This is a genomic window from Akkermansiaceae bacterium (genome assembly GCA_024233115.1).
In the GTDB taxonomy this organism is placed as follows: Bacteria; Verrucomicrobiota; Verrucomicrobiia; order Verrucomicrobiales; family Akkermansiaceae; genus Oceaniferula.
In genome coordinates, this window is the sequence record JACKQB010000001.1 from 115,343 (window position 1) to 346,028 (window position 230,686).

Annotated in this window: 189 protein-coding genes, 4 tRNA genes and 4 pseudogenes (2 of these 197 cut by a window edge); 80 read left to right on the forward strand and 117 right to left on the reverse strand. The window is 56.0% G+C overall.

From position 1 onward, the window contains the following. From H7A51_00515 to H7A51_00555, 9 genes are all read left to right on the forward strand, one after another. On the forward strand, nucleotides 1–517 hold the 3' portion of the coding sequence (locus tag H7A51_00515) for an NADP-dependent isocitrate dehydrogenase (GenBank protein MCP5534698.1). 1,679 nt of this gene lie to the left of the window's left edge; 517 of the gene's 2,196 nt are visible here — the last part of the coding sequence; its start codon lies off the left edge, out of view; its stop codon occupies nucleotides 515–517. Nucleotides 518–615: 98 nt separating this feature from the next. Then, complete coding sequence (sppA, locus tag H7A51_00520) at nucleotides 616–2,418, forward strand: signal peptide peptidase SppA (protein MCP5534699.1); 1,803 nt, start codon at nucleotides 616–618, stop codon at nucleotides 2,416–2,418. A 27-nt stretch (nucleotides 2,419–2,445) separates the two neighbouring features. Next, nucleotides 2,446–3,024 (forward strand): hypothetical protein, encoded by a 579-nt coding sequence (locus H7A51_00525; GenBank protein ID MCP5534700.1) that lies wholly within the window; start codon nucleotides 2,446–2,448, stop codon nucleotides 3,022–3,024. 181 nt (nucleotides 3,025–3,205) lie between these two features. Continuing rightward, on the forward strand, nucleotides 3,206–4,582 hold the full coding sequence (gene lpdA / locus H7A51_00530; protein ID MCP5534701.1) for a dihydrolipoyl dehydrogenase: 1,377 nt from the start codon (nucleotides 3,206–3,208) through the stop codon (nucleotides 4,580–4,582). Between the two features lie 32 nt (nucleotides 4,583–4,614). After that, a complete protein-coding gene (locus H7A51_00535; protein ID MCP5534702.1) occupies nucleotides 4,615–5,493 on the forward strand; it encodes a DUF4339 domain-containing protein in 879 nt (292 codons plus the stop codon). Between the two features lie 134 nt (nucleotides 5,494–5,627). Beyond that, nucleotides 5,628–6,218, forward strand: coding sequence for a hypothetical protein (locus H7A51_00540; GenBank protein ID MCP5534703.1), 591 nt, complete (start codon nucleotides 5,628–5,630; stop codon nucleotides 6,216–6,218). Between the two features lie 31 nt (nucleotides 6,219–6,249). Then, nucleotides 6,250–7,218: a DUF4339 domain-containing protein gene (locus H7A51_00545; protein ID MCP5534704.1), complete on the forward strand. Its 969-nt coding sequence runs from the start codon at nucleotides 6,250–6,252 to the stop codon at nucleotides 7,216–7,218. Nucleotides 7,219–7,405: 187 nt separating this feature from the next. Then, on the forward strand, nucleotides 7,406–10,672 hold the full coding sequence (locus tag H7A51_00550) for a leucine--tRNA ligase (GenBank protein ID MCP5534705.1): 3,267 nt from the start codon (nucleotides 7,406–7,408) through the stop codon (nucleotides 10,670–10,672). 102 nt (nucleotides 10,673–10,774) lie between these two features. Further along, on the forward strand, nucleotides 10,775–11,569 hold the full coding sequence (locus H7A51_00555; GenBank protein ID MCP5534706.1) for a hypothetical protein: 795 nt from the start codon (nucleotides 10,775–10,777) through the stop codon (nucleotides 11,567–11,569). Between the two features lie 18 nt (nucleotides 11,570–11,587). On the opposite strand, the gene H7A51_00560 is transcribed toward H7A51_00555, so the two are convergent. From H7A51_00560 to H7A51_00605, 10 genes are all read right to left on the reverse strand, one after another. Further along, nucleotides 11,588–11,938 carry an MmcQ/YjbR family DNA-binding protein gene (locus H7A51_00560; protein ID MCP5534707.1) on the reverse strand — a complete coding sequence of 117 codons (351 nt, stop codon included), beginning with the start codon at nucleotides 11,936–11,938 and terminating at the stop codon, nucleotides 11,588–11,590. Continuing rightward, nucleotides 11,935–12,444 (reverse strand): plasmid pRiA4b ORF-3 family protein, encoded by a 510-nt coding sequence (locus H7A51_00565; protein MCP5534708.1) that lies wholly within the window; start codon nucleotides 12,442–12,444, stop codon nucleotides 11,935–11,937. The genes H7A51_00560 and H7A51_00565 overlap by 4 nt, the downstream gene beginning before the upstream one ends. A 117-nt stretch (nucleotides 12,445–12,561) precedes the next feature. After that, nucleotides 12,562–14,550, reverse strand: a complete 1,989-nt coding sequence (locus tag H7A51_00570; GenBank protein ID MCP5534709.1) for a UvrD-helicase domain-containing protein — start codon at nucleotides 14,548–14,550, stop codon at nucleotides 12,562–12,564. Nucleotides 14,551–14,743: 193 nt separating this feature from the next. Continuing rightward, on the reverse strand, nucleotides 14,744–15,652 hold the full coding sequence (locus tag H7A51_00575) for a serine protease (protein MCP5534710.1): 909 nt from the start codon (nucleotides 15,650–15,652) through the stop codon (nucleotides 14,744–14,746). A 204-nt stretch (nucleotides 15,653–15,856) separates the two neighbouring features. Then, nucleotides 15,857–16,231, reverse strand: coding sequence for a hypothetical protein (locus tag H7A51_00580; GenBank protein MCP5534711.1), 375 nt, complete (start codon nucleotides 16,229–16,231; stop codon nucleotides 15,857–15,859). 154 nt (nucleotides 16,232–16,385) lie between these two features. Then, nucleotides 16,386–16,997, reverse strand: coding sequence for a sigma-70 family RNA polymerase sigma factor (locus tag H7A51_00585; protein MCP5534712.1), 612 nt, complete (start codon nucleotides 16,995–16,997; stop codon nucleotides 16,386–16,388). 305 nt (nucleotides 16,998–17,302) lie between these two features. Then, a complete protein-coding gene (gene folB / locus H7A51_00590) occupies nucleotides 17,303–17,665 on the reverse strand; it encodes a dihydroneopterin aldolase (GenBank protein ID MCP5534713.1) in 363 nt (120 codons plus the stop codon). Continuing rightward, the gene (locus H7A51_00595; protein ID MCP5534714.1) at nucleotides 17,665–18,333 is read right to left on the reverse strand and encodes an HAD family hydrolase; all 669 of its coding nucleotides are present in this window, start codon (nucleotides 18,331–18,333) and stop codon (nucleotides 17,665–17,667) included. The genes folB and H7A51_00595 overlap by 1 nt, the downstream gene beginning before the upstream one ends. Nucleotides 18,334–18,362: 29 nt before the next feature. Next, a complete protein-coding gene (locus H7A51_00600) occupies nucleotides 18,363–18,815 on the reverse strand; it encodes a DUF721 domain-containing protein (GenBank protein MCP5534715.1) in 453 nt (150 codons plus the stop codon). Then, nucleotides 18,805–19,038 (reverse strand): ferredoxin, encoded by a 234-nt coding sequence (locus tag H7A51_00605; protein MCP5534716.1) that lies wholly within the window; start codon nucleotides 19,036–19,038, stop codon nucleotides 18,805–18,807. Before H7A51_00605 ends, H7A51_00600 begins: the two co-directional genes overlap by 11 nt. Before the next feature lie 252 nt (nucleotides 19,039–19,290). Here H7A51_00605 and H7A51_00610 point away from each other — a divergent pair, with 252 nt between their 5' ends. After that, nucleotides 19,291–20,349, forward strand: coding sequence for a hypothetical protein (locus H7A51_00610; protein MCP5534717.1), 1,059 nt, complete (start codon nucleotides 19,291–19,293; stop codon nucleotides 20,347–20,349). A gap of 23 nt (nucleotides 20,350–20,372) precedes the next feature. On the opposite strand, the gene recN is transcribed toward H7A51_00610, so the two are convergent. Further along, complete coding sequence (recN, locus tag H7A51_00615) at nucleotides 20,373–22,025, reverse strand: DNA repair protein RecN (GenBank protein MCP5534718.1); 1,653 nt, start codon at nucleotides 22,023–22,025, stop codon at nucleotides 20,373–20,375. 144 nt (nucleotides 22,026–22,169) lie between these two features. Between recN and H7A51_00620 the strand changes: the two genes are divergently transcribed. The 6 genes from H7A51_00620 (at nucleotide 22,170) to H7A51_00645 (ending at nucleotide 28,735) form a co-directional block, all read left to right on the forward strand. Then, nucleotides 22,170–22,883 carry an MBL fold metallo-hydrolase gene (locus tag H7A51_00620; protein MCP5534719.1) on the forward strand — a complete coding sequence of 238 codons (714 nt, stop codon included), beginning with the start codon at nucleotides 22,170–22,172 and terminating at the stop codon, nucleotides 22,881–22,883. Further along, the gene (locus H7A51_00625; GenBank protein ID MCP5534720.1) at nucleotides 22,880–24,484 is read left to right on the forward strand and encodes a TIGR03790 family protein; all 1,605 of its coding nucleotides are present in this window, start codon (nucleotides 22,880–22,882) and stop codon (nucleotides 24,482–24,484) included. Before H7A51_00620 ends, H7A51_00625 begins: the two co-directional genes overlap by 4 nt. A 61-nt stretch (nucleotides 24,485–24,545) precedes the next feature. Continuing rightward, nucleotides 24,546–24,767 carry a hypothetical protein gene (locus tag H7A51_00630; GenBank protein ID MCP5534721.1) on the forward strand — a complete coding sequence of 74 codons (222 nt, stop codon included), beginning with the start codon at nucleotides 24,546–24,548 and terminating at the stop codon, nucleotides 24,765–24,767. Between the two features lie 59 nt (nucleotides 24,768–24,826). Then, entirely contained in the window at nucleotides 24,827–26,632 is a 1,806-nt protein-coding gene (locus tag H7A51_00635; GenBank protein MCP5534722.1) for an FAD-dependent oxidoreductase, read from the forward strand. Between the two features lie 42 nt (nucleotides 26,633–26,674). Continuing rightward, the gene (locus H7A51_00640; protein MCP5534723.1) at nucleotides 26,675–27,586 is read left to right on the forward strand and encodes a hypothetical protein; all 912 of its coding nucleotides are present in this window, start codon (nucleotides 26,675–26,677) and stop codon (nucleotides 27,584–27,586) included. 105 nt (nucleotides 27,587–27,691) lie between these two features. After that, nucleotides 27,692–28,735 (forward strand): 6-bladed beta-propeller, encoded by a 1,044-nt coding sequence (locus tag H7A51_00645; protein MCP5534724.1) that lies wholly within the window; start codon nucleotides 27,692–27,694, stop codon nucleotides 28,733–28,735. A 127-nt stretch (nucleotides 28,736–28,862) separates the two neighbouring features. Here the strand turns inward: H7A51_00645 and H7A51_00650 are convergent, their stop codons facing one another. The 5 genes from H7A51_00650 to H7A51_00670 form a co-directional block, all read right to left on the reverse strand. Continuing rightward, on the reverse strand, nucleotides 28,863–29,345 hold the full coding sequence (locus tag H7A51_00650) for a GAF domain-containing protein (protein MCP5534725.1): 483 nt from the start codon (nucleotides 29,343–29,345) through the stop codon (nucleotides 28,863–28,865). A 14-nt stretch (nucleotides 29,346–29,359) separates the two neighbouring features. Continuing rightward, nucleotides 29,360–29,605, reverse strand: coding sequence for a hypothetical protein (locus H7A51_00655; protein ID MCP5534726.1), 246 nt, complete (start codon nucleotides 29,603–29,605; stop codon nucleotides 29,360–29,362). Nucleotides 29,606–29,708: 103 nt separating this feature from the next. Beyond that, the gene (locus H7A51_00660) at nucleotides 29,709–30,413 is read right to left on the reverse strand and encodes a sigma-70 family RNA polymerase sigma factor (protein MCP5534727.1); all 705 of its coding nucleotides are present in this window, start codon (nucleotides 30,411–30,413) and stop codon (nucleotides 29,709–29,711) included. Nucleotides 30,414–30,445: 32 nt separating this feature from the next. Then, complete coding sequence (locus tag H7A51_00665; GenBank protein MCP5534728.1) at nucleotides 30,446–31,363, reverse strand: FecR domain-containing protein; 918 nt, start codon at nucleotides 31,361–31,363, stop codon at nucleotides 30,446–30,448. 77 nt (nucleotides 31,364–31,440) lie between these two features. Further along, nucleotides 31,441–32,400, reverse strand: a complete 960-nt coding sequence (locus H7A51_00670; GenBank protein ID MCP5534729.1) for a hypothetical protein — start codon at nucleotides 32,398–32,400, stop codon at nucleotides 31,441–31,443. A 65-nt stretch (nucleotides 32,401–32,465) separates the two neighbouring features. Here H7A51_00670 and H7A51_00675 point away from each other — a divergent pair, with 65 nt between their 5' ends. After that, on the forward strand, nucleotides 32,466–34,589 hold the full coding sequence (locus H7A51_00675; GenBank protein MCP5534730.1) for an adenylate/guanylate cyclase domain-containing protein: 2,124 nt from the start codon (nucleotides 32,466–32,468) through the stop codon (nucleotides 34,587–34,589). 14 nt (nucleotides 34,590–34,603) lie between these two features. On the opposite strand, the gene H7A51_00680 is transcribed toward H7A51_00675, so the two are convergent. The 3 genes from H7A51_00680 to H7A51_00690 all read right to left on the reverse strand — a co-directional run bounded on the left by H7A51_00680 (nucleotide 34,604) and on the right by H7A51_00690 (nucleotide 38,798). Next, nucleotides 34,604–35,011 (reverse strand): hypothetical protein, encoded by a 408-nt coding sequence (locus H7A51_00680; GenBank protein MCP5534731.1) that lies wholly within the window; start codon nucleotides 35,009–35,011, stop codon nucleotides 34,604–34,606. Between the two features lie 190 nt (nucleotides 35,012–35,201). Then, nucleotides 35,202–36,017, reverse strand: a complete 816-nt coding sequence (gene thiD / locus H7A51_00685) for a bifunctional hydroxymethylpyrimidine kinase/phosphomethylpyrimidine kinase (protein MCP5534732.1) — start codon at nucleotides 36,015–36,017, stop codon at nucleotides 35,202–35,204. Nucleotides 36,018–36,032: 15 nt separating this feature from the next. After that, a complete protein-coding gene (locus H7A51_00690; GenBank protein ID MCP5534733.1) occupies nucleotides 36,033–38,798 on the reverse strand; it encodes a VWA domain-containing protein in 2,766 nt (921 codons plus the stop codon). Between the two features lie 174 nt (nucleotides 38,799–38,972). Between H7A51_00690 and H7A51_00695 the strand changes: the two genes are divergently transcribed. After that, complete coding sequence (locus H7A51_00695) at nucleotides 38,973–40,073, forward strand: transposase (GenBank protein MCP5534734.1); 1,101 nt, start codon at nucleotides 38,973–38,975, stop codon at nucleotides 40,071–40,073. A gap of 41 nt (nucleotides 40,074–40,114) precedes the next feature. On the opposite strand, the gene H7A51_00700 is transcribed toward H7A51_00695, so the two are convergent. The 11 genes from H7A51_00700 to H7A51_00750 all read right to left on the reverse strand — a co-directional run bounded on the left by H7A51_00700 (nucleotide 40,115) and on the right by H7A51_00750 (nucleotide 55,251). Continuing rightward, a complete protein-coding gene (locus tag H7A51_00700; protein ID MCP5534735.1) occupies nucleotides 40,115–41,857 on the reverse strand; it encodes a hypothetical protein in 1,743 nt (580 codons plus the stop codon). 232 nt (nucleotides 41,858–42,089) lie between these two features. After that, nucleotides 42,090–42,968, reverse strand: coding sequence for a DUF58 domain-containing protein (locus H7A51_00705; GenBank protein ID MCP5534736.1), 879 nt, complete (start codon nucleotides 42,966–42,968; stop codon nucleotides 42,090–42,092). Continuing rightward, a complete protein-coding gene (locus tag H7A51_00710; GenBank protein ID MCP5534737.1) occupies nucleotides 42,965–44,404 on the reverse strand; it encodes a hypothetical protein in 1,440 nt (479 codons plus the stop codon). The genes H7A51_00705 and H7A51_00710 overlap by 4 nt, the downstream gene beginning before the upstream one ends. 67 nt (nucleotides 44,405–44,471) lie before the next feature. Beyond that, the gene (locus tag H7A51_00715; protein MCP5534738.1) at nucleotides 44,472–45,434 is read right to left on the reverse strand and encodes an ABC transporter ATP-binding protein; all 963 of its coding nucleotides are present in this window, start codon (nucleotides 45,432–45,434) and stop codon (nucleotides 44,472–44,474) included. Between the two features lie 70 nt (nucleotides 45,435–45,504). Then, nucleotides 45,505–45,891 carry a four helix bundle protein gene (locus H7A51_00720; protein MCP5534739.1) on the reverse strand — a complete coding sequence of 129 codons (387 nt, stop codon included), beginning with the start codon at nucleotides 45,889–45,891 and terminating at the stop codon, nucleotides 45,505–45,507. Nucleotides 45,892–45,930: 39 nt separating this feature from the next. Next, on the reverse strand, nucleotides 45,931–47,751 hold the full coding sequence (locus tag H7A51_00725) for a hypothetical protein (GenBank protein MCP5534740.1): 1,821 nt from the start codon (nucleotides 47,749–47,751) through the stop codon (nucleotides 45,931–45,933). 48 nt (nucleotides 47,752–47,799) lie between these two features. Next, the gene (locus H7A51_00730; GenBank protein MCP5534741.1) at nucleotides 47,800–48,807 is read right to left on the reverse strand and encodes an AAA family ATPase; all 1,008 of its coding nucleotides are present in this window, start codon (nucleotides 48,805–48,807) and stop codon (nucleotides 47,800–47,802) included. Between the two features lie 106 nt (nucleotides 48,808–48,913). Beyond that, nucleotides 48,914–50,242 carry a hypothetical protein gene (locus tag H7A51_00735; GenBank protein ID MCP5534742.1) on the reverse strand — a complete coding sequence of 443 codons (1,329 nt, stop codon included), beginning with the start codon at nucleotides 50,240–50,242 and terminating at the stop codon, nucleotides 48,914–48,916. 148 nt (nucleotides 50,243–50,390) lie between these two features. Next, nucleotides 50,391–51,896, reverse strand: coding sequence for a terpene cyclase/mutase family protein (locus tag H7A51_00740; protein MCP5534743.1), 1,506 nt, complete (start codon nucleotides 51,894–51,896; stop codon nucleotides 50,391–50,393). A 177-nt stretch (nucleotides 51,897–52,073) separates the two neighbouring features. Next, nucleotides 52,074–53,576 (reverse strand): hypothetical protein, encoded by a 1,503-nt coding sequence (locus H7A51_00745; GenBank protein MCP5534744.1) that lies wholly within the window; start codon nucleotides 53,574–53,576, stop codon nucleotides 52,074–52,076. A 175-nt stretch (nucleotides 53,577–53,751) separates the two neighbouring features. Then, nucleotides 53,752–55,251: a hypothetical protein gene (locus H7A51_00750; protein MCP5534745.1), complete on the reverse strand. Its 1,500-nt coding sequence runs from the start codon at nucleotides 55,249–55,251 to the stop codon at nucleotides 53,752–53,754. A gap of 504 nt (nucleotides 55,252–55,755) precedes the next feature. Between H7A51_00750 and H7A51_00755 the strand changes: the two genes are divergently transcribed. From H7A51_00755 to H7A51_00795, 9 genes are all read left to right on the forward strand, one after another. Next, nucleotides 55,756–56,706 (forward strand): Gfo/Idh/MocA family oxidoreductase, encoded by a 951-nt coding sequence (locus H7A51_00755; protein MCP5534746.1) that lies wholly within the window; start codon nucleotides 55,756–55,758, stop codon nucleotides 56,704–56,706. Nucleotides 56,707–56,745: 39 nt separating this feature from the next. Beyond that, the gene (locus tag H7A51_00760; protein ID MCP5534747.1) at nucleotides 56,746–57,372 is read left to right on the forward strand and encodes a redox-sensing transcriptional repressor Rex; all 627 of its coding nucleotides are present in this window, start codon (nucleotides 56,746–56,748) and stop codon (nucleotides 57,370–57,372) included. A gap of 54 nt (nucleotides 57,373–57,426) precedes the next feature. Further along, on the forward strand, nucleotides 57,427–57,996 hold the full coding sequence (locus tag H7A51_00765; protein MCP5534748.1) for a sigma-70 family RNA polymerase sigma factor: 570 nt from the start codon (nucleotides 57,427–57,429) through the stop codon (nucleotides 57,994–57,996). A gap of 45 nt (nucleotides 57,997–58,041) precedes the next feature. Then, complete coding sequence (locus tag H7A51_00770; protein ID MCP5534749.1) at nucleotides 58,042–59,463, forward strand: von Willebrand factor type A domain-containing protein; 1,422 nt, start codon at nucleotides 58,042–58,044, stop codon at nucleotides 59,461–59,463. A gap of 68 nt (nucleotides 59,464–59,531) precedes the next feature. Then, nucleotides 59,532–60,083, forward strand: coding sequence for a hypothetical protein (locus H7A51_00775; GenBank protein ID MCP5534750.1), 552 nt, complete (start codon nucleotides 59,532–59,534; stop codon nucleotides 60,081–60,083). A 282-nt stretch (nucleotides 60,084–60,365) separates the two neighbouring features. Next, nucleotides 60,366–61,172, forward strand: a complete 807-nt coding sequence (gene map / locus H7A51_00780) for a type I methionyl aminopeptidase (GenBank protein ID MCP5534751.1) — start codon at nucleotides 60,366–60,368, stop codon at nucleotides 61,170–61,172. Then, entirely contained in the window at nucleotides 61,165–61,977 is an 813-nt protein-coding gene (locus tag H7A51_00785; GenBank protein MCP5534752.1) for an NAD-dependent epimerase/dehydratase family protein, read from the forward strand. The genes map and H7A51_00785 overlap by 8 nt, the downstream gene beginning before the upstream one ends. Nucleotides 61,978–62,006: 29 nt before the next feature. Then, a complete protein-coding gene (locus tag H7A51_00790; protein ID MCP5534753.1) occupies nucleotides 62,007–62,687 on the forward strand; it encodes a M15 family metallopeptidase in 681 nt (226 codons plus the stop codon). A gap of 4 nt (nucleotides 62,688–62,691) precedes the next feature. Continuing rightward, a complete protein-coding gene (locus tag H7A51_00795; GenBank protein MCP5534754.1) occupies nucleotides 62,692–64,107 on the forward strand; it encodes a hypothetical protein in 1,416 nt (471 codons plus the stop codon). 21 nt (nucleotides 64,108–64,128) lie between these two features. Here H7A51_00795 and H7A51_00800 read toward each other — a convergent pair whose 3' ends face one another. Together H7A51_00800 and H7A51_00805 are read right to left on the reverse strand one after the other, a co-directional pair. Beyond that, complete coding sequence (locus H7A51_00800; GenBank protein ID MCP5534755.1) at nucleotides 64,129–71,076, reverse strand: choice-of-anchor D domain-containing protein; 6,948 nt, start codon at nucleotides 71,074–71,076, stop codon at nucleotides 64,129–64,131. A 338-nt stretch (nucleotides 71,077–71,414) separates the two neighbouring features. Further along, on the reverse strand, nucleotides 71,415–72,107 hold the full coding sequence (locus H7A51_00805; protein MCP5534756.1) for a L,D-transpeptidase: 693 nt from the start codon (nucleotides 72,105–72,107) through the stop codon (nucleotides 71,415–71,417). A 118-nt stretch (nucleotides 72,108–72,225) separates the two neighbouring features. Here H7A51_00805 and leuA point away from each other — a divergent pair, with 118 nt between their 5' ends. The 3 genes from leuA to H7A51_00820 all read left to right on the forward strand — a co-directional run bounded on the left by leuA (nucleotide 72,226) and on the right by H7A51_00820 (nucleotide 75,219). Further along, nucleotides 72,226–73,923 (forward strand): 2-isopropylmalate synthase, encoded by a 1,698-nt coding sequence (leuA, locus tag H7A51_00810; protein MCP5534757.1) that lies wholly within the window; start codon nucleotides 72,226–72,228, stop codon nucleotides 73,921–73,923. Between the two features lie 18 nt (nucleotides 73,924–73,941). Continuing rightward, nucleotides 73,942–74,658: a site-2 protease family protein gene (locus H7A51_00815; GenBank protein MCP5534758.1), complete on the forward strand. Its 717-nt coding sequence runs from the start codon at nucleotides 73,942–73,944 to the stop codon at nucleotides 74,656–74,658. Nucleotides 74,659–74,757: 99 nt separating this feature from the next. After that, on the forward strand, nucleotides 74,758–75,219 hold the full coding sequence (locus tag H7A51_00820) for a hypothetical protein (protein MCP5534759.1): 462 nt from the start codon (nucleotides 74,758–74,760) through the stop codon (nucleotides 75,217–75,219). Here the strand turns inward: H7A51_00820 and H7A51_00825 are convergent, their stop codons facing one another. Further along, entirely contained in the window at nucleotides 75,220–75,630 is a 411-nt protein-coding gene (locus H7A51_00825) for a hypothetical protein (GenBank protein MCP5534760.1), read from the reverse strand. A 135-nt stretch (nucleotides 75,631–75,765) separates the two neighbouring features. On the opposite strand from H7A51_00825, the gene H7A51_00830 reads away from it, so the two are divergent. The 5 genes from H7A51_00830 (at nucleotide 75,766) to H7A51_00850 (ending at nucleotide 78,573) form a co-directional block, all read left to right on the forward strand. After that, entirely contained in the window at nucleotides 75,766–76,317 is a 552-nt protein-coding gene (locus H7A51_00830) for a hypothetical protein (protein MCP5534761.1), read from the forward strand. A gap of 96 nt (nucleotides 76,318–76,413) precedes the next feature. Beyond that, entirely contained in the window at nucleotides 76,414–77,697 is a 1,284-nt protein-coding gene (locus H7A51_00835) for an argininosuccinate synthase (GenBank protein ID MCP5534762.1), read from the forward strand. A gap of 40 nt (nucleotides 77,698–77,737) precedes the next feature. After that, on the forward strand, nucleotides 77,738–77,935 hold the full coding sequence (locus tag H7A51_00840) for a hypothetical protein (protein MCP5534763.1): 198 nt from the start codon (nucleotides 77,738–77,740) through the stop codon (nucleotides 77,933–77,935). Continuing rightward, complete coding sequence (locus tag H7A51_00845; GenBank protein ID MCP5534764.1) at nucleotides 77,935–78,189, forward strand: hypothetical protein; 255 nt, start codon at nucleotides 77,935–77,937, stop codon at nucleotides 78,187–78,189. Before H7A51_00840 ends, H7A51_00845 begins: the two co-directional genes overlap by 1 nt. Nucleotides 78,190–78,201: 12 nt before the next feature. After that, the gene (locus tag H7A51_00850; GenBank protein MCP5534765.1) at nucleotides 78,202–78,573 is read left to right on the forward strand and encodes a globin; all 372 of its coding nucleotides are present in this window, start codon (nucleotides 78,202–78,204) and stop codon (nucleotides 78,571–78,573) included. Nucleotides 78,574–78,602: 29 nt separating this feature from the next. Here the strand turns inward: H7A51_00850 and H7A51_00855 are convergent, their stop codons facing one another. Genes H7A51_00855 through H7A51_00870 form a run of 4 tightly spaced genes read right to left on the reverse strand, consistent with a single transcriptional unit; the run spans nucleotide 78,603 to nucleotide 82,343 of the window. Further along, nucleotides 78,603–79,319: an ABC transporter ATP-binding protein gene (locus tag H7A51_00855; protein MCP5534766.1), complete on the reverse strand. Its 717-nt coding sequence runs from the start codon at nucleotides 79,317–79,319 to the stop codon at nucleotides 78,603–78,605. Nucleotides 79,320–79,339: 20 nt separating this feature from the next. Beyond that, nucleotides 79,340–80,539, reverse strand: coding sequence for an ABC transporter permease (locus H7A51_00860; protein MCP5534767.1), 1,200 nt, complete (start codon nucleotides 80,537–80,539; stop codon nucleotides 79,340–79,342). Continuing rightward, nucleotides 80,536–81,723 (reverse strand): efflux RND transporter periplasmic adaptor subunit, encoded by a 1,188-nt coding sequence (locus tag H7A51_00865; protein ID MCP5534768.1) that lies wholly within the window; start codon nucleotides 81,721–81,723, stop codon nucleotides 80,536–80,538. The genes H7A51_00860 and H7A51_00865 overlap by 4 nt, the downstream gene beginning before the upstream one ends. Next, nucleotides 81,720–82,343, reverse strand: coding sequence for a TetR/AcrR family transcriptional regulator (locus H7A51_00870; GenBank protein ID MCP5534769.1), 624 nt, complete (start codon nucleotides 82,341–82,343; stop codon nucleotides 81,720–81,722). The genes H7A51_00865 and H7A51_00870 overlap by 4 nt, the downstream gene beginning before the upstream one ends. Nucleotides 82,344–82,756: 413 nt before the next feature. Between H7A51_00870 and H7A51_00875 the strand changes: the two genes are divergently transcribed. The 18 genes and pseudogenes from H7A51_00875 to H7A51_00960 all read left to right on the forward strand — a co-directional run bounded on the left by H7A51_00875 (nucleotide 82,757) and on the right by H7A51_00960 (nucleotide 101,054). Next, nucleotides 82,757–84,547, forward strand: a complete 1,791-nt coding sequence (locus H7A51_00875; protein MCP5534770.1) for an anion permease — start codon at nucleotides 82,757–82,759, stop codon at nucleotides 84,545–84,547. Further along, complete coding sequence (locus H7A51_00880) at nucleotides 84,544–85,494, forward strand: calcium/sodium antiporter (protein MCP5534771.1); 951 nt, start codon at nucleotides 84,544–84,546, stop codon at nucleotides 85,492–85,494. Before H7A51_00875 ends, H7A51_00880 begins: the two co-directional genes overlap by 4 nt. Before the next feature lie 154 nt (nucleotides 85,495–85,648). Continuing rightward, nucleotides 85,649–86,245, forward strand: coding sequence for a rubrerythrin family protein (locus H7A51_00885; protein ID MCP5534772.1), 597 nt, complete (start codon nucleotides 85,649–85,651; stop codon nucleotides 86,243–86,245). Between the two features lie 9 nt (nucleotides 86,246–86,254). After that, nucleotides 86,255–86,968, forward strand: coding sequence for a cytochrome b/b6 domain-containing protein (locus H7A51_00890; protein MCP5534773.1), 714 nt, complete (start codon nucleotides 86,255–86,257; stop codon nucleotides 86,966–86,968). 40 nt (nucleotides 86,969–87,008) lie between these two features. Further along, nucleotides 87,009–87,689, forward strand: a complete 681-nt coding sequence (locus tag H7A51_00895; GenBank protein ID MCP5534774.1) for a response regulator transcription factor — start codon at nucleotides 87,009–87,011, stop codon at nucleotides 87,687–87,689. Then, nucleotides 87,686–88,711 carry a hypothetical protein gene (locus H7A51_00900; GenBank protein ID MCP5534775.1) on the forward strand — a complete coding sequence of 342 codons (1,026 nt, stop codon included), beginning with the start codon at nucleotides 87,686–87,688 and terminating at the stop codon, nucleotides 88,709–88,711. The genes H7A51_00895 and H7A51_00900 overlap by 4 nt, the downstream gene beginning before the upstream one ends. A 70-nt stretch (nucleotides 88,712–88,781) precedes the next feature. Further along, nucleotides 88,782–90,464 carry an SAM-dependent DNA methyltransferase gene (locus tag H7A51_00905; protein ID MCP5534776.1) on the forward strand — a complete coding sequence of 561 codons (1,683 nt, stop codon included), beginning with the start codon at nucleotides 88,782–88,784 and terminating at the stop codon, nucleotides 90,462–90,464. Nucleotides 90,465–90,497: 33 nt separating this feature from the next. Next, nucleotides 90,498–91,244, forward strand: a complete 747-nt coding sequence (locus H7A51_00910; protein MCP5534777.1) for a DUF3800 domain-containing protein — start codon at nucleotides 90,498–90,500, stop codon at nucleotides 91,242–91,244. Between the two features lie 684 nt (nucleotides 91,245–91,928). Continuing rightward, nucleotides 91,929–92,837 (forward strand): restriction endonuclease subunit S, encoded by a 909-nt coding sequence (locus H7A51_00915; protein ID MCP5534778.1) that lies wholly within the window; start codon nucleotides 91,929–91,931, stop codon nucleotides 92,835–92,837. 4 nt (nucleotides 92,838–92,841) lie between these two features. Then, nucleotides 92,842–93,729: a hypothetical protein gene (locus H7A51_00920; protein ID MCP5534779.1), complete on the forward strand. Its 888-nt coding sequence runs from the start codon at nucleotides 92,842–92,844 to the stop codon at nucleotides 93,727–93,729. Nucleotides 93,730–93,731: 2 nt separating this feature from the next. Next, nucleotides 93,732–94,235 carry a hypothetical protein gene (locus H7A51_00925; GenBank protein ID MCP5534780.1) on the forward strand — a complete coding sequence of 168 codons (504 nt, stop codon included), beginning with the start codon at nucleotides 93,732–93,734 and terminating at the stop codon, nucleotides 94,233–94,235. Between the two features lie 222 nt (nucleotides 94,236–94,457). Then, entirely contained in the window at nucleotides 94,458–95,069 is a 612-nt protein-coding gene (locus H7A51_00930) for a hypothetical protein (GenBank protein ID MCP5534781.1), read from the forward strand. A 145-nt stretch (nucleotides 95,070–95,214) separates the two neighbouring features. Beyond that, a complete protein-coding gene (locus tag H7A51_00935) occupies nucleotides 95,215–95,820 on the forward strand; it encodes an AbiEi antitoxin N-terminal domain-containing protein (GenBank protein MCP5534782.1) in 606 nt (201 codons plus the stop codon). After that, nucleotides 95,817–96,716, forward strand: a complete 900-nt coding sequence (locus tag H7A51_00940) for a nucleotidyl transferase AbiEii/AbiGii toxin family protein (protein ID MCP5534783.1) — start codon at nucleotides 95,817–95,819, stop codon at nucleotides 96,714–96,716. The genes H7A51_00935 and H7A51_00940 overlap by 4 nt, the downstream gene beginning before the upstream one ends. Next, nucleotides 96,713–98,578: pseudogene (locus H7A51_00945) on the forward strand (HsdR family type I site-specific deoxyribonuclease). Before H7A51_00940 ends, H7A51_00945 begins: the two are co-directional and overlap by 4 nt. Nucleotides 98,579–98,725: 147 nt before the next feature. Beyond that, nucleotides 98,726–99,163 (forward strand): annotated as a pseudogene (locus H7A51_00950) (transposase). A 102-nt stretch (nucleotides 99,164–99,265) separates the two neighbouring features. Further along, nucleotides 99,266–100,618, forward strand: a complete 1,353-nt coding sequence (locus tag H7A51_00955) for a DUF3387 domain-containing protein (protein MCP5534784.1) — start codon at nucleotides 99,266–99,268, stop codon at nucleotides 100,616–100,618. Nucleotides 100,619–100,709: 91 nt separating this feature from the next. Next, complete coding sequence (locus H7A51_00960; protein MCP5534785.1) at nucleotides 100,710–101,054, forward strand: hypothetical protein; 345 nt, start codon at nucleotides 100,710–100,712, stop codon at nucleotides 101,052–101,054. Nucleotides 101,055–101,357: 303 nt separating this feature from the next. On the opposite strand, the gene H7A51_00965 is transcribed toward H7A51_00960, so the two are convergent. Continuing rightward, nucleotides 101,358–102,980: an exonuclease gene (locus H7A51_00965; protein ID MCP5534786.1), complete on the reverse strand. Its 1,623-nt coding sequence runs from the start codon at nucleotides 102,978–102,980 to the stop codon at nucleotides 101,358–101,360. A 3-nt stretch (nucleotides 102,981–102,983) separates the two neighbouring features. Beyond that, nucleotides 102,984–104,447 (reverse strand): hypothetical protein, encoded by a 1,464-nt coding sequence (locus tag H7A51_00970; protein ID MCP5534787.1) that lies wholly within the window; start codon nucleotides 104,445–104,447, stop codon nucleotides 102,984–102,986. 347 nt (nucleotides 104,448–104,794) lie between these two features. On the opposite strand from H7A51_00970, the gene H7A51_00975 reads away from it, so the two are divergent. Together H7A51_00975 and H7A51_00980 are read left to right on the forward strand one after the other, a co-directional pair. Next, entirely contained in the window at nucleotides 104,795–105,112 is a 318-nt protein-coding gene (locus tag H7A51_00975; GenBank protein MCP5534788.1) for a GNAT family N-acetyltransferase, read from the forward strand. A gap of 141 nt (nucleotides 105,113–105,253) precedes the next feature. Further along, a complete protein-coding gene (locus tag H7A51_00980) occupies nucleotides 105,254–105,526 on the forward strand; it encodes a hypothetical protein (protein ID MCP5534789.1) in 273 nt (90 codons plus the stop codon). Nucleotides 105,527–105,710: 184 nt separating this feature from the next. On the opposite strand, the gene H7A51_00985 is transcribed toward H7A51_00980, so the two are convergent. The 10 genes from H7A51_00985 to amt form a co-directional block, all read right to left on the reverse strand. Then, nucleotides 105,711–106,307, reverse strand: a complete 597-nt coding sequence (locus H7A51_00985; protein ID MCP5534790.1) for a DUF2971 domain-containing protein — start codon at nucleotides 106,305–106,307, stop codon at nucleotides 105,711–105,713. Between the two features lie 234 nt (nucleotides 106,308–106,541). Next, a complete protein-coding gene (locus H7A51_00990) occupies nucleotides 106,542–107,009 on the reverse strand; it encodes a hypothetical protein (GenBank protein MCP5534791.1) in 468 nt (155 codons plus the stop codon). Between the two features lie 75 nt (nucleotides 107,010–107,084). Next, nucleotides 107,085–107,681 (reverse strand): ribosome-associated translation inhibitor RaiA, encoded by a 597-nt coding sequence (gene raiA, locus H7A51_00995; protein MCP5534792.1) that lies wholly within the window; start codon nucleotides 107,679–107,681, stop codon nucleotides 107,085–107,087. Nucleotides 107,682–107,790: 109 nt separating this feature from the next. Then, nucleotides 107,791–108,627: an LPS export ABC transporter ATP-binding protein gene (gene lptB / locus H7A51_01000; protein ID MCP5534793.1), complete on the reverse strand. Its 837-nt coding sequence runs from the start codon at nucleotides 108,625–108,627 to the stop codon at nucleotides 107,791–107,793. Nucleotides 108,628–108,696: 69 nt separating this feature from the next. Then, the gene (locus tag H7A51_01005; GenBank protein MCP5534794.1) at nucleotides 108,697–109,662 is read right to left on the reverse strand and encodes a hypothetical protein; all 966 of its coding nucleotides are present in this window, start codon (nucleotides 109,660–109,662) and stop codon (nucleotides 108,697–108,699) included. A gap of 10 nt (nucleotides 109,663–109,672) precedes the next feature. After that, nucleotides 109,673–110,377 (reverse strand): hypothetical protein, encoded by a 705-nt coding sequence (locus H7A51_01010; protein ID MCP5534795.1) that lies wholly within the window; start codon nucleotides 110,375–110,377, stop codon nucleotides 109,673–109,675. Continuing rightward, nucleotides 110,364–111,179 carry a 3-deoxy-8-phosphooctulonate synthase gene (kdsA, locus tag H7A51_01015; GenBank protein ID MCP5534796.1) on the reverse strand — a complete coding sequence of 272 codons (816 nt, stop codon included), beginning with the start codon at nucleotides 111,177–111,179 and terminating at the stop codon, nucleotides 110,364–110,366. Before kdsA ends, H7A51_01010 begins: the two co-directional genes overlap by 14 nt. A 98-nt stretch (nucleotides 111,180–111,277) precedes the next feature. Next, a complete protein-coding gene (locus tag H7A51_01020) occupies nucleotides 111,278–112,231 on the reverse strand; it encodes an ROK family protein (GenBank protein ID MCP5534797.1) in 954 nt (317 codons plus the stop codon). A 25-nt stretch (nucleotides 112,232–112,256) separates the two neighbouring features. Beyond that, nucleotides 112,257–113,066, reverse strand: a complete 810-nt coding sequence (locus H7A51_01025; protein MCP5534798.1) for a type III pantothenate kinase — start codon at nucleotides 113,064–113,066, stop codon at nucleotides 112,257–112,259. 120 nt (nucleotides 113,067–113,186) lie between these two features. Beyond that, entirely contained in the window at nucleotides 113,187–114,494 is a 1,308-nt protein-coding gene (amt, locus tag H7A51_01030) for an ammonium transporter (GenBank protein MCP5534799.1), read from the reverse strand. Between the two features lie 213 nt (nucleotides 114,495–114,707). On the opposite strand from amt, the gene H7A51_01035 reads away from it, so the two are divergent. Next, the gene (locus tag H7A51_01035; GenBank protein MCP5534800.1) at nucleotides 114,708–116,006 is read left to right on the forward strand and encodes an ammonium transporter; all 1,299 of its coding nucleotides are present in this window, start codon (nucleotides 114,708–114,710) and stop codon (nucleotides 116,004–116,006) included. Nucleotides 116,007–116,121: 115 nt separating this feature from the next. After that, the gene (locus H7A51_01040) at nucleotides 116,122–116,847 is read left to right on the forward strand and encodes a hypothetical protein (GenBank protein MCP5534801.1); all 726 of its coding nucleotides are present in this window, start codon (nucleotides 116,122–116,124) and stop codon (nucleotides 116,845–116,847) included. A gap of 276 nt (nucleotides 116,848–117,123) precedes the next feature. On the opposite strand, the gene H7A51_01045 is transcribed toward H7A51_01040, so the two are convergent. From H7A51_01045 to H7A51_01095, 11 genes are all read right to left on the reverse strand, one after another. Next, complete coding sequence (locus H7A51_01045; protein MCP5534802.1) at nucleotides 117,124–117,612, reverse strand: hypothetical protein; 489 nt, start codon at nucleotides 117,610–117,612, stop codon at nucleotides 117,124–117,126. Nucleotides 117,613–117,677: 65 nt separating this feature from the next. Then, nucleotides 117,678–123,734, reverse strand: a complete 6,057-nt coding sequence (locus H7A51_01050) for an alpha-2-macroglobulin (protein MCP5534803.1) — start codon at nucleotides 123,732–123,734, stop codon at nucleotides 117,678–117,680. Nucleotides 123,735–123,948: 214 nt separating this feature from the next. Continuing rightward, nucleotides 123,949–125,823, reverse strand: coding sequence for a sulfatase (locus H7A51_01055; GenBank protein MCP5534804.1), 1,875 nt, complete (start codon nucleotides 125,821–125,823; stop codon nucleotides 123,949–123,951). A gap of 48 nt (nucleotides 125,824–125,871) precedes the next feature. Continuing rightward, a complete protein-coding gene (locus H7A51_01060) occupies nucleotides 125,872–126,480 on the reverse strand; it encodes a peroxiredoxin (protein MCP5534805.1) in 609 nt (202 codons plus the stop codon). 12 nt (nucleotides 126,481–126,492) lie between these two features. After that, entirely contained in the window at nucleotides 126,493–126,975 is a 483-nt protein-coding gene (locus tag H7A51_01065; protein MCP5534806.1) for a redoxin domain-containing protein, read from the reverse strand. Between the two features lie 98 nt (nucleotides 126,976–127,073). Further along, a complete protein-coding gene (locus H7A51_01070) occupies nucleotides 127,074–128,282 on the reverse strand; it encodes an outer membrane protein transport protein (protein MCP5534807.1) in 1,209 nt (402 codons plus the stop codon). A gap of 32 nt (nucleotides 128,283–128,314) precedes the next feature. Then, on the reverse strand, nucleotides 128,315–128,809 hold the full coding sequence (locus tag H7A51_01075; protein ID MCP5534808.1) for a DsrE/DsrF/DrsH-like family protein: 495 nt from the start codon (nucleotides 128,807–128,809) through the stop codon (nucleotides 128,315–128,317). Between the two features lie 12 nt (nucleotides 128,810–128,821). Then, nucleotides 128,822–129,136 carry a TusE/DsrC/DsvC family sulfur relay protein gene (locus H7A51_01080; protein ID MCP5534809.1) on the reverse strand — a complete coding sequence of 105 codons (315 nt, stop codon included), beginning with the start codon at nucleotides 129,134–129,136 and terminating at the stop codon, nucleotides 128,822–128,824. Between the two features lie 56 nt (nucleotides 129,137–129,192). Beyond that, the gene (locus tag H7A51_01085; GenBank protein MCP5534810.1) at nucleotides 129,193–130,455 is read right to left on the reverse strand and encodes an NAD(P)/FAD-dependent oxidoreductase; all 1,263 of its coding nucleotides are present in this window, start codon (nucleotides 130,453–130,455) and stop codon (nucleotides 129,193–129,195) included. Further along, a complete protein-coding gene (locus tag H7A51_01090; GenBank protein MCP5534811.1) occupies nucleotides 130,452–130,808 on the reverse strand; it encodes a helix-turn-helix transcriptional regulator in 357 nt (118 codons plus the stop codon). Before H7A51_01090 ends, H7A51_01085 begins: the two co-directional genes overlap by 4 nt. Before the next feature lie 162 nt (nucleotides 130,809–130,970). Next, nucleotides 130,971–132,299: a hypothetical protein gene (locus H7A51_01095; protein ID MCP5534812.1), complete on the reverse strand. Its 1,329-nt coding sequence runs from the start codon at nucleotides 132,297–132,299 to the stop codon at nucleotides 130,971–130,973. Nucleotides 132,300–132,434: 135 nt separating this feature from the next. On the opposite strand from H7A51_01095, the gene H7A51_01100 reads away from it, so the two are divergent. Then, nucleotides 132,435–133,364 (forward strand): glycosyltransferase, encoded by a 930-nt coding sequence (locus H7A51_01100; GenBank protein MCP5534813.1) that lies wholly within the window; start codon nucleotides 132,435–132,437, stop codon nucleotides 133,362–133,364. A gap of 102 nt (nucleotides 133,365–133,466) precedes the next feature. After that, nucleotides 133,467–136,280, forward strand: coding sequence for an alanine--tRNA ligase (gene alaS / locus H7A51_01105; GenBank protein ID MCP5534814.1), 2,814 nt, complete (start codon nucleotides 133,467–133,469; stop codon nucleotides 136,278–136,280). 69 nt (nucleotides 136,281–136,349) lie between these two features. Here the strand turns inward: alaS and H7A51_01110 are convergent, their stop codons facing one another. The 8 genes from H7A51_01110 to H7A51_01145 all read right to left on the reverse strand — a co-directional run bounded on the left by H7A51_01110 (nucleotide 136,350) and on the right by H7A51_01145 (nucleotide 150,964). Beyond that, complete coding sequence (locus H7A51_01110) at nucleotides 136,350–140,483, reverse strand: lamin tail domain-containing protein (protein ID MCP5534815.1); 4,134 nt, start codon at nucleotides 140,481–140,483, stop codon at nucleotides 136,350–136,352. Nucleotides 140,484–140,650: 167 nt separating this feature from the next. Then, nucleotides 140,651–141,964: a DUF1501 domain-containing protein gene (locus tag H7A51_01115; protein ID MCP5534816.1), complete on the reverse strand. Its 1,314-nt coding sequence runs from the start codon at nucleotides 141,962–141,964 to the stop codon at nucleotides 140,651–140,653. A 45-nt stretch (nucleotides 141,965–142,009) separates the two neighbouring features. Further along, nucleotides 142,010–144,034 (reverse strand): DUF1549 domain-containing protein, encoded by a 2,025-nt coding sequence (locus H7A51_01120; protein ID MCP5534817.1) that lies wholly within the window; start codon nucleotides 144,032–144,034, stop codon nucleotides 142,010–142,012. A 199-nt stretch (nucleotides 144,035–144,233) separates the two neighbouring features. After that, nucleotides 144,234–145,388, reverse strand: coding sequence for a right-handed parallel beta-helix repeat-containing protein (locus tag H7A51_01125; protein ID MCP5534818.1), 1,155 nt, complete (start codon nucleotides 145,386–145,388; stop codon nucleotides 144,234–144,236). A gap of 107 nt (nucleotides 145,389–145,495) precedes the next feature. After that, on the reverse strand, nucleotides 145,496–145,852 hold the full coding sequence (locus tag H7A51_01130; GenBank protein ID MCP5534819.1) for a hypothetical protein: 357 nt from the start codon (nucleotides 145,850–145,852) through the stop codon (nucleotides 145,496–145,498). Nucleotides 145,853–145,974: 122 nt separating this feature from the next. Next, a complete protein-coding gene (locus H7A51_01135) occupies nucleotides 145,975–147,588 on the reverse strand; it encodes a YidE/YbjL duplication (GenBank protein ID MCP5534820.1) in 1,614 nt (537 codons plus the stop codon). 146 nt (nucleotides 147,589–147,734) lie between these two features. Further along, on the reverse strand, nucleotides 147,735–150,422 hold the full coding sequence (locus H7A51_01140) for a DEAD/DEAH box helicase (GenBank protein ID MCP5534821.1): 2,688 nt from the start codon (nucleotides 150,420–150,422) through the stop codon (nucleotides 147,735–147,737). Continuing rightward, a complete protein-coding gene (locus H7A51_01145) occupies nucleotides 150,422–150,964 on the reverse strand; it encodes a hypothetical protein (GenBank protein ID MCP5534822.1) in 543 nt (180 codons plus the stop codon). Before H7A51_01145 ends, H7A51_01140 begins: the two co-directional genes overlap by 1 nt. A 227-nt stretch (nucleotides 150,965–151,191) precedes the next feature. Here H7A51_01145 and murG point away from each other — a divergent pair, with 227 nt between their 5' ends. From murG to H7A51_01180, 7 genes are all read left to right on the forward strand, one after another. Beyond that, nucleotides 151,192–152,274, forward strand: coding sequence for an undecaprenyldiphospho-muramoylpentapeptide beta-N-acetylglucosaminyltransferase (gene murG / locus H7A51_01150; GenBank protein MCP5534823.1), 1,083 nt, complete (start codon nucleotides 151,192–151,194; stop codon nucleotides 152,272–152,274). A 33-nt stretch (nucleotides 152,275–152,307) separates the two neighbouring features. Beyond that, the gene (murC, locus tag H7A51_01155) at nucleotides 152,308–154,632 is read left to right on the forward strand and encodes a UDP-N-acetylmuramate--L-alanine ligase (protein ID MCP5534824.1); all 2,325 of its coding nucleotides are present in this window, start codon (nucleotides 152,308–152,310) and stop codon (nucleotides 154,630–154,632) included. 25 nt (nucleotides 154,633–154,657) lie between these two features. Then, nucleotides 154,658–155,575 carry a D-alanine--D-alanine ligase gene (locus H7A51_01160; protein MCP5534825.1) on the forward strand — a complete coding sequence of 306 codons (918 nt, stop codon included), beginning with the start codon at nucleotides 154,658–154,660 and terminating at the stop codon, nucleotides 155,573–155,575. 9 nt (nucleotides 155,576–155,584) lie between these two features. Next, nucleotides 155,585–156,571: an FtsQ-type POTRA domain-containing protein gene (locus tag H7A51_01165; protein MCP5534826.1), complete on the forward strand. Its 987-nt coding sequence runs from the start codon at nucleotides 155,585–155,587 to the stop codon at nucleotides 156,569–156,571. 78 nt (nucleotides 156,572–156,649) lie between these two features. Continuing rightward, nucleotides 156,650–157,867: a cell division protein FtsA gene (ftsA, locus tag H7A51_01170; protein ID MCP5534827.1), complete on the forward strand. Its 1,218-nt coding sequence runs from the start codon at nucleotides 156,650–156,652 to the stop codon at nucleotides 157,865–157,867. Nucleotides 157,868–157,936: 69 nt separating this feature from the next. Beyond that, nucleotides 157,937–159,337 (forward strand): MBL fold metallo-hydrolase, encoded by a 1,401-nt coding sequence (locus H7A51_01175; GenBank protein MCP5534828.1) that lies wholly within the window; start codon nucleotides 157,937–157,939, stop codon nucleotides 159,335–159,337. 116 nt (nucleotides 159,338–159,453) lie between these two features. After that, a tRNA-Val gene (locus H7A51_01180) sits at nucleotides 159,454–159,528 on the forward strand. Nucleotides 159,529–159,619: 91 nt separating this feature from the next. Here the strand turns inward: H7A51_01180 and H7A51_01185 are convergent. Together H7A51_01185 and H7A51_01190 are read right to left on the reverse strand one after the other, a co-directional pair. Further along, nucleotides 159,620–161,077: a sulfatase-like hydrolase/transferase gene (locus H7A51_01185; protein MCP5534829.1), complete on the reverse strand. Its 1,458-nt coding sequence runs from the start codon at nucleotides 161,075–161,077 to the stop codon at nucleotides 159,620–159,622. 170 nt (nucleotides 161,078–161,247) lie between these two features. Further along, nucleotides 161,248–162,285 carry a LacI family DNA-binding transcriptional regulator gene (locus tag H7A51_01190; GenBank protein ID MCP5534830.1) on the reverse strand — a complete coding sequence of 346 codons (1,038 nt, stop codon included), beginning with the start codon at nucleotides 162,283–162,285 and terminating at the stop codon, nucleotides 161,248–161,250. Between the two features lie 169 nt (nucleotides 162,286–162,454). Here H7A51_01190 and H7A51_01195 point away from each other — a divergent pair, with 169 nt between their 5' ends. Together H7A51_01195 and H7A51_01200 are read left to right on the forward strand one after the other, a co-directional pair. Next, the gene (locus tag H7A51_01195) at nucleotides 162,455–163,684 is read left to right on the forward strand and encodes an L-rhamnose isomerase (protein MCP5534831.1); all 1,230 of its coding nucleotides are present in this window, start codon (nucleotides 162,455–162,457) and stop codon (nucleotides 163,682–163,684) included. Nucleotides 163,685–163,769: 85 nt separating this feature from the next. Beyond that, entirely contained in the window at nucleotides 163,770–165,311 is a 1,542-nt protein-coding gene (locus H7A51_01200) for a sulfatase (protein ID MCP5534832.1), read from the forward strand. Nucleotides 165,312–165,345: 34 nt separating this feature from the next. On the opposite strand, the gene H7A51_01205 is transcribed toward H7A51_01200, so the two are convergent. From H7A51_01205 to H7A51_01220, 4 genes are all read right to left on the reverse strand, one after another. Then, nucleotides 165,346–166,590, reverse strand: coding sequence for a hypothetical protein (locus H7A51_01205; GenBank protein MCP5534833.1), 1,245 nt, complete (start codon nucleotides 166,588–166,590; stop codon nucleotides 165,346–165,348). Between the two features lie 130 nt (nucleotides 166,591–166,720). Next, nucleotides 166,721–167,038 carry a Dabb family protein gene (locus tag H7A51_01210; GenBank protein ID MCP5534834.1) on the reverse strand — a complete coding sequence of 106 codons (318 nt, stop codon included), beginning with the start codon at nucleotides 167,036–167,038 and terminating at the stop codon, nucleotides 166,721–166,723. 6 nt (nucleotides 167,039–167,044) lie between these two features. Then, a complete protein-coding gene (locus H7A51_01215) occupies nucleotides 167,045–167,416 on the reverse strand; it encodes an NADH-quinone oxidoreductase subunit A (GenBank protein ID MCP5534835.1) in 372 nt (123 codons plus the stop codon). Nucleotides 167,417–167,611: 195 nt separating this feature from the next. Beyond that, on the reverse strand, nucleotides 167,612–167,920 hold the full coding sequence (locus H7A51_01220) for a hypothetical protein (GenBank protein ID MCP5534836.1): 309 nt from the start codon (nucleotides 167,918–167,920) through the stop codon (nucleotides 167,612–167,614). A gap of 149 nt (nucleotides 167,921–168,069) precedes the next feature. Here H7A51_01220 and H7A51_01225 point away from each other — a divergent pair, with 149 nt between their 5' ends. Together H7A51_01225 and H7A51_01230 are read left to right on the forward strand one after the other, a co-directional pair. After that, nucleotides 168,070–169,086 carry an aspartate-semialdehyde dehydrogenase gene (locus H7A51_01225; protein ID MCP5534837.1) on the forward strand — a complete coding sequence of 339 codons (1,017 nt, stop codon included), beginning with the start codon at nucleotides 168,070–168,072 and terminating at the stop codon, nucleotides 169,084–169,086. Nucleotides 169,087–169,193: 107 nt separating this feature from the next. Next, the gene (locus tag H7A51_01230; GenBank protein MCP5534838.1) at nucleotides 169,194–170,078 is read left to right on the forward strand and encodes a polyprenyl synthetase family protein; all 885 of its coding nucleotides are present in this window, start codon (nucleotides 169,194–169,196) and stop codon (nucleotides 170,076–170,078) included. A 91-nt stretch (nucleotides 170,079–170,169) separates the two neighbouring features. Here H7A51_01230 and H7A51_01235 read toward each other — a convergent pair whose 3' ends face one another. The 21 genes from H7A51_01235 to H7A51_01335 all read right to left on the reverse strand — a co-directional run bounded on the left by H7A51_01235 (nucleotide 170,170) and on the right by H7A51_01335 (nucleotide 194,787). Then, entirely contained in the window at nucleotides 170,170–170,817 is a 648-nt protein-coding gene (locus H7A51_01235) for a BMC domain-containing protein (protein MCP5534839.1), read from the reverse strand. 9 nt (nucleotides 170,818–170,826) lie between these two features. Then, on the reverse strand, nucleotides 170,827–171,897 hold the full coding sequence (locus H7A51_01240; GenBank protein MCP5534840.1) for a dihydrodipicolinate synthase family protein: 1,071 nt from the start codon (nucleotides 171,895–171,897) through the stop codon (nucleotides 170,827–170,829). 18 nt (nucleotides 171,898–171,915) lie between these two features. Then, nucleotides 171,916–172,320 (reverse strand): L-rhamnose mutarotase, encoded by a 405-nt coding sequence (locus H7A51_01245; protein ID MCP5534841.1) that lies wholly within the window; start codon nucleotides 172,318–172,320, stop codon nucleotides 171,916–171,918. A gap of 19 nt (nucleotides 172,321–172,339) precedes the next feature. Further along, nucleotides 172,340–174,067 carry an alpha-L-fucosidase gene (locus H7A51_01250; protein MCP5534842.1) on the reverse strand — a complete coding sequence of 576 codons (1,728 nt, stop codon included), beginning with the start codon at nucleotides 174,065–174,067 and terminating at the stop codon, nucleotides 172,340–172,342. Between the two features lie 97 nt (nucleotides 174,068–174,164). Continuing rightward, entirely contained in the window at nucleotides 174,165–175,118 is a 954-nt protein-coding gene (locus H7A51_01255; GenBank protein MCP5534843.1) for a PEP-CTERM sorting domain-containing protein, read from the reverse strand. Between the two features lie 158 nt (nucleotides 175,119–175,276). Beyond that, a complete protein-coding gene (locus H7A51_01260; protein ID MCP5534844.1) occupies nucleotides 175,277–176,623 on the reverse strand; it encodes an alpha-L-fucosidase in 1,347 nt (448 codons plus the stop codon). A 14-nt stretch (nucleotides 176,624–176,637) separates the two neighbouring features. Next, on the reverse strand, nucleotides 176,638–178,524 hold the full coding sequence (locus H7A51_01265) for a sodium/solute symporter (GenBank protein MCP5534845.1): 1,887 nt from the start codon (nucleotides 178,522–178,524) through the stop codon (nucleotides 176,638–176,640). 20 nt (nucleotides 178,525–178,544) lie between these two features. After that, the gene (locus H7A51_01270; GenBank protein MCP5534846.1) at nucleotides 178,545–180,872 is read right to left on the reverse strand and encodes a glycoside hydrolase family 95 protein; all 2,328 of its coding nucleotides are present in this window, start codon (nucleotides 180,870–180,872) and stop codon (nucleotides 178,545–178,547) included. A 12-nt stretch (nucleotides 180,873–180,884) separates the two neighbouring features. Continuing rightward, nucleotides 180,885–182,414 carry an arylsulfatase gene (locus tag H7A51_01275; GenBank protein MCP5534847.1) on the reverse strand — a complete coding sequence of 510 codons (1,530 nt, stop codon included), beginning with the start codon at nucleotides 182,412–182,414 and terminating at the stop codon, nucleotides 180,885–180,887. Nucleotides 182,415–182,506: 92 nt separating this feature from the next. Beyond that, complete coding sequence (locus tag H7A51_01280) at nucleotides 182,507–184,669, reverse strand: glycoside hydrolase family 95 protein (protein MCP5534848.1); 2,163 nt, start codon at nucleotides 184,667–184,669, stop codon at nucleotides 182,507–182,509. Nucleotides 184,670–184,676: 7 nt separating this feature from the next. Further along, nucleotides 184,677–185,900 (reverse strand): mandelate racemase, encoded by a 1,224-nt coding sequence (locus H7A51_01285; protein MCP5534849.1) that lies wholly within the window; start codon nucleotides 185,898–185,900, stop codon nucleotides 184,677–184,679. 119 nt (nucleotides 185,901–186,019) lie between these two features. Further along, complete coding sequence (locus tag H7A51_01290; protein ID MCP5534850.1) at nucleotides 186,020–187,138, reverse strand: helix-turn-helix domain-containing protein; 1,119 nt, start codon at nucleotides 187,136–187,138, stop codon at nucleotides 186,020–186,022. 89 nt (nucleotides 187,139–187,227) lie between these two features. Continuing rightward, nucleotides 187,228–187,992 (reverse strand): SDR family oxidoreductase, encoded by a 765-nt coding sequence (locus tag H7A51_01295; protein ID MCP5534851.1) that lies wholly within the window; start codon nucleotides 187,990–187,992, stop codon nucleotides 187,228–187,230. Between the two features lie 51 nt (nucleotides 187,993–188,043). Further along, entirely contained in the window at nucleotides 188,044–188,496 is a 453-nt protein-coding gene (locus H7A51_01300) for a MaoC family dehydratase N-terminal domain-containing protein (GenBank protein ID MCP5534852.1), read from the reverse strand. Nucleotides 188,497–188,525: 29 nt separating this feature from the next. Beyond that, entirely contained in the window at nucleotides 188,526–188,864 is a 339-nt protein-coding gene (locus H7A51_01305) for an L-rhamnose mutarotase (GenBank protein ID MCP5534853.1), read from the reverse strand. A 36-nt stretch (nucleotides 188,865–188,900) separates the two neighbouring features. Continuing rightward, a complete protein-coding gene (locus H7A51_01310) occupies nucleotides 188,901–189,752 on the reverse strand; it encodes an amidohydrolase (protein MCP5534854.1) in 852 nt (283 codons plus the stop codon). Nucleotides 189,753–189,769: 17 nt separating this feature from the next. Then, nucleotides 189,770–190,291, reverse strand: a complete 522-nt coding sequence (locus H7A51_01315) for a MaoC family dehydratase (protein ID MCP5534855.1) — start codon at nucleotides 190,289–190,291, stop codon at nucleotides 189,770–189,772. A gap of 7 nt (nucleotides 190,292–190,298) precedes the next feature. Next, a complete protein-coding gene (locus tag H7A51_01320; protein MCP5534856.1) occupies nucleotides 190,299–191,441 on the reverse strand; it encodes a CoA transferase in 1,143 nt (380 codons plus the stop codon). A 9-nt stretch (nucleotides 191,442–191,450) separates the two neighbouring features. Beyond that, entirely contained in the window at nucleotides 191,451–192,590 is a 1,140-nt protein-coding gene (locus tag H7A51_01325) for a carbohydrate ABC transporter substrate-binding protein (GenBank protein MCP5534857.1), read from the reverse strand. Between the two features lie 25 nt (nucleotides 192,591–192,615). Then, entirely contained in the window at nucleotides 192,616–193,701 is a 1,086-nt protein-coding gene (locus tag H7A51_01330) for a rhamnose:proton symporter (GenBank protein MCP5534858.1), read from the reverse strand. 12 nt (nucleotides 193,702–193,713) lie between these two features. Further along, a complete protein-coding gene (locus H7A51_01335; protein MCP5534859.1) occupies nucleotides 193,714–194,787 on the reverse strand; it encodes a Gfo/Idh/MocA family oxidoreductase in 1,074 nt (357 codons plus the stop codon). 135 nt (nucleotides 194,788–194,922) lie between these two features. Between H7A51_01335 and H7A51_01340 the strand changes: the two genes are divergently transcribed. Next, on the forward strand, nucleotides 194,923–195,762 hold the full coding sequence (locus H7A51_01340) for a helix-turn-helix transcriptional regulator (GenBank protein MCP5534860.1): 840 nt from the start codon (nucleotides 194,923–194,925) through the stop codon (nucleotides 195,760–195,762). Between the two features lie 25 nt (nucleotides 195,763–195,787). Here H7A51_01340 and H7A51_01345 read toward each other — a convergent pair whose 3' ends face one another. Next, nucleotides 195,788–196,750, reverse strand: coding sequence for a 6-phosphofructokinase (locus H7A51_01345; GenBank protein ID MCP5534861.1), 963 nt, complete (start codon nucleotides 196,748–196,750; stop codon nucleotides 195,788–195,790). Between the two features lie 196 nt (nucleotides 196,751–196,946). Between H7A51_01345 and H7A51_01350 the strand changes: the two genes are divergently transcribed. The 3 genes from H7A51_01350 to H7A51_01360 all read left to right on the forward strand — a co-directional run bounded on the left by H7A51_01350 (nucleotide 196,947) and on the right by H7A51_01360 (nucleotide 198,172). Beyond that, nucleotides 196,947–197,021, forward strand: a tRNA-Cys gene (locus tag H7A51_01350). 130 nt (nucleotides 197,022–197,151) lie between these two features. Beyond that, nucleotides 197,152–197,757 (forward strand): peptidylprolyl isomerase, encoded by a 606-nt coding sequence (locus H7A51_01355; GenBank protein MCP5534862.1) that lies wholly within the window; start codon nucleotides 197,152–197,154, stop codon nucleotides 197,755–197,757. An 88-nt stretch (nucleotides 197,758–197,845) separates the two neighbouring features. After that, nucleotides 197,846–198,172 carry a YegP family protein gene (locus tag H7A51_01360; GenBank protein ID MCP5534863.1) on the forward strand — a complete coding sequence of 109 codons (327 nt, stop codon included), beginning with the start codon at nucleotides 197,846–197,848 and terminating at the stop codon, nucleotides 198,170–198,172. 244 nt (nucleotides 198,173–198,416) lie between these two features. Here H7A51_01360 and H7A51_01365 read toward each other — a convergent pair whose 3' ends face one another. Continuing rightward, complete coding sequence (locus H7A51_01365) at nucleotides 198,417–199,943, reverse strand: bifunctional GNAT family N-acetyltransferase/carbon-nitrogen hydrolase family protein (protein MCP5534864.1); 1,527 nt, start codon at nucleotides 199,941–199,943, stop codon at nucleotides 198,417–198,419. 135 nt (nucleotides 199,944–200,078) lie between these two features. Here H7A51_01365 and H7A51_01370 point away from each other — a divergent pair, with 135 nt between their 5' ends. After that, nucleotides 200,079–201,053: a dienelactone hydrolase gene (locus tag H7A51_01370; protein MCP5534865.1), complete on the forward strand. Its 975-nt coding sequence runs from the start codon at nucleotides 200,079–200,081 to the stop codon at nucleotides 201,051–201,053. A 55-nt stretch (nucleotides 201,054–201,108) separates the two neighbouring features. Here H7A51_01370 and H7A51_01375 read toward each other — a convergent pair whose 3' ends face one another. Both H7A51_01375 and H7A51_01380 read right to left on the reverse strand, forming a co-directional pair. Further along, entirely contained in the window at nucleotides 201,109–201,318 is a 210-nt protein-coding gene (locus tag H7A51_01375) for a dodecin domain-containing protein (protein ID MCP5534866.1), read from the reverse strand. A 110-nt stretch (nucleotides 201,319–201,428) separates the two neighbouring features. Further along, the gene (locus tag H7A51_01380; protein ID MCP5534867.1) at nucleotides 201,429–203,129 is read right to left on the reverse strand and encodes an NAD-binding protein; all 1,701 of its coding nucleotides are present in this window, start codon (nucleotides 203,127–203,129) and stop codon (nucleotides 201,429–201,431) included. 183 nt (nucleotides 203,130–203,312) lie between these two features. On the opposite strand from H7A51_01380, the gene H7A51_01385 reads away from it, so the two are divergent. Next, nucleotides 203,313–204,623: a TlpA family protein disulfide reductase gene (locus tag H7A51_01385; protein MCP5534868.1), complete on the forward strand. Its 1,311-nt coding sequence runs from the start codon at nucleotides 203,313–203,315 to the stop codon at nucleotides 204,621–204,623. Between the two features lie 116 nt (nucleotides 204,624–204,739). Here the strand turns inward: H7A51_01385 and H7A51_01390 are convergent, their stop codons facing one another. The 6 genes from H7A51_01390 to plsY all read right to left on the reverse strand — a co-directional run bounded on the left by H7A51_01390 (nucleotide 204,740) and on the right by plsY (nucleotide 210,469). Next, nucleotides 204,740–205,498 (reverse strand): helix-turn-helix domain-containing protein, encoded by a 759-nt coding sequence (locus tag H7A51_01390; GenBank protein ID MCP5534869.1) that lies wholly within the window; start codon nucleotides 205,496–205,498, stop codon nucleotides 204,740–204,742. Between the two features lie 120 nt (nucleotides 205,499–205,618). Further along, on the reverse strand, nucleotides 205,619–206,404 hold the full coding sequence (tcdA, locus tag H7A51_01395) for a tRNA cyclic N6-threonylcarbamoyladenosine(37) synthase TcdA (GenBank protein MCP5534870.1): 786 nt from the start codon (nucleotides 206,402–206,404) through the stop codon (nucleotides 205,619–205,621). Nucleotides 206,405–206,406: 2 nt separating this feature from the next. Continuing rightward, a complete protein-coding gene (locus H7A51_01400; protein MCP5534871.1) occupies nucleotides 206,407–206,940 on the reverse strand; it encodes an NUDIX hydrolase in 534 nt (177 codons plus the stop codon). A gap of 4 nt (nucleotides 206,941–206,944) precedes the next feature. Continuing rightward, complete coding sequence (locus tag H7A51_01405; GenBank protein ID MCP5534872.1) at nucleotides 206,945–208,738, reverse strand: hypothetical protein; 1,794 nt, start codon at nucleotides 208,736–208,738, stop codon at nucleotides 206,945–206,947. 46 nt (nucleotides 208,739–208,784) lie between these two features. After that, entirely contained in the window at nucleotides 208,785–209,780 is a 996-nt protein-coding gene (locus tag H7A51_01410) for an NAD(P)-dependent glycerol-3-phosphate dehydrogenase (GenBank protein MCP5534873.1), read from the reverse strand. Further along, nucleotides 209,777–210,469 (reverse strand): glycerol-3-phosphate 1-O-acyltransferase PlsY, encoded by a 693-nt coding sequence (gene plsY, locus H7A51_01415; protein ID MCP5534874.1) that lies wholly within the window; start codon nucleotides 210,467–210,469, stop codon nucleotides 209,777–209,779. The genes H7A51_01410 and plsY overlap by 4 nt, the downstream gene beginning before the upstream one ends. Nucleotides 210,470–210,809: 340 nt before the next feature. On the opposite strand from plsY, the gene H7A51_01420 reads away from it, so the two are divergent. Together H7A51_01420 and H7A51_01425 are read left to right on the forward strand one after the other, a co-directional pair. Next, the gene (locus H7A51_01420; protein MCP5534875.1) at nucleotides 210,810–211,967 is read left to right on the forward strand and encodes a tyrosine-type recombinase/integrase; all 1,158 of its coding nucleotides are present in this window, start codon (nucleotides 210,810–210,812) and stop codon (nucleotides 211,965–211,967) included. A gap of 124 nt (nucleotides 211,968–212,091) precedes the next feature. After that, nucleotides 212,092–212,388 (forward strand): annotated as a pseudogene (locus H7A51_01425) (GIY-YIG nuclease family protein). A gap of 1,950 nt (nucleotides 212,389–214,338) precedes the next feature. On the opposite strand, the pseudogene H7A51_01430 reads toward H7A51_01425, so the two are convergent. The 11 genes and pseudogenes from H7A51_01430 to H7A51_01480 all read right to left on the reverse strand — a co-directional run bounded on the left by H7A51_01430 (nucleotide 214,339) and on the right by H7A51_01480 (nucleotide 228,510). Next, nucleotides 214,339–215,622, reverse strand: a pseudogene (locus H7A51_01430) (type I restriction endonuclease subunit R). Continuing rightward, nucleotides 215,615–216,763 carry a restriction endonuclease subunit S gene (locus tag H7A51_01435; protein MCP5534876.1) on the reverse strand — a complete coding sequence of 383 codons (1,149 nt, stop codon included), beginning with the start codon at nucleotides 216,761–216,763 and terminating at the stop codon, nucleotides 215,615–215,617. Before H7A51_01435 ends, H7A51_01430 begins: the two are co-directional and overlap by 8 nt. A 197-nt stretch (nucleotides 216,764–216,960) precedes the next feature. Continuing rightward, nucleotides 216,961–219,030 (reverse strand): SAM-dependent DNA methyltransferase, encoded by a 2,070-nt coding sequence (locus tag H7A51_01440; protein ID MCP5534877.1) that lies wholly within the window; start codon nucleotides 219,028–219,030, stop codon nucleotides 216,961–216,963. Beyond that, nucleotides 219,027–221,372, reverse strand: coding sequence for an AAA family ATPase (locus H7A51_01445; GenBank protein MCP5534878.1), 2,346 nt, complete (start codon nucleotides 221,370–221,372; stop codon nucleotides 219,027–219,029). The genes H7A51_01440 and H7A51_01445 overlap by 4 nt, the downstream gene beginning before the upstream one ends. Nucleotides 221,373–221,586: 214 nt before the next feature. Then, nucleotides 221,587–222,282 carry a hypothetical protein gene (locus tag H7A51_01450; protein ID MCP5534879.1) on the reverse strand — a complete coding sequence of 232 codons (696 nt, stop codon included), beginning with the start codon at nucleotides 222,280–222,282 and terminating at the stop codon, nucleotides 221,587–221,589. Nucleotides 222,283–222,612: 330 nt separating this feature from the next. Further along, on the reverse strand, nucleotides 222,613–222,810 hold the full coding sequence (locus tag H7A51_01455; GenBank protein MCP5534880.1) for a hypothetical protein: 198 nt from the start codon (nucleotides 222,808–222,810) through the stop codon (nucleotides 222,613–222,615). A 72-nt stretch (nucleotides 222,811–222,882) separates the two neighbouring features. Beyond that, entirely contained in the window at nucleotides 222,883–223,563 is a 681-nt protein-coding gene (locus H7A51_01460; protein MCP5534881.1) for a helix-turn-helix domain-containing protein, read from the reverse strand. A 213-nt stretch (nucleotides 223,564–223,776) separates the two neighbouring features. Continuing rightward, nucleotides 223,777–225,498 (reverse strand): reverse transcriptase N-terminal domain-containing protein, encoded by a 1,722-nt coding sequence (locus H7A51_01465; GenBank protein ID MCP5534882.1) that lies wholly within the window; start codon nucleotides 225,496–225,498, stop codon nucleotides 223,777–223,779. A gap of 725 nt (nucleotides 225,499–226,223) precedes the next feature. Then, nucleotides 226,224–226,493, reverse strand: coding sequence for a hypothetical protein (locus tag H7A51_01470; GenBank protein ID MCP5534883.1), 270 nt, complete (start codon nucleotides 226,491–226,493; stop codon nucleotides 226,224–226,226). 277 nt (nucleotides 226,494–226,770) lie between these two features. Next, nucleotides 226,771–228,246, reverse strand: a complete 1,476-nt coding sequence (locus H7A51_01475; GenBank protein MCP5534884.1) for a hypothetical protein — start codon at nucleotides 228,244–228,246, stop codon at nucleotides 226,771–226,773. 176 nt (nucleotides 228,247–228,422) lie between these two features. Next, a tRNA-Ser gene (locus H7A51_01480) sits at nucleotides 228,423–228,510 on the reverse strand. A gap of 145 nt (nucleotides 228,511–228,655) precedes the next feature. Between H7A51_01480 and fabD the strand changes: the two genes are divergently transcribed. Both fabD and H7A51_01490 read left to right on the forward strand, forming a co-directional pair. Further along, a complete protein-coding gene (fabD, locus tag H7A51_01485) occupies nucleotides 228,656–229,582 on the forward strand; it encodes an ACP S-malonyltransferase (protein MCP5534885.1) in 927 nt (308 codons plus the stop codon). A gap of 89 nt (nucleotides 229,583–229,671) precedes the next feature. Further along, nucleotides 229,672–229,748, forward strand: a tRNA-Asp gene (locus H7A51_01490). A 74-nt stretch (nucleotides 229,749–229,822) separates the two neighbouring features. Here the strand turns inward: H7A51_01490 and uvrA are convergent. After that, a protein-coding gene (gene uvrA, locus H7A51_01495) for an excinuclease ABC subunit UvrA (protein MCP5534886.1) crosses the window boundary here: on the reverse strand, nucleotides 229,823–230,686 show its 3' portion. Its footprint extends 4,569 nt past the window's final position; 864 of the gene's 5,433 nt are visible here — the last part of the coding sequence; its start codon lies off the right edge, out of view; the stop codon is at nucleotides 229,823–229,825.

A 230,686-nucleotide genomic window follows, 5' to 3' on the forward strand; every position in this document is an offset into this window, starting at 1 on the left:
CCCCCTGATGAACGGCGGCGGACTGTTTGAGACCGGCGCCGGTGGATCAGCGCCGAAACACGTCCAGCAGTTCACAGCGGAAAACTACCTCCGCTGGGACTCTCTCGGCGAGTTCCTTGCCCTCGCCGTCTCCCTGGAACACCTCTCTGAGAAGTTTGGCAATGCCAAAGCCAAAACCCTCGCCGATACGCTCGATGCCGCCACCGGCCAGTTCCTGCTCAACGACAAGTCGCCGACCCGTAAGCTCGGCGGTATCGACAACCGGGGCTCGCACTTCTACCTGGCCCTTTACTGGGCCCAGGCGCTTGCCGCCCAGACTGACGATGCCGAACTCGCAGCGACCTTCGCCCCCGTGGCTGAGGCTCTCGCTACTAACGAGGACAAAATCGTCGGGGAGCTCATCGCCGTGCAAGGCTCACCGGTCGATATGGGGGGCTACTACATGCCCGACGATGAACTCACCGGAGCCGCCATGCGCCCGAGCGCAACCCTCAACGGCATTCTGGCCGGCATCTGATCCGGAATCACTTTTTACCCATCCCGCTACCCAGGTCATCCGGGTAAGCGGGATTTTTTTAGCTTGGCGTTTCCCGCTGATGCTTCAAACTCCTAGCTATGAAATATCTCGTCTCGTGTCTGTTTTCCCTCTCCATCCTCATCTCCAATGCGGCTAAAAAAGAGGACTCATCCATTGTCGCTGTCTATGATCTCGACGCCGCCATTTCCGAGTCCGGCCAATCGTCCGGTGGACTGCTCGGGCTGGGTGGCCTGGGAGGAGGTGCCGACCGACCGCTCACCCACTTTGATATCGTCCGCAGCCTGAAAGCCGCCGCCGAGGATAAAGAGGTCAAGGGGGTCGTTCTCGACCTCGGTGGTGCAGGCATTGATCTTGCCCAGCTTCAGGAAATGCGCCGTTGCCTACTGGCCATCCGCAAAGCCGGTAAAGACGTCTGGTTTTACACAGAAAGCATCTCCAACGGCACGGCATTGATCGGTTCAGCGGCCAATCATTTCACGCTCATGCCCGAGGGGGATGTCTCGCTCACCGGCATGTATTCCGAGTCGATGTATTTCAAGGGTCTGCTCGACAAACTCGGCCTCAAAGTCGAAGTCATCCACATCGGTGATTTCAAAAGTGCCGGAGAAACCTTCTACCGCACCGGCCCCAGCGACTATGCCAAGCAGCAGGAAAACCTCCTGTTCGACTCCATCTACGGGCAAATCATCCAGCAGATTTCCGAAGGCAGGAAGATCAAGCCGGATGCGCTGCGCGCCATCATCGACCAGGCTCTGATCACACCTGAACAAGCCAGGGAGGCGGGACTCGTTGACGCGCTGCAGTACCGCACTGATTTTATTGCCACACTACGCAAGCATTACGGTAAAGACACCGAGTTTGATCGCTCCTATGAACTCCCTAACACCGACGGCCCGGAAATCGATGGCTTCATGGACTTGATGAAACTCGCCTTCAAGGCCGGCAAAGGCAAAAAACATAAAGCCGATTACGTCGGCGTGGTTGCTCTCGACGGCGAAATCAACGATGCCTCCATCGCTCCTGTCAGGGCAGAGATCCTCAAGCTCGCCAAAGACGATAAATGCAAGGCGCTCGTCCTCCGTGTCAACTCCCCGGGCGGCTCCGCCCTCTCCAGTGACGTTCTCTGGGAGGCTACCGATGAGTTTAAAGCCACGAAAAAACCCTTTGTTGTCTCGATGGGATCAGTCGCCGCCTCCGGTGGCTATTACGTCAGTGCGGGAGCTGAAAAAATCTTTGCCGAGGAAGGCACCATCACCGGCTCGATCGGGGTGGTCGGGATGAAGTTTGTCCTGGGAGGCGCGATGGAAAAGCTCGGCATCACCGTACACTCCCGTCAACGCGGCAAGAATGCCGGTATCATGAGCACCCATCGCGGATACACACCAGCCGAAGCCGAACTGATCCGCAAGTCGATGCTGGATGTTTATGGCACCTTTAAAAAGCGCATCACCGACGGGCGTGGCAACCGCATCAAGGGCGACCTGGAAAAACTCGCCGGAGGTCGCGTCTACTCCGGTCGCGACGCACTCGCCATTGGCCTGGTCGATGAAATCGGGGGGCTCAACGAAGCCATCGCACACGCCGCCAGTCTCGCCAAGCTGGCGGAGTATGAGACCCACCTCAGCCCCGAGCCGAAAAGCGGCTTGGAAGGTATGTTTTCCGGTCCTGACAAACCCGGCGAGGATGATGAGTTCATCCGTATGACCAGCCCCAGGGGACACGCCGCCCTGATCCAACAACACCTTCTGGCTGTGCCTGGAATCCAGCTCCTTACGCCAGGGCAGCGTGCCCAGTTGGAAAATCTGGTCAGGCGCATCGAGTCGTATCAACAACACTCCATTCTTCTCATCGGGCCAGACATCAAAGTGCCCGGATTCTGATATTCAACCACAAACCAAAACCACACCATGGCTACCAAGAAAAAAGGATGCGGGTTCCTCATCACCGCAATTGTATTACTCATCGCTGCCGCAGCTATTTTCGGCATCGGCGTCGTAGGTGCATTCAAATCAATGGCTCCTGTCACCTCGTTTGATACCCCTAACGCTGGTGCCATATCATCCGGGGAAGATGGTGCCATCTCGGTCTGGCTGCACGGAAACGACACCAGTGTCCCCTCCGGAGTCAGCATTAACGTCAGGGAGGTCGAATCCGGTCAAATGATCCCGGCCCCGCTCACCTCGCTCAATTCCCATATCGAAGTCAACGGCGACCGCCGCATTCTACTCGGTGCCTTCGAAGGGAAAAATGGCAAAGATTACCAAGTCCAGGTCGACGGTTTGTCCGCCGGACGGAAAATCTCGCTTTCCAATACCTCGGGCACCGCCGTGGCCGGAAGTATCGGCGCCGCCATTGTCGGTCCCATGATCTGCGGCGGCCTCGCGCTGATCTTCGGTATCATCGGGCTGGTCAAGTTCTTCGGCTCGAAAACCCCACCTGCCCAATCACCTCCCGTAGCCACTCCGGGTGCTCCACCGGCGATGTGATTGCAGCTTATCCTGTCCAGCCAGCTCCGCCAAACCAGGCAGAGCTGGCTTTTTCTTGCTCCATTACCCCGCTATTATTGACAATTCCTTGGTATTCTGACCACGTTCGCCCAGCTCAGCAGAGCCCCCCCATCTCGTAATTAGTAATTAGTAATTTGTAATTCCCAATCCCAATATCACCATGTACGACCTCATTGTCATCGGCGGCGGTCCCGCCGGATACGTCGGAGCCATCCGCGGAGCCCAACTCGGAAAAAAAGTCGCTGTCATCGAAGCCGACCGCGCAGGCGGCACCTGCCTGAACTGGGGATGTATTCCCACCAAGGCCCTGTTGAAAAATGCCGAGCTCTACCAGACACTCACCAAAAAAGCGGCCACTTTCGGCATTTCCTTCGATAACCTCGCCTACGATTGGACCAAAGTGGTCGGTCGTTCCCGCCAGGTGTCCGATCGCCTCGCTGGCGGTATCGAATTTCTCTTCAAGAAAAACAAAGTCGACTACGTGCGTGGATTCGGCTCCATCGTCGACGGCAATCACGTGGAAGTCACTGCGGCTGATGGCTCCAAACAAGTTCTCGAAGCAGCCCACATCATGATCGCCACTGGTTGCAAGAGCCGCGAGCTGCCGCCTCTTCCCTTCAACGGCAAATCCGTCATCAGCTCCAAGGAGGCGATGAACCTGGCGGTGCAACCCGAGAGCATGGTCATCATCGGCGCCGGCGCCATCGGCGTCGAGTTCGCCTATGTGTACAACGCGTTTGGCACCAAGGTAACCATCATCGAGATGCAGCCAAACCTGCTTCCTGTCGAGGACACGGAAGTCGGCCTTGAGTTGCAAAAATCATTCACCAAACAAGGTGTGCGCTCACTCACCGATACCAAGTGTGTCGCCTTCCGCGATAATGGCGACTCTGTTTCCATCGATGTCGAAGGCCCTAAAGGAAACGAAACGGTTACCGCCGAGGTCTGCCTGGTGGCAATCGGTATTGCTCCTGTCCTCCCCGGCGGACTTCAGCCAGAGCTCGACCGCGGTTTTATCCAGGTCGGCGATCGCTACCAGACCTCCATCCCCAACGTCTATGCCGTCGGTGATATCTCCGGTCCACCGTGGCTCGCCCACACAGCGAGCTTCGAGGCCATCCAGTGTGTCGAAGGTCTCTTTGTCGAAGGCCACACACCACGCAAGGTCGGTAATTTCCCGGGCTGCACCTACTGCCATCCACAAGTCGCTTCGGTTGGAAAAACCGAACGCGCACTCAAGGAAGAGGGTGTCGACTACAAAGTCGGCAAGTTCCCCTACGCCGCCATCGGAAAAGCCCAGGCATCCGGTGATGCGGAAGGTTTTGTCAAACTCCTCTTCGGCAAGGAACACGGTGAGCTGCTAGGTGCCCACATCATCGGTGACAACGCCACCGAGCTGATCGCTGAAATGGGACTGGCCCTTGAAATGGAACTGACCACCGATGAGATCCACGGCACCATCCACGCCCACCCGACTCTGGCTGAGGCGATCCACGAGGCCACGCTCGACGCCGATGGGCACGCGATCCATTTCTAACAGTAAATCACCCCCCTAACCCAAGTCCTAAGATGAGTGATATTCAATACTGGCACTATCTTGATACCGCGGGCCAACAGCAAGGCCCCATCACCGCCGATCAGCTGCAGCAACTCGCCGCGACCGGCCAAATCACCGCCCAGACCAATGTCTGGACCGAAGGCATGGCCGAGTGGCTACCCGCCACCCAGGTCGAGGGTCTGATACCGGCCCAACCGGTGGTCGCTCAACCGGTCGTCGTCCCACAAGCCCAACCGGTGGTTGCCCAGGCGGTCAATCCATACGCACCGTCGGTAGCCACCCAGGCAGCCGTTCCCCAGCAAGGCGGCAACTACCCGATCCCCCTGGTCAACAAAGTCAGCTTCGGACTCTACGCCGGATGCCTGATCGGCGGATTCGTGCTCTACCTGATCGCCATGATCCAGATAGCGGCCAGCTCTCCCACAGCGGAGGAAATGGCGAACAATCCCAATGCGCTTGATAACGGCGGCGGCATAGGGCTGGGTATGCTGTTGCTGGTTGTTGGCATGATTGCCCTGCTCGTAGGCGCGGTCATCCAGTTCATTGCCATCTACCGCATCTGGTCCATCCTTCGGCCCGGAGGCGGGACGGTTTCGCCGGGCAGTGCCGTGGGCTTCCTTTTCATCCCCTTTTTTGGCCCCATCTGGATGATCATCATCCTCTGTAAACTCCCTGGTGAGTGGAATGGCATTGTTGCCCGGTATCAAAATACCGCTACCGCCCCCCGCCTGAGTATCGGGATTGCAATCTGCGCCATCCTCATTCCCGTCATCGGCCAACTCCTCTGGATGAAAGAGGTCACCAAGGCGATCAACTTTATGGTGATGGCCAGAATCATGCCCCAACCACAGGCCGGACAAACCCAGCCAGGTGGGTTAAAACTCTATTAAAGGCTGCGCAATGCCCCGTCCTGTCAATCATACCATCAAAACTAAAAAAAACGGGGGCTGGCAGCTCCCGTTTTTTTTGCTATCCTCCGGCCTAGTCCTTACCTGAAAACCAGGTTACCCATATCATCAATCCCATGAACTACCCACTGAACCTCAGCTTTAAAGTCGTCGCCCTCGCACCCCAGATTTTTGTCAACGACTCCCAAGGCGCCCCCGTCTGCTACGTTAAACAGAAGATGTTTAAATTCAAGGAGGACATCCAGGTGTTTTCCGATTCAAGCAAATCCCGGCAAATCGCCAGCATCAAAGCCAATAAGGTCATCGACTGGTCGGCCCGCTATTACTTCACCGATAGCCAGGGAAACGCCATCGGCTCCGTAGGCCGGCAGGGTATGCGCTCGATCTGGCGCGCGCGTTATGATGTCTTCAATCCCGGCGACGAAGCCGCCGACTTCAAAGTACAGGAGGAAAACCCTTGGACCAAGGTCATGGACGGGCTGTTCGGGGGTATCCCGATCGTCGGGATGTTCAGCGGCTATGTTTTTCATCCCACCTACCTGGCTACCCGCGCCGATGGCACTCCCGTGATGCGTGTGAGTAAACAGGCTGCTTTTTTCGAAGGCAAATTCACGATTGAAAAGCTTGCCGATCTTTCCCCCCAGGAGGAGGTCAACCTGATCTATTCCTTCCTTATGTTATTACTGTTAGAACGATCCCGGGGCTAGTCCACCTTCCCGAACCTCAACAACTACGGCCATGAGCGAAGAACAACAATGGTTCTACACGGATTCCACTGGAGCTGAGCACGGCCCCGTTTCAGCCGACGAGTTACAGCAACTGGGTGCCACAGGTGCAATCCATGCGCTCACAGACGTTTGGACCGAGGGGCTGGAAGCGTGGGTGCCAGCCTCCGAGATCGAAGGCGTCATCCCGGAGGCTCCCCCCCAGGCCGCAGCTTCAGCCCCACCCGAGCCTGCCCACCAACCCCATATCAACCTGGGCGTCGGCAGCGGCATCCATCTGGAGTCATCCATCACGCCCCGCCCGATGGGCCAACCCGCTGCCACCCCCTACGGGACCACCGCCAAGAGCCCGGCTAAATGGATTGTGTTAGCGATCATCGCGCTCCTGGCCATCGGGCTTGGTATCTACTTCGCCCTGTCATCATCCGGTGAGCCAAAACCGGAGGAGACCCCTGGCTTCATGGAGTATTCCAAGGCCAACAACCTGATCAACAAAAAGAAAAACGTCGATATCCTTGGCAACAATACCGACGGCCTCGCTATATCCAAGGCCTTTGCAGCGGGTATCAAAACCCACAACGACCCGGCCATCGAGGAATCATTCCCCGGCCTGCTCGGCAAAGATGGTGAAGTGAGAACCTACACCATGGCCAAAACCGAAGGTGAGCTGAAAACCACCATCATCATCGTCCAGGTGCTCAAGCTCAAATTACTCAGTGCCAAAGCCCAGGCAGCGCTGGCTGATTCGGTCTGGCTCCATGCGAAATCCGCTCTGGCCCATACGCCCTACCAGGACCCCAAAACCCGACTCGTGGTGGCACTCCGGGATGCTGAAACCTATGCCAAAGTAATGATCGGCCATCCCGTCGCCAGCGATACAACAGAGCAAAAGGCTACGGACGGGATCATCGAGTCCCACAGTGGGGATGAGGCTGAAACCAGGCTTTATCCCTACTTTGCCCGACCCAAAAAGGACCAATAAGCCGCCGCCCTCGATTTCCACTCCACCCCCCCGGCGATCGATCCCGCCGGGGTTTTTCTTTTCATTCCCGCTGATTTCGCTACACACACCCGTGCCAGGCCATTCCGGCTTGGGATGTTGAATAGTGAATGTTGCATTCACGCCCTCTGCACCTCACTCTTCAAAATTCACTCTTCAAAATTCAACCATGTCCGATCAACGAAAACCATTCCCCTTCGCCGATTTTGAGCCCAAGTGGCAGCAATATTGGGATGAACACAAGACCTTCCACACGCCCAACCCGGGGGAGGAGGGCTTTGATGCCTCCAAACCGAAGTACTTCATTCTCGATATGTTTCCCTACCCGTCGGGTGCCGGTCTACACGTCGGGCACCCCGAGGGATACACCGCCACGGATATTCTGGGCCGGTATAAAAAGATGAATGCTTTCAACGTCCTGCACCCGATGGGCTGGGACGCATTCGGCCTGCCGGCCGAACAATACGCCATCAAAACCGGCCAGCACCCGAGGATCACCACAGAGGCGAATGTTGATAATTTCCGCCGACAGCTCAAGTCGCTCGGCTTCGGCTACGATTGGGATCGTGAGGTCAATACAACGGACCCGGATTATGTCCGCTGGACGCAGTGGATCTTCCTACAGCTTTACAACTCCTATTTTAACGAAGAAACCCGGAAAGCCGCGCCTGTTTCCGAGCTCGAAACAAAAGGTTGGACACGTCAGGAGATCGACAACGTCCGCCTCGCATTCGTCAACGAAGCCCCCGTCAACTGGTCGCCGTCCATGGGCACCGTGCTCGCCAACGAGGAGATTGAGGAGTGGAAGGCCAAGGGGGAAACCGTTGAACGCAGACCACTACGCCAGTGGATGCTGCGGATCACGAAGTATGCCGACCGCCTGATCAACGAGCTCGATGACCTCGACTGGCCTGAATCGATCAAGCTTCTCCAGAAAAACTGGATCGGTAAATCAGTGGGAGCTAGTGTGAAGTTTCAAGTTTCAAGTGGCGTGAGCTCCAGCAACCAAGCACTTGAAACTGAAAACTTGAAACTTGAATCTCCCCACGAAGTGGAAGTTTTCACCACCCGGCCCGATACCTTGTTCGGCGCCACCTACATGGTGCTTGCGCCTGAACACCCACTTGTCGAAACAATCACCAGCGCAGAACAAAAGGATGCCGTGGATGCCTACATCAAGGCATGCGCCTCCAAGTCTGATCTGGAACGTGGCGACCTCAACAAAAACAAATCCGGTGTCGCCACCGGAGCCACCGCCACCAACCCCGTCAACGGTGAGCAAATCCCCGTATGGATCGCCGACTACGTTATGATGGGCTACGGCACCGGTGCCATCATGGCCGTACCCGCGCACGATGAAAGGGATTTTGAGTTTGCCACCCAATTTGGTCTGCCGATCCGGCAAGTTGTCCAGGAGGGGAGCGTGGGCGTCCCGCCCGCACTCTTCAATCAGGAACAATCCGTCACCACGGGCACTCACAAACTCCCCCACTGGCAACAAGGCGAAGCGGCCTGCTTTGTCACCTGGCGCATGGCGGACAGCCTGCCCCAGGAAAAACTCAGGCAGATTGAGTCCGACCGCGAAATCTGGTTATCAAACAACCCCAAACCCTGGTCCAAGGAACAAAACAAGGAATATCACCAGACATTCACTGACCGGGTGGAAACATGGCTCGATCAAGGGCACGGCACCTGTGCCTTGAAAGATCCTAAACTAAGCGAGCTCACACTTGCCGCGCTCAAACACTTCGATGGTGAGCGATATGACCTGTACTCAGCCATCGTCATGCCGAATCACGTGCATGTGCTTTTCTCTCCACGGGATGGCCACAATCTCAGCGACATCCTACACTCTTGGAAAAGCTTCACCGCAAAGGAAATCAACAAGAAGATCAACAGTGAAGGTAGTTTCTGGCAGCCCGAGTATTATGACAGGCTGATCCGTAGTCAGGAACACTTTGATAGGGTGATGGAATACATAGCGGAGAATCCAGTGAAGGCTGGGCTATCTGAGGGTGATTATGCCCTCTATGAGAGAAATGATAAGAGGGCGGGCGGGACGCCCACGCTCCCTTCTGTGGCCTCCGGCTACGCCGTCAATTCCGGTTTCCTCAATGGCATGAAAACCAAAGACGCGAAACAGGCTATGATCGCATGGCTGGAGGAAAACGGCAAAGGCGAAGCCAAGGTCAACTTCAAGCTGCGCGACTGGCTGTTCTCCCGCCAACGCTACTGGGGAGAACCCTTCCCGATTCTCTGGCAAGACGGCAACCACAAGGCGCTGCCAGAGTCCGAGCTCCCGGTGCTCCAGCCCGAGATGGACGACTTCAAACCGACCGGCTCACCCGAGGGGCCGTTAGCGAAGGCTACCGATTGGATCAACTACTCCGAAACCGCCAAACGTGAAACCAACACCATGCCCCAGTGGGCCGGTTCGTGCTGGTATTATTTGCGCTACTGCGACCCTGACAACACCGAGCGATTTATCTCAAAAGAAGCCGAGCAGTATTGGAGTGGAACAGAATCGACCGGAATGGTTGACCTCTACGTCGGAGGCACGGAACATGCCGTTCTTCACCTCCTTTACGCCCGTTTCTGGCACAAGGTTCTCCACGACCTGGGCCATGTTTCCACCATCGAGCCCTTCCAAAAGCTCGTCAACCAGGGACTCATCCTCGGTGAGGACGGCCAGAAAATGTCCAAGTCGCTCGGCAACGTCGTCAACCCGGATGATGTGGTCAAGGAATACGGTGCCGATGCCCTGCGCCTCTACGAAATGTTTATGGGTCCGTTAGAACAGGTGAAGCCATGGCAGATGAAAGGTGTCGAAGGTGTCTCCCGTTTCCTCGCCAAAGTCTGGCGTCTTGCCTTCGAGCAGAACCAGGAGGCCGAGTGGGTGCTTTCCCGTAAAATCACCAACGACAAACCTTCCCCGGAGACGGACAAGGAGCTGCTCAAGGTGCTGCATGAAACCATCAAGAAGGTAGGCGAAGACATCGAGCGCCTCTCGTTTAACACGGCTATCTCCCAGATGATGATCTGCACCAACACCTTCGGTAAGGCGGAAAAAATCCCCGCCCTGTTGATCCGTGACCTGCTCAAGTGCCTCAACCCGTTTGCCCCGCACATCACCGAGGAAATCCACCAGCAGTTAGGTGAGGCATTTCCATCCGCAAAATGCTCACGCGGCTGCATCCTCGCAGATCGCGCGTGGCCTTCCTACAACGAGGAATTCCTCGTTGAGGACGAGGTCGAGATCGTTGTCCAGGTCAACGGCAAGTTGCGCGCTAAGATCACCGTTGCCAAGGACGCCCCCAAGGACGAGATCGAGGCACTTGCCCAGCAAGACACCAACGTCATCCAGCACACCGATGGAAAAACGATCCGCAAGATCATCGTTGTCCCCGGCCGACTGGTCAACATCGTGGCCAACTAACCGTTGTTTTATACCAAGCCGCTGTAGGAAACCTTCCTGCAGCGGCTTTCTTTTACCACCTTTACCTTTGACCTCCTCCCCATGAGTCGCCAGTGTTGTATCATGAAAGCAATCGTCCTCTTGAGCGTTCTGTTTCCCCTTTTCTTCGTCAGCTGCAAACATACAAAGCCCGCTGGGGAAACAGAACAGGAGAAGCAAAACACCCGGGAGTTACACAAGGCACTGCGGGACATGCAGGAAGCCAACGAAAAAAGCTTCAACGAGGACGGAACCATTTCAGGCGATAACAAAGGGATAGAACGGGTCATTGATGTGGCCAAAAAAATGGAGGACAGCTCCACGGAAGAGCAGGCCGCCACGGGTAAACTGCTGCGAATCTGGATGACGATGATGCAGAGGGACAACCTCGAAATCCAAAACAACATCAGCCTCATCACCAAGGGCATGGAATACGGCAAGATCCAGTCAGCGGAGGATATCGACAAGCTTTCAGCCATGGTGAACGAATACATCAAGTGTAACAACGGACTCACCGAAAAGATCAGACACGGATGGCTCTCTGAGATCCGGACCAAAGCCAAGGAAGAGAATATGGAAGACGACGTCATCCTTGACTTTGTCGCGGGGCTCAAGCAGGGGTTTGGAAAATTAAAGCCACAGCTTCTCGAGATCAGAAAAACCGACGACGACCTTTGCACGGCGATCCTTGAGCAACATGGAGTGCTTAAAAAGCACTGGGGAAAATGGCAGTGGGATGAGGATCAAGGCGTACCTTCCTTTGAAGAAGATGCAGCCATCGATGCCTACAATGCAGCCGCGCAAAAAATCCAGGACGCCGCCGACGCCCAGGCCGCAGCCCAGAAAAAAGTGATCGAAATCCAGAAGACGATTCGGTGACACAGAACATGCGCGGACCTAACCAAGCTTCTCCCTGTCGGATTTCTTCAACCCACTAACAACAAGGTCATACGAGTGATCAATCAGCTCGCGCACCAAGTCGGTGGGCAGGGTTCCATCAAGAATCACCGTGTTCCAGTGTTTCTTGTTCATGTGATAACCCGGTATCACCGCCGCATACTCATCCCGTAGTTCAAGGGCGCGATCAGGCTCACATTTGAGATTGACCCGTGCCGGCACTTCATCGGGATCGGTCAGGGCAAACATCTTGCCGAGCACTTTATAGACGAGAACCCCGGGACCAAACGGGGTGGTTTCCTCGACCCCCTTTTTAGCGAGACAATGGTCGATGCAGTCTGGCAGGTTCACAGCTTGATTGATTTCAGGTCAAAGGCTTCCGGATCGTAATCGTCATCCATCCACTCGGCATAGCCTGCAAGACACTCCTTGTAGCCAAACGAGCCGCCGCAGTCTTCGGGTGGACAGGCACGCTCGCCACCTAACATTTTCGGAGTATTCTCACCGTCCAGTTTCTCCTCGATGACGAGTTCATGGGTCCAGTCGTCAAAAAAGTCATACCGATACATCAATCGGATCGGCAGCCGCCGGCGTCCTACAAATGCTCCCACGGTGACATCCTTCTCATCTTGAAAATCATCTCCGGGAGCGACTTGCTCCTGGGTATTGGCAATCACACCAGTAAGACTTCTCCCTTTTCCATGACGGAACTGGTGTGCCTGTTCATCATTCCAGCCCATCGCTTTTTGGATGATTTGGTGCAGGTCGGCAAAAGTCGCTGACTCCGGGACGGAGAATCGTCTCCAGATAAGTGGCTCGACTTCATAGAGGAAGACTTTGACGACGTAGGAGTTCATGTGGCGAAAATAAACCAAGGACGATGAAGATTGCACGAAAATTTTAAGGGAGCGTGGGCGTCCCGCCCGCATCAACCCAAGCCATCATTATTGTACGGGCGGGACGCCCACGCTCCCTTAATCAAACATGCTTTTGAGGTCGGCAAAGAAATCGGCCGACTCCTGCTCGGTGACTTCGGCGCCCATGATATCGTCGTAGTCGAGGTGCTCGAGGTATTTATCATCGAGCTCCATGAGGAACTTGCTGGGCTCACCGGCGTGTTCCTGGCCCCATTTGGTCCGGACCGAACACCATGTCAACGTGCAGCGGTCCTGGGCGCGGGTGATACCCACGTACAGAAGCCGGCGCTCCTCATCGCTGGTTCCTTCCTCAATACTGCGTTTATGCGGAAGGATACCCTCTTCGAGGCCGACGAGATAGACCACCGGGTATTCCAAGCCCTTGGAGGCATGCAGGGTAATGAGGGTAACACCGCGCTGTTTGTCGATGTCGTCATCGCTTTCCCGGTCGCGCGCGAGTGCCGACTGATCGAGGTATTTCTGCAGGGTTTTCCCTTTCTTGGATGCGTCCTTGAGGTCCTGGATAACGGTATCAATGCTATCGCGCCGCATGTCCTCTTCCTTCTCGTTTTTGCTGTTGCGCTTTACCCAGTCGATGTAACCCATTTCCTCTAACATCTCCAACATGACCACTCCCATATTTTCCTGGCCTGAGGTCATGCGTTCGCGGTAGCTGAGGATCATCTCGGTGAAGGCATGCACTGAGTTTCTGGCACGCGCTGAAAGTTGGTCGGACGGCACACCCATGGCTTCCCAGACACTGCCACCGCGTTCGCGTGAGATGTCTGTTAGTAAGACGGCGGCCGCCTGGCCGATCCCCCGGGGCGGGGAGTTCATGATGCGGAGCAGTGGCACATCAGCGCTCGGGTTCGCCAGCACTTGCAAATAGGCGAGCACGTCACGCACTTCACGTTTATCATAAAAACTCTGCGCACCGATCATACGGTAGGGGATTTGCTCGGTCCGCAAGGCAAGCTCAAGGTGGCGACATTGTGAGTTGGTGCGGAAGAGGATGGCGATGTCCTCGAGTGGTTTTTTCTCAACCCGATGGAGGTCGGTGATCTCGTGAGCGATGTATTCCGCCTCTTCCTCATCACCGGGCATGGAGATGATGCGGATGGGGTCCCCCCCTGGTTTGACCGACTTGAGAGCCTTTTCGCGTCGGCCTATATTATGCACGATCAACGAGTTTGCCGTGTGGATGATGGCATCCGAGCTACGGTAGTTGTACTCGAGCCGGATCACCCTGGGGTTGGGGAAGAATTTCTCAAACTGGAGGATGTTGGCAACTTCGGCGCCGCGCCAGCCGTAGATACTCTGGTCGTCGTCTCCGACCACGCAGACGTGATAGGGTTCGCCGACGAGCTGCTGGAGCAGGCGCATTTGCAAACCGTTGGTATCCTGGAACTCGTCCACCGTGATGCGGGTCCAACGTTTCCGGCAGAGGTCGCGCACATCGGGAAATTCACGAAGCAGCTTCTCAGCAAGCAGGAGCAGATCATCGAAATCCACCGCGTTCTGGGCGCGAAGTTCGTTTTGATAGGCCTGGGCAATATCGGCGACAAAGGGGTCTTCGATATCGGAGAAGTCGAGGCCGGCATTTTTTGCCTTGGAAATCATCGAGATCACCAGACTGGGTTCGATTTTTTCCTGGGCACCGCCTTTGCGGACGATGATTTGTTTGATCAGGCCGGTCTGGTCGTTGCCGGTGTAGATGGTGAAATTGTGTTTATAGCCTAGCCGGTCGATGCCTGTCCTGAGAATCCTTACGCAAAGCGAGTGGAAGGTACAAACCGTGATTTCCTTGGCAGCGGTCTTGCTGACCATATCGCCGACGCGTTCACGCATCTCGTTCGCTGCCTTGTTGGTAAAAGTAACGGCAAGGATGTTTTCCGGGGCGATACCGCGTTCGACCATGTGGGAGATCCGGCAGGTGACAGTACGGGTTTTTCCCGTACCGGCGCCGGCAAGGATAAGGACGGGGCCATCGAGGGCATTCACGGCTTCCGCCTGGGCGGCATTGAGACTGGTGAGATCAAATGACATAGGTGCGACGCAGATGTATCTTCTAAGTTTCAAATTCCAAACTCCAAATGGATGAAGTTTTAAACTCCAAATACCAAATACCGAATACCAAGTAAATGGGGCTTCGCCTCTAGCTAAAGGCACGCGTCAGCGTGCCGTTTCTCTTTCTTGGTATTTGGAGCTTGGAGCTTGGAGCTTGGTATTTGAAACTTAATCAACGCCCCGGGCTGACCTCGGGGGTGATGTCAAGCTCCTTGACCTCGGTGCCGCGCAGGACACGGAATTTTTTAGTTTCTCCTGCAACAAGGTAATAAAAGGCATCCACAACTCCGGCATAATCACCGACGGCTTGATCGCCGATACTCAGGATGACGTCCCCATTTTGAAGCCCGGCTTTCTTGGCGGGGGAATCGGGTCTGACACTTTCGACGATGGGAGCCGCGACCAGCTCGTCCATGACAATACCGATCCAGCACCGGCCGACGCGACCATTGCGCCGGTGGTCATTAAGAACCCGGGTGATGACCTCCACGGGCAGGCAGTAACTACTGTTAGGTGCGTTGTAGACGGCCTGACGGACCAGGCCGACAAGTTTTCCGTCGGTATCATAGACCCCACTCCCCGGCCTGGGTGCGGCCTTGGAGTGATTGACACGGAGAACAGCGAGCGGAAGCACCTTGCCCTGGAAACGATGTACCCGTCCCACGACGCGCGCCGGATCACTGTGATCGGTGGCCGAGGTAAAAACCTTGTCGGATGGCTTCAGTTGCAGTGATGCCCCTATGGCTGCCGGCTGACTGGCCGGTGAGCCGGTGGGTAGCTGGTAGATGGCGATCCGGCTGTCAGCGTCATTGACCACAAACTTGAGTGGCACTTTTTTCCCCTCGAGTGTTAGAGATGCCTTGGTGACATCAGAACCAAGCTCGACGACTGTGGCCAGGGTGCCCTTGTCATCCAGGAAGACGAAGGACGAACTGGAGGCCTTCCCCCCTTTCACTGCCAGTGGAGCAAAGTCCACGTTCTGGGCTTTGAGTGGGGAAAGCGTAAATCCAAGGGTGCTTGCGGCAACAAGCGCGACCATACCAGTGACTCTGGTGCCGGTGGATAGGGTGTTTTTTTTCATAAAAATTCTGGAAGTCATTGCCAGTGATCATTGCCAACGGGTGACGGCACGGCAAGTCAAATGTCCTGCAAGGTTTTTTATACCGACCATGCACCTTACTGCTGTTCCGCGCCCATGGTGGCATAAAGCCTGGATAGCAACCCAGCAACCGCCATAGACATCAGGGGGGGCGTCTTCGGTCTCACCCCAATAACAAGCACCAAGCTAGTAGGCCTCGCGGATAGGCTCCTTGTCTTTGTCCGGCTTGAGCATGTCCTCCTTTTGCTCGGGCACGTGCTGGATGGGGGCCGTATCGATCACAGGCTGTGTGGTCACATCTGCCTTGGGCCAGAAAAAGAATCCCAGCATGACGGCTGCATAGGCTGCACCACCGGCGTAAACAAAACGCATCTTGTTGCCCATTGCGAACCAGGTGCCTACACGCTCGAAGAACAGGCTGCGCGAAGAGCGCTGGAGCAGCTCCTGGCGCTGGCGACGGTGGAACTCGTCGAGGAACTCCTCGAAATAGGCATCATCAGGCTGCTCGTGACGCTTGAGGGCGATGAGCTGCTGGACTTCTTTCAAATTTTCGTCGTGCATGGGTCTGATGGTCGGAGGTTTGCCGGTATTCTAAAAAATATAATTAAGAACGCAAGAATATTTATATATTTTGATTTGATGGATCAAGCCGAATGACGGGCTGTGATCCTTAGATCATATGGATCGGGGTTCCTGTTACTTTCTTTTACTTTTTTTACTGTTCCGGTGAGTGCGTTGGTGTGAGGAAATCCTCTAGATATCCTTGGAGTTGCTTATGGGCGTAGTAAAGCCGCGACCTCACGGTTCCTTCCGAAACCCCGAGAATACGACTTATTTCAGCGTGTGGCATGCCCTGGATATCGAACATCGTCACTACTGATCTATGGTCCTCTGACAGTGCCTGCATGGCTTCGTTCAATTTTTTTTGAAGTTCGTGGATATTTGACTGTCGGCGCGGATTGGCTCGATGCCCCTGGTCGATGAATGCGGGGTCGTTCTGAATACCGGAATCGATGTCATCAAAGCTGTATCCGGCCCGTCTTTTCCGTTTTTTGAGAAAATTCAGGGTCATATTGACCGAAATCGAGTAAATCCAGGTGTAGAAGGTTGAATTGCCCCGGAACCGGCGCAGTGAACGGTATGCCTTGGCAAAGATGTCCTGTAGCAGGTCGTGGGTATCCTCCTTGTTGGAGGTCATGTTGTAGACGAGGCCATAGAGTTTTCGGCTGTATCTGATGACCAGCTCGTCGAAGGCCCGGGTATCGCCGTCTTGGGCGCGCTGGACAAGATCCGCGTCGGGATCGACCGATTTTCTCTGTTTAGCCATGCGTCAGCCTAGGGAGTAAGGGTGGTTAAGGGAAGAGGGGTTGCGGGGGTGGGTTTCATTATGGGACAGGGTGGTTGGCATGTCAAAGCCGCATCTTGCGTCCCTGGACCGGGGGGAGGGAGAGGTGTCGCTCGCCGGCCGAAGATCTTCAAGTCCGTGATGTCCTCCTGGCTGACGGCTGATTTCCTCCAAGTCCTCCCATCGCAGGGTCTGCTGCTTGCAGCAACAGACACATCGACGGGAGAAATGTTCAATTTCCATCCCGCTGAAACGAGTCGTCCTTTCCTCACGACGCCTAACAAAAACTACCTGCCGGCCTTGCGGGAAATCGATACTCCCACGCAGCGGGTATTCGGCAGGATGAATTTTTCCACTTCGATGGTCACTTTATGCACGGGGAACTCTGCAAGCACCATCGCCGCCAAATCTTCCGCAAGGGTTTCGATCAGCTTGCGTGGTTTTTCCTCACAGACTTCTTCCAGTCTGGTCGCAACAGCATGGTAATCGATGGTGCGCCCGATATCGTCGGCCAAGGGGCCGGGTGATGCATGGGGGGAGAAACTGGCACTGACCAGCAGGCCCTGGGGCTCAGCGCGCTCTTCGTCCGGCACACCGATGTTACACACCACGTGTAGACCACGTATGAAAATCTGGTCGGATTTTTTCATCAATCGATTGAAAAGGCCCGGGATTCGAGCAGTTGTTGAATCTCTGAGAGGTTCTCTGCAATGAGATCCGGGTTGGATTTTGCCAGCTGGTCCACATTCTGATAGCCTGTGAGCAGGGCGATGGAGGTCACGCCACCGTGGCGGGCCGTTTCCACATCGTGGCACATGTCGCCGAGGAAAATGGTGCGCGAGGCATCCAGCTGATGGAGGTCGAGCATGTGCAGGATCTGGTCGCGCTTATCCAGGACACCGGCGTAGGTCGCTTCAAAAAAGTGGTCGACACCCAGTTCCGCGGCATGACGGCCAAACGCGTCGGCGTCCATCGAGCTGAGTATAAACATACGCCTCCCCTTTGCATGCAGACACCTCAGGAATTCCACCGCGAAGGGAAGCAGTGGAGAAGTCACTCCGGACGCCTCGGAATCGGCAAACCCTTTCCGGAAATGATCCTCGAGCTCGGAAAGCGGAACGCCCGGGAGGATTTCCTCGTAATACCCGGAGTAGGGCAGGCGGAAACTCATTCTGAAGTCCTCCCGTCCGATCTCCCCTTTGCCATACTGGCGCAGAACGTGGTTGGTGGCATCGAGCACCATCGCCAGATCATCCACCAGGGTGCCGGACCAATCGAATATCCAGTTTTCGTAGTGATGTATACGGGACTTGACCATGTGCGTAGTTTGACCGGAGGGCGTGTGGTTTACCCTATTTTAAAAACGACCTGCTTGACGATGCCGTCGCCGAGTTCCCGGTGGAGGTTGTCGAGGAGTTTGCCACTCATTTGCTGCAGGTGGAACTTCATCGTCGGTTGTAACACCCGCAGGACGAGCACACCGCCGCGGATCGACTCGGGCACCGTGTGTTGGGCTACAAACGGGCCGGCAACCGCGCCCCAGACCTCTTTGAGTCGCTGTTCATCGACCCCCTCGGCCAGACCGATCTGCTTGAGCAAGTGATCGAGAAACTCACCCGGCTGGTGGATATTCCTTGACGGGTTGGGTGGATCGACACCACCCAACCATTCGACAAGAATCCTGGCACGCGCCTTTTTTTCAAGATGGCGCGCCGTGCTGTCCCCTAGTGTATGGGACCTGTTTTTGGGTTGTCCCCCACCCGGATTAGAAGGGGGGGGAGTGTTGGGATTAGTCCCCATCGTCGCCGATAGCCTCGACGGGGCAACCTTCCATGGCCTCCTCGCACTGCTCGCGCTCCTCGTCGTTTTCAGGCTGTTTGAACACGTAAGAATAACCTTCGTCCTCCTCACGCTTGAAGTTGTTTGGTGCCGTCTCGCGGCAGAGGTCACAGTCGATGCACTGACTATCTACGTAGAAAGCGCCTTTCACATTTTCAGGATTAATATCTTCTTTGTCGGCCATGTCTTTATAATAGGTAATGTTGACGGCACCTCATTCGCCTATCGAAGCTGTAAAATCAAGCTCGAATTTCCACCATTCCGATTTATAGCCCTAGCCCGGTCTGGCCATGGTGCTGCAAAAGAACAGAAGAATTCTACTGGCCAAACAATGGCCTTGCAGGTAACGCGGTTTTTCATCACGATAAAAACCGATTATCCATCAATGATCCTCCCTACCGATTTCTGATTCCCCTTACCCATCTTGGTCACCGCCATGGACAAAAAACATAAAAAATCACCCCGCAAAGCACACGATATCAATTCCCAGATCGAGGAGGAAGACCTGTGGGACCTTGACGATGATTGGGATGATGCGGACGAAAGTCCGGAAAAGGAATTTCCAGAAACCGGGGAAACCAGCGCCAGCAAGGAAAGCAACGACGCCGATGCCAGAACAGACAGCCCGGATCCCGCCAGTGGCGATGAGCCGCTTTCTATCGACGCATCAGAAGACCAGGCCGGCGAGGTGGCTGAAGAAGTCCCCGCCAACGCAGAAAACGTTGAACAGGGTGAAAAAGCACCCCTTGAGTCCAATGACACATTCGAGCTGCCGGACCATGGCGAACTCGATGAGTTCGACCTGGAGGAAGAACCGGAGAACCCCGAAACAGAAGAAGCAAAGGAGGATCTTGTAGAACAAAATGAAATCGACGAAATAGAGCCCGACACTGATGACGATGGCGCGGTTGCGGCATCAACCGATCTCAAGGCACTTGCCGAACCCCTCAAAAAACTTTCACTGAGCTCGACTGAGAAAATTGCACTTTCGGTGCTTGCCGTCATTTTCCTGGGCCTGACCATGTGGGGGATCATTTGGCTGAAACAAAAGAACAACGATGCCACCCTTGCAGAGACCCTCGATCTCCCGATTGCCGGCGAATACGCCACCGTGAGCGGGTTTGTCACCTACTGGAAGGCACCGGGCGACACCCCCGGCATCAAACTGGGCGCGGTGGTTGTTCCCGCCGCACGGATCACACTGGGCGACGGCTCATCATCCGGAACCCTCAGGATATATTTTAGCGATGCCTCGAAAAACAGTATCGGGGACCCGATTACCATCAACTTCAAGGATGGAAAATTTGCTGACGGCACCGATACCATCGAGGTATCCGCGTCCGATGGCTTCCACCTCAAGGGTGATTTCCATGCCTATCAGATGGACCGCAGCCTGGCCTGGGATGTGGAGGTGTTAGAGGCGGAAAACAGCATGGCGAGCCGGGCCAATTTCAAGAGGCTGTTCAACACCAAGGTGGCCCCAACCATGCGTTAAAGCCAGGCAGGGATTCCCCCCGCCTACCCCAGCAGACTTTCGGCCATTGCGCGCGCCTGTTTGCCACCTCCCCCTCCGAGCATCCGGACCAGTTCACAGATACGGTCTTCTCCCTGCACCGCGACCAGTCGGGAACAGGTTCTTCCGTCTTCGACCACCTTGCTGACCACAAAGTGATGTGAGGCGACGGCAGCCACCTGGGGAAAGTGGGTTATGGCCACCACTTGGTGTCGATCACCCAGACGGGCCATTTTCTCACCTACGGCGCGGGCGATCTCGCCACCGACATTGGCGTCGATTTCATCAAAAACCATCAAGGGCGTGGCATCTTGCTCGGCCAGGGCGCTTTTTACAGAGAGCATCACACGGGAGATTTCACCGCTGGATGCGATCTGCCTGAGCGGCTTCAACGGCTCCCCGGGGTTGGGGCCGAACTCGAACTCCACATCTTCAAGGCCACTCGCCTGGGGTTTACTGTGGGGCACCAGCCGCACCTCGAAGGCGGCCTGCTTGAAGCCGAGTTCCTTGAGATGGCGGGCGATGTCCCTGGCCAGCCGCGGTGCCTCCTTGCGCCGCTTCTGACTGAGCTTCATACCCAGCTTGTCAGCCTCGGCCCGGGCGGCATCAAGCTCATCCTGGAGCTGCTGCAAGTGCTCGGCACGATTCTCCACCGCATCCAGGCGTTGCGCCACCTGCTCACGATGGGCCAACACATCCTCCAGGGTCGGCCCATATTTTCGTTTCAAGGTTTCCAACGTATTGATCCGTTCCTCAAGCCGGAGGAGCTCAGCCGGCTCGGTGCCGAGGTCATCGAGGTAATCAGTCAGACCACTCTCCATTTCCTGGAGTTCAAGCACGGTTTTATCAACCCCCTCCAGGGTATCGCGCAGTGCGGGATCGAGTTTTTCCAAATCACGACTGACCTTTTGCAAATGCCCCAGCTGTTCTAACAACGACTCGTCACTTCCCGAAAGAAACCCGATGGCCCTACTTGCCAGCTCAACCAGTCGGGAGCTGTTTGAGGCGCGTTGATAGGCTGATTCCAGCTCCTCCTCCTCGTCGGGATTCGGTCGCGCTGAATCGATTTCCCAGACCTGGTGACGAAGGAGATCGAGCTCCCGCTCCCCTTCCTTGCCGGAGGCCTGAAATGCTTGCAGGGCATCGGATTTTTCCCTCCAAATTCTCCAGGCCACACGGTAGTCGGCACTAACGGAAACAAGTCCCGCATAGGCATCCAGCATGGAGAGTTGGCGATCGGTCGAGAGCAAACCCTGGTGGTCGTGGGGGCCATGGAGATCGACAAGGTATTCGCCGAGGTTTTTCAGCACAGCGAGAGTGGCGGGTGAATTATTGACAAATTGTTTGTTAGACGACTGGCCGATCACACGCTTCACGATCAATTGTCCGTCGTCACAGGTTTCCAGTCCGCCATCCTCTAACACAGCGTTGATCTGTGGCAAATTGGGCAGGTCGAAAACAGCCTCGACCACGCAGCTCGCCTCGCCGGTACGGATCAGTCCCTTTTCGGCCCGTTCTCCAAGCACAAGTTTCAAGGCACCCACAATGACTGATTTCCCGGCACCCGTCTCACCGGTCACTCCCACCAGCCCTGTATCCAGATGCCATTCAAGTTCGTCGACGAGCGCGAGGTTTTTGATTTTAAGTAAACTTAGCATAATCTTCTTTTGCCAATCTCCTTGGCGTTGTGGGTGTAATTATGCCAAGGTCTGGCCAAGTTGAAACCTGAAATTTCTCTCACCTTCCTCGGCACCAGTACGTCCACCGGCGTTCCGGTCATCGGTTGTGGCTGTGAAGTCTGTATTTCCGAAGATCCACGACTCACCCGGACCCGGTCGTCGATCCATCTCCAGACACCGGAATTTTCGGTTTTGGTCGACAGCGGACCGGATCTGCGCGAGCAGGCCCTGCGTGAAAAGCTCACCCGGGTGGATGCGGTGGTCTATACACATGCCCACCTTGACCATATCACCGGCTTCGATGAATTGCGTGCCTTTTGCTGGCACCGTGAGGCCCCACTGCCACTCTATGGCTCGCCCGCCTGCCTGAAGGAGATCAAGCGGATCTTTGACTGGGCCTTCCTGCCAACCAATACCTACCGGGGATACATCAAACCTGCCCCCATCGAGACCACCGGACCCTTTGCCCTGGGAAAACTAACCATCACCCCGGTTCCGGTGCTTCACGGCAACATGGACACGCAAGGGTATCGCTTTGATTACCCGGGAACACCATCGATCGCCTATCTCCCTGACGTAAAAACCATCCCCGACGCGAGCTGGCCGCTGGTCGAGGACATTCCGGTACTCGTCATCGACTCCCTGCATCACCGCGAGCATGCAACCCACATGAACCTCGGCGAGGCAATCGCCACCGGCCAAAGCCTGCGGGCAGAAAAAGTCTATCTCACCCACCTCTCACATGAACTTGACGTCCGTGAGGCCGTAAGCGAGCTTCCCGGTCATTTCCAATTCGCCCACGACGGGCTTAAACTTCATTTTCCCATTCATCCATGAAAGCCATACTCTACATCTTCTGCCTTGCCATCCCAATAGCCATCCCAGGTGCCAACGCAGCTCCCATTGCCCCCGAAAGCGTTGCAGTCCTCTATAACAGCAACATCCCCGAGTCAAAGGATCTCGCAGAGTTCTATGCCCAGATGAGAAAGATTCCGGCAGCCAACCTGGTGGGTCTGGCGCTGCCGGAAAATGACCAGATCACCCGCCAACAATACAACACCACCCTGCGCGATCCACTCAGGAAGGTCTTTTCAGACCGCGGTTGGTGGACGTTGGGAAACGACCGGCAGGGAGTCCGGCTACCTACCTCAAGTAAAATCACCACCCTGGTCTGTATGCGTGGTGTGCCGTTCAAAATCCAGCGGGAAGCTATCACTCCCGAACAAGCTGAATCTGGCCCCAAGCTGCCTGCGCATTTTGCCAGCAACAACGAAGCCGCGGTCGACTCCGAGCTGGCTATGTTCGGTGTCCACGGCCTGCCGACCCTCGGCCCACTCAACAATCCCTACTACAACAAAGACAGTGCGTTTGCAGATAGCAAAATACCCTACATGCTGCTGGTCGGGCGCATTGACGGGCCCGACTTCACCATTTGCAAACGCATGATCGGTGACGCCATCGCCACCGAGGCGCGTGGCCTCTGGGGAATGTGTTACCTGGATCTTGCAAAAAAAGGCGGGGGCTACGAAGCTGGCGACCAGTGGCTGGAAAGTATCGCCAAACTCAATGGCACCACCGGCATCCCGACGGTCGTCGATCGCAACAAACAAACATTCACGACCAACTACCCGATGAATGATGCCGCCTTGTATTACGGCTGGTACACCACCCACAGGGACGGGCCGCTTCTCAACAAGGACTTCAAGTTCCGCCGGGGCGCCGTCGCCATCCACCTTCACTCCTACAGCGCATCCAATCTGCGCGATGCCAACAAAAACTGGACCGGCCCGCTACTCGCCAAAGGTGCCGCGGCAACCGTAGGGAACGTCTACGAGCCCTACCTGCAGCTGACCCATCACTTCGATGTCCTCCATGACCGGCTCGTTAAGGGTTACTCGCTGGTAGAGGCCGCCTACATGGCGATCCCCGCCCTGTCCTGGCAGAATGTTGTGTTAGGCGATCCATTATACCGGCCTTTTCTCCACCTCGACGGAAGCGGCCAGAAAGAGGCGGCTGATCGCGACTACCGCGCCATCCGCCTCGCCAACGAGAGCTGGGGTAACGACCCTGATACCATGGTCAAAAAACTCCGCACCGCAGCTGCCGCCAAAGCCAACGGAAAATTCTACGAGTATCTGGGTCTGTGGCATCGCGACCACCAGCAAAACCAGGTCGCCATCGCCTTTTTCCAGACTGCGGGCAAAAAACACATCAAGGAGTCCGACCGCTTGAGGCAGTGGCTCTATACGGCCGATATCCTTCGTGAGACAGGCAACAAACCTCTCGCCATCGCCACACTGAAGGAAGCGCGCCAGACTATCGACGACATTCCGGAGTCAAAAACCATCGTCGCGCTACTCAATATCCTTGATCCTCCCCCACCACCACCAGCCAAGAAGCCAGCACCTCCGGCGGATGCCAACAAGAAGACACCCTAACAAAAACAGGTTGATGCCTGGTCACTCGGCCGATTTGTCATTCAAGCCTATCATTTAAACCATGAAACCATTACTCATCCTCATCACCTCTGTCACGATTCTCACGTTAGGCTCCTGCGCACTGGTTACCGTGCCGGTCAAAGTCGTCGGCAAGGTGGCTACCACCACCGTCGGACTAGCAGGTAAAGCGGCGGGCGCCGGAATCGATGCCATCAAGAACAAGAAGGACAAGGAGCGAGCCGCGGAAAAAGCGGAGCCCTCTGCGGTGGAAACGGCTCAATAAGATACCGGGATGAGAGAATCCTGCCGTGTGCTCGGTATCCACTAATACCTCCCACCATCATGCAACGACGCAATTTTCTGAAAATCCTTGGTGCCTCATCCTTGACTCCGGGTGCCATCGATGCATCTGCGGCCCATGCAAACCATGCCCCGAATGATATCCTGGTCGATGCCGTAAGCTTCGCCGACCACGGTGGCTGGGTGGTCGATCCACAATTTATCGAACAAATGGGCTCACCTTACTTGCTCGCCCATGGCATGGGGAAACCCGTGGCAAACGCCTCAACAAAGATCACTGTCAAAAAAACGGGAACCTACCATGCCTGGGTCCGCACCAGGAACTGGTGTCCCGGCCCCTGGGAAGCCCCCGGTCGATTCCAGCTTGCCATCGACGGAGTCGTCAACAAAACCATCTTCGGCACACAAGACGGATGGGCGTGGCAAAAAGGAGCCGCGGTGCAGTTATCCAAGGGTGTGGCGAAACTCGAACTGGTTGACCTGAGCGGCTTCGAAGGTCGATGCGACGCTGTCTTTTTCACTGAAAACGCCGATTGCATACCACCCACCGACCTCAAGGACCTCGGGGCCTGGAGAAATCGGCAGCATGGTGGCTCACTCCGGGGTGATATCGATGAAACACACGATTTCGACCTCGTCATCGTCGGTGGCGGAATCGCCGGCTGCGGTGCCGCGCTCGCCGCCGATGAACAGGGGCTCAAAGTGGCACTCATACAAAACCGACCAGTGCTCGGCGGCAACGCCAGTAAGGAAGTCCGGGTGCACACACTCGGAATCCACGGCAAGGTCGCCCGTTTACTCAAAAAAATCGACACCAAACACTGGCCTAACAACTCACCGGACGCCATCAAGGATGACGCCAAACGCCACGCTTCACTCGAAGCAGCCAAGAACGTCACCCTGTTCATGGACTACTCTGTTACCGAAGTCACGATGGATGGAAAATCGATCCGTAGCGTGGCGGCGCGCAGCAATACGTCGCATCGGCGTATTCGCGTGAAGGGCCGCCAGTTTATCGATTGCTCCGGTGATGGCATTGTTGGTTTCAAGGCCGGTGCCACCTGCCGCTATGGCAGGGAGTCAAAAAACGAGTTTGATGAAGGTTGGGATAAATACGGCGACCTCTGGAGCCCGGATAAAAAGGATAACCGCGTCATGGGCACCACGGTGATGTGGCGCAGTGTGCCATCGGATAAAGCCAGCCAGTTCCCCGCAACCCCATGGGCGAAAGACGTCGCCAAGACCTACGCGGAAAAGAAAAGTGAATGGTATTGGGAGTATTCCGCTAACGACAGGCATCAGGTCGACGATGCCGAAGCCATCCGCGACCACATGTTCCGTGCCGTGTATGGCAATTTTTCCAATGTCAAAAAGAATCCGGCCAATGCCCGGCTCAAGCTCGAGTGGGTCGCCTTTATTGCAGGTAAGCGCGAGTCCCGAAGGATCATGGGGGATCATCTTTACACGATGAAAGATGTCACCAGCCTGACAAATTTCCCCGACACCGTGGTGGAAGAAAAGCGGGAAATCGACGTGCACTACCAGAAAAGCCTCAAGGGCTATATCGTCGATTTCATTTCCAAGGCTCTGTTCATGAAGCTCAGGGGGCATTACTACATTCCCTTCCGCTCACTTTACTCCAAGGATGTCCCCAACCTGATGATGGCGGGACGTTGTTTCAGCTGTTCCCATATCGGTCTGGGCGGCCCCCGGGTGATGCTTACCTGTGGGCAGATGGGAGTAGCAACAGGATACGCAGCGGCACTTTGCAAAAAACACGGCACCACACCACGCGGCATCGCAAAGAATCACATCAATGAGCTTCGTAAGCTGATAGGTTTCGAGTAACGTTCACTTCATCCGGGAATGAAGCGTTTTCTCTATACTACGATGTTACTTAATTTTCTCGTGCTACTCGGCACGGGTTGTTTGCGCTTTTTCATTGCTTTTGACCTGCACCTGAGTCGGCTCCATATCATCTCAGGAGCATTGTTAGGCATTTGTATCCTTTTCCACTTGTTTGATAAATCAAGGAACCTACGGGCCATTCTTAAACCTCGCAATCATCCACGGGCATGGTTGACACCGCTCGTCGCCGCCATCGTCTGCTCCACAGTCTGGGCGGCGGCCTGGTATGGCGCGCCGGGCGTTTCCCACCTCATGTCGCTCAGCTACGAGCAACGCAACCATGCTTCCATTTTCCGCTCACAGGATTCCGTGGCCTATCGTCATGATGACCGCCTTATCCGCACGACCAAGCTGACTTCCTCAGGGGCATCACTCGATCTCGAGTTACTCTGGAAATCAAATCCGAAAGGGGCCGCCGTGGCAATCTGGGCAGAAACCAAGTCAGGCACCATCATCGAAACCCTCTACCTAACAAATTCCCTCAAATACAGCGAATTCCACAGGTGGGAAGGGAAGGACTCGCGCCGTGGAACCATCCTCCCCGTCTGGCGTCACCGCTACACGGACGTCTGTGGTATTGACCCCGCAGGGACTACCGACCTCATCTCCCAGCCGACCATTAACCACCAATGGCTGCTCGACAATGCGCTGAACGAAGCCAAAGAAGCATTCATACTCTATGTGGAAATCAATCTCCCCGGTGACGGCAGCCCATCACTGATTTATGCGGCATCAATCGATCCGGAATCAACAAACCCTTACACTCTGTTGTCGCTTGTGGGGCATAGCGACGGCAGCGAAAAAGACGGTGAGTTGAACTACGATATTTCAACACTACCCAACAACTGCCAAATCGTAGAACGCATTCTTGTAAACACTGTGTGGGCCAAATAATTCGGTAAGCTGGAAATTATTTAGTTGGCGATGCCCCCTGATGAAATATCCTTCGTGACTACCACGTTTACAGTGGATACCAACAAAGCCAACACCATATAACCCATGATACAACTAACAACCACCATTGCCATCGTTGCCACGGGCCTCATCGCTTTCGTTCAAGCGCATGAAGGTCATCATCACGCCCCCAAGGGAAAAGAGGTCACCGAAGTCCTCCACACCGGCAAAGGCGCATTCACCTATCAGACGGTTCCCGGCTTTGGCAAGCTGCCCGACGGCTCAAACCTTGGCCCTACACACGGTGGCGTTGTCATCGATAAAGCGGGCCTCATCTACGTCAGCACCAACGGCGACAAGGCAATGTGTGTCTTCAAACCCGACGGCACCTTCGTCAAGGCCATGACACCCTCCGTACAGGGCATCCATGGCATGCAGATCGCCAGCGAAGGCGACAAGGAATTCATCTATGGCGCACAACTGGGTGGTAACAAAGATCAAAACCTCCGCGCACTCAAGCTCGATCTGGATGGCAACATCATCATGACCATCCCTAACAAAGACACCGGCGAGATCCCGGGCGGACTTAACGGCATCACCGGCATCGCGGTGGCCCCCGATGGCTCGATCTTCGTCAGCATGGGCTACGGCTCCAACCTGATCCACAAATTCGACAAGGCCGGTAAAATCCTCAAGACCTTCGGCGGACGCGGTAAGGAGGAACAGAAATTCATCACCTGCCACGGTCTCGGCATCGACCTGCGCTTTGGCAAACCCCGGTTATTGGTATGCGACCGTGAAAAGCGTCGACTCGTCCACCTCGATCTCGATGGCAACTGGATCGGCGAACACGCCACCGGACTGCGCCGCCCCTGCGCGGTTTCCTTCCACGGCGACTACTGTGCCGTTGCCGAGCTCGAAGCACGCGTCGTCATCCTCGATAAAGAGGGAAAACCTGTCTCGCTGGTAGGCGACAACCCCAATAAAAAACAATGGGCCGGCTTCCAAGTCAAACCAGCCGACCAGAAACCAGGTATCTTCACAGCCCCTCACGGCCTGAGTTTTGACAAAGACGGCAACCTCTACGTGCAGGACTGGAACGCCACCGGTCGGGTCAGCAAGCTGTTGCTGGTCAAATCGCCCGATTAAAAAAGCAGACTGAAGCGGAATGTCTGGCAGGTGCCGCTGTGTCCTCCCGTAGTTACGGCGATGTCGCGGGCGGTGTGGCCGCAGGGGCACTGGGTGACATTAAAAGATGTTTCCAAGCCTTCTACAGTCAGCCAGAAATTGATCGGATCGACCCCATCACTCTGCCCGCCAGGGCGGTGGCGTATTCAAGCTCGGCCATATCCGAGGCTTGGAATGAGTGGGTGATACCCGCTTGTCCGGCCGGGCTGGTGTGCACACAGGTAATGACGCCGATGATTTCGCCGTTGGAAATGACGGGGACGGCGATCATGGCATCGGTCTGGATGCCGAGCTGCTGGTCGAGTCGGGAGCTGTGTTGGGGGTTGCGGTGAATGTGGTTTTCACAGAATGGCTGGCCGGAGGCGTGCACCATGCTGATGATGCCCTCGCTGAGGGGCTGTGAGTAGCTGCCGACAAATTTTCCAGCGTGGGGGCCGAATCCAAGCACCGGTACGAGGTGGTCGCCCTCGCTGAGCCACATCGCACTGTTTTCACAATGAATGACACAGCATGACCGCTTGAGCACCTCTTGCAGGAGCGAGCGGGTGGCGTCGTCGATTTCCGGTATCATGGGAGAGTCAGGGGTCAGGGATTTTGGGTGAGGAGGTCGGCGAGGGTTTTCATGGCGTTTTCGTTGGAAAGGAGCTCCCTGGAGATGTCGCGGCCTTCGTTCTCGGCGAGACGGCCGGCAGCAAGGGAGGCGAGTTTGTTGTGCAGCTCGGGGGTGACGGCATCGGTGGAGCGACCGCTTACCTCCGGCGCGAAGGCATTCATGAAATCGGAGATGTCTTTAAAACTGGCCGTGGTGGGGGCGGGTGATTGCTTGTTCATCGTGTGGATAGTGGTTGGTTCACCTGATTGACGCATACCGGGAATGGGTATGCGGGAAATATGCGGATAATTGGATTTTTATTTGAATGGGAAAACGGACGGGTCACGACCGCGGGTTCTCCGTGGGGGCACCGACCAGAAACCCTGTCGACGACCTGCAAAGGCTGAGGAAGTCCTCCCATTCAAGTTCGAGCCATGGGTCGGCGCGTTTGATCTCGGCCATGGTTTCCTCTTTGATGGTGGTCATCACCGAGGAAATGGCGCGGCTGACCTTGGATTGGCTCCATCCGAAAAGGGTGCCGACCAGCTCCTGGCGGACGCCATAAACCACAACCAGGCGCATCAGCACGAGATGGAGTGGGTCACATTGGGTGAATGCGTATAACAGGGAATCGCGGATGAGGCCGACCAGCTGGTCGTGTTCGGGCTCCTCGGAATCTTCACCTGCCAGCAGGTCGAACTCATCGGCAGGTGGTGAATCGATGTTCCGGGTCGGCAGTTGCCCTTCGAACTTCTGGTGGCGTTTCAAGTCGATCAGGCGATTGATGGCGGCCCTGGTCAGAAACGCCCGTAGCTTTCCCTGGCCGTTGTATTTTTCGAGCAGGGGAGGTTTGCCTTTTTTGCCACCAAAGCAATCGGCCATTAAATCGGCCGTGATATCAGCGGCTTCGGTGGCACTGGCTCCGCGCTTCATGAGCACAGCATGCAGCCAACGCGTGGTTTCCTTGTTACCGATTTTTCCGCAAGCGGTTACATCACCCTTTAGGGCTGCTGCGACCAGGTCGCAATCGTTTTGAAATTCTGCCATAGTGACGGGTGATAAGCAGCGTACGGATCCGATCAGGGGGCGGTTACTGGCAGGCCGGTGGATGGAGATGTTTGTGAACCACCGGTAGGGGTCGTCTGCCCGGCAGTTTCTTGCTCATAATACTCCTGCTGGTAATCATCATGATGGTGGTCGTGGATGTCACGTTGTGTGTTGCGGTGCTCGGTGGCACTTGAGCCGGGGTGGCGCTCGATCTGGTTTTCACTGACAAGGATGCCCTTGCGCTTGAGTTGTTCCTGGGCCGCCACCGCTTTGGCGATGTGACGGCGCGCCTCGGGAGAAAGGGGGCCAAAGGTTTTGTTGCCGGCGAGGTGGGAGGTGGCGAGCAGACGTTTGAGGTCGACATCCACCGGCTTGGTGATGATTTCGCCATCGGGGCGCATGATGATCATTTGTCCGGCGGGGACTTTTACTTTTCTGGGACCTCCCCACAGACCACCTTTGGCACCTCCGGAAAGGCCTCCCTTGGCTCCTTTGTCGCCGATCTTAAGGGCGACGTTGCCTTCGAGCGTGATCAGTTTTACCCACTTGCCCACATTGTATTCCATCAGCAAGGTGGTGCCGGTGATGGCGGCGGTGACGGTGGCCGTGCGGATGGTGGCACCTCCGGCACTCTTGGGCACTTGCAATAAAATCGAGCCCGAGTTCAGGTTGATGTCACGGCTGCCCCGGCGGAAACTGAACGTCGAGTTGGCTCCGAGACGGGTGATGGTTTGGTCCTGGAACATCAGCTCGGCGCGTGAGCGTCGACCCGTCTGGACGGAGGTGTGACCGCTGATGCTGTCGCCCACCTTGGCCTGTCGACCCGATTTCTGGGGTTGATAGATACGGACATCGTTGACCTTGGTGGTCACCTTGGCTGACTGCAAGGTTTCAGCGTGAGCGCCAGCTACGGTGAGAAGGCTGGCTGCGAGCATTAAAGTGGTTTTCATGGCGTTGTAAATGATGGTTTGACGTGCTGGTAATCGGTATATGCACAGAGTGGGGGAGGGCGTTTTCTCCTGGTCAATTAGAATGTCTTGGTGAATCCGATGCCGATGCCTCCTTGCACGCTATCGTAGTCGGCCGCGCCGAACGGGAGGTTGGAGTCGTTTTCAACATAGGTGAACGAGGCGCTGAGACGTGTCGAATGGGAGAGCTGCCAGTAGAGTTCGGCACCTAACATGTGGTTGTAGTCTTCACGCCCTGCCTGGTCGTAATCATACAGCGACAGGTGGTAGTAGAACACGGCACGCATTTTATCGCTGATCTGATAGGTGTAGCCGAGGTGGGCACTGTATTCGTTTTTTTCCAACCGGCTCGGGCTGGTGGAAATATCGTGGGCGAAATCAAAAGCAAGGTAGGCAGTGTGCTTCGGCTGGCTGAGAAACACCTTGTGGGCCCCGGCGCGGATCCGGTGGGCGTCGTAAATGTCATTGCTGAACGAGCCTGCGGTGACCCGTGCATACTCGTAGCGGGCGAAAAACAGCATGTCGAAGAAGTCCGGTGTGATTTTCACCAGGCCGGCGCGTAAGTCAGTGCGTTCGAAGTCGAGGAAGCTCAAGGTGTCATATTGATAGAAATTCTGGCTACCTGTGACATCGGCAAAGAGATTGTTGCCGATCCGTGGTTTCCAGCTTGCCAGCAAGCGTGTCTGCCAGATGAAGCCGTCCTGCTCGCCGAGGCTGGCGCTGGCCAGGTTGTCGGTCCAGAAAAGGTGGGTGGAGAGATCGACGCGCAGCGGGTCGCGGCTGTCGTAACGCTTGAGGATCAGCTGGTCGCCCAGGTCGGAGTCGGCGGGGCTTGCAGGAGCAAATCGCTTTTGCTGGTTCAGGTCGATGTCACTGTATTCATCAGGGTCATAGTCGCTGCCCAGAAAACGCTCAACGGGTGAGAGCGCGTCGATGGCGAACAGGGAAGTGGATGAACAGAGCAACGCGGGGAGGATCAGGGCGCCTGGGAGCGCGCGCAGGTGGGTGATTTTTCGCATGGTAGGAATGTGGTTGTCATGGTTACATTACGTAACGTGCGTTAGGATACCCAAGTCGACATGGCATGACAAGCAAACAAGACAGCCCCAAAGAAACCTGGCTAAAAAGCGATGCCTGCAAGCGGATGGTGGCCGGCCTGGTGTGTGGGCTTTGCTTTGCAATGCTCTGGGTGATCCCGGTGACGGGAAAAGGCCTGGTGATGGTCATGCGGGAAATGCAGGACCATTGGGCGAGGACGGACCATCGACTGAAGCAGCGGCCCGACATGGTGCTGCTCGGTATTGATGCTGACAGCCTGGCACTGGACAGTATGCCGGATGAGGTGGTGGATGCGTCACCTGCACTCGTTGGCATGAAGCAAAAGTGGCCGTGGAGCAGGAAGGTGCATGCCGAGGTGATTGACCGCCTGGCGACGGCCGGAGCGAGGTTGATTGTAGTGGATGTAGTGCTCAGTGGCGACCTCGACGAAGAGGGGGATGCGGCTCTGGAGCGCGTGTTGGCAAAACACCGCGACAAGGTGGTGCTCGCCAGTGCGTTTCTACCCGGCGAAGACGGTGGCCAGGTGCGTGTGGTTGAGCCAAACGACAGGTTTTTGGGGCCATTGGACAACGAGACGGCATCCGGGTTTGTCAACTTCAGGCCTGATGTGGAGGATGGAATTGTGCGGCGCGCTGATTTCAGGATGACATACAGCGAAATGAACGGGGCCTATCCACACCCTGATGAACCGGTGTTTGATTCACTGGCTGCAGCGGCGGCAAAAAAAATAGGTGTGCATGTGCCGCCCGACCGCAAACGTTTCCAGATGGCGCTGGAGGGGCAGAATGCGTCCGCGATCTACCGGCCATCCAGCCTGCATACCCTGTTTGTAAAAGAGGACTGGGACAGGAGATATCAAGGAGGTGCCTATTTTAAGGATAAAATCGTGTTTATCGGACCGACCACACCCTTGTTTCAAGACAGTCATGAAACGGTTGGCGGACATGTTTATGGAGTCCAGCTCCACATGCAGGTGCTTACCGCATTACGGGCGGATGCATGGTATCAGGAAGGTCTGTTAGGTGGTGGTGCAGAGTATTCCTTGCTTCTCTTTGCGGCTGGTTTGTGTGTGGCCATGCTTTGTGCCTTGCGGTGGAGCAGGACGTCGGTTTTGTTGCTTTGCGCGATTGTCTGTCTCGTGGTCTGGCTGGTGGTGGAGTATGTGGCAGTGCCGGTTGATGATATTTTGTTAGGGAGCGTTGCGGCGGTTTTCACCGCCCTGGGTGGTTTTGCCGGAGCCATTGTCTGGCAATCGATGACGGAACGTGCCCGGCGCCAGCAACTTCATCGCCAGCTCCAGCGATCCATGTCTCCCGATGTGGCTGATGCCATTGTGCAGGCACCGGAGGGGTATTATCGGGCGGCTTCCGGCAACAGGCGCCAAGTCACCGTGCTTTTTGCCGACGTGCGCGACTTTACCAACCGCTCCGAGCACCAGGACGCAGTGGAGCTGGTCAGTCAGCTGAACGAGTACCTGGGCCGTATGGTCGAGGTGATTTTTTCCCACGGCGGCACAGTGGATAAATTCATCGGCGATGCCATCATGGCGACCTGGGGAGCTCTGGGCGGTGGTGATCTGGCCAAACAAAACGGGGCGGCGGTGGCGGCGGCTCAAGAAATGTTAGTCGCCTTGTCAGAACTCAATACCCGATGGCAAGATGAGGGCAAAAAACCATTCCGCATCGGGGTGGGTATCCATCACGGTGAGGCGATAGTCGGTGAAATAGGCTCCGACCAGCGGACCGATTTTACCGTTATCGGGGATACCGTCAACCTGGCTTCCCGGATCGAAGGCATGACCAAGGCGATGGGGGTCGAGCTGCTGGTCACTTCATCCGTGACCGCGCTGCTGCCCGGGCAACAAGATTGGTTAGGTGTCGGTGCGATCCGGGTGAAAGGCCGCGAGGAAGCGGTCGAACTCCGTATTCCCAGGCGAGGTTCGGATACTGAACAAAGCCATTTCCAAAAATTCCTGGTCGAATTCCAACAAGGTGATTTCAGCCAGGCCGCTGACACACTGGCCCTCCTCGACGCGGATGGCCCCTTCGCGGGTATGGTTATGTTTTACCAGAGCCAGCTTCGACACATCGACCGGAATCCGACGATTGCGGAAACCTGGGATGGTGTGCTTAGGATGGAAACAAAGTGAGCATGCCCGGTTCCCTAGTTTGCCGGAAGCTCGCCCCGGCCCTCCAGGGATGTTCCCTGTCCTGGGTGGAGAGGGGGCAAAATCCCTCCCTCGGTGGGCAGCGTGCGGTCGTCGGGAAGCTTGGGCGCTTTATAATGCTTGGGGGCAAAAAACACGTAACGACGCGAGTCGAGGTGTCTGTCCCATGCGAGGGCACGGTCCGCACCGGTCGGCATCTTGCGCAGGTCTTTTGGCCGGACTTCGGCGACGGGCAATCGGCTGGGAATCAGATTGGCCACCGATTTGACGGATTTCTTGGCGATCTTGGAAACACCTGAAGCATTGAAGTTGCCGCAGGATAGAAACAGCGAGCAGGAAATAAGGGTGAGGCTCATCGGGGCGATCCTCTTCAAGAGGGAGGGGGTGGGGTAGGAGTCTCTCATAGGTATCAAGTATCAATAATTGCGCCCGAATGGCAGGCTTTATTATGTGACAGCATCGTCAGTCCCCGTGTTCAAAGAAAACGAAGATAGCAATCAGGGGTGTTTAATATTTAAGGTTGCCAAATTATTATGCAGTTGCAGGGTGACGGGATTCTGGCGAATGGCAATCGGGTCACATATTTATTTTTATTTACCAACCAAGGCAGCGGACGCTCATGCCGTTGTTCTTGCCAGAATGCTTCCAGGTGTGTGCCGATTGAATAAGCCCCTGGACGTATTCAATGGCATCTGGCACGGCTTTTTCCATGGAGTGTCCCAGCGCGAGACCGGCTGTGATGGCGGAGGAAAGGGTGCAGCCTGTTCCGTGGATGCCTCCGGGGATATTTGCATAAGGGTGCCTGAACGGGTGGGCTTCGCCCTGGTGCCAGAGCACGTCGAGTCGGTCGGAGTCGCCCGGAAGATGTCCCCCTTTCACAAGGCAGGAAACTTGAAATTGTCCGGCAATGTCACGCGCCGCCGTTTCGAGGTCGGCTTCGGTGGTGATTTTCCTGTTTAACAGAACTTCAGCCTCCGGGATGTTAGGTGTGACGAGTGCTGATAGGGGGAGTAGCCTGTTAGTCAGGATGCTGGATGTATCGCCATCGATGAGTGAGGCTCCCGTGGACGCGATCATCACGGGATCGACCACGATAGGGATGCCTCGTTTTTTGAGAGTTTCAGCCACCTCGGAGACGGCGATGATGCACATGCGTGATGGCAGCAGTCCCGTCTTGGCTGCGCCGATGGGGTAGGTTTCCAGCAAGATATTCAGTTGGGCTTGCAACAGGGGGATCTCCACCGGTTCGATCTGTCGGACCTCCAGAGGGGTTTCCGCCACAATGCTGGTGACGGCACTGAGTCCATGCACAGCAAAGCTCTGGAACGTCTTCAGATCGGCCTGAAGACCTGCGCCGCCGGAGCAATCCGATCCAGCGATGGTTAATGCGATGGGATGGGCGGTGGTCATCGGCACCAAGATAATTCACTTTCGGCGTTTTGCACGGTCGAATCTCGAACTTCTTGTTGTTTCCTGGTGTGCTGGTGCCTTGGTTGACTGCGGTTGCGCAGGTGGCGACGGGGTATCAGGCTTGACCACCGGTGCTGTGGTCTCGGTTGACTTTGCGTCGATGGAGACGCTTTCCTGATGCGTCTTCTGATACGTCTTGTTGCCTGTTTTTTGGGCACCATTGCCTGCCTTTGATTTGCCAGGTGATGATACAAGTGAGGGTTTGGGTAACTTCCACCCCGTACGGGTGATGAGGGCATCGAGTAAAATAAGCAGCAGGGCAGCAATCGCCAGCGGGATACGCAGATCGGCTTGATGAATCACCGGTGGACGAAGCCATGCTTGGGAAAGGTCGAGCAGCTCCCTGCCTCCGGTTTGTGCAGATACGGAGCGCAGCTCGGCCAGGCGATCCGGGTCAAACGCCCACTCGGTGCTCGATCCTACGATGATAGGTCCAAAGGGGATGGCGTGTTCGCCGGTTTGAATGGCACCCCGGACCAAGGTCCCCTCCTCAAGATCCTGGGTCAGGGAGAACCGGCCAGGTGCGATACGTTTCCATGCCACCTCGTACGGAGTACCGGCATGTTCACCATTGAGTAAGCGGATGCGTGGTGCTTGGATGGCGAATTTCTGTGACCATTCCTCGGTGTCATAGAGTAGGTCGATGGTTAGACGGGTGCCTTCAAGCCGATGGCGCAGTCCGATACCTGGCGGTAATTGGTCGCCCATCAACCATTGGGTCAGGGTTTGCAGAAAGTCCCCATACTGTGGCCAGGCGCGTATTTTCTCCGAATACTTGCCGCCTAACGGAAATGAGACGGCGGCAGTCCTGCCGATGCCACGCCGTGCGTGGGCAACGAGAGGGGCCAGATACTCGTCGGTGGTGACCAGCGAAGTGGTGGCATCCTCACGGGCGTAGGACAGGTTGTAGCCATCGGCCTCGGATGGCCAGCTAAATGGCTTGGCGGATATTTCACTCCACTTTCCCGTGGCTTTGGCTCCGACAGGATCGGTCACAAAGGCCGAGCGGGCAATGGTAACGGTTTCCTGGGCAAACAGCCGCGGAATCTCGGCTGGGCGGGTGGTGAAAAAACATCGTCCATTGCCCCGCTTGGCCACATCCTTTAAAAAAGCAGCGTCGGCATCCTTGGGCGTTCCCAGCCCGATCACGGAAATGGTGCATCCCTCCTTGGTCATCTCCGCAATGAGTTCCTTGTATTTGCCCGGCTCTTCGGAGTCGGCGGCATCGGAAAAGAGGATCACGTGCCGCGTGCCGGCGGTCGATTTCTTAAGCTCCGTCCACGCTGCCTTGAGGCCGGTGTAGACATAGATACCACCACCCTGCGATCGGATGCGGCGGATTTTTCCAATAATGGCATTCTTCTTATCCTTGATCTCGATGAGCGGCACGATGCGGTAGGGTTCACTGTCGACGGCAAAGACACAGACCTGGTCCATTATTCCTAACAATTCGACAGCGCGGGCTGCACCGGTGTTGGCGAGGTCCATTTTGGTTTTCCCTCCGCCTGCGGTGGCTGCCATCGAGCCGGACCGGTCCATCACCACTGCCATGGCGACCGAGAGTTTGCGATGTTCGTTTTTGAGCTCCATGGAGACAGGCAGGAGGTTGTCGATCGCCGATTGGAAGTAGCCCCCGGAGCCGAACGACTGCTTGCCGCCCACCATCATGAACCCGCCGCCCTGCTCCCGCACATAGAAATTCAGTGCGTCCTGGAACGCGGAGGGGACTTCGAAGGCCGGCACGTTGTTAAAAACGACCGACCGGGCGCCAGCAAGTTGGCCCACCCTCAGGCTGCCTGGCTCGGTGACGACCTGTACATCATAATCCTGGTCCCGAAGCGCGGCTGCCAGTGGATCGTTGATGTATTTGCTGACTAACAGAACGCGCGGGCCGCCGACGACTTCGAGCCAGCGTTCCATCCTGTTGTTACCTGGGTGGGCATCTTTTTCCGGCTGGATTTCGGCACTGTATTCATAGGAGCCCGTGCGGGAAATCCGGTCGGTGAATTCAGCCCTGCCGGTGCCGCTGACGATTTTAACCTTGGTTTCAGAGAGCGTCTGGCCGTTGCGTTTGATGACCAGTGGTACCTCGGCATCGGTGTAACCCCTGACGGTCACCTCCAGAACAAAGGGCTCGCCGACCTGGGTGCGGACGGGAAGGTGAAGGCGGGCTACCCGGAAATCATCGGTGGTTTCCTCGCGGACCAGGCGGTAATCCATCGGGATGCCTTGACGGGACAATTTGACAGCCGCCTCCGCGAGAGGTTCGGTGGAATATCCATCGGTGAAGGCAAGAATACGTGAGGGCCGGTCTTCGGGTGCGAGTGCGAGAATATTTTGAATCGCCAGATTGCTGCGGGTCAGCTTGCGACTGCCGGTATAGACGGCGGTTTCCGTGCCGGGTTTCTGTTCGACCACTTCCGACGCGTAGTCGATGAAGTGTAAGCGGTCGTGGCGCGATGGCTTGGAGCGCTCCAGAAGCTTTTTCCACTCGGGCAGCCCTTTGTCGATGAGGTCTTCGGTCGATTCAGACCGATCCAACAGCACCCAGAGATCCAGGGCGTCCTGCTGTTTGCTGATTCTGGGATCGACCAGTAAAGCGGTGATCACTAGCAGCAGTAGGAGCCGCAGCGGCCGCCACAGCTCCAGCCCACGCCACACCAGCCCGAGCAAAAGAAACACGGGAAGCAGGAAAAACCATTCGGGGGCGGTGAAGCTCATAGTCGGGAATCTAGGGATGAAAATACCGAGTACGAAGCATAAAAGAGCGATTAATCGAAAAGTCTGCCCCTTGCTTGTGCCCAAATAATAAAAGGTCTGTCCTGTTGAAGAGAAATAAACGTTGACCTTGGTGCTTTGTCCGAGTAGTCTCCCATCAGTCAGCCGTTTCCAGCTATGTATCAGCCACGTTTTCTATCCCCTTCCGCCGAGGTTTCGGCGTCGGTTTATCACTGTGTTTCCCGGGTGATCGACCGGCGGTTTGTGTTGGGGCGGGATGAGAAGGATGTTTTTGTGCGCATGATGCGGGAGTATGAGGCGTTTTGCGGGGTGCGGGTGCTTTCCTACTGCGTGATGAGCAATCATTTCCACCTGCTGGTGGAGGTGCCGCCGAAGGCGCGGGGGGCGGCGGTGGAGATGGGGGACGATGAGTTCCTGAAGCGGATGAAAACGATTTATTCGAAGCTGTATTACCTCGACATCGAGCAAATGGTGCGGCGGCTTCGGCGGCAGGGTGCGGACGCGGCGGTGGAGGAGTTCAAGGCGAAATACACCCGGCGCATGCACGACCTGTCGTCGTTTATGAAGGGGCTCAAGCAGCGGTTCACCCAGTGGTATAACGGCAAGAAAGCGCGTAAGGGAACCTTGTGGGAGGGGCGGTTCAAGAGTGTGCTGGTGCAGGATGGTTACGCGGCGCGTGTGATGTCGGCTTACATCGACCTCAACCCGATCCGGGCGGGGATGGTGGAGAAACCCGAGGACTACAAGTGGAGTTCGTATGGCGAGGCGATGCAGCCGACGGCGAAACGGGGCCGGAAGCTGGCGCGGGACGGGTATTGCAGGATCCTGGCCGGTGCGGATGATTTTAATTTAAAAAGGGAGGGGGCAAGGCCATTGCAGAGCTGGGGCGACGGCGTGGCGGAGCGGTACCGGATGATGCTGTTCACGGATGGCGAGGAGGTGTTCGCCGAGCGGAGGGAAACGGGAGGCGGGGTCAAACAAGTGCGGAAAGGCTTCCGTCGACAGGACGTGGAGAAGGTGCTGGCGAAGGGTGGCAAGCTGAGCATTGGCGAGGCGTTGAGGTGCCGGGTCCGGTATTTCAGCGACGGCGTGACGTTTGGTAGTCGGGACTTTGTCGACAAGGTGTTCAAAGAGGCCCGTGAAAGATTCAGTGAAAAACGCAAGACCGGGGCGCGGCCATTGAGCGGTGTGGGGTGGCGGAAAAAGCAGACCCGGCTCTACTCGATGCGGCAGCTGGTCAAGGAGCGGCTGGAATAGAGTGTTCTGTTAGGTGGCGACCTGTCGACGAGGGGGGGAGATTAGTCTTTCGTAGATGGCTGATGGCTGGGGTGTCGTGATTTTGTAAAATGCCAGGCACCTAACAAGGCGGCGAGAACGAGGCACACCCAGACGCGCCAGAGGTGGTCGTCGCGGGTGTGGCGGTCGACAGCGCTGGCTAGGGTCGACGCGGGAAGGTTGTCCGTCGAGCAGTTGGAAAAGTCGGCTTCACGGGTATCGGCGAAAATGGCCGAGGCAGTCAGCAAGGTTTCTTTGCCCTGGGTGATGGTGTAAAAACCGGGAGTGTCCGGAGCCGACAAGAGGCTGACGGAGGGGTCTGTTTTTTTTGTGGCAAGCTCCTTGCCTTCCAGGTCGAGAGTCGTGAAGACAAGGGGTTCGGCCCTCGCTCCCTTGTGTCGGGTGAGCTCAAGAGGTTCCCCGGTTTCGGTGAGCCGTGTTTCAGGCGCAATTTTTTCGTTGCGCAATTGTTGACAGAACCGGAGCAAAAGCACGGCGGTGGCGGGTTGTTGCAAGGCGTTGGATTTGTTGATATCAAAATTGAGAACCAGGGCTTGTTTACCCGATGTCGGGTGTTGGCGAAGGTAAATGAGTGGCCGGTTTCCCTGCCAGAGCAGGATATCATCAGATTCGGTGTGCGGCAGGGAGATGGTCGCACGCACCAATAACGTCTGCCAGTTGAGCCCTTCTGTCAGCGGGTGCTTGGTGGCGACGATATGGCCGGTCAGGTAGGGTCGGTTACTGGCCTTGTCCTGCGGCGAAACAATGAGGTGGTTCTGGCTTGGCGTGGTTTCCGTCGGGGTAACGATGAGGTCGGCGGCGCCTTTGTTAGGCGCGGGTTTCAGATTGGGAAAGCTGTTGAGCATCCGGTCGCTGAGGCGGGCGGATTCCTTGGGCAGGGACGAGTAGACGACGAGTGGTTTGGGATCGGGCCGGACGATGGGTATGCTGTTATCCAGATCAAAGGGGTCATGGCTCAGGACTACGCGGATGCGAGCGAACTGGGCGGGAAAGGCGCCCTGGATGGTGGCCAGTCGGCCCGCCTGGAGTGCGATCGTTTTTTCACTGCTGCGCCCCTCAGGGGTTTCTAGATGCCAGGTGCGGGTTTGATCGGAATCCGAGTAGTTGCGGACGACCGCTTGCCAGATAAGGTCGCTGCCGTTTTGGCTAAAACCAACCCCGGTGATACCGCAATTATCAGTGGCTCTGCCAATGGCGACGCAGGAGGTGTTGTAGGGCAACGGCGAGTCTGCCGGGGTGTCTGTGATATAGGTGATGGCGCCCTCCGCCCCCACGAGGCTGCGGGCAACCCGGAGGGTGTTGGCTGGCTCGGTGGCTCCGGAGCCCGGAGTCCATTTTTCCAAGGCACTGAGCATATCCTCAATGGACTTGCCTTGGTAAATCTTTGTTTTGGCTGGGTCCGATTCCAGCAACCAGATCTCAATGTTCGCCGCGTTGCCTTTGAGCCGCGGTATCTCTTTTCCCAGCGCCGGCGCAATCCCGTCCTTGAAAACGCGCATCGATGCCGAGCTGTCCAATACGATGGCAATACGCTGGGTCGACTTCGCCTTCACATAACGGGGCTGCACGAGTATCCAGGTGACTAACAGGACGGCAAGGATTTGCAACCAGAGCGGGACGGAATTGACCAGTCGATCAAACCGCCTGCCGCTGGTCGACTCGCGCTGGGCCTGACGAAGCAAGAACAGGGTGCTCACCAGCTCCACCTTCGCCCTGCGTTGGAGAAAGTGGATCAACACGATCAAGGGGACACCGAGAAGTGCCCAGAGGCCGTGCAGGTTGGTGAGGATCAGATTGATAAGATTTAAGTTCTAAGTTTTAAACTCCACCTACTACGCCAAGGCTACGAAGGCCAAGAAATACCAAGCGGTAGGGAGAGGTGAAGGCTGTGTTTGAGATGAATAGGGTAAGACGATGAATTTGGTTTTTTTGAATACGCCGTGCTGGTTTTGGTATTTGGAGTTTAAAGCTTGGATTTTAGGCGATGCAAAGTGCCCCTGCCTGCACAGCTTCCTCATTGAGCGCGTCGAGCAGCGGTTGGTCGGCGCAAACGCGGGCGAGGGGGGCGTTAAAGCGTTTGGACGCGGTATGCCACTCTGCAAAGTGGGCGGCGTAGGCTTTTTGATAGAGTTTCAGGGTGGTTTTTTCAATGCGGTGCGGGTGGTTGCTACCCACCTCGACATCGACAAACTCATAATTGCCTTCCCATGCAGGGTTGGCCTCTGATTTTAAAAATGGAGCCAGAATGATAGGTTTGCCCTGCTGGATATTGAGGAGTCGGAGTGGCGGTGTGGGATCGCCTTCGAACAGCAGGTCGGAGATCAACACACGGATGGCATTTCCGCGGAACTGGATTTGGTCGAGCGCCAAGGGGCTGGCCATGTTTCCCGGTCGGATCGCCTGCACCGTATCCAACCAGAGGTGGGAGGTCACGGCATCCATCGGGAGGGTGGCGTGGCTGTCTCCACGCACAATGTGGATCTGCGTTGCTGCGCCGGCCTGGATGGCAGAGATGACAGCAAAATAGAACAGCTCTGCGGTGCGGTTGGCTTTGATGGGGTCAAAAAACATCGATTCGGATGCATCCAGGATGATATCGATGACGGGCCTCACTTCCTCGCGATACAACTTCATCGTGTACTGCCCGGTGCGGGCGTAGGCTTGCCAGTTGATATGCCGGGGGTCGTCACCGGGCATGTAAGCACGGTGGTCTTGAAAGTCGATCGATGAGCCGGTGCCCGCCCCCTGGAACTCACCGGCCATGCCGCGCCACACCTGGCTACGCAGCGGCAGGGTAAGGCGCTCTGCACAGACAGAGGCCTGGGTGTATAAGAGAGTGAGCTGGTCAATGGTCATTGGTCATCCGTGGTTGGGCGTTCCACATGATTGATGTGTTTCCACACGGGGAGGGTTGTGACGAGTGCGATGGCGGCGTAGATGGTTAGATTGAAGTAGCTTGCATAAACGTGGGTGTCCGCTGGTATCCCGCTTGGGCCATTAAGAAAATGAAAGCTGGTGGGTATCCAGAAAAAATACGGCATGATGTGCAGGCCGCTTGAAAAGGATTCAACGGCAAAGACCACGAGCACAATTAAAAACTGGGTGCAGACAAATAGGATAAACAACCCGAAACGGTTCTCCTGTTTTCTGGCGAAGATCCGTGTCAGTGCCAGAGGGAAGAACAGCGCGGCAAACACGGAATTTAACACGATGATGTCCCATTGCCCGACGTGTGCGCCGCGAGATACATGGAACATCACCAGGGCACGCATTACCCCGTATAGTAGAATGACATAGAGAAGGCCCGTCGCCCACCCTGGATAGAGAAGCCTTCCCACGAGCTTGCCGACTGTGCCTTTGCGTGTGTATGGCCGGACGATGGGGCTTACCAATTGCGGGTTTTCTGTCAGTGAAATCATGCTGATGGGAATGCACAGGGCGAGGCCGATGACGATCGCTCCGAATGGAGATACGCCGGCAAAAGCGAATGCCAGCACGGTGATGATAATCAGTCCAAGGCTCACCATGCGCCTGAGGGATGAGCGGTTCTCGGCAATGGGGGCAATCATCGATGTCCCCAGGTCCAGGCACATCCAGGCGAGGTAAATGCTTGCCGAGACAAAACCCGTAAACGTCAGGGTCGTGGTTGCATCGGTCAGGCTGACGAGTTGGATGATTTCCTGGTAATTATTCCGACCACCGAAGTACATCGACCAGATCATGATAAACGCGATAAAGGCACCGGAAATGGGGAACAGCACACGAATCACGACCGATGACATACCACTCAACCCCACGGTGATTGCGGTGAATGTCGCCGACAATAAAAAGGTGCTCAGTAGGAGTAGGATCTCGGCAAACATCTGCATGTCGCCAAAGAAATACCGCAGGATCAGGTAGGGGACAATCGCAGTGAGTATGAGTCCCGACTGGCTGACGATCGACACCCACTTGCCGAAAGTAATCCGCCATGCACTCAGTTTGGTAAGGCTGAGGAGATCGATGGTGTCACCGCGGATCTCCGCCGATAATGCGGTGATACCGCGCAGGGGTTGGACGACGAGGACGGCGACGGAAAAGAAAAAGAAAATAATCTGTGACAGGTAGCTGCCCGCATTTTCATGGGATGCCACCGCCGCTGTGACCAGCAGGATAAAACAAAGAAATGCCTGCACGGCGATGAACAGGATCACAAAACTCACCCCCCGCAGCCCCTGCCGCAGCTCTTTCACCAACATCGGGTTGAGCTTGTCTGGAAAGTCACTGATGTGATCTATGTTAGGTTGATCCATTTTGTAGACAGAATTAACAACATTAACAGAATTTATGAATTGGAGTTTGGTGTTTGAAACTTAAAATTTACGGCTGCTGGGGCATCGCGGGCGGTTTGTTGACTTTGTCTAACATGTCGATGAAGGCGTCCTCAAGATTGCGTTGCTCTTTATGGAATTCAACGACTTGCAGGCCGTCCTTGACCATGCTGGCGAGGACACGGGCCGCGACATCGATGGATTCGACCCGGAGCCGGCCACCTTGTTTGCGGGCTTCGATGAATTCGGCATAAGGATTGGTGACCACCCAGTCGGAAAGAGCTTGCGGATTGCCTAACACCTGCACATCAAAAAAGTAGCCACCTGTGTTGTCGGTGCCATGACGCAGTGACTCGGCATCGCCGTGGTGGACAATACGACCGTTGTTAATGAAGAGCAGACTGTCACACATTTCCCCGAGTTCGGAGAGGATGTGGGAGGATATGAAAATGGTTTTCCCTTCCTCTGCGAGGATGCGGATGAGGTGTTTGAGTTCGACCCTGGCTTTGGGATCGAGCCCCGCAGCGGGTTCATCCATGATTAGGATCTGGGGATCGTGAATGAGTGATCGCCCGAGGCAAAGCCGCTGGGTCATGCCCTTGGACAGCTTGTTAGACAACCGGTCGGCCAGCGGGATGAGGTCGGCGAACTCCATCACCTCCTGCACGCGCATCTGGCGTTCCTTGCCTGCATAGCCGAGTGCCCGGGCATAGAAATCGAGGTATTCGAGCACGGTCATGTGGTCGTAGTTACCGAAATGATCCGGCATCCAGCCGATCAGGGACCTGACCTTGGCGGGGAAATTCACCACGTTGATACCGCAGATCTCGACGTTGCCCATCGTCGGGTAATCGAGTGTCGCCATGATCCGCATGGTGGTGGTTTTTCCGGCTCCGTTGGCTCCCACAAAGCCGCAGACCGAGCCGTGTGGCACTTCGAAGCTAATACCATCGACAGCCTTGAGCGGGCCGAAGTAGCGGTAGAGGTTTTTGACGGTGATGGCGTTGCTCATGCTTTAAGTTTCAAATACCAAACTCCAAAAACCAAAGTTGTCGCGCAACTATGAGTGGTAGGAGCGACGGTTACTTGGTGGTGGAAATTTGTTGGGTCTTGTTGTTGATGATTGTGTGGAGAATTTTAACCAATTCGCTCGTTTCTTGGGTGAGTTGAAGGAATACCTCAGCTTGTTCCTTGGTAGTAGGGTTTGTTTCCTCGATGAGGCGAAGCCAGAGGCTTGATTCTTTGGCCTCTTTCCTACACAGGCGGAGTCGGTAGAGTTTATCGTCGATGCTGATGCTCTCATTAGCTTCAACAAAATTGGCTGCGACAGAGCCTGATGACCGTAATACCTGAGTTACATCTGACCAACTCACAGGATCCCACTTATGCTGCCTCAGAAACAAGCGAACCGATAAAGCAAACTGGAAGGTTCTCCCTTCTAGAACGTATGGTTTCGTATTTCGTTTCATCGTGCTGGTACTTGGTTTTTGGAGTTTGGTATTTGAAACTTAACGCGATACGGGTCCGGTCATCACGGTGGTTGTGGTGAGCCATTTGATGGAGTCGTAGGTGTCGATGCCGGTGGCGTTTTCGGTGACGGTGAAAAAGCGTCCCGGTTGCAGGGCGATGTCGTTGAGTTGATTGGAATTGGCGCGGGCGAAACGGCTCGACTGCTCTTTAAGCCATAGTTTGAACTCGGTGGGATTGCTTGGGACGAGAGTGACCGAGTTTCCTTTTGCCAGTGCCTCGGCCTTCCACCAGCTATCGTCCGGGGCGTGGTAATAGAGGGCTCCCAGATCAAAATCAAAGGTCGATATGAGGACGGGTGCCCCTGCCTTGGGCGATAGCTCGATACGCCCCCGGGTAGGGCGCACGGTTTTTAACAGGTGGCCGTGGATACTGCGCGACTGGAACCAGTCGCCTGCAACGTCGAGTCCCTTGCTGCCGTGGTTGGCGGTGTATGAGGTGGGTGCGGTGCCGTTGGTCACCACGCGCGACCAGCGGGATGAGCTCAAGGCGACGGGGGTGATCAGGGTGGGTTCTGAGGTTTCAAAAGAGTTTCCTAACAATACGCCGGTGCGCGCCGCCTGTTCCTGGATGATGTAGGCTTTGTTTTCATCGGGTTGGATCTCCATGAGCAGGAGCCGGTGACCACGACCCCCAAAGCCGTCCTGGAACATGATGATGACAATCAGCAGTGCGCTGGCACCGAGTGAGATAATGGGGGTGGTGATAAAGAGTTTGTGGCGTTTGCCGGATTTGGCAAAAACAAACAAGTTGACCGGACCGACCAGAATGCCGAAGGCCAGCAGGATGAGGATGAAAAATGCGGTGTTGAAACTTTTTTTACCCAGCGTGATGTGAAGCGGCCAGCTGCCTGCGTAGTCGCGCAGCAGGCTGCCGTGTTGCGTTTGACTTGATGAGGACCTGGGTCCATGCGGGCTCACCAGCGACTGGGTGGTGGCGGTATTGAGCAGGTTTGACGACGGGAGGGGAATGAGGTCGACGCGCCCGAAGCTGCGGGCTGTCTTTTTCTGCCCCGGTTTGCTTTCGTCAATCTGGAGTGTGGACAGGTCATCGCTGGTGCTGGTGGTGTATATGACGAGGTGTCCGCCGAGGCGGTTCCACTCGAGAATAGCGGTGCGGGCACCGGGGTCGAGTTTGCTCCAGTCGGTACTGGTCATCATGACGACATCCTGTCCCATGTAGGAGCGCCAGTCGGTGGGCAGGGTCCTGGGGTCGAAGTCGCCGGCAAATTCAAGATTTCCCATGGATGAATAAGCCGAGCTGATGTGGCTGTTGAGGCTGGATGCGTTAGGCACGTAGAGATCGTGACTGAGCAGCACCGATGGCCAGCTGTCATTGGTTTCCGTGCTCATGCTGCCGGAGGTCATCGGGTAACCGGTGCAAAACAAACGCATATTGAGTTCGCTGCCACTGCCGTAGCTACCGGTTTGGAAAATGGTGACCAGCGGGACAATAAAATCGTAGGTCTCCTGGCCGCCGGCTTTACAGCTGCAGGTGAACTCCGAGGTCATCTGGCTGCCCGTATCATTGCCCAGGGACGTCATGTCCCTCGAGGTGAAATTGAGGGTTAGTTCACGGTCGAGTTTGGTGCCGTTGTTGATCTCGACGCGGATTGGGGCGTAACCATACGCGGGGAGTTTGCCAAGCAGGCAGGTGACCTTGGCCCAGGTATTGGTCTTGGTATCGTAGACCTCCCTGATCAGCTGATGCTGTGCCCGGACGGGCCCCTGGGACAGGAAGGTGACGAGCAGGCAGGTCAGGCAGGCGAGGGTGCCGAGCGGGCGGTGACGGAGGAAAACCATGGCGTTGTTAGGTGGGCTGCTATGCGGACGATAGACAAGGCTTTTCAACTATTGACTGACCATGGTTCTGGGGGTGTCCTTGGCTTGGAATGGAATTTCGTTGAGGAGGGCGAGGATGGTGTCGTTGGTTGTTTTACCTTCGACCCGGGCATTGTAGTCAAGGATCATGCGGTGGCGCAGGACGGCGGGGGCGCAGTATTTCACATCCTCGAAACTCGCGTGGGTGCGTTCGTTGATCAGGGCGCGGGCTTTGGCGGCGGACGCGAGCGACAGGGCGGCGCGCGGGCTGGAGCCGTATTTGATGCCGCTGGAGGCGGATGATTGGCCGGGGTGGGTGGCATCAACGAGGCGGGCGATGTAGTTGGCCACGACATCGGGAAGATAGATGCGGCGGACCAGGCTGAGAGTTTCGTCAAGCTGGGCGGCATCCATCACCGTGGTCACGTCGGGCTCGGCGCCGAGTTCACGGTGGGTGACGATTTTTTCCAAGGTTTCCACATTGTTGCGACTGACCTCGAGTTTAAAAAGAAAGCGGTCGAGCTGGGCCTCGGGCAAAGGGTAGGTGCCTTCCAGTTCGATCGGGTTCTGGGTAGCGAGGACAAAGAAGGGAGTGGGGAGATGATGTGTTTCGCCAATGACGGTCACACGGCGTTCCTGCATCGCTTCCAACATCGCCGACTGGGTTTTAGGTGATGCGCGGTTGATTTCATCGGCTAACAGGACGTTGGTAAACAGCGGGCCTGGCTGAAAAACAAATTCGCGGTGGCCGTCCCTCTCCTGCAACACCGGGTTGCCTGTGATGTCGCCGGGAAGGAGGTCGGGGGTGAACTGGATGCGTTTGGAGTCGAGTCCGAGGGCTTTCGAGAGTCCTTTGACCAGTTCCGTTTTTCCCAGGCCGGGAAGGCCTTCTAACAATATGTGTCCACGTGCCAGCAAGCCGGTGATCACAAGATCGATGAGCTCCTCCTGACCAAAGAGAACCTGATTGAGGGTGGTGCCGAGTGAGCGGACGTGTTTACTGGCGGCGGCGACTTCGGATTCGGTGGCGAATTGCATGATTTTTTATAAGTTTCATAAACCAAGCTCCAAAAACCAAATGGGCTGATAGGCGTTGGCAAATTTAGAGTCTTTAGATTGGTTTTTGGAGTTTGTAGCTTGGAGTTTACTCGAAGAATTTCTTCATGGCCTTTTTCTCGTTGGGGAGGAGTGTGTCTTTCCAGACGCGGTCGCCGCCCGTGCCTTTGCCGGCGACTGAGCCACCTGCGGTGGGTCCGGTTTTTGATTGATCGACGTCGTGTTCGGCATCGTTGGTTTCGAGGAGGTCACCGGGGAGCGCATTACGCTGGTCTTCTGACTTCAATCCCTCGTGTTTACCCGCACCGGTGTCATCGTGTTCTTTTCCGAGTGGGCGTGGGGCGTGGCCGGGTCCGCGGTCGATGCCGCCGCGCCCCCCCTCGTCGTTTTCCCCATCACCATCGCCGTCGCCGTCTTCGAAGTCGTTCATCCAGTCGTCCTCACCTTCCCCCTGGCCGGGTTGATTGCCTTGTTGTTGTCCGGGGTTGAGATTCCGGGCGTGTTTGCGCATGTTCTCACGCAGTTGGTCGAGCTGTCCGGGAGTCAGCTGATTGAGTTCTTTGGGGTCGATTTTTTTGAGTTGTTCAAGGAGCTCCTTGTTAGGCTTCATGTCGCCCTGCTGCATTTTTTTGACCGCCTGGTCGAACTCGTTGAGCAGGCGTTGTTTTTGCTCGGCATTCATTTTGGCAGCTTGGTTTTGCAGTGCGTTCAGGCTGCGTTCGGCGCGTTGCAGGTTGCTTTTCAGGTTCTCCTGCTCGGTCTGGTGGTTCTGTTTGAGGTTGTCGGTGGCTTCCAGGCTGGAGTGGCTAAACCAATCGTCCTGTGACTGTTCGCGAAGTTTCTCGAGTTTCTTGCGCATTTCATCGATGTATTCCTCCTGGACGACCTCCTGGTTATCGAGCTGGTCGAGGCTGGTATCGATTTCGCTCCAAGCGCTGGGTTCCTGTTGTTGCGGTTTGTGATTGGACTTGGCGTGCACGGGGATGATGAATCCGCAGGTGACGATGAGCAGGGCGCCGACGATGGGGGGCAGCAGGCGTTGCCAGTGCCAGTGGACGCCATCATCGATGGTGCCGGGGACTTCGGGCCATGGGGCGATACCGTGATCGGCTGCGGTCAGGGCGTTACGGAGCTTCATGGTCGCTTCAATCCTGACCAGTGACTGTGTGGTGGTCTCGAAACGGGAGCGTGCGGCGAGCCATGAGAGGATGCCGGTCACCGCGATGATACCGCCTGTGCCGGCTGCCAACGCCAGCCATGGCAGGGTATTGAGCTCACGGCGGGTGATGAGGACGGCACAGGCGATGACCAGGGAGGAGACGAGCAATGGGGTGGCGAGGGTTTGCAGCCACCAACCCAGGTTGATCCTGCGTGCGGTGTTGCCGGCGATTTGGTGCCATGTCTGTTCATCTGCCATGAATCATTGTGATTGTCATTGGAATGTTAGTGGGGATTTGGGTTCAGGCAAGGTGAGAAGTGTGAAAAAGGTATGAAGTTGGGATGAAAACGGCTCCGCCTGCAAGGGGGGAGCCGTGATGAAAACGGGGAAAACAAGAAACCCGGATCTAGTGGATGGCGTTTTTGCCGGTTGCGGGAAGGAAGCGGTAGTAGGTTTCCAGCATCAGGGTTGCGAGGCAGGTCCGGTAGTGGGTGGCTGTGACTGATACACCCTGGTAGGTGGGGGCCACGGCTTTGACCTTACTGCCGCCCCCCACGTTTTTATAGGACCCGTCAGCATTCTGGTTTGCCAGCAGCTGGTCGCGGAAAAGAGTATTGTAGGCCCGCCAGTCATCGCCACCGCGGTGCATCATCGCTTGCACGTGGTAGTAGTGGCGGTAGAGGTCGGCGTCGGCGGTATGGTAGTCGAGTCTGGCATTTTTTTTGATATACCTAGCACCTTTGCGAACCACGGAATCGTGGCTTTTACCCCACATTTGGTACGCGAGCATGGCGCCGCCGGTCATGGTGAAACCAGCCTCTCCACTGGGTGAGGGGGAGGCGTAACCTACCCCGCCATCGGGTCCTTGTTTCCCTTTGAGATAGCTGAGGGATTTTTTGATACAGTCGCGGAAGGTGCTGTTTTCCCAAAGCCCTGTGTGTTTGCAGGCCTTGAGTGCCTGGATGTGCCAGAGGGCGATTGATGTGTCGCCACCGCGCTTTCCGGACATGTCATAGGCGTAATCCCATGCGCCGGAGGTATGCTGGTGCTCGAGAATCCAGTCGCCCGCAGCCTTGGTGGTTTCCATTAATCTGGGAAACGGGATGTCGAGGCTGATGCAGAAGGTGGTGGCCTCAGCGAGGGCGTAAGTGGCGATGGCGTGCTCGTAGGGCCAGTGTTTGTCCTTGATGTCGTCGGCGAGTTTGCCGTTGTTTTTCATACCCACATTGACGAGGTAGGAAATAGCCTTGGTGACCGCGTCACCGAATTCCTCGGAGTCAGGGGTTTCACAATGTCCGAGGAAGGTCAGCAGCGCAAAAGCGGTCATGGACACCTTGCGGTCAGAAGTCCAGCTGCCGTCGGGGTTTTGTGTTTTTTGAAGCCATCGGAGGGTGTTGACGACGGCGGTCTCGCATTGTGCGTTACCGCCGTTTTGAGTAATGAGATCGATCCGGTTGGCTTCGGAGCAACGTTTTCTGATCGTATATGGCAGCGGCCTGAACCCGGGCGATCCAATGCCGGTGCCTTCGTCCATACCCTGGCCAAAGTCATCCCCGCTGCCAAGATCCGTGGATGGAGTGGGGGTGTCGATGTCGATTACCGGGATCGCAATGTTGGAACGTATGTTAGAGATGATGACCTTGTTGAGGTGCGCTGATGGTCGGGATGGCTTGTGTTGCACCGGACGGTTGAAAGTGGGTTTTTCGCGGGAGGGAGGCTCCGGGAGATCGCCTTTATAGGTTACGAAGTCTTCCTTGAATGGCGCGATGGGTTTAAGCCACCAGAAGAGCAGTATGAGCAATAGCAGGATACATGATAGAATCGAGATGATGATGCTGGTGATGGTTGTATTCCTTTGCTGCTTTAACAAAGCCGCTTCGGCTTCGGGGGAGAGTTGTGCGTGTAGGCTCATGGGATGTCGGGTTGGTGGTTCGTGGATGAGGCGAAGAATTATTTCCTCGTTCACAAGTTACAACGCATGAGCCAGGCGGATGCTTAGGTGTGTTTTTGTGGGTAAAAAGAAACGGCTCCCCACGTGAATGGAGAGCCGTATGCGAATTTGTTAGTTTGTTTGGCTGCCTGGTTTTGGCTACCTGGTTTTGGCTCCTGTAGCTGGGAGGAAGCGGTAGTAGACTTCGAGCATGAATGTGGCCAGACAGGTCCGGTAAAGGACAGCCGTTTCAGAGCCTCCAGCGTAAGTTGTGGCAACACCTTTGATCTTGGCGCCGCCACCGACGTTTTTCCAGGTGCCGTCGGCATTCTGGTTTTTCAATAACTGATCGCGGAAGAGTTGGTTGTAAAAGTCCCATTCGGCGCCTCCCCTGTTCATCATGGCCTGGGCATGGTAGTAGTGGCGGTAGAGGTCGGCGTGTGCGCCGTTGTATTCAAATTTGGTATTTTTCCTGATATGATGGGCTCCCTTGCGGACCACGGAATCATGGCTTTTGCCCCACATCTGGAATGCGAGCATACCGGCCCCGGTCATGGTCCAGCCGACGTCGTCGGGTCGGCCACTGGAATTTGCATAGCCGATGCCTCCGCGTGAGTCCTGGCAGCCTTTGATGTAGTCCAGGGCTTCGCGGATAACTCCCTTGAATGCTTTTTCGTCCCACATGTCGGTGTGTTTACAGGCTTTGAGGGCCTGGATTTGCCAGAGGCCAATCGAGTTGTCAGTGTGGCCACCTGACATTTCATATTTGTAGGTCCATGAGCCGTTTTTGTTCTGGTGTTCGAGGATGAAGTCTCCGGCGGCCTTGGTGGCTTCTTTGAGTTTGGGGATATTGATACCGAGTTTGATGCAGAAGGTGGTGGCTTCACCGAGTGCGTAGGTGGCGATGCCGTGTTCATAGCTCCAGTGTCCTTTGAAGTCGGAGGCCATCTTGCCTTTGTTCTTCATATTGACGTTGACCAGATACACGATGCCCCGGGTGACGGCGTCACCAAACTCCTCGGAGTTGGGTGTTTCGCAGTGGCCGAGGAAGGCGAGCAGGGCAAAGCCGGTCATGGCGACCTTGTATTGTGATCCCCAGCTGCCATCGGGCTTCTGGGTTTTCTTAAGCCAGCGCAGTGCCTTCAACACGGCTTCCTCGCACTGTTCGTTGCCGCCGTTTTGGGCCAGTCGGTTAAGCCGGTCATCCTTGGAGCAGCGTTCGCGCATGGTGGCCGGGATGTTACCGAATCCACCGCCGCCGCCGTCGCCGTCGCCGTTGCCCCAGCCGTCGCCGAAGTCGTCGCCGTTACCGAAATCCGTGGAGGGGTCGGGCACATCGACCTCGGGAACCGGGACCGCGGTGGGTGAGGTGGTGTTGGCAGCAATGACCTTGGCCATCGATGAGGACGGGGCGGAGGGTTTGCGCTCGACGGCGCGGGTCATCTCGCGTTTGGTCACCTTGTCCTTGTCCTCGGCGCCTGCCTGGTAGGAAACAATTTCCGGGGTGTAGTTATCAATTTGTGGCAGGAGCAGGTAGAGCAGGATGATGCCGATCAGCAGCACTGTCAGGATGGATATGATGATACTGGTGATGGTCGAGTTCCGCTGCTGGGCGTGAAGTCGTGCTTGGGCTTCCGGGGAAAGCTGGGCGTGTAAACTCATGGGATATTGAAAGCTGGGGGGATAATGTGTGAGTGTTGGAACCAATATAGGCCTGCCATTTTGTGATGCAAACAAATAAAATGTTCAGACAAACTAACAAAATAGATAAACAAAACCGGCTCCACGTAGGTGTGTGGAGCCGGTGAGGGTTGAACCTTGTTGGTGAGTGGTTTGTTTAATGTTTTTGGCCGGTAGCAGGGAGGAATCGATAGTAAACCTCCAGCATGAACGTGCAGAGGCATGTCCGGTAGTGGACGGCCAATCCCGAGCCCCCTTGGTAGGATGCGGCGACAGCCAGGACCTTGGCACCGCCTCCTACGTTTTTGTAGGTTCCGTCAGCGTTTTGGTTCTTGAGTAGTTCGTCGCGGAAGAGGGCGTTATAGAATTCCCAGTCAGCGCCGCCGCGGTTGATCATGGCCTGGGCGTGATAGTAGTGGCGGTAGAGGTCGGCGTTTTCGGTGTTGTATTGGAACTTGGCATTTTTCTTGATGTACTTTGCACCTTTGCGAACGACGGAATCGTGGCTCTTGTCCCACATTTGGTAGGCGAGCATACCTCCTCCGGTCATGGTGAAACCAGCATCTCCATGGGGATTGGGCGAGGAATAGCCGATACCGCCATCGGAGTTCTGTTTCGACTTAACATACTCGAGGGCAGCACGGATGTTGCCTTTGAATACTTTTTCCTCCCATAAACCAGTGTGTTTGCATGCCTTGAGTGCCTGGATGTGCCAGAGGCCGATGGAGTTATCACCACCTCGGTTTCCAGACATGTCATAACCGTAGTCCCAGCTACCCGAGCTGTGCTGGTGTTCCAGGATCCAGTCTCCGGACGCCTTGGTGGCTTCCTTGAGATTGGGTATGTTGATACCGAGTTTGATACAGAAGGTGGCTGCTTCACCGAGTGCGTAGGTGGCAATGGCGTGTTCATAGGGCCAGTGCTTGTCCTTGACGTCATCAGCGAGCTTGCCGCCATTCTTCATGCTGATATTGACGAGGTAAACGATTGCCCGGGTGACGGCGTCACCAAACTCCTCGGAGTTGGGTGTTTCGCAGTGGCCGAGGAAGGCGAGCAGGGCAAAGCCGGTCATGGCGACCTTCTTATTCGTCCAGCTACCGTCGGCGGCCTGGGTTTTCTTGAGCCAGCGCAGTGATTTCAATACAGCTTCCTCGCACTGTTCGTTGCCGCCGTTTTGGGCCAGTCGGTTAAGCCGGTCATCCTTGGAGCAGCGTTCGCGCATGGTGGCGGGGATGTTGCCGAATCCACCGCCGCCGCCGTCGCCGTCGCCGTTGCCCCAGCCGTCGCCGAAGTCGTCGCCGTTACCGAAATCCGTGGAGGGATCGGGCACATCGACCTCGGGAACCGGGACCGCGGTGGGTGAGGTGGTGTTGGCAGCAATGACCTTGGCCATCGATGAGGACGGGGCGGAGGGTTTGCGCTCGACGGCGCGGGTCATCTCGCGTTTGGTCACCTTGTCCTTGTCCTCGGCGCCTGCCTGGTAGGAAACAATTTCAGGAGTGAAGTTATCAAGTTGTGGCAGGAGCAGGTAGAGCAGGATGATACCGATCAGCAGCACTGTCAGGATGGATATGATGATACTGGTGATGGTCGAGTTCCGCTGCTGGGCGTGAAGTCGTGCTTGGGCTTCGGGGGAGAGTTGGGCGTGTAAACTCATGGTTGTTCAGGTGTTTGATGTTAGTGATTTATCTGGATGTTCAACTGGGTGTTTGTGGAAGGTTTTAACTCAATTGAGTTAAAGCGGTTTATTCTTTGACGATAGCATATAGACGGGCTGTCCAGGGTGACCAGCGCAAAAACAGGGTAATTTCGAGCCTGGTGGCGAGGCGGAATGTCCGTGTTTGGTGAAGGGTTGAAGGGTCGGGTGTTGGGGTGTGGCTGGCGGTGTGACTTGCTTTGGAAGGTAGGTTGTTTGGGTTGGTTGTATGGGGCTTGATTGGGTTTGAACTTGGTGTGGTTTGGAGCTTGCCGTTTGTCGGGCTGGCCCGATTTCCGTAGGATACAGAGCTCCACTGCCTTGGAAACGCACGGGCGGGTGGGTGTCTTAGGTGTTTTTTGTCCTTTTTTTATTTTTTCTTATTTTTCTTATTTTTTGTCATCGGTCGATCAAACCATGGCAAGAGCCTTGCCATGGTGGAGCCTTTCCACTAGGTGTATCGCCATGAGTTTACGAGCAGGAGTAGCAGGGGCTGGAGCCATGGGAAGAAATCACGCGAGGGTCTTTTCGTTGCTTGAAGGTGTCGAATTGGTAGCCATTTATGATCAGAATAAACAGCAGGCCGAGGCTGTGGCTGCCGAGTTTGGTGGGATGGCGGTTGATTCGTTGGACGCCTTTGCCGCCGCGGTGGATGCCGCAACGGTAGCCGTACCAACGATCGCCCATCGGGATGTGGGGTGTGCGTTGATGGAAAAAGGAGTCCATGTCCTGATGGAGAAACCGATTGCAGATACCCTGGATGATGCGCGTGCCTTGATTGAAACCTCTCAGAAATGTGGTAGGATCCTTCAGGTCGGTCACATTGAACGCTTCAATCCGGTCATGCGTGAACTGGAGGACCGGTTGAGCGAGCCGCGTTTTATCGAAGCGCACCGGCTCTCGCCGTTTCCTAACAGGAGTATTGATATCGGGGTTGTGTTAGACCTGATGATCCATGATTTGGAAATCATTCTGCATCTGGTGCGTTCACCAGTGGTGAGTGTGGATGCGGTAGGGGTGTCGGTGATGACCTCGCGCGAGGATATAGCCAATGCGCGGATTCGGTTTGAAAATGGCTGCGTTGCCAATGTGACGGCGAGCCGGATCAGCCCGGAGAGAATGCGTAAGATCCGTGTGTTCCAGGGGGATTGTTATTTATCGCTCGACTACCAGGAGCAGAGCGCGGGAATGTATCGCATGGGGGAGTCAGGTATTGAAAAAGTGGAGGTGAATGTGGAGAAAGACGAGCCGCTGAAGCGGGAGCTGGCCTCTTTTGTCCGATGTGCCGAGGCGGGATCAACGCCGGAGGTCTCCGGGCAACAGGGTGCAGCGGCGCTCGACCTGGCGCTGGAGATCACCAATCTGATCAACCAGTCGCCCCCGGCGACGGCGCTTGCCGATTCCTCCAATCCCTGACCTCTTGACCTGGGTGCCAAACCGCTGCATTGTCCCCTGATGGAGAAGCTGGAAATATCCCAGAAATCGATCTACAGGATATCCTTGTATGGTCGGTGTCTGGAGCGTTTGCATGAAAATGGCCACGAAATGGTAAGTTCCGCGGCTCTAGCCGCGGCCGCCGGGGTGAAGCCGTCCCAGTTGAGGCGTGATCTGGCGAACTTCGGAACCTTCGGGACCCGGGGGCGTGGTTATCCTGTGGAAGCATTGCGACATGCGATTCACGAAGGCCTTGGCCGTGCCAAGCTGCATCCGGTGATTATGGTCGGTGCCGGAAACCTCGGCCGGGCCTTGCTGCGCTACGATGGTTTTAAAAAAGAGGGATACGAGATCCTGGCCGCCTTTGATTCTGCCGCGGAAAGCCTGAAAGACCGGAACATCCCCGTGCCGCTGTATTCGACTGATGATTTGCCCGTTTTCATCAAGGAAAACAAGGTGCAGATGGCCGTGCTCTGTGTGCCTGCCAACCATGCCCAGGAGGTTGCCAATGTGCTGGTGGATGCCGGTATCCAGGGTATCCTCAACTTCGCGGCGGTGCTGCTGCAAGTGCCGGCGGAAGTGACCGTCAACAACGTCGATCTTGCCCTCGAGCTGGAGAACCTGAACTATTTTATCCGGAAAAAGTGATTTTTCCCCAAGAAATCCGCGTCTTGTGCGTTCAACCCATAGAAAGTGCCTGCAATGGGCGTTGCCAATGATACGATAAACAGCAATCTGGAGAATATTCAGAAGGGGAACAACATGGTGGAAACCAGCGCAGAACTGGTCGAACGCGCGGTCTCGGAATACGAGTCGCCGCTGATCGGCTACGCCAAGACCATCGTGCATGATCTCGACCGGGCACGCGACGTTGTCCAGGACACTTTCATCCGTCTCTATCAACAAGACGCATCCAAGGTGAGCGATGGCTTGAAGTCATGGCTTTTTACCGTGTGCCGGAACCGGGCCCTCGATGTTCTGCGCAAGGAAAGGCGTCTTGTATCGGTGGATGACGAAATTCTCGCAGCCGAGGACAGTGGAGTGGAGACACCGGGTCAGATCACCGCCGATCATGAGCGGGTGGAAATGGTGAAAAGCTACATTGCCCGGCTACCCGAGAACCAGGCCACTGTGATCCTCCTCAAATTTGAAGAGGGTTACAGTTACCAGGAAATCAGTGATGCCACCGGACTCTCCAGTGGCAACGTCGGCTTCCTTATCCATACCGGCATGAAACGCCTCCGGGAAATCCTCCCGGATGAGCTGAAATAACCCCTTTTCCCTACCCTTTTACCTAACAACCCTTTGAACAATCAGATGAAAATCGACCTCAATGACCCCCGCATCACCGCCTTCGCCCTGGGAGAGCTGAAGGGGAACGATGCCATCGAGATCGCCCGTGCGGTGCGCATGGATGCGCGTGTGCGCAACGCGGTCGACGAGGCGCGTGAGACAGCCAGCCTGCTGATGGAATCGCTCGGCGGCAATAAAACCTTCATGTTGACACCCGAGCAACGGCGGGCTGTGCGGCGCGCAGGCCCAAGCCCGGCGACCGCCGATCTACCCAGCGCCAAAGTCCCGTTCTGGAGGCACCCGGCGATAGCGGGAATCAGCGTGGCCGCGGCGGTGGCACTGGCGCTCTACCTGGTTGGCGGTCGGCCAGGCGGTGGAGCGGGCAAGGGCGGCAGCGATGATCTGGCCGAGTGGGACTGGGAGCAGGTCGATATGGACAGCCTGACGGTCCCCGCCGTGGTCGACCCGTCCAGAATGAACGGCACCCCCGACGACGGGTCCACGCCGGGTGCGCAAGGAGGTATTCAGTCGGTTAGCTCGGCCATCAGTGACGATACTACCAGTTTCCGCAGGGAGGTGGAGCAGCGTGTCGAGGGGATGAAGCGGGAGGATATCTTGTCGGCCACGCAACTCCCCGAGCTGGAAAATGGTTCGGCCCAGCCGTGGCGGAATGTCGTGTCCGGGGAGCCGATGAACGTGCCGCTGGCCGCTGGCGCCACCAGCTGGCCATGGTTGAAGCGCTCGATTGAAGAGCTGAAAACACTTCCGCCGCAGCGTGCCGTACGCATTGAAGAGATGGTGAACCATTTCCGGTACAAAAAAGCCAGCATGGTCAGTGCGGCCGGACTGGCTGCGGATATGGAGCTGTGCCACACGCCCTGGAACCCGGCTACCGTATTACTCGCTGTGCATCTCAATGCCGATTCAAATGCGGGTGCAGCCGATGCCGCGGCCGCCCTGGAACTCGAGCCGGACAGGGTGAAGCGTGTCAGGCTGATCGGCTATGCCCGGATGGACCGTGCTGCGGCGGATGCTTCCGGCGCAGCTCCCGCTGGCCCTTCCAGGATGTCCCGGTCACATGGAAACTATGTGCTCTACGAGCTTGAACTCGACGATGCCGTTGCCGCCACAGACCATGGTGCCATTGCCACGCTCACCTTGGGGCAACGCGGGAAGGTTGAAGGCTCAGCCCGTTTACCCATTGGCCGTGTCGCCAGTTGGATTCACGCTAGTGCGGATATGCGTTTTGCCTCGACGGTCGCCGCCTGCGGCATGCTGTTGGCCAACTCCCCGTCGATGGGAGAGCTCGACTCCGAAAGGCTGGTTACGCTGGTGGGCATTCTCGAAACTCAGGATTCCACCATGCTTGGAGGGGATCGCCGGGGGGCATTGAAGCTGATGCGGGAGGCGGCCAGGCTGATGGGCGTTGATGCGGGCCGGGAATGACGGGTTGACTCTTCATCGAATCAGGTCTATTAAACTCTACACGGCTCCACATTTCCCCCATTTCCATTATGAACAGTAAATACCTACTGCTGCTGACAGCACTGGCAACCATCGCGTTTGCACTACCGTCCCAGGCGATCGAGTCAAGGACCTTCTACAGTGCCGATAAGTCAAAATCCTTCGAAGCCACGCTTTCCGCGTATGACGCCAAAAACAAGACCGTGACCGTCACCTACGCCTCCGGGAACACGGTGAGCTTTCCACTGAGCCTCCTTTCCGAAGAGTGTCAGAAGTACGTATTATCCAAAAAGGACCTGCTGGCAATCGCCCGCTACGTCCGGCTCAAGTTTGAGGAAATCAAGGTCAAGGGCGGCGGCGACGCCGTCGATACCGGTTACGCCATCGAGGTCTACAACAGCAGCAAACGCCCGGTCGAGACCGTGACCCTCAAATACACCCTCTACTATAACCAGGGGGATTTGAACAAGGGGGGCACCATCGAAAAGACCCGGTCCGGCACCCTGGCCACTGGCAAGTTGTATGACGGGGACACCATCACCGTTGAAACCTCGAAAGTCAGCATCATACGCAAGAGCAAGCCGGCGTCCGGCGGTGGATGATGTGGACCAAACGTGCCCGGCGGTCGCCGGGTGGACAATATGATTGGTGTGGTTGTCGATATCGTCGTGGGTGACGAGATCGTCCGCACGGATTCCAGTAGCAAGAACCTTCTCAACAAAGTCCTCAGGGAGCGCGCAAAAACGGCTTCACGTTAGTAGGCAATAAAGTATCCATTTGACCGCCCTGCCTGACACAGATGTGTTTGGCAGGGCTTTTTTCTTTTCATCTCCGGTAAAGCACCTATCCCTTCGGCATCGCGTCCCTCGATCATCATCAAGACCATGGCCCGGAAAATAAGAATACCCATCAAGACGGCAGCAGACATCAAAAAGATGCGTGTTGCTTGTGAAACCGCGAGCGAAATCCTCCAGCTCTGTGCCAAGGCCGTGCAACCCGGTAAAACCACCGGCGAGATCGATGCCTACGCCGGTGAGTTGATGCGCGAGCGCGACTGCAAAAGCGCCTTCCTCGGATACCGTGGATTCCCCGGACAAATCTGTATTTCACGGAATGAGGAAGTGGTTCACGGCATTGGCGCTGATACGGTGATTCGGCCCGGTGATATCCTGAAAATCGATGTGGGTATCACCAAAGCAGGATGGATTGGTGACAATGCCACCACTGTGCCCGCTGGTGAGATCGACCTCGAAACCAAACGCCTGATGTGCGCTACCGAGCAGTCGCTCTACGAAGCCATCGATCACGCCCGCCCGGGCAATCTTCTTGCCGACCTCTGCGGGGCTGTAGAGGCCCATGTGAGGAAGTATGGTTTTACCGTCGTGCGGGAATTTGTCGGTCACGGCGTAGGCCGCGATCTTCACGAGGAGCCCCAGGTGCCCAACTACCGGCCGCCGGGTCGCTCGCCGAAGCTTCGTCCCGGTATGGTGCTTGCCATCGAGCCCATGGTAAACGCCGGAGTCGCGGGTGTCACCATCCTCAGCGATGGTTGGACTGTGATCACCAACGACCGCAAGAACTCCTCTCATTTCGAGCACACCGTGTTAATCACCAACGGCCAACCTGACATCCTCACCGCCCGGCCACGAGAGGCGACCGAGGAGTTGTTGGGAATTTCGATGCATGGCTAGTTTGCTCATCGCCGGTTACGGGTTTCTGGGGAGGGCCCTGGAGAATAAATTCCTGTCGGCCGGCTGGAACGTCGACAAATTGAGCCGCGGCGGGACAGACGGATGTATCCGCTGTGATATTTCGTCGTCAGAGGATGTTTCCGGTCTGTCTGGCGACTACGACCTCATCATCCACTGCGCCGCCTCGGGTGGGGGTGGGGAGGCTTCCTATCGGCGGGTTTATCTCGAAGGTGTCCGGAATCTGTTAGCCCGCTTTCCTGATGCGCGGCTTGTTTTCACTTCAAGCACATCGGTCTACTCCCAGACTGACCATGGCGAGGTCACTGAATCGAGCGCGGCCATACCCGCCACACCCACAGCAAAGATCCTGCGTGAGGCCGAGGAAACCGTCATCGGGGCAAGGGGAGTGGTCACCCGACTCTCCGGCCTCTACGGTCCAGGGCGCTGCCATGTGCTGAAAAACCTTCTCTCCGGCACAGCCACCCTCGATGGCAAGGGCGGGCGGATCATGAATTTCATCCATCGCGATGATGTCGCACGTGCGGTGTTCCTACTGGGCACTCTGCCCCTTTTCCCGCAGGGTGAAATATTCAACGTGACCGCCGGGCCGGTGAGCCAGCACGACTGCTATGCCGCATTGGCACGGCACTTTGACCGGCCGATGCCGGCGAGTGCTGTTAGTCAGGCACCGCGTAAGCGGGGGAACAGCAGTAAAAAGGTTTCCAATGCCAAGTTGAAAAACCTGGGCTGGAGTCCTCAATACAACGATTTTCTATCATTGGCACTCAATTGTAGGCTGGACTGAGTGGGACTTGTCGCTAGGATGCCGCGAGTATGCGCACCCTTACCCTGGTCGGACTCTGTTCCCTGACGGTTTCCTGTTCCCAACATTTCAGTGATGTGGAGTCAACAGCTGATGCTCTCCCTGTTTCTAACAACCATGTCCTGGCGAAGGCCGGTCTAGTGCGGGTTGCGGAGGTGGATCGCTCCATCCATGTGGACCTCCAGTATAAAGGGGCCACGACCTTGTCAAAAAAGCCGTTTTACGAGCCATCGTTTCCTGCACTGCTCCGACCTGAAACCGCGCGCCGCCTCAGTCATGCCAACCGCCTGGTCAAAGCCTACGGATACCGGATTATGGTCTGGGACGCATACCGGCCACCCATTGTGCAGAACAGACTCTGGGATGCCTCGGGGCACAACGACACCTACGTCGCCAACCCGCACAATGCGGCGTCCCAGCACTCCTGTGGCACAGCGGTGGATGTCACCATGGTGACCTCGCGTGGCAAACCGGTCAAGATGCCCACGGGCTTCGATTCGTTTTCGCCGCTCGCGTCATCTAACTACCAGCACAAGGATCCCGAGATCAGAAGAAACCTCAACATCCTCCAAAGCGCGATGCGCCAGGCCGGTTTTTATCCACTGCCTGCCGAGTGGTGGCATTATATCGATAAGAATTACGAAAAATATCCTAACACCATTTCCCTGGAGTCGATCAAAGGCTCTTACTGAATGTATGAAAAATATCCCTGCAATGTTACTGGCCGGTTTGTGTCTGGTATCGTCATCGACGGCCCAGGTTACCCCCCTTGTCGGAACCTACCTCGGCGATGGCCAGAGGAACTTCTACGGGGACTCGGCCCCGTCCCGTCTCCGTGTGCATTGGAAAGTTTACCTCGGCAGTGGTAGCACGATGTTAGGCTCGGTGGTGAAAACCTGGAAAGGCGCAGGCTGGACCGGTCAGCCCCTGGTGATCAGGGAAGGCGGAGAAACCTACCTGGTCCAGGGAACCCTGAGCCACCATATCAAAAAAATCCGCGCCCGAGACGGAAAGGTGGTCTGGAGCACCAGCGTGGGGGACGTCATCAAGGGTACACCCACTTTTGCCGATGTCGGTGGTAGCGATCCGGAAAACCGCTACGTGCTGATCACAGGCAGTCGTATGGGGCGGAACAATGATTTTATCAACGGCCCCGCCCACAGCCTTCACGGGGTGTCCTACATGACCGGTAAGATACTGTGGCGCCACAACAGCGTGCGCACCTACAGCAACAGCCGTGATGTCGATGCTTCGGCGTTGATGATCGGCTCCAAGGCTTGTGTGCCGTTAGAAAATGGATACTTCACCGTGTTTTCACCCAGTCCCTCCAAGGCCAGGGTGAAGGACGGGTTTCCAGCTCCCAAAATTTACAAACAAATGCGGCTCTACAAAGACTCGGACATCGCCACCTACCGGAATGAGTTGTGCTGCGAATCCTCTCCCACCTTGTACCGGGGGAAAGCCTACGTCGCGGCGGGATGTGGTCGGGTCTATGCCTGTTCGACCGGTTTTGGCGGCCTGGGCTGGACCCTGGATGTCGGTGGGGACCTCAACGGGACGATGCCCTTGACCAACGACAGTCATCTCCTGTTAGGTATCGAACGTGAGTTCATCAGCGGGCAGGGTGGGGTGATGAAGGTCGAACCTGGTGGTGGTGTCAAATGGTATTATCCACTGCCTAACAAACGGTTTTACACCTGGCAAGGAGGCCTGGTGGGCTCCCCCGCCGTCAACCATCGTTATGCGTCAGCCGGAAACAAAGACCTCGCCTGCTTTGTCGGAGTGGACGGGATGCTGACCGTTGTGAACCATAAAAAAGTACAAGCTGGCGTGACGGTTGCCGGGCCACGCGGGAAAAACCGCTATCCGACGCCCGTAGTGCTGGACCAGGTGAAGCTGCCGACGGGCTCGATTTCCACACCTCTCTTTGTTGGTAACAGAATCGTCGTGGGATACGACAACGGCATGGATCTCTACGCCGTTGCTGAAAGCGGCAAACTCAGTCGTCTCGCCCGACTGGCTGGTCCGATGTTTGATGCCACCCCCATCGTTTGGAACCGCCGCATCTACGCCGGCTCCAAGGACGGGTATCTCTACTGCCTGGGTGACTGAACCGGAGTGGTTGAGTGTTTGTCATGGCAGTGCTACTTTCACCCTGCTGAAGCATCTTGCAGATGTGGCGGGATCGCAGGGCTCGTCCACGGTCACCCGTTCCCACTCAGGTGCACCTACGATGTCGCTCACAGTTTCAGTTCCTGAGAGTGGTTCGAATGAGCCCGGCGCCAGTGTTCCAGATTTCTGGGGAGTATAAATCAAACCGCTGCCCTTCCTTCGCACATATTCGACCCGAAGCACCGTTTCCCCATTGGTCTCAACGAGCTTCCCTCCAGGAAGTCCCGAGCTACCTCCGGCCTCCAGCGCGTGGGTATCCGATCCCGCTAGATTCATATTAAAGGCGTATTTCAGAAGATTGGGAACTCCATCGTCGAAGGGGATAGAATCGGGCAAGGCATCATTGCCTTGCAAAGCAGGATTCTCCGTAGCGAGTGTCTCATTGAATAGGTCGTTTGCTGTCATGCCTGTTCCGGCTAAAGATATGAGAAATGGATTCTCATCGAAATCATTGCTGATTATCCCTAATATGGTGTTTCGAGAACCTTCTGTAGAAGGAGTGAAAATCACTGTGAAGCTGGCTGAAGCTCCCGGTAGTATATAATCAGGAAGGCCACTTTGGATCAAGAAGTCCGAAGAATCCGCTCCATTCAGGGTTAAACTTAGGTTGGAAAGAGTGTCTTGGCCTGTATTCTTTACGCTAACTGTAAGCTCTAGTGGGGAGCCAATCGCAGAGGCCCCATAGTCTAGAGCCGGACCTCCAGAAATCAGGATCTGCCCAGCATTTTCGACCTCAATTTCCGGTTCAGGTAAGATGGTAATGCGCATGGCGTTGACGGCCCATGACGAGTAGGTCGCGCCGGACACTCCTATAACGAGGTCGTTTTCATCAACACCGTAGATGGATCCTGTACCTGCCGAAGGGTCGATTCCAGGTCTTTCACCCGACCAGATAACCCAGTTTTTTTCGGCCCACCCCTCCTCGCGTGTATTCCATTCCGCTCCTTGATGGGTGCCTAATAATTGACCATTCCCATCTTCGGTTCCATTTCTATTTCCATCTGGAAGCTTCACTAACGAATCGACTCCATCGAGTGTACGATAGATGCGGTATGCCACCTGTGCGGTGGATGGAGAGGTTGCCGATAAGAGTTCAATTTTATAACGACGGGAAGGGTCCAGTCCGGAGATCGCGAACACGTAGCTGGCGCCCATATCACCAAGGATGTAGTCGGCAACCGACTCCGGATCGACCCAATCCTTTGGGTTTCCTGAGTTCCAGTGTGCCTGGCCGGGAACCCCTTGATAGTTTCCATCGTTCCAATACGCCCCATTTGCCACTCCCAGATCACTGGCATTATGGGCCAGCAGCTCATGATCGAGTTGCCCGAATCCACGGATAAATATCTGGGAGGGATTTCGGTTTCGATCAATCAATTCCATGGGATTGCCAGTGTTTAGTGCCTCCGCCGGCACATGTGCCCAGTTACCATTAGACCGGAGTTTGCCAAAATTAATAAGGTAATCAGCCACCGGTGGACCCGAGGGCGGCAGAGAATAGATGTTGGTAGGGTCGCTTCCCGCATTGATTTCGTCTAAGTCACTGTACGTATCTCCGTCACTGTCAGTTTCAGTATCAAGCGTTCCATACAGATCCTCTTCCTCGGCCTCTGTGAGGCCGTCATTGTCTGCATCTTCCGTCCTGTCATCCTGAATCGTGATTACGAATTCTTTCTCCAAGGTTAGGGCAAATTGATCCGTCGCTCTTATTCTGATGTATCGAGTAGCCTGGGTCTCTTGGTCAAAAACAACGTTGGTTAGCAACTCACTTCCAACGATTCTGAAACTTGTGTTATCTGCGTCTCCCGTTCCTGTTACGAGACTGAAGCTAATGGTCTCATCAGGATCTTCGTCCGTAGCGGATAGATTACCAACATGAGTCCAAGCCGTGAGATTTTCGAAAACGGATGCCGAATCAAGCTCGATCGATGTCGGGGGAGTCATGAACAGGGATCCGACTCCAATAACACCAATATCAAATGGATTTTTCACCGGATCATTACTGGCGATCCGTAATGATGCTCGTTTCACGCCCTCCGTTGTAGGTGTGAAACGAACCCGGAAAGTCGTGGATTCAGCAGGGTTCAGCGAGGAAGCCGGAGACGTGGCCAGGGCATACTCGCTAGAGTCGGGACCGGAAATACTTACAGAAATCCCAGTCAGCACAGATGCCCCCGTGTTGTAGATAGTGATTTCCCGCTCCTCTATGGTGCCGAGCCGTATCTCGCCGAAATCCAACGAAGACGAGTTATTTGCAAGATACTGGCCGACCGGGTGTTCAACTGTGATATCGGGGGCATTGAGATTACCCGTGGTGGGTCCGATCACGCGCAGGCCGGACTTTGCGAGTACACCGGGCTGGCCATTCCATCCTGAGTAAAACAAATTGTCTCCCACCGCAGTCATGGCACCACCCGTGGCGACACCGCTCAAAAATGAAGGGCCGAGTTCCTCGACGAGAATGATGGAGTCTCCGTCGGTTGCACGGAGTTCCCTACCGCTTTCCTCATCCTCTGACACAAAATACATCCATCCTCCGATTACTGGTCCAGGGATAAATCCATACAACCCAGGAACCTTTTTCGTATTTTCCACAGTGCCGTCAGATGTCCACATGGCAATTCCTGTTCCGTCATCGGCTTCGAAGTAAAATTTACCAGCAAACGAGGCGAATCTGGGTTCCCAGATATTCGCGAAAACGCCTAACTTGATCGTCCCACTGTTCGTTCCATCACTCACCCATAGGTTCTCGATGGCCGCCCCATCACGGGCTTTGAAAAAAACCTTGCCATCGTGGGCGGTTAACCCCTTGGGATAGGAACCATAGTGAGGTGTATCCTGCCTGATGTCACTGACCATGGAGGTTCCGGCTGAGGTGCCATCTGATTTCCACAGTTCCGTTCCGAAGCCTGTCGATCCAGCTCTAAAATAAAGAACACCAGCAGATGCCTCGAAATTACCCGCTTCGACATCAATATCTGATTCGTTAACATTCCCTGTCCCCGTTGTCTTCACCAAGCTCGTGCCAGCCAGAGTTCCGTCCGTTTGCCAGACACTGTGGTTCGATGCAGAATCTTCCGCGCCGAAATAAACAAAACCGTTGAACACGAAAGAAGCCACGTTCTCTGTAAAGATGTTATGTTTTAGGTCGGGGGTAAGTTCAACGAGATCGTCAGTGGCCGGATTGAGAGCGTATAATGAGTATAACTTATGTGGTAATAGGATGACTTTTCCGGATAGTTCTACAGCAACTAATTCAGAATAATCGAAGGCACCCGATGGGCCTACTTTGAGATCCATGACCATCTCAGTTCCTGCTTCGGTGCCGTCTGTTTTCCATAGTTCTCTGCCATGTATCTCATCATCTGCGGTAAAATATAATATCCCGTTTGCCACGAAGAATCCTGTAGGCCCTATACCTACCGTCCCAGGCGTGATATCCTTAACTAGAGTGGTTCCGGTCAGCGTTCCGTCACTCTTCCAAAGTTCCCTCCCTTCCGGCCCATCTCCATTGAAGAACAACTGACCATTGAACGAGATACTGCTATGCACGCTGCCAAGGCTCGTTCCCAAGTCGAATAAAAGTTCCGTTCCGGATTCGCTGCCATCGCTTCCCCACAGCTCCCTGCCGCTGGCTCCTCCATCAAATGCCGGTGCGTAAAGGTAATCGCCCAAAACCAGCGGCAACGTGTCTGGAGTGCTGCTGCCAATTCCTTGATTGATATCTTTTACCAATTCCACACTCAAGCCGTCAGTTCGGTAGAGCTCTTCGCCGTGAATGCCATCATCCGCCCAGAAAAAGACGAAACTTGTCCCCGCCACCATAGACAGGATATCCGTGCCTCCGGACCCGGAGGTGAAATCAGTTACCATGTGTGTTCCAGCCGCAGTACCATCCGTAATCCAGAGTTCCTTGCCGTGACTGCCGTCGGTTGCCGTGAAAAGAAGCTTGTTGCCATAGGCAACTAAATCGGCTGGTGAAGAACTCCCATTGGGATTGATCTCTGCCACCTGGACAGTTCCAGATTGCGTTCCATCGCTCATCCACAACTCTGAACCTGAGTCAGCACTATATGCCCTGAAGTAGACTTTTCCACCGGCCACCACCATGCGGCGTTCACTTGTGAAGCTTGATGGTGATCCGACGCGGATGTCTTTCAACTGCAAGGTTCCCTCCGAGGTTCCGTCCGTGATCCACAGTTCAGTTCCTGATGTCCCGTCGTTGGCTTGGAAAAGGGCATTGTCTCCCAAACTTACAAAATATGGGTCGACCCCGCTGGAAGTTCCCACACGAATATCCGCTACTAATGTGGTGCCTTCAGGCGTTCCATCTGTGAACCATAATTCCCTGCCAATATCACTTCTTGTCGCGGCGAATACGTGGCCGCCTGCAACCTTTGCCCCAGGACCTGGATAACTATTCCCGCTTCCCGCTTCGATATCCTTGATCAGGACGGTGCCTTCGGGTGTTCCATCTGAAAAGAAAAGCTCCAGGCCAGAGTCAGCGTTCTGACCAGTAAACAGTATTCCCCCTTGCACCGCTGCCATCAGATAGCCCGGAACAATCACCCCTGATCCTGTCCCAGGATTCAGATCAATAACCATCTTTGTGCCTTCCGTGGTGCCGTCTGTCACCCAAAGTTCGCGGCCATTAGAATCATTGAACCCTACAAAATATGCTTTGTCCCCCGATATCAAAAATGTCGGTGTCGAGCCGTCTGCGGCACCTTTTATGACGCCGCTTAATCCAGATACCCCAGCAGCGCGACTGAGTTGTATTGTACCACCGGGAGAAACCAAATCCGTGTACCAGAGTTTGTAACCGTTGGAAGTGGTGAACAGGGCGCCATTTCCAAAACTCGTCAAGTTTTGTGGGTTGAAACTTGATGTTCCCGTATCAACTGTGAAAATTCCATCGCTTGTGTAATCGGACGGACGTTCCACAAGCGCCGCAGTCAGAGCAATGTCAAACGGGCTCTCATCAGGGTCGCTGCTGGTGACATGAAGTGTGGCGGAGTAGGCGTCGAAATTATTCGCCGCGAATGCGATTATGAAGCTGGTGGACTCGCCGGGCGCAAGCGAACTGGCCGTCCCTGCTGTATCCACAGAGAACAGTGCGGCATCAGAGCCGTCGATACTGAACGAGATTCCAGTAAGGTCTTCGCCGCCGGTATTGGTGATCAAGATTTGCTTTGCACCTCTTGGCACATCGGAGTCAAGATTACCAAAATCGATACCGGATGCGGCATCAACCAGCACTTGGCTGCCATTGGTAATAGCAATATCTGCTGGAGGAATCAGACCTGCGCCCTGTAGATGGATTTCAAAAGAGGTTTCGTCTGGGTCATCGCTAGCAACCGTCAGAATGGCAGTGCGGGTACCAATACCGCTCGGTGCGAAAATCACACCGAACGTGGCGGTTTGTCCTGGCTCAATCACATCCGGAACACCGGCCCCTGAAATTCTGAAGTCGCCTGGATTGGCGCCAGCCATAGTCATGGAAATTCCGCTGAGTGGATATCCTCCCGTGTTGGAAATCATGAAAATTTCTTCTGCCGCCTCCAAACCCATGGTCTCACTTCCCAGGTCGACCCCTTGGGCTGGTGTGGTAAGCTCCTGGGTTTTATGGAAGATCGCAATATCCGGCTGGACGCCCGTACCCGTGATCTGGATGTCAAACTGCCCTTCATCTAGGTCACTGCTGCGTATGCGGAGTATACCGGTTCTTACGCCAAGAGTCGCGGGTGAAAACGTTACGCTGAAATTTGTAGTGGCGCCGGGCTGGACAGTTGTAGCCAAAGCGTTTGTGTTAAGCGTAAAGTCCTGGGCGATTGAGCCGATCAGCTGGACTTGTAGTTCGGTCAAAGGACTTGTTCCCGTGTTTGATATCGTGAAGACTTCAGCGCCGCCACTGGCCCTGACCAAACTCTTGCCAAACTCAACCGTCGACATCCCATTGTCCAGTCCGCCGCTTCCGTTGGAGATCTCGATCTCAGGGGCTTGGCCCGTTGCTGTCAGGTTGATCTCGAAAGGATTCTCATCGGAATCATCACTTGTGATCTGAAGCTTGGCTGTCCTCGTCCCCAGCCCCTTGGGTGTGAAAACGATGCTGAGCGTGTCTTGTGTTCCTGGTGTAATCGACGATCCCAGTCCAGACGTATCGAGACTGAAATCTGTGGCGTGCACACCGGAGATTATTGCGGAAACATTCCCGAGAACCAAATCACCACTGTTTTTCACGACCAGTGATTGAGAGCTTCCTGTTGTGCCCACAACAGCGGCCCCGAACGTGAGTCCGGCACCTCCCGATACAAGTTGAGTCGCTCCCTTCGACACTTCTATCTCACCTGTGGTTACTACTATAATGTTTAGGTTATCGATCGCCCAGTGGTCGTAATTTGAACCGCTGTGTGAGATCTGACGAAATCTGAATTTCGTCGCCGATCCCATCGCTCCAGCGGGAATTGGAAACGTGAACGACTGCCAGGTTTTGTTTTGGAAGTCATTCCCTATCTGGATATAGCCTGCACCATTGGTGGAATACTCCAGAATAATCGCTTCATATTGGGATGGAACCAGATTGACATCTTCCCACGGCAACCCGTTTCCGGAACCCAATGCAATGTCAAAGGCTATGGTGCCACCTCCCCGGGTATCAATGGGTACTGTTGTTGCCGCACGGGTTCCAGTTCCTCCAAACCACAGACTCTTGCCTGTGGAACCCGGTCCAGCTTGCTGACCATGTTGGTTTGCTTCCACTGTGCCTTCAAAATTCGACCACAGTGATTGATCAATATCGGGATCGAAATCGTCCGTATGCCCAACGGCATGTAAACGGGTGATCAGAATCAGAAACAATAAGGCAAAAACAATACGGTGTGTGTGTGTATTACAGGTAGAATTTTTCATAATCATGGTTGCTCTGGTGGTGGATTATGTATCTGATCACGACTCGTTAGTTGTTAGGGGTTGGCTGGGCTCTAAACAGGTATTTTATGCAATGTGAAGAAAGGATGAGTGGTCATCATCGCATCAGAAAGGGGCACTCTTATAATTCGCAAACGGAGGGGCGAGGTTACCGAATTTTTGCGAATTGATGCATTTTTGTCCGAATTCCCCCTGATTCTTAAACGAAAAACCCCCAACTTATTGATGGGGGTATTGATAAAAAAACAGGGAGCCTTCCTAAGAAAGCTCCCTGATGTGACAGAGTGTATTTTTACCGACTACCGGCTACTAACCACCGTCTACTGATACGTCGGCTTTTTATGCTGGGTAAAGAACTCGTTGGTCACCATCATCTTGTGAGGGTTGTTCGGCAGTGGGGTGGAGTCGGGAGGGCGCGGGATATCGCGGCCGATGGTGGCGTCCTCCGGTAGACTGTGTGCGATGTAAACCGGCGTGCCGTTGCTAACCAGACGGAAGAACTTGGGCGCGACGTTTTTATGCATCCTCAGGCAGCCGTGCGAGGCGGGGAAGGGTTTCATCCAGCCCGTGTGGAATCCGTAGGCCCCCTTGAATTCACACCAGTAGGGCATCGGCGTTCCCTTGAACTGCCACCCCGCCGGCTTGTTTTTCAAATAGCAAGGGATCACACGATCCCCGTTGATGGCATAACCGTGCGTGTTGGCGCGATGGTAGTGGGTTTTGTTGAAAATGCGAAAGCTTCCCTTCGGGGTGGGGTTTGACGCTGTGCCCACCGTCACCGGCATGATCAGCAGTGGGCGGTTGCCCTCCATCACGTAGGCCATACGGTTGTTGGTTGATACCTTGACCCTGACATTGGCCGGGTTGCTGGGCAGGCTTGCGGGGCGGTCATACGCCTCATACTTGGCCATCAAAGCCGACATCGATCCGCCGCCTCCGGTGGTTGAGCACGAGTTCAGACCAAGGCAGGCGAAGCCGGCCAACGACACGGTGAGTAGTAGCTTGATATTCATAACTTCCCGTATACTGACTGCTGGTTCTGTTTTCTGCAAGGAGGAAAAGCGTTACAATCTCGTAAGCACCAAGCTTGATGCTTGCATTTTCAGCTGAAAACCCGCATCAACCCGCGTCATGAAGACCGAAAGCATCCAGAAATACCGTGCGTTTCCCGCCGTTGATCTGCCCGATCGACAGTGGCCGAACCGTACTATCACCCAGGCTCCGATATGGACGAGCGTGGATTTGCGAGACGGGAACCAGGCCCTGCCTGTGCCGATGTCGGTTGAAGAAAAACTCGAGTTCTTTCAACTGCTCTGCCGCATCGGATTCAAGGAAATCGAGATCGGCTTCCCGTCTGCCTCTGATACCGAATTCAATTTTTGCCGCCGTCTGATCGAGGAGAACCTGATTCCTGACGACGTCACCATCCAGCTTCTGGTCCAGACGCGGGAGCATCTGATCCGCCGTTCTTTTGAGGCCATCAAGGGAGCCCGTCGCGTGATCGTGCACATTTATAACTCCACTTCACCACTGCAACGCCGGATCACCTTTGGCAATGCATCCCGTGAAGAGATCAAACAACTGGCTATCGAGGGGGCCAAGCTGGTCAAGGAGCTGGCACCGACGATTCCCGAAACAGAGGTAATCCTGCAATATTCGCCCGAGTCGTTTTCCGATACGGAGCTCGATTTTGCCCTCGAGTGCTGCAATGCCGTGATCGACGTCTGGCAGCCTACGCCCGACCATAAAATGATCATCAACCTGCCCGACACCGTGCAGTGGACGACACCTAACGTCCATGCAGACATGATCGAGTGGATGTGCCGTCATTTGAACCGGCGTGACTCGGTTTCCGTTTCCCTGCACACCCATAACGACCGTGGCACCGGCACCGCCGCCACTGAACTTGGCCTGATGGCCGGGGCGGACCGGGTGGAGGGCACCCTGTTTGGAAACGGCGAACGTACGGGTAATCTGGATATTGCCAACGTCGCACTGAACATGAACCAGCATGGCATCGAGACGGGACTCGATTTCTCCGACCTGCCATCGATCCGTGCCGTTTATGAGCGCGTGACCCGGATGACCGTCGCCGAGCGCCACCCCTACGCCGGCGAGCTGGTCTTCACCGCTTTTTCAGGCTCCCATCAGGACGCGATCAAGAAGGGGCTCGACCGGAGGAATGAGGAAACCAAAAAAAATCCCGGCACCTCCTGGGAGGTGCCCTACCTGACCATCGATCCCCAGGACATTGGCCGTTCGTACGAGGCGATCATCCGGATCAACTCGCAGTCAGGAAAAGGTGGGGTCGCCTACGTCCTGGATCGTGAACACGGCTTCGACCTTCCCAAGACGATGCACCCAACGGTCGGTATGAGCATCTACGCGCTGGCCGATGAATTGGGGCGTGAACTCTCACCCGATGAAATCCACGATGCGTTCTTCAAGATGTTTGTCAACCTCACCGAGCCCATGGCCTTGCTCGATTACGAGCTCGACCACCATGCGGGTAAAAAAGGTGAAGTGGCCTGCCACGCGGATGTTGCCATCAATGGGGAAACAAAACACATCAGCGGCCTGGGAAATGGTCCCATCAACGCCTTTGTGCATGCCCTTGAGCAGGTGGATCTGAAGAACTTCACCCTGACTGATTACCGCTCCCATGCGGTGCGGGGGGGATCGGATGCGGATTCCGCGGCTTATATCCAGTTGCGGGCTCTCGATAGCCAGGCGCTTGTCTGGGGTTGCGGGGTCGATCCGTCCATTGAGATGGCAGGCCTCAAGGCGCTGGTCTCCGCCGCCAACCTGCTCGCCGCCAAACAAGGATAACCTTACCCCTGCTCACCCATGTTGCGTTTTACGATTTTTGGAATCCCTGTCGAAGTCGAACCCTGGTTCTGGGTGGTGATGGCGTTTATCGGCGGAGGGATGACGGCGCTTTCCTCCAGCGACCCAAACGCCTTTATGGGGGTGGCTCTGTTTGTCCTCGCGGGATTTGTTTCGGTGCTTGTGCATGAACTCGGGCACGCGCTTACGGGTTGGAAACTTGGAGGCGGAACCGTGTGGATCAGGCTCGTGGCCTTCGGGGGGCTTGCCTATCAGCAGGGGGGAAGGTTTGATCGCCGCGGACGATGTGCCATGATCCTTGCCGGTCCGGGTGCAGGCTTGTTGTTGGCCGTCGTCAGCGTCGCCGTTGTGTTTCTTGTTTTTCCAACGGCAGAGGCCCTCGATCGGTTGAGTATCTACGTGCACTACACCAACGTGCCCCACGAAATCATGGTGCGGTTTTTCCCTGACAATAAACCCGTCTATGGATTTCTGAACGCGATGATCTGGATCAATATCTGGTGGTCCGTCTTGAACCTGCTGCCTGTTTATCCCTTGGATGGTGGCCAGTTCATGGACCAGTTTGTGAAATCCAAAAAAGCGATGCATAAAATCAGTATCATCACCTGTGTGGTCGTGGTATTCATCATGCTGTCCATGAAGATGACCATGGGGCTGATCTTTTTTGCCTATTTCGCCTACATCAACTTCAAGGGCTATCAAGAGTCACGCTATTAAAATTTGCGGCCGTTTCTTTAGTAGGGCCAGGCTTTCAAGATTGACCCAAGGGTCGTTCATACTGCATCATGAAGCCAAATCCAAAGAAGGGATTTAGCTATGAAACGTGCCGTATGTATTCTAACAATAATGGCCGGTATGATGATGCCCGCCGTCGCTCAGGCCGACCCCGGGGCCGCCCCCTACACACCGAAACCCGGAGCCCCGGTCCGCAAGGCCATCTGTGATGCCATGCGCAAGTATGCCCGCCAGACGAGTAGTATCGATCCCAAGATCCGCTTCTTGTGGAAAATAGACACCATCAAAGTGCTGGGCAATTATGTCTGTTTTGAAGGGCACGCCGTAAAGCCGGATGGCAGCTACCTCGAGGACGACAGCATGATCGGTGATTTCGTGCAGATGACCTTCCTGCGTCGCAACGAAGACGGCTGGTGGGTGATCGCGGATCTCACCCGGACGGACGTTCCCTCTGCGGAGGAACTCAAGCAGATCCGCGGAAGGTTCCCGGCGGAAATTCCCACGGTGATCATTCCAGATTACTGGAAAAAGAAACTGCGCTAGCTACGGGACAAGTAGCCCGTAGAGGCTGAAGGCCAGCGTCGAGATCCAGAAGATCTTGATGCCTTTGCGTGCCCAGGGAGCTTCACTATGGCGCAGGCCGTCAGCAGCCATGGCGCATCCATGGACCACAGCCAGCCCGATCAGAAAGACCGACAAGGGGTCAAAGTCCATGGTGTTTTCAGCCAGCATCGCGCAAGGCATTAGGATGACGTATAGCCAAGCATGGATATAACCCATCATCCCAAAAAGCTGACCCATGCGGTCGGTGTCCTGAGGAATGTAGCGCCCCTTCACTCTAACAGTAGTGGGCCTTTCTTTATGCCGATCCGGTTTCTGCGCACCCGGAAGACTGTAAAGTCCTCGCTCTGGATTGGTGCGGGTAAAACCTCTTTTTAGTCGGTTCAGGTTCATGGCGTTCCTTGCGGTTGACCACAGACTACCCACTTTCCGCGACTCCAGCCATTATAATAGGGGCTGGTTTTTCCACTAATAAATCGCTGAAGATATCTGGCTTGGCATCCACGGTTCCTGCCCTATGATTCCGCCATGGACTCATTCATGCAGATTATTTCGCAGCCATTCACCTGGGGGCTGATAGTGGGCTTGTTTCTAGTGGGGATGACGTGGAAACTGATGCGTAAGGACATCGTCAACCTCAAGACCGAAAACAAACGCATTTCTGAGGAAAACAAGGAGCTGCAGACCCATCTCAACACCCAGCTCAAGATCAATGCCAAGGGCAACGAGGCGCTCCAGAGCCAGCTCGATGAACTACGTGCGCAGAACGAAACGCTGCGCGGAAACCTGAATGTCGCCAAACAGAAGCCCGGTCGCGCCGAACTGCGACATCTGCAAATGATGGAGACAGCGGTCAGCTCCATGCGTGAGCAGGCGCCCGGCTTTGCCCCGGCCTGGGAAAAGGCGATGCGTGACGCCGAGGCCGCCGAGGAGGCCGCCGAGGGAGGGTTGAAAAAACTCATGCGCAAGGTGCTGCCAAGCCCGAAGGCTACCCCGGCGATCACCACAAAAGCCAAATCGACGGAGGTCGAAACGACAGAGCTGGAAACGACGGATGACACTGAGATCTCCGAATCTTAGTTCTTGTATCTTGTATCCTGATTCCTAATGTGTTTCCCTCCGCCCGTCTCTCGGGGGAACCTGGCGGACTCATTCTTTTTTCAATCCAATACTACCATGAAAATCGTCGTCGCATATTCCGGAGGTCTCGATACCTCAGTTCTTCTTCTCTGGCTCAAGGAAAAGTACAACGCAGAAATCATCGCCTACTGTGCCGACGTCGGCCAGGGCGAGGAGCTGGACGGCCTGGAGGCCAAGGCGCTGCGCACCGGTGCCAGCAAGTGCTACATCGGCGACCTCAAGGAGGAGTTCGCCGCCGACTACATCTACCCCATGTTCCAGGCCAACGCCCTTTACGAGGGTCGCTACCTGTTAGGAACCTCCATCGCGCGTCCGTGCATTTCCAAGGGCATGGTGGACGTCGCCATCAAAGAGGGTGCCGACGCCATCGCCCACGGTGCCACCGGCAAGGGCAACGACCAGGTGCGCTTCGAGCTCTCCGTCGCCTCGCTCGCTCCCGACATCAAGGTGATCGCGCCGTGGCGCGACGCCGAGTTCCGCGCCCAGTTCCCCGGGCGGTCGGAAATGATCGCCTACTGCGAGGAGCACGGTATCGATGTGACCGCCTCGCGCAAAAAACCCTACTCGATGGACCGCAACCTGCTGCACATTTCCTTCGAGGCCGGCGCGCTTGAGGACACCTGGCACGACGCCACCGGCGAGGCCGACCGCGACATGTATGTGCTCTCCGTCTCCCCCGAGGATGCACCGGACACCCCCGAGTATGTGCAGTTCCTGTTCGAAAAAGGTAACATCATCGGACTCAAATACGACGGTCTCGACCAGGTGATCGCCAAGCTCGGCGACTTCAAGGGCGAGGGTGAAAAAGACGGTTACACCCTGCTCAGCCCGTACGGCGTGATGCGGGTGCTGAATTTCCTCGGTGGCAAACACGGCATCGGTCGTATCGATATTGTTGAGAACCGCTTCGTCGGTATGAAGTCGCGCGGTGTGTATGAAACCCCCGGCGGCACCATCATCCTCGCCGCCCACCGCGACCTGGAAACCCTGACGGTTGACCGCGAGGCCCAGGCGGTGCGCGACGGACTCATCACCAAGTACTCCCAGCTCGTTTACAACGGCTTCTGGTTTGCGCCCGAGCGCGAGGCGATCCAGGCGCTGGTCACCTCCACCCAACAAACGGTCTCCGGCGAGGTCCGGCTCAAGCTCTACAAAGGCAACTGCATGCAGGCGGGCCGCCGCTCGCCCTACTCGCTCTACTCCGAGGCCATCGCCACCATGGAGGGAGGTGAGGAGGAAGCCTACAACCAGGACGACGCCACCGGTTTCATCGCCCTCAACGCCCTGCGCCTCAAGGCCAGCGCCCGGCAGGGCGCGTAAACGGGTTTGCGATCATCTGTCTTTGCGTTATACTGACCGCATGAGCATCACGGAAATCAAATCGGAGATGGAGAACCTGCCGGCGGAAGCCCTCAGGGAGCTGACTGCATTCCTGATGACGCTCAGGCACCGCGAAGACAAGGGATACGCCCGGCGCATGGCCGAAAAAATTGACGACACCACACCAGACGGATGGGTCACACTCGATGAGTTTGATAAAAAGTTGGGTTTCCAGTGATGGACTATGTGCTGCTGATTGCCATCGAAGTGGTTCAATTCACCGAGGCTCTGCCGACGCATGAACGCCACAACATCCGTGCAGCGCTTGTTGCCATCGGCAATGACCCTCTGGGGCAATCTGATGCTGAGGAGTATGATGTGAGCGGAAGGCTGCTTCACCACACCATCGTCGGAGATTATGCATTGTCCTACTGGATCGACGATGCCGACATGCACATAAAGATCCTTGAAATTAATCCAGCGGATGCCTAGCTGGCCACCATCATGAACGAAGAAGTAATCTACACCATTCTCGGCGAGGCGGGATTTACCAAGCTGGTGGCCGCGTTTTACAAGCGGGTGAAGACGGACGACCTGATCGCGCCGATGTACCCCGAGCAGGACTTTGCCGGGGCGGAGGAGCGGTTGCGTGATTTCCTGCTGTTTCGTTTTGGAAATGATCCACGTTATCAGGCGAAGCGGGGGCACCCGAGGCTGCGGATGCGCCACGCCCCTTTTCCCATCGGCGACGCCGAGGCCGAACGCTGGCTGGAGCTGATGGATGCTGCGATGGAGGAAACCAAGGTGCCGAAGTCGATCCAGATGGACCTGCGCACCTTTTTCACCATGGTGGCGCACAACATGAAAAACCAGTAGGGTCGGCATCGCTCCCCGTCGCCGACCGGTCATGCACCGGTGGGTAGGCGGCCTTCGCCCTCCTGTTCCTCGGTGCGTCCGTCGCGGATCTGATAGATGCGGCGGAAGGTGGGGATGATTTTCTCGTCGTGGGTGACGACGATGACGGCGGTGTTGAATTGGCGCGCCATGTCGTTGAGGGTGGTGATCACGGCGATGGCGCGTTCGCTGTCGAGTGGTGCCGTGGGTTCGTCGGCGAGAATGACGGGCGGGTGGTTGACCAGGGCGCGGGCGATGGCGACGCGTTGTTGCTCGCCGCCGGAGAGCTGCGCGGGCATGGCGGTGGCGCGGTGGGCGATGTCCAGGGTGTCGAAGAGCTCCAGCGCGCGTTGGCGGGCATCGCGTTTTGAAACCCCGGCGAGCATCGGCAGCAGGGCGACGTTGTCGACCACATCGAGAAAAGGAATGAGGTGCGGCGCCTGGAACACAAAACCTATCAGATCTCGGCGCAGGGCGCGAAGATCGCGGACTTTCCAGCCGTCGTCGTAAATGACGCGCTCGCCCAGGGTCATCCGTCCGCCGCTAGGCTCGATGACGGCACCGAGCGCCTTGAGCAGGGTGCTTTTCCCGGAGCCCGACGGCCCGATGAGCCCGACAACCTCGCCGGGGGAGACATGCATGTCCACACCCTTGAGCGCATCGACCGCGGTCGGCCCCTCGCCGTAGCGCTTGCGGAGATTTTCAATGGTGATGCCGTAGGTTTTCATGGGGAATTGTAATGCTGGGTCTAACCGATAGCTTCCGCCGGATCGACCTTTAACGCGATACGGATGGCGAGCAGGCTGGCGAGGGTGCAGATGACAACGACGGCGACAAAGCCGCGGATGGTGTCGCCGGGGAGCAGGAGCACGTATTTCGGGAAATAGGGTGCCCAGGCGGTGGCGATGATTTTGCCGACGGCAAAACCGATCAGGCCGAGGCCGAGGGCTTGCTGGAGAATCATCGCGGCGATGGTGCGGTTGCGGGTGCCGATGAGTTTGAGCACGGCGATCTCGCGGATTTTTGCCATCGTCATGGTGTAGATGATGAAGGCGACGATGGCGGCGCTGACGATGGAGAGAATCACGAGGAACAGCCCGATCTGGCGGGCGGAGGTGGCGATGAGCTTGCCGATGAGGATTTTTTCCATTTCGGCCCGGGTGTAAACTTGCAGCCGTTTCCAGCGCCGGATGGCGGCGGCGGTGGCGTCGGCGTCAACACCGGGGGCGAGCCGGATGAGCACGGCGTTGACCTGGGAGTTGGTGGTTTGCGAGGCGATGACGGCATCGGCGAATCCGGGGTTCTGTGGCGGGTTGAACGCGGGGTTTGTTAGGGTGCGGGCGCGCTGCTGGTGGATGGCTTCGTTGTCTTTGAGAAACTGGGCTTCCTGGGCGTCGCGTAGGGGGATGAAAATCATCGGGTCGCCACTGGAGGAAACCATGCGGCGGGTCAGGCCCACGACGGTGAACAGGTGGCGGCGGATGCGGATCCGGTCGCCGAGCCGAAACCCACTGGCGAGGTCGGCGACGGCTTCGTAGTGGTTGCGGACGATGGGGCGGCCGGCCACCAGTCGCGGCGCCTGGCCGGGTTCGCCGGGCCCCCCCGCCACGGTGCCGACAACCATGGAGCGGACGTCGCTTTCGCCGTGGCGGACCTGCATGGTGAGGTAGGTGACGTTGGCGGCGCGCTCGACACCGGAAAAACCGCTGAGGTCGCGGTAGAGGTCGTCGGGGATGCTGGAGGGCTCGGCGTAGGGGCCGAGGGTGCCCTGCTGCACCACCCAGAGGTCGGCGCCGCTGTTGTCTAACAAGGCGCGGGCGTCATCCACCATGCCGCGGTAGATGCCGGCCATACTCAGGGTCACCCCGATCAGCAGGCCGAGCCCGGCGCCGGTGAGGAAGAATTTTTTCCAGGCGTGCAGGATGTCGCGACCGGCGAGATTGATCATGGCGTTAGGCTCTCGGTGATGTGCAGACGGGTGTGGCGGGAAATGGCACGGGCACTGTGGACAATGACTTTGGCCTCACCGGCTTGCAGTCCGTCGAGCACCTGGATCATGCCGTTGGCGGAGCGGCGGCCGGTGCGGATGGGTGCGAAACGCGGTTTGTTTTCATCGGCAATCCAGACACCGGCGCGCCCGTCCTGGAGGTGGATGGCGGCGGCGGGAACCACGGGCGTGGCGGGCCCGGCGGGTAGATCGATGTCCACCTCCACCAGCTCCCCAAGCGGCGGCAGGCTCGCCGGTGGTGTTGTAAAAACGACCTTGGCGAGCAGTTCCTCGGTGACCGCGTCGGCAAGCGGCTCAACGCGCAGCACGCGGCCCGCGAGCGATTCGCCGGGGCGCGAGCGCAGGGTGACGCGGGCGGGCAGACCGGCGCGCAGGCCGGCGGACTCGAGCTGGTTGACACGCAGCTCGATCCAGAGCGAGCCGGGGTCGATCATTTCCAGAACCGTCTCGCCGCCCACCGCGGTGCTGCCGGGTTCGATCCGGCGTTCGACCACCAGGCCATCGACCGGCGCAAGCAGGGTGAGTTCCTCCTTCTGGCGGACCACGGCGTTGAGCGCGGCGCGGGCGGCGGCCAGGTCGCCGCTGGCCGCCCTGACGGCGGAGCGGGCGGTTTCGAGGGACGATTGCGCCGCGAGTTGGTTGCGGACGGCGGACTCGTAGTCCTCCCGGCTGGTGGCCCGGGTTTTCAGCAACACCGCGTTGCGCCGCGCCTTGCTGGCGGCATAGTCCTGCTGGGCCTCGGCTTCCGCGACCTGTGAGCGGGCCATGGCAACATGGGACTCAAGGGCCGCAACCTTGCTCTGCTGCGACGCGATCAACTCGCCCAGGTCAACGGGGTCCATCGTGCCGAGTAACTGGCCTTTTTTAACCGTATCCCCGATGTCAACCCCGAGGGTGGCGAGACGTCCGTTGCGGGTGGGGCCGATCTTAAAACGGTAACGCGCCTCGACGGTGCCAATACCGGAGAGGGCGGGGGAGATCGCCCTGTTTTCAACCCCGGCGACCGTCACGTCCACCGGTGCCAGCGGGCCCGAGCGGAAGGCGGTGAAGATGAAAAGCGCGGCCAGCGGCAGCAGAATGGCGACGATCAACAGGACGCGGCGGGTGTTGGCTGGAAGTTTCATGACGGGGAGATGATGCTGTGGCGGAAAAGGTCAAAGGTGCCGGGCGCGGAGCGCTGCAACTGGTCGGGGTCGCCGCTGAGCAGCGTCTGCACGACCAAACCCTGGATGCAGCCGATGAAGAGCGTGGACGCCGCGTCGGCATCGAGGTCGGACCGGAACTCGCCGGATGCCCGACCCTTTTCAAGCCAGCGGCGGACGCGGGTGGCGTGACGGGCGAGAAACTCGCGTGTGATACGCTTGGCCGCGGTGTCGTCCGGACGCTGCAGCTCGGAGAAAAGCAGTCGCGGCACGCCGGGGTGGGCGTGCGCGAAGTCGATGTGGCGGTGAAAGAGCCGCTCGAGAACCTCAAGCGCCGAGTCCGCCCCAAGCTCGGCTTTTCCGAAACGCGCTTCCAGGGTGCCGGTCACCCATTTCATGACCGCTGCCCAGACGGCGGCCTTGCTGGGGAAGTGGCGGAACAGGATCGCGTCGCTGAGCCCCATGTGGCGGGCAATGCGCGCGGTGGTCAGGCGTTCCGGGGCATCCGTGGCGGCAAGCTCGATCACCGCGGAAATGGTGTCGTGCTGGCGTTCCTCGGTCGAGCGGCGGACACGGGTGGCTGTTTTCGGCTTTCTCGGCATGGTGGTAAGTAAGCACTTACTTATTAGCCTTGCAAGAAGAAATCCCTGCAAAATGAGTTTGCCGTGCTATGTTCTCCGCATGGAAAAAATATGGATCGTCGTGGGCATGGTCGCCCTCTATTTCGCGCTGCAGTTGTGGATTCTCCCCGCGTTCGGGATATCCACATGAATGTCCGGAAAATGTTCTCCGGGTGAGAACAAGGAAAAGGGCAGGACTGATAAGGCCGATGAGGAAAAGGCTGAAAAGGCTGATGAGGAAGCTGCCGATCGAGCGGATGAAAAAAAAGAGCTTTGAGCAAGGGGTGACATAGAATCTCCTTGGCGCGCTTGAGTAGAGAGCTATTCTTTACCTTAGTGAAATGCCCGGTGTCCGGTCATTTCAAGGCTACCCCCTGTAACCATTCCGCCACCTGATGTCGCACGAGATTATTATTATCTTTGTCTTGCTGCTTGCCATCGTGGTGCTGTTTGCGGCGGAAAGGCTGCCGGTGGATGTCATTACGCTGCTGGCGCTGTGTGTTCTAACAGGAACACGTATTCTGACTCCGGCCGAGGCGTTTGCCGGTTTCAGCAATGAGGTGATCATCATGCTGGGCGCCATTTTTGTACTCGGGGGAGCCTTGCAACACACCGGGGTGCTGCACTTCGGGGCGGCACTACTATTGCGTCTAGCAGGCAGCAACGCGCGGCGACTCACCGCCTACCTGATGGCGGCTTCGGCTTCGGTGTCCGGTTTCATGAACAATACCACGGTGGCAGCCGTTTTTGTCCCCCCGGTTTCCAGCCTCGCGCAGTGCTCCGGTATCAGTGCTTCGAAGTTACTCATGCCGCTGGCCTTCGCCTCGATCATCGGCGGCACCTGCACCCTGATAGGCACCTCCACCAATATTGCCGTCAGCGGCTACATCGCGCGCGCGGGGCTCGAGCCCCTGGGGATGTTCGAAATCCTGCCCGTCGGGCTGGTGCTGCTGGTGGCGGGTATCGCTTTTATGGTGACGCTCGGCAATAGAATGCTTCCGACGCATGCCAATGACGCGGTCAACGATGCCGCCGAACTCCGCAACTACTTCACCGAGGTCAGCGTGTTGCCGAGTTCGCCGCTGGTCGGCGAGCGCGCCTTCGACTGGGAGCTCTCCCTGGTTGGTTTCAGGTTGGTTCAGATCATACGTGGCGGTGAGTCACTGGCGATCGACCCCCATACGGTGATCCGGGCGGGCGACGGGTTGATCATCGAGGGCGATGCCGAGCGACTGCGCCAGGTTTCCAAAATCGAGGGTCTGGTGTTCAAATCAAAAGTTGACCCTGAGGAAATCGAGTCCGACTACCCGGGCGCCGACCTGCTTGTGGTCGAAGCCATCGTGCTGCCGGGTGGTGAGCTGACCGGGGCGACACTCAAGGAGGTGCAGTTCCGCCAACGTTACGGGGCGAGTGTGCTGGCGGTCAACCGGGGCGGCCAGCCGATACTTGAAAGTCTCGCCACCGAACGCCTGCGCCAGGCGGACGTGCTGCTGCTGCACGGCCCCGCAGAGCGGATCGAGGAGCTGCGGCGGCCCGGTGCCCACCTTCGTCTGCTAGGCGATGATGCCGCCCCCATGTCGCCCGCCACGGACAGCCGACGCGGCTGGGCGGTGCTGGCGATTTTTGCGGTGGCGGTCGCCTGCGGTGGCTGTGGCCTGCTGCCGATGTCGGTGGCATTCCTGTGCGGCGCCGTGCTGGTGATTCTTTCAGGCTGTATTCCTGCCGAAAAGGCACGTGAGTTCATCGACTGGCGTCTGCTGATCCTCGTCGGAGGTATGACTGCGTTCGGGACCGCGATGGAGAAGACCGGTGCTGCGGAGCTGCTGGCCTCGTGGGTGACCGGTGCGCTCTCCCCCTACGGGGTCTCCGCGGTGCTGGCGGGTTTTCTACTGCTCACCATTGTCTTGACGCAGCCGATGTCAAACGCGGCGGCGGCACTCGTTGTGCTGCCGGTGGCGATGGCGTCGGCCGCCGAGTTGGGGGCGGACCCGCGCACCTTTGCCATCGGTGTGATGTTGGCCGCATCCATTTCCTTCATTGCCCCCCTTGAGCCGGCGTGTTTGCTGGTCTATGGTGCCGGCAAATACCGTACGCTCGACTTCATTAAAATCGGTGGCTTGCTGACCTTGCTGCTGGTGGTGATTGTCCTGCTCATGCTGCCGCTCCTCTGGCCCCTCTACCCATGATCACCATCCTGTTTCTCATCCTCGGTCTCGTTGTGCTCACCGTTGGTGCGGATTTTCTTGTGCGCGGCGCGTCGGCGATTGCGGCCCGGCTCGGCCTGAGCGCCCTGGTCATCGGACTGACCGTGGTCGCCTTCGGCACCAGCGCGCCGGAGCTGGCGGTGTCGGTAAAAGCCTCGCTCGCCGGCCAGGGCGGGATTGCGGTCGGCAACATTGTCGGCTCTAACATATTCAACGTCGCCGCCATCCTCGGCATCTCCGCACTGATCTGTCCGCTCGCGGTGAACCTCAACATAATCCGCAGGGACATGCCGATCATGCTCGCTGCCTCGGTGCTGTTTGTGCTTTTGCTGACCACCGGCGGCGAACTGGCGCGCTGGGAGGGTTTGTTGATGTTTGCGATTCTGTTAGTCTATACAAGCTGGTCGATCCGTGTTTCAAAACGGGAGCTCTCCGCCGGGATGGAGATCGTCCTGCCGGACGGCGCGGGCCCGACTCCACCGGGCCGCCCGCTGGTGTTCAGTGTCGGCCTGGCACTGGTCGGGCTGGTGATGCTGGTGGTCGGTGCGAGGTTGTTCGTCGACAATGCCTCCGCCATTGCGCGTGTGCTCGGATGGAGCGAGGCCGCAATCGGGCTGACCATCGTCGCCGCGGGCACCTCGATGCCGGAGCTGGCAACCTCGGTGGTCGCCTCAATACGCCGCCAGACGGACATCGCCATCGGCAACGTCGTCGGCTCCAACATTTTCAACCTGCTCTGCATCGGCGGCCTCGCCGCATCGGTGAACCCGCTGGAGACCGGCGGTGTGCGGCTGGTCGATTTTGGAGCGATGCTGGTCACCTCCGTGATACTGCTGCCGCTGATGCGCAGCGGCTTCCGCATCAGCCGCGCCGAGGGCGCAGTCCTGATCGCCCTGTTCCTCGCTTACCTCTGGTTGGTCTGGCCGTGAACGAGTCGTTGCCAGCTTGATTGGCGGTTCCACTTCGGGGCCTTTGCGACTGAGGTCGCGAAGCCCATCGCGCAAGCGGGCTGGTGAGAAAATAAGAAATTTCTAATGTCCCGGGGGCGGGTTTCTAATGGTACGGTGGCATGATTCACTCACCATGAAACAGAAACTATTCTCCATCACCATCGCCCTCGCTGCCCTCACTGTTACGACAGAGGCGGCAACCACCGTTCAGAATCTCAACCGCACCTATCAGAGTGAGTCCAATGCGGCGAACCGATACCGGCAATTTGCCAGCAAGGCCGATGCCGAGAACCTCAGGCAAACTGCGAAACTCTTTCGGGCAGCCGCAGTGTCCGAGGAGATCCACAGCAAGATCGTCGCGCGGGCCATCGTGAAAATCGGTGGTCGAATCGATACTTTCAAGCTCGATGCAGTCACGCCCGGCACCACTGCGGAGAATCTCCAAAGTGCGATCAGGGATGAGACAGCGGAAAGCGGCACCGACTACCGTGGCTTTCTAACAATCGCCAAGGCCGACAGGGAGAAGTCCGCTGTCCGTGCATTCAACTATAGCATGCGTAGCGATAAAGAACTCGCGACGCTTTTTCAACACGCGCTTGACGACATCCGTGGAGAGACGTCCATCACCTGTTACGTGTGTGAGGATTGTGGTTTGGTAGTGATCAAGCTACCAGAAAAGAAATGTCCCATCTGTCGCGAGGGATTGAAGGAGTTCAAAATCATCAACTAAGCCATCGTCATGAAAAAAAACATACTCGTTTGGGATCTGCCGCTGCGTTTGTTCCACTGGACCTTTGCCGGCTCGCTCACTGTGGCGCTCGCCATCGGATTTCTGGTGGATGATGATAGCCCGGTTTTTCAACTGCACACGCTTTTTGGACTGGTTGCGGCGTTCGCGCTGGTGATTCGGGTTCTCCTGGGGGTGGTGGGGTCGCGACACAACCGCTTCTCCGCCATGCCGCTGAGACCTGGCGCTGTGGTGACTTATTTTTTGGGGACATTGACCGGCAAGGCGCGGCGCTACATCGGGCACAACCCGGGATGTGCGCTGGCTGCCATGGTGATGTTCACCCTTGTTCCCTTACTGATTGTATCCGGCGCGGGGTGGCTGGGTGAAATCGGCGAGGAACTCCACGAGGGGCTGGCGATCGCCCTGTTGGCAACAATAGCAGCCCACCTTGCGGGTATCATCTGGCACACACTGCGCCATAAGGAGGCCATCGGCATGTCGATGGTCACAGGTCGCAAGAAAGGTCCGGAGGAGGAAGGGCTGGCAAACGCCCGCCCAGGATGGGCTATCGTTATGCTGGCCGTCGGCATCGCCTGGGTCTGGGCACTTTTTTCCAGCCACGATCCCAGGGCTGAGACTGTCCGGATTCCCCTCACCGGAATCGTGCTTGATATTGGTGAATACGATGGCGGGGAATATACGGACGACGATGATGATGATTGAAAAACTTCCCACCCAAGCCTCCCTCTGTTATATTCCTACTATGAGGATTCTCGTAGCGGAAGATGATCCCAGGCTGCGTTCCCACTTGGTCGATGCCCTGCGATCGGCGGGGCACACGACCGATGAGACGGGGGATGGCGGGGAGGCGCTGTGGCTGCTGGGCGAGCACGATTATGGCGCCGCCGTCCTGGACATCATGATGCCGGGGCGCGACGGGGTCAGCGTCACCCGCGCCGCCCGAGCGCGCGGTTTGCGCACGATCATTCTGCTTGCCACCGCGCGTGGCGAGCTGAGGGACAAGGTCAGCGGGCTTGACGCTGGAGCCGATGACTATCTGGTGAAGCCATTTTCCACGGAGGAAATGCTTGCCCGCTTGCGTGCGTGTGAGCGCCGCCGCCGTCCCGAGTTGGGAAACATCCTGCGCGTGGCCGATCTTGAACTGGATCTTAAGTCGCGCACCGCCACGCGCGGCGGAGTTGAAATTGTGCTCACAAACCGCGAGTTTGCTCTGTTGGAAACACTGGCCGAGGCATCACCGCGCCCCGTTTCAAAAACCACTCTGATCGAGCGCGTGTGGGACCGGTATTTTGATTCGGGCACCAATGTCGTGAATGTTTATGTGAACTACCTGCGGAAAAAAATCGATACCCGCGGTCACAAGCCGCTCATTCACACGGTGCGCGGTGTGGGGTTTGTATTGAGGGAGGACGACGCGTCGTGAATTTCCGCCTCAGAATTGCCGCATGGTTCGGCGTTTCGCTGATGGGGCTCATCGGGCTGATGATTGCCTCCGCTCACTGGCATCTTGACCAGGAACTGCGTGAGGACCGTCGGGACCGTTCCCACCCGGCTTATCCGGACTGGGTGATCCACGGCAGCTACACCGATGAGGAGGTCCATGACATTCTCGGCGAGCTGATGAAAACCTGGTTGTGGGTGGGCATACCGGCGGTCGCACTTTCGTTAGGCGTCGGTTTCCTGCTGGCCCGCCACTCGGTGCGGCCGATCCGGAAAATCAATGACAAGTTGAATGATCTGACAACAGACACCATGCGGGCGGGCATCGTCACTCCGGAGGATGATCCGGTGCTGACGGACCTGGTGGCGCACATCAATGCATCCCTCGATCGCGCGGGAGCGGCATACGAGGAGATGGCTGGATTTTCCTCGCGGGTTGCGCATGAATTGCGCACGCCACTGACCCTGCTGCGGATGAAGATTGAGCAGTCCAACAGCGGATTGTCCGGCGGGGTGCAGGAGGAGCTCCAGGACGAGCTCGCGAGGCTCTCCCGCTTTGTGGAACGCTCTTTGTTGGCGGCTAAGGCAGCGAGCGGCACGCTTGAAGTTACTGCGGAACGAGTTGATGTTACCACGCTTCTCGATGACATAGGCGAAGGTTACCGGATGTTGGCGGATGAAAGGAAGCTGGAGTTCGTCTGGCACACTGCGCCCGGGTTGGAAGCTTTTACCGATGCTGATCTGTTGCGCCAGGTAATACACAATCTTCTCGGTAACGCATTACGCTACGCCTGTTCCAAGGTCGAGGTCGCGGCTATGTTGGAAGCAGGTGTTCCCGTGGTGACCATTTCTAACGATCGCCATCCCAAGCCCCTGTCCCCGGACGGTCTCGGTCTCGGTCTGCGGCTGGTAAGGGGGATATGCAGCAGCACGGGTATGCGTATTGAAACAGAGACCCAGACGGAGGGGTTCATCGCCGTGCTCCGCGTGGTGGATTTTTCCTAATCCCCAAGGCTGTAAAACAGCCAGCTAAATGAATTTGACTTAGCCCCTCAGCCGAATAGCCTCTAACCGCATGGCTAAGAAAGTCGCTAAGAAGGCAGCTAAAAAGGAGGCCGCCAGGAAACCCGTGAAATCCTTCGAGGAATCGCTGTGGGAAACCGCGACCAAGCTGCGCGGCAGCGTCGAGTCGTCCGAATACAAGCACGTCGTGCTCTCGCTGATCTTCCTCAAGTTCGTCTCGGATAAATTTGAAGAACGCCGCGCCGAGCTGATCGCGGAGGGTAAGGACGACTACCTCGACATGGTCGAGTTCTACACCATGAAGAACGTTTTCTACCTGCCGGAGACCTCCCGCTGGTCCTACATCCAGCAGCATGCCAAGCAGGGCGACATCGCGATCAAGATCGACTCCGCCCTCACCGCGGTGGAGAAGAGCAATGCTTCGCTCAAGGGCGCCTTGCCGGACAACTACTTCTCCCGACTCGGGCTCGATGGCAGCAAGCTCTCCGCCCTCATCGATGCCATCAACAACATCGACACCGTCGCGGACAAGGAGGAGGACACCGTCGGCCGGGTCTACGAATATTTCCTCGGCAAGTTCGCCGCCTCCGAGGGCAAGCTGGGGGGCGAGTTCTACACTCCCAAGTGCGTCGTCAATCTGATTGCCGAAATGATCGAACCCTACAAGGGCAAGATCTACGATCCCTGCTGCGGTTCGGGTGGCATGTTTGTGCAGTCGCTCAAGTTTGTCGAAAGCCACCACGGCAACACCAAGGACATCTCCGTTTACGGGCAGGAAATGACGTCCACCACCTACAAGCTGGCCAAGATGAACCTCGCCGTGCGCGGGCTCTCGGCCAACCTTGGCGAGGTCCCCGCCGATACCTTCTTCAAGGATCAACACCCCGACCTCAAGGCCGACTACATCATGGCCAATCCCCCCTTCAACCTGAAGGACTGGCGCGGCCCCGATGAATTAGTGCACGACGGACGCTGGAACGGCTACGAGACCCCGCCCACCGGCAATGCCAACTACGCCTGGATTCTCCACATGGTGAGCAAACTCTCCGAAAACGGCGTCGCCGGCTTCGTCCTCGCCAACGGGTCCATGTCCACCAACACCAAGGGCGAAGGCGAGATACGGAAGCAGTTGATTGAGAATGGTTTGGTTGACTGCATGATTGCGCTTCCGGGGCAGTTGTTTTTCACGACTCAGATTCCGGTGTGTCTTTGGATTCTGCGGAAGCCTGGGAGCAATGGAGCTCCCGCTCCATTATCTTCACATTCATCATTAAAGGACGGAGCAGGAGCTCCATCCCTCCCAGAAACCCTTTTCATCGATGCTCGCAAAATGGGCAGCATGATATCGCGCACGCAAAAGGAATTGTCGGCGGAAGACATCGCGCAAATCACAGACACTTATCACGCGTGGCGCTCTGGGAGCAATGGAGCTCCAGCTCCGTCGTCTTCAAGCATCACAAAGGACGCAGCAGGCGCTACGTCGCTCCCAGCCTACCAAGACAAAGCCGGATACTGTAAGTCGGCTACCTTGGAAGAAATCAAAAAGCACGACTACGTGCTCACGCCAGGCCGCTATGTCGGTGCGGCGGCGCTGGAAGACGACGGCATCCCCTTCGAAACCAAGATGACTGAGCTGAGCCAGACGCTCTACGCACAGATGGACGAATCAAAAAAGCTCGATCAAACCATCACTGAAAACCTTAACTCCCTCGGCTATGGCAGGAAAATCATCTGAGCGTGTCGGCTAACTACTCAAACAAACAGAGAAATGCATTGGTGCTTTATTGATGAAAGTTGGAGAGACGGGGTTGACGAGAAAATTGGTGTTCTCGCGGCAACGGTCGGCCCAGCCCGGGACTTCCAAAAGCTCGATGCCAAAATGTATCAAGTCAGAAAGAAATACCTCGGTGAAGACCACGCGAAAGACAGGACCAGCGAACTCAAAGGCACTCAGCTTCTCTCCAATAATAGTTTCAAAATGCTCGACCAACATGGTTTCTCCAAAAATCTCTGCGTTGTTCGTGAAATCCTGGAATTCGTCAAAACGACCCAAATTCGCTACATCGGCGTCACGGTTTACGGGAATAAAAAACCCAGCCTCCTTGCCCCTCACGCCCGGGATCTAGCCCGCCCATTCAAAGAACTCTGCTACAAGCTGGAAGCCGCCATTCCTCGCGGACAGGCTGGGATTATCGTCTTTGACCAAAGAGTCGGTGCTCAAGAAGGTATCTCGGTAGCCATCTCAAATTACCTATCAGGGATTCCAGGAAGAAAAAAACTCCATCCTGATCCTCTTGTCGGAGTCTCCAACGTGCACGCCGGTCTTCAGCTGGCCGACATCGCAGCATTTATTTTAGGCAAACGAGCCGCTCAAGATAAGCGCATAGAACCTTTTTACCGCATCCTTTCCGCCTCAAAACTTGAGACCACCAATTCACAGGGAAAAACTATCTACGGCTTCGTCCGCTTTCAGCAGCATGAAGACGGACGTTTCACGATCCGAAAACACCGATGAGCAGACAAAAAAAAGAGAGCCGGGTCCTTTCGGGAAGAAAGGGTATTGGCACCGGGCAGGTCCCACTCCGACTCTGTGAAGACGGATACGCCATCCCACGGCCCCTTGCAAGTAAGAATCTGAAATTTAACTTTTCTTTACCGTCTAATTTAGGAAGTCATAAAAATTCAGCGCTTTGCATTCATCACTCAACATTCGCCGCAGGCGTCAACCTGGAGGGGGGGGTGGAGTATGGGAGGTGATCTAATCCGGGAATATCGCCCCCTTCGTGAGTGCACTTCAACTGGGAGTGTTTCATACGGAATTGTTCAGCCCGGTTCACACGTTGAAAACGGAGTTCCAATCATCCGAGTAAACAACATCAATGATGGGAGCCTTGATGTAACCAGCCCGCTAAAGGTTGATCCTCAGATTGATGAAAAACACCGTAAAACCCGACTAGAAGGGGGAGAAGTATTATTGAGTTTAGTTGGCACCACTGGTCAATGTGTTGTCGCTGGACCGGAGCTGAATGGGTGGAATGTTGCTCGTGCTATCGCAGTGATTAAACCCGCTCAAGGAATCAGCGCCGAATGGCTCAGTATCTGCCTTAAGACCCCAGCAGCGCAGCATTATCTAGACAATCGCGCAAACACCACAGTTCAAAAAACACTGAATCTAAAGGATGTTCGTGAGATCCCAATAATGAGGGTTTCTGAATCTGAAGAACGCTACATCCTTGAGTGGTGGACAACTCTTAATGACAAGATTGAGTTGAATCGGCGGATGAATGCGACGCTGGAAGGGATGGCGCAGGCGCTCTTCAAAAGCTGGTTTGTGGACTTTGACCCGGTGATCGACAATGCCCTCGCCGCCGGCAATCCCATCCCCGACGAACTCCGCCTGGGGGCACGGAGCTCCAGCTCCGTGAATCCCCCTAGCAAGGGCAAAGCTGGAGCTTCGCCCCTCCCGGACCCACGCTTTCCCGCCGCGTTCCAATTCACCGAATCCATGGGCTGGATTCCGGAGGGGTGGGAAACCCAGCCTCTCTACGACATCGCAAATTTCGTCAACGGAGCAGCTTACAAGGGAGCCGATTTTTCAGATTCCCCCGACGCATTGCCAGTCATCAAGATCGCTGAGATCAAAGCGGGAATCACTGCGCAGACGAAATTCACCGAGGTCAACAAAGGCGAAAAATACAGAGTCGAAGATGGAGACATTTTGCTTTCGTGGTCTGGCAACCCCGACACCTCAATCGACACCTTCATTTGGACTGACGGACCAGGCTATCTAAACCAGCACATCTTCAATGTCTGCCTGCACGACGAGTCGGATAGATATTTTGTGTATTACCAGCTCAAGTATCTTCGCTCCACCTTTGCCGAGATCGCCAGAGACAAGCAAACCACGGGGCTCGGCCACTTCACGGCGGGAGACATGAAGCGGCTAATGGTATTCAAGCCGTCAGCGCCTCTGCTAGAACAGTTTAACGCGACTGTTTCATCGATATATCTGAGAGGCTACGAGAATCTACTAGCCACTAAAACCCTCAACAAGCTCCGGGACTCTCTTCTCCCAAAGCTTATCTCAGGAGAAATTCAAACCATTTAGTCCCATGTCTACAGTAAAATCATATTCCGTTGGGAACGGTGACACGTTCTACATTGAACATAATTCAGACAATTTTACGATTATTGACTGTAATTTGAGGAGCGCAGACGAAAATATAGACCGAATTCTCGATGAGCTTGCCGCCCTTTCCGGCAAAAAGGGAATCACCCGATTTATCTCAACGCACCCTGATGACGATCATATTCACGGCTTAGAAAGTTTGGACGAACGAATTGGCATCCTCAATTTTTATTGTGTGGCCAACGAAGCTACCAAGCCATTTCAAGATGAGCATTTTGATTTCTATAAATCACTCCGCGACTCAACCAAGGCATTCAACATCTACAAAGGATGTTCCCGAAGGTGGATGAATGCAGAAGACGACGAACGGAAGAGTGCTGGCATCAATATCAAATGGCCTAAAGTAGATAATGAATGCCATAAAAAGGCACTTCAAACCGCGAAAGAAGGAAAGGGTTACAACAACATGTCGGCTATTGTCCGATACTCCATCAACAATGGACCCTCCTACCTTTGGATGGGAGATCTTGAGAACGCTTTTATGAAAAACATCGAGGATGAAGTCGATTGGGTGCAAACAACCATCCTATTTGCACCACACCATGGGAGAAAATCCGGAAAGGTGCCTCAAAGCATTCTTGAAAAAATTGCGCCAAAAATAGTCATCGTTGGTGAAGCTGAAAGCTCAGGATATTTGGACTATTACGACGGCTACAACACCATCACTCAACTATCGAAAGGCGACATCGTCTTCGAAAATGACGGGGACTACGTCCACATTTACACCTCCAAGGATAGCACCGTCAAATTCTTAGAGGACAAAAATAGAAAAAGGAACGGATACTATTATCTGGGTTCCCAAAAAGTATAGCTATGGAAGAATTACTTAAAAAAATTACCAGCTACAACATTCTCAACAATCTTCTCCCTGGAGTTGTATTGGTTGCGGCATTCCCAGACTCAGAGATTTCGAAGTTTTGCACCTCGAACTCTTTCTTTGGCGCCATAATTTGCTATGTAACTGGTGTTGTCGTGAGCCGTATTGGATCACTGCTCTTAGAGCCTGCCCTTAAAAAAATCGCCAAACACGAACCCTACGCAGACTTCATTGCCGCGTCTACTAAGGATCCGAAAATTGCTGAGTTATCCGAGACTAACAACACGTTTCGCACTCTTGCTTCAACTGGCATTTGTTACATGGCAATCGTTGGTATGTCGGCAGCAGATTCAAACTGGTCACTCTTATCGACCTATCCTGTGACGACAAAGATTGTCTGCGCAGCGCTACTGTCAGGATTATTCGTATTTTCTTACCGCAAGCAGACTGATTACATCTGCAAACGAGTCAGGGCTGCTTGTGACTCTGAGAAGGTGTAAAACCGTTGTCCTTTAAAAACATGGTAGTCTTAAAAACATGAAATTCACCGAAGCCCAACTTGAATCAGCGATCATCGAACTCCTCGGAGTCGAGGGCAGCGAACCCAAGGGGTTCGAGTGATGAATTATGAATGATGAGTGCTGAATGGATGAGATTATTCCCCCTAAATTTTTTCACAAAAAGACCCTTCAATTTGTGAAAAAAAATGTTATTACATAGGCATGCAATCCATTAAAAATAAGACATCTGCAAGGATATACGGCAATCAGAGGGGTTGGGCGTTTTCCAAGATTGATTTTTTGGATCTGGGGAGTGATGCCGACATCCGAAAAGCCCTCTCTGGATTGGCTAAAAAAGGAACCATTCGCAGGGTTTTACGAGGGATCTATGATTACCCCCGGATCAGTAAACTTCTCGATACAGAGATGGGGCCGGATCTGGACCAACTTGCGCGAGCCCTGGCCCGCAGATCCGGTTGGCGGATTCAGCCCTCGGAAAACACCGCACTCAATCTCTTAGACCTCTCCACTCAAGTTCCCGCTCAGAGCGTTTACCTATCCGACGGCCCAAGCAAAACCTATGAGATCGGCAAGCAGCAGCTTGTTTTCAAGAAAAGACCCCTCAAGGAATCGGTTTTCAAACACAAGGAAAGTGAACTCGTGGTGCAAGCGCTGAAGGCATTAGGGCAAGAACGCATCGATGAAGAAGTCCTGCAAAAACTGGCTGGCACATGGTCGCCGAAGTTATGGCAGAAAATTCTTCGTGACGCCAGGACAGCTCCGGCCTGGGTCTGCGATGTGATCCGAAAAATCAAAAAAGAGAAAACGCTATGAAATTTACCGAAGCCCAACTCGAATCAGCCATCATCGAGCTTCTCGAAGCCGAGGGTTACCCGCACGTCTTAGGCGAGGCGATTGAGTTTTAAGATTGCCAAACGTCACACTCTATAGACAATGTGTAACAATTACCGACATCCCAATGCCGTCCCATCTCCAGAAAAAACTCACTGCCCTCGCCTCTGCTCATGAGGTGCTGACGACGGCGCAGCTGCTGGAGGCTGGCATTTCCGACCAGAGTATCACGCGGCTTGTTGCCCAGGGAACGCTGGTGCGTGTGCGGCGCGGGATCTACGAGCACGCAGATTGCCCTGTGAGTGAACATCACGATCTGATTCAGGTGACCAAAAGTGCTTCTCGTGCTGTCATTGTGTTGCTGAGTGCCCTGCGATTTCACGAAGTTGGCACCCAGTCACCGCATGAGGTCTGGATTCAACTTCCGGCCCAGACGCGGGTTCCCAAGATCGACTGGCCACCGATCCGGGTCATCAGAACCCGGGTGACCGCACTTCAGACTGAGGGCGTGGAGCATCACCAGCTGGGCGGCACCGAGGTCGCCATCACAACACCGGCGCGCACCGTGGCGGATTGCTTCAAGCACCGCAACAAACTCGGCATCGATGTCTGTGTGGAGGCTCTAAAAGAAACCCTCAAAGATCGCAAGGCAACGATCGGAGAGATGGGTGAAATGGCCAAGCTGCTGCGGGTCGGCAAGGTGATGAAACCTTACCTGGAGGCGATGATATGAAGAATGTCTCCGCCTCCGTTCGCGCCCGACTTCTCAATCTCTCACGTGCAAATGGGGTGCCACTCCATGCCTTGCTGGAGCAATATGCCACCGGGCGTTTCCTCTATCGGCTCGCCCAGAGTGAATATCGCGAGCGCTTCGTGCTTAAAGGAGCGCAGTTGTTCCGGATTTGGCAGGCTGAGCAGCACCGTCCTACCCGTGATCTTGACTTGCTCGGGTACGGGGACGCCACGGAAGCAGCCGTGCAAAACATCTTTACCGAGCTAACGCAAATGTCCGTGGAGCCAGCCGATGGCCTCGAGTGGGGAGATGTCTCCGTTTCCTCCATTCGTGATGATGTCGCTTATGGCGGCGTGCGGGCCACGGTGATGGTGCATCTGGCGGGAGCACGTCTAAGTCTTCAAATCGACGTAGGATTCGGCGATGCCATCACACCGGCTGCGGTGGAGAGAGACTGGCAAGAACTTCTCGATTTTCCCAGCGCCTGCCTATTGGTGTATCCTCCTGAGACGGTTGTGGCAGAGAAGCTGGAGGCCGCAGTGACACTGGGGATGGATAACAGCCGCATGAAAGACTTTTACGATCTTCACTGGCTGCAGGCGCACTTGAGCTTTGATGGCAACATCCTTACCGAAGCCATCACCAAGACCTTCGCGCGGCGCGACACGGAAATCCCACAAAACACTCCCCTCGCTTTGACAGCAGAGTTCTCATCTGATGCGCAAAAGCAAATACAGTGGCAGGCCTTTCTGCGAAAAGCACAGCTCACCGCCACGCCACTCGATAACATCATCGCCAATCTCTCCAATTTTCTTCTTCCCGTGATCAAGAAAGAAGTGTGCAATCATCACTGGAACCTGTTAGGTGGCTGGCAGCCAACCGATCTATCCCCATGAAATTCACCGAAGCCCAACTCGAATCAGCCATCATCGAGCTTCTCGGAGTCGAGGGCTATCCGCACGTATTGGGCGAGGCTCTGGGAGAACGTAGCTCCCGCTGCGTTTTATCTAAAAAGGATGGAGCGGGAGCTCCATCCCTCCCAGGAGTTCTCATCAAGGCCGACCTGCGCGCCTTCCTCTCCAAGCAATACGCGGCGGACCACATCACGCCGCAGGAAATCGAGGCGGTGATCAAGCAGCTCGAAGCCTACCCAGCTGCCGATCTTTACGAGAGCAACAAGGCGATCATGAAGCTGGTCTCGGATGGTTTTCTGCTGAAGCGGGAAGACCGCAGCCAGAAAGATCTGTATATTCAGTTGATCGATTACTCGGAGCTGGTGGCGTTTCGGGAACCGAGTTCCGGCGAGGTGCCGACCATCGTGGCGGAGGATGCTAGAGAATATAACGCAGCGGGAGCTACGTTCTCCCAGAACATTTTTAAGATCGTCAACCAGCTGGAGATCATCGGCTACGAGAAGCGCATCCCGGACGGCATCCTCTACATCAACGGCCTGCCCTTGGTGGTGTTTGAATTCAAGAGCGCGATCCGCGAGGAGGCTACGATTCACGATGCCTACGTGCAACTCACCGTGCGCTACAAGCGCGACATCCCCGAGCTACTGAAATTTAACGCGCTCAGCGTGATTTCGGACGGAGTGAACAACAAAGTCGGCTCTCTTTTTGCCCCTTACGAATTTTTCTATGCATGGCGTAAGACGGACGGCAGCGACTTGATCGAGAAGGACGGCATCAACTCTCTTTATTCGATGATCCAAGGCTTGTTTCACCCAACGCGCCTACTGGATGTCATTAGAAACTTTGTTTACTTCCCTGATACGTCGCGTCGAGAAGACAAAATAGTGTGCCGCTACCCGCAATACTATGCGGCGACGAAGCTGTATCGGAACATCCTGCAGCACATGAAGCGTCCTGATGGCAAAGGGGGCGATGGCAAGGGCGGCACCTACTTCGGCGCGACGGGCTGCGGCAAGAGCTACACCATGCTGTTTCTGGCGCGGCTGCTGATGAAGAGCGTGGATCTCTCCAGCCCGACGATTGTGCTGATCACCGACCGCACGGATCTGGACACTCAGCTGTCGGGAACCTTCACCAATGCCAAGGGCTACATCGGTGATGAGTCGGTCATCAGCGTGGAGAGCCGCGAACATCTGCGGGAGCTACTGAAGGGGCGCAACAGCGGCGGGGTATTTCTCACCACGATTCACAAGTTCACCGAGGATACGGAGCTACTAACGGAGCGCACCAATGTGATCTGTATCTCGGACGAGGCGCACCGCAGCCAGGTGAACCTGGATCAGAAGGTGTTTGTTGATGAAAAATCCGGCGAGGTAAAGAAGACCTTCGGCTTCGCCAAGTATCTGCACGACTCGCTGCCAAACGCAACCTACGTCGGCTTCACCGGCACGCCGATCGATGCCACGCTGGATGTCTTTGGCGAGGTGGTGGACTCCTACACCATGACCGAATCGGTGGCCGACGAAATCACCGTGCCCATCGTTTACGAAGGCCGCGCCGCCAAGGTAATCCTCGACAACAGCAAGCTGGAGGAGATCGAGAAATACTACGACGAATGCGCCGACGCCGGAGCGAGCGACTACGCGATCGAGCACAGCAAAAAGACAATGGCCAACATGGGCGCCATCCTCGGCGACCCGCAACGCATCGAGGCACTGGCGGCGGATTTCGTGGCGCACTACGAGAAACGCGTCGAAGAAGGCTCCACGGTGGCAGGCAAAGCGATCTTTGTCAGCAGCAGTCGCCAGATTGCTTATGATTTCTACAAAGCGGTGATCGCGCTCCTGGGAGAACGTAGCTCCCGCTGCGTTGATTTTTTAAATAAAGATGGAGCAGGGTTCACCACCTCATTTGGCCTCCCTGAAGAATGGCACAAGGGAAACCTTCCTCATCGGGATAAAAAAGGACTCATCCAAGCCATCACCTTCCGCATGGCCGACAGCCTGCCTCAGAGTCTTCTCAAAGAAATAGAAGCCAAGCTAGCAAGTTTGCCCGATGACCAAAAGCGCCTGGAGCTCCGCAAACAATACCAGACGCAGCTCGATAAAGGCCACGGGTGTTGTGCTCTTGCGCATCGGAGTATGGCAGAGGTTATGTTGGATGCTCTCAAGTTCCACGATGGTGAGATGTATGATCTGTTAGCCTGGAGCATCATGCCGAACCATGTGCATGTATTGATCAAAGCCAACGCGGACCTGCCTAGGATCGTTCAGTTGTGGAAGTCATTTACTGGCAAATGGGCACTTAAAAACAAGGCGAAGTTAGGTATCCCTGCGGGCACGAAACAATTTTGGCAAAGCGAGTATTGGGATCGGTTTATACGTAGCGAAGAGCATTTTAAAAATGCGGTGAGGTATATTCTTAACAACCCTGGCAAGGCTGGATTTGGGGAGGGGTCGATCCCTGTCTGGTACACGGGGCATGCGTTGGTAGATAGGACGAAGCGGGAGCTTCATCCCTCCCAGATCAAGATGGTGATGACGCGAGGCAAGGACGACGAGAAGGCACTCTACGATCTGCTCGGCAACAAGGACGAGCGCAAGAAGTTCGACACCCAGTTCAAGAAGGCGGAATCCAATTTCAAGATCGCCATCGTGGTGGACATGTGGCTGACGGGCTTTGATGTGCCTTTTCTCGATACCATTTACATCGATAAGCCAGTGCAGCGACACAACCTGATCCAGACGATCTCGCGGGTGAACCGGAAGTTCGAGAACAAGCAGAAGGGCTTGGTCGTCGATTACATCGGCATCAAGAAGCAGATGAATCTGGCGCTGGCGCACTACTCCAAGGCGGACAGCGGCAACATCGAAGAGATCGAGGCCTCGATCATCGTGGTGCGGGACCACCTCGACCTGCTGGCGCGGATTTTCCATCAGTTTGATACCAAGCCCTACTTCAGCGGCACCCCCGTAGAGCAGTTGCACTGCCTGAACCGGGCGGCGGAATACGTGCAGCTCACCGACAAGATCGAGAAGCGGGTCATGTTCCTGGTGAAGCGCCTGAAAGCCGCCTACGACATCTGCAGCGGCAGCGATGTCTTCACCCAAACGGAGCGCGACCACATCCACTTCTACCTGGCGGTGCGCTCCATCGTCGCCAAGCTGACCAAGGGCGAAGCACCCGACAGCGCCCAAATGAACGCCAAGGTGCGCGAGATGATCTCAGCGGCCCTGCAGAGCGATGGCATCGAGGAGATCTTCAAGCTCGGCGAAGACGGCGCGTCAGAGATCGATATCTTCGGCGACGACTACCTCAACAAGATCGAGAAAATCAAACTACCCAATACCAAGATCAAGCTGCTGCAGCAACTGCTCAAGCGAGCCATCGAGAATTTCAAAAAGGTCAACAAAGTGAAGGCTTTGGATTTCACGAAACAGTTTCAAGCGCTAGTGAATAAATACAACGAGCGTAAGGAGAAGGACGTCCTGCGCAGTGAGGTTCTGGAGGGCTTTTCTGATCTGATCACTGATGAACTTTTTCAGCTCATCGGGAAACTAAAGACCGAGATGAATTCCTTTTCGGATCTGGGCATCGATCTGGAAGAGAAATCCTTCTACGACATCCTCAAAACCCTCGCGCACAAATACGATTTCGACTACCCCGAGGACAAACTGATCGCACTGGCGAAAGACGTGAAAACAGTGGTCGACGACAAAGCCAAATACACCGACTGGAGCCAGCGCGCCGACATCAAGGCCGAGTTAAAGGTCGATCTGATCATGCTCCTGGCAAAGCACGGCTACCCGCCGGTGGATAAGGACGAGGTTTACAAGGAGATCTTCGAGCAGGCGGAGAACTTTAAGAAGTATCAGACTCAGTGAAGAACATCGCTGAAATTGTCATGAGCCTCAAAGCCACTCTGGAAATATTCGAAGTGGAAGACGCTCTCAACTCTGATACTTAGGAACAGCAATGCCCGAAGAAACATCCCCCAACGAAACCGACAAATCCCCGCCGGAAAGAACAGCCGGTTCGGGTGATGGAGATGAAACCAGGGAGCCCGGGGAAAATACGCTGGAGAACTGGTTCGCAGGAGTTGGTGCTGGCATGAAAGACATGTTCCAAAAGCTCATGGATCAGGTCCCTCCTGGGCAGCGTAAAAAAATCATCGCGCAAGTCCGCGCCCATGGCCCCGGGTCGGCAGCGGTCGCCGTCAATGCCGCAGCCATGAAGGCACGAAGTTTCAAAGTGAAGCTCGCGCTCAAAGGACTGGGGAAACTACTCCAGGTTCTCGATTCCAAAGTCCCCAAGAAGTGACTTTTTCATATGAAAATGGGGCAATAGAAAAAGGCAAAAGAGCCTGACATCAGCAACCACTGAGATATCCACGAGGAGTTCAGCCCGTCTGATGCGCATCTCTAGCATTCACCCTTTCTTTTTCAAGAAATCCACCACGTCCTTGATGCTGGGGATTTTGAGTTTGCCGGATTTGTCCTCGATGACGAAGACGACGCGTGAGGTGGTGCCGTGGGCGACGATGTTGGCGAGGTAGCGGCCGGGGGCGAGGCCAAAGTGTGACCTTTCAACACCGAACCCGCCATTTTGTTACCAATAGGCTTGCTAGAATGGCACTTCGCCATGCAGCTCTCTGATTTCCTCCTCATATCGATCTGCCTCTAGTTGTAGGGACTTGATTTCTTCCAGAATGGCTTCCCTCTGAGCTTCGATGGCCTGACCGACAACTGAGGGGTCTTCCTCGGCACTCTGGTAGAGTTCATAATCTGGGCTGGCTTTGAGTGCATCGAGTGCTTCGATTATCTGGAGTATGCTTGCCTGCAGGTGCTCATAGAGCGCACGGAGTTCTTCCAATCTCTTGGAATCATCCAGAGAGATGGCTATCCACCCCTGCTGAAGGATAAAGGCCTCAGGGTTGCCGGCTATGGTCTCGAGAAGATCAATATCACCTCGATCCCGGGCGTGGTTGATGGCTTGGGTAAGTTTCTCGTAGGTTTGTCTCTTTTCCGGATCGTTGTCGTATTTATCCGGGTGGAACATCCTGACGAGCTTCTTCCAAAGCGATTTCAGCCGTATGGTCTCTTCTTCTGTGAGCGCCTTCTTACCTTCGAGTTCCGATGATGTGGAGTCGTATTCATGATCCTTGGCCTTCTTTTCCTCACGATATTCATTCCCAGCTTCCTCGGCAGCGTCCTCGCCTTCAGAGAGTAGGCGCTCGATAAAGGCGGTCCGATACTGGATGAGGATTTTTAACCGGTCACGCTCCTGATAGATGGGGCGTAAGCTGGTGAAAAGCTGTGCGTTGATTGAATCGACCTTGGATTTTTCCACGCCAAATTCAGCTTCCAGCCCAGCAAGCCGGTCCCGTGCTATTTCGATGAGTCTCTGGTAATGCTCTGCTTCCAAGTGCTGGTAGATGACCATTCCGCGCTCTGCATTTCCAAAATCTGATTGAAAATCCACATCCACATAGGTTTCATTCATAAAATCTCCCGATGCAAGTTGATCGAGATACCAGCGGCCCATGCTCGCGCTTTTTGTGTTTGAAGAATTCGCCAGCCATTCCAGCCAGGACTTGATTGCAGGATCGTTCTGCGCTTCGTAGAACGGTCGGCCTTTGAATTTACCGAAGGGTATGCGCGAAGGATGCCATTCTGCAGTAACATAAGCCTGTAGTTCCTCCCATGAGTCCAGACCTCGTTGGTGCGCGATTGGACGAAGTATATCGAACATGAGATCCGCTACTGTATCGACATCTCCCAGCGCGGTATGTGCGCCACGTTCAGGGAGTTTGAAATACTGCCTGAGGGTTTGTAGTTTGCAGTTACCCGCCGGAACCGGGTCAAGGAGCCTCTCAGTTAAGCGGTAGGCACAGAATCCCTTGTGACCTACTGGGGCAATGCCGAGCCGCTCCCACTCGGGGATAAGCACCTGATCCCAGTCATAGGAAAGATTGTAAGCTACGACCGGGCGACCGTCTACATATTCGGAGAAATCCCGGTAAACGTCTTCTGGCGGGTCGCCGTCACGTTCCAGAATTTCTCGGGTGTAACCATTAACGCGTGATGCCTCGGGCGGGATCTCACATCCATGGTCAATCATGCGTCTGAAGGGCTCGCCCGTTTTCTCCCAGCCCTGCATTTTTTGAGCCGCTATCTCCACCGCATACACAGGCTTTTTGAAACCTGTTGTTTCCGTGTCGATTAGTATCCAGTTGGTGTTGTCCATGGTTTAGAAATTTTGATCGGGACTTTGAATGAGACGAGTTGTATCTGTGTCGTAATCAATGACAATTGGATAGTGAAGAGGTGTTATGTCTAGTTTTTGCAGTTTGTTGTTTTCACATTGAAGAACTTCCAACTGTGGCGCGTAGCTGAGGACGAGTTCGTTGAGTTCGTTGTCGTAACAAGTGAGATGCCTCAGCTTAGGAACTGGTCTGAGGAGGAGTTCGCGGAGTTGGTTATTGTCACATTCAAGATATGTTAACTCAGGCACATAACTGAGGTTGAGTTTGCTGAGTTGGTTATTGTGACATTCAAGATATGTTAACTCAGGCACATAACTGAGGTTGAGTTTGCTGAGTTGGTTATTGTTACAAGCAAGATATGTTAGCTTAGGCACGTAGCTGAGGTTGAGCTCACTAAGTGGGTTATCATTGCAACGAAGCGTCTCCAGCTTAGGAACTGGTCTGAGGTTGAGTTCATTGAGATGGCTATTGCTACAATCAAGATTTTTCAACTTAGGCACATGGCTGAGGTCGAGATTGCCGAGTTGATTGCCATGACAGGTAAGCTTTTCAAGGTCAGGAACCTGGCTGAGGTCAAGTTTGCAGAGTTGGTTGTGGAAACAATCAAGATTTTTCAACTTAGGCACATGGCTGAGGTTGAGCTCACTAAGTGGGTTATATTCACAACGAAGCGTCTCCAGCTTAGGAACTGGTCTGAGGTTGAGTTCATTGAGATGGCTATCGCTACAATCAAGATATGTTAGCTTAGGCACGTAGCTGAGGTTGAGCTCACTAAGTGGGTTATCTTCGCAACGAAGCGTCTCCAGCTTAGGAACTGGTCTGAGGTAGAGTTCATTGAGATGGCTATTGCTACAATCAAGATTTTTCAACTTAGGCACATGGCTGAGGTCGAGATTGCCGAGTTGATTGCCATAACAGGTAAGCTTTTCAAGGTCAGGAACCTGGCTGAGGTCAAGTTTGCAGAGTTGGTTGTGGCTACAATCAAGCACCGATAATCTGGGTAAGGAGCTAATATCAAGCTCACTAAGGTCCATTCCGGTGATTATCAACTCGATAATAGCAAGACCTTCGATTGAAGGGAAGTCTTTGATTTGCCGAAGTGCATGACCCATCGAAGGGAAACCTGTTATTTGCGGAATAGAGCGATTCTCGATGTTAATTTTTGTGAATTTTCCTGTCTCTATCTCCGCATCAAGGTGAAACAGAACCTCCTCGGGGCTTTTATTGCACTGCTCTGCCCAGTAGCAAACAAGCTGGTAATCCGGGGTGCATAGTTCGTGCTCACCAATTCGGTGGAGCTTGCTGAGATCCTTGCTGGTCTTGATGTGAACCAAGGAACGACTTACCATCTCAGACAAAGCACGGGAGTCGTCGCCAACAGGCTTGGCTAAGAAGTTTCCTTTCAGGATCTGAAGTTCGTTGTTAGCGTCTTGTGGTTCCTCTGTCATGGTTATGTGATTACTTCCCTAGCAGGGACGCTAGCAGCAACGCAGACCGCGGAAAAGTATAAAGTGGGGTTGTCACCTGCGCAACGGCAACTTAATCAACATCTTTCCGCACAAAGCACTGGTTGGTTCAATGCAGTGGATTTGACAGGGTTGTTTTCTAACGAATAACAGGCGGCCTCTCAATTCTCCGCTTGACGGCCATAAAGGATCTCATTATCTTGCCACAGTAACTTGATTATATTGTATTCTTGGAAATATCCTCCATTATCCATCTTCACGGAGAGTTGAATTATCGAATAATTCGATCGGAGGAAGAATTCTATTCGATATTTACGCCCCCTTCAAATATGCAAGATTACTTCGATGAGATTGGTATTGAACGGGAATACCCCATAATCCTTCTGGGGAAAATCTCAGTATCTCAGGGTCAGCAAGATCAAGGTATTGGAACAAGACTACTTAAAGATCTAGAGGAAATAGCTAGAGAAAAATCAGTGACTCTTATTTTCCTGAAGGTTGGTTGGCCATCTAATGAGAATAATAAAGAAGTTAGAACAAAAAACATGCACTTTTATAAGAAGTCGGGTTATGATATGGTGGAACCTGTAAATAAGCGATCACCTTCCTACAAGTTGGCACCTTTTGCTTTCAAAGAAATGGCGTAATAGGCTGGCTGGAAATAATCAATAAAAATGGAAGCCGCGGTAGCCAATCGCACACGGCGCCGGTTCTAATCTAACTGCAACACCAAACCCTCTGTCCAAGCTCGCCCCCCCGTGGAGTGGCTATGCTGGGACGATCCAAACATGAAGCCACTAGCACGAGTCGCAATCCCAGAATCATCGCCGCCGGAAGTCGTGGAGGCCATAAAAGAGTGCCTGACCAGGGCATACTCTTTTATCAAAATCGAATATGAATTGAAGGAAGGTATTAACCATCCAATGGCACTCAGCTTTGATCCCAAAGGCGTCGGCTTGGGTAGCATCGCCGGTGACAAGGATGCGCCTTCTCGTGCCATGATTGAAGGGATTCACAGTGCTGCGAATCGAGCTTTCCGAGCGGCAACTCTAGAAGGGTGAATCATGAAACTATACGAATACGAATTACCATAGTAGGGGTAAAAGAAGATGATGAAGGCTATGCAACGCTATCCCATGGTCGGCCAGTCACCAAACGAAAGAATTCAACACCCGTTCCGCCGACGTTGAGCGAATAGTGACATAAAGGATTGTCATTATACCAAAAAACCTCCCGCCTACCCGGTTAGACTGATATTTCTGATGCATCAAAGTCAAATTCAGCCTTGGAGATCTTACAGTCTAAATTCATGTTGCGAATGGTATCTTGGGTCGCCTGAGTAGCGTTAAAGCCTAAAATGACGCGCGTTATCTTACCCACTTTTAAGCATTTTGGTTGATTCGATGATGTAAAAGCTCTAATCTCGCGTTCATATGTCCAAGGCGATAGCTTGAACGAAAGTATATCTTTAACTGCCCTCATGCTTCTGTCTGGTTTCTTTATAAACTGTATATCATCCTTATATCTGATTGGCTCAAATGTAACCCCTGATGATTCATCTAAATCAAGATCTACCTCAATACATACTCCTTTGTGATTATTCGCGTAGTGAGACCAGAGTAACATATCATCTGGAACCATTGAGAAGCAGCAAATTTTTATCTTCCTCTTCTCATTCACAATTTGCAACAAACGGTCTTTCGTGTGTTCGTGGTCATAATAGCGAAAATAGCCCTCCATCGGATCATTCATCTTATCCCACGCAGAAAAATGAAATTCAGAAGATTTCAGTAAATCTGTAAGGTGTTCGTATTCGTCACTTCTGTATTTGTAGATTTTCATTTTTTGAATAACTGCGTATCTAACTTAAGGAAGAAAGTTGCTAGGCTTCTTTAGCTCAGTCCAGTGGAAAAGTGAAAAGTGAATGATCTGGATTTTTCCATAAGATGATTATCCATTTTGAAATCATGTGTAGATGGCTAAAAAAGGTGAGTTTTGGCTGTTAGATAAGATTCCCTTTCAGAAGGGGTGAGATGAAGCATTTTGAGGATGCCGGGTTACTTGATCTCGTAGCATTCACCCTTTCTTTTTCAAGAAATCCACCACGTCCTTGATGCTGGGGATTTTGAGTTTGCCGGATTTGTCCTCGATGACGAAGACGACGCGGGAGGTGCTGCCGTGGGCGACGACGTTGGCGAGGTAGCGGCCGGGGGCGAGGGGTTTTTTGTCCATGGTGGCGTTGAGCTTGGTGGACTTGGTGTTCTGGGCGAAGATGACGGCGGGTTGTTGGCCGGGCTGCATGACCTCGCCTTTTTCATTCACGGCGAAGGCGTTGACGATGAGCATGGGTGCCTCTTTTTCGATTTCCAGCAAGTCGTCCGGCTTGACCGCTTTGTCGATGACGGCGAAGAGGATGTTGCCTTCCTGCATCACCGCCTTCTGGCCGCCGATGGTGACATCGAAGGGGTAGAGCATGGGGCGTTTTTGCTCTTCGGCGTGAAGAGATGCAAAGAGTAAGGCCGAGAGTAAGATGAGGGTTTTCATTTTCGGTTGGCGGTGATTGGTAGGCGGTGACCGGTAGACAACGGCCTACCGGTTACTGCCCACCGTCCACTGGGATTACGGTTCGATGACCGCGTAGTCGCCGTCGTTGCGGCGATAGAGGATCTGGAGAACCCCGCGGCGTTCGTTGGTGAAGGCGATGAAGGGTTTGTCGGAGAGTTCGAGAGCCATGATGGCATCCTCCTTGACCATGGTGCGCAGGCGGTAGGACTCGCGGTGGATGATCATGGGTTCCGGATCATGTTCTGTCTCCTCGGCGTCATCATCCAGGTTGTTGAGGAAGTCAGCCGAATACACTTTCTCATCAAGGTGTTTGATGGTGTCGCCACGCCTGTTAGGTCGGTGTTTTTTCAGAAGCTTGGTTTTGTACTTACGCATACGCCGGGCGATCTTGGAGATGGTTTCATCGATGGCGGCATACATGTCCTTGCTGTCGGACGAGGCATCAATCACGATGTGATTGGCACAGAAGAGGATGATCTCGGCGTGGTGCCGGTTTTTGTGAACATCAAGAATGGCCTTGGCCTCGATGATCTTGGGGTAGTCGAGGTGGAGACCCTGGATTTTTTTGGTGGCGTAATCACGGAGCGAGTCGGTGATGTCCTCGTGACGAACAGTTACGGTTACTTGCGTATTAGCATTGGCTGATTGCATCGTTTTTTTTCCTTTCTGGTTTTGGGTTATACCGCCTGGGGCGGCGTTCTTTGGTTTGTCCTGAATCATCAGGATGAGAAATGGGTATTTGGCGTTGAGGACTTGGAGTTTAGAGGACGAAGTCCTCACCGAGGTAGTGTTTGCGGGCGAGCGGGTTGGCGGCGATATCCTCGGCCTCCCCTTCGAGGATGAGTTGGCCCTCGTGGAGCAGGTAGGCGTGATCGACGATGTGCAGGGTTTCACGCACGTTGTGATCGGTGATCAGGATGGAGAGTCCATCGTGGTCCCGGAGGTCGCGGACGATCGTCTGGATGTCGCCCACGGCAATAGGGTCGACGCCGCTGAATGGCTCGTCGAGCATCAGCAGGCTGGGGTCGGTACAGAGTGAGCGGGCAATGGTGAGTCGGCGTTTTTCGCCGCCGGAGAGGGAAAGTGCTTCGGATTTGCGGAGTCTGGTGATGTTGAAGCGCTCCAGTAGATTATCGGCCCGGTAATGCCTTTCCTTTCTGCTGAGGTCCTTGCGGGTTTCCAACACAGCGAGCAGGTTTTCCTCCACGCTGAGGTGCCGGAAGATGGATTCCTCCTGGGGCAGGTAGCCCATGCCAAGGCGGGCACGTTTGTGCATGGGGAGGGTGGAGATATCATTGCCGGCAAACCGGACAAGACCGGCATCGGCTGGAATCAGGCCCGCGATGATGTAGAAGCTGGTGGTTTTTCCCGCTCCGTTAGGGCCAAGTAATCCTACGATCTCACCTTCACGCACACTGAGGTGGACATCGTTGACCACGGTGCGCCCCGCGTAGCTTTTCATAATGCCTTGCGCTTCTAACAACAAAGGCGAGGTGCGGCGTGACTCGGTTCCCAGATGCAAGGGAGCATGGTCAGCAGGTGGCACATGCGGCGGGTTGTGACCAGTGGCCAGAGCATCTGGATGGGTATTGGACATGGCGTGAAATTCAGGGCGATGGATTGGATGATGCGAGTGGGGAGTCGTTACGGGTTACGTTCAGGTTGATCAGGGTTTGGTGGTGGTCTGCATCACCCATTTGCCGTTGCTGGTGACCAGTTTGCCATTTTTGTGAATTCTGATCCACTGGCCTGGCTCCATGGCTTGGAGGTACTGGTTTTTGCTTTGTTGGAGGCGCGGCATGCCCCCCTTGAGGATCATTTCCCCGGTTTTGGCATCGTAGCTGGCCACGCCGCCGGATGCGATGAAGAGGCGTCCCTTGTCGTCCTTTTGCACCACCTTGACATTACCCGTGGCGACAATGCGTTTGAGCTCACCAAAGGAGGACAGGCCCTTGTCTTTTTTCTCGTCAGCCTTCGCCTTGGGTTGTTGCTTGGCTTCATCCTTGGTTTTATTGTCGGTGGCTGGACTGGTGGGCGCAGGTGCTGTTGCTTTGTCTTTTTGCGCCTTGGGATCTGGTTTTTTTGCCGGTTTTTGCTCGAGGAAGACCTTGAGTTCATCACTGCAAGTGAGGTTGAAACGCGGCTCGGTGAGGCGGACATTCTTCAGGTAGGCCAGCACGCCGTTTTCACTGTCGAAATAGAGACCGTTGTCACACTCCACCTTGAGGATGGTTTCCTTGGGTTTCGCCGCAGGCTTGGTCTTGGGGTCACCGGCTGCCGGGGTAGCCGGCTGTGGGTCGACCGGAGTAGCGGGTGGTGGAGTAACGGGAGGTGTTGTCGCGGGAGTATTCTGTGCCAGGAGCGCCCCATGGCCGATGCTGGTGAGGAAGTCGCGCATGTTGACCTCGGTATTGTCCGACCGGTCGGTGTCCTGCTGGATGATTTTCTGTGCCTGTGCCCGTTCTTGTTCGATTTGCCCTTTCATGGGGGTGGCCAGTTGATCGAGTTCACGGAGCTGCCCGGGCGTCAGGGGTGCCGGGGGCTCGGCTGTTAAGCTGGCAGGAAAGAGGAGAAGGGCCAGTGGGATGGCGCGCTTCAGAGTGAAAGACAGATTGGAAAATTTCAGCGGCATGGCTGTGTGGTTATTTAGAGGGTTGGGTATGGGGCGCCGGGCCGGCTTTTGCGGTCGGTTCGGCCGGGTCGGACTGTTCAATGTGAAACAAAGTGGATGCCGGCCCAAGTAAAAAACCGCGCCCGGTATCCAAATCGTAGATCAGGCCGGTGCCCGAGGCGATGTAGCTGGGACCGGAGTCGGGGTCTTTTTTAGGCCCCCTGATGAGGATGGCCTCGGAGGCCTTGAGCAGCGAGTGTTCATGGTCGGCGTGTTTCTGGGAGTAAACGGCTCGGCGCATCTTGATCGTGGTGGGGGCGGTGACGTTTCCGTTTTTGCCGTAGATCTGCATGTGGATGCCCTCCGCCTCGATTTGATGTCCGTCGAGCACGGTGAGTTTATCCGCGGTAAAGAGGGAGAGGGGGGTGAAGTCCTTATCGTAACGGGGAAACCGCACACTCCGGAGGATACTTCCCTGGGGGAGGATATCCAGTGTCTGGAAGGCGGCCTTGGCCTTCTCCTCCTCCTTGGCGATGATTTTATCTTCGGCCTTTTGCTGCGTCTCTTTCCGGGTTTCTTGCTGGCTTTTCGAACACGATGGCGTGATTGCGACCAACCATGCGGCGGCAAATCCGAGCGCGGTCGCTTTTGTTAGGTATGCCAGGGTATGGACGGAATGCTTCAGTGTGGTTGTTGGAGTTGGAGGTTTGAAATGAGTGTGTTCAATCGCCGCCATGAGCAGCGTGGTGCACTGCCAGGAGCCTGGTGAGAACGGCTTCGATGTCTGAGAGAGGGATTTGGTTGGGGCCGTCCGAAAAGGCTTTTTCCGGATTGAGGTGGGTTTCCATAAAAATACCGTCGACCCCCGTGGCCACTGCCGCGCGGGCGAGTACCGGGGCGAGTTCACCATCGCCGCCGGTCGTACCTCCCTCGCCACCCGGGCGTTGCACGGAGTGGGTGGCGTCAAAAATGACCTTCATACCCATGTCGCGCATCCAGTAGAGCGATCGCATATCGGCCACCAGGTTGTTGTAGCCGAAGGTGGACCCGCGTTCAGTGATGTAGAAGTGTTCGCAGTTGAAGTGTTTCATTTTGCCCGCGATGGGTTTGACGTCCCAGGGGGCGAGGAACTGGCCTTTTTTGATGTTGATGGGTCGACCGGTCCTGGCGCAGGCCTCGAGGAGATCGGTTTGCCGACAGAGAAAGGCGGGGATCTGGAGGAAATCGATTGTTTCCGCCGCGATTTCAGCTTCCTGCGGGGTGTGGACGTCGGTGGTGACCGGGACACCGAGTTCTTTGCCAATTTCACCGAGGATGCGGCAGCCCTCCTTGACGCCGGGGCCACGGAAGGAATCGACCGATGTCCGGTTGGCTTTATCGTAGGACGCTTTGAAAATAAACTGGATGCCGGTGCGGTCGGCTATCTCCTTGAGCGAGCGTGCCATTTGCCAGGCAAAATCCTCGGATTCAAGGGCACATGGGCCGAGAAGAAAGAACGGAGTGGTGGGGTCGAGAGAGAGATTGCCTATTTGACTCATGGTAGCGGGAACTGCTATCTAAACTAAGCACGGATGTGGGATATGGCACGTTAAAATTGCCCTTCGGGTGCTTTTTTATTGGGCTTTTTCTGCTTCTGTTATGCCTGGGTCGACGGCCGGGCCTTTTCAAGGGCAAGTGTGGCGGCACCGATGATGCCGGCGTCATTGCTGAAGTGGGCGGGGAGGATCTTCAAATGGCTGTAAAAAGGTGTGGATAGCTGGGTGCGGATGAATGTTTCCAGGGGTTCGAAAATGAATGCCCCGGCCTTGGCAACACCGCCGCCGATGACAATGGCGTTTGGGTTCAGCAACCAGCAGGCGTTGACGATCGCGCAGGCGAGTTTTTCCGCGACGCCACGCCAGATATCGACAGCGATGGTGTCTCCACCCCGGGCTGCCGCAGTGAGCTCCGCCGGTGAGCACTCTTCCAGCGAACGTGAGATGCCCTGTTTGGCATATTGTGCGTGTGCCTCCTTGGCAATTTGCCGGTTGCCGATGTAGTCCTCCAGTGCGCCCATGTTTCCGTAGGCACCTTTGCGGCCACGGAAGTCGATGGATGTCTGGCCCAGCTCACCGGCGGTGGAGTGGCTGCCGTGGAGCAGGATATTGTTAGAGATGATACCGCTGCCGACACCCGTGCCGAGGGTCAGGCAGATGAGGTGCTCCATGCCTTTGCCGGCACCGTGTTTCCACTCGGCGTAGGCCATGCAGTTGGCGTCGTTCTCGATGATGCATGGAAGCCCTGTGAGCGAGGCCAACTGGTCCCGCAAGGGTACGTGCACCCAGCCGGGGACGTTGGTGAGCTGATAGACGAGTCCTTTGTCGGGGTTGACAAACCCGGGCACACCCACGCCGATGGCACAAATGGCCGGGTGTTTTTCCCGGAGCTCCGTGATACATTTCCCGATGGCCTTGATCAGCTCGGTGGGAGTGTCATGGTCGGCTGTGGGGACAGGGGGGCAGGAGTCGATGATTTTCTGTTGGTCGACGACTCCGATTTTGATGGAGGTGCCGCCGAAGTCGATACCGAGTGCAAGTGATGTGTTGGTCATGATGGAGAGGGAGCGTGGTTGTGGATTAAAAATTGAGGCTTGCGATGATCCGCAGACCATCCAGGGTCAGGTGGGGGGCCAGCTTGGTGATTTCCGGCAGACCACGGGTAATGAGTGCGGCGTCGCCACCGGTCGCGACCACCACGGGGTTGGCGGGTAGTTCCTTGCGGAGGTTGAGGAGGATTTCGCGGACGAGGCCCCGGTAGCCAAAGACGGCGCCGGCGAGCATCGCTTCCTCGGTGGATTTGCCGATGGCGTGTTTGGGCTCCTCCAGTTCAATGTGGGGCAGCAGAGCGGTCCGCCGCGCGAGACCTTCGGTCATGGAGGCAAGGCCGGGGGCGATGACGCCACCCTGGTAAGACGCTTCCCCCTTCGCCGAGGCTTCGGAGGACACGTAAACTCCCTTGTGGTCGTCCGCTGGGGTTTCCTCCGTTACCTGTGCATCAGGGGCGATGACATCGAAGGTGACGGCGGTGCCGAAATCGAGTACGATGCATGGACTGCCGTAGAGGTCATAAGCGCCGGCGGCGTTGGCCAGGCGGTCGGCGCCGATTTGCCCCGGCTGGGGGTAGCTGATGCTGATGGGTAATTTGCTTTGGTAATCGAGCTGGTGGCAGGGCTTGTCGCCGAGCCATGACGAGAGAATGGCGGCTTTTTCAGGGACGACGGAGCTGATGATGGAAACATCCCAGTCGATCCCCTTGAGGGCTTTGCCCAAGGACTCCGGGGAAATCTCCGGGGTCGGAATGATGGCCCGCCATGGAAGCAGCTCACCGGGGCTTGCGAGAGCGAACTTGGTGCGGGTGTTGGAGTTATCGACAATGAGAATACGCATGGCAGCAGTGGGCTGCGCAGACAATAGGGTGGTTCATAGGGTGATGGAAAGCACCCAGATAGAAAAAAACCGGGGAAACCTTGCGGCTCCCCCGGTGACTCACGGTTATGAAAAAAGGTGTTATTCGTTGTAGGCGGGGGCACCGTGCTCGGCGACATCGAGTCCCTCCGCCTCTTCGGCTTCGTCGACGCGGACGCCCATGATGAGCTTGATGACGTAGAAGACGATGAATGCACTGGTGAAGGCGAAGGCCGAGATCGAGAGCGTCCCGAGGAGCTGCACCCCGAAGTTGGCTCCTCCGAAGATGGCCACACAGAGAGTCCCCCAGATGCCGACCACACCGTGCACGGAGATGGCACCCACCGGGTCGTCGATCTTGATCTTGTCGAAGAAGGTGACCGAGAGGACCACGAGGACCCCACCGATGGAGCCAGCGGCCAGTGCCTCGTAGGGCGAGATCACATCGGCGCCGGCAGTGATGGAGACGAGACCGGCAAGCATCCCGTTCAGAGCCATGGAGAGGTCAGGCTTTTTGAGCAGAATCCATGAGAAGAAGATGGCGCCAAGTCCACCGGCGAAGCCGGCCATGGCGGTGGTGACAAACACATGGGAGACACCGGCCGCATCGGCGGAGAGGACGGAGCCGCCGTTGAATCCAAACCATCCGAGGAAGAGCATGAAGACACCGATGTTGGCGAGGGGGAGGTTTGAGGGAAGGATCGGCTTGACGCCATTCTTGGTGAACTTGCCTTTGCGTGGTCCGAGGATGATCACGGCGGCGAGGGCGGCGAAACCACCGAAGGCGTGCACCAGGGACGAGCCGGCAAAGTCGGCAAAGTCCATCTGGTCGAGCCAGCCTGTGCCCCATTCCCAGGAACCTGTGACCGGGTAAAGGAAGGTGACCAGAATCGTGGCGAAGATCATGAAGGAGGAAAGTTTGACACGCTCGGCAACCGCACCCGAGACGATGGTGGCTGCGGTGGCGGCAAACATGGCCTGGAAGATGAAATCCGACCAGATGGTGTAGGCACCCTCACCGGATTCGGAGCCGTAGAAGCGGGTGAGGTCCGCCGCCGCTGCTTCATTGGTGAGTGGTGATCCCAGGGAGAAGATGCCATTCCAGTCGACGCCGACGTCACCCGGGTACATGCCGTTGAAGCCCCAGAGCATGTAGCCGACGGCACCGATGCAGACGATATAGACGTTTTTGAACATGATGTTCACGGTGTTTTTGCGCTGGCACATACCTGCTTCAACCGAGGCGAAGCCAAGGTGCATGATAAAGACGAGTGCGGCGGAGATGAGGATCCACAGGTTATCAATGATGAATTTCACATCGGCAATTGCTGCTGAAGTGTCATCGCCTGCGTAGGCTGTGCCGATAAGGCCCAGTGATCCGATTACTGTAGTGAGGAGTAGTTTTCTCATAGTATTAATATCAATGTGTTGACGGACTCCGTGGTCAGCATGCCGCGTGCCAAGAATGGCCGGGTAGGGGTGAAAAAATAATTCCCGAAGTTGGCACGGTCTGTGCTGGATTCTACTCGCGCGTGGGTCACCCATGGCCAGGGGACAGGGAAAATTTTTCCAGGAAACCGGCCTGAGTGCTCTGCGGACGTCTCAAAACCACAGACAAAAACCATGAAAACACTTAAAACTTATCTAATGCCCCTGTTCTTACTGATGCTGGGTTCATCGTATGCCCTTGCCGGAGCCGGAGAAGAAGCACCCACCCTCGACACCGGGGACACCGCCTGGATGCTGACCTCGACAGTGCTCGTTCTACTGATGTGCCTGCCTGGCCTGGCCTTGTTCTACGGCGGCCTGGTCAGGTCGAAAAACGTCTTGAGCCTCTTTGTGCAGTGTTTCGCCATGGCCGGTGTGATGTCGGTTTTATGGGTGGTCTTTGGATACGCCGTGGCTGCCGGTAGTGGCGGTTGTCAATATTTCGGCTGGGACAAAACGTTTCTTTTCCTGAACCATATCCAGGAGGAAACCCTGAACGGAACGATCCCGGAGAGTGTCTGGGTGACATTCCAGATGACCTTTATCATTATCAGTCCGGCGATCATTGTCGGGGCCTTTGCCGAGCGGATGAAGTTTTCCGCGGTGTTGGTTTTCACCGTGGTCTGGACCGTGCTCTCCTACTTGCCGATGTGGCACATGGCTTGGGGGGGCGGATTGTTCCACCACTGGGGCGCGATTGATTTCGCCGGAGGCAACGTCGTGCACATTAATGCCGGTATTGCCGGACTGGTCGCCTGTATCTTTGTGGGTAAGCGGTCGGGCTACCCCGGGCCGGCCTTGGTTCCTCACAATGTGCCCTTTGTGTTGATTGGTGCGGCATTATTGTGGGTGGGGTGGTTTGGCTTTAATGCCGGCTCAGCCGCAGGTGCGGGCGGGAGCGCGGGTATGGCGATGCTGACCACCCAGGTGGCTACAGCGATTGCCGTGGTGGTCTGGATGGGACTCGAATGGGTTATTTCCAAGAAACCGACCGCCGTGGGTGCTGCCACGGGTGCGGTTGCCGGACTGGTCGCCATCACCCCGGCGGCTGGCTCCACGGACGTGGCCGGTGCCCTAGCCATTGGTGCCATTTCCAGTGGCGTTTGTTATTTTGCCGCGACCAAGCTGAAACATGCCTTGGGTTATGATGATAGTCTGGACGTGTTTGGAGTCCACGGTGTCGGTGGCATCGTGGGTGCATTGCTTACCGGCGTCTTTATTCGCGAGGGCTATGATGCAAGCGGGGGTGTTGCCCAGTTGATGGTGCAGGCCAAGAGCGTGATGGTAACCATCGTCTGGAGTGGTGCGGCTGCGGCGATTGCCATGATGGTGGCCAAGCTGCTTTGCCAAGGACTGCGCGTGGAACAAGAGGTGGAGCATGGAGGCATCGACCGTGAGGAACACGGGGAGGAAGCCTACAACTGGGATGCGTAATTCCGTCTCGCTCTATCCAAACAACTGACCGGCCGGGACCCTGCGAGGGGTTCCGGCTTTTTATGCGATGACATATCCTAAAGTTGGCACGATGCTTGCTCAGCATAAGGTGATTATGAAACATACAATCAAATCACTAATGATAGGCGGAAGCATGTTGGCAGCAGCTCCTGCATACGCAGAGTTAGAGACCGAGATTCACGCTGGTTACCATACTATTTATGAGTTCCGTGGAGTTGATTTCGGCGATGACCTCTACGAAGGCGGCCTTGATCTCAGCTATGAACTTGCCGAGGGCCTGTCCCTGAGTGGGGGAGCCTGGTATGCCGACACCAACGGTGGTGGCTTCGACGAGCTTGACCTCTACATCGGGCTTACCAAGACACTTGGAGCGGTGGATGTAAGTGTGGGTTACACCTACTACATGTTCCCGGGTGCCAGTGGCGCTAACACGGATGAGCTCTACATCGGTGTGTCTACCGAGTTTGAGAACGGCATCGGTCTTTCACTGACCTACTACGAGGACATTGACGTGATCGACGGTGGTTACCTTGAGTTTGAAGCCAGCAAGAGCTTTGAGCTAAGTGCCTGTGTCAATCTTGACCTTGCTGCCGGCGCGGCGTGGAGTTTTGACTACAATGCGGACGTTGACGGCAGTGCCCTTGACGGCTTCAACCACTTCTACGTTTCGGTAGGCGCTCCTTGGGAAATCCGTGAGAACATGACCCTGACACCTTACATCAAGTATGTGGGTGCGAGTAGTGACCTCGACAACGATTTCGACGCAACCGCGAGTGATGACCTCTTCTACGGTGGTATCACCCTGAGCTACTCATTCTAGTTTTTTTCTAGCTGAATATCAATAATTCAGTTTGTCTGGAGAATGGGGATCCGCTTCGCGCGGGTCCTCATTTTTTTCGGTGCGCCCGGCAGAGAGAACCGCTGGTGGAAGGCGAGGTCGACATCGCGAGGTGTCGGCTGAAGGAAGCTGGAAGCAAAACACCGCCCCGACGAGCAGAACCGGAGCGTAGCGGCTGGATCTTTTGACTTTGAGGTTCTTGCCAGGTGTTGGGATGTTCTGTTCAGCTCAACGCCTCGTCCATGGAGAGGTGTGTTGTTATTGATCCGGGGTGGTGGCTGGTGTGCTGATGTTTTCAGGGTAGGTAAGGATCATCAACAAAGCGTCAGCCATATCGTTTGGCGAATTCACCTGTACCCTGAAATTGGTTCCCTTCTGTGGAAATGACACCAGTAACAAGCCGTCTTTACAGTGCGCCAGATGAACCGGTTGGCCATTGATTGTTTGCTCCCGATACCACAGAAGCTGTTGCTTTGGAGTGAGTTTGGCCCTGTCGGAGAACTGTCCGCCGAGTCCAGGTGATCCAGGTTTTGGTATTGAGCCGATCTCGTAGTGTATCTGTAATCCGTCTTTTTTGCTGATGATGCCTACTCGACTATCGATTCCCTGCAGCACTTTGTGTTCATAGCCTTTGAGGAGTTGCATGCCGCCCAGGGCGGGACTGGCAGCCTCTGCCGGACTGTTTACCGTGAAGCAGAGTAGGGCACTGCCAGCGATTGAAATGATTCTTAATTTGAATGGATGCATAGCTGTGTTCTGATGTTGGTTGAGTATTGGGTGACTTTTTTTTGCTCAGCGCAATGATGGTTTTGTTATTTCTTGTCCTGCACCTGGATCTTCATCTCGTCGGAGTTGGCCTTGAGTTCGGGCGCGTACATGGCTTCGGCCATGGTGGGGAGCGCGGAGAAGCTGCCGGGGATCTCGGCGCGGAGTCGGTATTTCAGGCTGTGTGAGCCGAGCGCGAGCTGGCGGACGAAGAATGAGGTCTTCTCGTGGTGCATTTCCATGTAGGCGTGCATTCCGTCGCGTGTGTAACCGCTTTGGACATCGACGGCTTCGAGACCGGCCGGTTTCCAATCGTTGAACATCAGGTATTCGTAGTCGTTTTTACTATGGATGTGCAACTCGACTTCAACGAGGTCGCCGCTGACTAACAGATCGCCGGGCTTGAGTGGGATGCGTTTGTACTTTTCCACTTTATGGCCGACGACCTGACCACTGGTTCCGGCGGTGTTTTCGGTGGCTTCGATGCGTTCGAGTTTGTAGTAGGCGCGGTCGACTTTCACCTCGAGTCCGGCCTTCTTGATGAAGTCCTCCTTGGTAAACACCGTGAGATAAGCGTTGGAGTAGAGCGGTCCATCACCTTTGCGTTTGAGCTCGACTGTGTGGTCGCCGGTGCCGAGGGCGTCGCCTGCGATAACGACTTTGTTGTCGTAGGAAAAGAGATTTTCTTTTGTGATCTTCACGGTTTTGATCTCCTTGCCGTCGACGAGCACGGTGACTTCGGCGTCGGGATTGTTTTCCCCGGAGGCGCGCATGTAGTCGGCGATCGCCTCGATGCAATAGGCGGTGTCACGGGTCGAGTTCCAGTAGGTGGCGTGTTTGCGGTTGTTGATCAGATACTTGACCAGGCCGCGGGCTTGTTTTGACTTGGGATTGGTGGCGGCAAGCAGCTTGAGGTACCACGCGTGGGCCTCCATCTCGGAGCCATACCAGCACCACCAGTAGGAGCCGTTGCCGAGCTTGAGGTGGGCGGACTGGTTTTCATCGTCGTAGACGAGGAACTGCTCGATGTTACGGATCAGGGCGTCACGTTTTTCGGTGTCCTTGGCGAGGTGGGCCGCCATACCGGCCATCGCCTTGGCGTAGACCGAGAGCTGGTTTTTATCGCGGAAGAGATAACCTGACATTTCTGGGTTGTCGTGTTTGGCTTCGGCGAGCACCAGCCGGACAAAGGCATCCATCGCAGAGGCGTATTGCTTGGTGTTTTTCTTCCGTTTCTCCCACATCCGGATACGTTCGGTTTCCTCGGCTTCGTAGTTTTTCAGCCAGGTGACACCGAGGTCGAGCATGCCGTCGTCCACCTTTGCCCCATTGGCCTTGGCGATGAGCAGACCGTGGACAACGACAGCGGTGGTATGCGGGTAGGAGTGCTCGCCCCAGCCGGAGAACCACCCCCAGCCGCCGTCGGAGAGTTGCATCTCACGGAGTTTTTTAATACCTGCGGCGGTCATCTTGTTGACCTCATTTTCGTTGAAGACGGGGTTGCGCTGCCAGCGTTGCCACTGCGCCATGCGGGTTTTGTCGTCGCCGATTTCCTGCGGATTCAGGTTGGCGCGTTTGTTTCTAACATCCTCGAGATCGATGCCCATTTCCTTGATCAGCTTCTGCGCGATGACCGTAGGCACAAAACGGTTGAGCGTCTGTTCGGTGCAGCCGTAGGGGTATTCGACGAGGTAGGGGATGGCATCGACGATGCTGCCGGCGATGGTCGGGGAATAGCGGACTTCGAGGCGTGTCTGGTCGGGGCTGCGTTCGGCGGGCACTTTGAAGTCGATGACGGTGTGCCCTTTTCCAGGCTCGATCACCCGGCTCCAGGCTTCTTGTTTGAGGATGCCGTGGACGTAAACGGGGAAGGTCATTTCCATGGCATCGGAGTCATCGGCGGTAATCACCTTCATGCGGACGATGGCTTTGCTGCCATCGGTGTGCGGGCGGGACGCCCACGCTCCCTTGACCTTGGTGCGCCAGTCGATGCGGGTTTCGCCGCCTGCTTTGATCGTTTGCTGCTGCTCAAGAGGTGAACTCGATGTTAGGGTGCCGCCTTCGAGTTCCAGGCTGATCTTGGCGTCTTGGTCGGTCTTGAGGTAGTTGTGGACAACGGCGCTGAGCACGACCTCGTCTTTTTCGACAAAGAAGCGCGGTGCCTGCAGTCGGATGATGAGGTCCTTGCTGGTGATGACCTCGGCGGAGCCTTCGCCGACACGGGTGCCGTGCGCCATCGCCCAGGTTTTGATTTTCCAGGTGGTCAGGTTATCCGGGAAGGTGACGGGGACTTCCGCGACACCATCGGCATCGGTTTCGACCGCGCCGAGCCATTTGATCAGGTCGGCAAAGTCCTTGCGGATCATCACTGCCGGGCCATCTCCGGAATCTCCGCCCTGGTTGTCGGATTTATCTTCTGGAGCTGCATCGGCGGCCATTTCCATGGCGGGTGCGGCCATGGGCAGGGCTCTTGCGCTTTTTCTCATCAGGCCACCGGAGCGGGAATTTCCAAAACCGCCACCTCCGTCATTCTCTTCCATGTCGGCGAGGGAGTGCCCAAAGGCACCCAGGGTGAGCATACTTTCGGCGCGGCCTTTGAGCACCGTTGGCTCGTGGTGATTGAGTGAATGATCGAATCCACCATGGAAGTGACGCCGCCATTTCCAGAAGTGGGACTTGATATCAGCCACATTGCTGCCGCCGGAGATGTATTCCAGCGACTTGTCATAAATGGTGAGGGCGAGCGAGCCTTGCACGGGCTCGCCATGCTGGTCGGTGATGCGGACCTTGACCTTGCCCTCGGCGCGGGGTTTGAAGCGTTCATCGCTGGGGAGGACCTCGACGTTGAGGATACGTTTTTCCGGAGGCACGATGATTTCCCGCACGGCGGTGTGGACTTTGGCGTCGGAGACGGTGGCGGCCTCGACAAAGAAATTGGGCATGTCCTTGAGGGCAACGGGAATATCCACTACGGTGCTTTGTCCTTTCAGGTGGATGAACCTATATTCCATGCCACCCCGGAGAGAAAGCAGGACCGTGCTGTCAGGCCGCTTGGTATTGATGAGCAGCTTGACGGTGGAGCCATTCGCGTAGGTGCGTTGATCGGGGATGAGCTCGATATCGGAGTATTGGAAGCCGCCGTCTGCTTCACCCTGGCCTCGGACGGTGAACAGGATGGCGCCCTCGATTTTCCTGCCTTTGGAGTCCTCCATTTTGGCGGCGAGACGGAACTGGCCAGCACTGCCGGCCTGGAATTTAAGCTGACCATCGCTGTCGTCCGTGGTGTTGATATCCCAGCTCTGGACTTCTTTTTCGGCTAGCTTATCGTCTTTATCGGTGCTGATGCGGTAGAGAACGGCTTTGCCTTTGGTGGCTACCTCTTTACCGAGGGCGGTGCGGGCGGCGACCGAGACGTTGACGGGGTCTCCAACGTGGGCGTAACCACGATCCAGCCAGACGGTGACGGTGTAGGGTTTGCGGGCGGCGACGATGCTGCCTTTGCCGACAATGGTGCGGCGTGATGCATCGACGACCTCGGCGATGATTTCGTAGCGATGGTCGGTGTCACCGTGGACCGCCTTGGCGAGCGCGGTGTCGACCTCCACTTTGACCGTGCCGTCGGGACTGATATCGAGTTCTTGTTCTAACACAACCTCGGGTTGCTCACCGCCACGGTGCCACCAGAAGGGGAGGGGGCAGTAGCAGCCCCAGCTTTTCCAACCTGGATACCATGGTCGCTCGACATCGAGCCAGCCGTAGCCACCGCCGTAGAGCCAGTCCCATCGACCGTAGGGGAACCAGAGGTCATTGTGACGGTGGCGCAGCACCTTGACGCTGACCTTGGCCTCGGTGACGGGGGCACCGTGGTAATAATTGGCCTTGATGGTGGCGTTGAATTTTTCCCCGAGGCTAACAGGATCTGTCGGGGCGTCGACCGCGACCTCGTATTCAGGTTTTTTGTATTCCTCGACCCGGAAGGAGTGGTTGCCATACCATTGGTTACCGACGCGCAGGCCAACCTGGTAACTGCCGAGCTTGGCGTCTTCGGGGAGATCGTAGCTGTATTCGATACCGCCGTAGGCATCGGCACGGAGTTGAAGGTCCTTAACGACCTCGGTGCCGGAGGCATCACGGATGGTGATGGTGAATTCCTTGCCTGCAAAAGTGGAGACATCCTTGAGGTCATAGCGCGCCTCCCGGATCCAGAATTTGCCGTAGACCTTTTGTTTCGGCTGATAGACGGGGCGATCGGTGATGCCAAATGACTTCCGGCCACTGAGGTTTCCTCCGTCGTTGATATGTGAGTTGATGTGGCTGAATCCGAGCAATGCTGTCCCCGCTTCCGAGGTGGCACGGATCATCCATTGGTAGTTGTTGGGAAGCTCATTGTTTTTGATGAAAAGCGTGCCGTCTTTTGCGGATGTTTTGGTAACACGTTTGGTGAGGATGTCGTATTTCTTGAGTAGTCCCGGGTTTTTGCGATGCTGGATGTCGAAGCCAAAAAATTCGAATCTGGCATTGGGTATGGGTTTGCCGGTGATGGCCTCGGCGAGGTAGTAGAGTTCTCCGCCATTGACGTCTTTTTTTACGATGGCGGTGGATTCGAGCCAGACAACCGTGCGGGTGGTCACGCCATTTTCGAGTTTGGCGGAAACGAGGTAGGCACCCGGCTTGGTGATGGGCACGCTGAGAGACTCGCGGGTATCCCAATGATGGGCGCGGGGTTTGAGCGTATGGATTCTCCGTCCCACTTCTTTGCCGACGTATTTTTTTCGTGATTCATTGACGAGAGAGTTGCCGAGGCTTCCCCAGTGGGTGAGGTTGTAGTCGAGTTTGGTGGGGTTGCCTTCCATGTATTTCCAGAGATTGTCGACCAAACCAGTCAGGTCGACTTCGTGTGCCACCAGGGTGACGCTCTTGGCATTACGGAAGGTGTAGAGGACCTCGGGTTCCACGCCTGCGGGTGAAGATCCGTTAGAGGTGTCAAGACGACCCCAGTTTCCGACGATTTGGTGGAGCAGCTTTTTGCGGTTTTTGGTCGAGTTGCTTCTGGCAAATTTCCCGATGGTTTTCTCAAGCAGCACGGCGGCTTTTTCATGTTGTCGGCGGTCGAGGTAGATCTGGATGAGTCGGTCCGCTGCATATTCGTCGCGCTGACTGAGATCAGTGTAGATGCTGATGAAGTTCTGGTCTGCGGGCAGGGTGAAGCGTTTCACGCCGGTGGCGAGTCGGGCGACTGTTTCATCATCTGTTAGTGTGTGGAGCTGGAGGATACCTTTTTGATCGTCCATATCCATACTGCCAAACCACCCGTAATGGGCCATGGTGGTGACACCAAACTGGGAGTGGAGGAAACTGGCCCAGTTCGATTGGTAGCCATCTTTGAGTGCGGGGTTGAGTTTGACGGCATGGTTGAGAGCATAGCGCCAGCGTTCGCCATCGTTTTTGGCGGCGTCCCATGAGTCGGGTACCTGATAGAAAAGGGCATTGCCTTCGGCATCGACGGGAGCACCGTTGGGGTCCCTGCCACCACGGTTCCATCGATTGCCGGGTTCATGGTCCGGGAGCTTTGTCAGCTCGCTGAGGATTTGCAGCCGCCATGCGCCGTTGCCTTGGCGAGCCATGGAAATGGCACTGGCCAGACGGGTGTAGAGATTTGCTTGATCGAAGTTTTTTCCATCCTCTTGATGCGCGGGCCAGTGTTTGATGGCTTTGAGGTAGAGCTGGATGGCACGGATACGGTCGCGGTCGGTGCAATCGGAATACTGGCCACCGCCGCGATGGTCACCGCGGTGGAATTTACCCGCTACAATGTAGCCATAATGGGGCAGGCTGGAGTAGATGGAACCAGCTTGATCGAGAAGGGCGGCATTGGTGGGTTGTTTTTCGAGAGACGTTTCGATCAGCGCATCGACCTCTGAGATCCGGTTCAAATTTTGCAGACAGGAGCGGGCATGGTTGAGGTCCGCGCCTGATTCAGGACCGTGTTGTGTATCGAGAAGTTGCTGATAAATATCGAGTGCCTCCTTATAATTGCCGTTTTTTTCAAGATTGGCGGCTTTGGGACGTAGGGAACCGACGTTGTCCTGGGCTGATGTATCCATGGTCATGAGGGTTATAAGCACGCTTGTGAGGATAATCAAATTTCCTGGTTTCATGGTATTGTGATGCTGGTAAATGATTGAGTGCTAGTCTTCTTAGCACAGACTGGAGTTGTTCTCCAACACTATTGCCGGGTTAAGCCGGGTTTGTGACAAAAAAATGACGGCCCGGGGGGGATCCCGGGCCGTCAGGGGAAAGGGGGAGCTCTCTTTGCCCTTACTTGTCTTTTTTGCGTTTGGGCTTTTTTTGCGGGTTCTTGAGATTGCGCTGCTTGGCTAATTGTTGTGCGAGGCGTTGAACGTAACTCCCGGCCTTCCCGTCGTTTAAGGTGGCAGTGATCCAGCTGTCGGGGATTTGGTTGATGGCACCGATCCGGGTAAGCGCATTCATCGCGTATTGTTGGGCGTATTCGTTATTACGTTGATTGAGTTCGGCAAGGACGGCAGCGGTGCCCTGCTCTTTTTTACCGATGTTGAACAGAAACTGTCCGGCGGTGACCCGGATGGTCGACTGGGAGTCATTGAGCAGCAGGGCCACCTGCGGCGCGGCGCTTGATGCTTGAGAGCCGAGGATGAGGAGACCCTGGGCGGCCCAGTAGCGGGTGATGGGGTCCTTTGCGCCGAGCTGGCGGATGAAGAGGTCAAGGTGTTTCGGGTCGCGTGCGGAGGCCGCAAAAGCGAGATCCACGATGGAGGGGAGGTCGTTCGACCGGGAGCTTAGATAGTTTGAGACAGGTTTGTTAGGCGCGAGCTCGGCAAACATGGGTTCAGGAATGACGCCGGTGTCGCGGGTCTCGATCATTGTCTTGCGTAAACGATCCCTCATGTCGGCAAGGCGTTTGGCATGGGCGGGATCGGCGGCGAGGTTATTGACCTCCCAGGGGTCGGACTTGAGGTCGAAGAGTTCCTCGACGGGTTGGTTAGCTTCCCAGATATCGTGAGACCGGCCCTTCAGTTTGCCGTTTTTCCATGCTTGTTGCCATGCCCTCCATCCCGCCTGGCCAAACTGATAGTAGCTGTAGGGGGCAGCTGGTAGATGGGGGGTGAAACGGCGGATGTATTTCCACCGGCCATCGGTGAGCCCCCGGCGCATGCCGTAGATTTCATCAAAGCGGTCGGCGTAGAGGAAAACCATCCGGTCCTTGGCGGGTTCGGTCCGTTTGGTGCCGAGGAAGGCTCGTCCCTGCATTTGGCTGGGTTTTTCCAGACCGACCAGCGAGAGCAGGGTGGGGGCGAGATCGACAAATGCCACGGGTTCATCGACTTTCTGACCGGGTTTGAAGGGGCAGAGGTGCTGCCATTTTTGGGGCATGTGAACGAGCATGGGGACGTGGGTGCCGGAGTCCTTGAGGTAGCGCTTACCGCGCGGGGTGATGCCGCCGTGATCGCCGTAATAGAAAACGATGGTATTGTCAGCGAGACCTTCTTTTTCGAGTTCATCGAGCAGCTTCCCGACCTGGGTGTCGAGCCTGGTGATGATATCGTGATAGTGCGCGACGTCGTTGCGGATTTCGGGAAGATCGGGTAGGTAGGGACGCAGGGTGACATCAGCCGGATTGATCCGGGTCTTACCTTTCTTCTTCGATACGTTAAACAACGAGCTTTCATGGGAAACTCCCAGATTGAATATGGCAAAAAACGGAGAACCTTCGGGTCGGTTTTTGTAATGGGCTTTTCCTGAGCAATCGTCCCAAAGGGATTTATCATTGCCTAGGAAGTTGTAGTCTGTTTTTGCGTTGTTGGTGCAGTAGTAACCCAGTTTTCGAAGGTAGGTCGGGTAGGGGGTGTAGTCGGATGATAACGGGTGTCGACTGCGCATGTGCTGCGTTCCCTGGGTGACGGCGTAGGCACCGTTGAGAATCGTCGATCTGGCAACTGCGCAGACAGGGGCGTTAGAGTAAGCACGACTAAAGAGCAGCCCGTTCGCCGCCAACTTGTCGAGTCGGGGGGTTTGCGCCTCCTTATTCCCGTAACACCCTAACCAACCGTAGTCATTGTCTTCGGATGTGATCCAGAGGATGTTAGGTTTTTCTGCCGCGAAGGCAGTAGGGAAAATAACGAGAACGGAGACCAGCAGAAGGAGTGCTTTCATGCGGGTAGTCTAACCCCACCCGCAGATCAGAAAAGTATTTTACACCGTCTATTTTAGTTTGGCTAAAGCCGCAGCCAGGTCTTCGAGAGGTGGGCGTTTGTTGATATCGTGAACGTCGATGTAACGGATGATACCCCGTTTATCGATAACGATCAGAGCGCGTTCGGTGGTGCCATCACTGCGCAGGATGCCGAATTGGCTAGCCACTTTGCCGTGTGGCCAGAAGTCCGACAGTGCCGGGAAATCGAGTCCTCCCATCTGGGTAGTCCACGCGTGCAGTGTCGGGATATTATCGGCGGTGATGCCAAGCAGCACGGTATCGTATTTCTTAAACAGGTCGAGAGAGATATTGTAGCCTGGCCATTGCTTGGAGCATACCGGGGTGAAAGCAGCCGGCACAAAGGAGAGCACGACGTTTTTTTTACCACGGAACTGGGCAAGGGAAACCTTATTGCCAGCAACTGAGGGGAGGGTGAAACCAGGTGCCTGGTCGCCTACCTTGACCTTGAGCGAACTATCGACAGGTTTGAGAGTGCCGGGGTGGTAAACGCTGGCACGGAGGCTGGCGGAGGCGGGGGGAGTGACCTCGGTCTTGGTGGAACATGAAACGGCGAGGGCGGCTACCGGACCAAGGAGAAAAAGGGAATATGATGTCATCAACGGAATGGGTTAGGGTTGGATGCGACGAAGGATATCTTCAGATTTTCCACGGACACCATGGAACCGTGCGGCTTCCTTCCATTGGCCCCCTTGTTTCTTGAGGACAATGAGCAGGGGCGGTTTGATTTTCCCAAAGCGCTGGGAAATGGTGAGGTCTTTGTCAGCGATAACGGGGTATGGAACATTGAATCGTTTGCGATACATCTCGGATTCCAACGGGGTGTTGTTCCAGCCGATGGCGAAAAAACTGGTTTTGGCACCCAGGCCACGCTGCCGGGTGGCGGCATGGATCTGGTTGACATACTTGGCATCTTTTTGGCACTGCGGGCAATACATGTCAAAAAAACTGAGCACGACGACATCAGCTTTGGATTGTCGATAATCCACCCCGGATGTAACGTCGGGTGTCGTGGTCGTTGTTCCCGATGGTGAGCATGATGGGATACACCATGCCAAGGGAAAAAGGGTGAGTGCTAGAAGAGTCTTCATCATGGCATCAATCATAACACCGATTGTCTGTTTTTCCAGAGGTCAGAAAACAAGGTTTGAGAAGCAGGCACCGGGGCCTACTCCTCAAACCTTCAACCCGACTAAAATCTCCAGCTGAATGCTACGTCGATGGTGTCTTCAGAAAGGGAAGACTCGACGCTGGCGCCAGGGACGGATGATCCCATCGTATTCTCAAAGGCGTGGACCCATGAGACATTGACAACGAAGTCGTCGTTGATTTGATACCCGATTCCGAGTCCAGCGTGATGCTCGACAATGGCTGGGAAGCCGACAATACTCATCACATCGGCATTGAAGCTGCCGGTTTTACGGAGTGGGTTTTTGCCGTAGTTGTATCCGGCTCGCACGAAGAGCTTGTCCTGGATCAGTTCATACTGCATGCCAAGGCCGAAGGTCCATTGGTCTTTCCAACCAAAGTCACTGTAACCAGCGGCGTCACTCCAGTTGAGCCATTTGACGTCACAGGACAGGGTGAGGCGATCATCGGCACCTACCCAGGCAATGCCGAGTCCGGCCTGTTGTGGAGACTCGAGATCAAAGTCCACGAGCGCGCCTGTGGGGCGTCCAAACTGGTCAAAGCCGGGCATCACACCCTCGAAGGTATTCTTCTGGGCTGTCGTGTAGGAAAGACCGAGTGTTAGGCACTGTGATGCTTTCCATGTGGAGCCGACCTGGACACCGTAGGAGAGGTCAGCATCATCCTGCTTGTAGTTAAACATGGTTGCCGGGCTGCCAATTTCCAAACTGGCGTAGTTCATGTGGGCAGATAGGCCGACAGATAAATCCGGTGTGATTGAGTAGGCAATCGACGGTGCGACCTTCATGATCTGGAGTTCGGTGAAGTTAAAAGGAACAACGTTACCGATGGGCTCTTTTTCGTAGTCCACACCCAGACCGGAAATACCGTAGAGGGCAAAACCAGCGCGCCAGTGCGAGCCTTCGCCACCGATCGGCAGGGAAATACCCAGGGCCGGGATGAAGTAGAGGTCGCTTGCGCTGTCACCCTTGAACGTATTCGGTCCCATCGTCATGGTCGCGCTGGTACGCGGCATGAACGTGGTCAAGGAGAAATCGAACTGCGGAGCACCGCAGGCGTCACTGATGCACATGGCGGCCGGGTTGGAAAACACGGCGCTAACGGCGTCTTGCGGAGCTGCAAGTCCAGTGCCTCCAAGGGAACGCGAGATCGGCCCAATACCGATCAGGTTGACTCCATTGGTGGCGGATACATGGGAGCTAAAGCCCAGCCCCAGGGCGGTCAGGACGAGTCCTGTTGTTTTTATTTTCATGGTTGTATGGGTTAAGAGAGAATGGTTGTCTGTTAGGTGAAGATGATTTGTGAGCCCGCTGCTTTTTCGTAGAAGTCGCCGACTGTGAGGACGCCATTCATTTGAGGGCAGAAGTCATCTTCGGTGAGATGGAACATATCGACCGTCGCTTTACAGGCGTAAAGGTTGGCACCGGCGTCGGAGATCATTTCGATAAACTCGCCAACGGGTGGGATATCGATTTTCTCCATTTCCTTTTTCATCATGTGGGTAGCAAACGCGGACATGCCGGGCAGTGATCCCATCCAGGTTGGAAGGGGGAAGCCCTTGGCATCCGGGACGCGCATGGCGGGGTTGCCGACGGTGGCGATTTTGATGTCATTCATGTACTTCGTCAGCACTCCATAGAGGCCGAAAAAGGTGAAGAAAATGTCGGCTTCGATACCCTCCATACGGGCACCGTTCGCCATGATCAGTCCGGGGTAAATCCCTTCGAGAGATCCACGCGAGATGATGATCGATACTTTTTTAATGGGTTCTTCGTTCATAAGGGTTCCTTTCTAAACGCAGCTTGCGGGTTTTGGAAAACCGGCGATTTTGGCGGCTTTCTTGATCGGCCCACCGGGGAAGAGGGCGTAGAGTTCCTTGGTTGGGATTCCTCCCACCTTGTTCATCCGGCGCATTCCGGGGACGGTGCCTTTCTCCGCATAGTCGGTGGCGATATAGTCGAGCACTTTCCAGTGGTCGTCGGTGAGGGTGATCCCCTCTGCTTCAGCGATACCTGCGGCGACTTCTTTGGTCCACTGGGAGTGGTCGGTCATGAAGCCGTCGTCGTCGACGCTGATGGTGGTTCCATTGATGGTTGTATCAGGCATGGTATTGTTTGGTTTGGTTTGGATTTGGTTTCGATTCGGTTGTTCTTGCTTACTGGTTAGTCGGATTGGGGACGGGCCACCCCATCAGGGATTTTTTTGCCCGCGAGAGTCATTTGGTGACCGACCATGGGGATCGGGTATCCGGGTAGAAGCACGTTCCAGTAGACCCACTTGAAGGCCATCTTACCGAAGTGGTTGAGTCGGGATTCACCGAGCAGTGACATCGGGCCGATGCCGGGGACGGGGAACTTTCCAGGAACGGGTTCGAGTTCATAGTTGAAGTCGAGCAGGAAGCCCTTGCCGTTACCTGACTCGATAAAGCAGTTGGCATGACCGTCGAATCGGGCTTCGAGAGGTTTGCCGGCGATGAATGCCTCGATGTTTTCAGTGAGGACCTCTGCTTCGAAGTGGGCCACGGAACCGGCTTTGGAGGTCGGGACGTCGGTGGCGTCACCGATCACAAAGATGTTGTTGTGAGCCTTGCACTGCAGGGTGTGTTTATCAACGGGAACAAAATTGAGTTCGTCACCGAGTCCGGAGCGCTCGATCATGGGATCACCCATGTTGGTGGGGACGGTGACCAGCAAATCGTAGGGAACCTTCTGTTCGTCCCAGGAGACGATTTGGTGAGCTTCGTTGTCGACACTGCCAATGGCAAAGTCGGTGACAACCCTGATGTTTTTTTCCTCTAACAAACGGTTCAGGATTTTGGTGGCGACAGGTTTGGTGAAGGCGCCGGACAGGGGTGTGACGTAAATGATCTCGGTTTTGTCACGCAGGCCTTTTTCCCTTAGCCAAGAATCGGCCAGGAAGGCAAACTCAAGCGGGGCGACAGGGCATTTGATGGGCATCTCACAGATGTGGATGACGAGCCGGCCGCCTTGCCACTTGTCCAATGCTCCTTTGAGAGCCTTGGAACCCTCGAAGGTGTAGAATTCGTGCACCTTGTCCCGCCAGTCGGAGCCGGTCATGCCCTCGGTCTCCTCCGGAGCCGGATGAGTTCCGGTGGCGACGATCAGGGTATCGTAGGGGAGGGTTTCGCCGTTTTTGAGAAGCACCTGATTGGCTTCCGCGTCCACTTTGTCGATGGTGGCCTCGATGTAATGGACCCCCTTGCCGACGAACTTGCGTTTGGGTTTGACGATGTCCTTTTCCGTATAAATCCCAAAGGGTAAAAAGAGGAAACCCGGTTGGTAATAGTGATCCTCCTCTTTGTCGACGATGGTGATCGCCCACTCGTTCCGATCTACGCGTTTCCGCAGATGGTTTGCCATCATGGTGCCAGCAGTGCCGGCACCGAGAATTACGATGTTTTTCATGGTTCTGGTATGGTTGATGCGCATTCAGCTTCTAAAAACTCTGCACGGAGAAATTTGATCAGGTGCGCGACTTTGGGGTCGGCGATGGAATAAAGGATTTGTTTGCCCTCCCGGCGTTTCTGAACGACGCCACTGAGTCGGAGCATCTTGAGTTGTTGGGAGATGTTAGACATTTTCCCCCCGGAAATCACAAAGGCAATGTCCTGCACGCAGGCCTCGCCGTGCATCAGCATACAGGCAATCCGGAATCGAGGTTTGTTCGATAACAGGTGAAACAACCCCACCACTTTTTCACACACCACCCGGTTGTTATCAAACTGCTCCTTGATGTCGTATAACTGTTCTTTGTTCATTCCGTTAATCGTTAAATACATCATATTAATAATCGTTGAACTGTCTCTGCGTTTTCACTTTATGACTGCGCATATTCTCTTATCCTGCGGGCGGGTAGCCAAAAAAAAAGACGACCCGAAGGCCGTCTCTGATTGGTATGTTAACGCTGGTGCTTGAATAGGTTAGAACGAGACTTTCATGCCAATATTGAACGTGGTGAATATGTCCGAGCTGCCAATGCCGGGATTACTGTAGCTGGCGCGGTGGACACCAGCGTTGAGCGAGTATTCGGTGTTTTCGTTTTGCTGGTAGGAAACTCCGAAACCTGCGGTGTAAAAACCCAGTTCACCAGTGGCCATTCTGGTGGAGTCGGCTTGGAGGTGTTGACCTGTGAAGTTGGCGCCGAGCCGGATTTTATCGGTGGCCTGATAGGCGAGGGCGATTCCGGCCTTGGTGCCAACGGGGTCGACAAAGTTGCCGCCGCCCCAGTTGACCAGATCGTGGTGGATGCCGTGGTCGATGAAAATGCGATAGAAGACGTTGGCCAGATTTCCGTAGATGGATCCATGGAAGTAGAATTCATCACGGGTATCGTAGTAGCTGTTTTCGTATTCGAGGCGATGCAGTCCCCCGGAAATTCGATAGTGGGCTCCACATGGGAGCCTGCCAAACCGGCCTACGCCGATGCGGATGGAATCCGAGTTATAATCCCCCATTTCGGTAAAATCACGTATACCGTATTCAGCCGAGCCAAACCATGCGTGGCCGGGGCTCGTGATGTACTCTGCCTGGTGGCCAAGGTTGATGCGGTAGGAATCATTCCAGTTGTCCTTATCCTGGTTGAAACCACCCCAATACAAGGTTGTCCGTTGTTGCCACCCGGTGGAAAATTCAGGCTGACCGTCAGGACGCCATGCGAGCTGGGTCGAGGAGCGCCAATTCAGCGCATCCTTTTGCTGGACACCGGGAAAGATGAAATTTTCTTCCAGGGAGCCGTGGCCACCCCAGTGGATTTTGGTGTTGTTGTAGATGACCGATCCCTGATCCAGTTCGTGACGAACCCTCAAACTGGCAGCGACATCATACATGCTTTTGTCGTGACCCTCACGGTAGATGCCATCACTGTAGCGAGTTCCAGTGACGCCGACTTCGTAGCCGATGCTGGTGGGGCCGCTTTTCCAGTGACCCTGCAATCCTGCATACCCCTGGTAGTAGGTTGAACTGGTCGGATTAAAGGGCTCGAAATTAATATTGCCGCTGGAGCCAAGGTTGAATCCCACGGAAAACCTCCGGGCACTGGTACCAGGAAGATCCCAGGGTTCGTTGAGATAGTTTTCGACAGCAACAGGGATATAGTAAGTCGGGGATATATAGCCCGGTGTGCCGAAATCAGAGGGGAACAGGCCGCTTGGGGTTGGTTCGTCAGCTCCTTCACCTGCCTGAAGGGCTGTTACAAAGGATAGGCTTGCTGCCAATGTGCAGATAACTGTGTGTGTGTGTTGTGTTTTCATAATGGGTAGGATAATGATTCAAACGTTAGTATGAATCCTGTGCCGGGTGGCGTCAATGATGAAAATTCAGGTATTTAGAACTGGCCGAGACAGGACCTGGTCATAACCTAAGCCTGCAACTACCTAGCATTGTTGATGACAGACGTTCTTATCCACTCTCCTTTTCCCAGGACATCCGGCCAGGGGAACTCGGTGACAGCGGATCGGCTGGAGCGTATCCTTTTGGAGAATGGACTCAGCGTTACGATGGAAACGGAGGCATATCACGCTGCGGACGCACGCTGTCTGATTGCACTGAATGCTCGGCGTAGCGCGGAGGCCGTCGCTGTTTTCAAAGCCAAACATCCCGACCGAAGAATCATCCTCCTCCTTACAGGGACAGATATCAACCATCCCGATGCGGGTGAGAGGTGTTCTTCCTGTTGGCAAAGCATGGAAGCAGCCGACCGCCTTGTGGTATTACACGATGCTTCCTATGCGGTGGTGCCCTCCTTTTTTCAAGATAAGTGCAGCGTTATCCATCCAAGTGTTACATTGCCCCCGGGCCTTACCCACCTGCCTGACGGAGAAGGGTTTGATATCGTGATGGCCGGTAATTTCCGGATGGAAAAAAACCCCGGCCTGGCAGTGCGCGCCTCACGCCTGCTGCCTGCCTCTCAGAGAATCCATGTTTACGGAGAATTTTCCGAGCCTGGATCTGGTCGTATGACCATACATGGCATTGTACCTCACGAGGAAATACTCGTCGCGATGTCGAAGGCCCGGATATTGCTGAACACCTCAACCCAGGAAGGTGGAGCCAATGCCATCTGTGAAGCGATCAGCATGGGCTTACCAGTTGTAGCCAGTGCTATTTCCGGAAACATAGGCATGCTTGGTCAGGATTACGCGGGTTTGTTTCCGTCCGGGGATCTTCAATCGCTTGTTGAAATCGTGGAAAAGAGCGCTACGGACCGGGGGTTTTACAGCGTGCTCAAGGCACAAGTCTCTGCCCGGGCACCTCTCTTCGCCTATTCCACCGAAACCAAGGCCTGGACCGATCTTGTCCACACCCAGCTATCCTGATAAGCCTCTGTGCTTTACTTACAGGCGATCTTTGCCTATCAGCGCAATCCGCGCAGCGGTTCACTACCGACCACTGCCTACATTTAACTGCCTACCGAACCTATGACCGCCTCTGAAATCCGCCAAAGCTTCCTCGATTTCTTCAAGGAAAAGCAACACAGCATCGTGCCCTCGGCCTCGCTGATGCCGCAGAGCCCCGGACTGCTGTTCACCAACGCGGGCATGAACCAGTTTGTGCCCTATTTCCTCGGCACCGAAAAGGCACCCTACTCCCCACCGCGTGCCGCCGATACCCAGAAATGCATCCGCGCCGGCGGTAAACACAACGACCTCGAGGACGTCGGCTACGACACCTACCACCACACCATGTTCGAGATGCTCGGCAACTGGTCGTTTGGTGACTATTTCAAAAAGGAGGCCATCGAGTGGGCCTGGGAACTCGTTGTGGAACGCTGGGGCTTTCCCGCCGACCGGCTTTACGCCACGGTTTACATGCCGGGTGAGGGTGATCCCGGAAACTTCGACCAGGAGGCCTACGACATCTGGGCTGCGTTGTTTGAGAAACAGGGACTCGATCCGAAGCGGCAGATCGTCAACGGCAACGTCAAGGACAACTTCTGGATGATGGGTGAGACCGGCCCCTGCGGTCCGTGCTCCGAACTCCATGTCGATCTAACACCCAACGGCGACAGCGGTGGCAAACTCGTCAACATGGACTCCGACCTCTGTATCGAGATCTGGAACCTCGTTTTCATCCAGTACAACGCCGAGGCCGACGGGTCGTTCCGCGACCTGCCCGCCAAGCACGTGGACACCGGCATGGGCTTCGAGCGTGCTGTGTCGATCTATCAAGGCACCAACGGCTTCAAGGATTTTTCCAAAAAGCCGACCAACTACGCCACCGATGTGTTCCAGCCGATCTTCCGCAAACTGGAGGAACTCAGCGGCAGGAAATACAACGACATCTACCCTAAATCCGTCGAGGCCGACAAGTCAACGCTATCCGCCGAGCTCAAGGAGGCCGTCGCCTTCCGGGTGATTGCCGACCACATCCGTACGCTGTCGTTTTCACTGGCTGACGGGATTTTGTTAGGAAATGGTGGCCGCAACTACGTGTTGCGCCGCATCCTTCGTCGTGCTGTCAGGTATGGACGCACGCTTGGTTTCAGCGGTGACAAGCCGTTCATGGCGGACCTCGTCGATACTCTGGTCGGGCAGATGTCCGGCGTCTTCCCCGAGCTCGCCGAGCGCGCCGACGCCATCAAGGAAAACCTCCAGCGTGAGGAAACCAGTTTCAATGAGACCCTCGACCGCGGGCTTGCGATGTTCGAGGAGAAGGTCGCCAGCAGCGAGGGCAGGCTCGACGGCGCATTCGCCTTCCAGCTTTACGACACCTTCGGCTTCCCCATCGACCTCACCCAACTGCTCTGCGAGGAGCGCGGGTTGAAGGTGGATATGGAGAAATTCGAGCAGCTGATGGAGGAACAGCGTGAAAAAGGCCGTGCCGCCCGCACCCGCGAGCTGGTCCGCGCCGCGGACATTTCCACCGATCAGGAGACCGCGTTCACTGGCTTTGAATCGGATGTGACGGAAGCGAAGGTGACCGAGATCCACCAGCAGTCCGACCACCTGTTAGTCATCACCGACAAAACCCCGTTCTACGTCGAGATGGGTGGCCAGATGGGTGACCAGGGAACGCTCACCCACGAGGGCGAGACGTATGGGGTGGCCTCCGTGCAGCAGCTCGGCAATGCCCGCGCCCACGCCGTGGACATTTCCGCCAACATCATCGTGGGCGACACCGTCACGCTGGCGATCGACCCCGCGCGTCGACGCCCGATCGAGGCGCACCACACCGCCACCCACCTGTTGCACTGGGCGTTGCACGAGGAAGTCTCCCGGGATGCCGCGCAGCAGGGGTCGATGGTCAGTCGTCTCCGCCTCCGTTTCGACTTCAACTCGGGTGCGGTTCCGGCTGAGAAACTCGAGGCCATCGAACAGCGCGTCAACGCCTGCATCAAGGCGAAGGACCCGGTCTCGTGGATCGAGGTGCCGCACGAGGACGTCAAGGGGCGCAAGGACGTGCAGCAATTTTTCGGCGACAAATACGGCGACCTGGTCCGGGTGGTGCAGATCGGTGGAGATGAGCAGGCGCTCAACGGCTACTCGATGGAGCTTTGCGGTGGCACCCATGTTAGAAACACCGGCGACCTCGGTATTTTCAAAATCAAGTCCGAGGGTGCCATCGCCTCGGGTATCCGCCGGATCGAGGCCGTCTGCGGTGACGCCGCCTGGAACTGGCTGCGTGAGGAGGTGGAGAAATCCGATGCCGAGGGCAAGGAGCTGCGCGCCAAACTCGACGCCGCCAATGCCGAGCTGGCAGCCATCGGCAAGGAGCCGGTGAAGATGAAACAGTTCCCCCACATCATGGGGGCACTGCTGATGGAGGGCGGTGACTTCGAGCAGATCAACACCACCTTCAAGCACTTCCGCGAGCATATCGAGGCGCTGCGCCAGGCAGGGGTCAACGCCGAGAAAAAACTCAAGAAAGCCCAGGCCGGCGCCGCTGCCAGGATGGCGGACGAGGCGCTGGAGTCGTTGTTGGAAACCGGCGGCAATATCGCCGAGATTTTCCAAGGCAGTGCCAACTTGCTGCAGGAGCTGCTCAACGGACTGAAGAAAAAGCAGTTCGCCGGCGCCGCCTTCCTGATTGTTGACGACGGCGACCGACTCCACCTCGGCGCCTACTGCGGCGATGCCGCCCAATCCAACGGACTCATGGCCGGTAAACTCATCCAGCAGCTCGGCCCGGTCGCCGGTGGCAAAGGCGGCGGCAAACCCGACATGGCCCGAGGCGCCGCGCCCGAGCGTGACAAGGCGGAGGCACTGAAACAAGCGGCTGCGGCGAAGCTTTAGGGAATAGGGAGGGTGGACACTCTAGTCCACCTTTGAATACATTGTGGACAAGAGTGTCCACCCTCCGTTTCAAGGTGACACCGTCACCTTCACGCGCATGAACAGATTGCCGTCTGGGTAATTTGCGATGGGCTGGCTACTGCGGTAGCGGCGGATTTCCGTGCCGTCGCCCTGGTCGATGGCGTCGATGAGAACCGGCGTGCCCGATGTGTTCCATCCTGCCAGGTCAATGGATTCCTGGACCAGGAAACTGACGTCGTCCACATACAGATCGCGCTGGAAGGTGATGACGAGGAAGTCGGCGTCACCGCTGCCCGGGTTGATGGTCTGGATGCCGGAGGTGGGTGCCTGGTCGCGCGAGGGAACGTGGGGATCGGTGCCGAGAAAATACTCGATCAAGAGGCCAAGGGCGTCGTAATCGGGGTCGTCGTCCGCTGCGGCGCCCGGGATGCCGAACGCAACGAGCCAGCCGTCGTAGCTCCAGTGGTCGACCTCGCCCGGCTGGCCGCCGGTGACGTAGCTGGCGCGCCAGTTGGAGCCGGTATTGTGGTTGGGAACACTCCAGGGATCGACCAGCACCATGCTCGGGCCGCTGCCGTCGGGATCGGTCGGCCATGGCGTGGTATCCTCGTAGGTGAACTGCCTGATCAGGTTTGCGGCGGCGTTGCCATCGCCGTAGGCAATCTGGACAAGCTCGCCGCCGTTGGAGAGTTTGCCGGAGTATTCACCGGCGATGGGACGGTTGGCTCCGTAGCGTGCCTCGAACGCGTTGATGTCCTTGACCACCAGAACCGTCGCCCCGGGTGCGAGCGTGGTAACGGCGGAGCCGGTGAAATCAAAACCAATGGCATCGGCGATACGGACACCATTCAGGTCGAGAGTGGTCGTGCCGACATTCATCAGCTCGATAAATTCAAAATCCTCACCATCGAGAGACGCGCCAAGTTCATGGGAGGTGGAGGGGGGCAGCGGGTGGTAATGCACTTCAGAAACGACCAGTGCGTTACGATAAACAGTGATATCTGGTGCGGTGGTTAGAAACTCAAGGGGCTCTGACCATCGGCTCCAGCGTCCGGTGACATCCTTGTGTCTAACACGGGCACGGTAGGTGTGACCGACCTTTAGCTTGACCACAGGAACATCCATGCTGGTCACTGCGCCGTTCCAGACGATCTCGCCACTTTCCCAGACGGCATTGATTTCGTATTTCCACGGTTCACCAGTCGTGTAGTTACTGACGTTGGGATCGTAGATTTCCCCCACCCGCCATTGGATGGCGGAAACACCACCGGAGGAGTCGCTGAAGGCAGAGGTTTGCAGGCGGATGCCGTCGGTGGGATAGCCTGCGGTGCCGGTAAATGTAATGGTCGGTTTGTCGGGAATGTTGGTGTCGGCGTCGGCCTGGGACTTGCTCTCTAATTGATTTCCGCCGAAGCCGCCTGGTTTGGCAAAGGCCTTCATGTAGTCCACCATGGCGGGGAAGCCGGACCAGTAGGTGGTGTTTTCAACACGATACCACACCCCCTTGTGTACTTTGCGGGAGTGGTTATCCCACTGCGCCTGGTTGGCATCGACCAGGGTGTTTGCCGTCACGCCACTTGCCGATCCTGTGAGGATGGTTACGATTTCATCGATGCTGCGGTCGTATTGTCCATTCCAGAAAAGAAGGTCCTGGAGTTCCCTGACCCGGTTTTGGTATTCGATATTGTATTGGGTGTGATTCAGCATGCGGTGCAGCCTTTCCCAGGGGAAGCCGTAGGGATCGCGGTTGTGGTGTTGCCGGTCCTCGAAGAGCAGATCGACATCCCAGACGCAGGGGTGCCAGCGGTCGGTCTCCGCATTGTGCCAGTAAATGACGTTTTGCTCCGCCCGCAGATCGGAGTTGTTGAGGGCGAGATTGAGTGTGTTCCAGGTGTAGTAGGCGTGCCGTTCCAGGTTGGCGGCCCACCATGCGGGGTCATTGGTGTTGGTGTAGCCGCTGATAAACGCGGACAGGTCGGACGCGTCGTCTGGCTGGGTGCCGCTCAGGTTCCATCTGGAGGCGGATGAGGCATCGCTGTTGTTGAGTTTGAACAGGTTGCTGTCCGGCAGGTTGTTTTCATCGAAAAAGCTGCCGTCGGGGTGTTGTTGGGCTGTGTAGATACCCCAGAAGTCGCTGTTGTATTGATCGCCGGTCTTGCTTTCATCGGCATCATCGATGACCCGGAAGTGAAAATGGATCATCTCGGGAGCAGGGACACCGGCGAGGTTGTTGAGCCGGTTCATCAGGCTTTCCTGAAAGAGCATACCGCTCATCGGGTAGGCGTCGTTTCGCCACCACGGCGACTCCCCGGTCTGGATACTGAACTTGTCCCAGACGGTGTCGAATTTCTTGCCGTAGTAGTTTCTTGCCTGGAAGCGGTGTCCCCGGCCGAAGTTGAGTTTCCACTTGTTGTGCCCCATGCGGTAGGTTGAAGCCGATCCCTTGTTGCGGAACTTGATGTGGTCGTAGACCTTGCCATCATAAACCAGGGTGCCTTCGAAATACTGTTCATTGTAGCTGCCGTTCCACTGGCTGTTTTCCACGTCGGGGTTTCTGGCGATGAGTTGGTAAACCGGCAGCCTTGTTAGTTCCGCGCCGGTGTAGGTGACGGAGGGGGATGATGAGTTGATTTTTCCCGTCCAGTCCGGCACGCCGTTATAACAGAAATAGGCGAAGTTGGGCTGGGTGTCATCGCTGTACGGCAACTGCATGCAGTTATTGTCCGTGTCGGTGACGGTGATGCGGTAACGGATCAACCGGCGGTGGCTCTGCACGCTTCCCGGAACCGTGACGCTGTAGATGTCATCATTGGCAACGGCGTCCCCACTGGTGCCGTCATCAACCATGGTGAGGATGGTCCAGTTGGAGGTGTCCTCGTAGCTGCTGTCGGCCCTGCGGATGTAGCTGCCGGGGTCCACCGTCTGGTACTTGAGAACCACGGACTGCACGCCGTCCGGATCGGTAACCTTGGCAGTGACGGTGACGGCTTGTCCGGCGGCGGGGGTTTCGGGGCTGTGGCCGACCTGCCGGGTTTGCGGTGCCGCGATCGTCGAGTAGGAGTGGTTCCGGGCTGCCGGTGAGGGGGTGGATGAGCCGCCGCCACCGCTTCCGGTGGTGTCTTCCTCCAGCTTGCAGTCGAAATGGCAATCGCTGCTGGTGAGGGTGACGTTAAACACCTGGACGGCGATGACATTGGTGCCCGTGACGAGGTAGCTACTTGGATCCGGTAATGTATGGCTTGTGTAGATGTGGGCGTTTGATTCGTTCCGGTTTCCAGACGCCAGGGAAGTTTCGGCCGAAGGCGTGGCGGGACTGCCCGGCGCGAGTTGGTTGAACACAGGAGTCCCGTTAATCCAGACTTTGACACCATCGTCAAAGCGGGCCTTGAGCGTCAGGGAGGCGATCGACGGTGCGTCTGTGACGGTAAAGGTTTTGCGCAGGAACAAAGTGGAGTAGTTGCCCCGCATGTCGTTGATCTCCGGATCGATGAAGCTTTCCCCGTATCCGAGCGATGCCGTTCCTGTCAGCCAGTTGGCGTTTTCGATGTAGTCGGCGTGCTGCCACCAGGTTTTGCCGTTGGTATCGGCTGCGGGGGACGAGGTGCCCTTGTGGTATTTCCAGTTCACGGATTCCTCGGGGATGAGGGTGGTGACCGAGCCGCTTCCCGGGCAGACGGCCGCCTCCCCGGCGGCTCGCCAGCTGCCACCGAGGTCGTTGTCCAGCGACGGGTGGATCAGCTCCATGGACGAGCCTGTTCCCCTGGCACCGAGCGGCCATGGAAAACCGACACCATAGCCGACCTTGTCTACCAGCGTACCCAGATGGTCTTTGAGGATGATGTCCTCGCCATCGTTGCTCAGTTTTCCTGTCCACGGTCCGAGGGCTGTGCTGCCGAACTTGGCTTGAAGCGCGGCGGGGTCTTCGCTGATGACGAGGTATCCGCCCGCAGGGATGGATGTAGCGGCAGGAAAAGTGTAGGCGACCCCTTCGGTAAACTGCCAGCCGCTGATATCGACCGCACTGGTGCCGGTATTGTGGAGTTCGATGAACTCGACAGGTTCCGTATTGGGTTCCGGGTCGTAGTGGATTTCGTTGATGACAACCCCGGCCGTCAACGGGGCTATCGTGATGGCCAGAATGATGTGGCACCATTGGGCGTAGCGATTGGAAACCAAGGACATGCCGAGTCAGCTTATAAAGCGGAAGGAGAATGTAGAGTTAAAAAACAGGCAAGCATTTTGGCAGGCGGGACGCTGCCAAAATGCCTGGTAGGGAGTGTGGACACTCCTGTCCACGTCTTTGCATGGGTTGTGCCTGGGTTGCCGGGCGACAGGAGTGTCGCCCCTCCCTAGGTGAAGAGTTTGGTCAGTGGTTTGCCTTCCCGTGCGCTCATGCGGAAGGGGCGTTTGGAGGCTGAGTAGATGACTTTGTCGTGTGGTAGTCCGAGGGCGTGGGCGATGGTGGCGTTGAAGTCGGGGGCGATGACTTTGTCGTGGGTCACAGCGGACCCCGTGGCATCGGTGGCACCGTAGGCCTGGCCACCCTTGATACCGCCGCCCGCCATCATGCAGGAGAATGCCTTTGGGTAGTGGTTCCGACCGGCGTTGTCATTGACCTTGGGGGAACGACCGAACTCGGTTCCCAACACAACAAGGGTGCTGTCGAGCAGGCCTTTCAGTTCTAGGTCGGCGAGGAGGGCGGAAAGGGCCTGGTCGAGCACCGGAATTTTTTCCTCCATGGAGCCGAAGTTATCAGCGTGCCAATCGAAACCACCGTATTCCACCTCGATGAATTTGACACCGCGCTCGACCAGGCGCCGTGCTAACAGAAGTCCCTTGGAGAAACGGTCGTTGCCATAAAGTCGATGCATCTCCTTGTCTTCCTTGCTCAGGTCGAAAGCTTCCAGGTCCTTGCTTTTCATCAAGCGCACGGCGGCGTCGAAGGCCTCATTGTAGTCGCGGACGTTTTTCTGCCCTTTGATGTAGCGGCTGTCGAATTCGGCATCGAGTTGTTTGCGGAGTGCAAGTTGCTGGTCGAAGCCACCTTCGCTGATGCCCTTGCGTGTGCTGTTTTGCAAACCCGACATGGCATCACCCAGCGGGAGCGGGGCGTACTCGGCTTCCATAAATCCGGCACCCGGGTGGCCGCTGCCGCAGTTGACGGTGATAAACCCGGGCAGGTCACCCGACTGTTTTTCAGAGAGTCGGTTTACCCAGGCACCGGGTGATGGGTGGACGATGCTCGAGCGTTGGGCATATCCCGTCCTCATGTAGTATTTTCCCTGGGCGTGGGCGCCCTGGGTGGTGGTCATGGAGCGGATCAGGGCGACCTTGTCCATCTGTTTGGCGAGTTTGGGCAGGCAATGGCCAAGCTGGATACCATCCACATTGGTGCGGATAGCCGTGCAGTCCCCTTTGATATCGCTGCCAGCCTCAGGCTTGGGGTCGAAGGTGTCGAGATGGGTCATACCGCCGGACATAAAGAGGTAGATCACACTCCTGGCCTTGCCTCCCCCGGAGGCGAGCACGGCGGGATCGGTGGCGTAGGCTTTCTGGTTGAAAAACCGGGCTGCGGCACCACCGATGGTGAGTCCGAAGCAGGACTTGGCGGTAGTGGCGAGGAAGCCACGGCGTGAGGTTTCGTTCAGTCTGTTGGTGTTCATGGGGGAAAGGGGTTATTCGTTATTGGTGATCAGGAAATCGGGGGGCTACTGGATGAAGAGGAATCGTTTCGAGTTCATCATGGCCCTGGCCAGTGTGGTCAGCTGGGTGGCATTGCTGATCATGGGTTGGTATTGCCGGCGTTCAGCGTCAGTGGGCATACAGCCGTAGACAGAGAGGAAAAGGACATCGAGCCGCTCGGACGGGGAGTCGGCTTTGCGGAGGGCGTTGGCTAGCACCCCCCTGCCATCGGTGAGTTGCACCACTTCACGACCGTTCAACAGCGTGAGAGCCTGGGGGATGGAAGCGCCGTAGTCAGAGGCGTCCGGCGTCATCCGGTCGGATGCTCCGAACTGTTGCATAAAGCTGCCGGGTTTTGATGGCGCGGCTTGTTCGGAGGCCCTCATGAAGGGTCTTGACCTGGTGCGGAGCTGGCGTTCCATCATCATCATGACCATCGGGTTTTTTGCTTCACGCTGTAGCTTTTTGGCCTTTTTGAAAACCTCACCTGCTTGCCTGTTGAGCTTGTTGGCTTTTTCCGTATCGCCTTCGTTTCTTGCCTTGTCCGCAGCCATCTTGAATTTCCGGGCTTCGGCCATAATGGCATATCGTTCTTTCTCAGCGGCATCCGATTCCTTATTCAGCGCCACCAACTGCGGGATGGGCATCTTGAAGAGCCCTTCGACACTCTTGACGTAGGTGTCCCACCGGTATTTGAGGATGTTGTTGGTGGAGTCGTCACGGTCGCCAAACTCCAGGACGAGGAAGGAATCGTGGATTTCCTCGGCTGACATACGGCGCAGGACCGGTCCACGGAAGTCATACTGCCCACCCATTTCAGCCTCATCGGTGGCCACGGCACTTTCAAACAGGCGGGTGTGGTAGAGGACACGCATGAACTGCCGGACATCGTAGTCGGTGGCTTTCATCACCTTGCAGAGGTAGTCGAGAAGCTCAGGATGGGAAACCCGGGTGGTCTCCGACCAGTCGTCGAGGGGGTCGACGATACCCCGGCCAAACACCTCGGCCCACAGGCGGTTGACGATGACTTTGGTGAAATAGGGATTGGCGGGAGAGGTCACCCAGTCGGCAAAGGCCTTGCGGCGTTCATCAGGTGGCACATCTGTGGAGATCGACTCGCCGAAGAGGGTTTTCGGAGTCAGGATGTCACCCGGTTTGCCGTCGTTGTATTGATAATCCTGAGGCAGGCGGAGTGGTTTGCCGCTGTTGTCGCTGATGGATATTCTTCTGAAATCCTTAAACATGGACGCATAGTCGCGGTAGTATTTTTTCGCCACACCCATGCGCTTCTGATTGCCTTTGCGGGCATTTTTTCCCGGTTGCATCCTGGGCACGCCTTCCTTGTCCATGGTGTAGAGGACGAGCCGGCGTAACAAGTGGTCAGCCGAGTCACTTTTATACTGGGTGCCTCCGGTAAAGGCGGCGAGTTCGTAGTACTGCTTCTGGGTCCAGTCGTCGAACGGGTGGTCGTGGCACTGGGCGCAGCCGATCTGGGTGCCGAGAAAGACCTGCACGGTGTTGCTGACGTTATCGAGCAGCATATTGCGGTCGCGAAGGTAATACCCTACCGCCGGGTTCTCGGTTGCCATACCGCTGGAGGAGAGCATGGCGTTGACAAACTTATCGTAGGGCATGTTTTGCTCCACGGCATCACGGATCCAGACATGCCAGCCGAGGCCATGTTTATCGAGTCCGGTCTGGAGGCGGAGTAGATCGCCCCAGAAGTTGAACATACGGCTTTGATAGCCATTGGATTGTACCAGGGTATCAACCAGGGTGCGTCGTTTGTCCTTGGCGGGGTCGGTGATGAAGGAGCGGGCTTCCTCTGCGGTCGGGATGCGTCCTGAGATACTGATGTAGGCGCGGCGGGCGAAAGTGGCATCGTCGATCACCGGGTTGGCCTTCACCTGTTTTTCCTGTAAATGGGCGGCCAGCAACTGGTCGATCTGGTTACTGGTGCTGCGGACCGTTTCTTGGCTGAATGGTTTTGCAAGCAGGGTAGCTGCCGGGAAAAGGCAGGACAGGCCGATGGATGTGATGAGGGTTTTCATGGCTAAAGAGATCGAGGACCAAGGATGTAACTCAAAAAGCGCGTGGTGGTTGCACGTGAAATGAGGATGGAAACGCAAAACTACTTCATCTATGTGCGCTTTTCAATGGCATAGCTTCAAATCATCGGCCTCGTAGCCCGTCCCCGTCGTTATCCCGGTGCGCCGCGTTGGGAATCTCTTTTCATATCGGACGTGTCAGTTATAAGGCGTCTGCACCCACTTGCTTGAGTTTGGGGTCGGTTGATGAGAATTTCATCTGTCCCGTCAGTAGTCCGTGTATCTTCAGGACAGGCTGGTGGATGCCGTCGCTTTCGTGGGCCGGCAAGTCGGGTTTGCGCGATCCGTCCAGCTCAAACCATGCATTGCGCCGGAATGTAAAGCTTGTGGCATCGGTGCCGGGGCCAATGTTTGCGAACACTCTAACATTTTTATTGAAAACCACCAGATTGTGCTCGAACACACCGCCGTGGCAGGGCTTGAACCTGGGGTCTTTGCTCTCCTGGAGAATCCTCATCACCCACTTGTCCGGCAGGACAAATGTATTGTGATGGACGTGGCCTCCATGGGCGGTGACCCAGGCGATGGGGGCCTCGCTACCGAGAAAGCGATTGCCAGCAATGGTGATGTCCTTCGCTTCATAGTCGGTTACACTGGGTCGGAAATAGGTCAGTCCCGTGCTGCCGCCAAGGTTGATGGCCCGCTGGCCTGCCCGGTTGAAAAAGCACTTTCTAACCATGATCTTTGTGGTGCCTCCTTTGATCTGGATTCCACTCGACTCGGTGAATTCTTTGTCACCTGTTAGAGTGCAGCCCTCGATGACGCCGCGGTGGCAACCCACCATATCGATCGCCGATCCCGCCCAGCCTCGGAAGGTGCAGTTTTTAATTGTAAAGTCAGTGAGGCCGGAGAGTTTCAGGGCATCGTGGTTGCCCTTCGGGCCGGTGTTTTCAATGGTGACGTTTTCCACCGTGATGTGATGGCTCGGTGTCCCGAAGCTACCGCCATCATCGATATTGATACCATTGCCCGGATAGCCGCTGATGTGGAGGTTGCGGAGTGTGACGTAAGTGCAATCGGACAAATGCAGAGCCTCGGTCCCGCCGGTGAAACGGGGCGGGTTTTTGAGGTCGGCACCGGTGATGATGACAGGGGCGCCGGCCTTGCCGCTGAGTCGGGTGAGCGTGATGCCGCCGCGGTATTTTCCTGGTGCCAGGGTGATGGTTGTGCCGGGTTTAGCCGACTTGATTGCCGCACGAAGCTCATCCTGGTTCTGTGCGGTGACGTTTTTCCCAAGGCATGGATGGGCCAGTGTCAGCAGCCCGGAAAAAACCAGTAAGGCGGATGGTGGATTCATAAGGTTCCATACCCTACGCTCTGATTCCGAAGGATCAAGACCCGTTGTTGCCATTTCCCCCTTTGGGGCTGGCGCCTTGGGCTTGTGAAAAAAAACAGTCCCAGGTTTTACTCGAGATCGATACGGCGGAGGCATTGTCCGAGAAAATCAACCTTCTGTTGGAACTTTGCCTTTTTCGCGGGGTCCCGTGTCGCGTTGAGCTGGCTTTCGGTGCCCTGTTTCTCCTGGCTGAGCCAGCCGCGGATCATCACGTAATACCGGCTGTCGGTGCCATACGCCGTGATGGTTTCCAGGGACGCCGGTTTTTCCGGGGCCTTGAGTGCCGCCGCGATGGCTTGGACCATCACGCCTATCTTGTATTCCTCCGATTGCTTGACATCCTCCGCGGTCTCGGCGGCGGGGCAGGCAGGGGGGAGTGTGGTTAGAAAAGTGAGAGCAAGCGCCAGTGTCAGGATGGGTTTCATGGTAGCTGTGGTGGGGGTGGATTTTTGAGCTGATGGGTGCGTTTATAGGCCACTGGCCAAACTTTACCAACCACCATCTTCACATTCCGGGAGGAGCGCCTGGCTCAATGAGGACCGGAAACCTAAGTCAGGCTACTCATGATGGCGAGCAGCAGGTTGACGCCCACGACCATGAGCAGTAGGGCGGCCGGGTAGGCGCTGGCGTAGCTGAGGATGGGAGCCTGGGCATCGGTCTTGGACGAAACGGCACCCAGTCCCGGAGTGGAGGTCATCGCTCCACAGACACCGCCAAGTGCGGTGAGGACATCAAATTTATAAATCAGTGTGGCAATGGCGTAGCCAACGATAATAGGCAACAGGGTGGCGATGATTCCCACCACAAAAATACCTACCCCCTGGCTCTGCAAAGTGGCCGCAAAACTCGCGCCACCCTTGATCCCCGCACCTGTCAGGAAAAGACACAGACCCAGCTCGCGCAGCAGCAGGCGGGTGGGGCGCGGCACGTAGCCGGCGACCGCACCAATACGCCCGAAGTGACCTAACAGAAGCGCCACTAACAACGGCCCGCCTGCCATGCCGAGTTTGAACCCGCCAAAGGGAATCATCCCTACCAGCACACCGAGTGCGATACCGAGCGATAGCGATAGCAGGTCCGTGGCATCGATCACCGAGGGCCGGTGGCCGACGGCTTCGGCAAAGCGGGCAAGGTTCTCGGGGTTGCCCACGGTGACGAGTTGGTCGCCGATGCTGAGGACAGTGCTGTCGGTGGGCACAATTTCATATTCATAACGCCGGATACGGGAAATAGAGACACCGTGGGTGCGCAGCAGCCGCAGCTCGGAGAGCGACTTGTTAGCAAACGCGCGATTGGTGACCACGAGTGTCCGGCGCTCCATATCCGAGTTGATGATGGCCGGTGCCTGCGCGCGTTCGCCGAGCACGTCGAGCATCGCCTCGATGTCCTCTTCACGGCCAATCACCCAGAGCAGCATGTCCATCTCGAGCTTGTCGCCGTGCTGGATGGGCACCAGCACATTGCCGATCATGATGCGGGTGACGCGACAGTGCAAGTGGTCGATGATACGCAGCTTGTCAATTTCGCGCCCGACAAACTTCGGGTTGGTCATCTTGACGAGCACGGGGACAATTTGATGTGTCTGCGCTTGTTCCGCCTCAAGTTTCTCACCAAGTGCGTGCAGGTCCTTTTTTCTCAGTCGTGGCCAGAGCTGGACAAAAAGCACGGTGCCGATGACACCGAACGGGTAGGCGATGGCGTAGCCTGCCGACGCGAGCCCCTGGTCGGACAGGCTGGAAAAATGTTCCTGTGCCGCTGCCAGTCCGGGGGTGCTGGTCAGCGCACCGGCAAAGACCCCGGCGGCAACACTCGGGGATATGTCAAATGCCCTTGCCGCCAGTGCCGTGGCAACACCTCCAGCAAAAACCACGGCGCAACTGATCACCGCCAACTGTACCCCGGATTTTTTCAGTGAACTGAAAAAGCGGGAGCCGGCACCGATGCCGACGCAGTAAACAAAGAGCACCAGCCCTACCGTCGTCAACGTCGGGCTCAGGGTGACGCCATAGTGGCCATAGACCAGTGCCACAAACATGACGGCCGCACTCCCAAGGCTCACTCCGTAGATGGTGATCCGACCGAGTATCAGCCCGATGGCAATGACGCTGAACACCACAAACATGGGATGATGCATCAGCGGGTATTCGAAGAGGTGTGACATAGCGGGCTCGATGGTGGTGGGGTGGACTGAAATACGGACAGGCCATACAGTTGACCCGCAGTTCAAGCAAGCCCTACCAATGTGTCTGTGTCATGCAGAAAAACTTCCCCGTGCGTAAACCGTGGCATGATTCCTGCCTGCTCTCATCAATTGCCGTGCCCATGGCGTGATGCATCCTCGTCGATGGGTGCCAGCAGGCGTGTCAATACATCATCGTCAAGCTTGAGCTGGGTCAAGGAGGCGGTGAGGATGGAGTCGGATATGCCGCTTTTCTTTTTCTGCATTTGTTGGATACGCTGTTCGACCGTGCCTTTGCAGATGAGTTTGTGGACGAAAACGGGTTTGTCCTGCCCGATTCGATACGCGCGGTCGGTCGCCTGGTTTTCCACTGCCGGGTTCCACCAGGGGTCGTAATGAATCACGGTGTCGGCGTTGGTGAGTGTGAGTCCGGTGCCTCCGGCTTTGAGCGAAATGAGGAACACCTCGGCTTCTCCAGCCTGGAACCTTTCCACCAGATCCTGCCTGTTTTTACTCGCTCCCGTGAGTTTGAGGTAAGTCGTTTCCTGTCCGATTAGATATTCTTCAATAATATCCAACATCGAAGTGAACTGGGAAAAAACCAAGACCTTCCTGTTTTCCTCCTTCAAGGTTTCCAGGAGATCCGTCAGGTAGTCAAACTTGCTGGATGTCTGAGGATTGGTATTTGGAGTTTGAAAATTGGAGTTTACAAGGCTCGGGTGACAACAGATCTGCCGCAGCTTCAGCAACGCATCGAGAAACACGATCTGCGCTTCCTGACCACGGATGGCGAGCGCCTGGCGGACGTGTTTGTCCATGGTCGACCGCACGGTTTCGTAGAGGTCTTTCTCATCGGTGCCGAGTTCGATGAAATGGGGGATCTCGGTTTTGGGCGGGAGCTCGGTGGCAACCTGATCCTTGGTGCGGCGCAGGATCAGTGGGCCTACTTTGGTGGCGAGGGCATCGGCGCGCGACTGGCTGCCGGCTTTTTCGATTGGGGTGCGGAAGGTTTGAGTGAAACTTTCCGAGTCGCCTAACAATCCTGGCATGAGGAAATCAAACAGACTCCACAGTTCGCCGAGGTGGTTTTCGACCGGGGTGCCGGACAGGCATAGTCGGTGCCGTGCATTAAGCTGGCGAACCGCCTGTGAGACTTGCGCCCCGGGGTTTTTAATGTGCTGCGCCTCGTCGAGGACCAACAGGTGGAATGCCTGGTCGGAAAACCGGTCAAGGTCACGGTGCAGTAACGCGTAGGATGTGAGCGCGATGTCGGTGCCGTCGAGTTCGGTGAACCGATGGTGCCGATGGGCTCCCTGAAGGATGGTCACCTTGAGTGACGGTGCAAATTGGGCGGCTTCGCGCTGCCAGTTTTCCACCACACTGGTCGGAGCGACCACCAGGTTCGGCAGCATGTTGCCTTTTTCCTTTTCCGCCAGAATATGGGTCAGCGTCTGCATGGTTTTTCCCAGCCCCATATCATCGGCGAGGATGCCGTGGAGTCCGTGGATGGCCAGGAACTGCATCCACTCATAACCCTCGCGCTGGTAGCTACGCAAGGTGGCACGAAGTCCTTGTGGGACTTCGGAATGGTGAATAGTGAATGGTGAATGGTGAATTTTCAGAGATGCGATTTCAGGGGGCGGGGAGAAATTGGGATCGTCCTCGCTGAGGGCCTCGGTGATGGTGGCGGCTTCGACTTTGTGCAGCTTGAGCGGTTTGCCGGTGAACTTGTAATCCACCAGTTCACCGAGGTGGGTGAGGATGCGGCGGAAGCGGCCGATGGGTAGGGTGATGCCCCTGCCGTCTGCCAGAAAAACAAGGAATTCCTGTCCACCGGGCATGTCCTTGGTGAGTTCGAGGAAGTTGTACTCCACGAGGGTGGCGAGGATCGGCTGGAGGTCCATCCGTTCGCCATTGATTTCAAAGCCGGCGGAGAGGCTGAACCAGCCTTTGCCCTCGTCGACGAATTCGGCCCGCCAGCTGGAGGCGTTGAACCTGAGCGGTTTGAGCGCTGCGTCATGAGCGATGGTGACCTGCCAGCCACGGTTTTCGAGTGCCGGGACGGCTTCATGTTGAAACCTCTGCCAGTAGAGTGTAGGCTGCCATTCTTTATTGTTAGGCGACCACAAAGTGCCTTCATGCGGAGGTGGCGAAAGCTTTTTGAGTGATGGTGGTGGTTCCTCGGCACCGGGCAGCAGGTCGAGGGCGTAGAGTGTGTTCAGCGCGGTCATCTCCGCTGCACGATCACGTGGTTTGCCAATGTTTCCCGCAGGGTCGAGTGGATACTTGTTAGCATCGTAGACGGCATAAGCCGTGGCAAATGTCTCTGGCAACCAATCGTAACCGTCCCCCTCGGGTCGGCGCTGGATGTGAAGTTGAAAGGCGGCTTTTTTCCCGATACCAGTGCCAGGCGGGCTGTCCTGGATGTTTTCTGTTAGTGTGGCGACGGTCGGCTCCCCGCGCAGTTCGCCAAAGGCCTTTTCCAGCCTTCCGGGACGTGCCAGGTGTTCCAACGCGGCGGCGGCATGCTCACAGCAGGTGCCTACCGGGCAGGTGCATGAGGTATCGACCTGAAGCCTCCCGTTTTCGAGCCAGAGCGCGATGGTGGTTTCGTTCTGGTGACCGGATTGATCGATGACGGCAGCGGTGATTTCAACATCACCTGTGTCCAGGCGTTCGGCCGTGCAACGGGTGACCTGGCGGGCGCGTGCCAGTTTGTAACCAGCCGCGACGACCGTACCCGAGAAGGTGACTTTCCAGTCGCCTGAGGTCAGAAATCCATGGATGGTTTCAGTGCTGGGGTCACCTTCGGTCATTATCGGTCATCGTCACGGCGTCGACTGCCCGGGATAACCCGTTTTTCACCCAGTTTGCTCTTTTTGAGCAGGGATTCTTTTTTCCCGGAATTTCCAGCCTGGGGGGCGGGTTGGGTGCCAACGGGCTGGTGTGTGGCGGCTTCATCACCCGAGCCAGGGATTTTTCCCTCCTGGGGCACGCCGTAAAACCGGCCTATGTCAAGTAGGGCTCTATAAGCATCGGCCTGGCCTTGTTGCTTGGCCTCCTCGCTGATGATGTCTTGAAGGGTGCGGTAGTAAACCTGCTCGTCGTAGTGCGTGGCCAGGTCGATTTCGGAGACCGGGGATAATTTCCACATACGATAAGAAGCGGCAAATGCCTTGTCGTGGTGCTGCTCCGCCATTTGGCCCAGGAAAATCTGCGCATCGTGGCCGTAGTTACTCGCCTGTTCGATAAATCGATCTTTTTCCTCGCTGCTTTTATTGGCGCGTTGGAGGAATTTATTGGCGGTCCAGCTCCCCCCGAGGAGGATGACAACAAAGAAAATGAGGGCCTTTTTCATGATGGGGGATTCTTGCATGCGCGGGCCCTTCGCGCAAGTAGCTAGGTGACGTACCCGAAGTTACCTGCCAATAGAGCCGCATTGCGGGGAAACTACAGATTATTAAGCATTTAGGTAAGATTAAGTATTGCTGTATGGCCCCCTTTTCCGCATAATAGGCCAGCGACGGTGGAGTAATGGCTGCACGCGGATAACCGAGAAGACCTGACACGAAAATGCCTGGGAAAATGAATGTATTAATCGCCTGTGGAGGCACGGGGGGACACTTGTTCCCAGGCATAGCCGTGGCGGAGGAGCTTGAGAAACGCGGGCATTCGGTGTTGTTGCTCATTTCTGAGAAAAAAGTCGATGCCCAGTCGTCGAAAAAATACACCGGGCTGGCATTCCAGACGGTGCCGGCCATTGCCAAGCCTGGCACATTTTCACCGAAGATGATCCCCTTCCTCTTCAAGCTGTGGAAAACCGTGCGCCAGTGCCGGAAGATCCTTGCGGAACACCAGTGTGATGCCGTGCTCGGGATGGGGGGCTTCACCTCGCTGCCACCGGTGCTCGCGGGCAGGAAAATGGGTTTGATGACCTATGTACACGATTCCAACGCCCTGCCCGGCAAGGCCAACCGCCTCACCGCACGCTGGTGTCGGAAGGTGCTCATCGGGTTTGAGGCGGCCGGGAGGTTTTTCCCCCACTCCGATGTGGTCGTCACGGGCACCCCGGTGCGCAAAGAGCTCGCCGCGCTGCCGGACAAAACCGCGGCCAGGGCGAAATACGGACTCTCGCCCGAGGGCCGGGCCGTGCTGGTGATGGGCGGCAGCCAGGGCGCGAAACGACTCAACACCCTGGTCGTCGAGGCGGCCAAGGCCATGCCCGGTCTCCAGTTTCTTCATATCACCGGCGCCTTTGACCACGACCGGGTCAAGGAGATGGCCACCGGTCGCGTCGGCTATCACGTGCTTTCCTTCTGCGATGACATGGCATCGGCATACGCCGCCTGTGATGTCTCGGTCTGTCGCTCTGGGGCATCCAGTATGACCGAGCTGTCCTACGTCGCGATGCCCGCGATCCTGGTGCCCTATCCCTACGCCGCAGACGATCACCAGACGGCGAACGCCAGGGTGTTTGCAGAGGCCGGCGCCGCTGTGCTCAGACAGGAATCCGACCTTGACGCCGGGGAGCTGGTCACCGACCTCACCAGAATGCTTGAGGACGAGGAAACCTGGATAGCGATGTCCGCCCATGCAGATGCACTTGCGGTGCGTGATGCCGCCGCTAAAATCTGCGACGAAATATCGGTTGATGTGATGACCGCTTAACGGCAAACGCATGCCCACTGAACATTTGATACCATGAAGATTGATGACCTAAGTAAACGGCTGACCGACCGGGGTAATCCCGTGAAGGTGCATCTCATTGGTGTCGCGGGGTCGGGTATGAGTGGTCTTGCGCTTCTTTTGTTAGGGATGGGGCACCGCGTCAGCGGCTCGGACATGGTGACCAGTGGCGAGACCCAACGGATGCAAGGTTTGGGACTGACTTTTTCAAGCCCCCACCGCGCGGACGAAGTGCACGGTGCGGATGTGGTGGTTTACTCCTCGGCTATCCGCGAGGAAAACGTCGCCCGGACCGAAGCCCGTGAGCATGGTATTCCCTGTATCCGCCGTGCCGAGTGCCTGGCCGCTATCCTGCACACCCGGCAAGGGGTGGTCATTTCCGGAACCCATGGGAAAACGACCACCTCGGCGATGTGCGCCCACGTCTTGCGCCGGGGCGGGATCATGCCTTGTCACTACGTCGGCGCTGAGATTCCCGTACTGGGCACCAACGCCCACTGGGAGGAAGGCTGCGAGCTGATGGTGGCGGAGGGGGACGAAAGCGACGGCACCCTTGCCCTCTACAAACCCCGGCACGCGGTGATCCTCAACATCGAGGAGGAGCATCTCGATTTCTACCGTGGCATCAACCATATCAAGCAGGTCTTCACCACGCTGCTCGAGCAAACCCGTGGCAATAAAATCTATTTCTCCGGCTGCCCTGTCGCTGCCGAACTTTGTTCGTCCCGTGAGGGTGCCGTTTCCTACGGTTGGGAAAATGCCGACTTCACCGCCAGCGACATCCATGAGACCGGCGGCACCGTTGCTTTCGATGTCACCCGGCGAGGTGAGTCCATGGGGCGGGTCGAACTCGGAATCCCCGGTCGACACAATGTCCTGAACGCACTGGCCGCCGTGGCCGTGGCGGACGCCGCGGGTGTCGATTTCCAATTGGTCGCCCGCGCCCTCGCTACCTTCGCAGGAGCGCGCAGGAGGTTTGAAAACAAGTATCTCTCGCCGAACCTGCGCATCATTGACGACTACGGTCATCATCCTACGGAGGTCGCGGCGACCCTTCAAACCGCCCGCTCACTGAACCCGGAGCGGCTGGTGGTCGTTTTCCAGCCACATCGATACAGCAGGACACAGAAGCTTGCCGATGACTTCGGGGTCGCGCTTCAAGCGGCCGACCGTGTTTTTGTCACCGATATCTACCCAGCCAGCGAGCTGCCCATCGAGGGGGTTACGGCGCAGACCATTGTCGATGCGGTAAAATCTAACGGCGACACCCGGGCAGATGCCATAGGCCCGGTGAAGTGGGCCCATCATGCCGTTGGCAATGCCTTGCAACCCGGTGACCTGCTGGTCACGCTGGGTGCTGGGAATGTGCACGAAATTGGAACCAAAATCGCCCGCGACATGACGGTGGTCGAGGAAATGATGCGCTACTGCAATGAAGGCACCGGTCCCGATGACGGTCCCCAGGCCAATGCCAAGCTCTACGAGCCGATGAACCGGCACACGACGATTCTATGCGGTGGCCCCGCGCAATTCTGGTTGGAGCCGCATAGCTTTGTTGCCTTTTCCAAACTCGTTGCCTACTGCCGTGATCGCGGTATCCCACAACGCATCCTCGGGCGCGGCTCAAACCTGCTGGTGCGCGACGGCGGTATCCGTGGCGCAGTGATCCATCCGACGGGTGGTGAGTTCTCCGCCGTCCACGTCGAGGGAAACATGATCATTGCCGGCGCAGGCGCCCGGTTTAAAAAAGTAGCCAGCGTCGCAGCAGCCCACGGACTAACGGGAATGGAGTGGATGGAAGGCATCCCCGGCAACGTCGGTGGCGGTCTGCGGATGAATGCCGGTGCCATGGGTACGGAAACATTCGATCAGGTCATCAGCGTCACTTTTCTCGACGAGGATGGATGCGTTCGCGAGCGCACACGCGAAGAAATCACCGCGCACTACCGCAATGTGCCGGAGCTGCGCCGGAACTACGCCCTCGCTGCCAGGTTTAAAGCCGAGCCGGCATCCCCCGCAGTGATCGAACAGCGTATGGAGGAATCAAAACACAAACGCCGCACCAGCCAACCGATTGCTGCGAGTGCCGGTTGCGTTTTTAAAAATCCGGAGGAGATTCCCGCAGGCCGGTTGGTCGATGAACTCGGATTCAAGGAAGCCTCGGTCGGCAAGGCCCAGGTGTCCACCGAGCACGGAAACTTCATCGTCAACCGTGGCAAGGCAAGCGCGTCCGATGTGCTTGGTCTGATCGACCAGATCCGCCGCGAGGCAAAATCCAAACGCAATATCACCCTGGAAACCGAAGTCCAGATCATCGGAGAAGATGAATTCACCTTTTAATCTCACCAATCAATCCCAATCAACTATGGATAACAAGTTACTCATCGCCGTCCTCATGGGCGGACCTGGCTCTGAACGCAAGGTTTCCCTGGCATCGGGAAACGCGGTGTTAGAGGCACTCAAAGGGCAGGGGCTGAACGCTGTCCCGGTGGATGTCACCGGCCATGCCCTGGATCTACCCGTGGGCACCGGCCTGTGTTTCAACACCATCCACGGCACCTTCGGTGAGGATGGTGAACTGCAAACCCTCCTCGAGAATGCGGGTATCCCCTATACCGGCGCAGGGGTGGAAAGCAGCAGGGCCGCGTTTGATAAAGTCGCCAGCAAGGAGGTTTTTGTCAGGCATCACGTGCCGACCCCGGCATCGGAAATCGTCGATTGCTCGGCAGGTGCCAAACTTCCCGGTATGCCGTTACCCTATGTTGTCAAACCACCGCGCGAAGGCTCCAGCGTGGGGGTTCATATTGTGCACAACGAATCCGAGGCTCTGGCAGCCATGGAGGACGCCGCCAAGTACGGCGACGAGGTTCTTGTCGAGCAATACATCGATGGTCTCGAACTCACCGTTGGGGTACTCGACGGGGTGGCTCTTCCTGTCATCCACATTGCGCCACGCAGTGGTTTCTACGATATGAAGAACAAGTACCCGTGGCTTAACAATGATGGGGGCACCGATTACTACTGCCCCGCCGACCTCGATGAAGCGACCACGGTTGCCGTCCAGGACGCCGCGCTGGCCGCCCACTGTGCTCTTGGGATTGAAATTTACTCCAGGGTCGATGTATTGTTAGACAAGGAGGGGCGTCCTTATGTGCTCGAAGCCAACACGATTCCCGGGATGACAGCCAGCAGCCTGCTACCCAAGGCGGCTAAAGTAGCTGGATACGACTTCGGTCCCTTATGTGAAAAAATCGCCGACCTCTCACTCACCCACCGTAGTTAGGAGATTATCATGCCTCGATTCAGATCACGCAAGAAAACAACCCGTGCTCCACGCAACGCCGGTAGGGGGGGAGACCTCCAAAAGCTCCACATCAAGGTGAGTTCTCCACGCATCGTGATGCTTCAGGTGATGAGCGGCATTAGCAAAGGGATCAAATGCGCGGTTGTTTTGGCATTGCTGGGTTTGATCGGCTTTGGTGCCTACCGTGGGATTCAACACCTGTTTTATGGCAATGAAAAATACCGGCTGCAAGAGATCGATTTGCAGACGAATGGTAACCTCACTCACGCCCGGGTGGTGGCTGTCACCGGGATCGATCTCGATGCGACCATTTTTGCCATCGACACCGATGCGGTGTGCGACTCCTTGCATGCCTTGCCGGAGGTGATCGACTGTGACGTGGAACGTCGTCTTCCCGGAACGCTCAAAATCAAAATTCTTGAGCGTGTCCCCGCCGTATGGATCGAATGTGAAACGCTGGGTTTTCCGGGTCGGCGCAATGGAGGTATCCTGGCTGATGGAAACGGGATCACCTTTCCCTGCGAGGGCGCCCTGTGGGAAGCGGCCAGGGATTTGCCGGTCATCGTGGTCAAAGGGGCCAAGAGCGATGCGTTCCGTCACGGAAAAAAGATGAAACACCCCGACATGCTCCGTGCTTTGCATCTGGTGAAAATCTTCGAGGCTGGCAATGTCCGCGACCAGTGGCTTCCAGAGCGAATCGTACTCATTAATGATTACTCGATGGAAGCGGTCTGCAACGATGGCTCGCGCGCGATTTTCGGTATGTACGACCATGAGCGACAGCTGGATGACTTTATCTCCATCCGCGAGCACACGCTGAAGACCCGCCGAGTTGTCAAGACGATCAACCTGATCCCCCATAAAAATATTCCCGTCACCTTTATTAGCGATCCCGTGTTGGTGAAGCCCATGCGCAAACCCACCCCGGTGAATCCACACCAGCGCGAAATTCAATCCATACTCGATCGTAACTAAGGTCGATCGCCCCAGTATCCACAACTCAATTCTTTTCCTGATTTTCCTTATTAACCCCTATCTGCCCCATTTCTCTCCATGGCGAAGTCAAAAATACACGTAGGACTCGAGATCGGCACCACCAAGACATGTATGGTGGTCGGCGAGGTGAAGCCTGATGGCTCGGTGAAAATACTCGGCCTCGGCGAGACGCGTAGTGCAGGTGTTAGAAAAGGGGAGATCACCGATTACCCCCAGGCCCGCGCCGGCTTGAAAGACGCCTTGCTCAAGGCTGAGGATGTCTGTGACGTCGATATCAGTAGCGTGCTCCTTTCGGTTACCGGCTCGCATATCGCGGGGGTCAATAACTGCGGGACTTTCCGTCTGCCTGATGAAGAGGACGAGGTGCATGAAGGCCACATTGATGAGGCCACGGAAATAGCGCGCGACCTCGCCATTCCAGGTGACCATGTTTACCTGCACAATTTTATCCGCCATTACCGACTTGATGATCACGAGCATACCGTGAGTCCGATAGGTCTGTTAGGTCGCTCGCTGGAAGTTGATTTTCATATCGTGCATGGGATACGCACACGTATTCAAAACAGCATCAAGTGCGTCCGGGAGATTCCCTTGGAGGTGGATGACGTTGTGTTTGCACCGATCGCTACAGCCCAGGTAGCACTGGAAAGGGAACAGAAAGACGCCGGTGCGCTGGTGATTGATATTGGTGGTGGTACCACCGACTACGTGCTCTATCTCAAGGGGGCCATTGCAGCCTCTGGAAGTATCCCGGTAGGAGGTGACCACATTACCAATGATATCCACCTCATCACCCACATCCCGCTGAGTAGGGCCGAGGAACTGAAGAAAACCGAGGGCGACGCATCCGGTGACCCGGCCCGTGGGATTGGTATGGTCGCTGTCATGGACGACCACGGTCTGCTGGAAACAGAGATCAAGCGGTCACTTCTCAATGCCATCATCCATGGTCGACTTGAAGAGACCCTCTATCTTGTTGAGGACCGCCTTCCTGAAAACGCCTTGCGCGGTGTCGGTGCCGGCGTGTTCCTCACCGGCGGCACCAGCCGAATGCGCGGCTTTAGTGAGCTGGCTAACGAGATTTTCGGACTGCCCATCTATCTGGCGGAACAATCCAATCTCAGCGGCGTACATGCGAATTTCCGTGATCCGCAGTATTCCACCGCAGTCGGACTGATCCGCTACGCCCAGATTCTCGACGCTGAACGCATGTCCGCTACCGGTGGCGGTGTGGTTAGCCGCGCCATCAAGTCAATATGGCCGTTTCGACGTTAATCATCCGATTGTTGGTAGAAAATCACCTCGCTACTTGCACCCAGGTGGATTGTATTGTCTAGTAGCACCATGAAACTCAAGTTCTGCGGCGCCGCCGGTACTACGACAGGTTCCCAGCATCTGCTGGAGGTGAATGGGAAACGCATCCTGCTCGACTGCGGGCTCTATCAGGGTCGGCGCAAAGACGCCTACAAGGTGAACTGCTGCTTCCCGTATTTTGACCCGCAGGAGATCGATTGTGTCGTCCTCTCACACGCCCACATTGATCACTCGGGCAACCTGCCCAACCTGTGCAGCAAAGGGTTTGAAGGCAACATCTACGCCACATTCGCCACCCGCGACCTGTGCCAGGTCATGCTTGCCGACAGTGCCCACATCCAGGAAAGCGACACCAAGTGGCTGAACAAAAGACTCAAAAAGAAAAACCAGCCGCCTGTCGAGCCGCTCTACGACGCACGTGATGCCGAGAAGTGTCTCAAGCAGTTTGTCAACGTCGGCTATAATCGTCCACTGGTGATCGCCCCCGGTGTCAGTGTCCGGTTTTTTGATGCCGGGCATATCCTCGGCAGTGCCCAGATATTGTTAGAAATCGATGATGAGGAGGACGGGAAAAAGAAACGCTTCCTCTTTTCCGGCGACGTTGGCAGGGGGGGGAATGACCTGCTCAACGACCCCGTTGCTGTTGAAAACGTCGACTACCTGCTGATGGAAAGCACCTACGGCGGACGCGAGCATGAGCTTGGAACCGGCGCCGATGATCGGATCGCAGACGTCCTCAACAGGGCGATTCAGCGGGGAGGGAAAATCATCATTCCCTGTTTCGCGGTCGAGCGGACCCAACAGATTCTGTACGTCCTGCACCAGCTCTTTGAAGACGGTCGGATTCCCGAGGTGCCGGTATTTGTCGATAGTCCGCTCGCGGTGAATGCCACCGAGATTTTCCGTCTCCACCCCGAGTGTTTCAATGAGGAGGTGCACACGTTCCTCTACGAAAAACGCAACCCCTTCGGCTTTGAAGGCCTGACCCTGATCCGCTCCGTCGCCAAGTCCAAGGAACTCAACGATAGCAAGAAACAGGGGATCATCATCTCGGCCTCCGGCATGTGCGAGGCGGGCCGCATCCTGCATCACCTGAAAAACGGCATCGGCAATCCGGCCAACACCATTCTCTTTGTCGGCTACTGTGCCGAGAACACCCTCGGTTGGAAAATCCGCCACCGTGAGCCGGAGGTGAATATCTTTGGCCAGCCGTATCCATTACGTGCCCATGTCGAGATCATGGACTCCTTTTCGGGTCACGCCGATCACTCGGAGCTCATCGACTACTTCAAGGCGATGACCGGCAGTAAGAAAAAAGTCTGGCTCGTCCACGGCGAGCGAACCCGATCGGAAACCTTCTGCGCAGCCCTCCGCGAGATCCACAACGGCGATGTCGAGGTTGGTGTGCTCGGCAAAGAGGTCCATTTTTAGCCGACCAATTATCGCTTGCATTCCACCGGTGGCTGCGCTACCAAATCCACCCAAACCGCTGCCCGGGCTGCCCGGCGCTGCTTTTCCGGTAGTGGTTTTGATCCATGGTATTCAAAGCGCGATTAGCTCAGGGGTAGAGCGCATGCTTCACACGCATGATGTCGCAGGTTCAAATCCTGCATCGCGCACCATTGGTTGATCCCTCCGCAGGGGCGGATAGGTGGGAGGGGATTCGGGGGCTGCACCCAGCTCCGGGGGCTACAGCAAACTGTCGGACGGGTATCAGTTGGCCGCCTTGTCTTTTTTCTGGGGCCGCTTCCTGCCTTTGTTTTTCTTGTCCTTTTGAGGGCCTTTGGAGGCTGTGGGATTGTCGATATCGAGCTTATCCCCCATTTGCTTCTGGAGTTCCTTGAACTCGGCCTTGAGTTCTTTGAGCTTGGCGGCGTATTCGGGTTTGCCCGCGAGATCGACCATTTCGTCAGGATCCTTGGCGGTGTTGAAGAGGCGGATGACTTGCGCCTTCGGGTAGGAGATCATTTTCCAGTCGCCCTTGGCAATCATACGCTGCCGATCCAGGTATTTTCCATAGATACTCTCATACTGGACTTTTTGGGTGCCCTTGATCAAGGGCATCAGGCTGTTGAATTCAACTTGCGTCGGTTTTTCGACCTTGGCGAGGTCCAGGGTGGTCGCCATGGCATCCTGGAGGTAGATGGGCATATCAAATCGACTGCCCGGCTTGATTCCGGGACCGGCTATCATAAAGGGGACACGCATGCTGTGGTCATACATATTCTGTTTTCCTAACAGACCGTGATGACCACAGGCGAGACCGTGGTCGGCGGTAAAGATGATATAGGTGTTATCGGCTTTTCCGGTTGCCTCCAAGGCATCGAGGATCCTGCCGATCTGCGTATCCATGTGGCTGATGATGGCGAAGTACTCCTGACGGTGCACCTTGACGGCAAACTCGGTCCGTGGAAATGGGGCCAGTTTTTCGTCACGCAAGCTCGGACCGCAGCCCATGGCGTCCTTGTGGGGATAGAGGTCGAGGTAGTTCCTGGGCACCTTGATCTTGTCGAGAGGATACATGTCGATGTATTCCTTGGGTGATTGACGGGGGTCATGCGAGGCGTTGAACGCGAGATACATGAAGAATGGCTTGTCGTCGTCCTTCGCCTGTTTGAGGAAATCGAGGCTGTGGTTGGCGACCACCTCACTCCAGTGGGTGCCGCCCTGCCAGAATCCTCCCTGGCTTTTGTCCCAGGGTTTCCAGCCGTTTTCGTAGTCTTCCTTGCTCTTGGGGCGGTTGTATCCCGAGCCTTTTGGCATGCCGGCACGGGGGTCCTTGACAACGTCAAACCTGGGGGCTCCCGGCACGTGCCATTTGCCGGTCATATACGTTGCGTATCCCGCTGCCTTCATCATCTCCGACCAATGGGGTTTGTCCTTGATGGCTGCCTCGGCGCGGTTGACAAAGGCACCGCTGTTCAGCATCGCGCGGCTCGCCACACAGACGGCACCACTCCAGGAACCCATGTTGTAGGCCTGCGAAAAGGTGGCGCCGTTTTTGACCAGGCGGTCGAGATTGGGTGTTTTGCAGTCGGTCAGCCCATACGCCCCGATACTCTCGAAGGTCATGTCATCGGCAAAAACAAACACAATATTGGGTTTGTCCGCAGCGGATGCGTAGGTGAGGGAAACAACGCAGGACAGGATGGTGGTGAGAAATTTTTTCATGGGGTAAGTGGTTTTTCAGCAAGCAAGGAGCTGTCTACAAGACTTCTACGAGATGATCGTTACATCACTACGGCGCACGTGCCAATTTCTTTCCCGGCCTGGCCAAAAATCCGCTCCGGGACAATGGCCGGTGATATCAACACCGCCCTCCTGCCTGTGCCCGGACGGAATCACTGACCCTGTGCAGGTGCCTTGGCCGACGACTCCCTCTGCAGGAAATGTGTCGGGAACTTGGCATGACGCACGGCTTCACCGGCTTCTCCGATGATGCGTTCGTGTAGAAATTTTGACGCCTGCTGCACCATGTCCAGATGCGGCATCACAATGGTGGAGAGTGAAACGGGCAGGTGCGCCGCAAGCGGCACGCCGTCAATACCAACCACGGAAAGATCCCCGGGCACGGACAAGCCAAGCTCTTTTGCAGCACGCATGACGCCTATGGCCGAAAAGTCGTTTAGCGCGATGACCGCACTAGGCCGGCTATCGCTGGAAAGCAGGGTTTTCGCAGTGGCAAGCGCATCTTCAATCGTTGCACCGCACTCGACGACGGTCGGCTTACTACCAAGTAGTTGCTGGAAGATCCTTTCAAAAATGGCGGGTCTGCCCCCCACACGTTGGCCTTTGGACCTGGCTGCCAGGAACGCCACATTTTTGTGCCCCTGCTGCATCAGGACTTTGGCGGCTTCCTCCAACCCGGTTTCGAAATCAGGCATCACGGCATCCACCGGTATATCCTTCGCCCCGGGCATCGCCATGATTACGATCGGGTAACCGGCCTTGGCCTGGTATTCAAGAAAGTCACGGTGAATCTCCACATCACTGACAAAGGCCACCACCCCGTCCACCGTACGGTCAACGAGATCCTTCATCTGCTTGACCTCTCGGTCGACGTCGGTGCGCCAGCTTTCAATCACCAGATTGTATCCCTTTTGCTCAAGATCAATCGCCATCATCTCCGCGAAGTTCGTGAAGTAGGGGTTATTGATGTCTGCGATCAATAGCCCCACGGCATTGAATTTACCTGCTTGCAGGCTTTTCGCCGCCCGGTTGGGGCGGTAGTTCAGCTCTCTTGCCGCCTTGAAAACACGCTCCTCCGTTTCCTTGGATGCCCAGGAATTCGGCTTGCGGTTTAGAATGGTTGAGGCGGTATTGACCGCAACCCCGGCTTTCTCTGCTACGTCCTTGAGTCGTGCCCTCTTTGGTACCATACACACAAAATGTTCACAGATTGGGATAAATAAAAAGCATAAAAAACCATGAAACGTTTCGTGTTGGCTTGACGTGGTTCGCGCCGCCACGTTCAATGTGCCACGGACAATAGGCGCGTGTCCTGGCAATGGTCGGTCGCCTCGAAACCAAACTTCATTGACACTTATCATGTACCAGTACGCCCAAGAAAAATACGCCCGTGTCGGGGTTGACACCGAGCATGCCATGGAACGTCTCAGGAAAATCCCTGTCTCTATCCATTGCTGGCAGGGAGACGATGTGGCTGGATTCGAAGATCCTGCCGGCGGCCTTGGCTCGGGCCTGGCTGTGACAGGCAATTATCCAGGCTCGGCGCGTAATGCCGACGAGTTGCGCATGGACCTGGAAAAGGCGTTGGGCCTGATCCCGGGAAACCACCGGCTCAATCTGCATGCCATCTATTTGGAGTCCGATGGCAAAGTGGCTCGCGACCAGATTGAAACCAGGCATTTCCAGGGCTGGATCGACTGGTGCAAATCGCAGAACCTCGGCCTCGACTTCAACCCTTCCTGCTTTTCCCATCCGCTGGCTGATGCAGGCTTCACCTTGGCATCGGCGGACGATGGCATTCGCCGGTTCTGGATTGACCACTGTATCGCCTGCCGGAAAATCGCGAACGACATGGGCGGCCAGCTTGGCAGCAAAGCGGTCACCAACATCTGGGTGCCCGATGGCTACAAGGACACGCCGGCCGACCGCGTGGCTCCCCGGCTACGGCTGAAAAACTCCTTGGATGAAATTCTCAAGGATGCCACACCGCACAACCTGGACGCCGTTGAGTCGAAGCTGTTCGGCATTGGCTCCGAGGCGTTTGTCGTCGGGTCCCACGAGTTCTACTTGGGATACGCGATGGAACAACAAATTGTGCTCTGTATGGACGCCGGTCACTTTCACCCGACGGAGATGATCTCGGAAAAGATTTCCTCCTGCCTGCTCTACGTGCCGGAGCTGCTGTTGCACGTTTCGCGTGGCGTGCGCTGGGATTCCGATCACGTAGTGACCTTCAACGATGAGCTGCAAGCGATCGCCCGGGAAATTGTCGCGAACAGGGTGGAGGACCGTGTCCACATCGGGCTCGATTTTTTTGATGCCTCCATTAACCGGGTCGCCGCCTGGACCATCGGGGTGCGCAATACCCTGAGAGCGCTGCTGGCAGGACTTCTCGAGCCGACGGAAATCCTGCGCCAGGCCGAGCTCGAAGGTGATTACACCACCCGCCTGGCACTTCAGGAGGAAGTCAAAACCTTCCCCATCGGCGCCGTCTGGGATGAGTATTGTCGCCGTCAGGAGGTGCCCGAAGGCCCGGCCTGGTTGCAGGACGTCCAGCAGTATGAAAAGGACGTGCTTGCTCACCGCTAAGTGGTGTCCACGGGTAGCGCTGCCGCAGGCCTGCCTCTCCAATCACCATTGAACAACCACATATACGCCCCATCCACCCATTCCTATGAAATTGAGATTAAGCATTGTTCTCCTTGTGAGCCTGTCCTGGATCGCCCCCGGCATGGCGCAATCGGGGCTCGATCCTAGCAAGCCTAACATCCTCTTCATCCTCGCCGATGACCTGGGTTACGCGGATACCACGCTCTACGGCTATACCCGTCTCTATCAGACACCCAATATCGAGAGGCTGGCCAGGCAAGGTATGACCTTCACCCGAGCTTACGCAGCGAGTCCGCTCTGCTCTCCCACCCGTGCGAGTATCCTCACTGGTCAGACCCCGGCACGGCTTGGCCTGACTGTACCAGAATGCCACCTGCCGCCGGTTCGCCTTAAAGCGGCGCCTGGTAGCAGCAGTGCAGCTAAAAACAAAGTCATCCAGCCAAGCTCCGCCACACGTTTGGATACCAAAATCAACACACTCGCCAAGGATCTAAAAAAAGCGGGGTATGTGACTGGGCACTTCGGGAAATGGCACCTTGGCCGCGAGCCATACTCACCTCTTGAACATGGGTTTGACGTGGATATCCCCCACTGGCCCGGGCCTGGCCCGGCCGGTGGTTTTGTGGCACCCTGGAAATTCCCCGACTTCGACCCACAGACACCAAACGAACATATCGAGGACCGCATGGCGCAAGAGGCGGTGGCCTTCATGAAGAAAAACAAAGACCGGCCGTTCTTCCTGAATTACTGGATGTTCAGCGTCCACGCACCATTTGATGCCAAAAAGGACGTGATCAAAAAATACAAGGACCTGGTAAATCCCGCCGACCCACAGCGTTCACCCACCTATGCCGCGATGGTCGAAAGCATGGACGATGCTGTCGGAACACTGTTAGACGCGGTCGATGAACTCGGAATCGCCGATAACACCCTCGTGATCTTTTTCTCCGACAACGGCGGTAATATGTATAACTGGGTCGACGACACCCGGCCGACCAGCAACGCCCCGCTACGCGGCGGAAAAGCCACCATGTATGAAGGTGGTATCCGCGTGCCGATGGTCGTCAAATGGCCCGGCAAAATCGAACCCGCCACCCGCTCGGACGCGATGGTCCAATCGATCGATTTCTATCCGACCATTCTCAAGATAATCGGCACCAAACCAGACCACCCGGAAGTCATCGACGGTATCGACATCACCCCGGCCTTCGAGGGTAAAGCTCTCAAACGTGAGGCGATCTTCACCTATTTCCCGTATGATCCACCTGTGCCCGACTGGATGCCGCCAGCCATTTCCGTGCATCACGGAAATTGGAAACTCATCCGCGAGTTCCACCAGGGGGCTGATGGTGCGCATTTTTACCACCTCTACAACCTCGCCAATGATATGGGGGAAAAACACAACATCGCCTACAAGCTACCGGGTTTGGTTCAATCCATGGACGCGATGATTACCAGGTTCATCAAGGAAACCGACGCAGTCCTTCCCATTCCCAATCCGAAGTTCGACCAGGACAAGTACGCACCGGAACGCGAGGGGGTCACGACTATGAAAAAGCCCAAAGCTAAAAAAAATCCACAGCCCAAGCTGAAAAAGCCCCGCTGAAGGCCGAAATAATCATAGCATGGAAGCTGCCAGCTTACCTGGTGGGTAGCGGTGGTGACGCCGGATTGTCTCCGTAGCCGTGGTCGGTTCTGCCCGGTAGCAATGAGTTATCGTCATCGGGCAACCAGGGCATGGGATTCTCCTCATCCGGAATGGGTGCCATCTTGCTGCCGTGCACACTGTGGAGTCTGCGCGGTTGGGCCTGCTGGTCAATGACCTCCCCCTTGTAGAGCAGCTCCACCACGTAGCCGTAGAATTCCCGCCGCCCAAGCAGGTGCTCATCAGCGAGGTCAGCCTCCGGTATGGTGTAGGAAACACGCAGCGACTCCTCGTTGCCCGGGTCCTGCCAGTCGAGCTTGGCATCCCCCCAGGTCGATTCAATCTGGGCAAGCGAACTCGCTTTCTTGATTTCCCCTCCATTGACTTTGTCGTAAAAGTGAATCTGCACATGCACGTCCGACGGATTGATCGGCTTGTCGGGTCGGGCAAGGATGGTGATACTCACATCGGCATGTTTAGCACCCATCGCCCCCTTGCTCTTGCGTGTGGTCATAGGGCCAATGGAAATAACCGGACGGTGGGCGTGCGCCACGTCCATGCCCTTGGTCAGTTTGTTGGCCGCGAGGGTAAAATAGACGCCTGCCTTGACACCCATTTGTTGGACTTTCTGGTAGTGGTCTGCCGCTTTGATGTAGATCCCCATGTCTTCAAAGAGCAGGGCTTTCTGATAGATGACAGCGGGTTCGCCAGGGTCGAGCCGTTCGGCTTCGTCCAGCTTGAGCATGGAGCGCATCATGTCACCATCCATGTGCAGGGTGCGCGACTCCATCACGAGCCGCTCGACCACGGGATCGGCAATCGTTGGCAACTGCGGGCTGTTGCTTGTTGCCGCGACAGCCGGGGGCGTTGAGGGGGGGGTATGGGCCGGGACACGGATAGAGGGGGAGGTGTCTGCTGCATCCACACCATCCGGATTCGTCTCCGACGGAGTGTTGCCAACACTGGCCAGGATCTCCGACAGGCTGCGCGGCTGGATAGGTTCCTGGGGGGCGCTCACCACGGGTGCTGTCGCGTTGTTGACAACCTCATCCGGATGTGGACCACGCACGGTGAGTGCCGTTCCCACCGTAATGAGCTGGGTAAACGCCAACAGAGCGAGCAGCCAGCAGGCGACCACAAATGTAGGCCTTGGGGCAGTCTTGTGGGGACCTGGGCCTGGCGGGCTGGAGTTTCCCGAACCCCCGGAGGCCGGAGTGTGGGATGGGATCGTGTTTTTCATAGGTGTCCTTCACGGTAGAGAATGGAAGGCCGCAATGTCAATCAGGGAAACGAGGTAGGAAAGGGGGATGCAAGGGGTAATCTTGGCGGCGACTTCGGGTAGCGGAGGGCAAGCCCGGGCACGCGGGAAATCAGGAATACTTCAGCTCCTTGGAGGGATCGGTCTGGAAATCGAGTGCAAAACGTGCCGTGGTATTGGGCTTGATCACGGTTTCCACGTACTTCAGGTGCACGGGGTCCTCGATGTAAATCCGCAGCTTTTCCAGCGTCTCCACCTCCACCGTCAGGAAAAACGGCCATTCAGCTGTTGTGTCAATATTACGTCCGGAGCGAACACTCAGCACTTCCGGGATCTTCAACAGCATGCTGCGGGTCGACCGGATCATTTCCTCAAGCTTGCGGTCGTCAACCTCCGGCTTGAGCTTAAAAAAGACTACGTGATGAATCATGGTAAATTAAGCTCTCCAGTTGAGGGCACCTTTTTTCAGTGCATACACATAGGCAGCGGCAAGGATGCCGACAAATCCGCAGATACTCCAGAAGGCCATGGAACTCTGGGCAGTCAGATCGCGGAACTGCACCGCCCACGGATAGAGAAAGACAACTTCGATGTCGAAAATCACGAACAGCATGGCCACGAGATAGAACTTGACACTGAAACGTGGCGAGCCGTCGCCCACAGGCAGCATACCACACTCGTAGGGACTGTCTTTGGTGGCGTTTTTACTGCCCTTTTTTCCGAGCAGGACACTCATGATCAACATCGTGGCGCAGAAACCGAGGGCGACCATGGCCTGCATGATGACGGGAAGATAATCTTGTAACATGGATCAGGGAAGGAAAGGTGTGCAGGAGGAAAGTGTGTTGGATGACTTGGCAGGCGGGTCGGCCGTAGAGCTAAAAACCCGCGGCACCTTCATGGTGACGCGGGCTTTTAAAACAATTCGTGCTGGAATAACCAGCACGAAATTTAATGGTTTCAATCAGAGTGTGCTTATTTGACTGTCAATAGACAAGTCAGTCTAGGCAGACTCCTGTGCAGCGAGGAAATCGCTATGAGCTTCAGACAGCTTCGCCAGTCCCTTGTATTCCTTGCCTTCTTTCTCGATCATACCCCGGGTAACCAGGTTCTGGAGCTTTTCATAAGCACGGAGGCGGAGCATTTCTTCTCCACCACTGACGGCGTTGCGTTCTTTGAGTCTAGCGTAAACAGCTTCGAAGAGATCGTTAAATCCGAAGAAGCTGTCATCATCTCCCAGCACGTTAACGATTTCATCTGTTACGTGATCCGGGACGCGGCGAGAGAAACGAGTTCTTTTCGTAGTAGCCATGTGCGTATTGTACCACAACTAGCAGCATTGTGCGATCTGAAAATAATAAAAAGCACAAAATTTCTAATTTTTTTGTCATACAGGGATGACAAATTCTTAAAACCAGAGAGTTGACACAAGTCATCATATCAGCGATGTCGGTACACGTCATGACCACATCACCAGGAAAACATGTAGCAGTTGTAGGGGCTACAGGCGCAGTCGGGCAGGAGATGCTCGATTGTTTGGAAGAGCGTAATTTCCCTATCAGCGAATTAACTTTGCTCGCATCCGCCCGATCGGCGGGGAAAGAGATTTCGTTTCGTGGAAACTTAATCAAAGTTAAGGAATTGACACACGACAGCTTCGAAGGAGTGGAGATCGCCCTGTTTAGTGCAGGTGGAGGGATTTCACTCGAATACGCGCCGAGTGCAGCTGCCGCTGGTGCCGTGGTGATCGACAACTCATCCGCATTCCGTATGGACGACGAAGTCCCGCTGGTCGTTCCGGAGGTGAACCCGGAGGCTGTCAGGAACCGTCCCAAAGGCATCATCGCCAACCCGAACTGTACCACCATCATCACCCTGATGGCACTTGCTCCGCTGCACAGGCTTTACGGACTGCGCAGTGTCATCGCATCAAGCTACCAGGCTGTCTCCGGCAGTGGTGCCCAGGGGATTATTGAACTTGATGCGCAAATCAAGGCGCTCGGCACCGGTGGCGAGGTCACCGGGGACCTCATCAATGTCTATCCGTGCCAGATTGCCTCCAACGTCATCCCGCAAGTGGATGCATTCACGGAAAGCGGTTACACCAAGGAAGAGCTGAAAATGCTCAACGAGAGCCGCAAAATTCTCAACCTTCCCGAGCTCAAGGTCACCTGCACCTGTGTGCGTGTGCCCGTGCACCGCTCCCACTCCGTCAGTGTCACCGCCCAGTTCGACAAACCGGTCGACGTCGCCGGCGCCCGCGCCGCATTTGCTGACACCCCCGGGATCAAGGCCAAGGACGACCCTGCAATGGCACTCTACCCGGTGCCGCTCGATACCACCAAGAAAGACGACTGCTTGGTCGGGCGCATCCGCAAGGACATGGTCTTCAACAATGCGCTCACGCTCTGGGTGGTAGGCGACCAGGTCCGCAAGGGAGCCGCCCTCAACGCCGTGCAGATCGCCGAGCTGCTGTAGTTCAAACTCCAAGTTTTAAACTTCAAATACCCAAGTAACAAACTTCCGTGTATTCCGTTCCTTCCGTGGTTCCCATCCTGATCAAGCAGTACTAGTATATATTTTCCATGGACGACCTCAAACCCTGGCTCAAAGCGAAGCAGAAGGAAGTGGACACCGCGCTGGCTAGGCTTTTGCCCCGCGAAACCACCGCGCCGCAAACCATCCACAAGGCGATGCGTTACAGCGTTTTTGCCGGTGGAAAACGCCTGCGCCCGATCCTCTGCCTCGCCGCTGCCGAAGCCTGCGGTGGGGAAACAGAAAACGCCCTCGCCCCCGCCTGCGCCACCGAGGTCATGCACACCTACTCGCTGGTCCACGATGATCTGCCGTGTATGGATGATGATGATCTCCGCCGTGGCCGGCCCACCAGCCACAAGGTCTTTGGCGAGGGGATGGCGGTGCTGACTGGTGACGCCCTGCTCACCGAGGTGTTTGCCATCATCGCGCGGACTCCCGCCACCAAACGCTACGGGGTCAAGGACTACGTCGAGGAAATAGCCAGCACCGGCGGCAGTAGAAAACTTATCGGTGGCCAGGTGCTCGACCTCGAAGGGGAGGGCAAAAAGCTCACTAAAAAGGATCTGATCAAAATCCATGAGGCAAAAACAGCAGCCCTGCTAACAGCCTCAGTCCGCCTCGGTGCCATGACCGCTAACGCGACTCCCGCAAAACTCGAAGCCCTGACAACATTCGGTTACAACCTGGGCCTCGCGTTTCAAGTCATCGACGACATCCTCGACGTGACTCAGACTACGGAGGTGTTAGGAAAAACCGCAGGCAAGGACGAAGCGGTGGATAAATCAACCTACCCCGCCATCCTCGGTCTCGAAGCATCCCGCAAGGAAGCGGCCCGCCTCACCCGCAAGGCACTCGGTGCCCTGGAAGCCTTCGGCAAAAAAGCCAAACGCCTCGAACAAATCGCCCGCTACCTGCTGGAGCGCGAGTATTAGAAAGTAGGATCCCGCGCCTGCGGGATCGGCAACCCAAGCTCTCATCCTCTGCTCATATTCTGCCGACAGCTTGCAAAGCTGTCCTACCTGGCTACCCGGGAAGCAGGGCAATCAGGTCGTTGTGGGGGCGGGCGATGACGTGGGCGGCGATCAGCTTGCCCAGGTCACCGACTGCGGCGGCACCTGTATCGATGGCGGCTTTGACGGCAGCCACATCCCCCTCGATGATGATGGTCACGTAGGCGGCGCCGATTTTCTCTTTGCCGACGAGGCTCACATCAGCCGCTTTAAGCATGGCGTCTGTGGCTTCGAGGCTGGCGGTGAGTCCCTGGGTCTCAAGGATGCCGATGGCTTTTTGTGGTTTGCTCATGGTGGTGTTGGTTTCGAGTTTGTTTGGTTGGTAATCGGTGGGTTTGAGTTCCTCGCGGCCACCGTAGAGGCCGTTGATGATCATGTCACCTTCGTTGAGCGAGGGGATGTTTGGATCAGGGTTGGCCATCATGGTGGTGGTGGCCTCGCCGCCGAGTCGGGCGGCTTCGGTATGGGCTTCATCGAGAGCCGACTGCACGTCAGCCGGGCTGTCGCCGCTGATACGGATCAGTGTCAGCTCGGTGCCGGCGGGTTCGAGTCCAAGCAGGTGGACATTGGCGGACTTGGTGACCGTGTCCGCGACAATGGCGGCGATGGAAAGGTGCCGGACTTCAATAAATCCGAGTGGTCTGTTAGTTGAAGAGCTCATGAGGAGGAATTACTTGTTTAAATTACGCATGACCTTGCGCACGATTTCCTCCACATCACTTGGGTTGACCCCTCCCGCTTGGCTTGGAGCTTGGCTTTGTGTTGGCGGTCGGGATGCCGGGCTGTAGGTAGCTTGGGCTGCAAAGTCAGGGATGGGACATGACTGGGCCAGGTCCCCCAGCCCGCAGTCGCTGAGCAGGCAGGCGATCTTGTCGCCGATGGCCTTGAGGTCCTTGACTTCGCTGGGGGCATTGGGAAAGCGGACACCGCCTGGAGAGAATCCCCGGGCTTCGTAACCGAGCCTGAATCCCGTGGGGAAGTTTTTGGCTGTGATCATGATCTGGAAGAGTTCCAGGAGCTTATACTGGTAGTCCTTGGCCCGTTCCCAGTTTCCTGCGACACAGTCGTTGTAGATTTTCATGATGACCTCGGGGGCCACGCCCGCGGTGGAAACGGTTCCGCCGTCGCCCCCCATCATCATGGTGGGGACAAGCAGCTCTTCCCAGCCGACCATGACACTGAAGTCGGGGCGTGTCGGTTTGATGGCGTTCATGACGTGGAGGAAGCGGCACATGTCGGCGCTGCTGTCCTTGGTGCCGATGATGCGCGGGTATTCCAGCGCCAGGCGGGTGAGCACCGGCACACTGATCTCGGAGGCGAGGGTGGGGATGTTGTAAATGACGATATCGATCGGCGAACGCTCCGCGAGATCCTGGAAATAGGCCTCGATGCTCTCCTGGCTGGGTTTGAAGTAGTAGGGGCCGGTGATGGAGACGGCGCGGCAGCCGAGGTCGGCGCAGTGGTGGCACATTTCCAGAACCAGGTCGGCGTTGGGTTCGGCGGCTCCGGCGAGAATCGGGATGCGGCCATCGACCTCGTCGGCAATGATACTGATGACTCTTTTACGCTCCTCAAAGCTGAGACGAATAAATTCACCCAAGCTGCCGTTCGGGAAAATGCCGGAGACCCCCTTGTCGATCAGCCAGGAGACGATCTTACGTAGCTCACCCTCGTTGAGGGTGCCGTCGGCGTGGTAGGGGGTGATGTTGGGGACGAAGATGCCCTGCAGTGCTGCGCTCATGGTGATGTCATAAATCGATTATCGAAGATAGTAAAGCTCCTTGGTATCGGCCCACATTCCTTTGGCCTGTGGCAATGGTTTTTGGCAGGGGTCGGTCTCCTTCCACCAGCGGATGGTCTCGGGGTCCTGCCCCATGGCCTTCATGTCGGCCTCAAAGTCCTTGCCGGTGTATTCAAGGTAGGCGATGAGGTAGGTCTTGCCGTGGATATCGACTTCATGGATGGAGAAGTTCTGGATGTTGGACTTCTTGATCTGCTTGTTGACGCCCGGCCACGGGTTGGCGTGGAGCTTGCGGTAGTAGTCGGCTTTTTCAGGTTTGAGGCCGGTGACCCAGCAGTAGCGCTTCGGTTCGGGCGCCAGGTTCGAGCAGCTTGTGAGGAGGGCGACCAGTGAGCCGAGCAGGACGAGGTGGATGGTTTTCATAGACTTGTTTTTTACGTGGTTATTGACCGAAATGAATTTCAGATAGAGAGGGGCCGTCGGATGCCTTGATGATGCGCAAGCGCGCAGCGGTGGCATTTTGGCCAGGGAATGATTGAGTAAATGTGGCACCGATTTTCGTGCCTTGGATGACCGTTTTCCATGCTCCGTTGACCATGAGATCAAGTTCCCATTGCTCAATGCGTTGATAGACTTCGGAGATGTGCACATTGGCGACATGTTGTTCCGTGGAAAACTCAACGGTTAGAGTGGTCTCGCTGGTTTTTTCGTCAGTTGCCCAGCGGGTGGCAGGGTCGCCATCCACGGCTTTGTCAGCCGCGTACTGAGCCTCGTTTTTGTAAACATTGGATGCCTTGGCGGATTTCGCCCAGCTGAAAAACTTCTCTGGCTCCAGATCCATCGCCGAGCGAGTCAGGGTGAGTTCCACGACGGCGGCAATTTCCCGGGTGGCGTCTCCGCCCAGGGTGATGGTGGTGGTGTCACGACCTCTCACGGAATCAATCGTCGCCGACCCACCAGTCATAACCTTGCTGGTCTTGATCAACGACTTCGACATCGGCAGGGTCACGGACTTGCAGTTGTCTAACATGTGGATGAAAATCTTGTTTCCTTTCCGGGTCGAAAGCACTTGGTTGGATGGCAGGAATGGACCTCCGCGTGTGCCGTAGATGCTTTCACCATACTGCTTGATCCAAGTGCCCATTTCCTTCAGTCGCTCGACCTGCCGAGGCTCGATCCGACCGTCGGGCATGGGGCCGACGTTAAAGAGGAAGTTGCCATTGCCGCCGTTGGTTCTGATCAGCGACTGGATACACTGCTTGGCGGACTTCATTTTGTCGTTGGGTTTCCAGGCCCACTGGCGGCAGATGGTCATACAGGTTTCCCATGGGTTTTCATTGTAGGCTCCGATGTGCTGTTCCGGAGTGTCGTAATCGCCGGAGTGGACGGCGGGGTCCCAGCCTTTGCCACCCATTCCTTTCCTGCCCTTGCCGACACGGTTGTTAATGACAAGGTGGTCTTTTTGACTTCTCAAAAACCGGTAAAGTTTCGCGCCTCGCTCAGGTGTCCAGGTGTTGAACCATTCGCCGTCGAACCAGAGCAGTTTGGTGTCGTAGTTCTTGATGAGCTCGGCACATTGCGCATTCATATACTCGACGTAGCGATCCATGTCGGCTCCTTCCGTAGGACGTTTGTCATGGTATCGTGGTGTCCAATCGTAGTGATACCAATCGGCCACCGAGTAGTAGGTGCAAAACGCGATGCCGTGTTTTTTACAGGCTTCGGAAAGCTCTTTGCAGATGTCGCGTTTGAAGGGTGTCCCGGCAATGCTGTAGGGTGTTTCTCGCTGCTCGGTGGCGGAAATCCATGGGCGCTGTTGGGTGGGCCAGAGGCAAAAACCATCGTGGTGTTTGGTGGTCAGCACGAGGTATTTCATACCTGCCTCCTTGGCGGTGCGAGCCCACGCGTCGGCATCGAATTTCTCCGGGTTGAAGTTTTTGTAGAGGTTGTCGTATTCCTTAACCGGAATCTGCCTGCCACGCGACCAGCCGATCTCAGTGCCTTTCAGCGCAACCGGCCCCCAGTGGATGAACATACCGAACCGCCAGTCCTGGAATTCCTCTATCGCCTCCGGGTGAGTCTTGAGATCGGGTGCCAGTTTGCCGCCACCAGCATAAACAGTGAGCGATGCAATGGCGGCGGCGAGAAGTGGGTAGATGAGTTTTTTCATGGCTTGAACATTTGAGGTATGAGAGTGAAATCTTTTAGCTAAAAAAGCGCCTAGGCGTGGATGCCTGGACGCTTTGCAAAAGTGTTCTACAGACAGTTTATTTTCTGCGACGCAGTATCAGGGCCAGCCCGCTAAGTCCGAGAAGGGTAGTCGTGGAGGGTTCTGGTACAGCAATGGCGGCGAGTTCAGCGACATGCAAATAATTGACGCCATCAACCTTGATGTACCGCACATTATTATAGCCAGCCGTCATGGAAAAACTGCCATCTCCAGCACCATTGTTAGTCAGGCCGCTGATGGTGTCTGAGGCGATGACGGTTGATCCATCCTCACCCAGAAGCGTGATTGTGCCGGTATTCGTACGATCTGCAAAGCCTGCACGTCCCACGATCGAAACCCAGTCGAGGTTTTGAGCCGAGCCGAGATCGACTTGCCAAAAATCGGTGGTGTTGTTGCGACCATGGCTGAAGTTGGTAAAAATACCATCGTTGCCATGGCTCGTAGGATAAGCGCCGGATAATTGCTGGCCACTGGTGCTTGCACCGGTAGCTACTGAGTCAGCCAAGACGCGGACCTCACGGAGATTCATGTAATCTCCCTTACTGACCCGCACTGAGGCGACACCTGAAAAGCCCAGGCCTCCGTTGTCGAACGTGAAGGTCTCACCCAGTGTTGCCGTGTCTGTGAGAGTTGTTGTGAAAAGGACGTTGTTGGAAGCATCGAGTACATCGAGTGTAGCTCCCGTGACCCTTGCATCTGTAGTCGTGGTTCCGGCCTGTAAGTCGCCGCGGTTGACTATCTCGATACTTGTAACATGGGTGGCCTTGGGAAGAGCCACGGTCCATTGTCCGGTGCCGTTGTTACCGGTGTTATACATGGTGTTCAAATTGCCGTCATTGCCTCCGAATGGGTTCTTGACGGTGTCGAAGGGGTAATCTGCAGCATCAACCATTGAGGATGTGCCGAAGGGGGCGATGTTTAGGACGGCGGCTTGAGAAAGGGCTGTACTCAGCAAGAGGCTCGTCAATGTGTAAAAATGATGTGTTTTCATGTGTTTTGTAATATGGGATGTCTGTCGTTGAGATTAACTCTGACGGTTTGAGACTTAAAATCCCATGGCATTTTGAGACATATAAATGGCAAATACAGACACGAAGCCATGGTGGATGGTGTACTTGATGATAATGTCAGTTGCTTCATGGGGGAGGGTTATTTAGCCTCCGTCTTGCCGGGTAATTTCCGGGGCTCCATGTCCATCGCCGATTGGGTCAGGATGAGTTCCACAATGGCGTCGATCTCTTGGGCGGCGTCCTTGCCGAGGGTGAGGGTGGTGAGGGCGTGATCCCCGGGGGCGGACAGCGTGACTGTGCCGCCGGTGAGGACCTTGCTGCTTTTGATCAGGTGCTTGGAAATAGGCAGGGTCACCGTGCTGCGGGAGTCGAGCAGGTGGAGGTAAATTTTGTCGCCTTTACGGGTCGAGTAAACGTCGTCGACGGGGATGAACGGACCGCCGCGTGTGCCGTAGATGCTGTCGCCGTATTTTTGCAACCAGTCGCCCATTTCCGCGAGCCGGTCGGCCTGGCGTTGCTCGATGCGGCCGTCGGGCATTGGGCCGACGTTGAAGAGGAAGTTGCCGTCGCCACCGCTGGTGCGGACGAGGGTTTGCAGGCATTGTTTGAGCGACTTCAGCTCGTCATTGGGTTTCCACGCCCACTGGCGGCAGATGGTCATGCAGGTTTCCCACGGGCGTGTGGTTTGGAACTTGCCGACTTTTTGCTCGGGGGTCTCGTAGTCGCCGACGTTTTTCTGATAGCCGTAGCGGTTCCTCCGTCCCGGCTCGGAGTAGGCGCGGTTGTTGATGAGGACATTCGGCTGCAACTGGCGCAGCTCCCTGACCATCGGCACACCGTGTTTCACGCCGTAGGACTGGGGTACGTCAAACCAGAAGGTGAAGATCGGACCGTAGTTCCTGGAGAGTTCGCGGAGCTGGCCACGCATGAAAACGTCATAGGCATCCAGGTCGGGATTGGGTTTCCTGGTTGTGCCGCCGGGGCTGCCGAGCGGGAACGACGGGTGGTACCAGTCGCAGGACGAGTAGTAGATGCCGAAGGCGATACCGCCTTTTTTGCAGGCCTCGGCGAGTTCCTTGACCACGTCCCGTTTGAACGGGGAGTGCATGATGTTGTAGTCCGTCAGCTTGCTGTCCCAGAGGCAGAAGCCGTCGTGGTGTTTGGCGGTGAGCACGATGTACTTCATGCCGCCGGCCTTGGCGACGGCGACCCATTTGTCGGCGTCGAACCCGGTGGGGTTGAACTTTTTGTAAAGGTTGTCGTATTCGTCGATGGGCACCTGCTTGCCGCGTGACCAGCCGATCTCGGTGCCCTTCAGGCTGACCGGGCCCCAGTGGATGAACATGCCGTAGCGGGAGTCCTTCCAGTTTTCAACGGCGGCGGCGGGTGCGTGCCCGGGCGAGAGCGGTTTTTCCTGCGCTAGCAGCGGGAGGGCGGAGAAGACGAGGGCCAGGAGGGCGGAGGTGGTTTTGGGGATGCTTTTCATGACGGATGGGGTGGTTATCTGAAGATGTAGTAGAGCACGGTCATGATGACCAGGAGGAGGACGGAGAGGAACTTGTAGTTGCCGATGCCCTTCCAGCCGGGCTGACGGATCGGGTCGAGCGGTGAGTCCCAGCAGAGTTTGGCGCTGGACTCGGGCACGGCTTGGCCGGTGGCGTAGGTGATGACGACTTGCACGACGACGCAGAAGACGAAGAGGTAAAATGCCATCATCATAAAGCCACCCGTGATGTGGGAGGCGGTGTCAAAGCCGTAGGTGATGACGCCGGCGAGTGCGCCGATGATCATGGTCCATTGCGCGGAGAGGGCGTTGGCTTTTTTCCAGAACACGCCTAACAGGAACACGCAGGTCACCGGGGCGGCGATGTGGGCGATGATCTGGTTCAGGGCGATGAAGATGCTTTCCTTTTTCAGCAGCAGGGGAACCAGGCCGATGGCGAGAACGAGGGCGGCGCCCGCGGCGATGCGGCCCACGAAGACCAGCTTGTGGTCCGGGGTGTCGGGTTTGAAGCGTTTGAAGAGGTCGAAGGCGGTCAGGGTCGAGATGGAGTTGAGGGCGCCCGAGACGGTTGACATCAGGGCGGCGATGAGCGCGGCAATGATCACCCCCTTGAGGCCCACGGGCAGCAGCTGGGTGATCATCGCGGTGTAAACCCCCTTGGTCTCGTAAACGGGTTTGCCGAACTCCCTGGCCGAGGCGATGGTGCCGGCGTCGAGCAGGTTTTTCTCCTGGGCCGTCTTGAGGTCGATGGTGAGGTGGCGTTGTTGTTTATGGCTGAGAACACCCGCCGCTTGAAGCGAATCGTAGGTCGCTTGGTCGATCTTGAACTTGTCCTGGGCATAGGCAACCCGGACATCCACGATGTCGGGTTTGATGCTCTGGCTCATGTCGAGTTTACCCGTCTTGAAGAGGGTGAAGGCGAGCAGGCCGGGAAGGACGAAAATGAAAACGGGGATGATTTTCACAATGCCGGCGAAGAGCGGACCGACGCGGGCGTGGTTTTGATCCTTGGCACCCAACACACGCTGGACGATGGTTTGATCCGCGCACCAGTACCAGATACCGAGCACCGGGTAGCCGAGCAGGATGGCAAACCAGGGCATGCCGTCCGGGTCGCCGGCGGGACGCAGCATGGAGAGCCGGTGGCCTTCGGTTTCGCCCAGCTCGTTCGCCTGCTGAAGAACATCGGTCATGGCGCTCCATCCGCCCATTTTCTGATAGGCGATGTAGGAAATGATGGAGGCACCGATGAGCAGGACCACGGTTTCGATGGTTTCTGTCAGCACCACGGCCAGCAGGCCGCCGACGATGGTGTAGACGGCGGTCAGGGCGGCGATGGCGATGATGGCAACGTAGATGTTGACGCCGAAGATCTCGTGCAGAACGATGCCGCCTGTTAGGAAGGAGAAGCCGATGTGGACGATGACGGCGGAGACCAGGGAGAACACGGCCAGCATGTCACGGCACGGCCTGTTGTAGCGTTTTTCCAGGAAGTCCGGCAGGGTGGCGACCTTGGATTTGATGTAAAACGGGGCGAAGAACAGCGAGAGCAGGATCAGGGTGAAGGCGGCCATCCACTCGAAGTTGCCGTTGAGCAGACCGGTGTCGAAGCCCGACTGCGCGAGCGAGACGAGGTGGACGCAGGAGATGTTCGTGGCAAAGAGCGCCAGGCCGATCATCGGCCACTTCAGGGTGCCGCCGGCGAGGAAGTAATCGCGGCTTTCACCGGCGCCTGCCTGGGCTTTTTTCTTTTTCATCACCGTGCCTGCGTAGAGGCCGATGCCGACGATTCCGAGCAGGTAGGCAACGATGATGACGACGTCCAGGGTGGCTATTTTACCAGCGTCGGTGGCTGCGTTGGCGATAAGGGGATGGTGCTGCATGGTGGTTTTATGGTGTAAATTTATTGCGTGATATTGATCAAAGCTGAATCGAGTGGCGATGTTTTTCCTTGGATTAGAATTGTGTCAGGGAGGGTGCCGGCGCCTTTTTTGATCGTCGCCTTGGTGAGTTTGCCGTCATTCCAAGTGAGATCGATGGTGTGGCCGCCGCGTGCTTTGAGACCTTTGACGGAGCCGCTGGACCATGCGTCGGGCAGCGCGGGGAGGAGGTGGAGCTGGCCGCCGTGCGACTGAAGGAGCATCTCGGCGATACCGGCGGTGGCGCCGAGGTTGGCCTCGATCTGGAAACAGGGTCTTTTTCTGCCGAAGACGGAGTTGAAACCGTTGCCCAGCGTCTGGGTGCGGAGCATTTCATGGAGGTGGTGCTCGGCGGTGTTGCCGTCGCGGAGGCGGGCGTAGATGGAGGTCGCCCACGCACGTGACCAGCCGATGCCGACCGAGCCGTGTTGCTCGCGGAAGGCGATGGATTTTTTCACCGCCTCGAGAATGTCGGGGGTTTTTTCCTGAGTGACCGAAATGCCGGGATGGAAGGCGTAGAGGTGGGACAGGTGGCGGTGGCCGGGCTCCGACTCCTTGCGTGGGATGTCCCATTCGAGCAGCCTGCCGTCGGGGCCGATATGCAGTCCGTTGTCGAGCTTGGGCAGGGCGGCGGCAATCTCACGGGTGAGGTCGTTGTCGATGCCGAGAACCTTGGCGGCGGCGAGCGTGTTGGTGAGCTGTTCGTGGATGATTTGCTGGCCCATCGCGGCCTTGGCGCAGACGGCGGTAAACTTCCTGCCCTCGGTGAGGAAGCCGTTTTCCGGGGATGTCTCGGGGTAGGAAATGAGCACGCCGTCCTTTTCCGTCAACCAGTCGAGGTAAAACCGGGCCTGGCCGGCAAGCAAGGGGTAGCCGGTTTGTTTGAGAAATTCGCGGTCCTGGGTGAAGGTGTAGTATGTCCAGATGTGCTGGCACATCCAGCCGCCGCCATGGATCCAGCCGCCCCATTTCGCCTTGGCGGATTGCATCACTGCCTGGGCGTTGAGTTCCGTTGCATGGTGCGCCATCCAGCCACGCAAGCCGTATTGTCGGCTGGCGGTGACCTTGCCGTTTTTAGCCAGTGTTTTCATCCAGTGGAAAACCGGCAGATGGGTTTCGGAGAGGTTGGTGACATCGGCCGGCCAGTAGTTCATCTGGAGGTTGATGTTGAGGTGGTAGTCGGAGTTCCAGGGGGCTTCGATGTGGGGGTTCCACAGGCCTTGCAGGTTCGCCGGGTTGCCGTTGCTGCGGGAGGATGCGATCAGCAGGTAACGGCCGTAGTGGAAAATGAGCGCCTCGAGCTGCAGGTCGCGCTGGCCGGATTGCAACGCGTCGAGCCGCTTGTCGGTGGGCAATTTCTCCTTGGCGGGGGCCGCGGGCAGGGTCAGGGCGCAGCGGTTGTAGAGCGACTGGTGGTCGGCGATGTGCGCTTTCTTTGCCGTCTGATAGAACTCCGGGGTGACGTCCCGGTCGGTCATGTGGCGCGCCTGGTCGGCGGCCGGCCAGTAGTCGGTGGTGGCGGTCAGGCGGAGAACCACGGACTTGGCGCCGGTGATGGTGAGTTTGCCCTTGTCGGCGGTCGAGGTGCCACCGGATTGGTAGGCATCGAGGCGGACGCGGAACTTCACCCCGAGTATGCCCTTGATGGGTTTGTCCTTAAGCTTGGCGCCTTTTTGAGTCACCTGCCCGGTCATTTCGAGTGTCCGCTTGTTAGTGGCGGTGGTTTGGTGTGTCACCGTGCCTTTGTCGAGTGGGCGGTCGAGTGTGAGGTCCAGGTTGATGGTGTCGGGGCCGTCGGCGGTGATGCTGACCATGATGGATTCGTCCGGGTGCGAGCAAAACACCTGCTGGGTGAAAGTGGTGGTGCCACGTTTCCAGGTGGTGGTGGCGAGTCCGGTTGTTAGGTCGAGCGCGCGTCGGTAATCGGTGACGCCGGCCGTGGTGGGTTTCCAGCTGAGGTGCAGGTCCCCCAGGGTCTGGTGACTGAAGACGACACCGCCGCGCGAGAAGCGGCGGATGATCTCGCTGTCGGCGTCGACCAGTTTGTTGTCATCGATCAGTTTGCGGATGTGGGCGAGGTCCTCCGGGGTGCCGATCGAATGTTGGATCTGCCCAGGCTCGCCTGCCCAGAGCGAGTCTTCATTCAGTTGGATGCGTTCCTTTTCCGGGTTACCAAAGACCATCGCCCCCATGCGACCGTTGCCGACGGGCAGGGCCTGGTTCCAGTCTTTGGCGGTTTGTTGATACCAGAGTTCGTGCTGGGCGAAAACAGTTCCGCTGAGCGCTGTGAAAATGATGGCTTCTTTGAGCATGGATCTTGAGGTTTATTTCTTGTTAGGGTTTTCCCACGGCAGGTGACGCCACCAGATTTGGCCGTTGTGATTTTTCTGTTTGGTGCCTGGAGTTGAGCGGCCGTTCTCGACGTAGCGGCGCAGGATGGCGGTCAGTTCCTCGACTTTTTTGTCGTGCCGGGCGATGACATTGTTGGTTTCCTTGGGACCGGTTTGCAGGTCGTAGAGCTGCCACTGAGGGAGTTTTTTCTTGCGGGCTTCGGGGTCTCTGGGCGCGCTCCAGCCGCCTGAACCTGGGCAGTAGAGAAGTTTCCAACGGCCTTGGCGCACGACGAAGCGACCGCTGATCGAGTGACAAATCACCGCTTCGTGGAGAGGTTCGGTGATCGATGAATCTTTCAACAGAGGCAACAAATTGACGCTGTCTTCCGCCGCTGATTCCGGGTAGCTGGTGTTGGCGGCATCGGCGCAGGTCGCCATGATATCGACCAGTGAGATGGTTTGGTTGGTGGTGCTGGCGGGTTGGATCACGCCTTTCCAAGTGGCGATGAAGGGCACGCGGTGGCCGCCTTCGAAGGCGTCCGCTTTGTTGCCGCGCCAGTGTTCCTGGAGTTCGGCTCCTGAGGCGCGGAGTTTATCAAAGTCCGCTTTGGGCGAGGTGCCGTTGTCGGTGGTGAAGATGAGCAGAGTGTTGTCGGCGATGCCGTTGCGCTCCACTGCGTCCATGATTTGGCCGACACACCAGTCCGTTTCCATCAGGAAATCGGCGTAGTCCGAGATGCCGCTTTTGCCCTTGAACGGTTCCGAGGGAGCGATCGGTGTGTGGGGCGAGGTCATCGAGAAGTAGAGGAAAAAGGGGTTTTCCGTTTTTGCCTGTTGGTCGATGTAGTTCACCGAGCGTTTGGTGATCTCGGGAAGCACGGCCTCGAGTTTCCAGCCTTTCACGCCGATACCGTTACTGGAATGGTAGTGAGCGGGGAACGTGAGTCGGGTGTCCGGGATGCCCTGGGTCTTGCCGTTTTCAATCCAAACGAAGGGCTGCCAGTTGGGGATATCGTCGCCAAAGTAGTAGTCGAACCCTCTGCCGGTGGGGCCGCCTTCGATCTTCCGGCTGAAGTCGACTTCGCTGAGTTTGGTGGTGAACCCGCCGCCTTTTTTCGGCCAGTTCCAACCGAGGTGCCACTTGCCGATGCAGGCGGTGTGGTAGCCTACCTTCTTGAGCATGGCTGGGAGAGTGAGTCGGTCTTCCTCGATCAACGGGCGTTCCCATTCGCCGACGATGCCTTGTTTCAATCGGCTTCTCCACGAGTAGCGGCCGGTGAGGACGCCGTAGCGGGTGGGGGTGCAGACTGCCGAGCCGGAGTGGGCGTCTGAAAAGGTGATCCCCTGCGAGGTCAACGTGTCCAGGTGAGGCGTTTGGATGCCGAGTTTGTCATTGAGTGCGGCGACAGAATCAACCCCCATGTCGTCGGCGAGGATGACGATGATGTTGGGTTTTTGTGCAGCGGATGAGATGCCCGCGGACAGTCCGAGGAACAATGTGAGGAGGGTTTTTTTGAACATGCTGTGCATCACGTGGTTAGTACGAATAAGGTAATGTCTTGGGCTGAAGGTAGGGGGAATGATGAAGTGGGCTGAATCGCTATGATTAGGAACTAACGCATGATTTTCAATAATGGACTGACGGATTGGATTTCTTTGCCGAGTGCCAATATTTTTCCGGGGAGCGGCCCCGTGCCTTTTTGAATGGTGGCGGAGGTGAGCTTTCCGTCTTTCCAGGTTATATCGATGGTGTGGCCGCCGCGTGCTTTGAAGCCTTTGATGTGTCCGCTTTTCCATGCGGTGGGCAGGGCGGGCAGGAGGTGGATGGTGTCGGGCTCGTGCGACTGGACGAGCATCTCTGCGGCGGCCCCCGTGTAGCCGAGGCAGCCGTCGATCTGGAAGACCCCCCAGACGATGGTGAAAAGGTTTTGCGTGGTGCCGTCGATTCCCGATTGGATACGGCCGGGGGTGTTGAGGATGGGTTTGAGTTTGTTGACTAACAATTGATGCGCGTGTTCGCCGTCATTGTAGCGTGCCCAGAGAGCGGCTTTCCATGGCAGTGCCCATCCTGCGCCACCGTCGCCGCGTGCGATGAGGGATTTTTTGGCTGCTGCATAAAGCTTGGGTGTGGTGGAGTTGATTTGTCGTCCCGGGTAGAGGCCTACGAGATGAGAGAGGTGGCGGTGCGCTTCTTGTTTTTTATCGCGGTCTACCAGCAGCCACTCTTGCAGCTGTCCCCATTTACCGATTTTCAGCGGCATGAGTTTGGCCCTGAGGGCGGCGACTTGAGCCGCGTATTCTTTTTCCACGCCGAGGATTTCACAGGTTTCGATGTAGTTGGTGAATGCGTCCCAGGCGAATTGCTGGTCATAGGTGACGCCGTCCTCGGTGGGGCCATGCTCTGCGGACCAGCCTTGTGGTGAGACGAGGGAGCCGTCTTTCTCAATGAGGTAATCCTCCCAGAATTCACAGACACCACGGAAGGCGGGCAGCGCTTGTTCTTTGAGGAATTTTTGATCGAGTGTGTAGGCGTAGTGCGTCCAGAACTGCTGGGCGAACCATGACGCGCCGGAGTGATTCCAGCGATACGAGCCGCCGCCGTGGATGCCGTTTTCGTATTCGATCGCCCAGCCGTCGGTCTTGTATTGTTTTTTGGTGTTCTCTTTTGCGACGGGAATGTAGGCGGTGACGTAGTCGAAAAACGGTCGGTGAAGCTCGGAAAGGTTGGTTGTTTCCGAGAGCCAGTAGTTCATGTCCACGTTGATGTCGGAGTGGTAGTCACCGCGCCAGGGTGGGTTGTCAGAGTTGTTCCAGATGCCCTGCAGGTTCGCCGGGAGGGTGCCTTCACGTGATGATGCGATGAGTAGGTAACGACCGTAATTGAAGACGAGTTCCTCGAAGTCGGCGTCGTTTTTGTTTTTCCAGAAATTGAGGAGTCGCGCCTTGGTGGTCTGCTTGGCCAGCTCTGGAGCGGTGGTTCCGAAATCCACCGAGGCGCGCTTGTAAAACCTCTGGTGGTCCGCGACGTGTGTGAGAAGATGTTGATCGACGTCGGTTTTGACAGCTGCCGCGATGTCTTTTTGGATTTTTGGCAGCGGATCGCCCCCTCGCCAGTTTTTTGTCGAGTCGGCCAGATAGTTGGTGTCCGCATCGAGGATGAAGGTGATGGTGTCGGCGTTTTCGATGCGCAGGGTGTTGTCTTTTTTGGTGCTTTTCCCGCCTTTGACGACGACTGTCACCTGCGCCGCGTACTGCATGCCGTTCTGTTTGAGTGCTCCTGTAAACTGAATGGTATCGTCAGAAATGGCGACCGGTGCCGTGCCGTGGTCGTCGATCAGTGTGAGCGTGCCGGTGTAGGAAGCTCGCTTGTTGGCGGTGGCATGGAGAATGATGACTCCGGCCGGGTTCGAGGCAAACGCGCTGCGCGTGTAGCTTGTGCCGCCGGACTCATAAGTGACGCTGTGGGTCGCTGTCGAGAGGTCGAGTGTGCGCCTGTAGTCGCTGATATTTTCATGTTTCTGGTCGAACTTGAAGCGAAGCTGGCCGAAGCTCTGGTAATGTCCGGTATCCTGAGCATCACCTGTCCAGAGCGAGTCCTGGTTGAACTGAAAATAGATCTCATCCGTGCCGCCGAAGAGCATGCAACCCAGGGAGCCGTTGCCTATCGGAAGCGCCTCCCTTTCCCAGTTCGCAGCAGGTGCGTCATGCCAGATCCTGTGGGAATCGGCGCTGGCCGCGGAGCTTAGTGCGAGTGATAGAATGAGAGCTGCTTTCATAGAGCGTTTATTTGAGGTCTGAAGACATGCCCGGCTCCTGCGGGGTTTGGTAAACACCGTCCTGCACGACGCAGGGGTTGACGAAGTGTTTTTGCAGGTGCGGGATGTGTTCTAACAATAATGCCTCGTGTCCCATGCCAATGTGGTTGAAAAGCACGAGGTGCTGGTGGATCTGGCCCATGTCGCCGACGTGGGGGACGATGGGGATGTTGCGGTTTTTCGCCATCAGGCTGACGGCTAAAAATTCGCTGACGCCTGCGACGCGGACGGCATCCACCTGGCAGAACCCGTGTGCCTCGGCCTGGAAGTAGTTTTTGAAAATGATGCGGTTGGGCACGTGTTCGCCGGCCGCGACCTTGGTGTGCGGGGCGTAGGCCTTGGCGAGGGTGGCGTGGCCGAGGATGTCGTCGGGGTGGGTCGGCTCCTCGATCCAGAACAGGTTGAAACCGCGTGAGCGTCGACCGTATTCGAGGGCGCGGGGAACGGTCCACTGCTGGTTGCAATCGACCATCAGGGTGGCCGCGTCCCCGGCTCCTTCACGCACGATCTCGGTGCGGCGGAGGTCGAAGTCCATGTCCGGTGAGCCGACCTTGAGCTTCATGGCGGTGAAACCGGCGGCGACGGATTTTTTGACGTTCTCCTTGATCTGCTCGTCGGAGTAATTGAACCAGCCGATGGAGGTGTCGTAGCCGGGGTAGCCTTTTTCGAGGATTCCCATGCGGGACCCGCGGGTTGATTTTGCGTCTGTTAGGATGGCGAGCGCCTGCTCGCGGGTGAGCTCGTCCTCGAGGTAGGAGAAGTCGATGGTGGCGATGAGCTGCTCCGGTGTGAGGTCTAACAGCAGCTTCCAGAGTGGCACGCCGCGTTTTTTCGCCCAGAGGTCCCAGCAGGCGTTGGTGACGGAGGCGAGGGCGAGGTGGGCGAGACCTTTGTGAGGCCCGAGCCAGCGGAACTGCTGCTCGTTGGAGAGCTGGCGCTGGAACTCGCCGAAGCCGGCCATGAGTTCCTCGATGTCCCGGCCCTGGAGGCGCTGGGCGAGGAACTCGGCCCCCTTGCAGACGAGGTCGTTGCCCTCGCCGAGGGTGAAGGCGAGGCCGGAGCCGGTGAGGCCCGAGTCATCGCCTAACAAGGTAACGGCGTACGAGTATTCCGGGTTTTTATGAATGGCGTCGGAGCCGGCCTGGGTGCCGATGTCGTAACGGGCGTCGCGGGTAAGTATTTCAGAGATCACAGTGGGTTGGGTTTAAATGGATCAGCAGTATGTCAGGACTGATTATAGCTGTCGTGGCCATCTCGAACATGGCGAATTTAGCCAAAGATATGGCGTATCGGGCTTTACCGGGGTTCGGTTTAGCGGAAATCAGAGGGGGAGGTGCCCACGGATTTCTTGAAGGCACGGAAAAAGGTTGTGTATTCGGTGAAGCCGACAGTGTAGGCGATCTGTTCGAGAGTCAGGTTTGAGCGTTCGAGGAGTTTTTTGGCGGCCCGGATGCGGGCATCCAGGATGCTGGCAGCCAGGGCAGGGTGCCCGTGCTCCTTGAGAAGACGATTGAGTGAGCGAACGCTAAGGCCGCAGTGTTTGGCTACTGAATCTGCATTCAGTGCCTGGTTTTGGAAATCAGTGTTGATTTTCTGGAATACGAGACCAAGTGCGGGGTGTTTGGTCTGTAACTTGCGTGCAAGTTGATAGCGATTGTGAAGCTCGAGCGGAGGGACTTCGATGCAGCTGGGGGATTGGCTTTTTTCCAGGCAATGTTGGTGTAGCAGCTGGGCGGCGAGGTATCCGGTCTGGCGATGGTTGACATCGATACTGGAGAAAATGACGGACCCGTTTTCATAATAAAACGGGTCATTGTCCACACCCAGGATAACCAGTGAGTCTTCGATGTTTGAATGCCTTCTTTCCAATAAATTCAGCAGTGCCCGTGCGCAGCGGTCATTCACACAAAATACACCCGAGAGCTTGCCCGAGGTGATTTTTTTCTGCAACCAGAGAGCGGCAGGTTCCAACGAATCTGTTGAGATGCATTCGGCGCGGCGACCGTTTTCCTCCAAATGCTGTGAAAACCCCTCTTGGCGACGCACCGAGTAGTAATGCAGGGGCACGTCGGTGATGTAGGTGAAGTCCACGCAATTCAGCCCGAGGAAATACTCGGCAGCCATCCGCCCGACGGCGTGTGAATCCGCCCGCACGCAGGAGATCTCAGTGTGGTTGAATACACTGTTTACACAGACGGCCGGGATGGATCCTTCACGTATGCGATCGAGGTGCCATGGTTGGTGAAAGTGGCCGATCATGGCGTCGGGGTTCACGGCCAGGGCCTCGTCCCATGAGAGTGAGTGGTTGCCATCAATACAGACGACTTCAATTTCCGGGTGTTCTCTAACATAATCATGGATACCCAGCTCGGTCACAAACCGCTGCGCGGATGAGCGGCGCAGTGCGAGAGCTAGACGAATGGTTTCCACAGGATAGAATCTTGGTTGTCCCCAACTACGGGGAGGTAACGCTAATGCAATAATAACGCGACGGCAATCAACAAGCCGCGGGTGGTTAGCTAGAGGGCCCTGTAGCCGATCTCCGCGCCGCCACTCACGGGTAAAACATGTCCGGTGATGAAACGAGCCATGTCCGAGAGCAGGAAGACGCAGGGGTCGGCGATGACATCACCCTCGGGGCAATCGCCGAGGGGGTGGATGTCATCGAGGTATTTTTCAATGGAGGCGGCGTCCGGCTGCTCCGAGCACCATTTTCTGAGCATCGGTGTCCAGGTGCCGGCGGGGCTGACGGCATTGACGCGGATTCCGTACGGTGCGTAGTCGAGCGCCATGGATTTCGTCAGTGTGTTGACGCCGCCTTTGGTTCCCGTGTATGCGGCGTGATTATTCTGGCCGATTTCACCGACAAGTGACGAGGTGTTGAGAATGCAGCCTTTGTTTTTTTTCAAGGCTTCGAAACCGTGGCGTGTGGTGAGGAAAATGCTCTTCAGGTTGATATCCACCAAATTTTGCCACTCATCCAAGGTGGTTTCGTGCAGTGGTTTGGAGGGGGTGCCGATGCCGGCATTGTTGTGAATGGCATCGATTTTCCCATACTGGCTGAGTGTTGTTTCAATCGCGCTGGCCACCTGGGTGTCGTCCGAGACATCACAAGCGATACCCAGGTGCCCTGTGCCAAGCTCACTAACAGCTAGGTCGACCTTGTCCTGCGAGCGGGCGAGAACAACAACTTTGGCGCCGTGTCTGGCGTAGGCTTTGGAGCATTCCCAACCGATTCCCTCGGAGCCGCCGGTCACAATAATTACCTGGTTTTCTAAAAGCATGGTCAAGCTTTAGTGTATGGTGGCCAATGGCGGCAATACGATTTTTTCATTTCAGTCCACCGATGATTGCTTCCGCTCGGTGAGCAGGAGGTGTTCGCAGACCATGACGAGCTCGTTGTGCTGGTTGAAGACCTCGAGTTTTTCGACCACCACGCCGTGGGTGTTTTTCTTGTGGTCGCGTTTGTCGCTGATGGTGACCTTGGAGGTGATGGTGTCGTTGATGAAGACCGGTCGGATGAAACGGAGGCGGTCGTAGCCGTAGGACATGGCCTTCGGGTTGATCAGATGGGCGGTGGAGCCGACCGCGATGGTGAAGATCAGGGTGCCGTGGGCGATGCGCTGTTTGAACGGCTGGCTCTTGCACCACTCGGCGTCCATGTGGTGCGGAAAGAAATCGCCGCTTTGCCCGGCGTGCAGTACGATGTCCGACTCGGTGATGGTGCGGCCCATGGTGCTGCGCTCGTCGCCGAGCTGGTAGTCCTCGAAGTAAATGTCCTGGATCATAGTAGTATTTGTTAGATGGGTTGTGTTTGTTAGGGGTGGTAAAAAACCGACTGCATGGGTGCCCACACCTCACCCTCGGGCAGGGCTTCGACTGCGGTCAGGCAGGGTTTGCAGACGTCCCACCAGCGGCGGGTTTCTTCGTCCGCCGCCATTTTTTGCACGTCTTCCTCCCAGTTGTCGCCGGTGTATTCAAAGTAGCTGAACAGGACGTGGGTGCCGTCGGGCAGTTGTTTCCAGAAGATCGAGTAGTTACGGATGTGGCTGGCCTCGATCATGCGCAGCACCCCGGGCCATGGCTCGGCATGCAGCGCCTTGTATGCCTCCAGCTTGTCCTCCTTGACCTGGGTGATGCTTGCGTAGCGTGTCATGGGTGTTGTCTGTTAGGTTGGAAAATGACCGTGGTCTCAGAGCGCGGGGATGGAGTAGATGGCTTCCGCATTGCGATGGAAGACGGCGTGTTGCTCGTCGTCGGAGAAGCTGGAGAAAAACCCGCGTGCGATGTCGAGCCAGGCGGGAAGTCCCTTGGTGAGATTGCAGACCGGCCAGTCGCTGCCGAAAACGATGCGGTCGGTGCCGAAGGCCTCGACGCTGGTTTCCAGCCACGGCCGCAGGGTGTCGAGCGTCGCCTGCTCCGGGTCCGGGCAGTAGGCGATGACGCCGGACACCTTGCAAGAGACATTGGGCAGGGTGGCGAGCCGGGACAGGTCCTGTTTCCACGCGTCAAAATTCTCGGCGGCAATGGTCGGCACGCCGCAGTGGTTGAGCACAAACCGGTTCTCCGGGCAGGCGGCGGCGAGATCGTAGGCGAGCGCAAGCTGGCGTTCGAGAAAACACAGGTCAAACGGCAGCCCGCGCGCGGCGAGGGTGCGGATGTTGTCGCGGAACAAGGAGCTCTGCGACAGCTCGTCGGGCATGGTGTGCAGCACCCGGCGCAGGCCGCAGACGGAGTCGGTCAGCGTGGTTTCGAGCTGCTGCTCAAAATCATCCCGCTCGGGTCGGCAGGAGGCGATGACGGCGGTCAGCGGGTTGTCGTCCGCCTTGGCGAGCTCGGTGAAGAACCGGGCTTCCGCTGCAATCTCGCCCTCGGCAACGTCCACCTCCATAAAGATGCTCGCCGCCACTCCACGGCCCTCGACGAGCTTCTGGTAATCGTGGAGGTGGAAGTTCTTGTTGAGCGCGGGGATACCGGCGCACCAGTCGTAGCTGAAGTCGTCCTGATAGATCAGGTGCAGGTGGGTGTCGAGGATGGGGATCATGGCGGAGTCGTTGGATGTTAGGATGTCTTGGTTGCGTCGGCAAACTTTTCCGGCTCGCGGTAGAGTACGGTCTGGATGTGCTCGCAGTAGAGAACGAGCTCGCCGTCGTTTTTATAAACCTCGTAGGCCGCGCGGTAGAGGCCGTGTTTTTCATACTTCGGCTCCTTGTGCAGGTCGGTCTTGATGGTGTAGATGGTGTCGCCGATGAACACCGGCTTGATGAAGCGCAGCTTGTCGTAGCCGTAGCTGAAGGCATGGGTGCAGTTGGTGGCGACCAGGCCGAGACCCATGGAAAAGACACAGGCACCGGCGACCAGGCGCTTGCCGAAGATACCCTCCTTCTCCGCGAACATCTGGTCGGCGACGTACGGGTGCATATCGAGTACCAGGGCGTTGAACTGCATGCTCTCGCCTTCGGAAATGGTGCGCCGGATCGAACGGATTTTCGTGCCGACCTCGATGTCTTCGTAATACCAGTCCTCGGCGTTCCAGATGGCGATTTCCGCGTGTTTTTCCAGGGGTGTGTTTTCGGGTTTCATGGTTGTTTTAAATGGAGAATTCCTGATTGAGTAAATCGTTGTGCTGGCCGACCGCGGGGGCGCCTTGCGGGCACTTGTAAATCTCGCCGTCGATGCGGACCGGGCAGCGCAGGGTGGGCAGGGGGGTTCCCTGCGGGCAGGTCACCGTTTGCTCCATGTCGAGCGCCTTGTAGCCCTCGGTCTGACGCAGGGTTTTCCAGTCGAGCACCTCGGCGCACCAGACGTCCGCAGGCTCCAGGATGTCGAGCCAGTGCCGGGTGGTCTTGGAAACGAGGTGGTCTTTGAGCAGGGTCTTGATTTCATCGCGCTGGTCGAACCAGGTGTCGGGGTCCTGGTAGGCACCGAGTCCGTCGATGTCTAACAAATTCCCGAGTTTCGGGATTTGTCCCATTGAGAGCGCGAGGTAGCCGTCGGCGGTTTGGTAGATGCCGTAGGGTGCCGCGACGTAGGCGTGGCCGCTGTTCACGGCGGAGCGCTGGGGCAGTTTGCCGCCGTCGTTGAGGTGGGTGGTGATGACCTCGAACTGGAGGTCGAGAATGGACTCCATCAGGCTGACCTGCACCCTGCCGCCCTTGCCGGTGACGCCACGGCGGACTAGGCAGGCAAGAACCCCCTGCACCAGGTGCGCGCCCGCGGCGAGGTCGGCGACGGCCAGACCCATCGGCGTCGGGGGGTCACCATCGTTGCCCGACAGCCAGGTGAGGCCGGACATCGACTGCGCGAGCAAATCCTGGCCCGGCTTGCCGACCCACGGCCCCTTGTCGCCGTAGCCGGTGACCGTTGCGTAAACGAGCGACGGGTTGAGCTCCTTGACCGCCTCGTAGCCGAAGCCAAGCCGGTCCATGACGCCGGGGCGGAAGTTTTCGATCATCACGTCCGCCTTGGCGATCAGGGCGCGGACTTTTTTCAGGTCGTCCTCGTCCTTGAGGTTGGCGGCGTAGCTTTGTTTGTTGCGGTTGATCGAGTGGAACAGCGTGCTCTCGCCCTCGATGACGAGGTTGGAGATGTAGAGCTGGCGGCAGATGTCGCCGGTCTTCGGGCGTTCGACCTTGATGACGCGGGCGCCGAGGTCCGCCAGGCGCATCGCGGCGGAGGGCCCGGCGAGGAACTGGCTGAAGTCGAGAACGGTGAGGCCTTCTAACGGTTTCATGGAATAAGTCTAGTGGTTAAAGGATTCGCGGTAGATCGCGTTTAGTTTGTCAACGGTGTCGGCGACGCTGGCTTTGCCGGTGATGCCGTCGTGGGCCACCGGGCTGCCGTGGTCCTGGAAATACATGTAGCCATGGTACTGGGGCCGCAGCAGGGCGCGGTCGAGGGTGGCCAGGGTGTTGCGGAAAAAATGATGGGTGTCCTCGTTGAGGGTGTCGTCCAGCCAGGCGGCGCGGTGCCCCGGCTGGCCGCCCGCATGATAGAAAACGCCGCGCTGCACATCGGGCGAGGCGGTGAACCCGGCGTAGCGCATGGCCGCCTGCGCGTGCTGGGTTTTTGACGACACCGCGATGCCGGCGCCGCCGAGGGCGGTGCGCAGCGGCTTGCCCTGGTAGCTGACGACGTCACCTGCTGTTAGTCGGTTTGGTGCGTAGTAGGCGCGGGAGTAATTCGAGTAACCGTAGCCTAACGGACAGTAGGCGACGTCATCGGAGGTGGTCATTTTTTCCGCCGTCTGGATCGGGTTCAGGGTCTGGAAAATAGGATCGATCAGCGACACCGCCTCCTTGAGCGTCTCCAGTGCCCGGGTGAGGGCATCGGTGGTGGCGAGTTGTTCTTTGTCGGCAAAGAGGTTCCCCTGATGCGCGTCGCAGAACGCGTAGGTGTGCATCAGCAGGTCGATGGGGATGGCGGCAAAGCCAACGTGCCCTTGGGCGGCCATGGCCAACATGTCCTGCCAGGTCTTGGGCACTTGCAGCCCGAGTTTGGCGAGCAGGTCTTCGCGCCAGGTGGCGATCGGGGTGGCGGCGTCGATGGCCAGCGTCCATTGTTTGCCCGCGAAGTTGTAGCTCGGGTGCGAGCCGCCGACGCTGTGCTCCGCCTGGTCCTCGAGGAATCCGGCGGAAAGGTAGTCGTCATAGGGCAGCAGCAGCGCGTCCTCCGCCGCCAGGGCGACGTGCGGGTGGTCCATGACTAACAGATCGTATGCCGCCGCCAGTTCCTCCAGCGAGGCATCGGCGAACGCCTGCAGCGAGCGCTTCTCCCAAGTGATGCGCACCTCGGGGTTGAGTTCCTCGAATCGCTGCGCGGTGGCGACCACCGAGGTAAATCCACGCGAGTGGTTCCATGCCATGCCCTTGAGTTCAATCATGACGTTGTAGTGAATGTTAGATGGTTTAGTGTCCGGGAGCTTGTTGTTCGGTTTTACTCGCCTGCTCGCCCTGGTAACTGCCGTAAACAATCAGCGCGAACGAGGTCAGTAGCACCGTCAGTCCAGCGGCGAGCATCGCCAGGGTGCTGGATTTCAGCCCCTTCCACTCCTTGAGGATCAGTCCGATGATAAAGCTGAAAAAGATCAGCATCGCCATGTGGACCCCCCAGCTGATGAAGCCGTAGTTTCCCATGCGTGTGTGGCCGAGACCGTAGAAGAAAAACTGTCCGTACCACAGCAGCCCGGCAAACAGGGCAAAGAGGTAGTGGCTCGCCAGGCCGCCGCCGCCCCGGGTGTTGCGCGCGGTATCCAGTCGCTTGTAATCCTTCCAGGTCCCGCAGCGGGTGTGCACCACGCCCCACCAAACCAGGTTGGTAATCAGTGCCCCGCCCATGGCGAAAATATACTTTGCACCGGCGGCGAACTGCCCGGCGCCATGCGCGGTCGCCAGTTTGTCCATCGGCTCCCCGGCTGCCAGCGAGAGTCCGAACACCGCCGAGAGAACCCCGGCGAGCACCACCAGCGTCAGGCCGAGCTTGGCATTGAAATGCACCTCGCTGCCGGCGAGCTGGGATTCCTTCATTTTCCCGGCGATACCGCAGAGGACGATGCCGCCGAGCGCCATGAACCCGGCGGTCACGATCATGCTGCCGCCCGGCACGCTGAAGGTCTGCAACAGCGTGCCTGTCTGGAGCAGCGGCAGGATCGTGCCGAGCACGGCCGAAATGCCGATCGCCACCGCGTAGGTCAGCGAGTAACCGATGTGGCGGATGGCCACGCCGAATGCCATGCCGCCGAATCCGTACACCGCGCCGAGCAGGGTGACCTTCAGCAGCACCTTGCCCTCCGTGCCGGCAATCACGCCCCACAGGTTGGGTACGGTCAGCGACGCCACGATGACGGGCACGATCAGCCACGCCGCCAGGCACATCAGCAGCCAGAAGTTCTGGAACTGCCAGCGGCTGGTTCCCTTCTGCGGGACGAAACAGGAGGCGGCGGCAATGCCTCCGACGGCGTGAAGGGCGATGCCCAGAAAGATGTTGGCTTCCATAATGGTGTGGTGTTAGTTGACGGGGATTCCCCCTGCGAGTGATGAGCGCTCGGCGGCATCCACCGCCCGCATCGAGTGGTAAACGTCCTCGACGCTGTGCGGCAGGTCGGCGTCCGCGTTTTCAAGTTTATACATCAGGCTGCCCATCGCGCCGATGAAGGCGTGGGGGAACCACGAGCCGTTGACGGGAAGCGACTGCCAGCGCGGCTCCCCGCCCTCCTCGAGCACGCAGATTTCAAACCAGTCCGGCTCGCCCTCGGGGTAGTCCATCAGCAGGCCCATCTGCGCCTTGATCGCGCCCTTGGTGCCCTCCCACTTGACGTAGCTGTCCTGGTGCTTCTTGCCAAAACGATGGCCGTGGTTGGTGTGGATGTTCACCCGGACGTCCGGGCCGTAGTCGAGGATGTAGGCGGAGCGTGTGCAGTCGATTTTTGGTGCGCTGTGCGAGCCCATGCTCCTGCACTGCACACTGTTAGGGTTGCCCAGGAACGAGCGGATCATATCGACGTAATGGATGCTGTGGTAGTAAATCTCCGCGGCGTTGGCCTTTTCCAGGAAACTCCACAGGTGCCAGGGCGTCTCGACGTTGACCCGGACCTCGAAGTCCACCAGCTCGCCGATGAGCCCCTGGTCGATGGCGTCGCGCGCCATGGTGATGAAGGGGGCGAAGCGGAGCTGGAAATTGACGGCGGCGGTCAGGTTCTTCGCGCGGCACACCTGCAGGATCTCCTCCGCCTCGCGCAGGCTCTCGCCCATGGGTTTCTGGATCAGCACGGCGGCGTTGTCGGGAAGCAGCCGCAGCGTCTCCGCAAAGTAGTTCGCCGGCAGGGTGAGGTCGAAGACGGCGTCCTCCGGCGCGTCCGCCACCATTTCCTGCACCGTGTCGTAGACCTGGCCGATGCCGTATTCCCGTGCCAGCTCCTCCGCCTTGTCGCGGCTGCGGTTGGTGATGCCGTGGACCTTGAAACCGGCGATCGCGTAGGCCGGGAGGTGGGCGTCCCTGACGATGCTGCCCGCACCGATGATGCAGATGGGCCGCGTGCGCTCAGGCAGCCGCGGCTGGTCGTTGAGGTGGATGGCTGGCATGGTGTGGAAATGGGAGGTGACTACACTCCCAACCTACAGAGATCCGCCGTTTTGGGTAGGAGAATAATCAACTGAATCATGGACAAATCACTTTTTGGTTGAAAATGCGATCGCGTGCAGGAGAATGGATTTCCTGTGAAGATCGATGTAAACCACCTGAAGATAAGAGTTTACGCATTTGACATGGTAAACGTCGGGGATTGGTGGAACTTTAAAAATCACATCAGCCCCTTCGCCCGCATCTTTCTCATCAGGCAGGGTGAGCAGATCGTTTCCTTCGGAGGAACGGACTATCGGCACCGTGCTAACAGCCTGGCGCTGGTGCCGCCCTTCACGCCGGTGAGCTACCACTGCCGCGATGCCTGTCTGCAAGACTACTTCGTTTTTTCCTGCCGACTGCCCAACGGCAAGGACCTGTTTACCGACTATAAATTCCCCTATCACCTCGAAGCTGAAAAGTGGCACTATGCGCTATGTGATCAACTCATCCAGGTTCTGCCGAATTTCGGACTGCAGAACGTCAATGCGGATTCGGATAACTTCAACCAGCTGATCTTTGAAACCAAGTCCAAGGACGCCACCCTGCACCAGAAATTTGCCGCCCAGGGCGTGGTCAGTCTGCTGATGTCCAGCTTTGCCGTGGGGGCTGAAATAAGCCATCAGCTGATACGCTTTGCCAGGGCCTTCCAGTATATCGAAAACAACCTCGCCAGGGATCTCAGCCTGAGCGCCCTGAGTGAAATCGAGGGGATGAGCCGCACCTATTTTTCCGATCAATTCCACCATCATACGGGTGTCAGACCATCAGAATACATCGCCCAGAAACGGGAAAACAAAGCCCGGGAGCTGCTGACCACCACCAATCTCCGGCTGCCGGAGATCGCGGAAAAAGTCGGGTTTCCAGACACCGCCTATTTCATGCGCTTCTTCAAAAAACGCACAGGTGTGACCCCGACGGCATACCGTCTTCGATAACGCCCGGACCGTCTGCGATAGCCGTCTAACGGCAAAGTGGTTTGCAAAGCGCAACCAGTGCGGGGTCGACGCTGGCGGGGGCATCCGTCACCTTATGGATGGGAAGGGTGCCGAAGCTTCCTGAGCGGTACACCATGATATTGTTGGTTTCTCCACGGTGCAGGGATTCGACGGCGCCCACGGCAAACTTGAAGGCCATAAGCCGGTCGCGCACGGTCGGTGAGCCGCCGCGCTGGATATGCCCAAGAATGGTCAGCCGGGCATCCATGTTCAGCGCGTCATGAATCCATCTTGTTAGGTAATCGCTCATGTTGCAGCCCTCGGCGACGATGGCGATCATAAAATTGCGTCCGTGCTCGAGTTGTTTGCGAAGCCGCTCCCCGATTGCGTCAAGGTCATACTCAAGCTCGGGAACCAGGCATATTTCAGCTCCGCTGGTCACGGCCGATGCCATGGCAAGGTAGCCGCAGTGGCGACCCATGGTCTCCACCACAAAGGCTCTGCTGAACGAGGTCGCTGTGTCGCGGATACTGTCCACATTTTGGCGGATCATATTCAAGGCCGTGTCAACACCGAGGCAATAGTCGGTTCCCGGGATATCGTTATCGATGGTTGCCGGGATGCCGGCGAAGGGCACTTTGAAATCGGCGTAAAACTGGTTCAGCGCCCGGAACGAGCCGTCACCGCCGATGACGATGAGTTTGGTAATGCCATGGCTCTTCAGGTTTTCGTAGGCCAGCTGGCGTGACTCGTATTCGAAAAACCGCTTCGAGCGTGACGACCGAAGCACGGTGCCGCCGCGGTGCATTATGCCGGACACGGCAGCGGGCTTGGCCTTCTCGATGTGGTTATCGATCAGCCCCCTTAGGCCATTGAAGACGAGAAACGGTTGATAGCCCAGGCTACGAGAGTATTCTACGGCGCATTTAACGGCTGGATTCATCCCAGCGGCATCGCCGCCCGAGGTCATGATTGCTATTCCTTCCATAATAAAAAGTGGTTTGTGTAAGCCTTTGAAAAACAGCTTGGTTTGGTGGCGGATGCTCCATAATCGGAAACATTCCCTTTGGCAAGTAACTCTCAGCCAAAACAATTGGTTAATTGTACGGTTGACATCGTCTCGCTTCGCCACTAATTACGTGCCGCCTTGCGGGGGAATCCTCACAAGCGAGAAATAAAAAAGAGGCGGGATGGCCAAGTGGTAAGGCATCGGTTTGCAAAACCGATATTCGCGGGTTCGATTCCCGCTCCCGCCTCCATTCTTTTAAGCCACCCATCAACCACCCGGCGAGGTGGTTTTTTCATCTCCCTGCTTGCAGTGAGGGCAAATGGGGATTAATTCATTCCCTGATGAAATTAATGACTAAAAACTTCGCGTTTACAATGATGATGGCTCTGGCCGGGTGTTTGGCATCCTGTGCAGAGGAGAAGAAGGCTGATGGGAATACTGGGGTCGCGAGTACCGATTCGCCTAAAGTCGAAGCGAAGGTGAAGGATATCCGGATCGAATTGGAAACCAGCAAAGGTAAGATCGAGGCGACCATTTATGCATCCAAGGTGCCGATGACCGCTGCGAACTACCTGAACCTTGCCAAGCGTGGTTATTATGACGGGTTGAAGTTCCATCGCGTGATCCCCGATTTCATGATCCAGGGGGGGGATCCGCAGGGAACGGGAATGGGGGGGCCGGGTTACCGTTTTGAGGATGAATTTGATCCCTCGCTCAAGCATGACGGGCCCGGGGTGTTCTCCATGGCGAATGCCGGACCGGGGACGAATGGCTCCCAGTTTTTCATCACCCACAAGGATACGGCATGGCTCAATGGCAAACACAGTGTGTTTGGAAAAGTCACCAAGGGTATGGATGTGGTTAATGCCATTGAGGGGGGCGACACCATCAAGTCGATCAAGGTGCTCGATCCCACGGATGCCCTGTTTGCGGCTCAGAAGGCTAAGCTCGACGAGTGGAATGCCGTGCTCGATGCCAAGCAATAATTCTCATGTGACATAATTCATGACTTGCACCATCTCACGACTTGGATAAGCTGGGATGCAGTCTATCTACAACCAACCTTAAATTATTATGTTTGAAATCTATCAAAGCGAAAAAACCAAGAAGTATCATTTCCGCCTCAAAGCTGGCAACGGCGAGATCATCCTCACCGGCCAGGGGTACAAAGACAAGCCGGGCTGTGAAAACGGCGTGGCTTCCGTCGGTAAAAACGGCACGGACGAATCCCGTTTCGAGATCAAGGACTCTGCGGACGGGAAAAAATACTTTGTGCTCAAGGCAACCAACGGTCAGATCATCGGCCAGAGCCAGATGTATAAAACCGAGTCCGGGCTGAAAAACGGTATCGCCTCTGTCGGCAAAAACTGCGCAGGCAAGGTCAAGGACCTCACGGTCTAAACGTTTCCCCGATCTATCTCACGCCACCTTTTGCATCAAGCGGAGGGTGGCGTTTTTGCTGTCGCTGGGTGGTGCTCCCGGAGCCACTGGGGCGGCTCCATGTGTTCAAGCTCTTTCATGAATCAGCCTGGCAACTTGAATAGCTCTTTCTACGGCCCCGGAGCGGTCCCGGAAAATTCACATGCCAAGGTGGCTTCGGGTTTGTGCAAAGGCTCTGGAAGGTTGCAGGAAAGGGGGGAAGGGTTTACCTGCTGATGTGTTTGAGGCTGTAGAGATCGGGGCGGCGGTCCTTGAGGTTTCTGACGCTGCCGAACTCGTGCATCTCACGCAGCAGGTCGAGATCGACATCGGCGATGAGGATCATCTCGGTATTGGCCGTGGCCTCTGCCTTGACGCCGTTGGTGGGGAACGCAAAATCGCAGGGGGTAAAGACCATCGACTGTGCAAACTGGATGCTCATGTTGTTGACCTTGGGGAGGTTGCCCACGCTGCCTGCGATGGCGACGTAACACTCGTTTTCGATGGCGCGTGCCTGGGCGCAATGACGGACGCGTGAGTAGGCGTTCTGGGTGTCGGTCAGGAAGGGGACAAAGAGGATATCCATACCCTGGTCCGCCAGCAGCCGGCTGAGCTCGGGGAATTCGACATCGTAACAGATGAGGATGCCGATTTTTCCGCAGTCGGTATCGAACACCCGCAGCGTATCTCCGCCTGCAAGGCCCCAGACCATTGCCTCGTCCGGGGTGACGTGGAGCTTTTCATAACGCTCGCTGGTTCCGTCCCGGCGGCAGAGGTAGCCGACGTTGTAGAGTCTGTCATCGACCATCTCGGGCATGCTGCCGGTGATGATGTTGATGTTGTAGGAGATCGCCAGCTCGGAAAAACGTTTGACGATGGCTTCCGTGTGTTTTGCCAGCTCCCGGATTGCGTCCGCCTCCGAGAGGTGGTTGTTTTCCGCCATCAGCGGCGCATTAAAATACTCGGGCAGCAGTGCGAAGTCAGACCGGTAGCCTGAGACGGCATCGATGAAAAACTCAATCTGGTGCAGCAGGTCGTCCAGTCCCTTGTAGGGGCGCATCTGCCACTGGACCAGACCAAGTCGGACGACGGTTTTGGTCGGCGAGATCGGCTTGTCGTCTTTTTCGTAATAAATGTTATCCCATTCTAACAGGACGGCGTATTCATTGGAGTGGTCGTCACCCTCGAGATAGTTCTTGAGGATTTTGGTGGGGTGAAAATCATTCGATATCTGGAAGTTGAGGACCGGATCGTGAATCTCTTTACGCTTGACGCGTTCGATGTATTCCTTGGGCGTAATCTCATCGGAGTACTTGTGGTAGTTAGGAATACGCCCGCCGAAGGCGACGCCCTTGAGGTTGAGTTGCTCACAAAGTTCCTTGCGGTAATCGTAGAGGCGCCTGCCGAGCCGTAGTCCGCGAAACTCCGGTTTAACGAAAATATCGATGCCGTAGAGCGTGTCACCCTCCGGGTCATGGGTACTGAAGGTGAAGTCGCCTGTGATGTCGCTGTAGGTGTGTCGCCCGCCGAACTTATCGTAGTCCACGATGATGGAGAGGGCGCAACCTGCAAGCTGTCCATTCACCTTGATGACGACCTGTCCCTCGGGGAAAAGCCCGATTAATGTTTCGAGTTCGTGTTCCTTCCAGTAGGCGTTGTCGAGGCCGGCATAGGCTTCGATCATAACCTGCTTCATTTCCTGGTAGATATCCAGATCGAGAAGCACGAGCTCAATGTTTTCGATGTTTTGCATGGTGGGCGACGCGCAACCTATACTGGAGCATAGCACTGCACAAGACATCAGAATGCCATCTTTGGTGGGAATGGCCTGAAACAATCAGGCCATGAATAGGAGAAACTTTTCTGTGCCGGTGTTGTTTGATCCGTTATGAAATCACTCATCGTCCTTTTGTCCCTTGCGTCCGTTCTGCTGGCCGAAAAAGCATCTTACGTCCCTACTGCATCGAAATCCAAGGTGCCTACCGAGCTATGTTCGTTTTCCTACAATGGTCGCGAAGTTCCGCTGAAAATCTACCTGCCTACCACCGGGAAACCGGCACCTCTTATCCTGTTAAGCCACGGGCTTGGAGGGTCGCGTGAAGTGGGCACCTACCTGGGCGAACGGTGGGCGGGAGCCGGTTATGTAGTGGTCGCCATGCAACACGCTGGCAGTGATGAGGAGGTATGGAAAAAGTTACCACTCACGCAGCGAAAACAAACGCTTGCACGCGCCGCCAACATCAAGACTTTTCTCGCACGGATGAAGGATGTCCCCGCCACGCTGGATCAGTTGGAACGATGGAATGTTGAAAAAAAGCATATCCTGGAGAAGCGTATCGATATGGAGCACATCGGCATCGCTGGCCACTCGTATGGCGCGGTGACCACCCAGGCCATTGCCGGGCAGTCGTTCGGGCCGATGGGGCCCGCCTATTTGGACAAACGCATTGACGCCGGGTTTGCCATGAGTCCGAGTATTCCGCGCAGGGGTTCTGCGGAGAAAGCCTTTGCCGGGATAGCGATCCCGATGTTGTTGATGACAGGGACGAAAGACGGCAATTTCATCACCAACGCGCCACCGGCATCGCGTCGAGGCGTTTTTGCAGCCTTGCCCCCATCGGCTGGAAATGCCAGGACGAAGCATTACGAACTGGTGCTCAAAGACGCCGAGCACAGCGCCTTTTCCGATCACCGGCTACGTGGAGAAGGTAAACATAATCCCAACCATCACCGGGTCATTAAGGCCATCAGTACCGCCTTCTGGGACAGTGCCCTCAAAGGCAATAGCGCTGCCAGCGAGTGGCTGAATGGCAAAGGTCCTTATACCTGTTTGCAAAATGGTGACCTTTGGCAGTGCAAGTAGCCAATCGTTGGATGGCGTCATGCCGCCTTGACCAGCTGAAGTCATCGTCTGGAGTTCAGTCGTCGAGGGTAAAGCCGATTTTGATGGTCACCTGCCAATGATCGACTTTGTTGTCTACAATGTGCCCCCGCGTCTCGACGACTTCAAACCAGCGCAGGTTATGGACACTCTCGCCTGCTTTCCTGATGGCATTTTCAATGGCCTCGTCGGTGCTTTTGGTGGAAGTTCCGGTGATCTCGATTTTTTTATAGATATGGTCGCTCATAGTACTCCCACTATAGCTTGGGATGGCATTGCCATCAAGTGCTCGCTTCAAACTTGTTGATCAGAAAGCCCTCGACGAGTGAAGTCCGGAGGGTGCCAGCAGAGTGGGAGCTATGGTTTTGTGGCCGATCCAAAGACTGAAAGGAACTCCCGTTCGGCTTCAAGTGATCCCACCAGGACCAGGCTGCCGTCTTCAGGGAGCAATTGGTCGGGCCCGGGATTGAGCTGGCGCTCACCGTTGGTTTCCAATGCGATGATGGAACATCCGGTCCGCGAGCGAACTTCCGACGTAGCGATGGTTACACCAGCCAGGGAACGGGGAACTTGGGTGGTGAACACATTGACACCGTCACCCAACGGCACGGTGCCACTGCCGCGAAGGTAGGTGAAAATCGTGTTTGCGCCCATGGATGCGTAGGAGAGCACAAGATCCGCCCCGGCACGATGGAGCCGTGTGGCATACTGGGGTCGGGTGCAACGCGAGATGATTTGAAGGTCGTTGCGCAGGCGTCGGTAAAAGATGGTGAGGAAGGTATTTATGGGGTCATCATGCGTGGTGATGATGACCGAAGCCGCCTCACGCATTCCGGCCGCCACCAGCACTTCGAACTCGGACGCATCTCCTATAATTGTGTTTTCGATACCTGCAACGCGTGCCGCAAGCTTCTCAATGATAACCCACTCGATTCCTGCTTCAGTAAGAGCACGGGAGAGCACGCGACCGACTCGACCACCGCCGACGATGACCACCTTGCAGCTTTTCTCGGTCGTGACACCAAAGACCTGGTTGTAGACCTCCACCTGCTCCTTGGTGCCTGCTAGTAGGAGGATCGATTTTTGTGTGAGCGGTGATGTTAGATCGGTGGGGTAGTAGCTTCCCCGTTCCCACCGGCCCACGACCACCATGCCCGTCTGCTCGAGGATACCGCTTTCGGCGACGGTTTTCCCAGGCAGGGAGGTGCGTGCAATACCCGTCTCGGCGATGCGGAGGTCGTAGATGGCTCCAATGACATGCGCCTTGGCGTCATTGCCGATCACCCGTCGGGCGAGGGTTTCTCCCATCAGTTCCTCAAGTTGGAGGATGTGGGTGACGCCCGCGAGTTCGAGGGCATCACGCACGCCGCTGGTGGATGCGGAAGCCACGATGGTGACACGATCCGAGAGTTCGCGTGCGGTGAAGGTAATGTTGGTGTTTGTGACGTCGTCGCGGGTGGTGACCACCATGCTCGCCTTTTCGATGTTGAGCTTTTGAAAATTATCCGGATCGGCCCAGTTGCCGAGGATGACCGGCACTCCCTGGTGCTGTAAATCGAGTGCCTGCTCCAACTTGGAAGTGAGCACGAAGTAGGGGTATCCGTAATCGTCGAGCAGGCGGGTAAGTGAACGTGCGACGGGACCGTAATCGGTCATGATCACATGGCCTTCGGTGTTTGGGGGCACCTGCGTGGGGGCTTTTGCCCTTTCCTGAGCCCTGATGTAGGGGGCGTAAAAGAACTCGATAAAGGTGAAGGGAAGGAGGACCAGTAGAAAAACCACACCCGTAATGAGCACCACCACCGAGAATAGACGTCCGATGTCCGAGTGGAAGGTGATATCACCGAATCCGAGTGTCGACATCACTGTTAGAGTCCAGTAGAAACCAGTGAGCCAGCTATGTTCCTGGCCTTCGCGCAGCATCAGGATGTGGAAGAGGATGCTGTAGGTGATGACTAGTGACATCAAAATCAGCAGAAGCTTGGTCAGTGCCCTCAGGTTGATGCGGCCCATCCGGTTTTCCCGGAACGCAGCGAAGATAGTGGGAAGTGATTTCATCAATGGTGCATCGAGCGATGTGATGGGGGATTTCTACGGGTGGTTCCTGACCAGGTCCAAAATGATTAAGTTGCGGGATTGATAAAAACAAAAAATAAAACCCAGGCAGGGAGGCTAGCATGAGGGTAGCCACATCAAGTTTTTTCGGCCAGCTTCTTTCTTGCCTTAACGGGTATTTTCCACATGATGATGCTCATCACCACTTCACTCAAAAAACAAGTTTCCAGCCATATTACTCTGGGTTTGTCCTCCGTTTTGCTGCTGCTCGCAGTCGCGCCCGCCATGGCGGAAATGCACTGGCTTGAATCCGGTATGAGCGTAAAAACTTTCGGCAACCGGCCCCATCATCTGGCACTGAGCGATACCGCGCCGGCCTCGATCAAACGCGCGCCGGAAGGTCTGCGCTCGCCGCGTTACGCCACCCTCATTCTCGGACCCAAGGCCGCGCCCGCCAGGATCACAATCATCCTCGACGAGGTAAAGGGCCGCCCGGACCGCATTCATGTTGATGCCAATGCCAACGGGGATTTTACCGATGATCCGGCACTGACCCTCACCACCGCCGAAACCTTTGATCCGGACAACGCCGCAGCCACCCAGTATCAGGCCCGCGCCACGGTGGAGATTCCCTTCGCCTCGGGCATGAAAAAAGGCCGCATCGAGTTCTTTCAAACGCGATCCGACACGAAGTATGACCTCACATTCCGCAAGTCCATCAACTATTACGCCGACTACGGCTGGTTTGGCGAAATGGAAATCGGTGGCAAAAACATTCCGACCGGGCTTTCGGATGCCGGTGGCTGCGGGGATTTTCGCGAGGATGAAAACGTCATGAACACGCCGATCTTGTGGTTTGGAGTCGGTAGCGGACCAAAAGCAAAATACGGAACCTCCGCCATCGCTACCAAGCCGTTTGAACTGGAGGGCAAGTGGTGGCGGGTCAAGGACCTCACTCCGGACGGCCATTTTTCCATCGTGGCAACCGTCAAGCCCGCCGACGCGAAACCGGTGAAGGCCCAGGCCAAACAGGGCGGGCCTGACCTGACTACGGGCAAGCCGGCCCCGGTATTCACCGGGAAGCTACTTGGCGGCAAGGCTGTCAATTTTCCAGCCGACTACAAGGGCAAGATCGTACTGCTCGATTTCTGGGCCACCTGGTGCGGCCCCTGCATCCGCGAAATTCCGCATGTCCTGGAGGCCCACAAAAAGTTCCACAGCAAGGGCTTTGAAGTGCTCGGCGTTTCCCTCGACAGGGCCGCGGATGAAGCCAAGCTGGCGAAGTTCACCAAGGCTAAAGGAATGGCCTGGCCGCAGGTTTTCGATGGCAGGTTCTGGGATGCCGAAGTATCGAAGCTCTACGGCATCCGGGCCGTGCCCTACATGATCCTCATCGATGGCGACACGGGCCTGGTGATCGTAAACGACATCGCCGGACACGAGTTGGGCGGGATCGTGGAAAAGACCCTCGCCAAGAAAAAGAGCACCACACCCTGAGGCACTTTGGTGCCTGAGGAAACGTGAACAGGACTCGTTCTTCTGCTAGAAACTATTCCTTAGAACTTTGAATTTGCGGATCATTCACTCCTCCACGGATCCAACCATCCATTCCCCTACTCATCCTCCTCAATCACCATCGCCTTGGGAGGCTTGCCGGTCCTGTTAGGTTCTGCAGGGGCGGGGTTTTGCCCTTCACCGGGTTGGTTTGTGGATGCCGGGGAGTTTGGCTTGTTGCCTTTATTGGAATCGCCGTCAGTGGTTGACGGGTCATTTTTTGCAACGAGAGGAGGAGTTTGTGTGGCATCGGACGACGGATTGTCCGTGGATGGAGGCTGCGCAGCTGCGGTGCCGGGGGATGGGTTGTCACTGGTATGGTCATTGGTTTCCTCATTGAGGGCACCTTTGAGCATGGGCTCATATTTTTGATAGGCATAGATCCCACCGCCAATAAGGAGGGCGGTGACAAAAAAGACCGTCAATGTCTGCAGCATGGACGAGCCGCTGTCGGATGAGGAATCCTCGCGCCGGCTTGAACCACGGCTGCGGTGCCGGGCTGGCTCGGGGTGATGACGGTGAGTTCCTATGTGCTCGTTATGCGATTGCAGGTAGCCGTGGTCGTTGACGTTGGACAGCACGTCGCCGGTTTCGAAGGCGTCAATCCATTCGTGGGCATCAACGTCGAGAAACTGGCTGTATTGTGAGAGAAAGCTGCGGGCGTAGGAGGGTGAGGGGAAAATCGAGTAATCGCTTTCCTCAAGCGCTGTCAGGGTGGACAGCGGGATACGGGTGGTATGGGCGACATCCTTTAGGTCAATGCCCTTGCTTTCGCGGGCCTTGCGCAGTTGTTCGCCGATATCTGTCCATTCGCTCATGGATGGTGGTTTTATAAATGGTGGTAAGGGTGGTCGCGGGGTATGATAAGCGCAAAACGATGCAACCTCAAGCGTGGATACGCGAAGTATTTCCGCAACACGCGCCGTCAATGCCAGCGATTAGCTTGCCAGTTTTTGCAGGCAGCGGGAGACAGCGAAGAATCCGAAGGTGGCGGTCATGTGTGTGATGCTGCCATAGCCTGAGACGCAATTGAGCCGGGTGCCTTCTTCACCCATGGTTTTGGGTTTCTGTTCAGAGACCTCACCATCGCATTGGGGGTAAACGGGACGCTCGGTTGAGAAAATGCAGTCGATGTGGAATTTGCGGGCCTTGATTTTCTTTTGAGGGTCGGCGCCCATGGGGAAGCCGTATTTTGCCCGAAGGTTCCTGCGAACCTGGTTCATCAGGCTGTCATTGTAGCAGCGTGAAATGTCATCGATACGGATTTGTGAAGGATCGCGCAACCCGCCCGCACCACCACAACTGATCACCGGGATACCGCGCTGATGGCAGCCGTTGAGAAGGAGTGATTTTGACTGCACGCGGTCGATGGCATCGATGACGTAGTCAAACCCCTGGTCGAGGATTTCATCCGCGTTGCGGTGACTGAAGAAGGCCTCCAGGCAGGTGACCTTGCAGTCCGGATTGATCGCCTGGATGCGGCTGGCCATGGCTGCGGTTTTTTGTCGGCCGATCTCCCCATCCATCGCATGCAGCTGGCGGTTGATGTTAGTGATGCAGATCTCGTCCAGGTCGATCATCGTGATGTGGCCGATTCCTGATCTGGCAAGAGCCTCGACGATCCAAGAACCCACACCGCCGATGCCGACCACGCAGACGTGGGCACGCTGGAACTTTTCCATCGCCTTCTTGCCATACAGCCTCTCGATACCGCCAAAACGCATAATCAAAAACGCATGATGCCTTGTTGGTGCGCCAGGCACAAACACGCATGGATTTTAAAATCAATGAGCAGGCCGTCTGATTGCTTGGCTGCCAACCAGTCCTGGACTTCATCGAGCCGGACGTGGTGGACAAGGATATCCTCATGCTCGGTGCCGCCACCTTGATGTTCACGGGTGAGTCCGGTGGCAGCAAAAAAGTGGGTTGTCTCGGAGGTCATTCCGGCTGAGGTAGGGGAGCTCAACAATGGGGTGACGTGCTCAGCGAGGTAGCCGGTTTCTTCCAGCAGCTCACGTCTGGCCGTGCCAGTGAGTGACTCGTGCACAAACTCGGCTTCGTCACCCACGAGGCCAGCCGGGATTTCAATCACCCTCGCTTGCACCGGAACACGGAACTGTTCGACGAGTACAAGCTGCCCGTCATCTGTGATGGGGAGAATACCGACGACTCCTGTGCTGTTAGGACGTGCAGCGAACTCCCAGGTGCCACTCTCGTAAAGTCCAAGGTATTTGCCTTCGGCAAGTGTTTTGGTTTCCATGGTTCTATTGATCGACATGCTTGTCGAGTTGATCGGCGTGTTCTGCTAGGAAATTGCGGGCCTCATCAAGTGAGGGCAGGCTTTTGTCGGCGCGAGCAAAAGCGTTGAGGAATTTTTCATAAAACCCGCACGCCATGGCAGCGTTGTTATCACGGCGGTAGCTACGGGCGATACCAAGGTAGGCATGGCCGGACTGTCGGCGTTGCAGCAGGGATGCTTCGAAGTATTTCCTGGCCTGGGTCGGGTGCCCTGCATGGAGTGCGAGCCAGCCGAGGGATTCTTCAACGGGAGTGATAAGGAGTGGCGGTTCGGTGTAGCCGGCCCGGTAGTAGTCGCGGAGGGCGATGCTGGCCCAGGTTTTTTTGAATTCTTGGTCAGGTTCCGAGTTATCGATCCATGCGCGCGCCTCACTGTGTAATATTTTGCACGCGGTGTATGCCAGGGCCCATGGTTGCGACTCGAATGAGGTTCCCGGATTAGCCTCCTTGAGTGCCTTGAGGTGTCGATTCAACCCGAGCTTCTCCCGCTGGATGATGTCCTCATTGTTAGTTTCCCCGGGGTGAGTGAAAGCATGGCGGAGTCGGCAGTAGGAACGCAGGAAAAGGATGTAGTGACGCGCGGCGGAGGTTTCGGGCACGGCATCGGGCATCAGGGAGGCTGCTGCGAGATCGTAGTTCCCCGACCGCATGTGTACCAAGGCGGTTACCGTTGGCGAGAGGTAATAAATCTGGTGGGCACCAACCGCTTTGTCCCGGTTGGCCGGAACCTTGACCTCGGCCAGTCGGGCGGCGGCTTGAAGAGCCTCCTGGTATCTGCCTTGGTCGGATGCTGCGTAGGCCATGAAATGGAGGTTGTGCAGGTAGTTGTTGTTATCGACCGCCGGGATGGCCTCGGCATTGAGGTAGGCTAGCTCCACCTGGTCACAATCACGGTATGCCCGGCAGGCTTTTTCGTATTCGCCCGCCAGGTAATAGATGTGGCCAGGCATGTGTACGAGGTGGCCGGCACCCGGAGCGGCCTGGGGCAGGGCGAGTGCAGCGGACCGGGCTTGCTCAAAGTCGGGTCCCTGTTCCAACACATGGATGTAATAGTGGTTCAGGCCAGTGTGCATGGGGTGCTTTTCCAGAGCCTCCTTGAGAAGCTTCGCAGCTTCGGCAGAGCCGGGTTTGGCTTCTCCTTTGCCGGCGCTGTCCGTTTTGTAGCCGTCACGAAGCCACAGGCTTAAAAAAGCGATGGCATCGACATCGTCAGGAAACTTTTGAATGATTTTCCTGAGATTGGGAATGGTGGCCCTACTGCCCTTATGGATCAGGCTGTCCACCATTTCGATGTAAAGAATTTCCTGCTCACTGAGCTTGTGTGTGGGGTCGGAGGCCAGATCCTTGGCTTTTTGTAGCGCCACTTGGCGTTCGACGGATGACTCGGCATTTTTCCCGGGGAGGGCCATGCAGATACCCCAGTAGGCCATGGCGCAGTCAGGGTCCTCCTTGGCGGCCTGGAGGAAACAGCGGTAGGCCTCAAACTCCCAAAACGAGTGCAGCAGGTTCAGTCCCTGATCGAACCACTCCTGCGCGGCTTCGGAGCCAGTGGTGATCTTGAGGTGGCTGTTGCCGATGTTGTCGCGTTTTTTCGGAGCTGGTAGTTTTTTGAGATACGGTGCGTAAATACGGCCAAGGTCGCAGCATCGACAGTTCCCGGCGGTCGCCTGGGCACCAATGGCGGTCTCCGGTTCCTGGGCCGCCAGACCCAGTGGCATGGCTAGCAGGAAAGTGGAGGTGATGATTTTTCTGCTGATCATGGAGCGCGCTTCTCGGGGTTCTGGTTTGTAGGCGTGGATGTCCTGACTACTCCGTTTCCGGGCGGGTGTCACGGGTGAGCAGTTCCTCGAGTGCATTCACCGCAGGTTTGTTTTCGTAGAGAATCTGATAGACCGCATCTATCAGCGGGGTGCGGACATTGGCCTTGCAGCCAGCATCGTGAACGGATTTTGTGTTTGGGACCCCCTCGGCGACCATGCCCAGGTTGGCGATGATGTCGTCGAGTTGCCCCCCTTTGCCAAGTGCCTTGCCGACACGGTTGTTACGTGAGTGCGGCGAGTAGCAGGTCGCCATCAGGTCGCCGACTCCCGAGAGCCCGATAAAGGTTTCCATGCGACCTCCCAGGACCGTTCCGAGCCGGGTCATTTCCGCCAGTCCGCGGGTAACGAGGGCGGCGATGGCGTTATCCCCCAAGCCAATGCCATCGGCGATGCCGGCGGCGATGCCGAAGACGTTTTTCATCGCCCCGCCCAGTTCCATGCCGGCGACGTCGTCACTGGTGTAGCAGCGGAAAAAATGGGTGGTGAATATCTTCTGGAGCTGTTCTGCCACCGCCATATCCCTCGAGCCGATCACGGCACAGGTGGCCAGGGTGCGGGAAACCTCCTCGGCATGGTTGGGCCCTGAAAGTACGGCCAGCGGATGGTTAGGAAGGTGGCGATGGATGATCTCGCTCATGCGTTCGCCGTCATGTGAAATCCCCTTGGCGCATGAAACGATGATGGTTTCCCGGGGGAGATTGATCTCACCAAGTGCCCGGGCCATGGCCTCGGTGGCAGACGTGGGGACGACAAACAATACCAGCGGATAGTCGGCTGCTGTCGCTATATCGGCACTGGCGATGATATTGGTAGCGAGGGTTTCGTCCGGGATGTAGTGGTGGTTGGTGTGATGCTGGTTGATTTCATCCACGGTTTTTTGATTCCGGCCAATCAGGCAGACTTCGTCGAGTTTACTGGCGAGCAGGCAGGCGAGGGCGGTCCCCCATGAGCCGGTTCCCAAGATGGCAGCGCGTTTGATCATGATTTCTTTTTGGCGAATTGGTGTTCGGTGCCGTTCATCAGGCCCTTGATGTTAGACCTGTGTCTCCAGACGGCAAGTGCGGCGATAATGATAGTAAAGATAAACAGGGGTTTGTTCCATGTGCCGTTGGCCAGTTTGCCGTGGTACCAGGATCCGAAGATCGTGAGGAAGGGCAGGCTTACCGCAGCACCCATGCTTGCCACGGACACGTATTTGGTGGTGAAAAAAAGCAAGGCCCAAATAACCAACAGGATTACCACGGCAGCCGGCATCAGGGCGATCAATGCACCGCCTGATGTGGCGATGCCCTTGCCTCCTTTGAAGCCGATCCATGGCGAGTAGTTATGTCCGAGTATCGCAGCGAGGGCTGTGACGATTTGCAAAATCTGCGCTTGGGTTTGGGGGAGTTCGACGGCGTAGGGAGCCAAGGCCTTGATGGCCATCGGGTTGCTGTCACCGGCATAGGTGAACAAACTGATACCGGCCATCGTCGGGATGAGCCCCTTGAGTAGGTCAAGGACCAGGCAGCTGATGCCGTAGGGTTTGCCGATCACGCGCAGCACATTGGTGGCACCGATGTTGCCGGAGCCATGTTCGCGGATGTTGACTCCCTTCGCCTTGGCTATAAGGAGTCCGAAGGGGATCGAGCCTGCGAGGAAGGCGATGATAGGTGGTATCCAGAGTGGCATGATTGATCGTGGCAGAGGTGCACTGCATCGCCATGATAGTTTGAGAATTCAATATTCCAAATGATTTTTCACCGGATGATGATCATGGGGATCACCGGGCAATGCCTGGGGAGGAGTCTGGTTTATATGACGACAAAGCCCAATCTACTTGGGTAGACTGGGCTTGGTTGGAAATCTGGCAGAGGGGGTGGGATTCGAACCCACGGATCGGCTCGTGGGGTGTCATGGATGTACACACATGCTTTACAACGTATATAAAATAAGGCTTATCGAGGTTTTAGGATTTTGATGAACATGAGTAAACATTGACAAGGTGTATTAGAATGTGTATTAAAACGGCATGGCTTTTTTATTCAAACATCCGCAGTCGCAGTATTGGTATGCAGGCTGGAAAGACGAGAATGGTAAGAGGGTGAACCGTTCGACCAAGGTAGAGGCGAAAAGGGGGACCCGGAAAAAGGCTCAGAAGATAGCCGATTCTTATGAGGACACGGCCAAGCAGAATCGGACAGCTCGTCAGGTGAGGCAGACGATTATAGACCTGCACCAGGACATCACGGGAAGAGAGTTGCCCTCTGCTACTGTCAGAGAGTATTGCGCGCAGTTCGAGGCGATGAAGGCCGGTGAAAGTTCCAAGGCGACCAAAGATCATTACCGTAACATTGTGATAGGGTTCACTGAATGGTTACGGGAGCGAGCCGATGCGGATATGAATGACATCCGTCCAGCGGATATGGCTGCCTATAGAAACCACCTATTGACCAAGGTGACTGAGGTGACAGCGACTAAGAAAATGAAGGGGCTGCGTACCATCTTTGCCACAGCTCACAGGGAAGGAGTCATACTAGAAGACCCGACAACTAGTATGCGCTTCAGCCGTAAGGGGAAAAGTGACTCAAACCGACTCGAAAAACGTCCATTCACTTTGGATGAACTCAAGCTCATACGTGAAGAGACTGATGGTGAGTGGCACAGCATGCTGATGTTTGGCCTCTACACGGGACAACGCATGGGGGACTTGGCTACTCTACGCTGGAGCAATGTGGATCTGCTCAAGGCGGAAATGCGGATTGCTACCAGGAAGACAGGCCGAACTGTTACCATACCATTGGCGGCTCCCTTGTTGAAGCATGTTCAGGAAATGCCTAGTTCTGACGATCCGACAGGGTATGTGCATCCTGAGCTGGCAGATACCTATGAAAATAAAGGAGCATCAGGATTGTCCAACCAGTTCGCATCTATCCTTGCCCGGTGCGGTTTGAGAGATGCGGTCAGTCACCGCAGTAAGAAGAAAGGGCGGGGTGCAAAGCGTAAAGGCACGGGCGTTAGCTTCCACTGTCTACGGGCTACTGCAGTTACTATGCTGCACGAAGCAGGCATCCCGGCAGCTACGGTTGAGGAATGGGTAGGTCATGATAGCGCCGAGGTTCATAGAGCTTATGTAAAGATTGGGCGTGAGTCATTACAGAAGGCATCGGATGCGCTGCCTGAGCTGTAAATATTGAGGCTGGGCTTCCATCCCGGTGATGCAAGCATCGACTTCGTTCCAGAAGACATCGGTGTGGTTGCGGGGCTACAAATTCGCCCTTGTTCTTGTCAGATTAGAGGGAAACTGCTTTGCTAGGAGCTTGCAAGTCGGTGTATATTTTCTCATCGGTAACGACGACGGTGGAGAGCCCAGCGTTTACATTGGTCAGACCGGGGAGCTCCGTAAGCGTTTGAATCAACATCACAAAGATTCCAAGAAAGACTTCTGGGAGCGGGCACTTGTCCTTATTTCTCGCACTCATAGTTTAACCCAGACCCACACGCTATTCCTAGAATGGCTCAGCTTGCAGGAAGCCAAAAATGCAGGTCGCTATGCTGACCAGAATGGTAACAGCGGCAGCAAGCCGCATACACCGGCGCCTCTGGAAGCCGGCTATTATTTAGAGGCCGTTACCCTGCAAAATCTCCAATGCTTTATCTCGAAGATCCTCCCAAAGCGATGGCAATTGCTTTTTAACATCCCATTCATAATGCCGCTGGTAAACCGGAACGATCCATTGGAGACGCTCGGATAATAGATTGTTTAATGAGTTTGGGTTAGCTTTCATGAATGTTGTATTTTAACCCGCCTCCTTCAGCTCCAAACCTTTCTGGATCACTGTGTATGCCATGATGTCAAAGATGGCCCCCCTGTCGGTGTATTTTGGATCGCCTAACTGCTCGAACAGGGCTCGCAGGGCGTAGGCGTCTTGGATACCCGAGTTGATCTGGCCTTTGAAGACATTCTCAAGGAAAGCCAGGTCGGTTTTGTGAGCTGCGACGGTTTGGAGGATCGATTCGTCTTGTAGTTTTTCCTCTGACACTTCCCGGATGTGAAGCGCTTCATCCTCGCTGATGTCGAAGGTCTCGCGGATCTTGGTTATAATGTCCTGCACGGAGACTTTCTTGATTGGTGGAGCTCCGCCGCCGCCTCCCTTGCTGGCCTTAGGCTTTTTGAGGCCGCCTGGCATTTCGACTTCACCTTCGTAGGTCACAGCGGCTTTCTCGACGACGGTGGCGCGGACGAGTTTCATGAGTTCGGAGATTGAACCCGCTTTGATGAGCTGGGGGCCGATGAGATCGCAGAAGGCTACGAACTCCCGCACGTGTTCCTCGTAGCTGAAAAAGCTGCTGAGGAAGTGGTAGCTCTTCGTAAATTTAGCGAGCAAGTAGACGAAGCTCTTGCGCTCCTCTGGGTCAGTGAAATGCGTCTGGAATCGCTGGCGCAATTCGTTCGCGCAGGTTTGGAGATTGGCGTCGTTGTTGGCCTTGATTAGTTCCACCACGGGAGGCGCGTCCTCCTGGGTGAAAAGCCCGACGGAGAGAATCTCCTCGTAGAGTTCGAGGCACTTCTGCGGGTCGGGTTCATCGGGTTCGTGCGGCGACCCGTGCCGATACTTGTTGAAGGCCTTGAGGATCGCCTTGGCGTTGTTGGTGAAGTCCACAACCACCACCTTGTCTTTATCGGCATGACAGCGGTTCAGTCGGGAGATGGTCTGCACCGCGTTCCGGTCGGCCACGGCCTTGTCGAGGAACATCCCGGCAAGCAAGGGCTGGTCAAAGCCCGTCTGGAACTTGCTCGCCACGATCATCAGCCGGTAGCTCTCCTCCTCGAAGCGGTCTTCAATCAGTTCGCCATCGTTCAATCCGTTGACGGCGTGTTCCGTGAAGACCTTGTTGTTGCCGGGATGCACGAAATCACTGAAGGCGTAGAGTGCCTTGTAGTCAGCGCCGCGCTCCTTGAGCTTTCGCTGGATCACGCGGAAATACTCCAGTCCTGCAATGCGGGAGGTGGTCACGATCATTGCCTTGGAGCGGCCTCCGATCAGCGGCTTCACCTGCTCCTCGAAGATCCGCAGCATGACTTCCGCCTTATACTGGATCAGCTCGGAATCCTGAAAGGCCACGTTCTTGAGGGCCTTGGCCACCACACCCTGCGGGTAGAGCTTCTCCTCCTCCGGCATAGGAATGATCGGGCAATGGAGGTTGTAGAGTGTCTTGTAGGAAATAATGCTCTGTGCCACATCGACGATGTAGCCTTCCTGAATGGCCTCCGCCTCCGAGTAGGTATCGAAGGGTTCGCCGAAAAGCTGCACCGTCGCGGGCGATGGGGTGGCGGTGAAGGCTACGAAAAGCTGATTCAGATCATGCTCGCGGATCACATTGGCAATCTGGTCCTGTGGGTCTACCGGCTCTTGGGTATCTTCGGCATCTGGTGTCTCTGCGGCATGTGTGTCTGCGGGCGTCGGGGGGGCTGCGGGCTCTTCGTTCCCGGCCATCGCATACGCCTCCGGCTCTTCTGCAACTCTTGCCAGATCCTCCCTCACGTGCGTTGGCGGTGTGTCGCGAAATGGCGTGCGGATGGCGGTGGCCATGCGGCCTTCCTGCGAGCGGTGGGCTTCGTCGATCAGGAAGGCCACGCGCAAATCCTTGAGTCCTTCGTCGCTCGCGATCTTGTCGAGAATGTAGTGAAACTTCTGCTGGGTAGTGACGATGATCTGCTCGCGGTCGCGGAGGAAGCGTCCAAGGTCGCCTGACCGCTTGGCATAGCGCACCACGTCCTTGAGGTGGGAAAACTTCTCGATGTCCTCGCGGATGTTCTTGTCGAGTGACTTCCGATCGGTGAGCAGGAAGACCATGTTCACCATCTTTTCCGAGGTGCCCGGCTTGTAGAGACTGTGCAGACGGTCAGCCAGCCAGCACATGGTCAGCGTCTTGCCAGATCCGGCGGAGTGGTTCACGAGGAACTTCCGACCTACGTCGCCATGTTCGGCGAAGTGCCCTTGAGTCTCCCGGGCGATCTTCTCCACGCAGCGGCGCTGGTGGTAGCGGGGAAAGAGCGTGAAGGCAGGGCGTTCGGGGCGATCGTCAGCGGCTTCCTGCTTGGGAGCCTGGACAAGGTAGAAGGAGACGGCTTCCAGCAGGCTGTCCTTGGAGAGCACTTCACGATAGAGGAACTCCACCGGGTATTCGCCTGCCGTCTGCGGCTGGTTGCTTAAGCCGGTATTGAACCAGCGGAAGTTCTTCTCCGCTCGTGGATCGGTGGCCACCTGCACGTCTGCGGTATCGGCAGCGATGTGCAGGAAGGGCAGCTGGAAAATCCGGTTGCTGTGATCGCGGGCGACGTATTGCGCCACGGCATCATGCACATTCTGGTTGGCCTCGTGCTTCAGCTCCATCGTGACGATGGGCAGGCCGTTTAAGAAAAACGCGAAATCAATTTCGAAGTTACTCGTGCCAAAATAGAGGCTCGGCTTGAACGTGATCCGGTTCTCTCCGTAGAGCTGGTTGGCGACGCTCTCGCTGGAGCGAGCCTTGGGGAAGTAGAGTTTGAAGTCATGGCCGCGCACACTCAGACCTGTGCGGATGATCGACCACAACGGGCGGCGGCCGATTTCCTCGCGCAATGCCTTGAAGATTTCATCGCGGGAGTCGCTGCCGTAGTTTACCTTCAGCCGTTCTAGAGTTTCGTTCTGGGTTGCCTTGAGAAAGGCGTAAAGGTGATCCTCGGCAAAGCAGAACTCCGTGTCGGTGATCTCGTCTTGGGTGAGGACGGCAAAGCCATGCTCGCGGATGAGAAAGTCCGCGATGTGCTTCTGAAACGTCTTTTCCGGTCCTTCAAACATGGGCTTCAACTTTGGTTACATCCGCGTCGGAAATGCGCCGCTTGCCAGTGACGCATTCGTGAATCAGGGATTTGCGGTAGGCGGTGAGGGTGGAGATTTGGTCGTTTAGGATCTTCTCAACGTTCGCCAATTCGAGTTCTTTGTTATCCAAAAACTCGCAAATCTCCTGCTGCTCGCTGATAGGCGGTCGTAACACTGGCAGGTAACCCACCTTGGTCTGATTAAGAATGGGCAAGGTTGTATACTGGGCGAGCTTGGGAATAATCGTTTCGTAGTTCTTCAGTTGGTAGGCGAGGAATCGGCCAATCATCCGATGGTCGCAGGAGATTCCTACGATTTGCTGATTGGATGAACCTTCTTTCTCAAGGACAGCCACCTTTCCAATTGTGGCTCCAATCCCAACGAAGAGAACTGTCTCTGGCGCAAAGATTCTGACCTTCTTGTCTTCAAAGGCCTGTTGGTTGATGAGTTTTTTCGGGGTTCGAAGTTTGATTGTCTGGCTAAAGCACTCTGGAGCGAACCACTCGATGGTTCCTTCCTCATAGTAAACCGGCTGAGACGTTGGAGGAGTCGAGCCTGTCTGAATCCGTGACGTCGCTCGCTTCAAGCTTTCGCAGAGCCAATGTTTTGGCACCCGCCCCAGCCAATCCACCCCCGACTCCTTCATCTTCACCTTGGGGTTGAGGCCTTGGGTGACGGCGCGTTGGATGATGGATTTGCGGAGGGCGTCGAGGGTATCGAGCTGCTTCTTTTTCGTCTCCACCGCCCGGTCAATCGCCGCGCACCTCGCGTCCAGATACGTCGCAATCCGCTTCTGCTCGGGGAGCGGCGGGAGTGGGACTGGACAAGTTTTGAAATGTTTTCGCCCGATCGCCCAACGAGTAATACCCGTGGCGTGCATCTCGTAGTGAGCCCGAATGGTTTGGGAAACGTGTAGCCACGAAAGATAGGGGCCAAAGAGATGCCGCTTTTCCGCCCGCAAAATCGCGAGATGATACCCGCATAGCACCCCATCAAGATCTTCCGCCACGAGTGAAGGGATGGCGATGTCGAGAGGGTTTTCGGAGTCCTTCGTTGTGATCACATCTTCCCGTTGGAGAGTGAACTTCGTGATTTCGTGCGGCGTTGCGGATGCCTCCATGAAAGGGATGTCCGCGGTGATTCGGTCGTTCTTGTAAACGTCAACGTAGTTACAAAGAAGCACCGGATCTTCACCGTCCTCAGTCTTTTTATCGACGTTGCTGACGATGATGTCCGCGAACTTACTGAGGCGATCAGACCTCCAGTGTTTGGGGACGAGATCGCGCCAGGTGTCTGGTCTATGTGAGCTGGGCGATTTCATTTAACGAGTCCTTTCAAAAGCCCTTCCGCCTCCTTCTCCAGCGACCAGAACTGCTTGAGTAGGTCATCGGCGGCGGGAGGCGGGGTGTAGCGATAGAAATACTTGTTGGGCAGGATTTCGTAGCCGAGTTGCGGGCGATCCTGCCAGCGAATGATGGGCTTCTCGATTTCTCGTTCGAGGAAGGCGGGGATGTAGTCCTTCGGTTTTCCCTGGGCATCGAAGGGGATGTATTCGTCGTCCTTGATGTAGTGGCGGTGGGTGTAGCTGACTTCCGTTTCCAGCCTATCGAGAGTGGCGGCGGTGAGCTTGCCCATTTCCTCGCCGAAGCGTTTCTCGATCTCCGGCTTGTAGAGTTTCACGAAGCTGTCGTCCGGGTCGAGGGTGAGGTCGAACTCGTGGACCTTCCGGCTCTTCGGGCTGGTGACGCGGATGTGGAGCGTCATCTCGCTGTCGTAGAAATCCTGCTTGGACTTCACGTTGGCGTTCTTGAACTGCACAGGGAAGGGTTCCGTAATGATTGCTGGCTCGTCGTTTTCATCGGTCTGCCAGAAGACGACCTCGACCTTGTGGAAGGCGAAGTCCGCCCTGGTGAAGAAGCGCACGTCGTCATCCGCGAAGCCCTTTTTCCAGCCGCCGTGGTAGCGCTGCTCGATCCACTGGCGGTGGCGCTCGACGATGCGGTTGCGTTTGTTGCCGAAGGATTTGGGTTCCTTTTCGAACTGTTGGCGTCCGTCGATGATCATGATGCGGCCTTTGCGCCCGATGGCGGCGCGGTCGTTGCGCAGTAGCCAGATGTAGGTGTAGATGCCGGTGTTGTAGAACAGCTCGTTGGGCAGCATGACGATGGCGTCGAGCCAGTCGTTTTCGAGAATCCAGCGGCGGATCTCGCTCTCGCCCTCACCGCAATCGCCATTGCTGAGCGGGGAGCCGTTGAAGATGATGGCGGTCTTGCTGAGGCCCTGCTCGGGTTTCTTCTGCTTGGCGAGGATGGTCTGGAGAAAGAGCAGCGAGCCGTCATTCACGGCGGGCATGCCTGCAACGTAGCGGGTTTTGCGGAGTTTTTCGGCCTGATCCTGGTAGCCGTCCTTGCCGCCCCAGGTGACGCCGAAGGGAGGATTGCTGAGCATGTAGTCGAAGTGGTTCGACTTGTCGGTCTCCGGGAACTGGTCGCCGGGTTCCTTGCTCTGTGGATTGTGGGGGATGAGGGAGTTTCCCCAGCAGATGGTGGCCAGCGCTTCTCCCCGGATGAGCGCCTCGGAGCGGGCGATGGCGTAGGTCTCCGCCATGATCTCGGTGCCGTGGAGGGTGATGAATTTCTGCACGTGCTCGCGCTCTTCGTCGGTCTTGGCCTTGTCAAGCAAGTGCTCCTTGGCGACGTAGAGCATGCCGCCGGTGCCGCAGGCAGGATCATAAATGGAGGTATGGCGGTCGGGAATTGGAATTTCCAGCAGCTCGACCATCAGACGAATGACCTCGCGCGGGGTGAAGTGATCCCCGGCGGCCTCGGCGTGGGCTTCCGAGAAGCGCCGGAGCAATTCCTCGTAGATGTAGCCCATCTCCAGGCTGGACAGTTTGTCCGGGCCGAGATCGAGAGTGGAATACTGGTTCAGGATCGGGGCGAGCCGGGCGTTCTTGACCATCTTGCCGATGACGGCGCGGTAGTCGAAGCTCTCAAGGATGTCCTGCACCGTCTCCGAAAAGCCGTTGAGGTAAGCGCGGAAGTTCTTTTCGAGCAGGGTGTGATCCTCCTCGTAGATCTTGCGCAGCGTCCAAGTGGTCGCGTTCGAGAAGCCGGGTGACTGCTTGGGGTTCAGTTCGAGCGCCTTGACGAGTTTCTCCAGCTCCTCGTCGGAGATGGATTTCCGCTTTGAGCGGATTTCCTCGGCCTTCTGCTCACGCCACTTGATCAGCACACATTCGAGGCGGCGGATGGTGATGATGGGGAGGACAACGACCTGATATTCGTGCGCCTTGAATTTGCCGCGCAGGCGCTCAGCCGATTTCCAAATCTCGTCGGCGAGATTCGTGAGGCGGGCTTTGTCGAGATGTGAAGTAGGTTTGGTCATTGATGAATAATCTGAAGAGTTTGTTTGGCGTAGGTGACGAGTTCCCGGGCATCGGTAACGTCGGCAATAACACCAGTGGAACGGTGATGAAAGCGTTTACTGTAGTTGTTGACTTCGTTGAGATCAGTAAGAAGCCCCCGACAAGAGAACAGAGGATCGCCTACTGTGGAACCCTCGATTTCTCCGATCATGGTGCCGAACCAATAGTCTTTGTCAGTCCAGCGCAGGGGGAATTTGAGCTGAAGATATTCTTCCAGAATCGTCCGAAGGATCAACGCGATGCCAGTGAGTTGGTCAGCATAGTCGGCAGGATTGATAACAAAGTCCGCGAGTTTGGTATACTTAATTTCGTAAGCTCGACTCGGCAGCATATCAAGTTCCTTGCATTCCAACGTCGTCCGGTCGGTTAACGGATCGAGCTTGAAGGTGCGGGTGCGTATGCCATGGATCGGAGCAACGGCCCGGGCGAAGTCGAGGTCGTGAGAGAATACAAAGCACTGCTTGGCGGTGCGGGTGATCGCATGGATGCGCTCAATGGTGCGGCTTTGGCGGGAGCGATCCTGACTGTGGAATGGATCGTCGAATACGATGATGCTGTCGGCCAAGCCGGGCTCCTGCTCAACCTTCGCCAGGAAGAAGGCAAGTGCGAGAGCGCTCCGATCTCCTCCGCTAATGGTGTTAGCCAATGATGGACGGGCAGGATCGGCAGCATCGGCAGGTGACGAGGCGATTTTATGTCCGAGGATTTCGATCACCAACTGGCCAGAGGGTTGGCCTCCGGGAAAGGTGACGTAGTTGTTGTCGTTGCCACCGCAGACGATGCGGAAATTGGCGGCGAAGAGGTCAAGCAGTGCATTGATCCGTTCCCCATATTGGGCGAGCAGAGCGTTGGCATGATCACGCAAGGCATTATTGGCAGCCTCCTTGGCTCGCTGGGCAGCTGTCTTAGCGAGCACTGCAGCGTCGTAAGCAGAGTAGGCATCGATCACATCCTGTTGGTGTCGTTCCTTGCTGGCTTCGAGTGATGCCAGGGCTTGTTGAAGCGGCGCAAGATCGATGGTGCCTGCTTCCGCCTTCTTTTGGGTGAGCGTTACGTTGATGGATTGGATGCCAGTGTTGTATCCGTCCAGCGTCACAGCCATGCACTCCCATGCATCGATAGCTTGTTGTTCGGTCGCGGTGATTGTTGTGGCGTTAGCAGGGTCGGCCTGCTTTCGGTCCAACGCCCCGATGATTGCCTGATAGGCGGCTTCATGGGCTTCCAGGACCGTGGCTAGATCGAGATCGGTAGGGAGCGTGAAGGCAAAGCCTGCCGCATCAGCCCACCAAGTGCGTTCGGTCATATGCGAGGTGATAGTCTCACGTATTTGGGTTCTTGCCTCCTCGCCGAAAGCCTGTGTTGTGGTAGTTCTCAGTGTGCTCCGCGACAGCTCTTGAGCTTGGAGTTCTCCCGAGAAGAATGCGTTGTATGCATTGAGGATATCTAAGCCTGTCATGCATTGCCCGCAGTGGGGGCAACCGTCACCTGTTTTAGCTTTGTGCCCTTGTCCTAGCCAATCCAGGCTAAGGCCTGTGGTGTGCGTATGGAGATGCTCTCTGATTTGTTCCTCAGCAACGAGTGCTGCTTGGTCGAGAGTTGAGGACAGGACTTCTGTGAGATTTGTCGGAAGCTGTGCGATGGAAACTGCTGAAAGTTCGGGGCGCTGGCGAATGGCGTCGGCCTTGGATTGCGTTTGTGTTGCGGATGCAAGTGTTTCCCTGGAGGTGGCAATTTGTTGATCAACACCAGTGACTAGAGGAACCATTCGAAATTCCTCAATGCTATCCAACGGGGGGATAAGTCGATTCAAATCACCCTCAGCCTGCTTTGCAGCACTCGAAGCAGTGTTAAGATTTTGCTCGGCTGCATCAAATGCCTGCTTCAACGCTATTGCCTTAGCACCTATCACCAACTCATAAAGATTCCGACGCTGATCAACATTAATGTGATGACCTACCAACACGTTTTCAGCAACGAAACGATCGTCGTAGATGTGAATTTTTGGACTCGCTGCGGCGTTCACCCAAGCGCCATTTTGAAAACGGACTATCGGTTGCGGATGCGTTCCCTCCAAGGCAATCACAATTTCAGGATCATTCCCCGCATCTAGGCGCTTCCGCCCAACAATGTAGGACGATTCTCCCAGAGTCATGGCACGAAGAATATCGCAGAGCGTGCTTTTACCCGCAGCATTACTGGCGAACACAACATTGAGTTCGGCGAAGTCGTGATCCGCGCCGGCGGCACTGCGCAGTTCAATGAAACGACCTACGCGGTTGAGTGTGTTAATACGCTTAATCATGCGGGAAGCGGTTGAAATCGCTGAGTGTCGCGGCCCTTTTTTGGACATTGCTGTATTTTCCTATCAGCGTGATTCAGGGACGACAAGGGTGAATTGTGTTTCATGCTCATGATGAGCGATGAAAATGTCATTCCCGGGGAGAGGACGGCGCATGATGCGAGAGCTAAAAAAACGCCCCATTGGTGGTGGTGCGTTTTCTTGGGGTTGCTTAGCACTACGCATGGCGTTCTGCCATCATGCCTTGGCTGGTATGACCCAGGTGACGCTCACGGGCAGTTCGCAGGTCGGATACCCAGCCGGGGCATACACCGTCCAGAATACGCCTGATGACATCGGAACCAAAGAACTCAATGAGATCCTCAGCGATACGAAGTTTCAGATTCCTTGCGGCGCTGTCTTTCAAACCACACCGTTGACCTGCTTCACGCATCGTCCCGCCGGCGGCTAGCACGTTGATGGCGGTGCGGTGGCGACCTGAGTGAGACGCAAGGAATGCCTCCCAGTCCAAGTTACGGGCAGCCTCTTCTGCGGGGTCAGTTTCGTTACCTGCCTCATCGTAAGGTCCGATGACGTCATGCAGGCAACCCGACTCACCAGTTTCTGATGTGATTTCATAGTCGAGTGAGTCATGCTTCGCTTTACCATCGAGCTGACATCCTGGGGATAGAGCGTCGCTGCGTCCAGAGTAGCCACTACGGCGGCCACTACGGGCAGCTCGATGGGTGTAGTAAGCGATGTTGCCCGGCGTGAACTTACGGCCGTTTCGTTCAGCCGAGTCGATCATTCGTGCCGCCATCAACGTGGAGTCCTGAACAATTTCCTCGTCGTCTTCGTGGCCTATTTTTGGGACGGAATGCGCACCTGCACGAATGCGAGGCACCACATCATTCATTAATATTTCTTGTGCCATGGGGCTCATGTGTTTTTCCTTTCTGTTTAGGTTGAAAGGCAACCGACATGACGGCCCCGCACGGGAACCGATCATGGCGATAGCCAAGGGTTCCCGCGTCCTCTGAATGAGTGGTGGCGGGGAGAGTGTAGTAATAAAAATGCCCGTTGGATGTTTAGTCCAACGGGCGGTCTAGTGAAGTGGTAGCAGGTGAGGCTCAACGAATCAGTTTACCTGAGAGCGGGTAACGGTGCTGTCCTTCACTATTATATAACACGGAATGGTGTAAAATTGCATGCTGCCGTAAGTCAAACAGCCAGACTCCATCTAGGAATCTGGCTGTGATAGGTTTTACCCGTATTTTTTATACTCGCCGTTTTTGTCGGCGAATAATTGGAAGTGTGTGTGGGCTGTGAGTTCATTGAACTCGACGATGTCGATCCGTGGTCGGTCGTTATCGTAATACACCTGCAGTAGATCATTCCTGATGAGCCCAGATAAGAACTCCACGGTAAGGCCAGATGCCTGTGCGACAGACGGTAGGCTCATTACCGTGTTACTGCGAGTTTCATGTAATCCGTAGGTATTAACATGAGTAAGCTCGAACATTCGGTGGTTGGGTTAAATGACGCTGTCGAGATTGCTCGTAAGTTGATTCCTTAAACTGAGGCGCTGGCCTACGGGTAGGCTCATAGCCATCTTCACGACATGATTCAGGTCAGTCTTGAACTTTCGCTGAGGACGTCGGTTTTTCTTTTTTTGAGAACCTCGTGGAGGTTTAGCTCCTTCCTTTTGGCGTGTTTGATGTTTGTCCGAATGTTTCGCTCCCACGCAGTTGGCTGTAGCGGGTTTGCTCTGTGTTGTTTCCTCAGGTGGGAAAGGCTTCGTTAGATAAACCTTGTCATCTTCAGTGGTCTGGTTCTGTGGTGATGTGACATCCTTGGTGGTAGGATGTGATGTCACATCAGTATCACCGGTAGTGTGTGGTGTGACATCATCTATCTTCGCCGGGTGAAAGATGCTTGTGACATGTGACCTGAGTTTGAGCATGCGTTCAACATGCTCCGGGTCAACAAGGTAAGCCGACCGTGGTTTGATTTGGTGGCTTTTCAACTCTTCAGCTTTGATCCAGCGTTTGAGCGTGCTTTGGGCGCATTCGTAATTCTCGCTGGCTTGTTTGGTTGTAATCCAAGTGGACGTGTCTACGTCTTGGATGTTGGTTAATGTTTCGGGCTTCTGCTGAACGGAATCGTCAGCACCATCATGCGATGGCGCATCTAGCGCCTTGGATGTGTGTTCCATGATATTTATGGTTGGTAATTTGGGTTGTGCCTGTACCGCTCCTCGGGCGGTATAAGGCAAGGTTAACGTCTGCCGGGACAGACTCCTTTTTAGGTGTGAGGAAGAAGCAAAACCTCTTGGCATAGATGCCCCTTTCGGAGCTGAAACCCATCGGGCCAGTTTCCCAGCAATGGGCTTACACCAGACGACCTACTATTGAAGTAAGTCAGCTAGTCAGTGTGGACATGTGCAGTGAACAAGTAAGGATGTATCCTTAGCGGTGACTTCTTTAACTTTATCCCCCTTAGAGAAGCGGGACTTGCATAGGGAGCATTTAGCTCCGGAACGTCTAAGGGCTGAAGCATAGATCGTATCGGGTATGCCCGGGTAGTTGTTCTGCTTACTGCCCCAGTATAACCAGTCGTTATCGTAATAGCGGCTGGTGAGTCTGGTCATCGTATGTGTGCTGACTCTACGGTCGGCAATCTTGATGAGTGTTACGTGATCTTTCTCATTTGCAACGAATGGGCTTTTGAATGCCCAGTTCCGCTCACGAGGTTCACCATCTTGCCTAAGCAGTGGGTTACCGTCTTTATCGGTTTCTATACCGGAGAACATCCGTTGGTATCGCCAGTCAGCGGTCTTGCTCTTAAACTGCCGCTTACTCCATTTAAGGAGTTTGTTGAAGATGAGGTTGTCCACTTTCGAGAACGTCTCTTTGGCGTTAATGACGGAGTGGTATTGACTCCATCCGTTGAGTATTAGGTTGAGATCCCTGATCATTTTGGTGACCGGATCACGCTTACCTTTACTCATATTGTAGCGTCGCTTGCCTTGGCGCTTCCTGTTAATGATGGAGCGGTCAATACGCTGGCAGCATTTCTTGTAGATATGCTTAATGTCATCTCTGCTGGGGGTCGCTAGTAAGTAGGGACGCTTGCCTCCTTTCTTGTCGTCCGTGAGGACGTGTTGGAAGTGAGCACCTAGGAAATCAAACCCACGTGTCTTTGTGTCAGGATCTTTATCCCGGGTGTGACAGATGCGAGTTTTGCTGGGACTCAGTCTGAGACCGAGTTGGTGGAGGTAGGAGTCGATACTTTCTTTCGTGTGTGCTATCACATCACGGTCAGGGTGTATGACTACCATGTCATCAGCATAAATGATGATGATGGGCGGTTTGCTCTGGTACTGTGCCCTATGCCGAGCTTCGACATAGGGTATCAGTCTGGTCATAGCAATGTTGGCCAATATCGAGCTCAGTGGGCCGCCCTGTGGCGTACCATGTTCTGAGCGATAGATAACCTTTTCCGCCATGTGCCCGGCTTTAAGGATACGCTTAATGGCATCCTTGATGGATTGGGGAGCGTCAATGCGGTTAAGCAGTTCTTCATGATTTAGAAGATCAAAGAACCGCTCGATGTCGGCATCGAGTATCCAGCGTGGTGCATTCAGGAGACAGATCCGGGTATATGCCAGAGCATCCTGTGCCCCACGTCCTTTTCTAAAGCCAAACATTTGTTCTGAATATCGAGCCTCCCATTGAGGTGCGAGAGTCAAGGCGATCAGCGCTTGTTGTGCGCGATCCTTCATGCATGGGATTCCCAGTGGCCGCTTTTCCTTCTTCCCTGGCTTGGGAATGAGTTTGCGGCGAACTGGTGACGGTTTGTGGTTGATGGTCAGCGTACTGGCCATCTCGAACATCTCATCTTCAGAGAGGTTCTTCACTCCGTCGATCCCGGCAGTTTTCCTGCCATGATTATCCTTGGCTACTTTCTTTACGGCCAGGACTTTGGCGTAAAAGCTGTTGGCTAGCTTGATTTGTAGTTTGTTCGTTTTGCACGTGTCTGAACACATCGTGGCTTCGAATATTTTGACCTGCATGCGGTGGACGAATCGTATCGCCTCCCGGATGTTAATGTCCTGCCATCTCTTGTTTGAGTTATTATTGGTATTCATTGGTTTGGGTTTTATGTTCGAGTCTGTTGAGCGAATTAGGCATATCCCCGCCATTACAACGGAGCTTTTGCTTGGTCGCCGACCTACCCTGAGCAGCATTAGGAAGATGCCCGTCCCCACACCGGTATCGGCATGGTTAACTACTCAGGTTTCCACGTTTCCGTGCATACTGTTACGTCAGGGGTTGGGTGGGCTCATCCCGCCGAAGAAATGCCTGAATGATACACATGAGTCTCACGGACATGTGCCAGGTGTGGCCCAGTTACAAACTGAGCCACTGTTCTTGATTTCCTCATTACGACGGCTTGTTATAGCCTTTTCGGTAGGCCCAAGTGGGCCAGCTAATCACCCGTTCCCGACTTCGGAGTGTTCTTCTGGAAGGAGGAACACATGCTCTCCCGCTATGCCGATAGACCCCTCTAAGGTCCGCGACAGGGAGATTGCCTACGCGTCGATCATCACGACGGCCAGAATTGCCTCAGGTAGTCCCTCGGCTCACTGGTGTATTGCACGACTTTCAGAGCAGGGGTTGGACCTGCATCCGCGATTCATCCCCCGGGCTTTGTGAGAGCCCGGTTTCGAACCGACGTGTCGCTTGTGCGATTATGATGTGGTGTGTGTTTACACGTTTAGCATGTCAAAGAGCTGGTTCAGCAGACTCATCACCGCCGGCGGCAGTCAGGAATCGAACTGTGTGCCATGTGGCACATGGTTAAGGTTATGGACTAAGCGGGTTTTGACGACCCACTCGCTCCGTTGTCTGTTGCCGGATACTTTCGGATCCAACGGACGATGCTGTTATCGTCGAGTAGAAGCATACCTTTACGGGCTCCCTTGAGCCTGGGTCGGAATGCCTCGATCTCACCGCTATCCACCAGTTGCAGCAGCTTGCTGCGGCTGATGGAATACTTTTTTACAGCGTCAGCAATCTTGATGAAAACCGGTGATGCTTCGACTTCAATCGTGACGGTGTTTGGAAGTTCTTGGTCGTTCATTTCGAGTGGATACTACGACTGACCCACTTGATTAACAACATGTAACTCACACAACACCAGTGATGTAGGTGTAGATCAGTGCGATTTACAAAAGGTCGTATTAATAAAACCCTAACAATTACGTATACGCGTTTGATTGGCCTGTAAGGGATTTGTCACATCATGGATGTAACAGCTCTGTAGGGAGCAAAAAAATGCAAATTGTGCCAGAAAATTTCCCTGCATGCGTGAGGAGACCCGTTAATGCTCTAGAAATTCAACGGTGCGGGCTGGATAATTATTCCGTCAACTCTCTCGTCCAAGCATCGGCACTTTTATCTCTGTTGGTTTTTTCTCGGTACCGTTGAACGACTCCTTTTAGGCTTCCCTTTCCGCCCGCTTTGAGTGCCTTGATCCACTTTTTGTTTTTACTGGCTAGGATGTAATCCCTCACCTTGGCAGCTGTGGGCAGAAAATAGCGGTCACCATTATTTGCCGACTTTACGTATTTGTCGGTGGCGTCCTTGAGGTGTCCTGTGTGGGTCTTGTAAGTATTGCCTGCCTTGAGTCTGGAAGTGGAGAATCTCTGCCCCTCTTGTATGAGAGAGAATAGCTTGTGGTGCAACTCATTGCCTTTGTCTTCTCTTCCTGCTAGGAATGATAAGTAAACCAATTCTTGAATGGATTCACGTAGGGCTTGCACGTCATCGATATGGAGTTCTCTGAAATCTCGCCAAATTCTTCTTGGATCATCAGGGTGCAGGCTCTGGGGGTCATCTTCATAGGTGCGTTTGCCTTGTGTGAGAAGTCTAAGACCCTCTGTTGAATCAGGCAGGCCGCACCCTACTGGTAAATATAGAAAATCTGGATCGCCGTAGTCAGTGTCGCAATCAAGTAGGCCCCATTCACGCAGCCTTTCGATTACTTGAGGGCGGAAGCTGTCGCGGAGAAGCTTTTGTTCAGGGTCATAATGAAAATCGTCCCTGTTAAAATCCTCCGTGCTAAGGGGGAAACCGAGCTCCCCGGAGGCTTGAAAGTCGATCCTCATGATTCTTACTAATTGGTCAATGGGGGAGGCATAGGAAGCAGGCAACACAGATACCTCGCACTCTGACCGGTTTACGATCTCATGCCAGTTTTGATCCAACTTCGCCTCAAGCTCATCGCTACTTGCTAACGTTCCTGGTGGTGGTGGCACGGGGTAAACCCTCAGTGTATCATCCGCATAGTAGGCAGGAGCTTTCCATATTGCCAAGGTGGAGGGGTTTTGCTTGATGTGCTCAATGCCTATCGAGCTGCATTGACTATCCAAGTTGTGGATGAGGTATTTACCAGATGCGCTGCGTTCTAGCCATAGGTGTGATTCTATTATTTCGAGATACCCAATTCGTTGTAGTTCTAGCTCGGCACTTTTATAAGTATGTAGCCCAGGCGTAACCTCAAGGGTAGTTTTCCCGGTATCTGGGTCTAGGCGTCTAGCTGCTCGCATCAGGTGTTGAACATCCGCTTTGGAAATTTTCCTGCGTTGCTTACGCTTCTTCCTCTTCGCTGAGTCCTCTGCCTTTTTCCTTTCTTCTTCTTTGGCCCTAGCTTTCCTTTCAGCATTCTTTGCCTCCAGCGCTTTTCTGGCTGGAGCAGTTTGGTCACGAAGTTTATCCTGCTCGTTTTGTTGTTCTTCCTCCTCCTGCCGTTGCCGTTCACGATGGCCCCACGCACTCTCATCAGCAGGGATACCCTCATCGTCGTGGGGCGGAGTAGTATCGGGATGGGTCATAACTGATACAGTGACTTACCTAAAATTGAGGTGCAAAGCAATCGATCTCCCTGAAAATACACATGGGTAAATCTGAGTGAACATGCATCGTTAGTGTATTAGATTGTGTATCATTTTCAGATCACCAACAAACAAAAATCCCTGTAACTTATTGGGTTACAGGGCTTTGTGAAATATGGCAGAGGGGGTGGGATTCGAACCCACGGTGACTTTCGCCACGTCGGTTTTCAAGACCGGTGCATTCGACCACTCTGCCACCCCTCCGTTGGTTGCAATGGGCATTGCAGTCGGGGAAAAGTTCAATGGTTCCGGGTGTTTTGCAAGAAGAAATTCGTATGTTTTTGTAAGTTTATCGAAGATGCGATGCGGGCTTGCCTGATGGGGGTGGGTGGCATAGAAGAAAAGCACTATGAGTAACGTTGTTGTATTATTTTCAGGACAGGGAGCCCAGAAAGTGGGTATGGGCAAGGATCTGGCCGAGGCCTATCCGGTGGTCAAGGAGTTGTTTGCCAAGGCGGATGCCGCGTTGGGTTACTCGCTTACGGACATCATGTTCAATGGTCCCGATGAGGAGCTGACCAAGACCTCCCGCTGCCAGCCGGCTCTCTATGTGCATGGTCTCGCTTGTCTGGCGGTGTTGCAGGAAAAAGTGCCGTCGCTCAAGCCGGTGGCCACCGCTGGTCTGTCGCTGGGCGAGTTTACCGCCCACACGCTGGCGGGCACCTTCGATTTTGAAACGGGTCTGAAAATTGTCGAGCAGCGTGGTCTGTTCATGGGTGAAGCCTGTGATGCGACAAATGGTGCCATGGCTGCGATGATTGGTGGTGATGAGCAAGCCGTTGCCAAGCTTGCGGCCGACTGCGGGGTGGATGTCGCCAATTTCAACACCATCGGCCAGATCGTCATTTCTGGTGACGAAGCGGGGATCGACAAAGCAGTGGCTGGAGCCAAGGACGCCGGTGTGCGTATGGGTAAAAAGCTCAACGTGGCCGGCGCCTATCACTCGCGACTGATGCAGAGTGCCCAGGACAAACTGGCCGCAGTCCTGGCTGGGGCGGAACTCTCCGAGCCGCGGATTCCCGTCATTTGTAACTTTGCTGCACGTGCCGTGGACGGGGCTGATGATATCAAATCGATGCTCGAGCAGCAGGTGACCGGTTCTGTGCGCTGGACGGAGTCGATGCAGAAGCTCATTGCCGATGGCCACACCACCTTCCTGGAACTTGGACCGGGCAAGGTGCTGGCGGGGCTGATGGGACGGATCGACAAGTCGGCGACGGTTATTTCGGTCGAGGATGTGGACAGTCTGGAGGCCGCGGTGGAGGCTCTGGGCTAGGGACGTTCAAGAAAATGCCATTTTGGTAAAAAAATGTATTGCCAGCGGGCGGGAATCTTCCTAGGTTCCGCCCGCCCAAGCAAAGCAAAGGGGTGGTAGCTCAGTTGGTTAGAGCGCCGGCCTGTCACGCCGGAGGTCGCGGGTTCGAGTCCCGTCCATCCCGCCACTTTGCCTTACTTGGTAACAAGCTCCGTTTGAAGCCCCGTTTATCGGGGCTTTTTTTGTCGCTGGCAGCCCCGGTTATGGTTGCGGTGTCGGTAGCAGTGTCGCTTTCAGGAATGGGGCGGTGCGGGAGTTTTTGGATTTGGCGACCTGTTCAGGTGTGCCTTGGGCGACGATTCTGCCGCCCTTTTCCCCGGCTTCGGGGCCGATATCGATGATGTAGTCGGCCTCGGCCATGATGGTGGTGTGGTGTTCGATGACCACCACCGTATGGCCCTCGTCGACGAGCCGGTGCAGGACGTCGATGAGTTTATCCACATCCTGCTGGTGTAAGCCGATGCTTGGTTCTTCGATCAGGTAGAGGTTATTGTTCTGTAGGGCGCCCTTGGTAACTGATTTTCTTCCTTTGGTCAGCTCGGAGACGAGTTTGATCCGTTGGGCTTCACCGCCGGAAAGCGTCGGGCTTGGTTGGCCGAGTTGCAAATAGCCAAGCCCGGTGTCGGTCAGCAGGCTGAGCGTGCGATGTATCTTTGGAACTGCGGAGAAGAACTCCGATGCCTGGCGGATATTCATCCGCAGGACCTCACCCATGTTTTTGCCGTTGTAGCGGATGTCGAGGGTGGCTGCGTTGTAGCGCATCTCATCGCACGCCTCACAGTGCACCCAGGTGGTGGGGAGGAAGTCCATCTCCAGTTTGATCCTGCCGTTGCCTTTGCACTCGGGGCACTGGCCTTCTGTGTTGTTAAAGGAGAATCGGGAGGCGGTGAATCCCCGGGTTCTCGCTTCAGGGAGCTGGGCAAAAAGCTGGCGGATGGCATCGAGGAGTTTGACGTAGGTGGCGGGACAGGAGCGGGAGGTTTTTCCGATCGGTGTCTGGTCGACCTCGAAGCAGTGTTTGATTTTTTTGTGGCCGGTGACTGCCTTGAAGGATTGATCCGATTT

Excerpts from the sequence above, each read along its gene's own strand:
- H7A51_01010 (MCP5534795.1), bottom strand. The coding sequence starts at position 110,377 with ATGGCGGCGATTGAACACACTCATTTCAAACCTCCAACTCCAACAACC.
- H7A51_01265 (MCP5534845.1), bottom strand. The coding sequence starts at position 178,524 with ATGCAGCACCATCCCCTTATCGCCAACGCAGCCACCGACGCTGGTAAA.
- H7A51_01335 (MCP5534859.1), bottom strand. The coding sequence starts at position 194,787 with ATGCCAGCCATCCACCTCAACGACCAGCCGCGGCTGCCTGAGCGCACG.
- H7A51_01130 (MCP5534819.1), bottom strand. The coding sequence starts at position 145,852 with ATGAAACCCATCCTGACACTGGCGCTTGCTCTCACTTTTCTAACCACA.
- H7A51_01410 (MCP5534873.1), bottom strand. The coding sequence starts at position 209,780 with ATGATCAAACGCGCTGCCATCTTGGGAACCGGCTCATGGGGGACCGCC.
- H7A51_01125 (MCP5534818.1), bottom strand. The coding sequence starts at position 145,388 with ATGAATCCACCATCCGCCTTACTGGTTTTTTCCGGGCTGCTGACACTG.
- H7A51_00825 (MCP5534760.1), bottom strand. The coding sequence starts at position 75,630 with ATGAACCTGAACCGACTAAAAAGAGGTTTTACCCGCACCAATCCAGAG.
- H7A51_01345 (MCP5534861.1), bottom strand. The coding sequence starts at position 196,750 with ATGGAAGGAATAGCAATCATGACCTCGGGCGGCGATGCCGCTGGGATG.
- H7A51_00545 (MCP5534704.1), top strand. The coding sequence starts at position 6,250 with ATGAGCGAAGAACAACAATGGTTCTACACGGATTCCACTGGAGCTGAG.
- H7A51_01070 (MCP5534807.1), bottom strand. The coding sequence starts at position 128,282 with ATGAAAATAAAAACAACAGGACTCGTCCTGACCGCCCTGGGGCTGGGC.
- H7A51_00875 (MCP5534770.1), top strand. The coding sequence starts at position 82,757 with ATGTCGCACGAGATTATTATTATCTTTGTCTTGCTGCTTGCCATCGTG.
- H7A51_00895 (MCP5534774.1), top strand. The coding sequence starts at position 87,009 with ATGAGGATTCTCGTAGCGGAAGATGATCCCAGGCTGCGTTCCCACTTG.
- H7A51_00600 (MCP5534715.1), bottom strand. The coding sequence starts at position 18,815 with ATGGGGACTAATCCCAACACTCCCCCCCCTTCTAATCCGGGTGGGGGA.
- H7A51_00885 (MCP5534772.1), top strand. The coding sequence starts at position 85,649 with ATGAAACAGAAACTATTCTCCATCACCATCGCCCTCGCTGCCCTCACT.
- murC (MCP5534824.1), top strand. The coding sequence starts at position 152,308 with ATGAAGATTGATGACCTAAGTAAACGGCTGACCGACCGGGGTAATCCC.
- alaS (MCP5534814.1), top strand. The coding sequence starts at position 133,467 with ATGACCGCCTCTGAAATCCGCCAAAGCTTCCTCGATTTCTTCAAGGAA.
- H7A51_01120 (MCP5534817.1), bottom strand. The coding sequence starts at position 144,034 with ATGAAAACCCTCATCACATCCATCGGCCTGTCCTGCCTTTTCCCGGCA.
- H7A51_01075 (MCP5534808.1), bottom strand. The coding sequence starts at position 128,809 with ATGAACGAAGAACCCATTAAAAAAGTATCGATCATCATCTCGCGTGGA.
- recN (MCP5534718.1), bottom strand. The coding sequence starts at position 22,025 with ATGCTAAGTTTACTTAAAATCAAAAACCTCGCGCTCGTCGACGAACTT.
- H7A51_00965 (MCP5534786.1), bottom strand. The coding sequence starts at position 102,980 with ATGGACAACACCAACTGGATACTAATCGACACGGAAACAACAGGTTTC.
- H7A51_00790 (MCP5534753.1), top strand. The coding sequence starts at position 62,007 with ATGCGCACCCTTACCCTGGTCGGACTCTGTTCCCTGACGGTTTCCTGT.
- H7A51_01375 (MCP5534866.1), bottom strand. The coding sequence starts at position 201,318 with ATGAGCGACCATATCTATAAAAAAATCGAGATCACCGGAACTTCCACC.
- H7A51_00525 (MCP5534700.1), top strand. The coding sequence starts at position 2,446 with ATGGCTACCAAGAAAAAAGGATGCGGGTTCCTCATCACCGCAATTGTA.
- H7A51_00680 (MCP5534731.1), bottom strand. The coding sequence starts at position 35,011 with ATGAGAGACTCCTACCCCACCCCCTCCCTCTTGAAGAGGATCGCCCCG.
- murG (MCP5534823.1), top strand. The coding sequence starts at position 151,192 with ATGAATGTATTAATCGCCTGTGGAGGCACGGGGGGACACTTGTTCCCA.
- H7A51_01235 (MCP5534839.1), bottom strand. The coding sequence starts at position 170,817 with ATGAGCTCTTCAACTAACAGACCACTCGGATTTATTGAAGTCCGGCAC.
- H7A51_01005 (MCP5534794.1), bottom strand. The coding sequence starts at position 109,662 with ATGCCGCTGAAATTTTCCAATCTGTCTTTCACTCTGAAGCGCGCCATC.
- H7A51_01225 (MCP5534837.1), top strand. The coding sequence starts at position 168,070 with ATGACCACATCACCAGGAAAACATGTAGCAGTTGTAGGGGCTACAGGC.
- H7A51_00990 (MCP5534791.1), bottom strand. The coding sequence starts at position 107,009 with ATGAAAACCCTCATCTTACTCTCGGCCTTACTCTTTGCATCTCTTCAC.
- H7A51_00695 (MCP5534734.1), top strand. The coding sequence starts at position 38,973 with ATGTATCAGCCACGTTTTCTATCCCCTTCCGCCGAGGTTTCGGCGTCG.
- H7A51_00795 (MCP5534754.1), top strand. The coding sequence starts at position 62,692 with ATGAAAAATATCCCTGCAATGTTACTGGCCGGTTTGTGTCTGGTATCG.
- H7A51_01365 (MCP5534864.1), bottom strand. The coding sequence starts at position 199,943 with ATGCAAAACATCGAAAACATTGAGCTCGTGCTTCTCGATCTGGATATC.
- H7A51_00745 (MCP5534744.1), bottom strand. The coding sequence starts at position 53,576 with ATGAGTTTACACGCCCAGCTTTCCCCGGAAGCCCAAGCACGACTTCAC.
- H7A51_00635 (MCP5534722.1), top strand. The coding sequence starts at position 24,827 with ATGCAACGACGCAATTTTCTGAAAATCCTTGGTGCCTCATCCTTGACT.
- H7A51_01420 (MCP5534875.1), top strand. The coding sequence starts at position 210,810 with ATGGCTTTTTTATTCAAACATCCGCAGTCGCAGTATTGGTATGCAGGC.
- H7A51_00905 (MCP5534776.1), top strand. The coding sequence starts at position 88,782 with ATGGCTAAGAAAGTCGCTAAGAAGGCAGCTAAAAAGGAGGCCGCCAGG.
- H7A51_00665 (MCP5534728.1), bottom strand. The coding sequence starts at position 31,363 with ATGAAAACCACTTTAATGCTCGCAGCCAGCCTTCTCACCGTAGCTGGC.
- H7A51_00715 (MCP5534738.1), bottom strand. The coding sequence starts at position 45,434 with ATGAGCAACGCCATCACCGTCAAAAACCTCTACCGCTACTTCGGCCCG.
- H7A51_00565 (MCP5534708.1), bottom strand. The coding sequence starts at position 12,444 with ATGAACTCCTACGTCGTCAAAGTCTTCCTCTATGAAGTCGAGCCACTT.
- H7A51_00735 (MCP5534742.1), bottom strand. The coding sequence starts at position 50,242 with ATGGCAGATGAACAGACATGGCACCAAATCGCCGGCAACACCGCACGC.
- H7A51_01280 (MCP5534848.1), bottom strand. The coding sequence starts at position 184,669 with ATGAAAGCAGCTCTCATTCTATCACTCGCACTAAGCTCCGCGGCCAGC.
- H7A51_01085 (MCP5534810.1), bottom strand. The coding sequence starts at position 130,455 with ATGAAAAACATCGTAATTCTCGGTGCCGGCACTGCTGGCACCATGATG.
- H7A51_00850 (MCP5534765.1), top strand. The coding sequence starts at position 78,202 with ATGAACGAAGAAGTAATCTACACCATTCTCGGCGAGGCGGGATTTACC.
- H7A51_01135 (MCP5534820.1), bottom strand. The coding sequence starts at position 147,588 with ATGTCACACCTCTTCGAATACCCGCTGATGCATCATCCCATGTTTGTG.
- H7A51_01205 (MCP5534833.1), bottom strand. The coding sequence starts at position 166,590 with ATGAAAAACACGATCCCATCCCACACTCCGGCCTCCGGGGGTTCGGGA.
- amt (MCP5534799.1), bottom strand. The coding sequence starts at position 114,494 with ATGAGAAAACTACTCCTCACTACAGTAATCGGATCACTGGGCCTTATC.
- H7A51_01440 (MCP5534877.1), bottom strand. The coding sequence starts at position 219,030 with ATGACCAAACCTACTTCACATCTCGACAAAGCCCGCCTCACGAATCTC.
- H7A51_00580 (MCP5534711.1), bottom strand. The coding sequence starts at position 16,231 with ATGCACGACGAAAATTTGAAAGAAGTCCAGCAGCTCATCGCCCTCAAG.
- H7A51_01400 (MCP5534871.1), bottom strand. The coding sequence starts at position 206,940 with ATGGAAACCAAAACACTTGCCGAAGGCAAATACCTTGGACTTTACGAG.
- H7A51_00815 (MCP5534758.1), top strand. The coding sequence starts at position 73,942 with ATGTTGCGTTTTACGATTTTTGGAATCCCTGTCGAAGTCGAACCCTGG.
- H7A51_01355 (MCP5534862.1), top strand. The coding sequence starts at position 197,152 with ATGGCTCTGGCCGGGTGTTTGGCATCCTGTGCAGAGGAGAAGAAGGCT.
- H7A51_01240 (MCP5534840.1), bottom strand. The coding sequence starts at position 171,897 with ATGAGCGCAGCACTGCAGGGCATCTTCGTCCCCAACATCACCCCCTAC.
- H7A51_01475 (MCP5534884.1), bottom strand. The coding sequence starts at position 228,246 with ATGACCCATCCCGATACTACTCCGCCCCACGACGATGAGGGTATCCCT.
- H7A51_00800 (MCP5534755.1), bottom strand. The coding sequence starts at position 71,076 with ATGAAAAATTCTACCTGTAATACACACACACACCGTATTGTTTTTGCC.
- H7A51_00975 (MCP5534788.1), top strand. The coding sequence starts at position 104,795 with ATGCAAGATTACTTCGATGAGATTGGTATTGAACGGGAATACCCCATA.
- H7A51_01160 (MCP5534825.1), top strand. The coding sequence starts at position 154,658 with ATGGATAACAAGTTACTCATCGCCGTCCTCATGGGCGGACCTGGCTCT.
- H7A51_00630 (MCP5534721.1), top strand. The coding sequence starts at position 24,546 with ATGAAACCATTACTCATCCTCATCACCTCTGTCACGATTCTCACGTTA.
- H7A51_00625 (MCP5534720.1), top strand. The coding sequence starts at position 22,880 with ATGAAAGCCATACTCTACATCTTCTGCCTTGCCATCCCAATAGCCATC.
- H7A51_01020 (MCP5534797.1), bottom strand. The coding sequence starts at position 112,231 with ATGACCAACACATCACTTGCACTCGGTATCGACTTCGGCGGCACCTCC.
- H7A51_00755 (MCP5534746.1), top strand. The coding sequence starts at position 55,756 with ATGAGTTTACGAGCAGGAGTAGCAGGGGCTGGAGCCATGGGAAGAAAT.
- H7A51_01035 (MCP5534800.1), top strand. The coding sequence starts at position 114,708 with ATGAAAACACTTAAAACTTATCTAATGCCCCTGTTCTTACTGATGCTG.
- H7A51_01405 (MCP5534872.1), bottom strand. The coding sequence starts at position 208,738 with ATGATCAGCAGAAAAATCATCACCTCCACTTTCCTGCTAGCCATGCCA.
- H7A51_01060 (MCP5534805.1), bottom strand. The coding sequence starts at position 126,480 with ATGACATCATATTCCCTTTTTCTCCTTGGTCCGGTAGCCGCCCTCGCC.
- H7A51_01090 (MCP5534811.1), bottom strand. The coding sequence starts at position 130,808 with ATGAACAAAGAACAGTTATACGACATCAAGGAGCAGTTTGATAACAAC.
- H7A51_01110 (MCP5534815.1), bottom strand. The coding sequence starts at position 140,483 with ATGTCCTTGGTTTCCAATCGCTACGCCCAATGGTGCCACATCATTCTG.
- H7A51_00675 (MCP5534730.1), top strand. The coding sequence starts at position 32,466 with ATGACAAGCAAACAAGACAGCCCCAAAGAAACCTGGCTAAAAAGCGAT.
- H7A51_01435 (MCP5534876.1), bottom strand. The coding sequence starts at position 216,763 with ATGGAGGCATCCGCAACGCCGCACGAAATCACGAAGTTCACTCTCCAA.
- H7A51_01310 (MCP5534854.1), bottom strand. The coding sequence starts at position 189,752 with ATGATCCCCATCCTCGACACCCACCTGCACCTGATCTATCAGGACGAC.
- kdsA (MCP5534796.1), bottom strand. The coding sequence starts at position 111,179 with ATGAGTCAAATAGGCAATCTCTCTCTCGACCCCACCACTCCGTTCTTT.
- H7A51_00860 (MCP5534767.1), bottom strand. The coding sequence starts at position 80,539 with ATGATCAATCTCGCCGGTCGCGACATCCTGCACGCCTGGAAAAAATTC.
- H7A51_00910 (MCP5534777.1), top strand. The coding sequence starts at position 90,498 with ATGCATTGGTGCTTTATTGATGAAAGTTGGAGAGACGGGGTTGACGAG.
- H7A51_01200 (MCP5534832.1), top strand. The coding sequence starts at position 163,770 with ATGAAATTGAGATTAAGCATTGTTCTCCTTGTGAGCCTGTCCTGGATC.
- ftsA (MCP5534827.1), top strand. The coding sequence starts at position 156,650 with ATGGCGAAGTCAAAAATACACGTAGGACTCGAGATCGGCACCACCAAG.
- H7A51_01250 (MCP5534842.1), bottom strand. The coding sequence starts at position 174,067 with ATGAAAAAACTCATCTACCCACTTCTCGCCGCCGCCATTGCATCGCTC.
- H7A51_01390 (MCP5534869.1), bottom strand. The coding sequence starts at position 205,498 with ATGAGCGAATGGACAGATATCGGCGAACAACTGCGCAAGGCCCGCGAA.
- H7A51_01385 (MCP5534868.1), top strand. The coding sequence starts at position 203,313 with ATGATGATGCTCATCACCACTTCACTCAAAAAACAAGTTTCCAGCCAT.
- H7A51_00585 (MCP5534712.1), bottom strand. The coding sequence starts at position 16,997 with ATGGCTAAACAGAGAAAATCGGTCGATCCCGACGCGGATCTTGTCCAG.
- H7A51_00555 (MCP5534706.1), top strand. The coding sequence starts at position 10,775 with ATGAAAGCAATCGTCCTCTTGAGCGTTCTGTTTCCCCTTTTCTTCGTC.
- H7A51_00925 (MCP5534780.1), top strand. The coding sequence starts at position 93,732 with ATGGAAGAATTACTTAAAAAAATTACCAGCTACAACATTCTCAACAAT.
- H7A51_00670 (MCP5534729.1), bottom strand. The coding sequence starts at position 32,400 with ATGCGAAAAATCACCCACCTGCGCGCGCTCCCAGGCGCCCTGATCCTC.
- H7A51_00985 (MCP5534790.1), bottom strand. The coding sequence starts at position 106,307 with ATGAAAATCTACAAATACAGAAGTGACGAATACGAACACCTTACAGAT.
- H7A51_01040 (MCP5534801.1), top strand. The coding sequence starts at position 116,122 with ATGAAACATACAATCAAATCACTAATGATAGGCGGAAGCATGTTGGCA.
- H7A51_00740 (MCP5534743.1), bottom strand. The coding sequence starts at position 51,896 with ATGAGCCTACACGCACAACTCTCCCCCGAAGCCGAAGCGGCTTTGTTA.
- H7A51_00750 (MCP5534745.1), bottom strand. The coding sequence starts at position 55,251 with ATGAGTTTACACGCCCAACTCTCCCCCGAAGCCCAAGCACGACTTCAC.
- H7A51_01455 (MCP5534880.1), bottom strand. The coding sequence starts at position 222,810 with ATGAGCCTACCGTCTGTCGCACAGGCATCTGGCCTTACCGTGGAGTTC.
- H7A51_00690 (MCP5534733.1), bottom strand. The coding sequence starts at position 38,798 with ATGAGCTTCACCGCCCCCGAATGGTTTTTCCTGCTTCCCGTGTTTCTT.
- H7A51_01370 (MCP5534865.1), top strand. The coding sequence starts at position 200,079 with ATGAAATCACTCATCGTCCTTTTGTCCCTTGCGTCCGTTCTGCTGGCC.
- H7A51_00570 (MCP5534709.1), bottom strand. The coding sequence starts at position 14,550 with ATGTCATTTGATCTCACCAGTCTCAATGCCGCCCAGGCGGAAGCCGTG.
- H7A51_00970 (MCP5534787.1), bottom strand. The coding sequence starts at position 104,447 with ATGACAGAGGAACCACAAGACGCTAACAACGAACTTCAGATCCTGAAA.
- H7A51_00980 (MCP5534789.1), top strand. The coding sequence starts at position 105,254 with ATGAAGCCACTAGCACGAGTCGCAATCCCAGAATCATCGCCGCCGGAA.
- H7A51_01025 (MCP5534798.1), bottom strand. The coding sequence starts at position 113,066 with ATGCGTATTCTCATTGTCGATAACTCCAACACCCGCACCAAGTTCGCT.
- lpdA (MCP5534701.1), top strand. The coding sequence starts at position 3,206 with ATGTACGACCTCATTGTCATCGGCGGCGGTCCCGCCGGATACGTCGGA.
- H7A51_01165 (MCP5534826.1), top strand. The coding sequence starts at position 155,585 with ATGCCTCGATTCAGATCACGCAAGAAAACAACCCGTGCTCCACGCAAC.
- H7A51_01255 (MCP5534843.1), bottom strand. The coding sequence starts at position 175,118 with ATGAAAACACATCATTTTTACACATTGACGAGCCTCTTGCTGAGTACA.
- H7A51_00660 (MCP5534727.1), bottom strand. The coding sequence starts at position 30,413 with ATGGCAGAATTTCAAAACGATTGCGACCTGGTCGCAGCAGCCCTAAAG.
- H7A51_00710 (MCP5534737.1), bottom strand. The coding sequence starts at position 44,404 with ATGGATCAACCTAACATAGATCACATCAGTGACTTTCCAGACAAGCTC.
- H7A51_01100 (MCP5534813.1), top strand. The coding sequence starts at position 132,435 with ATGACAGACGTTCTTATCCACTCTCCTTTTCCCAGGACATCCGGCCAG.
- H7A51_01450 (MCP5534879.1), bottom strand. The coding sequence starts at position 222,282 with ATGGCACAAGAAATATTAATGAATGATGTGGTGCCTCGCATTCGTGCA.
- H7A51_00655 (MCP5534726.1), bottom strand. The coding sequence starts at position 29,605 with ATGAACAAGCAATCACCCGCCCCCACCACGGCCAGTTTTAAAGACATC.
- H7A51_00725 (MCP5534740.1), bottom strand. The coding sequence starts at position 47,751 with ATGGTTTTCCTCCGTCACCGCCCGCTCGGCACCCTCGCCTGCCTGACC.
- sppA (MCP5534699.1), top strand. The coding sequence starts at position 616 with ATGAAATATCTCGTCTCGTGTCTGTTTTCCCTCTCCATCCTCATCTCC.
- H7A51_01305 (MCP5534853.1), bottom strand. The coding sequence starts at position 188,864 with ATGACACGCTACGCAAGCATCACCCAGGTCAAGGAGGACAAGCTGGAG.
- H7A51_00855 (MCP5534766.1), bottom strand. The coding sequence starts at position 79,319 with ATGAAAACCTACGGCATCACCATTGAAAATCTCCGCAAGCGCTACGGC.
- H7A51_01330 (MCP5534858.1), bottom strand. The coding sequence starts at position 193,701 with ATGGAAGCCAACATCTTTCTGGGCATCGCCCTTCACGCCGTCGGAGGC.
- H7A51_00605 (MCP5534716.1), bottom strand. The coding sequence starts at position 19,038 with ATGGCCGACAAAGAAGATATTAATCCTGAAAATGTGAAAGGCGCTTTC.
- H7A51_01230 (MCP5534838.1), top strand. The coding sequence starts at position 169,194 with ATGGACGACCTCAAACCCTGGCTCAAAGCGAAGCAGAAGGAAGTGGAC.
- H7A51_00730 (MCP5534741.1), bottom strand. The coding sequence starts at position 48,807 with ATGCAATTCGCCACCGAATCCGAAGTCGCCGCCGCCAGTAAACACGTC.
- H7A51_00920 (MCP5534779.1), top strand. The coding sequence starts at position 92,842 with ATGTCTACAGTAAAATCATATTCCGTTGGGAACGGTGACACGTTCTAC.
- H7A51_01145 (MCP5534822.1), bottom strand. The coding sequence starts at position 150,964 with ATGAAAAAGGCCCTCATTTTCTTTGTTGTCATCCTCCTCGGGGGGAGC.
- H7A51_00770 (MCP5534749.1), top strand. The coding sequence starts at position 58,042 with ATGAAAATCGACCTCAATGACCCCCGCATCACCGCCTTCGCCCTGGGA.
- H7A51_00890 (MCP5534773.1), top strand. The coding sequence starts at position 86,255 with ATGAAAAAAAACATACTCGTTTGGGATCTGCCGCTGCGTTTGTTCCAC.
- H7A51_01065 (MCP5534806.1), bottom strand. The coding sequence starts at position 126,975 with ATGATGAAGACTCTTCTAGCACTCACCCTTTTTCCCTTGGCATGGTGT.
- H7A51_01260 (MCP5534844.1), bottom strand. The coding sequence starts at position 176,623 with ATGAAAAGCATCCCCAAAACCACCTCCGCCCTCCTGGCCCTCGTCTTC.
- H7A51_01460 (MCP5534881.1), bottom strand. The coding sequence starts at position 223,563 with ATGGAACACACATCCAAGGCGCTAGATGCGCCATCGCATGATGGTGCT.
- H7A51_00650 (MCP5534725.1), bottom strand. The coding sequence starts at position 29,345 with ATGATACCGGAAATCGACGACGCCACCCGCTCGCTCCTGCAAGAGGTG.
- H7A51_01215 (MCP5534835.1), bottom strand. The coding sequence starts at position 167,416 with ATGTTACAAGATTATCTTCCCGTCATCATGCAGGCCATGGTCGCCCTC.
- H7A51_00640 (MCP5534723.1), top strand. The coding sequence starts at position 26,675 with ATGTTACTTAATTTTCTCGTGCTACTCGGCACGGGTTGTTTGCGCTTT.
- H7A51_00775 (MCP5534750.1), top strand. The coding sequence starts at position 59,532 with ATGAACAGTAAATACCTACTGCTGCTGACAGCACTGGCAACCATCGCG.
- H7A51_00830 (MCP5534761.1), top strand. The coding sequence starts at position 75,766 with ATGGACTCATTCATGCAGATTATTTCGCAGCCATTCACCTGGGGGCTG.
- H7A51_01115 (MCP5534816.1), bottom strand. The coding sequence starts at position 141,964 with ATGAACACCAACAGACTGAACGAAACCTCACGCCGTGGCTTCCTCGCC.
- fabD (MCP5534885.1), top strand. The coding sequence starts at position 228,656 with ATGAGTAACGTTGTTGTATTATTTTCAGGACAGGGAGCCCAGAAAGTG.
- H7A51_01465 (MCP5534882.1), bottom strand. The coding sequence starts at position 225,498 with ATGAATACCAATAATAACTCAAACAAGAGATGGCAGGACATTAACATC.
- H7A51_00550 (MCP5534705.1), top strand. The coding sequence starts at position 7,406 with ATGTCCGATCAACGAAAACCATTCCCCTTCGCCGATTTTGAGCCCAAG.
- H7A51_01095 (MCP5534812.1), bottom strand. The coding sequence starts at position 132,299 with ATGAAAACACAACACACACACACAGTTATCTGCACATTGGCAGCAAGC.
- map (MCP5534751.1), top strand. The coding sequence starts at position 60,366 with ATGGCCCGGAAAATAAGAATACCCATCAAGACGGCAGCAGACATCAAA.
- H7A51_00645 (MCP5534724.1), top strand. The coding sequence starts at position 27,692 with ATGATACAACTAACAACCACCATTGCCATCGTTGCCACGGGCCTCATC.
- H7A51_00940 (MCP5534783.1), top strand. The coding sequence starts at position 95,817 with ATGAAGAATGTCTCCGCCTCCGTTCGCGCCCGACTTCTCAATCTCTCA.
- H7A51_00765 (MCP5534748.1), top strand. The coding sequence starts at position 57,427 with ATGGGCGTTGCCAATGATACGATAAACAGCAATCTGGAGAATATTCAG.
- H7A51_01140 (MCP5534821.1), bottom strand. The coding sequence starts at position 150,422 with ATGACCGAAGGTGACCCCAGCACTGAAACCATCCATGGATTTCTGACC.
- H7A51_00540 (MCP5534703.1), top strand. The coding sequence starts at position 5,628 with ATGAACTACCCACTGAACCTCAGCTTTAAAGTCGTCGCCCTCGCACCC.
- H7A51_01470 (MCP5534883.1), bottom strand. The coding sequence starts at position 226,493 with ATGAACGACCAAGAACTTCCAAACACCGTCACGATTGAAGTCGAAGCA.
- folB (MCP5534713.1), bottom strand. The coding sequence starts at position 17,665 with ATGAAAAAATCCGACCAGATTTTCATACGTGGTCTACACGTGGTGTGT.
- H7A51_01220 (MCP5534836.1), bottom strand. The coding sequence starts at position 167,920 with ATGGCTACTACGAAAAGAACTCGTTTCTCTCGCCGCGTCCCGGATCAC.
- H7A51_00535 (MCP5534702.1), top strand. The coding sequence starts at position 4,615 with ATGAGTGATATTCAATACTGGCACTATCTTGATACCGCGGGCCAACAG.
- H7A51_00960 (MCP5534785.1), top strand. The coding sequence starts at position 100,710 with ATGCCCGAAGAAACATCCCCCAACGAAACCGACAAATCCCCGCCGGAA.
- H7A51_01325 (MCP5534857.1), bottom strand. The coding sequence starts at position 192,590 with ATGATTGAACTCAAGGGCATGGCATGGAACCACTCGCGTGGATTTACC.
- H7A51_00720 (MCP5534739.1), bottom strand. The coding sequence starts at position 45,891 with ATGAAACGAAATACGAAACCATACGTTCTAGAAGGGAGAACCTTCCAG.
- H7A51_01445 (MCP5534878.1), bottom strand. The coding sequence starts at position 221,372 with ATGATTAAGCGTATTAACACACTCAACCGCGTAGGTCGTTTCATTGAA.
- leuA (MCP5534757.1), top strand. The coding sequence starts at position 72,226 with ATGAAGACCGAAAGCATCCAGAAATACCGTGCGTTTCCCGCCGTTGAT.
- H7A51_01190 (MCP5534830.1), bottom strand. The coding sequence starts at position 162,285 with ATGGTACCAAAGAGGGCACGACTCAAGGACGTAGCAGAGAAAGCCGGG.
- H7A51_01195 (MCP5534831.1), top strand. The coding sequence starts at position 162,455 with ATGTACCAGTACGCCCAAGAAAAATACGCCCGTGTCGGGGTTGACACC.
- H7A51_00915 (MCP5534778.1), top strand. The coding sequence starts at position 91,929 with ATGAGGGTTTCTGAATCTGAAGAACGCTACATCCTTGAGTGGTGGACA.
- H7A51_01360 (MCP5534863.1), top strand. The coding sequence starts at position 197,846 with ATGTTTGAAATCTATCAAAGCGAAAAAACCAAGAAGTATCATTTCCGC.
- H7A51_00835 (MCP5534762.1), top strand. The coding sequence starts at position 76,414 with ATGAAAATCGTCGTCGCATATTCCGGAGGTCTCGATACCTCAGTTCTT.
- H7A51_00930 (MCP5534781.1), top strand. The coding sequence starts at position 94,458 with ATGCAATCCATTAAAAATAAGACATCTGCAAGGATATACGGCAATCAG.
- H7A51_01380 (MCP5534867.1), bottom strand. The coding sequence starts at position 203,129 with ATGAAATCACTTCCCACTATCTTCGCTGCGTTCCGGGAAAACCGGATG.
- H7A51_01210 (MCP5534834.1), bottom strand. The coding sequence starts at position 167,038 with ATGATTCATCACGTAGTCTTTTTTAAGCTCAAGCCGGAGGTTGACGAC.
- H7A51_01175 (MCP5534828.1), top strand. The coding sequence starts at position 157,937 with ATGAAACTCAAGTTCTGCGGCGCCGCCGGTACTACGACAGGTTCCCAG.
- H7A51_00840 (MCP5534763.1), top strand. The coding sequence starts at position 77,738 with ATGAGCATCACGGAAATCAAATCGGAGATGGAGAACCTGCCGGCGGAA.
- H7A51_00935 (MCP5534782.1), top strand. The coding sequence starts at position 95,215 with ATGCCGTCCCATCTCCAGAAAAAACTCACTGCCCTCGCCTCTGCTCAT.
- H7A51_00845 (MCP5534764.1), top strand. The coding sequence starts at position 77,935 with ATGGACTATGTGCTGCTGATTGCCATCGAAGTGGTTCAATTCACCGAG.
- H7A51_01050 (MCP5534803.1), bottom strand. The coding sequence starts at position 123,734 with ATGGATACATCAGCCCAGGACAACGTCGGTTCCCTACGTCCCAAAGCC.
- H7A51_01315 (MCP5534855.1), bottom strand. The coding sequence starts at position 190,291 with ATGAAACCCGAAAACACACCCCTGGAAAAACACGCGGAAATCGCCATC.
- H7A51_01270 (MCP5534846.1), bottom strand. The coding sequence starts at position 180,872 with ATGCTCAAAGAAGCCATCATTTTCACAGCGCTCAGCGGAACTGTTTTC.
- H7A51_00705 (MCP5534736.1), bottom strand. The coding sequence starts at position 42,968 with ATGACCATTGACCAGCTCACTCTCTTATACACCCAGGCCTCTGTCTGT.
- H7A51_00785 (MCP5534752.1), top strand. The coding sequence starts at position 61,165 with ATGGCTAGTTTGCTCATCGCCGGTTACGGGTTTCTGGGGAGGGCCCTG.
- H7A51_00805 (MCP5534756.1), bottom strand. The coding sequence starts at position 72,107 with ATGAATATCAAGCTACTACTCACCGTGTCGTTGGCCGGCTTCGCCTGC.
- H7A51_00610 (MCP5534717.1), top strand. The coding sequence starts at position 19,291 with ATGGACAAAAAACATAAAAAATCACCCCGCAAAGCACACGATATCAAT.
- tcdA (MCP5534870.1), bottom strand. The coding sequence starts at position 206,404 with ATGCGTTTTGGCGGTATCGAGAGGCTGTATGGCAAGAAGGCGATGGAA.
- H7A51_01185 (MCP5534829.1), bottom strand. The coding sequence starts at position 161,077 with ATGAAAAAATTTCTCACCACCATCCTGTCCTGCGTTGTTTCCCTCACC.
- H7A51_00575 (MCP5534710.1), bottom strand. The coding sequence starts at position 15,652 with ATGAAAAAAAACACCCTATCCACCGGCACCAGAGTCACTGGTATGGTC.
- H7A51_01275 (MCP5534847.1), bottom strand. The coding sequence starts at position 182,414 with ATGTTCAAAAAAACCCTCCTCACATTGTTCCTCGGACTGTCCGCGGGC.
- H7A51_00865 (MCP5534768.1), bottom strand. The coding sequence starts at position 81,723 with ATGAAACTTCCAGCCAACACCCGCCGCGTCCTGTTGATCGTCGCCATT.
- thiD (MCP5534732.1), bottom strand. The coding sequence starts at position 36,017 with ATGACCACCGCCCATCCCATCGCATTAACCATCGCTGGATCGGATTGC.
- H7A51_00955 (MCP5534784.1), top strand. The coding sequence starts at position 99,266 with ATGGTGATGACGCGAGGCAAGGACGACGAGAAGGCACTCTACGATCTG.
- H7A51_01055 (MCP5534804.1), bottom strand. The coding sequence starts at position 125,823 with ATGAAAGCACTCCTTCTGCTGGTCTCCGTTCTCGTTATTTTCCCTACT.
- H7A51_01295 (MCP5534851.1), bottom strand. The coding sequence starts at position 187,992 with ATGCTTTTAGAAAACCAGGTAATTATTGTGACCGGCGGCTCCGAGGGA.
- H7A51_01045 (MCP5534802.1), bottom strand. The coding sequence starts at position 117,612 with ATGCATCCATTCAAATTAAGAATCATTTCAATCGCTGGCAGTGCCCTA.
- H7A51_00595 (MCP5534714.1), bottom strand. The coding sequence starts at position 18,333 with ATGGTCAAGTCCCGTATACATCACTACGAAAACTGGATATTCGATTGG.
- H7A51_01320 (MCP5534856.1), bottom strand. The coding sequence starts at position 191,441 with ATGAAACCGTTAGAAGGCCTCACCGTTCTCGACTTCAGCCAGTTCCTC.
- H7A51_01300 (MCP5534852.1), bottom strand. The coding sequence starts at position 188,496 with ATGATCCAGGACATTTACTTCGAGGACTACCAGCTCGGCGACGAGCGC.
- H7A51_01245 (MCP5534841.1), bottom strand. The coding sequence starts at position 172,320 with ATGAAAACCATCCACCTCGTCCTGCTCGGCTCACTGGTCGCCCTCCTC.
- raiA (MCP5534792.1), bottom strand. The coding sequence starts at position 107,681 with ATGCAATCAGCCAATGCTAATACGCAAGTAACCGTAACTGTTCGTCAC.
- H7A51_00820 (MCP5534759.1), top strand. The coding sequence starts at position 74,758 with ATGAAACGTGCCGTATGTATTCTAACAATAATGGCCGGTATGATGATG.
- H7A51_00870 (MCP5534769.1), bottom strand. The coding sequence starts at position 82,343 with ATGCCGAGAAAGCCGAAAACAGCCACCCGTGTCCGCCGCTCGACCGAG.
- H7A51_01080 (MCP5534809.1), bottom strand. The coding sequence starts at position 129,136 with ATGCCTGATACAACCATCAATGGAACCACCATCAGCGTCGACGACGAC.
- H7A51_00760 (MCP5534747.1), top strand. The coding sequence starts at position 56,746 with ATGGAGAAGCTGGAAATATCCCAGAAATCGATCTACAGGATATCCTTG.
- H7A51_00880 (MCP5534771.1), top strand. The coding sequence starts at position 84,544 with ATGATCACCATCCTGTTTCTCATCCTCGGTCTCGTTGTGCTCACCGTT.
- plsY (MCP5534874.1), bottom strand. The coding sequence starts at position 210,469 with ATGCCACTCTGGATACCACCTATCATCGCCTTCCTCGCAGGCTCGATC.
- lptB (MCP5534793.1), bottom strand. The coding sequence starts at position 108,627 with ATGTCCAATACCCATCCAGATGCTCTGGCCACTGGTCACAACCCGCCG.